Genomic DNA, 227,865 nt, shown 5'->3' with positions numbered 1-227,865 from the left:
TCCCACCAGAAGATGTGCTTGAAGCCGGCGAGGTCCATGTTGCGGTTCAGCACCTTATATTCCGGGATCTGCTTGTATTTCGCGAACTCTTCTTGCCATTCCGCGTCGTTCAACGGCGGGATGACGCCGTGGATCGGCTGCCATTCGGTGATGGAAAGGCCGGAATTGGTGAGCCGCGTCGCGCCGCCGACGAGGAAGAGCCCGAACAGCACCACGGCGACGACATAGAGCCACCCGCGCACCAGCGCGCGATTGCGCGCGATCCGGCCCTGTTCCTGCGCGGAAGGGCGTGTCGCATCAAGGGCTGTTGCTGCCGTCATCGTCTGCCTCAGGAGCCGCAATTGCCGGTGGCATAGCACCGTGCGCCGGCAAAGCGGAGCGCCAGCAACGCGACATGCCGTCGCGCAAAGCGCGCCGGCGCGTTGCACGGACACGGTCCAACGCTTATGAGGGCGCCGAAGGAGATTTCATGCATCCTCGCATCAAGCGCCTTATCGGCTCGTTCCTCATCGTCCTGCTCGTCATCGTCTACGCGGTGGCGGCGATGGTGGTGGCCGAAGCGAAACTAGCCCAGTCGAGCGGCTTGGTCCATTTCGCCTATTTCCTGCTGTCCGGCCTGCTCTGGGTGTTGCCCGCGATGCTCATCGTCAAATGGATGTACGGCACGCCCAAAAAGCGCTCCTGAAAGCTTTTGCTTTCGCTTTGGGGGTGTTTCGCTCACGTGGGTTTGTTTTCGCTCACGCCCGTACGCCGCTGACGCGGCTGGGCTCCGCGGGGGCGTGGCACGAGCCACGACGCCCGGTCGGGCGCTTCTGGGATGCGTGTGCCTGAAACTCATTGTCGTTGTGGACATCGTTGCTTGTCCTCCGCCCCTGCGCACCCCCCTCTGTCCTGCCGGACATGGGTGCGAAGGGGCGGAGGACTATCCTCATTTATGTCGCACATGCTCCACCCTCGCCACGCCCGGTTCTCACCGTCTGGCCATTGCAAAGTCCGGGAAAGACGGGCGGCCGCAGGCTCGCTCATCTAAGCAATTTACGTGCGACCTTGCGGCCGTCCGTCCGGCGATTTCTATTCCCGCCTGTTCCGCTGCTCCCGAAGCGCTCTTCTGTCTCGGGTCTGTGTGCCTCTTTCCGACACGCAGGGGTCATAGTGCCCCCAGGGGAACCTCCCGGCAGGACCTCCCCGGCCGCAATGCCACGTCAGCATCAAGGCGGAGGCGCCGGTCCCTCCCCACGCAATCACCGTCATGATCGGTGTTCCCGATGGGAGGAACTGACGGGGATTATGAAGGATGGGCGGAAGGCGTGGAGAAAGACAGGCGAAGAAAATACGGAAAGGCAACTGGATCAGAGAGTTACGAAAACCGCCTGCGCGATCCTGTCCACGTTTTCGCCTGCATTTCCGCCGCTACCGGCCTTCGCAAACGAAGTGAGAGCCTTTCCGCCTTCGTCATTTTCGGGCGGAACAGGAGCGCAGCGAACTGCGGAGACCGGGAATCCATGCCGGAGCGTCGCGGCCACACACTGGCGCTGCAGAAGGCAACCCCGCTTCTGCACCCTCAACGCGTTGCCGTCCTGTCTCAGGCACGGATTCCAGGGTCTTCGCGATGCCGCTAACGCGACTGCTTCGCCCTGGAATGACGAAGATAGAGAGGCCGACGCCTATCCAGAACGACGGAGCGTTAACGCCCCGCGCTTCGCTCAGGCGGCGTCGGCGCGGCGCGGTAATTTCCAATTGGGCCGAGGGAAATGGCAGGTATAGCCGTTCGGGTAACGCTCCAGATAATCCTGGTGCTCCGGTTCGGCCTCCCAGAAATCGCCGACCGGCGTCACCTCGGTGACGACCTTGCCCGGCCAGAGGCCGGAAGCATTCACGTCGGCGATCGTATCCTCGGCCACCTTCTTCTGCTCGTCGCTCGCATAGAAAATCGCTGAACGGTAGCTGGTGCCCATATCGTTGCCCTGCCGGTTCCGCGTGGATGGATCGTGGATCTGGAAGAAGAATTCCAGCAATTCCCGGTAACTGGTCTTCTCGGGATCGAAGACGATCTCGATCGCTTCAGCATGGGTGCCGTGGTTGCGGTAGGTCGCGTTCGGCACGTCGCCGCCGCTATAGCCCACGCGGGTCGAGATCACGCCTGGAAGGCGGCGTATGAGATCCTGCATGCCCCAGAAGCATCCGCCCGCCAGGACGGCACGTTCTTCGCTCATCGAAAATCCTCCAGGTTCGTTGAAAATTCAAAGCGCACCCGACAAAGCCGAACACGCTTCGTTACGCATTAAATGGTCGTTCGGCCGCCGGAAGTCCAATCCTGAAGCGCAGCCCCTGCCTCACGATTATGTCAATCGACCGACCCTTGGCGCGGCTCGATCAACCCGGCTTTGGAAATGCCGGCGGCCAGTTTCTCGTATTCCTGATCCGAAAGCATGCTCTTGCGCTGCGCAAGCGAATAGTCCGGATTGGTCTTGAACAGTTCCGCCCAGACCGCCTTCGCTTCGTCGAACCTGCCCAGATGGCCATAGGCAGACGCAAGCAGGGCGCGGCTGACATCGGTCTCGGGGTTGCGGGCGATGCGCTCCTCGAGCAGCGCGGCCGCTTCCTCCAGCCGATCGAGGAGGAAGAGCGCGCGGGCGCGGAAATGCAGCACGATCGGCGGTGCAAGAGGATCGGCGCGCTGCATGGTTTCGAATGCGTCGAGCGCCTCCTGCGCGCGACCAAGGCCGAGCAGTGCGCCGCCCATGCTCGCAAAGATCGGAACGAAGCCGGGATCGAGCTCGTGCGCGCGCTCCGTCAGGGCGAGCGCCACTTCGAACTGCTTGCGCCACAAATGGACGGAGGCGACCACCCAATAACCGAACGGATCGAACGCGTTCAGGCCGATCGCCTTCTGGCCGAGTTCCAGGGCCTGCCTTTCGCTCGCGGCCGGATCGGGCCCCCACCGGTTAAGCCAGGCGGTGAGCTTGATATGACCCAGAAGCGCATAGGCTCGGGCATAGCCGGGATCGAGCGCAATGGCACGCTCGACCAGCGCGGCGGCCTCTTCGCTCCCCGATTGCTTCAACTGCCAGGCGAGGTCACGGCCTCTGAGGAAAAGATCGTAGGCTTCGATATTGGCGGTCCCGGCGCTCGTACGGTTCGGCTCGAGGGACAGGCTGACCGCAAGCGCCTGGGTGATGCTGGCCGTGATTTCGTCCTGGACGGCAAAAATGTCGGTCAGGTCGCGGTCATAGCGTTCCGCCCAGAGATGCCCGCCCGTGCCGCCCTCTATGAGCTGCGCCGTAACACGGACGCGGCTGCCGGCCTTGCGCACGCTGCCTTCGAGCACGTAACGCACCCGAAGTTCCCGGGCGATGTCGGGAATGCTCACGGCACGGCCTTTGTAGACGAATGTCGAGTTGCGCGCGATGACGAAGAGAGCGCCGGTGCGCGAAAGCTCGGTAATGAGATCTTCCGTCAGTCCGTCGGCGAAGTATTCCTGCTCCGTGTCGCCCGACATATTGGCGAAGGGCAGGACGGCGATGCTTGGCCGCTGCGCCGCCGCATCGGATGGAGCCGGCACGGAAGGGCCGTTGGTGGCGAATTGCGCGGCACCTGCCCGCCAGATGCGGACCGGTTGGTCGATGTGCTTCAGTTGCGTATCGCCGCCGTCGCTGAACACGATGCCCGCTTGGCGCCGGACAAGGTCATGCACGGTACCGGATATGCAGATGCCGCCCGGCTCGGCGAGCGTCTCCAGCCGTGCCGCGATATTGACGCCGGCGCCGTAGATGTCGCCCTCCTCCAGGACGACATCGCCGAGGTGAATGCCGATCCTCAGCTTGAGAGGATCACGCCCCGTCCATCCCTTCTGGACATCCACCGCGGAGGCGAGCGCGGATTCCGCGGTCGGGAACTCTGCCAGAAACCCGTCGCCGGTGAATTTGACGATGCGGCCGCCATTGCGGGTGACAGCCGGCTCGATCGCTTCGGCGCGGGCGCTGCGCCAGGCCGCATAGGTCGCGGCCTCGTCACTCTCCATCAGCCGCGCATAGCCGGCGACATCGGCGACGAGAACGGCGGCCAGTCTTTTTGCGAGTTGTGGATCGTGCACGATCTTCCGGGTCCGCGGTTCCCGCCTACTCTAGAACATGCGCAATCATCGGCCAAAGGCAAAGTTCGGAGGCGGCGGCTGCCGGGCGTGAAGAAGGCCGATCCTCACCACCACTTCTGCGGTTCGAAGCGCCCGGCGGCCTTCTCGATGATCGCGGCCGTGCGGAAAAGCGTCTCTTCCTCAAAGGGCCGGCCGATCAGTTGCAGGCCGAGCGGCAGGCCGCGCCCGTCGAGGCCGGCGGGAACCGCGATGCCCGGCAGGCCTGCCATGTTGACCGTCACCGTGAAGACGTCGTTCAGGTACATCTTCACCGGATCGGAAGCCATGTCCTGGTCGGCGATGCCGAAGGCGGCGGACGGCGTCGCCGGCGTCAGGATCGCCTCGACACCGGAAGCGAAGACGTCCTCGAAATCCTTCTTGATGAGCGTGCGCACTTTCTGCGCCTGTACGTAATAGGCGTCGTAATAGCCGGCCGAGAGCACATAGGTGCCGATCATGACACGGCGCTTCACCTCGCGGCCGAAGCCGGCGGCGCGCGTCCGCTCATACATGTCGACGATGTCCTTGCCCGGCACGCGCAACCCGTAGCGCACGCCGTCATAGCGCGCGAGGTTGGAGGAAGCCTCGGCCGGCGCGACGATGTAATAGGCCGGCAGCGCATATTTCGTGTGCGGCAGCGAGATATCGACGATCTCGGCTCCTGCATCCTTCAGCCAGGCGATGCCCTGCTGCCAGAGCGTCTCGATCTCCGCCGGCATGCCGTCCATGCGGTATTCCTTCGGAACGCCGATCTTCATGCCCCTGACCGAACCGCCGAGCGCGGCCTCGTAATCCGGCACGGGGCGATCGACCGAGGTGGTGTCCTTCGCATCGACGGAGGCCATCGATCTCAGCATGATCGCGGCGTCGCGCACGTCGCGCGCGATCGGGCCGGCCTGGTCGAGCGAGGAGGCGAAGGCAACAATGCCGAAGCGCGAGCAACGGCCATAGGTCGGCTTGATGCCGACCGTGCCGGTGAAGGCGGCAGGCTGGCGGATGGAGCCGCCCGTATCGGTGGCGGTGGCGCCAGCGCAGAGCCACGCGGCGACCGCAGCCGCCGAGCCGCCGGAAGAGCCGCCAGGAACGAGCGCCTTGTTGTCGCCCTTGGCACGCCACGGATTGACGACCGGGCCGTAATAGGAGGTCTCGTTGGACGAGCCCATGGCGAACTCATCCATGTTGAGTTTGCCGAGCATGACCGCACCATCGGCCCAGAGGTTCGTCGTCACTGTCGATTCGTAACGCGGCTTGAAGCCGTCGAGGATGTGCGAGCCCGCCTGCGTGTGGAAACCTTCGGTGGCAAAGAGGTCCTTGATGCCAAGCGGGATACCTTCCAGTGCTCCAACCTTTCCGGCGGCGATCCGTTCATCGGAAGCCTGCGCCATTTCGCGAGCGCGGTCATGCGTAACGGCGACATAGGCGTTGAGCGCGGGGTTTGCCACGTCGATCGCGGAAAGATAGGCGTCCGTCAGTTCGGCGGAGGTGATCTCCTTCGCGCGCAGTTTCGCGCGGGCCTCGGCAATCGTCAGTTTAACAAGTTCGCTCATCAGGCAATCTTCTTCGTATGAAGGGAAAACGGCGGGGCCGGTCGAGAGGTCTATTCAACGACCTTCGGCACAAGGAAGAAATTCTCCTCCGTCGCCGGCGCGTTGGCGACGATGTCGCCGGCCTTGTTGCCGTCCGTCACGATATCCTGCCGCTCCTTCAACTCCATGGGGATGACGGAAGTCATCGGCTCCACTCCGGAGACGTCGACCTCGTTCAATTGCTCGACGAAGCCGAGGATGGCGTTGAGCTCGCCCGTCATGCGCTCGGCGTCCTCGTCGTCGACGGCGATGCGGGCAAGTTTCGCCACGCGCTTCACGGTATCGATGGTGACCGACATCTTCTTCTCCGGCGGAAATCAAGGCGCGTCATAGCGACGGCGGCGTCCTGGCGCAATATCGCCCGCCGCGGCATCGCCGCCGGGTACCCGTGGAGATTTGCGCTACAGCGAGACCATGCCGCCGGGTTCAGGCGTCAGGACCTCGACACCCGAGCCGTCCATGCCGGCCACAAACTTCTCGGCCGTCTGGTCGATGATCGGGAAGGAGCCGTAATGGCACGGCAGCACTGTCTCGAACTTGAAGAAGCGCCGGCAGGCAAGCGCCGCAACCGCACCGCCCATCGTGAATCGGTCGCCGATCGGCACGAGGCCGATCTTCGGCTCGTGCAACTCGTTGATGAGCGCCATGTCGGAGAAGATGTCGGTGTCGCCCATGTGGTAGAGTGTCTTGTCTCCCGGGAAATGCAGGACGAGCCCGCCCGGATTGCCGAGATACGTGTTCGTGCCGCCCTCGCCGCCGAAAGAAGACGAATGCCAGGCGGCAACGAAGGTCGTGGTGAAGCCGCCGCAATCGACGGTGCCGCCATGGTTGCCCGGGTTGATCTTGCCCTGATCCGCGCCCTGCCCGACGAGGTACATGCAGATCTCGAAATTGGCGACCAGCATGGCGCCCGTCTTCTTCAGGATGGCGAGCGTGTCGCCGACATGGTCGTTATGGCCATGGGTGAGGAGGACATGGGTAACGCCCTCGGCCGGCCCCTCCCAGCCCTTGTCCCATGAGGGATTGCCCGTGAGGAACGGGTCGATCAGGATTTTAGCGGCGCCCGCTTCGACGCGGAACGCGGAATGGCCGTACCAGGTGATCTTCATGAAAAATTTCTCCCGCTCGATTTTCGGTTGCACGGAGAATAGAACGGCCGGCAGCAAGGTCAAAGGAAAGCCAAAGAAAAGTGTCGGTCCAGTCGGTTGACGAATTGCTGCGGGGACTGCCGCCGGGAAAGGTGCTGGCCGGCATCGATCTCGGTACGAAGACGATCGGGCTTGCGGTATCGGACCGCTCGCTCGCCTTCGCGCATCCGCGGCCCGTGATCGTCAGGAAAAAATTCTCCCTCGACGCGGAGAAGTTGCTGGCGGCCGTACATGCGGAGAATGCGGGCGGGATCGTCGTCGGCCTGCCCGTCAACATGGACGGCTCGGAAGGCCCGCGCGCACAGGCGAGCCGCGCCTTCGTCCGCAACATGGAAAGGCTGACCGACCTGCCCTTCGCCTTCTGGGACGAGCGGCTTTCGACCGTCGCGGCGGACAGGGCGCTGATCGAAATGGACGTTTCGCGGAAGAAGAGGGAAGGACGGATCGATTCCGCCGCCGCTTCCTTCATCCTGCAAGGCGTGCTCGACCGCCTTCAGGCGCTTGGGCGTCGGGTGGAGCCTCCGGCATAGGGCGGCAGCGCGACCCGCGCATACGGCCCCCCTTCGCGTCCAGGCCATTCCATCTGTTCAACCATGGCGTTCGCGATCGAGCGGGCACGCCGTGCCCGCCACCATGAGCGGATCTGGCGCCGCCGCCGGAAGGCATAGAGCGCGGCGATGAAGAACGTGTCAAAGACACAGGCCTTGGCGACGAGCGGCGGGATGGTTGCCGGGTCGATCCCGAGTATCTGGCCGTAAATCTGGAACACGAAATCGTGCATCTGCCGCGTCAGCATGATGTAGCCGAAATTCATGTCGTTCAGGGAAAGGAAGTACCATCCCCAGAAGAGGCCGAGCGGCGCCGCCCAGGCGATGAGCAGATAGCGCATCAGCGTCGTCCCCCGTTGCCGAGCCGGGCGAGCAGGCTTTCATGCGCCGCATGAAGGGCCATGCTACGCGCGGCCGCACCCGCCGGATTGCTCGCGCCGGCCGCCGCGGCGATAGCCATGCGCCGTTCCGCGCATATGGCAAGATAGGATGCCAGGAGCGCGCCGATCTCGAGCGCCATCGACCGGTAAAGCCCGATGGCCTCCGCGCCTGCCGCGCATCCGAGGAACACGAGCGTGAAGACAGCGACGGCACCTCCGAACGCAAGGCTCGCGACCTCGTCGGCCTCGTTCCCCTCCACCCGGCGGTCGAGGAACCCGGTGATAAGGGTCCATAGAAAGAGGCTTGCCACGATGCCGAACCCCACGGCGAGCAGCGCGCAAAGCCCAGGTGGCACCGGCATGGCATCGACGGGGAACTGGATGCCGATCGCGGCCAGGACCGCGGCAAAATTCTCGCCGCCATGCAGGCCGGCAAGCAGCGTCAGGGCGACGAAGACGGCCGCCCAGTGCAGACAGACAAAGAGGGTGAGAATCCGGTTCATTGCTATCCCGCTCGTTCAGGGAAACTGGAGCGTGGAGCCGACAAGGGCAATGGAAACCATTCGTTAAGGTTAACGGAAAGTTTCAGCGGGGAGAAGTTGGCGACCGGGCTCGCGACTACGAGCACCGTCGATTCGGACCGTCACCTCGGTTTCCGGACAGCGCGGTTTGGCCGCCGAGCTATCCCACTTCGGGATAGAGCGTATCGAGGATCATGCGCGCGTCGTGGCGGCCGTCGAGCATACCGTAGGTCGTGCGCCACTGACCGCCGAGCCGCGTCTCGACGAAGGCGTCAGCGATGCGGCCGGCGCCAAGACGCTTCAATTCGGCGGCGGCGGCGGAGAGCGCAAGTTGCTCGCAGAACATGCGCGCCGAGCCTTCGTCCGACTGCGCCACCTGCATAGCCGCGCGCAGCACGCCGACGGTCCCCTCGCCCGCCATGCCGAGGTCGCGCCCGATGGTCTCCATGACCTCGTCGAAAAGACCCGGCCCGCGCTTCAGCACGCGCAGCACATCGAGCGCCATGACGTTACCGGAGCCTTCCCAGATTGCGTTGACGGGAGCCTCGCGATAGTAGCGCGCAAGCGGCGCCTCCTCGATGTAGCCATTGCCGCCGAGGCACTCCATCGCCTCGTAAAGCAGGGCCGGCGCCGTCTTGCATACCCAATATTTGACCACCGGTGTCATGGCGCGGGCGAACGCCGCTTCGGCACGGTTCTCCGCCGCCTCGTCGAAGGCGCGAGCCAGCCGGAACGACAGGGCGGTCGCGGCGGCGACATCGAGCGCCATGTCGGCCAGCACGCGCTGCATGAGAGGTTGGTCGATCAGCGTGTTGCCGAAGACTTTGCGGAAACGCGCATGATGGACGGCCTCGGTCAGCCCGGCGCGCATGATCGCCGAGGAGCCGAGCGCGCAATCGAGCCGGGTCAGCGTCACCATGTCCATGATGGTGCGGATGCCCTCCCCCGCCTCGCCGACCATCTCGGCGACTGTACCGACGAACTCGACCTCGGAGGAAGCGTTGGAGCGGTTGCCAAGCTTGTCTTTCAGTCGCTGGAAGCGGAAGCCGTTGACCGTGCCGTCGCCAAGGATGCGCGGGACGAGAAAGCAGGAGAGCCCCTCGCCCGCCTGCGCCAGCACCAGGAAGGCGTCGCTCATCGGCGCCGACATGAACCATTTGTGGCCGTTGATGCGGTAGAAGCCGTCGCTCGCCCGGTCGGCGCGCGTCGTATTGGCGCGAACATCGGTGCCACCCTGCTTCTCCGTCATGCCCATGCCGAGCGTTAGGCCGGATTTCTCCACCGGCGGCCTCTGGCTCGGATCGTATTTGCGCGACGCGACCCGCGGCGCCCATTCGCGGAACAGCTTCGAATTCGCCATCAGCGCCGCGAGCGAGGCGCTGGTCATGGTGATCGGGCAGAGATGCCCCGTCTCCAGTTCGGAGGTGAGATAATAGCGGGCGGCACGAATCTGGTGGCGCCGGCCGGTCTCCGCCTCGCCGTTCTCCCAGATCGAGCAATGCAGCCCGGCCGCCATCGAGCGGCGCATCAGCGCATGATAGGCAGGGTGGTATTCGACAATGTCGAGACGACGGCCCTGACGGTCATGCGTCTTGAGCTTCGGCGTCTCGCTATTGGCAAGCCGCGCAAGCTCCTGTGCCTCGTGGGTCATGACGAAGCGGCCGAGCGTGTCCAGATCGTGCCGTACCGGCTCGGAAAATTCCTCGGCAAGCTGGATAAGCAGCGGATCGCCGCGCCAGGCGTTCGAGCCGGCAAGCGGCGGCGTCTGGTTGGTTACCTCCTGGGTCACGCTGATCCTCTGCGTCCTGCGGCCTACACGGTCGAATCCGTACCCTTTCCTCCCGGTTTAGGGAACAGGCGAAAGGCGGAAAGCAGTTGGCGGCCGACGACACGCACTTTTTCGCCAGCCATGCCCCTCCACGTCAGCCGTAACGTTCGGGGCCAATATTCTGCTGGTCGCTGTAGCGTGCGCCATGGGCGAAACCGACCGGCAGGATCGCCTCGATCTCGCCCATATCCTTCGGCGTCAGCACAATGTCGGCACCGGCGGCATCCTGTTCCAGATGCTCCGGAGAGCGCGTGCCGGGGATCGGGATGATATGCGGTGCGTGGGCCAGCACCCAGGCGAGCGCCAGCGATGAAGGCGAATGCCCCTTGTCGCGCGCATAGGCGTTGAAACGGGCGACCTTCTCCTTGTTGAAGCCGAAATTAGGCTCCATGAAACGCGGGTTACGGCGCCGGAAATCCTTCTCGTGGAAGCGCGTCGGATCGGGCATGACATCGGCGAACATGCCGCGTCCGAGCGGCGAGAAGGCGACGAGCGCCGTGCCGTGCCTCGCGCACGCCTGGACGAGGCCAAGCTCCGGTAGTCGGGTCCACAGGGAATATTCGTTCTGCACCGCCATAACAGGATGCATCGCGGCGGCCCGTTCGAGCGAGCCCGGCGATATCTCCGAGAAGCCGATGCCGCCGATCTTCCCCTCCTCCTTGAAGCGGACAAGGGTCTCGACGACGTCCTCGATGGGGATGCTCTGGTCGCGGCGGTGAACATAGAACAGATCGACATGATCGAGCCCGAGACGCCGTAGCGAACCTTCGAGGCATTCGCGCAGGTATTCCGGCGCATTGTCGAAGCCGCGCGGCGGGCCGACCTTGATGCCGGCCTTGGTGGCGATCTTGAAATCTCCCTTCTTCCCTTTCAGGAAGCTGCCGATGACCTCTTCGGCACGCCCGATGCCATATATATTCGCCGTGTCGAGATAGGTGACGCCGAGTTCGAGCGCCCTGGCAAGAGTCCGATGGCTTTCGGCCTCGTCCGTCTCGCCGTAGGCGCCGCCGAAGCTCATGCAGCCAAGGGCGATCGCGCCGACGAGGGGCCCATCGGCCCCGAGTTTGCGTTGTTGCATCCTGATTGTTCCCGTTCAGGTTGGAAAAGGAAGCGCGCTGATGCGCGGAGGAGGACTCGACTTATAGTCACCTCCGGCCATGACTGCCAGCCGCGCGAGGCGATCATCCGGCAAGCCGCTTATCGGCCAGCGGATATCGGTCGATTGCGGAACGGGAAAGGCGGATAGACGCCGCGCTCAGCGCAGCGGCACGACCTTGCCTTCGGCGAGTGTCACGCGGCGGTCCATGCGCGCCGCAAGCTCGTGGTTGTGTGTGGCGAAGAGTGCCGACAGGCCTGATTGCCGGACCAGCGCCTCCAGCGCCTCGTAGACATAGCTTGCGGTGCCGGGATCGAGATTGCCGGTCGGCTCGTCGGCGAGCAGGATGAGGGGCGCGTTGGCAACCGCGCGCGCGATCGCCACGCGCTGCTGCTCGCCGCCCGACAGTTCGGCCGGCCGGTGCTCGGCCCGCTTGCCGATCTTCATGTAGTCCAGGAGTTGTACTGCCCGCTCACGCGCCTCGGCCCGATTGAGGCCGCGGATGATCTGCGGCATCATGATGTTCTCGATGGCCGAGAATTCGGGCAACAGATGGTGGAACTGGTAGACGAAGCCGATCTCGTTGCGGCGGATCGCCGTGCGGTCGTCGTCCGAAAGCCGCCCGCAGGCGCGGTTGTTGACGATCACGTCGCCGCCATTCGGCCGTTCGAGAAGGCCGGCGGCGTGCAGCATGGTCGACTTGCCGGTGCCCGACGGCGCCACCAGCGCGACCATCTCGCCGCGCTTCAGCGAAAATTCCGCGCCGTTCAGGATCGTCAGCCTCTTCGGCCCCTGAAGGTAATAGCGCTCCACCGCCTTCAGTTCGAGGACGAACTCGCCGGCCATCATTCGTACCTCAGCGCTTCGACCGGATCGAGCCGGGCAGCCCGCCACGCCGGGAACAGCGTCGCTAGGAAGGAGAGCACCAGCGCCATGATGACCACGGAGATGGTCTCGCTTGCATCCATGCGCGCCGGCAACTGGCTTAGGAAATAGAGCTCAGGATTGAACAGCGTCGTGCCCAATAGCCAGGAAAAGAATTCGCGGATGCGCTCCACATTGAGGCAGACCACGACGCCCAGCACCACGCCGGCAAGAGTGCCGGCAGCCCCGATCGCCGAGCCCGCCATGAGGAAGATGCGCATGATCGCCCCGCTGGTCGCGCCCATGGTGCGTAAAATGGCGATATCGCTGCCCTTGTCCTTCACCAGCATGATCAGGCCGGAGATGATGTTGAGAGCCGCCACCAGCACGATCAGGGTCAGGATCATGAACATGACGTTGCGCTCGACCTCGAGCGCTGAGAAGAAGGTCTGGTTACGCGTGCGCCAGTCGACCAGATAGAGTTCGCGCTTCGCCGCCTGCTCAATCTTCGGCCGCATCTCGTCGACATTATCGGGATTGTCGAGATAGATCTCGATGGTCTGCGCCTTGTCGCCGAAGTTGAAATAGGCCTGCGCCTCCGTGAACGGCATGAAGATGATCGTGGAATCGTATTCCGACATGCCGATGTCGAAGATCGCCGTGATCGTATAGGCCTTGACCCGTGGCGTTGTGCCGAAGGGCGTCACGTCCCCGTCCGGCGAGATCAACGTGATCGTATCGCCGAGTTCCAACCCGAGATTCTCCGCCATCCGGACGCCGATCGCCACGCCGCCGCTTTCGTCAAATCCGTCGAGCGTGCCGGCGTGCAGTTGTTTGGCGACGAGATCGATCTTCTTCAGGTCCGCCTCGCGAATGCCGCGCACCAGCGCGCCGGTTCCCGCGCCCACCTTGCCGGAGGCGAGCACCTGCCCCTCCACCAGCGGGATCGCCATCTTGACGCCGGCAACCCCGTCGATCCGCTTGGCGACGGCGTCGTAGTCGTCCAGCGGCCGGTCGATCGGCTGCAGGATCAGGTGGCCGTTGACGCCGAGGATGCGCGTCAGGAGTTCCTCGCGGAAACCGTTCATCACGGCCATCACGATGATGAGCGTGGCGACGCCGAGCATGATGCCAAGGAAGGAGATAGAGGCGATCACGGAGATCACCGTCTCCTTGCGGCGGGCGCGAAGGTAGCGCCAGGCGACCATGCGCTCGAAGAGCGAGAACGGTCCGGCGCCGGCGGTCGGCACGCCGTTCTGCTTTGCCTGCCGCCCGTTCGCTACCGCGCCGGCCGCTGCCTGCGTCACGCGCCCTTCTCCAGCATGGCCAGAAGTTCGTCTACCTTCTTGACGTCGCGCTCGCCGGTGGCGCGCTTCTTCACTTCGACAGTGCCCTCGGCCGCGCCGCGCGGGCCGACGATCACCTGCCAGGGAATGCCGATCAGGTCTGCGGTGGCGAACTTCGCGCCGGCGCGCTGGTCGGTGTCGTCGTAGAGCACCTCCCGCCCGGCTTTCTCGTAGGCCGCCTGCAACTTTTCGCAGAGCGCGTCACAGGCGCTGTCGCCCGGCTTCATATTGATGAGCATCACGTGGAACGGCGCCACGGCTTCCGGCCAGATGATACCGTTCTCGTCATGACTCGCTTCAATGATAGCCGCGACGAGCCGGCTCGGACCGATGCCGTAGGAACCGCCGGAGACGAAGTGCTCCTTGCCGTCCGGGCCGGTGACGCTGGCCCCCATCGGCTTGGAATATTTTTCGCCGAAATGGAATATATGGCCGACCTCGATACCGCGCGCGGAGAGCCGCTCCGGCTCCGGCACCTTTGCCCAGGCCGCCTCCTCATGCATGTCGTCGGTCGCCGCGTAGGGCCGAGTCCATTCCTCGACAATGCCGGCGATCTCCGCGTCGTCGGAGAAATTCGTGTCCGCCCCCGGTACCGGCAGGGCCAGGAACTCGCGGTCGCAGAACACCGCGCTCTCGCCCGTATCGGCCAGGATGATGAATTCGTGGGAAAGATCGCCGCCGATCGGGCCGGTGTCGGCGCGCATGGGGATCGCCTGGAGGCCCATGCGGGTGAAAGTCCTGAGATAGGACACGAACATGCGGTTATAAGCGGCGCGGGCGCTTTCATAATCGAGATCGAAGGAATAGGCGTCCTTCATAAGAAACTCGCGGCTGCGCATGACGCCGAAGCGCGGCCTCACCTCGTCGCGGAATTTCCACTGGATGTGATAGAGGTTGAGCGGCAGGTCCTTGTAAGACCTCACATAGGCGCGGAAGATCTCCGTCACCATCTCCTCGTTCGTCGGCCCGTAGAGCATGTCGCGCTCGTGCCGGTCCTTGATGCGCAGCATCTCCTTGCCGTAGTCGTCGTAGCGGCCGCTCTCGCGCCACAGATCGGCCGACTGGATGGTCGGCATGATGATCTCGAGCGCGCCGGCGCGGTTCTGCTCCTCGCGGATGATCTGGACGACGTTGTCGAGAACGCGCTTGCCGAGCGGCAGCCAGGAAAAGCTGCCCGCCGCCTGCTGGCGGATCATGCCGGCACGGAGCATAAGGCGATGCGAGACGATCTCCGCCTCGCGCGGGTTCTCTTTGAGAATGGGCAGGAAATAGTGCGACAATCGCATGGATGGGCCCCGAGGTCCTTGTAATAAACTGATAATGCGGGCCGGCGGAATCGGCGGCGTTCGTGCGGGAATTTCACGCGCTTCATAGCCATTTCAAGGCGGCTTGGGAACCCGAGCACGGTGCGGCCCTTTCGTGCCCCGTACCCGACCATGCGACGGGCGGTGTGCGCCGACGGATTGTGCAGCGCAGCACATCAAAGGGCCTTTCAGCGCAAAATTTTCCGTGACAATCCGTTCGGGATTGGTCTAAGGTTTTTTGATAAACGAGGGAATGGAGAATAAATCCACTCCCCTACGCGGTCAAAGTCTTGGGAGGATGCGATCCTGGCGCGGTGATACGCAGCCGCCGGGAAACCGGAAATAGGATCGGACGCGTTTATCTCGCAAGGCTTCGCGCCTTGCTTTTTTTTGCCCTGACGAACCCTTCGAGCGACGGGAAGGATATCCCTCCCGCCGCTCTCGTTTCTACCCCAGCGGCGCGTTGAGGCGCGTGTCCTTCGTGATGATGCCGCCGCGGTCGCCGATCTCGATCGAGCCGTAGCGCTGCTTGAAGCAATCCGGCAGCGGCCGGTCGCCGGGCACCGAAAGCCACAGCCGCAGCATGTGCCGGCGCTTTTCCGGTTCCGCCCAGTCGAGAAAGCCCATGCGGTCATGCAGCATGGAGTGATTGTAGACGAATTGCAGGTCGCCGGGCTGCAGCCGCATGACGAGATGCAGCTTCGGGTCGTTGGCGAGGTTGTCGAAGAGATCCAGCGCCTCGACATGCCGGTCCGTCAGGCGCATGGCGTCGGGGAAGCGCTGCGCGCTGTCGATATATTGCCGCTGGTACATGCCGGTCAGGTGGCCGCCGTACCAGTTGAGGACCGGGATTTCGAAGTAAGCCTTCTGGCCTTCCGGAACCTCGCCGCGCCGGTCTGTGGCGATCGGATCGAAGAGCAGCGGCACGAGGTCCGGGCGACGTTTCTGCATTTCGTTGTAGATCGTGACGGTGCTAACCAGAAGCGACTCCCCGCCCTCCTTCGCGTCACGGCGGCAGAGCAGCCCGACGACATCGGCCGAATCCGTATGGAAGGTCTGCCGCTCGGCGGTCTGGTAGATGCGGGTGTTCGTGTCCTTGGCGTTGGCGCCCGTGTCGCGTACGTGACCGAGGATGTGGCCCTGGGCGTTCTGCGAACGCGCGCTGCCCAGATGCGAGCCGACTCCGCAGAAGATCGTCGCTGCAAGCTCCCGCGAATAATTTTCCGCCGGAAGCCCGCGCAGCACCTCGAAGCCGATCCCGTTGACCAGTTTTTCGCGTAGTGCAGCGAGATGCCCGGCAAGGCGCGGCAGCGGGAAATCCTCCTTCTTCAGCGCACCGATATCGTCCGTCCGCTCGAGATAGGCTTTCCCCGCTGCTTCCAGTTCGGCGATGTCCTCGCTCGAAAGCTCGACCAGCCAGCGTTCCTTGTGCCTGGCCATTTCCTCCCCGATCCAGGCGGCCGGGGAATCGATAAGGGGTGGTGGCATTTCCATGGCATGTTCCTCCAACAGTCCGCTCTTTTTTGACAGGCGGGCTCACCCGATAGATTGCGGCATTTGAACCCCCAATGACAATCCATATGTCGTATGGGCCCACGATTGGGATTTTCAGCCCGGTTGTGGGACCATTGCGATGCCCGCTCGTCGGCGCTACCACTTGCTTCCCTTTCGATGGAGCGCTTCGATGCCTGAAACCGTGACTGCCGCGATGGTCGTGATCGGCGATGAAATCTTGTCCGGCCGCACCAAGGACAAGAATGTCGGCCACCTTGCGGACATCATGACGGCGATCGGCATCGATCTGAAAGAGGTGAGGATCGTCCCCGACGAGGAGGACGAGATCGTCGCCGCCGTCAACGCGCTAAGGCCACGCTATGCCTACGTCTTCACCACCGGCGGCATCGGCCCGACGCATGACGACATCACGGCCGACGCGATCTCGAAGGCCTTCGGTGTGCCCTGCGACTACGATGCGAAAGCGCTTGCCATGATGGAAGCGGCCTATGTCAAGCGCGGGCTTGAAATGACGGCCGCGCGCAAGCGCATGGCGCGCATGCCGGTCGGCGCAAAGCATATCCGCAACCCCATTTCCACCGCGCCGGGCTTCCAGATGGAGAATGTCTACGTCATGGCCGGCGTCCCCTCGATCTTCCAGGCCATGCTGGACAACGTCGTGCCGACGCTCAAGACCGGGCAGAAGCTGCTCTCGGCGACGGTGCACTGCCCCTACGGCGAGGGCGCGGTCGCGGAAGCGCTCGCGGCCATCCAGAAGGCGCATCCCGACACGATCATCGGATCTTATCCGAAATCGTTCGACGGCAAATTCTCGACCGACCTCGTCATCCGCTCGCGCTCGCCCGAGGCGCTTGCCGCAGCCGAAGCCGATGTCGCCGGCATGGTGGCAGGCATCGGCAAGGCCGCATGACTGCACCCGTCGACACCGAATGCTGCATAGTCGGCGGCGGGCCGGCAGGCATGATGGCGGGCTATCTCTTCGCCCGCGCCGGGGTGAAGACGCTGGTGCTGGAGAAGCACGGCGATTTCCTGCGCGATTTCCGCGGCGATACGGTGCACCCCTCGACGCTGGAGATCATGTATGAGCTTGGCCTTGCCGAAGGGCTGCTGAAGCGCCCGCACGAGAAGATCGAGCGTCTCGGCGGTAATTTCGGCGACAAACATCTGCGCATCGGCGACTTCACCGGTATCAAGGCGCATTACCCCTTCGTTGCGCTCATGCCGCAATGGGACTTTCTCGACTTCCTGGCCGACGAAGCAAGAAAGCTTCCCTCGTTCTCGCTCAGCATGAATACCGAAGCCACCGGCCTTATGGAGGAAAGCGGCCGCGTCGCCGGCGTCAGCGCCAAGGGGCCGGAAGGTGAAATCGAGATCACAGCGAAGCTCACCATCGGCGCCGACGGCCGCCATTCGACCGTTCGCGACGCAAGCGGCCTGAAGGTGGTCGACATCGGCGCGCCGATCGACGTATTCTGGTTCCGCGTCGACCGCGACCCGGAACAAGGCGAGGACGTGTTGTTCAACGCGGCCGCCGGCCGCATCGTCGTCACCATAGATCGGGGCGATTACTGGCAATGCGCCTATGTCATCGCCAAGAACGAGGCGCCGAAGATACGCGCCGCCGGCCTCGATGCCTTCCGCCGGTCGGTCGTGGACGCCGTGCCGTGGCTCGCCGGCCATATCGACCAGATCCCAAACTGGGACGACGTGAAGCTCTTGACCGTCACCGTCGACCGGCTGGAGAAATGGTCTCGGCCGGGGCTGGTGATGATCGGCGACAGCGCGCATGCCATGTCGCCGGTCGGCGGCATCGGCATCAATCTCGCCATACAGGACGCGGTGGCCTCGGCTAATCTGCTGGCCGGCCGCCTCGCCGCCGACACGCTCACCGATGCGGATCTGGAGCGCGTACGCGAGCGCCGGCTCTGGCCGACCCGCGTCGTTCAGTTCGTGCAGGTCCAGGCACATCGGCTTATCCTGACGCCTCTTCTGAAAGACAAGGAGCAAGTGCCGAAGCCGCCACTGTTGATCCGCATCGTATCCGCCATCCCCTGGCTGCAAAGGCGTTTCGCCTCATGGGTGGGGCTCGGCGTGAGGCCCGAGCACGTCCACTCGCCACGCGCCGATTGATCCTGATCAAGGTATTAGGGCCGGATACACGATAAACCGGATACGCGATAAGATCGCGCAAGTCCGAGGAGAATGACGATGCCGTTCAAAACCCTTGCCGCAATCCTCCGGGCGCCCGCAGATGCCGGGCGCGTACTTGATTTCGCGATCCCCCTCGCATCGACATCCGGCAGTCATGTCGTCGGGATTCACGCCGAGGCGATCCCTCTCCCCTACCCATCGCCGACAGGGGTCGGCTCCGATCTTGTTTTCCTCGAGGCAACCGCCGAAGCAAACCGCAAACGCTCCGCGGAGATCGAGAAGCTCTTCCGCTCGCGCACCGATGCGGAGGGGATATCCGCCGAATGGCTGAGCGTGCAGACGTTCATGGGCGAGAGCGCCCAGCCCGCTCTGGCCAATGCGCGCGCGTCGGATCTCGTGATCGTGCAGCAGGTGGATCCGGGTGCTGCCGGCGACACGGACGGCATCGAAACGCTCCTCTTCGAAAGCGGCCGGCCGGTATTGCTCATCCCCTATGCCGGAACGGTCCCGACACGTATCGGCCGCGCTCTTGTAGCCTGGAACGGTTCAAGGGAATCGGCACGCGCGACATTCGACGCCCTTCCCTTCCTGCATCGAGCGGACAAGGTCGAGCTTCTGCTCATCGACAAAGATGCGGAATCGGAAGAAGGCTGGGCGGGCGGCGCCGAGATCGCGGAGACGCTGGCCCGGCATGGCGTGAAGGTCAACGTGAGGGACGAAACGGCCGCCGGCACGCCGATCGGCGCCATCATCGGCAACAGGGTGGCGGAAACCGGCGCCGACCTCCTCGTCATGGGCGCCTACAGCCGCTCGCGGCTGAGCGAATGGCTGTTCGGCGGAGCGACGAGAACAGTTCTCGAATCCATGCCCGCGCTCACGCTGATGTCACGATAACGGGAACTGCCTTCGCTCCGGCGGGCTTACCGTCTGGCGTTCCGGGGTTTGGGCGGTTATGAGCGGGTATGATACGCATCGCATGCCGAATCATCGGCTGGTCCATCCTTCTGGCAATCGTTTTTGCGACTATCTCGCCGATCGGCCTCAGGCCGCGGCTGGGATACGGGCCGGACTTCGACCGCTTCGTCGGCTTCCTGGTGTCGGGACTGTTCCTGGGATTCGGCTATCGCCGCCGTTGGCTGTGGGCGGTCGGCTTTATCGCGGTCGCGGCATTCGGCATCGAAACCCTGCAATATCTGACGCCGGATCGCCATGCGAGGTTCTGGGACGCCACGGTAAAGGCGGCGGGCGGCATCCTCGGCGTGCTCGCCGCGCATATGGTCCTCGTACTCAGCACCTCCTGACCGGTAACGGCTTTCATTAACGGATTCCGGTAGTTGTGCTATCGTCGGCGGCCCGCGGAACTTCCGCAGCGGCCGCAAAACGGAGAGCGCATGCTTAAGGGTCTTTTTCGACAGCGATCGGCCGAGCGCGACCGGGATAACGATGCCGCGCGGGCGGAACGCATTGTCAGCCTTCTTGCCGGGATCAGGATCGAACTCGAACAGGAACGAAAGGGACTTCAGGAACGCTACGACCGCACGGTCGGCAACGCTTCCACGCTTTCCTTCGCGATCGACGGCGAAGGCGCCAGCGACTGGTCGGACAGGAAACTGAAGGACCTCGAATCCGGCATGATCTATTGCGAGACGCGAACGCGATCGATCGCCGAGTTCGACAAGGAAATCGCCCAGTTGCAGGACGCGGCCGAGAAACTGCTACAGCGCAGGAAGGCGTAGGGCGAACGCGTCGCTGCTATCGAGCAGCCGCCAGCAGCGCATTGCAATCCAGATGTGCTTCGAGCCCGTCGGCAACGCCGTCCAGCGCGTTTTCGACCGCCGCGCGGTAGTCCAGGTCTCCGGAGCGGATACCCAGGCTTTCGAGGAATTTCTTCCTGAACGCGTCCGCTGTGAACAGGCCGTGGAGATAGGTGCCGAGCACCTTGCCGTCCGGCGACGTCGCGCCTTCCCCGTTTCCGTCGACAATTGCGACGGGCCGTACGCGATCGCCCCCATCCGTCTCGCCCATATGGATTTCGTAGCCTTCGATCGGCGTATCGAAGCGGGCCGAGCGCGCAGCAATGTTGCGGACGGTCTTTTGCGGCGCCATCACCGTCTCGACATCGAGCAGGCCGAGCCCGTCTGCTTCGCGCACCGCGCCTTCGACACCGTCCGGATCGAGTACCCGGCGCCCGAGCATCTGGTATCCGCCGCACAGACCGACGATATGGCCGCCGCGCCGCCGATGCGCGGCCAGGTCGCGATCCCAGCCGTTCTCGCGGAAATACGCCAGATCGGCGATGGTCGATTTCGATCCGGGAATGACGACGAGGCCCGCATCGACCGGCAAGCGCTTGCCGGGCGGAACGAAGACGACTTCGACGTCGGGTTCGGCGCGGAACGGGTCGAGATCATCGAAATTGGCGATGCGGCCGAGCATGGGCACCGCCACCTTGAGCGCGGAAGGATAGCCGTCAGCAAGCCGTTCGAGGACGACCGAATCCTCAGACGGCAGGCGCGCGGCGTCTTTCAGCCACGGCACGACGCCAAAGCAGGGCCATCCCGTGTAATGATCGATCGCCTTCAACCCGTCATCGAAGAGCGAGACATCGCCCCGGAACTTGTTGACGAGATAGCCTACGATCATCCGCCGGTCTTCCTCCGGCAGGATATGGTGCGTACCCACCAGGGAGGCGATCACCCCGCCGCGGTCGATGTCCCCGACCAGCACCACCGGCACGTCAGCGCGGGTGGCAAAACCCATATTGGCGATGTCCCGGTCGCGCAGGTTGATTTCGGCCGGCGAGCCGGCACCCTCGACCACGACAAGATCAGCCCCCTTCCCCGCCTCCTCCCACGACGCCATTACCGCGTCGAGCAGCCTTCCCTTGAGCGCCTGATAGTCGCGCGCTCCGGCTTCGCCGAAGACCTTTCCCTGCACGACCACCTGCGCGCCGATATCGCTCTGGGGCTTCAACAGAACCGGGTTCATATGCACTGTCGGCGCAACGCCGCAGGCGAGCGCCTGGAGCCACTGCGCACGGCCGATCTCGCCCATTTCTTCCCCGCCGGGAATTTCGGCGACGGCGGCGTTGTTCGACATGTTCTGCGGCTTGAACGGCCGCACGGAAAGCCCGCGCCGGCGCGCCACTCGGCAAAGGCCCGCCACCAGCACCGTCTTGCCGACATCCGAGCCGGTACCCTGCAGCATGATAGCGCGCGGCTTCGTCAAGCGACGTCCGCCTTGCCGGTGATGGTGGAGTGCGCAGCAAGCGGGCCGCCGCGCCAGAGGTAGAGCGCCAGAAGCGGCTCCTCGCCGGTTTTCATCGCGTGGCTGACATTGGAAGGATGATGGATAAACGTGCCCGCAGGGCGCTCAACATAGGGCCCGCCGCCCTTGCGCCACATCGCGCCTCCCACCAGCGGAATATAAATCTCTTCCGCTGCATGATGGTGGTCCGGGTAATGAAGATGTGGGCCAAGGACGAGGAAGCCACCCGCCATCTCGCCATTGATGAAATGCCCGCGCGTTCCAAACAATTCCAGCCAGCCATAATTGTCGATGAAGTGCCGACCGAAATCCGCCTCGACATATGTCTGCCCCCAATGGAACGCGTTTCGGTTTTCCGCGAGCACACGGACCACCTCGCGTTCTCTCTCGCCTGCTGTCGAGAAAATCCGATCGAGGCGGCAGAGGCACGGCAACGGCTTCAGAAAGAGTGGCCGCTCTTTCATCGACCAATCCACCCCTTCGAGAAAGTTCGCGAGCACGGGCTCCTTGAAACCGGCGAGATAGTCGCGCGTCTTCGTCAGTAATTTTCTTTGAATGTCCGGCTCCATGGCGCTTGCGTGCACAGCCTCTTTGCAGGCGCCCGCGTTGCGCAACGCCGGCAATGCTTTAGACTGGCGGAAGGTCGAGGAGCAAGCGGAAGCAGGGAGGTTGTCATGGACGCCGTTGCCGACAAGGCCGCCGGCCAGTTCGAGCTGAACGATGACCAGCGCGCCATCCGCGAGATGACGAGAGACTTCGCAGCGGAGCGGGTCGCACCCTACGCTCTCGATTGGGACAAGGAGCGCTTCTTTCCCTCCGCAATCATCCGCGAGACGGGGCCTCTCGGCCTCGGCGGCATCTATATCGGCGAGGACGTCGGCGGTTCAGGTCTCGGCCGGCTCGACGCGGTGCTGATCTTCGAGGCGCTCGCCGCCGCCTGCCCCGCCTTCGCCTCTTTCATCTCCATCCACAACATGGCGGCGTGGATGATCGACAAATTCGGCGACGAGACTCAGCGCCAGCGCTTCCTGCCGAAGCTCACCTCGATGGAGTGGCTGGCAAGCTACTGCCTGACCGAACCGGGCTCCGGCTCCGACGCCGCCGCGCTCAAGACCCGCGCGGTCAGGAGCGGCGGCAACGGCAGCGATTACGTGCTGAACGGCGCCAAGCAGTTCATCTCTGGCGCCGGCGATTCCGACGTCTATGTCGCCATGGTGAGGACCGGCGAGGACGGCCCGAAAGGCGTCTCGACGCTCGTCGTCCCGAAGGATGCGCCCGGCCTCTCCTTCGGCGCCATGGAAAGCAAGATGGGCTGGCATATGCAGTCCACCCGACAGGTCATCTTCGAGGACTGCAAGGTGCCGGCGGAAAACCTGCTTTCGGGCGAAGGCGTCGGCTTCAAGATCGCCATGGCAGGGCTCGACGGCGGCCGCCTCAACATCGCCGCCTGCTCGCTGGGTGGCGCACAGTCTGCGCTCGACAAGGCGCTGGCCTACGCTCACGAACGGCAGGCCTTCGGCCGGACGATCGACCAGTTCCAGGCGCTGCAATTCAAGCTCGCCGACATGGAGACGAACCTGCAGGCCTCGCGCGTGCTTCTCTACAGTGCCGCCTCGAAGCTCGATCGCAAGGCGCCCGACGCGACCAAATGGTCGGCGATGGCCAAGCGCTTCGTCACCGATGCCTGCTTCGACGTCGCCAACGACGCGCTGCAGATCCATGGCGGCTACGGCTATCTGCACGATTACGGTGTCGAGAAGCTGGTGCGCGACCTCCGCGTCCATCAGATTCTCGAAGGCACCAACGAGATCATGCGCGTTATCATCGCAAGGCATTTGATTGGGCAATAGAGCGAGCGGCGAACCGTGGATTTTCCGGGTTCACCATCCTCTATTCGCTATTCACCACTCGCTGATTTGGAGAAGCTAAAATGACCAGCATCGCATTCATCGGCCTCGGCAATATGGGCAACCCCATGGCCGCCAATCTGGTCAAGGCGGGGCATGATGTACGCGGCTTCGATCTTGTGCCGGAGAATTTGAAGGTCGCGCGCGACAATGGCGTCACCGTCATGGCGAACGCGCCGGCGGCCGTGAAGGATGCGGACATCGTCATCACCATGCTGCCGGCCGGCAAGCATGTGCTCTCCGTCTATGAGGACATCGTCGCCAAGGCCGCCAAGGACACCCTCTTCATCGATTCCTCCACGATCGATGTGGGCTCCGCCCGGCAGGCGCATGCGATTGCCGCCAAGCACGGCATGCTTTCCGTCGATGCTCCCGTTTCCGGCGGCGTCGGCGGAGCGACAGCGGGCACGCTCACCTTCATGGCCGGCGGTTCCAAGGAAGCCTTCGCCAAGGCCGAACCGATCCTGCAGCCGATGGCCGGCCGCATCGTCCATTGCGGCGAAGGCGGCGCAGGCCAAGCCGCCAAGATCTGCAACAACATGATCCTCGGCATTTCCATGATCGGGGTGGGCGAGGCCTTCGTGCTGGCGGAAAAGCTCGGCCTGTCGCATCAGGCGCTGTTCGACGTCGCCTCCACCTCGTCGGGCCAGTGCTGGTCGCTGACGACCTATTGCCCGGTTCCCGGTCCGGTGCCGGCATCGCCCGCCAACAAGGGCTACAAGCCCGGTTTCGCAGCGGCCCTCATGCTGAAGGATCTGAAGCTCAGCCAGGAGGCCGCGCAGGCCGCAGGCGCGGCAACGCCGCTCGGCGCGGAGGCGACGCAACTCTACGCGTTGTTCAATCAGCTCGGCCACGCGGGCGACGATTTCTCCGGCATCATCAATTTCTTGCGCGGCGCACAGAAATAGCGCCCCGGGTCGTCCGAATCGGCCCGCCGATTCATCCATTTCTTTCATAGACTTGCCGAAGTCCCGCATGGGTTGCAAAAGCGCGGACGCAACCCATTTTTCTATCCGCGCCGGTGACAAAAAACGTCATCTTTAGGTTTGCTTAAGTTCCTGATAACCGCACGGTAACGATGTCGCCTTAGAACGGATGGCGAGGCGGAAATTCGCAGCCCGCCCGCCGCTCCGGATCAGGTCTCGCGTACCGGAGCCGTATCTTTCGCAGCGTATCTTGTACGCGAAGGGCCATGCGTATCTGGCAAAGCCGCGTTCGTCCGGATGGAGGAACGCGGTTTTTCCATTCGGAGCGCGTCAGCTCCGCGGCTTCAGATTTTCCGGATCATAGAGCGGCTTGTAGCCGACCGCCGCGACTTCGACGGGATAGATCTCGCCGAAATACTCGACCTTGAGTTTCCGTCCTTCCTGGCACCAGGCCCAGGGCAGATAGGCGAGCGCGATATTCTTGCCGATGGTCGGGCCATAAGCCACCGACGTCGTGAAAGAGCGGCGACCGAGTTCGTCGACCAGTGTCTTGCCGGTATCGGGATCCATCACCGGCATGATGCCGACCGGATAGCGGGCGACGCCCTTCTTGTCCGTATTCTCCGTCATCAGCAGCGTGCACAGCATCGCCGGCTGGTGCTCGCGGGCACGGTATTCGACATGCTTCTCCTTGCCGCGGAAATCGGCTTCCTTGACCTTCGGCCGGGCGAGGTCCGCTTCGTAGAGGTTGTATTCCGTCAGGAGGTCGGCGTTCTGGAGCCTCAGGCTCTTCTCCATGCGGCGCGTATTGGCGTACGTCTCTACGCCGAAGGCCATGATGCCCGTTGAGCGCAGCGCGTCCCAGACGGCAAGCCCGTCTTCATAGCGCATGTGCAGTTCCCAGCCCTGCTCGCCGACATAGGAGATGCGGAAGGCCATGACGTCCTTGCCGGCGATGCGGATCGTACGGATGGCGGCGAAGGGAAAGTTTTCGAGAGACAGGCCGTCCGGATTCTCCACCACCTTTTGAAGGGTCGTCCGTGCGTTCGGTCCCCAGCAGCCGATGGTGACATATTTGTCCGTCACGTCGGTGACGGTGACATCAAAGCCTTTGTCCTCGGCGACCCGCCTGACGTAGTTGAAGTCGCGCGGGCCGGCATCGGCGCCGTCGATGACGCGGCAGCGGTCCGCCATGCGGATCACGGTCAGATCGGCGCGCACCATGCCCTCGTCGTCGAGGAAATGCGTGTAGATGCCCCTGCCGATATTGGCGTCACCCCCGATCCTTGCGGCGCACAGCCACTCCATCAGCGCGACGTGGTCGGGTCCGGCCACCTCGAACATATAGAAATGCGACAGGTTGACGATGCCGCAATCCTCGCTCATCGCCAGATGCTCGGCGTTCGACACGCGCCAGAAATGGCGGTTGTCCCACTCGTTCTCGCGCACCGGCACGCGGTTGCCGTATTTCTCCAGAAGGTGCTCGTTGGCGGCGTAGCCGTGCGCCCGCTCCCAGCCGCCGAGTTCCATGAAATAACCGCCGAGTTCCTTTTCCCGCTCGTAGAAGGGCGAGCGGCGGATGTTGCGGCCGGTGGCATAAGGCTCGCGCGGATGGACGGCGGGATTGTAGATCTTCTGCGCCGCCTCGCCGCAGCGGCCCTCGACGAATTTCTCCTCGGTCTGGTGCGGATAGAAGCGGGCATAGTCGATCTGGTGGTGGTCGATATGGGTGCGGCCGTCCGTCATCCAGTCGGCGACGAGCTTGGCCATGCCGGGCGCATCCTTGACCCAGATCGCGACTGCATACCAGAGCCCCCTCACCTTCTGGCTCTCGCCGATCGACGGACCGCCATCGGCCGTCACCTGCAAGAGCCCGTTGAAGGAGCGGCGCTCGTCATAGCCGAGTTCGCCGAGGATCGGCGTCAGCTCGATCGCTTTCTCCAGCGGCGCGAGAATCTGTTCCATGTCGAGGTCGCGCTGCGAGGGCGACAGCCGCGCCTGGTGCTTCTCCAGAAGCTCGCGCGGATGGACAAGGCGCGGGTTGGTTTCCTCGTAATAGCCCCATTCGATCATGCCGCCTTCCGACGTCGTCGGGTCGCCGGTGTCGCGCATATAGGCCGAGTTGCCCTGGTCGCGCATGAGCGGGTAGCCGATCTCCTTGCCGGTGCCGGCAAACTCCGTGTAGGGGCCGAAGAAGGTCAGCGGATGATCGACCGGCATGACCGGCAGATCCTCGCCAGCCATCTCGGCGATCAGCCTGCCCCACAGGCCAGTGCAGACGATGACGTGGTCCGCTTCGATCGTGCCGCGATCGGTGACCACGCCCTTGATGCGGCCGTTCTCGATGACAAGCGATTTCGCGGGCGTGTTGGCGAAGGCCTTCAGCTTGCCGGCCTTCTCCGCCTGGTCGACCAGCTTGCCGGCGACCGTCTGCGAGCGGGGAATGACTAGGCCGGCATCCGGATCCCACATGCCGCCCTGCACCTTGTCTTCCTCGATCAGCGGGAATTTTTCCTTGATCTCGGCCGGGCCGACCAGCCGCACATTGGTGCCGAACGCCTTGCCCGACGCGACCTTGCGCTTGATCTCATCCATCCGCGCATCGTCGTCGACACGCGCCACCTCCAGCCCGCCAACACGGGCGTAATGGCCCATCTTCTCGTAGAAATCGACGGAATAGAGCGTCGTCCAGCAAGACAGGAAATCGTGGCTGGTGGCGTAGCAGAAATCGGAGGCATGTGCGGTCGAGCCGATATCGGTCGGAATGCCGGACTTGTCGATGCCGACGATGTCGTCCCAACCGCGCTCGACCAGATGGTGCGCCACCGAGGCGCCGACGATGCCGCCCAGCCCGATGATGACGACCTTCGCATGCTTCGGAAATTCCGCCATTGCCCGCTGCTCCGAGTTCAATTTGCGGGAAAACTACAGATCGGTGCAGCGCGATTGCAGCCTGTTTGCGACATGCCGCAAAAGGCCCGCGACGCACGAGACACTGACTACTCCCCCGATATGTGTTGGCTGATGATATCGATGGCCGTTTTCAGCGGGCCGATGTTTTCGACCACGACGGCCCAGATCACGTCATCGGCAATCTTGTGGTACTCGTGCCGCAAGACATTGCCGATCCCACGTATCTTTTTCCACGGAACACCGGAAGCCTGAGCCAGAAGTTCGTCCGGCATATGCCTGGCTGCTTCCGAAATGATCTCAAGAGCCCTTTGAACTGCCAGCCGCAACAGCCAATCGCGCTGAAAATCGGCCAGCGTCTTACCTGCCGTGTAAGTTTCGATGCCTTCGATGGCCTCGCGGATTTCGGCCAGAACCGGCCCGACTTTCCGCTTCGCCATCAGAATACGCGAATGGCTGATTGCTCGATGTCGGCCCGCAGCATCGGATGAAGGCTGTTGCGGGTCGTGATATCGACCGTCATGGCAAGCTCTTCCTCCAGATGCTGCTTGATGCCGACCAGGTCGAGAAGCGAAAAGCGCCGATCGGCGTCATAGTCGATGAAAATGTCCAGATCGCTGGCAAGCTGCGCTTCATCGCGGACTGTTGACCCGAACAAATAAAGCGCGGTTGCGCCCATGCTACGAACGGCACCTTCCGTCTGGCGCAATCTCAAAATGGCATCGGTCCTGTTCATACGAACATTCTATCACACGCCTGTCGAAGCGTGCAAAGAGGGAACCGCCCTCCGGCTCGGCCTTCGGGCAGTTCCCTTGGATCCGCTAGTTCCGTTCCTTGTCGACCAGCTTGTTCTTGGAGATCCACGGCATCATGCCGCGCAGCTTCTCGCCGACTTCCTCGATCTGGTGGCTGTCGTTCAGGCGGCGCGTCGCCTTGAAGCGGGCGAGGCCGGAGCGGTATTCCTGCATCCATTCCGACGTGAACTTGCCGCTCTGGATGTCCTTCAGCACGCGCTTCATCTCCGCCTTGGTATCGGCCGTGATGATGCGCGGGCCGGAGACGTATTCGCCCCATTCGGCAGTGTTGGAGATCGAGTAGTTCATGTTGGCGATGCCGCCCTCATAGATCAGGTCGACGATCAGCTTCACCTCGTGCAGGCACTCGAAATAGGCCATTTCCGGCGCATAGCCGGCCTCGACCAGCGTCTCGAAGCCGGCGCGGATCAGCTCGACCAGGCCGCCGCAGAGCACCACCTGCTCGCCGAAGAGGTCGGTCTCGCACTCTTCCTGGAAGGTCGTCTCGATGACGCCGGAGCGGCCGCCGCCGATGGCCGAGGCGTAGGAGAGGCCGAGATCGAGCGCGTTGCCGGACGCGTCCTGCGCGACCGCGACCAGGCAGGGCACGCCGCCGCCGCGCTGGTATTCCGAGCGCACCGTGTGGCCGGGACCCTTCGGCGCCACCATGATGACGTCCACCGTCGCCTTCGGCTCGATCAGGCCGAAATGGACGTTGAGGCCGTGGGCGAAGGCGATCGCGGCGCCGTCGCGGATGTTGGGCGCGATCTCGTTCTTGTAGATGTCGCCCTGAAGTTCGTCGGGCGTGGCCATCATCATGAGGTCGGCCCATTTGGCGGCGTCGGCGACCGACATCACCTTGAAGCCGTCGGCCTCGGCCTTCTTCGCGGTAGCGGAGCCCGGACGCAGCGCGACGGCCACTTCCTTGACGCCCGAATCCTTCATGTTGAGCGCATGCGCCCGGCCCTGGCTGCCATAGCCGATGACGACGACCTTCTTGCCCTTGATCAGATTGAGATCGGCGTCGCGATCGTAATAGACACGCATTTCATTTCCTTCCTTTGGTTGAACTTCAAATCCGGTCGTGCGTCCTTCGAGGCTCGCTTCGCTCGCATCTCAGGATGAGGGCGGCTGGCGCTGACCTCCCCCACCCTTCAGCATGCCAGGGCTGAGCCGGCGGCACCCGCCTCCCTCATCCTGAGGTGCTCCGCGAAGCGGAGCCTCGAAGGACGCACCATTCATTCCTCATCGCCTCCATAAAGAGCGAGGAACTGCCGCGTCGCCTCGGCGGCATCGCCGACGATCTCCGCTTCAGTCAATTTCATCGGGTCGCCCAAAAGCAATCGCATCTGTACGTCGCGGGCGACCAGCCCGAAGAATGTGCGGAAGGCCGCCTCCGCGTCGTCAAAGACGAGAAGCCCCTTCTCCCGCCCCGCTTCAAGCACCGGCTTCAGCCGCCGCGCAAGGGCGAAGCGCCCGTTTTCGAGGACGATCGCCCCAAGGCCGGGCTTGTCGGATCCGGCATGCGCGACCGCCAATCGGTTGAGCGCGATCGAAGTCGGACTGGAGACGACCCGCAGCCAGTCGGCGGCGAATCTCTTCAGCACCGAAGCCAGCCCGGCAAGGTCGAGCCTCGCGCGATCGACCGGCTCGACACGCACCTTCGACGCCTGCCACTGGACCGTCGCGGTCAGGAGCCCGTCGCGGTCGCCGAACCATTTGTAGAGCGTCTCCTTGGAGCAGCTCGCCCGCCGCGCCACGCCCGCCATGGTGAGCTGGTCGCCCGCCTCCATCATGAGCGCGAGCGCCGCATCGAGCACGTCCTTCTGGCGCTCCGTGAGCTGATCCATCTCCATCGCGGCTGCCCGGATTATTCCGTACCGTACGTTACGGTACTGCTATGCCTAAGCCAATGGCACCTTTAACGCAAGCACATTCGGGAAGACAGGCGGCCGCAGGCTCGCTCATCTAGTAAATTACGTGCGACCTTGCGGCCGCCCGTCCGGCGATTTCTGTTCCCGCCTGTTCCGCTGCTCCCCGAGCCTCACCCTGAACCTGCCGAAGGGTAGTCGCTCCGAACAGGGTCAGCGCTCGCCCCGGGGTCTGTGTACCTTCTACCGGCACGCAGGGGTCATAGTGCCCCCAGGGGAACCTCCAGACGGGACCTCCCCGGCCGCAATGCCACGTCGGCATCAAGGCGGAGGCGCCGGCTCCTCCCCACGCAATCACCGTCATGATCGGTGTTCCCGATGGGAGGAACTGACGGGATTATGGATGAAGGGCAGGAGGCGTGGAGAAAGCGAGAGAAGAAAATACGGAAAGGCAGGAATATGAACAGGTTGGGAGACAAACCGGCGTAGATTTATCCACGTCCTGCTCGGCCGACAGCCTAGTCCAGTGGTTTCCCATATGTGGGCTCGGGTCGAAGATAGCCGATCAGGCAAAGGACACAGATACCCAGCCCGACAAGCGGGTATCGCAATGCGATCGCCGCGGCTGCGCCGAAAAAGCATAACGTAACGATGGCGCGGAAACGCATGATCTTCCGCCCTGGTATTGGAGCCTCGTTGCCGGAACCGGGTCCGACAAGTTCCCAGATCAGGCAGATATACGTCGCGTTCACGAGGAAGAATACCGCCGCGTAAAAGGCGACCGGCTGCGGTGCAAGCTCACTCACAGCCATCCATGCCGTAGCGAGTGGAAGCAGCGACATGGAAAACAGGTGAGCAAAATTGAACCATAAGAGCCGATGGGTCGCCTCCGTGGCATAGCGCATCAGATAGTGATGATTGACCCACACAATAGCGATGAACAGGTAACTCACCGCATAACTCAGCCATGTGGGCCAGAGCGACAGCAACGCCACGAAGGTGGGATGTTCGGGCGGCCGCAAGTCCAGGACCAGCACCGTAATAAGCACCGCAAAGACCCCGTCGGAAAACGCGCTCAATCGCTCCGGGGTTGCCTTGCGAAGCATCACCCTAATCTGCTCTCCCTAGCCGCTTGTCCTCACCCGAACTTCCCCGTCCGCGGAAAACCCTTCGGCGCCATCCGTCCGGCCTGCGCCCTGTCGCCCAGCCATTCGGTGAGTTCTTCCTTCGGCCGGGTGAAGGTTCGGCTGGATGAATCCTGCCAGGTGAGGCCGTCGGCGAGCGAAAACGTCTTGATGTCGGCGAGGCCGCCATCCTTGTAGCGCTGCAGCCGTACGCCCTTACCGCGCGTCATTTCGGCAAGCTGGTCGAGCGGGAAGACGAGCAGCTTCCGGTTCTCGCCGATGACGGCGACATGGTCGCCCTCGACGAAGATCGCCATCTGCGCCTCATCGGGCGTCTTTACGTTCATCACCTGTCTGCCCTTGCGGGTGTTGGCGACAAGCTCGTCCTCCGGCACGACGAAGCCGTAGCCTTGATGGCTGGCAAGCAGGAGCTTGCGGCCACCCTGGAAGATGAAAGCGGTGGCGATGTCCTGGTCGTTCTCCATGTCGACGATGAGCCTGACCGGCTCGCCATGGCCGCGGCCGCCGGGCAGCCGGTCGGCGCCGATGGTGAAGAACTTGCCGCCGGTGGAGAACAGAAGCACCTTGTCGGTGGTCTGCGCGTGGAAGGCCATCTTCAGCTTGTCGCCTTCCTTGAAGGTGAGGCTGTCGAACTCCGACAGATGCCCCTTCATGGCGCGCAGCCAACCCTTGTCGGAGACGACGACGGTGATCGGCTCCTTCTCCACCATGGCGTTGTGGATTTCCTCGACATCGACATCGGGCGCGTCGGCAAAACTCGTACGGCGGCGGCCAAGCGCCGTCTCGGGGCCGAATTTGTCGCGGATGAGGCGTATCTGACAGGCGATCATCTGCCACTGCTTCGGCTCGGAAGCGAGCAGCGCCTCGATCTGCTTCTTCTCCTCGGTAAGGCCGTCGAACTCCTTGCGGATCTCGAATTCCTCGAGCTTGCGCAGGTTTCTCAACCGCATGTTGAGGATGGATTCGGCCTGCAAATCGGTGAGATCCCAGCGGGCCATCATCACCTGCTTGGGCTCGTCCTCCTCGCGAATGATGCGGATCACCTCGTCTATGTTGAGATAGGCGATAAGCAGGCCGCCGAGGATTTCCAGCCGGCGCTCGATCTCGCCCAGCCTGTGGCGGGAGCGGCGCTGGAGCACCTCGCGGCGGTGCGCCAGCCATTCGGCGAGCGCTTCCTTCAGCGACAGTACGTTGGGCACGCGCCCGCGCGAGAGTACGTTCATGTTGAGCGAGATGCGGCTTTCGAGCTCGGTCAGCTTGAACAGCGATTCCATCAGGATGGCGGCGTCGACGGTGCGGCTCTTCGGCACCAGAACGAGGCGGATATCCTCCGTGCTCTCGTCGCGCACGTCTTCCAGGAGCGGCAGCTTGCGGGCGAGGATCAGTTCGGCGATCTTCTCGACCAGCTTCGCCTTTTGCACCTGGTAGGGGATCTCGGTGACGACCACGACATAGGTGCCGCGGCCCTGGTCCTCCTGCTCCCAGCGGGCGCGTGTACGGAACGCGCCGCGGCCGGTGCGGTAGGCTTCCACGATGGAGGCGCGGCTGTCCACGATAATGCCGCCGGTCGGGAAATCCGGCCCCTGTACGATCTGCATCAGATCGTCGACGGTGGCGTCGGGATGGTCGATGAGATGCAGCGCGGCGTCGCAGATCTCGGCGGCATTGTGCGGCGGGATCGAGGTGGCCATGCCGACCGCGATGCCGGTCGAGCCGTTGGCGAGCAGGTTCGGGAAGGCGCCGGGCAGCACGACCGGCTCCTCGTCCTCCTCGTTATAGGTCGGTCGGTAATCGACGGCGTCTTCGGTGATACCTTCCAGAAGCAGCGTCGCCACCTCCGTCATGCGCGCCTCGGTGTAGCGCATGGCGGCGGGGTTATCGCCGTCGATATTGCCGAAATTGCCCTGCCCGTCGGCAAGCGGGTAGCGTACCGAGAATTCCTGCGCCAGCCGCACCAGCGCGTCGTAGATCGACTGGTCGCCATGCGGGTGGAACTTGCCCATCACCTCGCCGACGATGCGGGCGCATTTGGCGAAACCCTGGTCGGGGTTGAGCCGCAAGAGCCGCATGGCGTGCATGATGCGCCGTTGCACGGGCTTCAGCCCGTCGCGCATGTCCGGCAGCGCCCGGTGCATGATGGTCGACAGCGCATAGGCGAGATAGCGCTCCTCGAGCGCCTTCTTCAGGTCGACCGCTTCGATGTTGTCGCCACCTTGTCCGCCAGGCGGCAGTACCTCTTTGCCCATGATCCGGGGTTAGCCGAGCGGATGATTCGCGGCAAGGGCGACGGCGGGAAAAGCCCGGCAAACGTTTTCTTGATGCAGGATTTGTTTGCCATCGGCCCGATATTTGCGCAATCTTGCCGCCACGCCATCGTCCGGTCTTTTTCCTGTTCGACCGAAAGACGCATCCATTCGGCAGCTCATTCAGAGGGACCCCATGTCGACCGTACGGCCTCTCCTTCGCGCCTTCGTGGCTTCCAGCTTCCTGATCGCCCTGCCCTTCGCGGCGGCGCAAGCGGCCGAACCGGCCGATATCGCCAACCGGCTGAAGGACGTCCTCGCCAAGCAGGATGTCGACCTGCAGTGGAAGAACGTCAGCGGCGACGCTTCCTCGATGGTGCTTTCGGGCGTGACGGCAGGTGCCTCGGGCACGGACAAGCGCGCCGAGATCGGTGACGTGACACTGACCGGCGTCACCGAGGAAAGCGGCGACTATGTCGTCGGCAACGCCTCGCTGCCCGCCTACAGCATGGAGAACGCCGGCGCGACCGTCTCGATGACGGATGTCTCGATTTCCGGCCTGAGACTGCCGCCGCCGGACAGCACCGACCCGATGGACAGCGTCATGCTCTACGACAAGGCCAAGGTCGGCGAGGTGTCGGTCAAGCACGAGGGCAAGCAGGTCTTCGACCTCACGGGATTTCATGTCGACATTACGCGGCCCGAGGGCGACAGCCCGCTGAAGTTCGACGGCGCCGCAGACAGCTTCACCGCCGATCTTTCCGGCGTGGACGATCCCAAATCGAAGGCGGCGATAAAGGCGCTCGGTTATGAGACGGTCGAAGGCAGCTTCTCCATGGCCGGAAGCTGGGCGCCGAAGACCGGCGCGGCTTCGCTCGACACCTACAAACTCACGGTCAAGGATGCCGGCACGTTCGACATCAGCTTGCAGATGAACGGCTACACGCCCGAATTCATCCGCTCGCTGCACGCCATCCGCAAGAAGATCGCGGAAGCGCCGGAGGACCAGAAGACCGCGCAGTCGATGGCGCTGCTCGGCCTCATGCAGCAACTCTCCTTCAGCGGCGCGACGATCCGGTACGATGACGCTTCGCTGACGGGCAAGGTCATGGACTACGCCGCCGAACAGCAGGGAACGAAGCGTAGCGACATCGCCAACCAGGCGAAGGCCGTCCTGCCCTTCATGCTCATGAAGCTCAACAATCCCGATTTGTCGGCGGAGGTGACCAAGGCGGTCTCCACTTTCCTCGATGATCCGAAGAACCTGGCGATTGTGGCGGCTCCGCCCAATCCGGTGCCGCTCGCCATGATCGCCGCGGGCGCGATGGGCGCGCCGCAGCAACTGCCCGAAACGCTCGGCCTGAAGATAATCGCGAACCAGTAGGTTTCCAACCTGGCGGTCGGAGCAGCACGCGTTCAGGAGGTGGGTCGGCTCCGGACCGCTTCCTCGATGACGATGCGCGCGCCAGAAAGCAGTTGCGCGTTGCTGAGCGGCCTGCCCTCACCCGTCGGCGGTACATGGACGAAGCCGCTCATCATCGGCGCGAAACCCTCGCAGGCATGCGCCCGCGAGAGCGTAAATACCATGTTGCAGAGATAGGCGCCGGCATCGTCCGACCATTCGACCGGCAAGCCGGCCGCCGTCAGCCTTTTGTGGATCACATGCAAAGGCAGGGTCGAGGCCAGCGTAGCCGGCCCCTCGCAGATGGCGGAAGCCTCGGGCATCGCGCCGGCATTGTCGGCACGCGCGCCGGCGAAGCTGTTGCGGGCAACCCGCTCCAGCCGAAAGCCGGAGCATTCGGCGGCCAGCCCGAAATGGATGGCGATGTCAGGCCCGAATTCGCGCCCGATCTCCGACAGGCGCGGCCCGACCTTCGCATAGTCGACCGGCAGCACCTCGGCGCGGAAGGCGGCGATGCCGTCGATTGCCGGCGGCTCGCGCTTCAACTCCCCGACCAGCCACTCGGTCGGATTGACCGGCGCGCCGGGAAAGGGCTCGAAGCCGGTGACGAGGAGGCGCGCCGCCTTTTCCATCGTGTCAATCGGCCTTCGGCGGGATCGGCCTCAGGCTCAACTCGCGAAGCTGCTGCGGGGTCGCCGGCGCAGGCGCACCCATCAGGAGGTCGAAGGCCTGCTGGTTCATCGGGAACATGGTGACCTCGCGCAGGTTCTTCGCGCCGACCAGAAGCATGACGATGCGGTCGATACCCGCCGCCATGCCGCCATGCGGCGGGGCGCCATACTGGAAGGCGCGGTAGAGCCCGCCGAAGCGCTCCTCGACCGTGTCGCGGTCAAGCCCGACAATCTCGAACGCCTTGACCATGGTCTCCGGCAGGTGATTGCGGATGCCGCCCGACGCGATCTCGAAGCCGTTGCAGACGATGTCGTACTGGAACGCCTTGATGGTAAGCGGATCCTGACCAGTCAGCGCGTCGATGCCGCCCTGCGGCATGGAGAACGGGTTGTGGCCGAAGTCGATCTTCTTCTCTTCCTCGTTCCATTCGTAAAACGGGAAATCCACGATCCAGGCGAGTTCGAAACGGTCCCGGTCGACGAGGTCGAGTTCCTCGCCCGCACGCGTCCGCGCCGCGCCGGCAAACGGCGCGAACTTCTTCGGATCGCCGGCGACGAAGAAGCAGGCGTCGCCCGCGTCTAGGCCCATCTGTGTGCGGATCGCCTCCGTGCGCTCCGGTCCGATATTCTTGGCGATCGGGCCGGCGCCTTCGAGAACGGTGCCTTCCTGGCGCCAGAAGATATAGCCAAGTCCCGGCTGTCCTTCCCCCTGCGCCCATGAATTCATGCGATCGCAGAAAGCGCGTGATCCACCGGTCTTGGCGGGAACCGCCCACACCTCGGCCTTCGGGTCGTTGGCGAGGATGCCGGCGAACACCTTGAAGCCGGAGCCACGGAAATGCTTGGACACATCCTGCATCTCGATCGGGTTGCGGAGGTCCGGCTTGTCGGAACCGTATTTGCGCATCGCCTCGTCATAGGGGATGCGGCGGAATTCCTGTGTCACCGGCTTGCCCTCGGCAAAGGCCTCGAAGACGTTGCGGATCACCGGCTCCATTGCCGCGAACACGTCGCCCTGCTCGACGAAGCTCATCTCGACGTCGAGCTGGTAGAATTCACCCGGCAGGCGGTCGGCGCGCGGATCCTCGTCGCGGAAGCAGGGTGCGATCTGGAAATAGCGGTCGAAGCCCGACACCATGATGAGCTGCTTATAGATCTGCGGCGCCTGCGGCAGCGCGTAGAAATTGCCCGGATGGATGCGCGACGGCACGAGGAAGTCGCGCGCGCCCTCCGGCGAGGAGGCGGTGAGGATCGGGGTCGAATATTCGGTGAAACCCGCCTCGCCCATGCGCTTGCGGATTTCCGCGATGATCCTGGTGCGCGCTACGATATTCCTGTGCAGCGTGTCGCGGCGAAGGTCGAGGAAGCGGTATTTGAGGCGAATGTCTTCCGGATAGTCCGGCTCGCCGAACACCGGCAGCGGCAGCTCCTTGGCCGCCGAGAGAACCTCGATGTCGCGCGCGAAGATTTCGATCTCGCCGGTCGGCAGGTTCGGGTTGACGGCCTCCACCGTGCGGGCCTTGACCTCGCCGTCGACGCGGATCACCCACTCGCCGCGCACGGTTTCGGCCGTCTTGAAGGCGGGCGAATCCGGATCGGCGACGATCTGCGTCAGCCCGTAATGGTCGCGCAGGTCGATGAAGAGAAGCCCGCCATGATCGCGTACGCGATGCACCCAGCCCGATAGACGGACGCTCTCGCCGACATCGGATTTCCTCAGGGCGGCGCAGGTGTGGCTGCGGTAACGGTGCATGATCGGGCTTTCCATGAAATCGTGCGGAACGGGCGCGAAGCGCCTCGAAATTCGCGCGGAAAAGCGCATGAAGGTGCGATTTTGTCAAGGAGGGCGGAGTGCCGACCTAACGCCGCGCACTACCAATGCGTGAACGATGAGGTCATAGTGCGCGGCGTCCCGTGAATGCAGATCGCCAGTGAGATTACCATCACCCTCTCGCATACGATGTCATCGAGACGGAAACGTCGCAGCGGTCGTCACGCACCGTTTTGCATCGAGACCGTGACATGATCCTTGCCGTTTCCGCAGCCCTTCACTTCGCAGTGCAGATCGGCCTGATCATTCGGGTCCTTCTCAGGGCACACAGGGATCCAGGCTCGCGGATCGCCTGGGTCGTCGTTATCCTGTCGATCCCGCTCGCCGGCATCGGGGCGTACCTGCTTTTCGGCGAGACGAATATCGGACGCCGCCACTTCGAGCGGATGCGGGCGGTGCAGCGCGAACTCGAGGCGCAGGCCCGCTCCGCGAGCGCGGCCCCATCTCCTGCGGCCTTACCGGACCGATGGATGTCCTTGTTTCGCGCGGGCGGGTCGGTGAACGGCTTCGTACCCGTCGCCGGCAATCACGCCGAACTTACCCTCGATTCCGTCCGCAGCATCGAACGGATGGTCGAAGACATCGACGCCGCTACGGACCATGTTCATCTGCTCTTCTATATCTGGCTGCCGGACAATAACGGGCGCAAGGTAGCCGAGGCACTGAAGCGTGCGGTGGCACGGGGCGTCACCTGCAGGGCGATGGTGGACGACCTTGGATCGCGGGAGTTGATCCGCTCGCCGCTCTGGCAGGAAATGGCGGCGGCGGGCGTAAAGACCGCGCGGGCGCTGCGGATCGGAAACCCGATCCTGCGCATTTTCTTCGGGCGCATCGACCTCAGGAACCACCGCAAGATCGCGATCATCGACAACCGGATCACCTATTGCGGCAGCCAGAACTGTGCCGACCCCGAATTCCTGCCCAAGGCGAAATACGCGCCTTGGGTGGACGTGCTCCTGCGGGTCGAGGGGCCGGTGGTCCACCAGAACCAGATCGTCTTCGCCACCGACTGGATGACATTCGATGGCGAGGACATAAGGCACATTCTTGAGATTCCGGTCGAAGCGCACGCCTCGGGATTCCCGGCACAAATCGTCGCCACCGGACCGACCGGCCGCTTCTCGGCCATGCCGCAGATGTTCGAGAGCCTGATTTTCGCCGCGCGCGACGACCTTTTCATCACGACCCCCTATTACGCGCCCAATCAGGGCCTTCAGGAAGCCCTCTGCGCCGCGGCCAATCGCGGGGTCGATGTCACCTTGATCCTGCCGCGCAGGAACGACGACTTCGCCATCGCGCGGGCAAGCAGGAGCTATTATCCGGAATTGCTGCAATCCGGCGTGAAGATCCATGAATATGAAAAAGGCCTGCTGCACGCCAAGACCATCACCATGGACGGCGAGATCACCTTCATCGGGTCCGCGAACATGGACCGGCGCTCGTTCGACCTGAACTACGAGAACAACATGCTGATCTACGATGGCGAGGTCACCGCCGCGTTGCGCTCACGGCAGGAAGAATTCCTCGCCGCATCGAGTCGGGTCGAGAAGGAAGAGGTCAGGCATTGGCCGTGGTATCGGAGGCTGGCCAACAATACGTTCGCGATCCTGAGCCCGCTGCTCTGATTGGCAGGTAACGGCGTAAGCCGGCATGTCGCGCCGCAACAGGCCGTCTATTCTCGCTTGCACAGATCAATTGCGCGTTGAGCACGGGGGCATTCGCCTCCGTGTCTCGAGCAGCAGAATTCGTTCAGAAGTCGGCAAATGGATCGCGCCTGGGATTTGGAAAGGCCAATCATCACGGCTCCCGACAAGCACACGGGATAATCAAGACGATTGTCCCAGATTGTCCATTGACCCGCCGGATCAGGGAAATATTCGAAACGGTATGAATCATTCATATGCCACCTGCGCGCCCCGCCTTTGGCAGCGCGCGGACTAGGCAACTATGGTTAAGCTTTTGTGTATGTCGTCACTTGCGGTTCATCCATTTGCCGACAACGACAATGACCACGATCCGCGCGACGCACCCGCGTCGCCTGTCGTATTCGCGGCAAGGCAGGCGATCCAAATACGCATAAGGAGTTGGAATTCCGAAACTATCGGTCTATCGAGAATGCGGGGCCGACTGCGGGGTCAACGATCGAAGGACTTGAATGCATCTGATTTCCACGACCGAAGAGCTTGAGGCGGCGGTCGCCGAGCTTTCCAAATCCGATTTCGTCACAGTCGACACCGAATTCATCCGCGAAACGACTTTCTGGCCGATCCTGTGCCTCATCCAGATGGCGGCGCCCGGAGTGACCGCGCTCGTCGACCCGATGGCGCCGGGGATGGACCTGAAATCGTTCTTCGAGCTGATGGCGAACGAGAAGGTGACCAAGGTCTTCCACGCCGCGCGCCAGGATGTCGAAATTGTCTTCCATCTCGGCGGACTGATCCCGCATCCAATCTTCGATACGCAGGTCGCGGCGATGGTGTGCGGCTTCGGCGACAGCGTCTCCTACGACCAGATCGTCCAGAAGATCACCGGTACGCGGCTCGACAAGTCCTCGCGCTTCACCGACTGGCGCCGGCGCCCGCTGTCGGAAAAGCAGCTCGATTATGCGTTGGCCGACGTCACCTACCTGATCGAGGTCTATCGCCACCTGAGGGACGAGTTGGATCGCGAAAACCGGCGACACTGGCTGAAAGAGGAGATGGACGTACTCACCTCGCGCCAGACCTACGACCCGCATCCGGAAGATGCGTGGAAGCGGCTGAAGATGCGCCTTAGGAAGCCGCAGGAACTGGCGGTCGTGCAGCATGTCGCGGCATGGCGCGAACGCGAGGCGCGCGAGCGGGACGTTCCGCGCCAGCGTGTCATCAAGGACGACGCCGTATACGAGATCGCGCAGCAGCAGCCCCGCGACCAGGCAGCGCTCGCCAGGCTGAGGATGACGCCCAAGGGCTGGGAACGCTCGGCCACGGCGGTAAGCCTGCTCGAAGCGGTGAACGCCGCCCTCGCTATTCCGCGCGAGCAATTGCCGAAGGCGCCGAAGCCCTCGCAATCTCCCGAAGGCTCGGGCGCGGCGGCGGAACTCCTCAAGGTGCTGTTGAAGCTGGTCGCCGAGAAGGAAGGCGTGGCGCCGAAAGTGCTCGCCTCCAGCGACGATCTCGACCGCATTGCGGCCGACGGCGACAAGGCCGACGTGCCGGCGTTCCATGGCTGGCGCCGTGCGGTATTCGGCGAGCAGGCATTGAAGCTGGTGCACGGCGAACTGGCGCTGAGGTTCGACAACCGGAAGATCGTGGTGTTCGAGGCGGGCGGCGCGGCGTAGCGCCTTCTCTCACTCGCCCACCGCAAACTCCATCGGCCGGCCGAGCAGCTTCGATAGCTGCGCCAGGCGGCCGGCGGGGCGCTCGCCGATCAGGGCGGCATGTTCCGGCGGGACGACGAGCGCCAGCACGCCCTTGTCGCGCTCTACCCATTTCAGTTTCGGCATGACGCCCGGCATGGATGCCGTCAGGAGGTAGACGACGCGCAAGAGCGCGCCGAGCAGCCGCGCGCGCTCCAGATAATGCGGCCCCGCCAGCGCCTTGATCTCGGGCGCCGCCATATCCTCGTGGATGCCTTCGTGGCGATAGAGATTGGTGAGTGCCAGGAACGCGCGGCCCGGATGATCGACGCCGATGAAGGAGCCGTGCGCGATGATGTTGAGCGATTGCGTGCCGCGATATTCCGGATGTGCCCGCCAGCCCGTGTCGGCGAGCAGGCACGCCGCACGGCGATAGCGGGCCTCGTCTTCAGTTTCTTCGATGCCGAAGGTGGCGAAGGCCTCGCCCGTCCAATCGGCGAGCTCGCGCGCATGCGTCACCGAGCGCGCGCGTAGTACGGCCATTTCCTCTGCCGCCGAAAGGAGCGGATCCTCCCGCTGCTCCTCCGGTGTGAGCAGCGAATAAAGATAGCCTTCGCGTACGCCCAGCGCGGAAGCGACGATGTTCCCTGGCTGCATGACGCGAATGATCTCCTGAAGCACGATCGCGCCATAGGGCAGCAGCGCGCGGCGGCTCTTCGGGATCCAGTCGATGCCCTTCATCTTGCCCATGTCGTTTTTGGCGACCTGCTTCAGGAAATCGCCGATCGCCTGCGGGTTCATTTCGTAGTGGTGCATGACCCCGAGCGGATAGCCGGTGACGAGCATGTGCAGCCGCGCGAGGTTTCGCCAGGTGCCGCCGACGCAATAGAAGGTGCGGCCCCTGCCTTCGCCCAGAAGCGTCGCGCGCGCGATCTCCTCGCGGACGATCGTCTGCGCGGCGGCGGACGAGTTCTTGGCCATGTCCTGCAGTCTGAGCCCGCCGAGCGGCAGCGTGATGCCGTCGCCGATTTCCTCGCCTTTGACATCGACCAGTTCGAGGCTGCCGCCGCCAAGGTCGCCGGCGACGCCATCCGCCGGATGGAAGGCCGAGATCACGCCGAGCGCCGAATAATGGGCTTCCTCGCGGCCGGAGAGCACCTGGATCTCGGTGCCGAGAATTTCCTCCGCGCGGCGAATGAAATCCGGACCGTTCTCCGCCTCGCGTGCCGCGGCCGTGGCGATGACGTGCAAGGTTTCGGCGCCGGCCTGCTCGGAAAGTGCGCGGAAGCGGCCGAATTCTGCCACGGCACGCTGCACCGCTTCGGGATCGAGTTTTCCGGTCGAGACAATGCCGCGACCGAGGCCTGCCAGCATCTTTTCGTTGAAAAGAACGGTCGGCGCGCGCGCCACCCCTTCGTAGACGACGAGGCGGATCGAGTTCGACCCGATATCGATCACGGAGATAGGACGGCGATCCTGCAGGCGTCCCTGCGAGCCGGAAATCATGCGCCCGGTGCGATCCGCGCCTTCTTGGCCCGCTTATACTGGGCGATGCGCTTCGGTGCATGGCTCTTCAGCGCGTCGCCCCGTCCCGACAGGCTCGGATTGGTCATGAAATATTCCTGTGCATTGAACGGCTCTTCTCCCTCTTCGGGAGCCATGCGGCGCGAGGTACCGTCCGCCATTACTTCGAAACTCTGCTGGTTGTCCATGATGTTTCCGAGCATGATCTGGCCGAGCACCTGCTCGTGTACCGTCGGGTTGGTGATGGGTACGAGCGCCTCGACCCGGCGGTCGAGATTGCGCGGCATGATGTCGGCCGATGAGATATAGACGATAGCGTCGTCCGACGGCAGCCCGCGGCCGTTGCCGAAGCAGTAGATGCGGCCATGCTCCAGGAAGCGGCCGACGATGGACTTGACGCGGATATTCTCCGACAGGCCCTTCACCTGAGGCCTGAGGCAGCAGATGCCGCGCACGACCAGTTCAATCGCCACGCCGGCCCCGCTCGCCTCATAGAGCGCATCGATGATGATCGGGTCGACCAGCGCATTCATCTTCATCCAGATCTGCGCCGGGCGGGCCGCGCGCGCATGGCCGATTTCGTCCTCGATATGGCCGAGGATGCGGCTCCTGAGCGTGAAGGGCGAGATCGCCAGCGCCATCTCCTTGGCCGGCTCGGCATAGCCGGTGATGAAGTTGAATATCTGCGCCACGTCATGCGCGATCTGGGGATCGCAGGTGAAATAGGAAAGGTCCGTATAGATGCGCGCGGTGATTGGATGGTAGTTGCCGGTTCCGAGATGGACGTAGTTGCGCAGCCTCGTATCCTCGCGCCGCACGATCAGCGACATCTTGGCGTGGGTCTTCAGTTCGATGAAGCCGAAGACGACCTGCACGCCGGCGCGCTCCAGGTCGCGCGCCCAGCGTATGTTGGCCTCCTCGTCGAAGCGCGCCTTGAGCTCCACGAGCGCCGTGACCGACTTGCCGGCCTCGGCCGCGTCGATCAGCGCGCGCACGATCGGGCTGTCGTTGGAGGTTCGGTAGAGCGTTTGCTTGATCGCGACGACATCGGGATCGAGCGCCGCCTGGCGCAGGAACTGCACCACCACGTCGAAGGATTCATAAGGATGGTGGACGATCAGGTCCTTCTCGCGGATGGCGGCGAAGCAGTCGCCCGCATGTTCGCGGATACGCTCGGGAAAGCGCGGATTGTAGGGCGCGAATTTGAGGTCGTCGCGCGGCAGCGCCACGATCTCCGAAATCTGGTTTATCGCCAGCGGCCCAGGCAGGACGCTGATGCGGCCCGACGACACGCCGAGTTCGCCGGCGACGAAGTCGCGCAGAGCTTCGGGCATGGCGCTGTCGAACTCGATGCGGATGACGGAGCCGCGCCGGCGGCGCTTCAGCGCCGTCTCGAACAGGCGCACGAGGTCTTCCGCCTCCTCCTCCACCTCGATATCGGAATCGCGAATGATGCGGAAGGTGCCCGAGCCCTTCACCTCATAGCCGGGGAAAAGCTTGGCAATGAACAGCGCCACCACTTCCTCCAGCGTGATGAAGCGAACCGTCGTGTCGCGGTCCGGCAAGCGGATGAAACGCTTCAGCGCTACCGGCAGGCGAAGAAGCGCCGTCATCTCCTCGCCGTCGCGCAGATGGCGAAGCGTCAGCGCGATGGAAAAGCCGAGATTGGGGATGAAGGGGAACGGATGCGCCGGATCGATGGAAAGCGGCGTCATCACCGGGAAAATCGCTTCGAGGAAATGCGCCTCCAGCCATTCGAGATCTTCCCTGTCGAGCACATCGGCGCCGATGATCTCGATATGCTCCTTCTTCATGAGATGGCGCAGGCCCGACAGGCTTGCCTGCTGCTCGTGCTGAAGCCGGCCGACTTCGAGCAGGATGCGGTCGAGCTGTTCTTCCGGGGTGCGCCCGTCGGCGCTGCGGGTGACGATACTCTGGCGCACCTGCCCGGCAAGACCTGCGACGCGCACCATGAAGAACTCGTCCAGATTGTCCGCTGAAATCGACAGGAAGCGCACGCGCTCCAGTAGCGGATGGTTCGGATTCTGCGATTCCTCGAGTACGCGACGATTGAACTGCAGCCAGGAGAATTCCCGGTTGACGAAACGATCGGGATTATCGGCGACGACCTTTCCCTCAGGCGTCGGCTCGTTCTTGAATTCGTTCTGAACCGGCTTCAATTCGTTCATTGCGCACCCGCTCGATCGATACGGCCAACCGCCGCGATCCATCCTCCTGTCACGGTTTTACGACAAACTTGTATCACATATCTTGCATCGATCATTTATATGCTACAAACGCGGGCCGGGCGCGCGATATGGCCCGACAGGACTTGCAGCGGAGACAATGATGGCCGGACATTCGACCCCCCATTTCCAGAACGATGCCGGGCACGCCGCAATCGACATCGGGGTCAGGGAGTTCATGTGCGTGGGCGCCAATCCGCCGCTCGACCATCCGCATGTCTATATCGACATGGGCGACGACGACCAGAAGGTCTGCCCGTATTGCTCGACGCTTTACCGTTATGACCCGGCGCTGAAAGCCGGCGAAACGCGGCCGGCGGGATGCATCTACATCGATAAGGCCGCCTGAACGCCAACGGAAATAGGATGGACGGCTCCCCTCCCCGCACGATCCTCGTTGCGGGCGCGGGTATCGGTGGGCTGACCGCCGCGCTTGCCTTCGCGGTGCATGGCTTCCGCGTCGAGATTTTCGAGCGCGCGGAGAGATTCGAGGCGATCGGAGCCGGCATCCAGCTTTCGCCGAACGCGACACGGATCCTCCGCAGGCTAGGCGTACTGGATGCGCTGAGCGGCGCGGTTGCACCGGAAGCGGTCGTGCTGAGAGATGGGGCGAGCCTCAAGCAACTCGCTCGCGTGCCGCTCGGTGAGGCCGCGGAAACGCGCTGGGAGGCACCCTATCTTGTCGCCCATCGCGCCGATCTGCATGCCGCGCTCCTCGCCCGCGCATCGGAACATCCCGGTATCCGGCTCCATCCCGGCACGACCGTCGCCGGCATTTCATTCGAAAACGACGGCGTAGCAGCCACTGCCGAGCGGGATGGCCGGCAGGAGAAGGCGGCCGGTGCGCTTCTCGTCGCGGCCGATGGCGTATGGTCAGGCTTGCGGCAATTCGTGAAGAGCAGCCGTGACAGCCGGTCAACCGGAACGATGGCATGGCGCGCGCTGGTCGAGACGGAGAGCCCGGCCGGCCGCGCGCTTGCCCCGCTCGCCCCGCCCGACCAGGTGACCGCCTTCCTGAGCCCGGCCCTGCATCTGGTCGTCTATCCGCTGCGCGGCGGAACGGTCCTCAACCTCGTCGCCCTGACTAAGGGCGAAGCTGGGGCCGGATCGTGGGCTAGCGCGATCGATACGGGGCCACTGGAACGGGCGATGCGAGGCTTCGCCCTATCGCTTGCCAATCTGGCGAAAGCCGCGAAACCGTGGACAGCCTGGCCGATCCATGCCGTCGATCCAGACGGACCGTGGACCGATCCGCGTGGCCTCGCGCTGGTCGGCGACGCCGCGCACGCCATGACGCCCTTCGCCGCGCAAGGTGCCGCGATGGCCATCGAAGATGCCTGGGTACTGGCCGTGCTGGCGGCCGGAAGCCCCGATGGCCTCCCATCGGCGCTGGCGCGCTATGAAGCGATCCGACGACCGCGCATCCGCCGCGTCGTCCGTCGCGGCGCATTCAACCATTTCACCTGGCACGCCTCCGGCCCGGTCGCACTGGCCCGCAATCTGGTGCTGTCGGCGCGCTCGCCTGGACGCCTCGCCGCCGATTTCGACTGGCTCTACGGGTGGCGGCCGGAGGGCTGAATCCGTGCGTCCTTCGAGGCTCGCTTCGCTCGCTCCTCAGGATGAGGGTGGTCGAGCGCTTGCCCTTTTGCAGACCGAGCTTTTGAAGCCTTTGTCGCGGATCGTCGGCATACGCCCTCCTCATCTTGGGCGGCCGCCGCCAACCTTCCTCATCCTGACGTGCGAGCCCGCAAGGCGGCCAGCAATGGCGCGTCCTTGCAGGGCGAGCCTCGAAGGACGCACCGAAAGCGACTGACGGGATAATCGCGCCTCAGTGCAGTATCTGGCTCAGGAACAGCTTCGTGCGCTCGTGTTGCGGGTGGTCGAAGAACTCGGCCGGCGTGTTCTGCTCGACGATCTGTCCGGCGTCCATGAAGATCACGCGGTTGGCCACCTGGCGGGCGAAGCCCATCTCGTGCGTCACGCAGATCATGGTCATGCCTTCCTCGGCGAGGCTCACCATGGTTTCCAGCACTTCCTTGATCATTTCGGGATCGAGCGCCGAGGTCGGCTCGTCGAAGAGCATGATGCGCGGATGCATGCAAAGCGAGCGCGCGATCGCCACGCGCTGCTGCTGGCCGCCGGACAATTGGCCTGGATATTTATTGGCCTGCTCGGGGATCTTCACGCGGTTCAGGAAGTGCATGGCCGTTTCTTCGGCCTGCTTCTTTGGAACCTTGCGCACCCAGATCGGCGCCAGCGTGCAGTTCTCCAATATGGTGAGATGCGGGAAGAGATTGAAATGCTGGAAGACCATGCCGACCTCGCGCCGCACCTCGTCGATCTTCTTCAGATCGTTGGTGAGTTCGATGCCGTCGACGACGATCTTGCCCTTCTGATGTTCCTCCAGCCGGTTGATGCAGCGGATCATGGTCGACTTGCCCGAGCCGGAGGGACCGCATACGACAATGCGCTCGCCGCCCATGACCTTCAAATTGATGTCCTTCAGCACATGGAACTCGCCGTACCATTTGTGCATGGCGACGATCTCGATGGCGACGTCGGTGTCGGACACCTTCATGCGGTCCTTGTGGACCTTGATCTCCTCGGCCTTGACGGCGTTTTCGGTGACCATGGAATTTCCCCTTATCGTTTGTGTCCGGTGTCGAGCCGGCGTTCCATGAACATAGAATATCGGGACATGCCGGCACAAAACACGAAATAAATGAAACCGGCGAAGACAAGCCCCGTGATCGGGGTCTGCGCGGACGCCCAGGTCGCATCGGCGAAATTCTGCTGGACGGAGCCCAGAAGGTCGAACATGCCGATGATATAGACAAGGGTAGTGTCCTTGAAGAGGCCGATGAACTCGCTGACGATACCGGGAATGACCAGCTTGATCGCCTGCGGCAGGATGACGAGGCGCATCTTCTGGTAATAGGTCAGGCCGAGCGAATCAGCACCCTCGAACTGGCCCTTCGGGATCGCCTGCAGGCCGCCGCGAATGACTTCGGCCATGTAGGCGGAGGCAAAGATGGCCACGCCGACGATGGCGCGCAGAAGTTTGTCAAAATAAGTGCCAGGCGGCAGGAAGAGCGGCAGCATGACGCTCGCCATGAACAGCACCGTCACCAGCGGCACGCCGCGGATCAGTTCGATGAAGGCGACGCAGACCATCTTGACGACGGGCAGCCGCGAACGCCTGCCGAGCGCCAGGATGATGCCGCAGGGAAGCGACACGGAAATGCCGACGAAGGAGAGGATCAGCGTCACCATCAAACCGCCCCAAAGCGGCGTCTCGACATGGGCAAGGCCGAACCAGCCGCCCAGAAGGAGAACGAAGGCGACAATGGGGAACACGATGAACAGCAGAAGCGCGTTCAGGCCCTTGCGCGGCACGCTCGGTATCAGGAGCGGCGCGAGCAGGGCCACGAACATGACGGCGACAAGATTGACCCGCCAGCGTTCGGCGAAGGGATAGCGGCCGTAGATGAACTGCTGGAACTTGTCGGCGACGAAAGCCCAGCACGCGCCCGACCACCCGTCCGGCCGCACGCCGCCCTGCGCGGTGGTAGCACAGAAGCTGCGGTCGGTCCCGACCCATTGCGCCGACAGGAACAGCCAGTCGACCAGCGGCGGAACGGCAAGCACCAGTATCGCGATGCCGACGATGGTCAGCACGGAATCGGTGACGGACGCAAACAGGTTGGTGTGCAGCCAGTTCCCGAAACCTTGCGTGGAGCGCGGCGGCGCTTCGGCGATGATCATTTCGGTACGGACGAAGGAGAGGTCATGTTCCTGCATGGGACTACCTCTCCACCAATGCCATCTTGGCATTGAACCAGTTCATGAAGAGAGAGACCAACAGGCTCAACCCCAGATAGACCGCCATCCAGATGGCGACGATCTCGATCGCCTGGCCCGTCTGGTTGAGCACGGTGCCGCCGATGGCGACAAGATCGGCATAACCGATCGCGACCGCGAGCGAGGAGTTCTTCATGAGGTTCAGATACTGGCTGGTCAGCGGCGGTATGATGATGCGCATCGCCTGCGGAACGACGACCAGGCGAAGCGTCGTCCTCGGACGGAGGCCGAGAGCGTGGGAAGCTTCCGACTGGCCGTGCGGCACGCCCATGATGCCGGCGCGGACGATCTCGGCGATGAAGGCAGCCGTATAGAAGGAGAGCGCCAGGTAGAGCGAGAGAAACTCCGGCTTCACCTGAACGCCGCCGGTCAGGTTGAAGGTCGAGAGCTTCGGCACCTCGAAGGAAAGCGGCATACCGGCAAGCAGAAAGGCCAGTACCGGCAGGCCGACAATCAGCGCGATCGACGTCCATAGTACCGGAAACTGCTGGCCGGTTGCCATCTGCCGCTGCGTGGCCTTCACCTTGACGAAGATGGCAAGGGCGATCGCTATCACGAAAGCTACCCCTACCAGCCATGCGTGCTCGCCCCAGACGAATTTCGGAAAGTAGAAACCGCGACTGTTCAGGAAACTGCCCAGCGGCATCCGGATGCTGTCCCTCGGCTGGGGAAGCACCGACAGAACGCCCATATACCAGAAGAAGATGACGAGCAGCGGCGGTATATTGCGGAAGACTTCCACATAGACCATGCAGATCTTGCGGATCAGCCAGTTGGTGGAAAGCCGGCCCACGCCGACGAGGAAACCCAGGACCGACGCCGTGAGGATGCCCAGCACCGAAACCAGAACCGTATTGAGAAAGCCGACGAAAAGCGCGCGCTCGATGGTGGAATCGGACGAGTAGGCGATCAGCGCGTCGCTGACGTCGAAACCGGCCCTGCGCTCGAGAAAACCGAAGCCGGAGGCGATATGGGCCCGTTGCAGATTGTCGATCGTATTGCCGATAATCCAGTAGATGAAGCCGACAAGAAAGACAAAAAGCAGGACCTGAAAGAATATCCCGCGTATCTTCGGGTCATAGAGCGGCGACACCTTGCCGGTGTCGATCGCATGTACTGTATCCTGCGACGCCATGGTTGCTCCTCAGCAAGAGGGCGGGAGGCGGATAGACCGCCTCCCGGAACCGATGTCATGCGTCAGCGGATGGGCGGTGCGTAGAGGATACCGCCCTTGTTCCAGAGTTGGTTGAGGCCACGCTTGATCTTGAGCGGGCTGCCCTGGCCGAGATTGCGCTCGAAGGACTCGCCGTAATTCCCGACGGCCTTGACGATGTTGACGACCCAGTCCTCGCTCAAGCCCAGGTCGGCGCCGTATTTGGAGCCCTTCTCCTGGCCCAGGACACGCCTGATTTCGGGTTTGTCGGAGTTCTTCATCTCCTCGACATTGGCCTGCGTGATGCCATCCTCCTCGGCGATGATCATCGCGTTGAGGGTCCACTTCACGATGTCGAACCACTGGTCGTCGCCCTGGCGCACGGCCGGGCCGAGCGGCTCCTTGGAGATGATCTCCGGCAGAATCGCATGGTCGTCCGGGTTCTTCAGCGTCAGCCGGATCGCATAGAGGCCCGATTGGTCGGTCGTATAGACGTCGCAGCGGCCCGCATCATAAGCGGCGTAGCTCTCCTCGAGTTTCTCGAAAACCACCGGATGGTATTCCATGTGGTTCGCCTTGAAATAGTCGGCGAGGTTGAGTTCCGTCGTCGTGCCCGTCTGCACGCATACCGAGGCGCCCGAAAGCTGCAGCGCCGACGTGACGCCGGAGAGCTTCTTGGCGTTGATCATGAAGCCCTGGCCGTCATAGTAGTTGACGCCGGCAAAGTTGAAGCCGAGCTCGGTGTCGCGCGTTTCGGTCCAGGTCGTGTTGCGCGAAAGCAGATCGATCTCGCCCGATTGAAGCGCGGTGAAACGCTCCTTGGCGGTGGTCGGCGTGAATTTCACCTTGTCGCCGTCGCCGAAAATGGCGGCAGCCACGGCCCGGCAGATGTCGATGTCGAAACCCTTCCAGTTGCCGCTGGAATCCGGTGCGGCGAAGCCTGCGAGCCCCGTGTTCACACCGCACTGTACGAATCCTTTTTTCTTCACTTCGTCCAGCGTCGACGCATTGGCCGACGCAGCCATATAAGCCAGTGCGGCAGCGCTCAGAATGCCTGTAAGAAGAGCTTTTCGCATGTTTACTCACCCTTTGTCGTTATTCCGGTGCCGCAGCCCGGTGTTTTTTCCCTCGCGAAAGCAGCGGTCCGAACATGGCTGGCGCCATGACGGCCTTCCCATCGGGCTGCTCTCCCATTCGCGAATGCCATCGAAGGCGATTATTGGGCGGCGGTCAAGTACGAAAGACGGCGAAGATGTGGCATCAACAGGCGCCAACGTTTAAATCGGCGCTTTATTGGCATACTATTGCGCGAGAACCGGAAGATGACGCAATTTCTGTTCCGGGCCGCCGTTCTTCGGTTACTTTTCCCTCACTTTATAAGAACAGATCGACGGCAGACCGGCGGAAATAAAGCGGTTCGGCGGAACGGGACATGAGCCGGTCGGAGGCACCGGCTGGCGCGTCAGCCATCGCGAGAGGTTTTCCTCCCCCAAAGCCGAAACCTTGGAACAGGCAGCAGCGCACCGCTTTTGAAGCGGAAAGCGACACGACGGCGCGCTAGGCAGCGCGCAAGGAACAAGGCTGAGAGCAAACCGAGGGCGTAACCTGCGACGACATCCGAGGGATAATGCGCACGGGCGGCGATGCGCGTCGCCGCCGCAAACGCACATAGCAGGAAGATCGGGACGCGCGCCTTCGGGAACCAGAGCATCAGCACCATCGCGACCGCGCCCATGGTGGCCGAATGACCGGAGGGAAAACTGTTGAACACATCGGCGGCGGTGAAGGGCTGGAAATGGAGCGATCCGCCTTCGTCGAACAGTATGGGCCTCGCCCGGCCGATCAGGACCTTGGCTAGGCTGACGATGATTCTGGCAAATCCGACGGCCAGAAACGCATAACCGGCCTGCGCGAAAAGAAAGGCAAGCCGGGAACGGCCGGAGCGGCTTCGCGCTTCCCAGTCGAGGCAGGCGATGCCGATGAACAGGAGCGCGGCCGCCACCAGATACCATTGCGATTTGCCGACATCGGTTATTTCCGCCATGACGGCGAGGAACGGGGAATGGCTCGCCCGGACGAAAAGGGTGGCGCTGTCATCGAGAAGATGCGCGGCGAACACCACAACGACCGCGGCAAGCGCCAGCCACGTCATGGACCGCGTCCAGGACGTGGAACCGATCAGCGGCGGCCGCGTCAGGGAAAGCCACGCGGCCTTGACGGCCCGCGCGACACGAATCCGTCGTCCGGCGGGCGGCAGCGCTTCGTCTTTCACCGGAGAATCCATCTGGCTCAATCCGTACAGGTTGCACCCGCCCCGCACGGCGACTATGCCTTTTTCGCATTTGCTAGCAGGGCAGGACGCATATGGCGAGACGGATTGACAGCAAGATGGGCACCAACACGCAGCTTGCCCATATCGGCAACGACCCGCGTGAGTTTTACGGCTTCGTCAACCCGCCGGTCGTGCATGCCTCGACCGTTCTCTACCCAGACGCCGCGACGATGGTCTCGCGCAAACAGAAATACACCTATGGCACGCGCGGAACGCCGACGAGCGATGCGCTTTGCGATGCGATCGACCATCTCGAGGGTTCCGCCGGCACGGTCGCGTTGCCCTCCGGTCTCGTCGCCGTGACGCTGCCGCTACTCGCCTTCCTGTCGGCCGGCGACCATGTTCTGATTACCGATTCGGTCTATCATCCGACACGCAATTTCGCCGATACGATGCTGAAGCGGCTCGGCGTCGAGGTCGACTATTACGATCCGGAGATCGGCGCCGGCATCGCCGCCCTGATCAAGCCGAACACGAAGGTCGTGTTCACGGAATCGCCTGCCTCCAACACATTCGAGATGCAGGACATCCCGGCGATAGCGAAGGCCGCGCATGCGGCCGGAGCCATCGTCATGATGGACAATACCTGGGCGACGCCGCTCTACTTCCGCCCCCTCGACCACGGGGTCGATATCTCCATCCACGCCGCCACCAAATATCCGGGCGGGCATTCCGACGTGCTGCTCGGCACCGTCTCGGCCAACGAGGCGTGCTGGCCGCAGCTGCGGGAAACCTTCACCACCATGGGCGTCTGCGCCGGGCCGGACGACGTCTATCAGGTGCTGCGCGGGCTGCGCACGATGGGCGTGCGGCTTGCCCACCACCAGAAGAGCGCCCTCGACATCGCGCGCTGGCTGGAAACGCAGAAAGGCGTCGCCCGCGTCCTGCACCCCGGCCTCGAAAGCCACCCTGGCCACACGCTGTGGAAGCGCGATTTTTCCGGAGCGAGCGGCATATTCTCGGTCGTGCTCGACGGCGGTGGCGAGAAAGAAGCGCATGCCTTCCTCGATGCGCTGGATATATTCGGTCTCGGCTATTCCTGGGGCGGCTATGAGAGCCTCGCCGTCAACGTCTTCCTCGGCGATCGTACCGTGAAGAAGGCTTATGAAGGCCCTGTCATCCGGTTGCAGATCGGGCTGGAAGACGTGGACGATCTCAAGGCCGATATTTCGCGTGGGCTGAAGGCGGCACGGAACTGACCACAACGTCACCGGCTGGCCAAGTCGGCCCCACTGGTGCAGAGCAATCGCATATGCGATCTGCGCGGCTTCGTACCCCCACCCCTAACCCCTCCCCGCAAGGGAGGGAGACGCCAGCATCGCTTTCCGGGCTAAAATCGTCGAAGTTTGCGCTATGATGCGGCGCCGGAGCGAAGTTCCCCTCCTCCTTGTGGGGGGTTAGGGGTGGGAGTAGGAAGCCGCGCGCCAATCAAATCTCAGGTACCCGTCCCTCCCTCTACCCGTTCACCCGGCGGACCTCGCTGACGGCCTTGTCTTCCTTAAGCTGGGAGAGCAGCCGGTTCAGGTGCTTCAAATCCCAGACCTCCAGATCGAAAAGCATCTCGGTGAAATCTGGCGCGGTGCGCGCCATCGACAGCGTGTGGATGTTGGCGTCGTTGTCGGCGATCACCTTGGAGATGTCGGCAAGCGATCCCGGCGCGTTGATCGCCGTCACCGAGATGCGCGCGGGAAAGCGCTCCCGGTGTTCCTCGCCGATATCCCAGCGCACGTCGATCCACCGCTCCGGCTGATCGTCGAAGGCGGTCAGCGACGGCGACTGGATGGGATAGATGGTGATGCCGGAACCGGGCTGCAGAATGCCCACGATACGGTCACCCGGCACCGCGCCCTCCGGCGCGAAACGCACCGGCAGATCGCCGCGCACGCCGCGGATCGGCAACGCGCCGTTCGCCTCTTCGGCCTCCTTGCCGCCCGATTTGCCGTTCTTCTTTTTGCTCTTGCGCGAGGACGAGCGGCCAGGAATGTGGAACAGCATGCCGGCCGCATTGCGCAGGTTGAACCAGCCTTCCTGCCTCGTAGCCGGCGCGACGCTCGCGACGCGCTCGTCCTTATAATCGGGGAAGACGGCTTTGAGCACGTCCGTCGACGGCAACTCGCCGCGCCCGACGGCGGCAAGCACGTCTTCCACGTCCTTGCGCGCCAGACGCGGCAGTACCGGTTTCAGCCCGTCCTTCGAAAACGGTTTGCCTGCGCGCTCGAACGCGCGTTCGAGGATACGCATGCCGAGGCCCGAATATTGCTTGCGGATGGCGGAGCGCGTGGCACGACGGATGGCGGAACGGGCCTTGCCGGTGACCACGATGGATTCCCAGGCGGCCGGCGGCACCTGCGCCTTGGAGCGGATGATCTCGACCTCGTCGCCATTCTTCAGTTCGGTGACCAGCGGCATGATGCGGCCGTTGACCTTGGCCCCGACGCAGGTATCGCCGACATCGGTATGGACGGCGTAGGCGAAGTCGATGGGCGTGGCGCCGCGCGGCAGCGCGATCAGCCGTCCTTTGGGCGTAAAGCAGAACACCTGGTCCTGGAAGAGTTCCAGCCGCGTATTCTCGAGGAAATCCTCCGGATTATCGCCCTCCGCAAGCGCCTCGATCGTCTGGCGCAGCCATGCATAGGCGTTGGTATCCTTGGAGATCGTCGGCCCGGCGCCGTTGGGACCATTGCCGGCATCCTTGTAGACCGAATGCGCCGCCACGCCATATTCGGCGACGCGGTTCATCTCCTGCGTGCGGATCTGCAACTCGACGCGCTGCCGGGACGGCCCGACGATGGTCGTGTGGATGGACCGGTAATCGTTCTGCTTGGGCGTGGAGATATAGTCCTTGAAGCGGCCCGGAACCATCGACCAAGTCGTGTGGATGGCGCCGAGCGCGTGGTAGCACTCCTCGACGGTGTCGACGATGACGCGGAAGCCGAAAATGTCGGAAAGCTGCTCGAAGGAGAGTGCCTTCGTCTCCATCTTGCGGAACACCGACCACGGCTTCTTCTGCCGGTTCTTCACCGTCGCCTTGATCTGATACTTCGCGAACAGCGCCAAAAGAGCGTTCTCGATGTCGGTCAGGATGGTGCGGTTGCGCTCGAATATCTCGGCGACACGCTCGGTCACCGTGCGGTAGGCATCCGGATTGATGTGACGGAAGGCCAGATCCTCGAGTTCCTCGCGCATGCCTTGCATGCCCATGCGGCCGGCGAGCGGCGCATAGATGTCCATCGTCTCCTCGGCGATCCTGAGCCGCTTTTCCGGCGGCACGTGGTCGAGCGTGCGCATGTTGTGGAGGCGGTCGGCAAGCTTGACGAGCAGGACGCGAACGTCGGACGCGATGGCGAGCAGGAGCTTGCGCAGATTTTCCGCCTGCTCGGCCTTCTTCGAAACGAGATCGAGCTTCTTCAGCTTGGTGAGACCCTCGACCAGCCGGCCCATATCCGGCCCGAAAAGCTCATCGATCTCCTGCCTGGTCGCGGTCGTATCCTCGATCGTATCATGCAGGAGCGCGACCGCGATGGTCGCTTCGTCCATATGCATGTCGGTCAGGATCGCGGCGACTTCGAGCGGGTGCGAGAAATAGGGATCGCCGGACGCGCGCTTCTGGTGGCCATGCTTTTGCATGGCATAGACATAGGCCTTGTTGAGGAGCGCCTCATTGACGTCGGGCTTGTAGCGCTGGACCCGCTCCACAAGCTCATACTGCCGCATCATCGGCGATTTCCTGCATCGCTAAACAAAACATGCGCCGCGTAGGGACACGGCGCATGTTACAGTAAAGCACGAAATCCTTACCAGGATTTCCGGGATTCCAGATCAGAAATCGTCGCTCTTTTCCGGCGGCACGAGGCCTTCGATACCGGCAAGGAGTTCCTCTTCCGACATGCGGTCGAAGGCGATGCCCTCTTCCTCGTTCTGGGCCTCGCCAACGGCAGCCTCCGACTGGTCGACGATCTCGGCCGCATCGCTTTCCGGCTCGTCGATCTCGACATGCTTCTGCAGCGAGTGGATGAGGTCTTCCTTGAGGTCGCCCGGCGACAGCGTCTCGTCGGCGATCTCGCGCAGCGCGACGACCGGGTTCTTGTCGTTGTCGCGGTCGATGGTCAGCGGCGCGCCCTGCGAAAGCAGACGCGCACGGTGGCCGGCAAGCAGGACCAGTTCAAAGCGGTTATCGACCTTGTCGATACAGTCTTCAACGGTAACGCGGGCCATCATCGCCCCTTTCGTTCAATCGGTGTTCCGGGAATTGGCGGTCAGATAACCCGATCGGCAATCAAATTCAAGAAGCAACAGCGCTCTCATAACAGAAGCGACGTACAGCCTGCTATGCCGGCGCTGCCCTTTTTACGCTGCCGCAATCACGTTCCACTTGGAATGCCGCCCTCCCGACGCTATTTCCCAAACGGGTGCCTCTCGCGCATGCTAGACGGGAGTTATTTCGCATCCTGATTGCCTGAATGCCTATTGCGAGAAGGAAATTTGCCATGTTCGACCCGCGTGAGAAGATCGCACTCTTCATCGACGGCGCCAATCTTTATGCCACCTCACGGGCGCTCGGCTTCGATATCGACTATCGCAAGCTCCTCGCCAGCTTCCAGAAGCGCGGCTACCTGCTGCGCGCCTATTATTACACGGCGCTTGTGGAGGACCAGGAGTATTCCTCGATCCGCCCGTTGATCGATTGGCTCGACTACAACGGTTACAAGGTCGTGACCAAGCCGGCGAAGGAGTTCACGGATTCCACCGGCCGCCGCAAGATCAAGGGCAATATGGATATCGAATTGACGATAGACGCGCTCGAACTCGCCGATGTCGTCGACCATTACGTCATTTTCTCCGGCGACGGCGATTTTCGTACCCTGGTCGAGGCATTGCAGCGCAGGGGCCGCAAGGTCAGCATCGTCTCCACCATGGCCTCGCAGCCGCCAATGATCTCGGATGAATTGCGCCGGCAGGCCGACCATTTCCTCGACCTTGCCTCGCTCAAGGGGGATATCGGCCGCGATCCGTCCGAACGGCCGGCAAGGCGTGCCGAACCGTCCGACGAAGAGGATGATTCCTATTGATAGCGGCTTCCGCCGTGGCCGCAGAACCACAACACGACTGTCCGCTTTGCCCGCGCCTGCACGGCTTCATAGCCGAGTGGCGCGAGCGCGAGCCGACATGGCACAACGCGCCCGTCCCCACTTTCATGGCGCCGGAGGATGACGCCTCGGTGCGGCTCCTGATCATCGGGCTGGCGCCCGGCCTGCGCGGCGCCAACCGCACCGGCCGACCCTTCACCGGTGACTACGCCGGCAACCTGCTCTACCGGATCATGATCGCCCATGGCTTCGCGCGCGGTCTTTATGAGGCGCGGCCGGACGACGGGCTGGAGTTGATCGGCTCCGCGATCACCAACGCCGTGCGCTGCGTACCGCCGCAGAACAAGCCGGTCGGCGCTGAGATCGCCACCTGCCGGCGGTTCCTTTCGGCCACGATCGATCGCTTCGACAATCTGCGGGCGATCCTGACGCTGGGCGCCATCGCGCACCAATCGACCGTGCGCGCGCTCGGCGAGCGCGTGGCGGCAATCCCGTTTCGGCACGGCGAGCGCTACGAGGTGGGGAACTTGTCTATTTTCCCGAGCTATCACTGCTCGCGCTACAACACCAATACGGGTGTGCTGACCGAGGCGATGTTCGACAAGGTTTTCAGAGAGGTGGCGGCGTTTCTGGAGAATTGATCTAATCTCGCGCGGGGCCTTGGGCGTCTCCTTTCATCAGCTTGCACTTGACGAATTTTTCCGTATATTATGGTAATATACAAAGATGATCAACTGGACGCTGATCGAAGGGTTTGACTGGGACGAAGGAAACGCTCGAAAGAGCGCCGACAAACACAATGTCGGACAAGCAGAAGCTGAGCAGGTCTTCCTGAACGAACCGCTGCTGGTAATGGCCGACGAGAGGCATAGTGAGATAGAGGCTCGCCTTCACGCGCTTGGACGCACGGACAGTGGCCGATCTCTTCATATCACATTCACATTACGCCGGGCCGGAACGTTGATACGCGTGATTTCCGCCCGCGACATGCATCGCAAGGAGCGCGCCTGGTATCATGAGCAAGAAAATTAAACCGATTCCAGCTTTCCATGATGAAGCAGAAGAGCGGCATTTCTGGGAAACCAAGGATTCAACGGATTACGTCGATTGGAGCAAGGCCGCAGCCGTACGGCTTCCCAATCTTAAACCATTGACGACATCAATTTCGCTGCGGCTGCCGGTAGGCCTGCTGGAACGCATCAAAATCGCGGCCAACAAGAGGGACATGCCTTATCAATCACTGATTAAGGCCTGGCTCACAGAGAAGGTGGAGACGCGTTAAGCGCTCAGCTATCCTCGCTCCTTGAGCAACCGCGCCTTTTCGCGGCCCCAGTCCCGTTCCTTCTCGGTTTCACGCTTGTCGTGCAGTTTCTTGCCGCGTGCCAGTCCGAGCAGCAGCTTGGCGCGGCCACGCTCGTTGAAATAGATTTTCAGCGGCACCATGGTCATGCCTTCGCGCTCGACGCCCTGTGCCAGCCGCGACATCTCGCGCTTGTTGAGCAGGAGCTTGCGACGCCGGCGCGGCTCATGGTTGAAACGGTTGCCCTGCAGGTATTCGGGCAAATAGGAGTTGATCAGCCAGATCTCGCCACCCTCCACCGAGGCATAGGATTCCTGGATGTTCGCCTTGCCCTCGCGCAGCGACTTCACCTCGGTGCCGGTCAAGGCAAGGCCCGCTTCGTAGGTGTCGAGCACCTCGTAGGAGAAGCGCGCCTTGCGGTTTTCCGCGACGGTCTTGCTATTGGGATTCTTTTCCTTGGCCATGCGCCGGGAAGTAATGCCGGAAGATCAGTTGATCAAGCCGGCATGTTTCATCGCGGCATCGATGCGGGTAGCGGTATCCGCCTCGATGGTCACCATCGGCGAACGCACGACGTTCTCCAGACGGCCGAGGCGCGAGAGCGCGTATTTCGGGCCGGCCGGGTTAGGTTCGATGAAGAGAGCGCGGTGGAGCGGCATCAGCCGGTCCTGCAACTCAATGGCGCGATCGCGGTCGCCGGAAAGCGAGGCTTCCTGGAATTCGGCGCACAAGCGCGGTGCGACATTGGAGGTGACCGAGATGCAGCCGACGCCGCCATGGGCGTTGAAGCCGAGCGCCGAAGCATCCTCGCCAGAAAGCTGGATGAAGTCAGCACCGCAGGTGATGCGCTGGTCGGTGACGCGGTCCACCTTGGCGGTAGCGTCCTTGACCCCCACGATATTCCTGAAGTCGTGCGCCAGTTTGCCCATCGTCTCCGGCGTCATGTCGATGATGGAGCGCGGAGGGATGTTGTAGATGAAGATCGGCAGCTTCGTCGCCTTGGCGACCGCTGCGAAGTGGGCGTAGAGCCCGCGCTGGTTCGGCTTGTTGTAATAGGGCGTCACCACCAGCACCGCATCGGCGCCTACCTTCTCGGCATATTGCGCCAGTTCGATCGCCTCGTTCGTATTGTTGGAGCCGGCGCCGGCGATGACCGGTGCCCTGCCCTTCGCCGTCTCGACGCAAATCTCGACGACCCGGCGATGCTCGGCATGGCTGAGCGTCGGCGATTCGCCGGTGGTGCCGACCGGCACCAGGCCCTGCGTCCCCTCCCCGATCTGCCATTCGATCAGATCGGCGAAAGCTTTCTCGTCGAGGCTCCCATCCTGCCGGAACGGCGTGACGAGCGCGGTGAAGGAACCTCTGAACATCGAAAAAACTCTCCTGTGGGCCTTGGCCCGTTTAGAAACGCCGCACCATAGTCTTGCCGTGCCGGTGCGGCAAGGCATGGACTATTAGGCAGTTGCGCCATGCCCGGCGCTGCGCCACGCTTCGCCAGCACCGTCGAAGGAGGAGAGAAAATGGCCAAGTTGATCGCGCTCTACAAGCATCCTAAGGACGCCGCGGCTTTCGACCGATATTATTTTGCAACGCATGTGCCGCTGGCGAAGACACTGCCGGGCCTGAAGAAATATGATGTCAGCGAAGGCGGGGTGAACACGCCTGAAGGCCCGTCGGCCTATCATCTTGCCGCGACGCTCTATTTCGATTCCGTTGCAGCCATTCAGGCGGCTTTCGCCTCTCCGGAAGGGCAGAAAACCGCCGCCGACCTCGGAAATTTCGCGGACGGCGGCGTCGAACTTCTGGTTTTCGATACGAAGGAAGTGTGAGCGTCGGGAGTGACCGCTCAAGCGGCCTTGGCGTGCTCGACAGGATGGAGCACGTGGAAGGAGACGCAGATGCGGTTCCAGATATTGATCATCCCGATCGCGACCGTCAGCTTCGTCAGTTCCTCTTCGGAGAAGTGCTGGCGGGTCGCTTCCCAAAGCGCATCCGGCACTCCCTGTTCAGAAATCTTCGTCACCGCGTCGGCGTAGGCGAAGGCGGCGCGCTCACGGTCGCTGAAGAGAGGCGATTCCTTCCAGGCCGAGACGAGGAATACGCGCTGCTGCGTATCGCCGTCACGAAGCGCTTCCTTGCTATGCATGTCCACGCAGAAGGAACAGCCGTTGATTTGCGAGGAGCGCAGCTTGACGAGATGGAGCAGGCTCTTCTCCAACCCGCATTCGTCCACGGCCTTGTTCAGCGCATAGACCTGCTTCATCAGTTCCGGCGCATAGCTCTGGTATTTCATCCGCTGTTGCATTGTCTTTCCTTTCATCCTTGTTTGGAAATGGATTTCTGCAATCGTTGATGACGCTCGACGAAGGCGCAGCTTCGCGCGATCGAGCGCGGGTCGGCGTCCTCCATAAAATCGGCGACAATATCGGAAAGCCTCACTTCGGCGAGCGCGACCCGATAGGCCTTCTCCGCTTTCAGCATCGCGACATTGATACCGCAGGGCTTGATATAGGCGGATGCGGGGAGCGGATTGGGACCGCCTCGGCGGATTTCAGCACAGCGATAGGCGGGCTCCGGCCCTTCCACCGCGAGCACGATATCGAGCAGCGAGATACGTTTCGGCTCGCGCGCCAGCCGATAGCCGCCGAGCGGACCCGACAGCGACTCCAGCACTTTCGCCGTCGTCAGCGCATTCAGATGCTTCAGAAGATAGCTCGGTGAAAGTCCGTGCGCTTCAGCAAGAGCCGCGCCCGGCATGGTCGCTCCGTCCTCCAGCGAGGCCAGGACCGCGCAGCAATGGATTGCCGCCTCTACGCCTTCCCCGAGCTTCATTGGTCCGATCCCTTATTCATGGATATTTTATATCATGGATAATTTTTATCTGCAATGTAAATATCGCCCGCCCTTCGGGAGCCAGGACACAGCATTTCGCCTAAATCGCTTCGGCAGCGATCATCAGCAGCCCCGCGCAGAGCGTAATGTTGACCAGTGTCAGATAGAGATGCGGATCCCGCTCCTTACCGCGAAAGAGAAAAAGATTGTGGTAGAGCGGCGTTGCCAGAACCAGGAAGAGGATCAGTGCGAAGACTGCCCAGACAATCGCGGTACCAGAGACGAGAGCGAGGCCGGCGACGAGTTGAACGCCAAAGCCGATCGCAAGCAGCGGTGCCGGGAGAGGCCAGCCATAGTTCGTCTTGAGCTGTCGACGCTCCCCGAACGCCGCAAAATTGCGGATGCCTGCAATAACGAAAAATACGCCGAAAACGATACGGCCGATCAGTTTCAGTTCGATGGCGCCCATCCGCTCCCCTCTCATGCAGAGCTACGCGATTGAACCGCCATGAACGAAGTGGCCCTTCGCTGCCAAGGGAAATCGCCGCCCAGCCTATGGTCATCCCATGATTTGAGCGCCGGCCCCCGGCTTCGTCTCTCGGAAACCCTACTCCGCCGGTTCGGCCACCCTCGCCTTGGCCATCGGGTTGTTCGGATGCGTCGTCCAGTTGGCATAGGTCGGCGACACCTTCTTCTTCGTCCGTTCGTCCATCGCGCCTGCCGCCAGCGGCACAAGCGTTATGCAGTCCTCCACCGGGCAGACGTTGACGCAGAGATTGCACCCGACGCACTCCGCCTCGATCACCTCGAAGTGCCGCACCCCATCGACCATGTTCGTGATCGCCTGGTGCGAGGTGTCCTCGCAGGCGATGTGGCAGCGTCCGCATTTGATGCACAGATCCTGGTCGATATGCGCCTTGGCGACATAATTCAGGTTGAGAAACTGCCAGTCGGTGACGTTGGGCGTCGCACGTCCGATCACATCGTCGAGCTTGGCGTGGCCCTTCTCGTCCATCCAGTTCTTCAGCCCCTCGATCATTTCCTGCACGATCTTGAAGCCATAGGTCATCGCCGCGGTGCAGACCTGCACATTGCCGGCGCCGAGCGCCATGAACTCGGCCGCGTCACGCCAGTTGGTAACGCCGCCAATGCCGGAGATCGGCAGGCCGCGCGTTTCGGGATCACGCGCGATCTCGGCCACCATGTTGAGCGCGATCGGCTTCACCGCCGGGCCGCAATAGCCGCCATGCGAGCCCTTGCCGTCGATCGAAGGCTCCGGCGAGAACGTATCGAGATCGACAGCGGTGATCGACGATACCGTGTTGATGAGCGACACGGCGTCCGCCCCGCCCTTCTTCGCCGCACGCGCCGGATAGCGGATATCGGTGATATTAGGCGTCAGTTTCACGATAACCGGCATGCGCGTGTTCTGCTTGCACCAGCGCGCGACCATTTCGATATATTCCGGCACCTGCCCGACGGCCGATCCCATGCCGCGCTCCGACATGCCGTGCGGGCAGCCGAAATTGAGCTCGATACCGTCCGCGCCGGTCTCCTCGACCACAGGCAGGATCGCCTTCCAGGCTGCCTCCTCGCAGGGCACCATGATCGAGGCAATAAGCGCCCGGTCCGGCCAGTCGCGCTTGACCTGCTTCATCTCGCGCAGGTTCACCTCCAACGGCCGGTCGGTGATGAGTTCGATATTGTTTAGGCCCAGAAGCCGGCGGTCGGCGCCCCAGATCGCGCCGTAGCGCGGGCCGTTGACGTTGACGATCGGCGGCCCCGCCTCGCCGAGTGTCTTCCATACCACGCCGCCCCAGCCCGCCTTGAAGGCGCGTACGACGTTGTACTCCTTGTCCGTGGGCGGCGCGGAGGCCAGCCAGAACGGGTTCGGGGATTTGATGCCGAGAAAGTCGTTTCGGATGTCTGCCATGGCTTTACTCCTTCTCAGCCGGCGACGGCATGGAGGCTATGAGAGGCACGTTCATTGGCGTTTCTCCGGCAGGGTATCGAAGGCCGGAACGCCGTCGGGAATGACATGGAAGCCGGCCTTCTCCTCGCAGAAGATCGCGATCTTCGGGCCACCATAGACTTCCGGATCGTCCAGCGTGCCGACTTTGAGCACGAGTTGCGGCAGGCCCGGCCGCCGCGACAGGATATGCGTACCGCAGAGCGCGCAGAAATCGCGGGTTACCGCGTTCGGCAGGTCAGGCCGTTTGAATTGCTTCAGCTCGCCCTCCACATAGGCGAAACCTTCGGGCGGAATGAGCATGAAATAGTTGGGGCCGCCGCCGGAAATGTGCTGGCACGCCCGGCAATGGCATTCGGCCTTGAGGACGGGCGCAGCAGAAACCCGGTAGCGCAACGCCCCGCAGTAGCAGCCACCCTGAAATTCATCGCCCATTGTCGCGCCTCCTCATGAGTTGGTTCGGCATGGGATGCCCCAATATTGGCTATTTTCGACCGCGCGACTATATTGATGCGAAAGGCAGCGGCGGTGAGTATGGGAATGACGGAACGACGCTTTACGATCCATCTGCTTCCCGAGCCCGATGGCGGCTTCACTGTCCGCGTTCCCGCGTTCCCCCCTGTCGTCACCTATGGGGCGACTTATGAGGAGGCGCTCGCGAATGCGCGAGAAGCGATAGAGGCTGTAATCGAAGTCTATCGGGAAGACGGGATCGACATACCTCCTGACATTGAAACCCACATCGATACGCTCACCATTGCAGCCTGACCGGTGAATCCGCGCAGGCTCCTTGTCGTCAAGGGCAAGGCTGTGCTCCGAGCCTTGCAAAAGGCCGGGTTCAAACTGAGGCATGTGCGCGGCAGTCATCATGTGCTGACACATCCCGCCCCTCCCCGGCGAATGGTACAGTGCCGGTACACGGAAATCGAACAATCCCAGTAGGCACCCTGGCGGCGATTCTCGAGGAAGCGGGGCTTTCGGCCGAGACGTTCACGGATTTGCTCTAGCTCTTCGATAGCGCCCGATGGATGCTTTCCGCCGCGTCGCGGCCGGCCGCAACCGCCGAGACTGTCAGGTCTTCGCGGCCGTCGGCCACGCAGTCGCCGCCCGCCCACACCTTCGCAAGCGAAGTGCGACCCTCGGCGTCGACCTTGATCTTGCCGCTCTCCATCATAATCGAGCTGCCGCTTCCGTTGAGTGGCGAGGCATCAAAGCTCTGGCCGATCGCCTTGAATACCTGATCGGCTTCGATCCTCAATATCTCGCCAGTCCCGGCAAGCTTGCCTTTCTTTAGTGCGGTGTATTCGAGTTCGATCGCCATGACCTTGCCGCCCTCGGCAACCACGCGCTTCGGCTGCAGCCAATGGCGGATGGTGACGCCCTTCGCCGCGGCAAGATCCTGCTCGTATTCCGACGCATTCATGTGTTCCTGGCCGCGCCGGTAGCAGATCGTCACTTCTTCGGCGCCGAGGAGCTTCGACTGCACGGCAGCGTCGATCGCCGTCATGCCGCCGCCGATGACGACGACGCGGCGCCCGACGGGCAGTGCCGCAAGATCGCCCGCCTGCCGGAGCGTCTCGATGAAATCGACAGCGTTGGCTACACCGTCGGCGTCCTCGCCTTCGGCCCGCAACGCGTTGATGCCGGCCAGCCCGGCCCCAAGGAACACAGCATCATATTCGCCCGTGAGGTCGGCCAGCACAAAATCGCGGCCAAGCGCCTTGCCGTTCTCGATCCGGATGCCGCCAATGGCGGTCACATAATCCACTTCGGCCTGGGCAAAGCCATCGACCGTCTTGTAGGCCGCGATACCATATTCGTTGAGACCGCCCGACTTCTCTCGCGCCTCGAAGACGGTGACGTCGTGGCCGTGAATGGCAAGCCTGTGCGCGCAGGCGAGCCCCGCCGGTCCCGCCCCTGCGACCGCGACCTTCCTGCCGGTCGGCGCGGCGCGCTCGTAGAATTGGCGTTCCTTCGTCATGGCCGTATCGGTAGCGTAGCGCTGCAAGCGGCCGATCTGTACCGGCTTGCCCTCGGCGGCCTCGCGCACGCAGGCTTCCTCGCACAGCGTCTCGGTCGGGCAGACGCGGGCGCACATGCCACCCAAAATGTTCTGGTCGAAGATGGTCTTCGCCGCGCCGAGCGGATTGTCGTTGCCGATCTGCCGGATGAACATCGGGATGTCGATGGTCGTCGGGCAGGCCTGCATGCAGGGCGCATCGTAGCAGAAATAGCAGCGATCGCTCTCGACCAGCGCCTCGTGATGATCGAGCGGCGGATGCAGGTCGCCGAAATTCTCGGTGTACGCCTCGGGCGACAACCGGCCCGCTGCGATCCCTTCCTTGAAAAGACCTTCCGGCATCTTGCGGGTTCCCCATTATCGTTTCCCGGAAGGCTAGCACGTTTTGTTTTTTTATCAATCGGTCAAATTTTGTCGAAACCCGAGGAAGGCGTCGAAAAAATTCGCTACCGGTGTCGGAGCGGCTACCCAAGCACCGTCCTTGGACCAGTTATCCCAGCAAGGAGTATGTCATGTCCAAGATAACCCCGTGCCTGTGGTTCAACGGCCAGGCCGAGGAAGCTGCGAGGTTCTATGTCTCGCTCTTGCCGGATTCCCGCATCGACTATGTCCAGCGCAATGTCATCGACAGCCCTGGCGGCAAGGAAGGGAGCGTGCTCCTCGTGGGCTTCACGCTCGCGGGCCAGACCTATCAGGCGTTGAACGGCGGCTCGAATTTCGAGTTCACGCACGCCATCTCGCTTTCGATCGATTGCAAGGATCAGGCAGAGGTCGACAGGCTGTGGGACCGGCTTTCGGATGGCGGCGAGCCGGTAGCGTGTGGCTGGATAAAGGACCGCTACGGCCTTTCCTGGCAGATCGTTCCGAGCGTCATGCTGAAATTCCTGGCCGATCCGGACCGCGAAAAGGCCGCGCGCGTCATGAAAACCATGATGGACATGGTCAAGCTCGACATCGCCGCGCTTCAGGCAGCCTATGACGGACACGCTTAGAAAACCGGGTGGGCGAGACAGAGGAGATGACAATGGCAGAAAAGTCAAAACCCTTCTTCTGGTACGAACTGATGACCACCGACCCGAAAGCGGCGGCGGATTTTTACACGAGAGTGGTCGGCTGGAGCGCCGCGCCCTTCGGTGGCGACGGCGGCATACCCTATACGGTGCTCAGCGCCGGCGAGCGCGGCGTCGGCGGCATCATGAACATGCCGGAAGGCTACAAGAAAGGCGGCGGCCATCCCGCATGGGTCGGCTATGTCCATACACCCGACGTCGATGCTGCAGTCGCGGCGCTGAAGAAGGCAGGCGGAAAAGTACACCGCGGCCCGGAGGAAATCCCTGATGTCGGCCGCTTCGCAGTTGTCTCCGATCCGCAGGGCGCCATGTTCCAGCTCTTGCAGCCGAACGGGCCGGACCAACCGCCGGTGCCGGCCGGCACGCCGGGCCATATTGGCTGGCACGAGCTTTATACGAGCGACTGGAAGAAGGCCGCCGATTTCTATTCCGGTCAGTTCGGTTGGAGGAAAACGCGCGAATTCGACATGGGCGAAATGGGCATCTACGCCATCTTCGCCATGGACGAAGCCGATGTCGGCGGCATGATGAACAAGCCGCCCCAAATTCCGAACCCGGTCTGGCAATTCTATTTCAACGTCGAAAGCATCGACGCACCGACCAAACGCGTCTCCGACAAGGGCGGCAAGGTGCTGATGGGGCCGATGGAGGTGCCCAACGGGCAATGGGTCGTCCAGTGCCAGGATCCACAAGGCGCACATTTCGCGCTGGTCGCGCCGGGCAGGTAAGACGCAACGCGCGTCCGGTTTACGCAAGCCGGACGCGCGTGCATCCCGCTCCAGAATTCACGAAAACTTGATGAACGACGCCCTTATGTGAGTGGCGCTCCCGCGCAACGCATTTTATCGGCGGACGGGCTTGAAACTGGAGCAAATGATGAAGCTTTTTGATTCCCTCAGCCGGTATCAGCCGCAAATGCTCGGTCTGCTTCGGATCGTTACGGCATTGCTTTTCATCGAACACGGCACGCAGAAGCTGTTCGGCTTCCCGGCGAGCGCCCAGGCCGGCGGCAGCCTCGGCGGCCTCATGCTGACGGCGGGCATATTGGAAGTCTTCGGCGGCATCCTGGTTGCGCTCGGCCTGCTGACGCGGCCCGTGGCCTTCATTCTCGCCGGCGAAATGGCGACGGCCTATTTCATGGCACATATGCCGCGGAGCTTCTTTCCGATCAACAATGGCGGCGACGCGGCAGTACTGTTCTGCTTCGTCTTCCTTTATCTGGCATTTGCCGGAGCCGGAGCTTTCGCGCTGGACAATCGCCGGACCAACCCGGCAGCCGAGGCCTATAGCGCCTCGTAGAGCGCAGCGGCATCCTCGTAATCATAGCGGATGGGCACCGGCGTTTCCGGCGTCCATCCTTCTGCCGTCTCGCCCGCCATCAGCCTGCAAGCGGCAACTGCCGTCAGCACCGCTCCGCCATAGAGCCGGTTGGCGAGATTGAGGATGCCTGTCTGGTGCATGGCGGCGGAACCGCTGCCGCAGGCGTCCTTAACCAGCGCAACCCGGAAGCCGAGCTTAAGCGCCGCCTTCACCGTGGCGTCGACGCAGGCTTCGGTCCACACGCCACAGATGTAAAGCCACTTCGTGCCGGCGGCTTTGAGTTCGTCGCCAAGTCCCGTACCGAAGGCGCTCGCCTCGGACTTGATAATCAGCCGTTCGCCTTCGGCCGGCGCCACTTCGGGACAGATCGCAGTCAGCGGATCGTCCTTGTCGCTGAAAGCCGAGCGGCCGTCCGGCAGGCGCGGGTGATGAGCCAGCGTCGTCTCCGCGCCGGGATCGACGACATAGGCGAAATGATAGACGGGAACACCGCTCCGCCGCGCAGCCTGTTGCAATTGCACGACATTGCCTATGACGCGGTCGAATTCAACCGCCAGCAGCCGCCTGTCCTGCCGGTGCTCCTCTTGGAGATCGATGCAAAGAAGCGCCGAGGCTGAAGCAGGGATGGCGAGCGCCTTTCTCATCCCCGCATCCGCTCGTAATTCGCGTCGAAGAGCGGCGCCGGTTGCGGGCGTGCCTTGTGCCGCTTGCCGAGCAGTTCGATCTCGAAGCCGTTACTCTCCTCGGCGATTTCCTTCGGCACATAGCCCATCGCGACAGACGCTTTTGAATTGTGTGCATAGCCACCGGAGGTGACCCATCCGCGTACCTCGCCGCCAAACCAGATCGCCTCGTCGCCGATCACGTCGGCGTCGGTCGCGTCCATGACGAAGGCGCGCAGCCGGAGCTTGCCACCTTGTTTGCGCTCTTCCAGCGCCGCCGCTTTGCCGATGAAATCAGCTTCCTTGCCGTAGGCAACGAAACGATCAAGCCCGGCTTCCAGCGGCCCGTAGATCGGCCGGTACTCGCGTGCCCAGGAGGCATAGTTCTTCTCCAGCCGAAGCGCATTGAGCGCGCGCGATCCGAACAAGCCGAGGCCGAATTCCTCTCCTGCCGCGAGCAGAGTTTTGAAGATGGAACGCTGGTATTCCGGCTCGATCCAGAGTTCGTAGCCGAGATCGCCGGTATAGGAGACGCGGCCGACGAGGCATGGCGCCATGCCGATATGCAGACGCCGGATCGCCATGAAGGGAAAGGCGGTGTTGGAGATATCCTCGCCGGCGACCTTTTCCAGAAGCTTGCGCGCATTCGGCCCGGCGATGGCGAGGCCTGTCAGCCCTGCGCCGCGCGCCCGAACCCTCACCGATCCGTCTGCGGGGAGATGCTCTTCGAACCAGCGCATATGGAATTCCTCGGCCACGCCCGAGCCAAGGATCATCCATTTGTTGCCGCCGAGATTGGCGACGGTGAAATCGCCGATCAGCTTGCCGTCTCCCTTCAGCATGGGTGCAAGCGCCATACGCCCTTCCCTCGGCAGCTTGCAGGCGAGCAGCCGGTCGAGGAAGGTTTCTGCCCCCTCGCCTTCCACCTCATACTTGGCGAAGGATGTGGTTTCGGAGAGCCCGACGCGTTCGCGCACCGTTCTTACCTCTTCCGCCACATGCTCGAAATCGGTCGAGCGCCGCCATGAGAATTCGTCCTTGACGCCTTGAGGCGCGTACCAGAGCGGGATTTCCAGCCCGTAGGCGACGCCGAACTGCGCACCTTTGGCAGTCAGCAAATCGTAGATCGGCGAGGTCTTGAGCGGCCGCCCGGCCGGCAGTTCCTCGTTGGGGAAGCGGATCGAAAAGCGGCGTGAATAGTTTTCGCGCACCTTGGCATTGGTATAGGCCATCGAGGCCCAGTCGCCGTAGCGCGCCACGTCCATCGCCCAGATATCGAAGCCCGGATCGCCCTCGATCATCCAGTTCGACAGCGCGAGGCCAACCCCGCCGCCTTGCGAAAAGCCGGCCATGACACCGCAGGCGCACCAGAAACCTTCAAGGCCCCGGATCGGACCGACCAGCGGGTTGCCATCCGGCGCGAAGGTGAACGGCCCGTTGATGATCTGCTTGATGCCGGTTTTCTGGAAAGCCGGGAAATGCCGGAAGCCGACTTCCAGCGACGGCGCGATGCGGTCGATATCCGGCTCCAGGAGCTCGTGGCCGAAATCCCACGGCGTCGTCTTCTCCGACCACGGCTTGCACGCCTTTTCGTAAGTACCCATCAGCATGCCGCCGCGTTCCTGGCGGAGATAAAGCTCGCCGTCGAAATCGACCGCGTGCATGATCTCTGTACCGGTTTCCTTGTTCCAGTCGGCGACTTCCGGCATGTCCTCGGTGATGAGGTACATGTGCTCCATGGCGAGCACCGGCAGTTCCAGCCCGACCATGCGGCCGACCTCGCGCGCCCAAAGGCCGCCGGCATTCACCACATGCTCGGCGACGATCTCGCCCTTGTCGGTGACAACGCGCCAATGGCCGTCTTCGCGCTGGACGAGGTCCTCCACCCTGGTGTGACGGTAAATCTCCGCGCCGAGTTTTCGCGCGGCTTTGGCATAGGCATGCGTCACGCCGGACGGGTCGAGATGGCCGTCCTCGGAGTTTCGAACCGCGCCGACGAACTGTTTCGGATCGATAAGCGGCATCAGCTTGGCCGCTTCCAGCGCAGAAATCTCCTCCAGGTCGAGGCCGAGATAACGGCCCTTTGCAACGACGCCGCGCAGCCAGTCCATGCGCGCCTCGGTCGCGGCGAGCAGCACGCCGCCGGTGACGTGGACGCCTGTCGCCTGGCCGGAAAGCGCCTCGATCTCCTTGTAGAGTTCGATCGTGTATTTCTGCAGCTTGGCGACGTTCGGATCGCCATTGATCGTATGCATGCCGCCTGCCGCATGCCAGGTAGAGCCCGATGTTAGTTCGTTGCGCTCCAACAGCACCGCATCCGTCCAGCCGTGGCGGGCGAGATGGAACAGCACCGAGCAGCCAACGACACCGCCACCAATGACTACGACACGCGTATGGGATTTCATGATTGTTCTCTGGTTTCAGGGTGTTGGGAGAGTTTGCGGAATCGGGATGGGAAAAGGCAATGCCCAGCCGGTGAACGGACTGCGTTCACGGCTCCCCTCCGCCGATCGCTTCCTTGCGCTTTGCCACGTAAGCTTCCAGTTCCTCGCGCCGCGCGGGATCCATCGCCGGCTCCTCATATTCCTCCAGCGCCTTCTTCCAGACGGCAGTAGCGCGCTCGGTGGCGTCGAGCCCGCCTGCTTCCTTCCACGCCTCGTAGTTCTGCCAGTTCGACAGGATCGGCTGGTAGAAGGCGGTCTGGTAGCGTTCCAACGTGTGCGGTTCGCCGAAGAAATGCCCGCCGGTCGGCACCCTACCCAGCGCGTCGAGCGCCAGTTCGCCTTCATTCACTTCAATGGGTTTGAGAAACTCCATCATGTGCTGGATCATCTCGACGTCGATGACGAATTTCTCGAAGGAGGCGGTCAGGCCACCCTCCTGCCAGCCGGCGGCGTGATAGATGAGATTGCCATGGCCAAGGATCGCGCCCCATAGTGCCATCATCGTCTCGTACGTACCCTGCGCGTCCGCCGCGTTGGAAGCCGAGCCCGGCGTCGTGCGGTAAGGCAGGCTGTAGCGTCGTGCGAGCTGGCCGGACGCGATATTGGCCTTGGTGTTCTCCGGCGTTCCGAAGGCCGGCGCGCCCGATTTCATGTCGACGTTGGAGGTGAAGGCGCCGTACATGACCGGCGCGCCCGGCCGCACGAGTTGTGTCAGCACCACCCCGAACAGAGCTTCGGCGTTCTGTTGCGCCAGCGCGCCGGCCAATGTTACCGGGCTCATCGCGCCCATCAACGTGAACGGCGTGACGCAGGCCGATTGGCCGTATTCGGCCATCGTCATCAGCCCTTCGGCCATCTGGTCGTCGAAGCGGCGCGGCGAATTGACGGAGATGATGGTGGTGACGCCGGGGTCTTCCGCCATCTGCTCCAGTGTCAGGCCGCGCGAAATCGCCATCATCGAGATGCCGTCGAGCGCCCTGCCCCGGCCGATCGCCGTGCAGTGGAAGCTTTTGTCGGTAAGCGTGAGGTTGGCAAAATAAGTGTCGAGGTGGCGCGAATTGGCCGGCAGTTCGATCGGCGCGCAGACCTGGTTGCCGATCATGGTGATGCAGTTGAAATGCTGCGCCAGTCGGACGAGATCGCGATAATCGCGAAGGTTTCCCGCGCGACGGCCGCGCTCGCGGTCGTGGACGTTGGGTGGTCCGGCCACCAAAGTGAAATTGATGTTGTTGCCGCCGAGCGTCACCCGACGCTCGGGATTGCGCGGGGTCAGCGTATAGAGCGGCCGCGTTGTCTTCAGCGCCTCCGCGACCAGCTCACGGCCGATGCGGACATTCTGCGTCGAATGATCGACAACGGCGCCCGCCTTCTCGAACAGCGTGAGCGCCCGGTTGCTCATCACCTCGATGCCGAAATCCTCCAGAATATGCATCGATGCATCGTGGATCGCTTCCACCTGATCGGCGGCAAGCAGTTCCATCGGCGGATAGGGGCTCACGAGATGGCGCGCCGGTAATTGCGGGATCGGCGCAGCCCCCTTATGAGCGTCCCTGTGGGCTCGGTCGGCGGATCGGCGGCGGCGAGGTTCTGCATTCATGTCCTCGGCATACGCCAAACCGGCCGCACTTCTATCGCGAATCCGTCACTGGCGGGCGGGATTTTAGGACGGGCGTCAGATTGGCAAATCCAACTTCAGGATAACGGCAAGAAGCGTCGGATTATCGACATCCGCCGAACCCGTCGTTGATGCTTCCTTAACCAAGACGGACGTCAGGCCCCTTCGAAAGGCCTGCGGCAAGATTCCGTTTAGGAGTTGCACCTACTTCCTCGACGGATGGTTCGGTCGAGTTTTATTCGAGTTTTAGCGATTGGCCTGCCGCTGGCTCTTGCCGCCTGCGCCTCCGCTCCCGCTCACATCAATAATGTCTGCGCCGTATTCGACCAGCGCGACGGCTGGTTCAACAGTTGGGAGCGCGCGGCGAAGCGTACGGAAGCGAAATACAACATACCCGTTCCAGTCCTGATGGCGACAGTGCGCAAGGAATCCGGCTTCAAGGGCCGCGTGAGGCCGCCGCGCACCTATCTTCTCGGCTTCATCCCGTGGAAACATCAGTCGAGCGCCTATGGCTATTCGCAGGCACTCGATGGAACCTGGGCGCAATATGTAGTCGAGACAGGTAACACCTCCGCCCGCCGCTCGAACTTCGCCGACGCCATCGATTTCGTAGGCTGGTATCACGACAAGAGCGCGAGAACGCTCGGCATCGCGCGCAACGACACCTACAATCTCTATCTGGCCTACTATCTCGGACGGAATGCATATGCGCGCGGCAATCGCGGCAGCGCGGAAGTCCAGCGTTATGCCCGCGCTACCGACGACATGGCCCGCAACTACGACGCGCAGATGCAGGAATGCGGCAGGTAGAAAACCTGACGGTTCGAGACGGTCCGGCGTCAGCTCTGCTCCAGAAGCCCGAGCCGCTCGCGGTAGAGAAAGCGGCGATTCATCAGGATCGCGGCCGCGGCGAGGCCGAGCGCCAGCCCCCACCAGATGCCGACGCCGCCAAAGCCTGCCGGAAAGCCGAGCAGATAGGCCGCCGGCATGCCGATGATCCAATAACTGACCAGGGCGATCATCATCGGCACCCTCGTATCCTTCAACCCGCGCAGCATGCCGCTACCGATTGCCTGCAGCGAATCGACGATCTGGAAGCAGGCGGCGACGAAGAGGAAGGGCCTTGCGGTAGCGAGCACGGAAGCGGCGTTGTCGTTGTGCCGGTCGAGATAAAGCCCGATCAGCCGGTCCGGCATCGTCCAGAAGAGAAACGCGGAGCAGACGGCTATCGCGGTTGCGATCATCATCGCCATGAAGCCCGCGCGGCCTACGCCGGCGCGGTCTCCGCGCCCATGGTGAAGGCCGACCCTGACCGTCGCGGCGCTGGCGAGTCCGAGCGGCAGCATGAAGGCGATCGAGGTGATCTGCAGCGCGATGCCGTGGGCAGCGAGCGTCACCGCGCCAAGCCAGCCCATCATGATCGAAGCGGCGGAGAAAAGCCCGACCTCGGCGATGATCGTTGCCGAGATCGGCCAGCCAAGCCGCAGGATATCACGAAAATCCGGCCAGTCCGGCCGCCAGAAGCGGGCAAAGAGATCGTGCCGGCGAAGCGACGGCGCCATCCCACTATAGGCGATGACGAGAAGCGCCATGATGATCTGCGTGACAAGCGTCGCGACGGCCGAGCCGACGATGCCGAGCGCCGGCATGCCGAAATGGCCGAAGATCAGCACGTAATTGAGCGCGCCGTTGGTGAAGCCCCCGAGGATGATGACTGCAAGCGCTACATAGGCGCGATCCACGACGGCGAGGTAGGAACGGAGCACCGCGAGGATCAGCGCTGGCAGCATCGACCATTGGGCGACACGCACATAGGCGCCGGCGAGCGACGCGACGCGAGGATCCTGGTCCAGAAAGAGAAGGAGCGCCTCGGTGTGCCAGAGAAGAGGCATGGCGATCAGGCTGTAGAGACCGACCACCCAGAGGCTCATGCGTACCGAACGGCGCACGGCCCGCGCGTCTCCTCGCCCTTCCGCCGCCGCCGCAACAGGCATCACCGCGATGGCGAAGCCGCTGCCGAAGATATAGACGATGAAGAATATCTGCGTGCCGAGCACCGCAGCGGCGAGTTCGACGGCTCCCAGCCAGCCCACCATCACCGTATCGGTGACATTGAGTGCCATTTGAGCGAGTTGCGTGCCGATCAGCGGCACGGCAAGCACGACCGTCGCCCGCCCGTGACTGAGCCACGCGCCGTCGTTCCTTTCCGGATATTCTGGCGAAGCTGGCGAGTGCATGACGTCGTCTTTCGATTCGCTCGTTCGCATGTGAGATTGCCTTCGCCGAAGGCCCTACAGCATCGCCGCGTAAAAGCGAAATCCGCCTCACGGCCCTCCAACGACCCTCGGGATGTATTGAAGCCGAGCACCCACGCCAGGCAGCGGGTTACACGATCTGGAGCAGGCTTGACCGGCGCTAAATCCGGTTGCGATCGTCGAGGATCACGCGCGCCGTACCGGCCGAAGTATCGGCCTCTCCGATGAGGTCGCCGCCCACCATGCCGAGATCGCCGGCCGACCAGCGCACCCGCGTGAAGACATACCAACGCCCGCGCGGCAGGTTCTTGAAAATGAAATTGCCATCCGTGTCACAAACCGCGCGCCGCATAACCGCATTCAAACGGGGATCGGTCGCCTCCGGCAGCACCGGATGCGCCTTCATTCGCGCAAGCTCGACCATGCGCTCGAACGAGCGCGTACGCGGGAAAAGCAGGACCGGCTGGCCCGTGCAGGGGATGGTGTCGCCCTGATCGTGCAGGAACGCTTGCCCGGCAAGCGTCGCATCGCCGGGGCGCTCGTATCGGCGAAACTCGGATTGCGAATAGGCGATCTCGAGCGGGGCGTTCGGGTCGAGCGGCGGCTCCGACGACTGGCAAGCGGCAAGGAAGAGTGCCGCGGCGCATGAGACCGGCAGCACGGTCAGGGCAAAATTCCGGAACGGGATCATTGTCATCTATTTCAGGAGGATATCCGCGAAGGCGAAGCCATCCCTCTCCTCGATTTCGCCGATGGATGTAACGATCGGTGCGGCGAAAATCGGGCCGGCCGTGACCACCGTGTGGAATTCGCCGTTTTCCCCGCAAGGATCGACGCCCGCCGGCAGGTCGCGCAGGAAGCCATCATCGAAGCTGCGGCCGGCGAAAGAACGGTCGAGTCTTCTTGTATCGACACAGGCGACCCGCGCTTGAAGCCCGGACGCGATCATGGCTCCGGCGAGATCACGCGTGTCGCGACCCCAGAGGGGAAAGAGCGCTTGCATGCCGGCCGCCGCCATCTGCTTCTCGCGATAGGCGCGGATATCTTCGAGGAAAAGATCGCCATAGATGACGTGCCGGATGCCTTCGGACCTGAGCCTGCCGAAAGCTTCCTCCATCCGCGCTTCGTAAACGGCATTCGGGCAAGGGTTCGGCAGCATGACCTTCACCGCCGGCAGTTCCAACGCCTCGACCTGCCGGTCGAGGAGTTCGTGGCGGACGCCATGCGACTGCACGCGTCCGGTCGCTTCGTTGATGGTGGTCAAAACGCCGACGACATCCGCCAGCCCAAGCCGGCGCATTTCGTACAACGTAAAGGCGGCGTCCTTGCCGGAACTCCACGACAGGAAAGCCTTGGGTCGATCCGGCATGCGATCCCGGACTAACGCGGCTTCTTGCCGAAAACGCGGATGTACTCGGCCTCGCCGCCCTTCGCCAACGCCTTAGCCTGCTTCACCCAATCGTCGCGTTCGATACGGCCGGCGAAGTTGAGATGGTCGTCGACCCATTCTCGCTCGGCCTTCTTCCAGGCGGCGACCTGCGAGAAGCGGTAGATGCCGAGACCGTTCAGGATAGTCTCGAATTTGGGGCCGACACCGGAGATGAGCTTGAGATCGTCCGGCTTTTTCGGTTTCGCCATGCGCGGCGGCTGTTTGCCGACCGAAGCCGCTGAAGCGGCCGGCTTGCCGGAAGCCGGCTTCCGAGATGGAGCGGTTGCTGATCCGGCAAGCGTGCGGCCAGCTATTGGCGCCTTGCGCGATGACGATGCCGAAGTTGCGGCCCGCGCGCGACGGGACGGGGGTTGCCCCCTGTCGAACGCGGTCGGCGTATCGGGATCGACCGCCTGACGGCCGCTGCCGACCCGGCCCGGGCGCAACGGCACAGAAGCGGAAGTCTTGGCTGGCCGCGCCCCGGCGCCTTGTCCGCCGACATCGTCGCGCACCTCCTCGCGGCGAACACGGCGCGCCTCTTCCTTGCCCTCCGCCTCGAACTCGGCCTCGTCGGCGGCCGCACTTCCCCTCTTGCCGCGTGGCCGCCTGGGTGGCGGGCCTGCAAAACCAGGATCGCCCTTGGCGCTGCGACGTTCCTTGCGCCGCGGAGTATCCTGCGGCTCGCCTTCGTGAGCGGCATGGGCCTTGTCGAACTTGATGACCGGTTCCATTCCCGCCAGCACATCGTCGGAGAGCCAACACAACGATTTATGCCCGTCGCCGAGATCCTTGACCGGCGGCACCTCGGTTTCGCAAAGGTTGTCCGGAACCAGGTGCTTATAGCCGCAGCGTGTCTGGAAAGGGCAGCCGGTCGGCGGGTTCATCGCGGAGGGAATGTCGCCTTCCAGCACGACATGCTTCTTCACCACGCTGGTGTCGGCGATCGGGATCGCGGAAAGAAGCGCCTCGGTATAGGGGTGGTAAGGCGGCGAAAATATCTGGTCGGTCGTCCCCTGCTCGACGATGTAGCCGAGATACATCACCACGACGCGGTCGGCGATATAGCGCACGACCGAAAGATCGTGGCTGATGAACAGCATCGTCGTCTTGTTCTCGCGCTGGATGTCCATCAACAGTTCAGTCACCGCCGCCTGCACCGATACGTCGAGCGCTGAGACCGGCTCGTCCGCCACCACCACCTTGGCGGCGCCGGCAAAGGCCCTGGCCACGCCGATGCGCTGCTTCTGACCGCCCGAAAGCTGGCGCGGCTTGCGCACCGCGAAAGCGCGCGGCAGTTTCACCAGATCGAGCAGTTCCAGCATTTTCTGGTGCCGATCGGCCGGGCTATTGCCGACGTGGAATTTCTCCAGCGTGCGCACGATCTGCGAACCGACGCTGTGGCTCGGATTGAGCGTGTCGAACGGGTTCTGGAAGACCATCTGGATCGACGCGACGGTGTTCACGTCACGCGACTCGACAGCCGTCGACTGGATCTGCTTGTTGCCGAGCGTGATCGATCCGCTCGTGGCCGTCTCCAGCCCAAGCAGCATCTTGGCAAGCGTGGACTTGCCGCAGCCGGATTCACCGACGATGGCGACCGTTTCGGATTCGCGCGCCTCGAAGCTGATCGTCTCGTTGGCCTTGACCACGCGCGCCTCGCCGCCGCCGAACACCTCGTTCGCGGCAACCCGGTAATATTTGCGCACATCGTCGATCTTGAGCACGGTATCGCCGGCCTTGATCGGCTCGCTCTTCTTCGTCGCATCCTCCGGCAATGCCGACCAGTCGATCTCGTTGAAGCGCACGCAGCGGCTGAAATGGTTCTCGTGGCCCTTGACCGGGATCATCGGAATCTCGGCGGCGTTGCACACACCCTCCACGAAATGGTGGCAGCGTGGGCCGAAATTGCAGCCTTTCGGCCGCTCGTGCGGCAGCGGCAATTGGCCTGGGATCGCCACCAGCGGCCGCGTGTTCTTGTCGGCCCCCGGTAGCGGGATCGAGCGGAAAAGCCCCTGCGTATAGGGATGCCGCATGCGATCGAACACGTCCTTTACGGTACCCGTCTCTACCGCCTCGCCCGAATACATGACCGTGATGCGGTCGCACGTCTCCAGGATCAGGCCAAGATTATGGGACACGAAGATCATCGACGTGCCGAACTCCTTGCCGAGCCCCTTCACGAGGTCGACGATGCCCGCTTCCACCGTCACGTCGAGCGCGGTGGTCGGCTCGTCGAGCAGTAAAAGCGCCGGTTTCGAGAGCAATGCCATGGCGATCACGATGCGCTGCTGCTGGCCGCCGGAAAGCTGGTGCGGATAGGATTTCATCATCCGCTCCGGGTCGGGCAACCTCACCGCCCGCAACATCTCCAGCGAGCGTCTGTAGGCCTCTTCTTTGGAGGCCTTCTCATGGATGATCGGCACCTCCATCAACTGCTGCCCGACCTTCATCGCCGGGTTCAGGCTCGCCATCGGCTCCTGGTAGATCATGGCGATCTTGTTGCCGCGGATGGCGCGAAGCTCGTCTTCCGACAGTTCGCCCATGTCCCGGCCCTGGAACAGAATGCGTCCGCCGACGATCTTCCCGATATTGGAAAGATCGCGCATGATGCCCAGCGACACGGTCGACTTTCCGCATCCGGATTCGCCGACGATGCCCATCGCCTCGCCCGGCATGACCGTGCAGGAGAAATCCATGACGGCGGGAATCTCCCCCTTCCGCGTAAAGAAGGAGATGGAGAGGTTTTCGATCTCGACGATCGGCTGAACGGCGTTCATGGCATCGGCTCCGTCAGTCTTTCAGTGACTCTTCGCGCAACGCGTCGGCAAGGAGATTGAGGCCGAGCACGAAGGACATCAGCGCGATCGCCGGCGGCAGCGCCGGATGGATGAAGGCGCGCAGCAGTTGGCTGCCATCCTTGATGGTCGTTCCCCAGTCCGGGCTTTCCGGCGGCATGCCGAGGCCGAAGAAGCCGAGCGTACCGAGAAGGATCGTCGTATACCCGATCCTCAGGCACGCATCGACGATCAGGGGTCCGCGTGCGTTGGGCAGCACTTCCCAGACCATGATGTACCACGGGCTCTCGCCGCGCGTCTGCGCGGCTGCCACATAGTCGCGCGTCTTGATGTCCATAACGAGGCCGCGAACAATGCGGAAGACGCCTGGCGAAGAGGCGAACACGACGGCGACGAAGATGTTGAGCGTGCTCGGGGTCACCTGGATCAGCCCGAACGGATCGTTGAAGAAGACAAAGGTCGAATAGAGCCAATAGGTGATGGCGAGCACGACCAGAAGCTGGACTGCCAGAAGCACAGGCCTGCCGATGTAACGCGTGCCGAAGGCCATGCAGGCGAGGATGATCGGGAAGGCGAAGAAGACGCCGGCCGTCGCTCGCGGCAATCCCGTTTCCACGATCTCCGGCGACACCAGCAGGTAGAAGAGCAGGATCACGGGGAAGGCAAGCACGAGGTTGGCCAGGAAGGACAGAAACGAATCCGTCTTCCGGCCGAAATAGCCGGCTGGAAGGCCGAGCGTGATGCCGACGGTGAGCGCCACCAGCGTCGCCAGCGGCGCGATGAGAAGCACGATGCGGCTGCCATCGACGACGCGGCTGAACACGTCGCGCGCGAGCTTGTCGCCGCCGAGCAGGAACGGGTAGCCGCTCTTCGGCTCGATGGCGCCCGGCAGCGCGTTGCGCATGACGGCTATCTGCTCGAGCGGATTGAACGGGGAGACGTAGTGGGAAAATACCGCCGTGAAGAACCAGAAGCTCAGGATGGCGATACCGGCAATGCCGACGCCGCTATCGTAAAGCTGGCCGTAAAGGCCAAGCCGCTTGCGGTAGCGATAGCTCACGCCCATGAGGATCGCCATCGAGACCCATACCGGCCACAGCCGGTAGATAAGGATGTGGATGACGATATCGGTGGGGGAAATGAACTGGAGCATGGCCCTTCCCCCTATTGCACGCGGATGCGCGGATTGAGCAGCGCATAGCCGATGTCGGAAATGAGCTGCGTGATGAGGACGATGAAGACCGACACCAGCGAGCAGCCAAGCAGAAGGTCGATATCGTTGTTGCCGGCCGCCTCGACCAGCGTATAGCCGAAGCCCTGGTAGCGGAACATGATCTCGACCACCACGACGCCGGTCAAAAGCCACGGGAATTGCAGCATGATGACCGTGAACGGCGCGATCAGCGCATTGCGCAGCGCGTGCTTCATCACCACCGCATTGAAGCTCAGCCCCTTGAGGCGAGCCGTGCGGATATATTGCGCCGTCATCACCTCGACCATCGAGGCGCGTGTCATGCGGGCGATGTAGCCCATGCCGTAGATGGCGAGCGTCATCACCGGCAGCGTGAAATTGACGAAAGTAATGCCCTTGAACGTCGCGCTGGCGGCGGAGCCGTTGAACCAGCCGAGCCAGGTGGCGAAGATGACGGTGAAAATGACGCCGGAAACATATTCCGGCGTGGCCGTACTGCCGATGGCCAGGATCGAAAGCGTACGGTCGGTCTTCGACCCTTCCCGCATGCCGGCAAGGACGCCGATGATGAGTGCGCCGGGTATCATCACCATCATCACCCAGAACATCAGGATGCCGGTCGCCTCAAGCGCGGGAAAAAGCTTGTTGCTGACCTTGGTGCGAAATTTCGTGGAGCAGCCGAAATCGCCTTCCAGCACGCCCGAGAGCCTGGGCTCCACCGTCTCGCCGCAATAGGAGAAGCGCGGGATCGGCTTGCCCGCCTCGTCGCGCGCCGGCTGCTTCGGCCACAGGCCGATCCATTCGGCATAGCGCTTCAGGAACGGATCGCGATAGCCGTAGCGGGTGAGCCAGCTTTCGACCTGCTCCTGTGTCGCGCGGCTGTTGGTTTGAGTCAGGGCAAGCTTCTTGAGGTTGGGCTCCAGATTAACGAGATAGAAGACGACGAACGTCAGGCAGATCATGGTAAGCACCATGACCCCCAGACGTCTGGCTATGAAAGATAGCACCTATGCCCCTCCTCAAGGCTTGGGTTTGCTTTATGTCTGCGTTCCCCCTCTCTCAAGGCCGGACGGCACCGGCCTAGAGAACCGTCAAGCGGGGGAGCTTGGCCGCTCCCCCTTGTTTTTTTTGCGTCAGTCGTCAGGCGTCGGGATCGAGCCAGGTCTTCTCGTAGTTGATCTCGAAGGTCGGGTGCATCGGGTTGTTCTTCACCTGCTTCGTCGAGTGGTTCACGATCGTGAGCCAGAAGGGCTGGATGATGACGCCGGAATCCTGGAGGATCTGCTCCACGTCCTTCATCACTTCTTTGCGCTTCTCCGGATCGGCGATCGCCAGCGCCTCGCCGAGCTTCTTGTCGAAGTCCGGATTGGAGTAGGCTGTCTCGTTCCAGGCAGCACCCGTCGTGTAGCCGAGCGAGAGAACCTGGACACCGAGTGGCCGCATGTTCCAGTTGGTGGTCGAATAAGGATATTTCGTCCAGTTGTTCCAGAACGTCGAGCCCGGCAGGATGGTGCGCTTGACCTTGAAGCCGGCGTCGCGCAACTGGCCGGCGACGGCATCGCCGGTGTTCTTGTGCCAGTCCTCGTCGACCGAAATCAGTTCGTGCTCGAAATCCATCTGGCCGGCGTCCGTCATGAGCTTCTTGGCGCCCTCGACGTCCCGCTTCTTCTTCGGCAGCGGGTAGTACTCCGGATGGATCGGCGCGACGTGATGGTTTTCCGCCTCCGTGCCGAGATTGTTATAGCCGAGCTGCAGCACGACCGCGTTGTCGACCGCCATCTGCAGTGCGTTGCGCACCTTCTGGTCGTCATAGGGTTTATGCAGGATGTTGGTGCGCGCCACGATCGTGGTAGCCGTCTTGGCCGCCGACTTCACCAACCCCATGCCGTCGAGAATCTGGATGAAGTCCGCCATCGTCTGATAGTCGGTGTCGATCTCGCCGGCGTCGTAGGCGTTGACGTAGGCGTTGAAGTCGGTGCCGTAGTCGATGAACTGGACGCCGTCGAGGTGAGCCTCGCCACCCCACCATTTGCCCTTTTCGCGGCGCTTCGCCACGACCTTTGAGCCGACATCGTAGGAGACCAGTTCGAAGGCGCCGGTGCCGATCGGGTTCTTGATGATGTCGGAGCCCATCTTCTCGTAGTCGCGGTGCACGACCAGGCCCGGATAGTCGGCGAAATTCGGGATGATGGAGATGTCGGAAGCCGGCAGCTTGAGCTTGACCGTATAGTCGTCGGTTTTGGTGATGGCGCCGTCGCGTGCCTTGCCGGTCTTGGGATCGACCATGCCGCCCATGCGGGCCGCCATGGAATTGCCTTCGGCCTTGTTGTCGGCCCAGCGCAGGAGATTATACATCACGTCGTCGGCGTTGAACTTGTCGCCGTTGTTCCATTCGGCATCCTTGCGCACGTGCAGGATGTATTCGGTGGCGTCGTCGTTCACCTCCCAGCTTTCGAGCAGCATGGGCTGGAACGTGTATTCGGTCGTGTACTTCACCAGCGGCTCGAGGAAGGTGCGCGTCGCGTTGGCGAGTTCCGACCAGTCATAGGTGCGCGGATCCTTCTGCGCCTTGACCGACATGGCGCAGCGGAGGACGCCGCCCTTCTTCGGGGTCTCTTCGGCTGCCTGGGCCGGCGTCGGATCGGCGAGCCCGATCATGCTGTAGGCCATCGCCGTCGAAGCGCCCATGACGCTCGCGATGGCGAGGAATTCGCGGCGATCCACCTCCCCCGCCTTCGTGGCTTTCGCCAACTTCTCGACCACCGCGGGTACGCGGTCGCCGTTACTCTTGTACATCGTCATTGCCATCTCCCATTGTTTGGCTTTCTTCCCCTAGCATTCCGCATCTGGCCCATGATGTCAAAAGCGGTGCCGCAGCGGAAATCACGAATGAATGTGCAACACCGATACCCGACCGGATGCTGCAATTGCGACAAGAGTGACGCAAATCCGCAACTTTGAGGACGATTTCCGCCCCTGCCCGTCGCTTTCAGGCGAACCGCGATCGGCATGGCCGGCCACGAGACCGTTTGACGTGCTCCCCGCCGGTTGCTACTGCTTTTCCCACGCTCGAGGTGCCCCGGACCGGGTTCGGCCGGGGTTAAGAGGGAATACGGAAGGATCGGAGAGGTCCCGGCCGTAGCTGCTCCCGCAACTGTGAGCGCTGAGGCATGCCGACTACGCCACTGGGCGAACGCCCGGGAAGGCCGGCCTGCCGATGAAGCGCGAGCCAGGAAACCTGCCTTGGGCCGTCACCTACCGGATGCGGGGTGCTTCCGGGGCTGTGTTCTCGCAGTGGTGACGTTGTCATCGCTGGCGGGACTTTTGCTAGTACAGGCAGATCGTTCCCACCGGCTGTTTCAGGCCATTGACCGCGCATTCGCGGCAGGGGGAACGCATGCAGATCAACTTTCGCAACACCATTTCCGTTCTAGCCATTCTCGCCGCATCCGGCGCCGCGCCCGCGCTCGCCCAGGACCTCGACATCGGCGAGGTCGTGGTGACGGCCAACAAGACACCGACCGAGAAGTCGAAGGTGGGGTCGACGGTGACGGTCATCACGAAAAAGGATATCGACAAGGAATCGAAGGCGACGCTCAACGATTATCTGACGCTGGTGCCCGGCATGAATGTGTCTTCACCCGGAGGCATGGGCCAGGAATCGAGCCTGTCGCTGCGCGGCGCCGACAAGAAGTACATCAAGACACTATTCAACGGCATCGATATCTCGGACCCGACCTCGACACAGGTGCAGACGCCCTATCAGAATCTGCTGATCGGCGGGATCGGTAGCGTCGAGGTCCTCAAGGGCTCGCAATCGACCCTTTATGGCTCGGACGCCATTGCCGGAGTGATCGGCATTTCCACCCTGACGGGGATCGAGCCGGGCATTCACCAGGAAATATCCGGCGAAGGCGGGTCCTTCGGTACATGGCGCGGTGGCTATTCGCTCAGCGGCGCGGACGATACCGGCAAGGCCGCGCTCGGCATCTACGGGCTCGACACCGCCGGCATATCGGCCGCGCTGGTCAACGGCGCGCCCGCGGTCGACAGCAATCCCTCGCATCTCGAACGGGACGGCTTCCAGGATTTCAACATCAACTTCGCCGGCGAAAAGCAGATCACAGACTATTTCTCGGTCTTCGGCGCGGCGCTCTACATCAATGCCAAGGGCGACTACGACGACAGCGGCAACCCTCCGACCGACAACACCTTCAACAGGTTCGACACGCAGCAGAAGGCCGCCCGTCTCGGCTTCAATCTCGACCTTCTCGACGGAAGGCTGAAGAACACGTTCGCCGTGCAAGCCTCGCAGATCGACAGGGGACTTAACAGCGTCTCGATCTTCGGGCCCTACGATGCTGACTTCCGCGGCGAGCGCACCAAGGCGGAGTATCAGGGCTCCTTCGAGGCCAGCCGCTGGCTGACGCTGCAGTATGGCGCCGATTACGAACGGCAGTCGGCCCACGCCACCGACAATTTCGGCACCGATACCAACGAATCGTTCAACATCGGCGGCCTGTGGGGACAGGCCGTCGTCAGCCCGGTCGAGAACCTGACCCTGACAGCCGGCCTGCGCCACGACGAGCACAGCGAGTTCGGCGGCCATACGACCTACCGGCTGACCGGATCCTATTCGCTTCCCGATTATGGGACCCGGTTCCACTCCTCCTACGGCACGGGTTTCCGCTCACCTAGCCTTTACGAGCTCTACGATCCCTTCGCTGGCAATTCCGCTCTCCGCCCCGAAGAGAGCAAGAGCTTCGATATCGGCGTCGAACAGACCTTCCTTGACGGCAGATTCGTCGGCGACGTCACCTATTTCATGCTCGATACGGACAATCTGATCGATTACGATTATACTACGTCGCGTTACGTCCAGCTCCCCGGCACGACCCATCGCAACGGCGTCGAGGTCTCGCTTTCCTGGGCCGCGACTTCTTGGCTCGATCTCGGCGCTTCCTATACGTATACGCATACGCGCCAGCCGGATGGCGAACGCCGCCCGCGCATCCCGGAACATGATTTCGCCATCGCGGCGACCGTCAGGCCAGCTGAGAAATGGGCGGTCACCGGAGTGGTCCACACAGTGCTGAACACCGTCGACCGTATTTCGCCTTCCTTCGGCACTTTCGTTAACGTGCCGCTTGACGACTACGTTCTGGTCGACGCCAAAGTCTCTTACAAGCCGACTGAGGCGACCGAAATCTATCTGCGCGGCGAAAACCTGCTCGACCAGAAATACGAGGTCGTGAAGGGTTACGGCACGCCCGGCCTCGGCGTCTTCGCCGGGTTCAAGGCAACATTCTAGATGGGCGGGCGAGGCAATAGCATTCGCAGGAGAGCGCTCTTTGCGCTTTCGGCCATGCTCTGTCTTGTCCTCCCCGCCAACGCGGCCGATCTCCCGCGCGTCATGTCGCTCAACGTCTGCACCGACCAGCTTGCCATGACGCTTGCCGCGCCCGGCCAGATCGTGTCGATCTCCGACCTCGCTTCGGATCCCGGCCTTTCCTTCATGCACGCGGAGGCCGCCGCATATCCGAAGAATCGCGGGCTGGCGGAGGAGGTCTTCCTCGCCCGCCCCGACGTCGTGGTGACCGGCACCTATACGCTGCACAACACGACCGACCTGCTGAAGCATCTCGGCTTCCATGTCGAGGAATTCGCCTACGCGCAGACACTCGACACCATCCCCGGTGAGATCCGTCGCATGGGCAAGATCCTGCATCGCGAGGCAAAGGCCGAAGCGGTGGCTACGAATTTCGAGACCGGCCTGAATGCGATAAAGGCCTCCGTCTGCGGCCCGGCGCCGACCGCCATCGCCTACGGCCAGAACGGTATTTCGCAGGGTGCCGGCACGCTCGCCGATTCCGCCATGCGCGCAGCCGGCCTGAGGAACCTCGCCGCCGAACTCGGCTATGCCGGCATGACCCCCTTCCCGCTCGAACTGCTGATCGAGCACAAGCCGGACATCGTCATCCTGCCGGAGCAGCTTTCGGAGGCGCCGTCGCTCGCCGACCTCACTTTGAAAGATCCGGCATTGCGCGCGCTGAAGGGAACGCGCTTCGGCCATTTCGTGCCGGAAGGCGCGTGGTCCTGCGGCGGCCCTTTCGTGCTGGAGGCGGTGAAAGCGCTGGCCAAAGTGCGCCAGCAGGTCTCGCCGTGCTCGTCATCGGGGACACCGACACAATGAGCCCGCTCCGCCTCAATCTGGCGCTGGCCGTGCTGATGGCGATCCTGTTCGTGCTGTCGCTCCTGATCGGCCCGGCGCATCTCGGGCCGATCACCTCCATAAAGGCGCTGATCGCCGGCGGCGACGAGGCGACCCGCATTATCATGCGAGAGATCAGGCTGCCACGCGCGCTGCTCGGCCTCGCGGTGGGCGCTTCGCTCGGCCTGTCGGGCGCGGTGCTGCAAGGCTTCCTGCGCAACCCCCTCGCGGAACCGGGCATCGTCGGGGTCTCGGCCATGGCGTCGCTCGGCGCGGTCGTCATCTTCTATAGCGGCCTTGCCGGCGCATCGCTCTATGCGCTGCCGGCCGGCGCGCTCACCGGTGCTTTCCTCGCCGTCCTCATCCTCCTCGCCATCGCCGCCCGCCACGGCTCGACCCTGACATTGATCCTCTCCGGCGTGGCGCTGTCGAGCCTCGCCGCCGCGTTGACCTCGCTGGCGCTGAACCTCTCGCCCAACCCCTTCGCAAGCTACGAGATCATCTTCTGGCTACTTGGCTCGCTGAAGGACCGCTCGATGATGCATGTGGCGATCGCGCTGCCGCTGATCATCGCGGGCTGCGCACTGCTCGCCGCCACCGGCCGCGCGCTCGACGCCTTCTCGCTCGGCGAGGAGGGTGCGGAAAGCCTCGGTATCGACCGCAAGCGCACGCGCCTTCTCGTCATCGCCGGCACGGCGCTTGCCGTCGGCGCCGGCACCGCCGTCACGGGCGCCATCAGCTTCGTCGGGCTGGTCGTGCCGCATATGCTGAGGCCGCTGACCAACCGCATGCCGTCCAGTCTTCTCCTGCCGAGCGCCATGGGCGGCGCGATCCTCCTGCTTGCTGCAGACATCGTCGCCCGGATCGCGGTTTCCGCGCACGAACTCAACGTAGGCGTGGTCACCGCGCTGATCGGCGCACCCTTCTTCCTGTGGCTCATCGTCCGTTCGCGGCGGGAGTTGTTCTGATGATCGAGGCGGAAGACCTCTCCGTCGATCTTTCCGGCCGCCGCGTGGTAAGCGGGGTCGGCCTCAAATTGGAGCCCGGCACGATCACCGGCGTGCTTGGCCCGAATGGCGCCGGCAAATCGACCCTCATGCGGGCGCTGGCCGGCCAGCTTGCAAGCACCGGCCGCATCACCGTCGACGGACGCGACCTCGGCCAGCTTTCCTACGCCGAGCGTGCCCGGCTGATCGCGCATCTGCCGCAGGCTCGCATCATAAGCTGGCCGCTTACGGTCCGCGATCTGGTCGGGCTCGGGCGGATGCCCTGGCAGGGAATGAGTAGGGCCTTCTTGGACCACGACCGGGCGCTATGTGCCGAAGCGATGGCGACGATGGACGTCACCGACCTTGCGGAGCGACCGGCGACCGAGCTTTCCGGCGGCGAGCAGGCGCGCGTCCTTGCCGCCCGCGCCATCGCGCAGGACACGCCGGTGCTGCTTGCCGATGAGCCGGCATCCGGCCTCGACCCGGCGCACCAGATGACGATGATGGCCGGCCTCAGGAAGCTCTCCGCGAAGGGGCGGTCGCTTCTCGTCTCGCTGCACGATCTGACGCTCGCCGCGCGCTGGTGCGACCACATCCTCCTGATGAAGGAAGGCAGGCTGGCGGCCGAAGGCACGCCCGCCGACGTGCTGACGCCGGAACGGCTGGGCGAAGTGTTCGGCATCGTCGCCCATATCGACCACGATTCCGGCGGCATGATCCTGGCGCCGGTGGCGCTGGCCAATGCGGCGGGAACTCGCGAGGCGCGCCGATGAAGCATTGGCCGAGCTTCGAACCGTTCGAAGAAGCCGCAGACAGCAGCAGCTTCCTCGCGCTGTGGCCGTCCATCGTAGCGGACGAGCCGGCGGAAACGGGTTCAGGGGCCCCGGTCGAGGCGGAGCCGCGAGCCGGGAAAGTTGCGGGATCGCCCACTCCTCCCACCGTCGATCCGGCCGATGAAACCGTGTCACCACCTCGGTCAAATCACCGCCGTTTCCCGTCCCTGCTCGTCCTGCTTTCGCTTGCGGTTCATGCCGCTGCTCTCGTGCTCACCGCGCATTTCCTGACCCAGCCGGGCGTCGAGGCAGAGACCGATGCGATCTCGGTCGAGATCGTCGTCGATGCGCCTCCGAACCCCAGCACCGATCCCTCGCTGGCTGGAGTAGCGGCGACCGAAGCCGACGAGGCTGACGAAGTGGAGCCCGATAAAGCAACGGTCTCCGTTCCGTCGCCGGCGCTTTCCCTGCCACCGACGCCACCCGATGTCGAGACGACCCAGCCTGCCGCAACCACGGCAGTCGAGGTACCGAAGCCGGAGCTTTCCCTGCCGCCCGAACCTCCGGCCTTCGATGCGCCCAAGGTGCTCGCCACCCGGCAAATAGCGGAAGAAAAGGTTCCGGCGCCGGCCCTGCTCCTACCGGAAGTGCCGCCGAAAACTGAGGCCGAACAGCCGGCTCGGCCCGCCACGGAGGTTGTGGAAGCCGTCCCGCCCCCTGCCCTCAAGCTACCTGATGCCGCGCCGCAGATTCCTGATGGTGCCGAACTGCCGGTCACGCTCCCCGGGGTGGCGCCGCTTCCCGCGCCAGCACCGGATCAGCCGAACCCGATACGGAAGGCTGAAAAGCCGGTACCGGTGTCGGAGGACGTAGAACCTGTCCGGAGCCAACGCAACACGAAGCCTGACACAGATCGCAAAACGAGCCAGCATCAGGCCGTGCAAGCCCCGAAAGAAACCCGCAAGACCGCCGATCGCCCCTCCTCCTCAGGCGTGGGCAAGGTGGCGGGGCGTGGCTCGGTCGCTTCGCGCGGCGGCGCCAGTGCCGGCGAGAAGGCGGCCTACGCCGCCCGCCTGCGCAGCCACGTCCAGCGCTTTGAGCGCTATCCGGCCGAGGCCGAGCGCAACGGAGTCACCGGCGCGGCGCGCATCGCGATCACCATCGATCGGAGCGGGCGGCTTCTCTCCTCCCGTCTTGCCGGAAGCTCGGGATCCGCAGTCCTCGATGACGCGGCAAGGGCGACCGCAGAGCGCGCCTCGCCCTATCCGCCGCCGCCCGACGGCATCGGCGGCCGCACGCTCACCTTCGCCGCGACCGTGCGCTTTCGGCGGTAACGCGCCACCTTCGCGACGTGCCTCAATTGACATCGCGGCTCGAACCATCATCATCGTCAAAAGGGACGGCGGCAGCATTGGAGGCAGGCATGCGATTGCGCGCGGCTCACGGCTTTTTCCTCTTTCTCGCAAGCCTGTTCCTGTCCTTGACTGGTCCGGCATTTGCTGCCGAAAGTGCGCGGACAATCGTAACGACCCAGAACTCCGACTATTTCGGCTTCGACCTGCGCTCGGAGCAGAACTTCAGTCTCGACCAGTGCAAATCCGCTTGCCTGGCGGACCGTTCCTGCCGTGCCTTCACCTATAACTCGAAGGCGCGCTGGTGCTTCCTCAAATCCGATTACCGCACGCTCAATCCGTTCAACGGCGCGGTCGCAGGCAAGGTCGTCGACCTGACCAGCGAGCCCGATATCGGCGCGCCCGCCAAGCTCGATTTCCTGCCGAACTGGCTCCCCGACGAGGCGATCAACTACCGCCAGCAGGTCACGACCGCCACACCCGCGGCCTCGGATGGCCTGAACGCGCTTGTCACCGAGGCAGACGCGGTCATGCTGACAGACCCGCGCGCGGCGATGCAGAAATACGCCGACGCACTCACCATATCGCCTGATGACAGCACGCTGTGGACGAGCCTCGTGCGCGCCGCGCTTGCGATAAAGCCGGCCAACAGTACCGACGAAGACAGCCTCAAGAGGGCGGCGTCTTCCGCCGCCTATAACGCCTATCTGACCTCCCGCACGACGAGCGACCGGGCGACCGCGCTTGCCGTGCTGGCGCCGGCGCTCGAAAAGCGGGAGGCGTTCCGCCCGGCGATCCAGACCTACGAGGCGAGCCTCGCCCTCCAGCCGAATGCCGCCGTCAAGGCCGCCTATCTCGACCTCAAGGCGCGCAAGGGCTTCCGCGTCGTCAACAACACGGTCGATTCCGACAACCAGACGCCACGCGTCTGTGCGCAATTCTCCGACCCGCTGGTGAAGGAAGGCGTCGACTACGCGCCCTTCGTCAGGGTCGACGGGCAGGCGCCGAAGGCGATCACCGCCAATGACAAGCAGATCTGCGTCGAAGGGCTGGAGCACGGCAAGCGCTATCAAGTGACCTTCCGCTCCGGCCTGCCTGCCGCCATCGGCGAGACGCTGCAAGCCCCGATCGTCCTCAATGTCTATGTGCGCGACCGCACGCCCTTCATCCGCTTCACCGGCCAGAACTTCATTCTGCCCGGCACGGCACGCCACGGCATCCCGCTGGTTTCCGTCAACACCAGCTCGGCCGACCTCAAGCTCTACCGTATCAACGACCGCTCGCTCGCCGATCTCGTGACCGGCTACCAGTTCCTCGACCAGTTGAGCCGCTACAGCGCGGAGGACATCGCCGACAGGACGGGCAATGCCGTGTGGCAGGGAAAGATCGACATCGCCTCCGATCTCAACAAGGAAGTGGTGACCAGTTTCCCGGTGGACGAGGCACTACCTAGCCGCAAGCCCGGCATCTATATCCTGACAGCGACGCCGACCGGCGCGCAGGAGAGCTATGACGCGCAAGCGACGCAGTGGTTCGTCGTCTCCGATATCGGGCTTTCGACCTTCGCCGGGCAGGACGGGCTAAACGTCTTCGCCCGCTCCCTTGGCTCGGCGAAACCGCTTGCCGATGTCGAACTGAAGCTGATCGCAAAGAACAACGAAGTGCTTGGCACGGCGAAGACCGATGCCGATGGCCACGCCGTCTTCAGCGCCGGGCTTTCGCGCGGCGAAGGCGGCATGACGCCGGCGGTGCTGACGGCCAGCAAGGGTGGCGACGATTTCGTCTTCCTCGACATGACCAAGGCAGGCTTCGACCTTTCCGACCGCGGCGTGACAGGGCGCGCGGCACCCGGCGCGCTCGACGTCTACGCCTGGACGGAGCGCGGCATCTACCGCGCCGGCGAGACGGTCCACGCGGCAGCGCTCGCGCGCGACGATGCGGCAAAGGCCATCGAGAACCTGCCCCTCACCTTCATTTTCACCCGGCCCGACGGCGTCGAGGACCGGCGCATCGTCAGTGATGACGCCTCGCTTGGCGGCCGTTCGGTCGATCTGGTGCTGTCTACGGCCGCCATGCGCGGCACCTGGAACATGCGTATCTATACCGATCCGAAGAAGGAGCCGGTCGCGGAGAAGATGTTCCTGGTCGAGGATTTCGTGCCCGACCGTATCGAATTCGACATGACAACCAGAGAAACGACCCTCGTTCCCGGCGAGAATCTTCCCGTCGATGTCGTCGGGCGCTTCCTCTACGGCGCGCCCGGCGCCGGCCTGTCGCTGGCGGGCGAGGTCAATGTCATGACCAAACGCGACTGGAAAGCCTTTCCCGGATATCAGTTCGGGCTTGCCGAGGAAGAGAATACCGAAGCGACAGCCTATGATCTGAACGACCTGCCCGTCACGGACGCCGAGGGCAAATCGTCTTTCGACATATCGCTCGACAACCTGCCCTCGACGACAAGGCTGCTCAATGCCCAACTCGTCATGCGCATGAGCGAAGGCAGCGGCCGCGCGGTGGAGCGCCGGCTCGATTTCGACGTCCAGCCCGACGGCCCGCGCATCGGTATCCGGCCTGCCTCCGCCGACGGCTCCGTACCGGAGAATTCGATCGCGAAATTCAGCGTCATCGCCGTCGACCCCGAGGGCAAGAAGATCGACGTGCAGGGGCTCAACTGGTCGCTGGTCAAGCTCGTGCGCAACTATCAATGGTATCGCGACGGCAGCTCGTGGCGCTATGAGCCGATCGATATCACGCAGAAAGTTTCGGATGGCCATGTAGATGTCGCGGCGAGCGGCGAGGCTTCGGTTTCCGCGCCCGTCGGCTGGGGCCGCTACCGCCTCGAGGTCGAGAGTCCGCAAGCGGACGGGCCGGCTTCCAGCGTCGAGTTCGACGCCGGCTGGTACGTTGCCGCCTCCAGCACCGAGACGCCGGATGCGCTGGAGATCGCACTCGACAAGGAAAGCTATGCTGTCGGCGATACGGCGCATTTGAAGATATCGCCGCGCTTCGCCGGTGAGGTGCTGGTGACGGTCGGCGGCGACCGCTTGCTTGCCACGAAAACGGCTTCAGTTCCGGCCGATGGTGCGACAGTCGATATCCCGGTCGAGGGCGATTGGGGCGCCGGTGCCTATGTGACCGCCACGCTCTACCGGCCCGGCGAGGCGCAGGCCTCGCGAATGCCGATGCGCGCCATCGGCATCAAATGGCTGAAAGTCGATCCCGGCAAGCGCAAGCTCGATGTCTCGCTGGAAACGCCCGCCAAGGTCGAACCACGCGGACCGCTGACGATCCCCGTCAAGCTCGGCGGTCTTACGCCGGGCGAGGAAGCCTATGTCACGGTCGCGGCCGTCGATGTCGGCATATTGAACCTCACCCGCTACACACCGCCCGACCCGGACGGCTGGTATTACGGCCAGCGCCAACTCGGACTGGAAATCCGCGACATCTACGGCAAGCTGATCGACGGTTCCGCGGGGGTCATGGGTCGCATCCGTACCGGCGGCGACGGTGCGCAGATGGCATCCGAAGGCTCGCCGCCGACGCAGAAGCTCGTCGCCTTCTTCACCGGCCCGGTGAAGGTCGATAACGACGGCCGTGCCGTCGTCTCTTTCGACCTGCCGCAGTTCAACGGGACGGTGCGCGTCATGGCAACCGCCTGGTCGAAGACGGCGGTCGGTCATGCATCGAGCGACGTGATCGTACGCGATCCGGTTGTCATCACGGCAGGCCTACCGCGCTTCATGGCACCCGGCGATGAGGCTCAGATGCGGCTGGACATAGCCAACACGGACGGCCCCGCCGGCGAATACACGCTCTCGGTGGAAAGCGGGGGCAAGGTTTCGACCGGACAGGCCTCGGCGCAAAAGGTGACCCTCGCCGCCGGCGCCCGCTCCACGGTGACCGTTCCGCTGACGGCAACTGCGACCGGCGAGGCCGACATCCATATACGGCTTTCGCATGCGGACGGCCTCTCGGTCGCGCAGGATCTGAGCCTCCCGGTCAGGCCGGCGCAGCTTCCTGTCACAACGCGGCGCGTCATCAGCCTCGCCGCCGATGGCGGCAGCCTCCGGATCGACAAGGAACTGCTCGCCGCGAGCCTGCTCGACGGCGCCTCGGTCTCCATCGGCGTTTCCAGTTCGGCCGCGCTTGATATCCCCTCGCTGCTGATGGCGCTCGACCGCTACCCCTATGGCTGCGCCGAACAGACCACCAGCCGCGCCCTACCCCTGCTCTATGTCAGCCAGCTCTCGAAAGCATCCGGCATGCCGGTCGATCCCGACCTGCACAAGCGTATCCAGGATGCGATCTACCGCGTGCTGAACGACCAGTCCTCGTCGGGCAGCTTCGGCCTGTGGGGGCCGGCTTCGGGCGACCTGTGGCTCGACGCCTATATCAGCGATTTCCTCACACGGTCGCGCGAGCAGGGCTTCGACGTGCCGGACGTGGCGATGCGGCAGGCGCTCGACAACCTCCAGAACACGCTCTCCTATAGCAACGACCTGAAAGAGCGCTCGACGGAAATCGCCTATGCGCTCTACGTGCTCGCCCGCAACCATCGGGCATCAGTCGGCGACCTGCGCTATTACGCCGACACGCAGCTTGACGCTTTCCAGAGCCCGATGGCGCGCGCCCAGATCGCGGCCAGCCTCGCGCTCTACGGCGACAGCCAGCGCGCCGATCGCGTCTTCGCCTCGGCCTTCAATCTGGCGAGCGCGGGCAAAACCGTGCTGGATGATTCGCGCGCGGACTACGGTTCGCGCCTGCGTGACGGCGCAGCGATGCTGGCGCTTGCGGCGGAAACGAAGCCGGCACCCTCGCTGATCCCTGCGATGATCCGGCTCGTCTCGGCGGAGCGTGAGGACAAGCGCTACATCGACGGCCATACCAGCACGCAGGAAAACGCGTGGCTGCTTCTGGCGGCGCGCGCCATCAAGGCCGGTACGGAAGCGATCTCGATCGATGTGAACGGGCGGGCGCATTCCGGTCCGTTCGCGGAGCATGTGGACGGCACGGAATTGCAGGGCCAGCCCGTCACCATCACCAATCGCGGGCCCAACCCGATCGATGCCGTCGTAACTGCGGTCGCGGCACCTGCCGAGCCGCTTCCGGCTGGCGGCAACGGCTTCTCGATCACGCGCACCTACTACACCCTCGACGGACAGGAGACCGATGTAACGGAGACGCAGCAGAACCAGCGTTACGTCGTCGTGCTCAAGGTGACCGAGCAGAACTCCTGGCCCTCGCGCGTGCTGGTGACGGACCTCCTTCCTGCCGGCTTCGAAATCGACAATCCGAGCCTCGTCGGCAGCGCCCAACTTTCCAACTTCAACTGGCTGGGCAACACGGAGGTGGCGCATACCGAATTCCGCGACGACCGTTTCGTGGCGGCGTTCAACCGTAGCGGCTCCGATGGACGCGAGATGACGCTCGCCTATGTCGTGCGCGCCGTGACGCCGGGCGTCTACGCGCTCCCGGCGGCAAGCGTCGAGGACATGTATCGCCCGCAACTCTCCGCCCGCACCGCGACCGGCAGGATGGAGGTGAAGGCGGCGCGGTAGAACGGGACGTCCATATGCTTGGGTTCACCCCCCTCTGTCCTGCCGGACATCTCCCCCTCAAGGGGGGAGATCAGCTAGCACCACGGCCTGCTCCCATTTTGCCGGGGCCAGCGATTGGCGGATGCGCCGGTGTCGTCCGATCTCCCCCCTTGAGGGGGAGATGTCCGGCAGGACAGAGGGGGGTGCAGCCGACATCGGATAGGGGCGTGGCCATATGACCCGCTCCCTCAAATACATTCTCTTCGCCCTATCCCTCGCCGTTCTCCTCTGCATCGGCGCATGGTTCGGTCTTGTCGCGCTCGACCGCGCCTACCCGCCGCCGCTTGCCGAAGCGGGGCTTGTCTCGACCGAGGTGGTCGACCGCAACGGCGATCTTCTTCGCGCCTTCGCCACACCCGAGGGCCGCTGGCGGCTGGCGACACATATCGAGGATGTCGATCCGAAGCTGATCAAAATGCTGATCGCTTATGAGGACCATCGTTTCTATTCGCATCACGGCGTCGACATCGCGGCGCTCTTCCGCGCTGCCGGGCAATGGGTTCTCAACGGCCACATCGTCTCGGGCGGCTCCACACTTTCCATGCAGTTGGCGAGGCTGATCGAACCGCGCGATGAGCGGTCCGTCTGGGCGAAGCTCGTCCAGATCGTCCGCGCCCTGCAGATCGAGCGGCGGCTGACCAAGGACGAGATCCTCGCCGACTACCTGACGCTGGCGCCTTATGGCGGCAATCTGGAAGGTGTGCGGGCCGCCTCGCTCGCCTATTTCGGCGAGGAGCCGAAAAGGCTTTCGGTGGCGCAGGCGGCGCTGCTTGTGTCGCTGCCGCAGTCGCCCGAGGGCCGCCGGCCCGACCGGCACCCCGCAGCGGCACGGTCCGCGCGGGGGCGCGTTCTTGAGCGGATGAAGGATGCCGGCGTCATTGTCCCACGCGAGATCGCGCTCGCTTCGGCCGAACCCATTCCGAAGGTGCGCCGCCAACTCCCGGCCCTTGCCGCGCAGGCCTCGGCCGATGCGATGCGCGCCGATCCGTCCGCGCGCCACCTTCAGCTCACAATCGAACGAAGCGTCCAGAGCAAACTGGAGGCAGTGGCTCACGACGCGGCCCGCCGGCTCGGACCGAAAGTCTCGGTTGCCATGATCCTCGCCGACGCACCGACCGGCGATATCATCGGCGAGGTCGGCTCGGCCGATCTCTTCGACGTGCGTCGGGCCGGCTGGATCGACATGACGGACGCCGAACGCTCGCCCGGCTCGACGCTGAAGCCCTTCATCTATGGACTTGCCTTCGAAGAGGGACTGATCGCGCAGGAAACGACAATCGAGGACCGGCCGGCGGATTTCGGCGGCTACCGCCCGAAGAATTTCGACATGAGCTACCAGGGTAATGTTTCGATCCGTCAGGCGCTACAGATGTCGCTCAACGTGCCGGCTATCCGCCTTCTCGATGCGGTCGGGCCGCTGAGGCTGATGGCGCGCTTCAGGCGAGCCGGCGTCAATCCGGTCCTTCCGCGCGGCGAGGCGCCCGGCCTAGCCATCGGCCTTGGCGGCGTCGGTCTGAAACTCAAGGATCTGGTTCAGCTTTACACCGCCTTCCCGAACGGGGGGCACATCGCCGTGCTGCACGACAGACCCTCGCACCAACCGGCTTCCGCGACGCTGATGGAGCCGCAGGCGGCCTGGCAGGTGGCCGACATCTTGTCGGGCGTGCGCCCGCCGGAAGGCTCGCGCACAACCGGCATCGCCTACAAGACCGGCACCAGTTACGGCTATCGCGACGCCTGGTCGATCGGTTTCGACGGCCGCCACGTGCTTGGTGTCTGGGTTGGCCGGCCGGACGGCGGGCCGGTGCCGGGCCTGACCGGCTATGTCTCGGCCGCGCCCATCCTCTTCGACGCCTTCGCCAAATCCGGTCTTGCCGTAACGCCGCTGCCACGCGCGCCGGCGGGTGCGCTGCGCACGGCGCGTGCCGACCTGCCGGTTACACTGCGCGATTTCACGCCGCCCGGCGAACTGCCGCCGGTGCACGGAATTCCTGAACCGCCGCCCCGGATTATCTTCCCGCCGGAAGGCGCGCATGTCGAACTCGGCCCGGCCGACGGCGACCCCGCCACACCGCTTCTCCTGAAGCTGCAGGGCGGCCGCGCGCCCTTCCGCTGGCTTGCAAACGGCAAGCCTCTGCCTGAACTGGCGCGTACACGGATCAGCCGCTGGATGCCCGACGGGGACGGCTATTCGACGCTGACCGTGATCGACGCGGCCGGGCGCGCGGCGAGCGTTTCCGTCTACGTCCAGTAGGGTCCGACGGATGCGGCAACATGCGCACTGTTTGTCAAATCCCTGTCGAATTCTAGATGATAGAGTGAGCCATGGCGGATGACAGCCTCTATCCCGCGACGGCGCGGGTTCCCTTTGCCGCGCGCTTTCACTGCTCGCGCGGTGAACTGATCGCCGACGGGATCGTACATGGCCTCGGCGTCACCCTGGCGATCTCCGCAGGGTCGGTGCTGCTGGCACTTTCGGCCTTCCACGCCAGTCTACGGGAATATATAGGAACGATCTTCTACGTGGCGTCGCTCGTCATCGTCCTGTCGCTTTCGGCCGCTTACAATATGTGGCCGATCTCACCAATCAAACGAGCGCTGCGGCGCTTCGATCATGCAGCGATTTTCCTTCTGATCGCTGGAACTTACACACCCTTCCTCGTTCAGATGAACGACCCGCTGACGGCGCGCCTCATGCTTGGGCTCATATGGGGAGCCGCGGCGCTCGGCATCACCATGAAGCTGCTCTTTCCGGGCCGTCTGGAGCGTATTGCGGTGGTGTTCTATCTGGCAATGGGCTGGAGCGGCGTGGTCGTGTTCAATTCTCTGTCGGTATCGCTGCCGCGTGCGACCCTCTGGCTGATCGCGGCCGGCGGCATCGCCTACAGCATCGGCGTGACCTTCCACGTCTGGCGGCGGCTGCGCTACCAGACAGCGCTATGGCATGGCTGTGTACTCCTGGGGGCCGCGCTGCATCTCGGCGCGGTCATGGACAGCCTGGTAATCTCCCGCATCTGAGGCTCAGGCCGTCTTGAGCAGACGCTTGCGCGGCCCTTCGATGTTCGGCAGGAACACGGTGAGAAGCCCGATCGCCGGCAGGTAGGAGCACATGGCATAGACGAAGTCGATGCCCTTCGCGTCGGCGATGATGCCGAGCCCGGCGGCGCCGACGCCGCCCATACCGAAGGCGAAGCCGAAGAAGATGCCAGCGACCATGCCGACGCGGCTCGGTAGCAATTCCTGCGCGTATACGATGATCGCCGGGAAGGCCGAGGCGAGGATGAGCCCGATCGGAACCGTCAGGATCGCCGTGCCGACCAAACCCATATGCGGCAGTACCAGCGTGAACGGCAGCACGCCGAGGATCGAGACCCAGATCACGTATTTCCGGCCGAAGCGGTCCCCCAGCGGCCCGCCGATGACGGTGCCGGCCGCCACCGCGCCGAGGAAGACGAAGAGCAGGATCTGCGATGTCTGCACGGAGACACCGAACTTGTGGATCAGGTAGAAGGTGTAATAGCTCGATAGGCTGGCGAGATAGATATATTTCGAGAAGACCAGCATGCCGAGGATGATGAGCGTTGCAACAACGCGCGCATGCGGAAGAGCGGGCGGGGCTCCATACGACTTTGCCCGCTTCGCCACGGCGAGATGGTTGCGCTTGTACCAGCCGCCGACGTTCCATAGCACTGCCATTGCCGTCAGCGCGGCAAGCGAAAACCAGGCAAGGCTCGACTGGCCGAAAGGCAGGACGATGAAGGCGGCGAGCAGCGGCCCGATCGCCGAGCCGAAATTTCCGCCCACCTGAAACAGTGACTGCGCCAGTCCGAGCCGGCCGCCCGATGCCATCCGGGCCACGCGCGAGGCGTCCGGGTGGAAGATCGCCGACCCCATGCCGACCAGCGACGCGGCGACGATCAGCACTCCGTAATGCGAGGCGTTGGAGAGCAGCAGCAGCCCGACCAGGGTAAACCCCATGCCGCAGAAGAGCGCGTAGGGCTGCGGGCGCTTGTCGGTGACGATGCCGACAACCGGCTGGAACAGCGACGCCGTGCCCTGAAAGGTCAGCGTGAGGAACCCGACCTGCGTGAAGCTCAAGGCATAATTGGTCTTCAGCATCGGATAGATCGCCGGCAGCAGCGACTGCATCATGTCGTTGAGGAAATGGCTGAACGAGAGCGCCGCCAGGATGGCGAACACCGTCTGGTCGGCGCTCGGCCCGGCGGCCTCGTTCGTGCCGGGCTTTTTCGAATCGGGCTTGGCGCTTTCCGCCGTTGCCTCTTTGCGCTCCATCACGGTCATGATCTGCGACCCGCTTCCATTCGACTCATATGCTTCGCAAGAGCGGGGATATAGCGCCTTGCTACGCGACCTGTTTTCGTGATTAGCTCAATTTCTTTTGCGATTGGGTCAAAGCGGTGACAATCGTAGACATCAGCGACCTGGAAACGATCCCGCGTCCGGTCCTGGTTCGCCGGTCGCACTACCCCGCCGGCGACCGGATCCTGCCGCACAGCCACCGCCGGTCCCAGCTTCTATGCGCGCTCGAAGGCATGGCGATCGTCATCGCCGAGCGCAACCGCTGGCTCATCCTGCCCGACCATGCGATTTGGATCCCGGCCGGTGTCCGCCATTCGGTCGAGATGATCGAGCCGCTCACCACCGGGTCGATCTATATCGAGCCGGGCGTCCTTTCCAGCCAACCGGCGCAGAGTCATGTCGTGCGCATGAGCGAATTGATGAAAAGCCTGCTCGGCGAGGCGGTGAAGCTACCGCACGAATACGATCCGCACGGCCGAGCCGGCCTCATCATGGCACTGATCCTGGAGGAGATCCCGCTCTTGCGGCGCACCGCGCTTTCGCTTCCGATGCCGCGCGAGGCACGGCTCGCCATGCTTTGCCGGCGCTTTATCGCCTCGCCGACAGCACATGAAACGATCGACGGCTGGGCGGCGGAAATGGCGATGAGCCGCTCCGCCTTTACCCGCGCCTTCCGGCGCGAGACGGGCATGGCGGCGCTGGAATGGCGCCGGCAGGCCTGTCTCCTGGCGGCGCTGCCGCGCCTGATGTCGGGCGAGCGGATCGCCAATGTCGCCTTCGACCTCGGCTATGAGAGCGCTGCGGCCTTCACCACCATGTTCAAGCGCGGGCTCGGCATGCCGCCGCGCCGCTATATCGCCATGGCCGGCAACACCTCGCTCGTGGCTAGGCCAGCAGATGCGGCAGGAGCAGCGTGATCGAGGGAACGGCGACCAAAAGCGTTATCCTCAGCATCTCCGCCGCAAAGAACGGCATGACGCCCTTGAACGTCTGGCGCATTGGCACGTCGGGCGCGAGCGAGTTGATGATGAAGACGTTGAGGCCGACCGGTGGCGTGATGAGACCGAGTTCCACGACGATCAGGATGATGATGCCGAACCAGATCTTGAGGTCACCGGGCGAAAGCCCGAAATCGAGCCCCGATACGACGGGCCAAAAGAAAGGTACCGTGAGGATTACCATCGACAGGCTGTCCATCAGGCAACCAAGGATGAGGTAAAGGATGATGATAAGGACCAGGATCATTACCGGCGACAGGCCGCTACCCTGCAACGCCTCGGCGGCCGCCTGCGGCACGCCGGCGCGCGCCATGAAGATCTTGAGAAGTTCCGCTCCAAGCAGGATGAGGAAGATCATGCCGGACGTGCGCGCCGTCTCCAGGAGCGCGTCGCCCATCCCGCCGATCGACAGCCGGCGCGTGACGAAGCCGTAAGCGACGACGAGGAAGACGCCGACAGCGGCTGCCGCGGTCGGATTGTAGATGCCAGCATAGATGCCGCCGATGACGACGCCGAAGACGACGAGAACGGGAATGACGCCGATGCTTGCGGCAAGAAGCTCGCTTCGCGACACCGCCTCCCCCGTCGGGCCGGAGCCCGGCACGAGCCGAACATAGACCGCCACCGTCAGCATGAAGAGCAGCATGGCGAGGATGCCGGGGATGAGTGCGGCCGCGAACATGGTCACCACATTCGCTTCGACGATAATGGCGTAGACGATGAGAACGACCGAGGGCGGGATCAGGATGCCGAGCGTGCCGCCGGCAGCGATGGTGCCGGTGGCCAGCGACGGCGAATATTTGTAACGCCTCAATTCCGGCAGCGCGACCTGCCCCATAGTCGAAGCGGTGGCCGTGGACGAACCGCAGACCGCGCCGAAACCTGCGCAGGCGGCAACAGCCGCCATCGCCACGCCGCCGCGAAAGCGGCCGAGCCACGCATTGGCGCCACGGAAAAGATCGCGCGACAGGCCGCAGCGCGAAGCCAGCCCGCCCATCAGGATGAACATCGGCAGGACCGACAAATCGTAGATGGAGAACTGCGCGTAGGCGAGGTCCTTCAACTGGTTGAGGACGATCGCCGGCCCAGACTGGATGGTCGTGCCGATGATGCCGACAAGGATCATCGTGTAAGCGATGGGAACCCTGACCGCGATCAGCGCCAGCAGGCACACAAGTCCGGCGATGCCGATGAAGAAACTGTCGAGCATGGGACGCCTATTCGACCGGCAGGGCTGCGGGCGGCACGCCACCGCCATGGCGGAAACCGTGCCAGCCCTCGACGAGGGTGATCAGCGACGCGACCAGAAGCAGCGCCAGCGACAGGAGGATCGGCGGAAACGCCGTCCATAGCGGCAAATGCAACACCGGCGTGACCTCGGGATAGGCGATGTAGGAGAGGAAGCCGGCATACATCTGCACCAGAAGCAGGACGGAGAAGGCTGCCGCGAAGAGCGAAGAGAAGGCGACCATCGCCGACTTGCCACGCGCGCTCATGCCTTCGGTGAAGATGTCCACCGTCACGTTCGACCCGGTCAACTGGCAGTAGGGCAGGAACATGAAGATGGCGATGGCGATGAAATGCTTGACCAGTTCGTAGTCGGCGGCGAACGGCTTGTCGAAAAGGATGTTCGAGATCGCGCCAAGCGCCGTCATGAACGCCAGCGCCAACGTCACCACCCCGCCGAGCAGAGCCCACCAGCGGATCGCCGCCGCCAGGACCGCCGCCAACCTCCCGCGGCTGGGTGGCGGCGGGGGCTCGTCGCCCCCTTCCGCCGGATGGACGAGCGCGCTCACGCCTTCTTCGCCGCGATGGTCTTTCTGGCCGCCTCGACGAGCGCCTTGGCGTCGAAGCCGGCATTCGCGTGGGCGGCGATCCATTTGTCGACCACGGGCGCAAGCACTTTGTTGAAGGCGTCCATCTGTTCCTGCGTGAGAACGATGTGCTCATTGCCGCTATCGACAGCCATCTTGATGCCTTCGTCGTCGTCCTCGCGCCAGATGCGCGCGACTTCGCGCAGCCAGTCCTCGCCGCAATGCTTGTCGAAGGCTTCCTTCAGATCGTCCGGCAATCCTTCCCAGCGCGCCTTGTTCATCGACACCTGGAAGGTGGTGTTGCCGAAACGGTTATTGTCCGGCCCCTCGATCTGGTACTTGGTCGATTCCTGAAGCTGCAGGGCGGGGATGATCTCCCACGGCACCAGCGCGCCGTCGACGACATGCGTCGTCAGCGCCTGCGGCAGGTCCGGCACCGGCATGGTCACGGGCGTCGCGCCCAGCGCCTCGACGACGGCATTGCCAGTCGGGCCGGGAACGCGCAGTTTCTTGCCCTTGGTGTCGTCCGGCGTATGCACCGGCGCCTCGGCCATGTGGATGCCCTGCCCGGCATGGACGTGGTTGAAGAGTACGTGCACGGCCTTGTATTCCTCGGCGAGATATTCGTCGAACATGGCGCGCATGGCGAGGTTCGTCGCCACGATGTCGTTGGTGAAGACGGTCGGCAGTTCGAACGCTTCCGAGCGCGGGAAGAGGCCCGGCGTATAGCCGTTCACTGTCCAGACGATGTCGACGATGCCGTCCGCCACCTGGCGGAAGAGCTGGGGCGGCGAGCCACCGAGCGACATGGACGGATAGATGTCGATCTTGACCCGCCCCTTCGACTCGTCCTGGATCGCCTGCACCCACGGTTGCAGCATTTTGACCTGAGCGGGCGATTTCGGCCCGAGGAAGTGGTGCAGTTTGAGCGTCACCTCAGGGTCGGCCGCGCGTGCCTTTCCGATGACGGCCGGAGCGGCAAGCATCGCCGCCGCCGAAACTAGAAATTGCCTGCGTTTCAACATCTGTTCTCCTCCTCTATTGCCCGGAGCCGCGAAGACGCGACTTCCAGCATTCAGCCGGCGTCGTCAGCTGACTCCGGCCCTCCCATTACCTCCGATCCGCACGGTAGCAGACCGAAGATAATTAACAAGTAAATTATCTAACCTCGCCTCACCCATGTTGCAGCCACACATCCAGCACCGCCGAGCGCTTCTCTTCGCGCACTACCCGGAGCGCCTCGGCGACTGCTTCTTCCACCTCCTCCGGCCGCTCCACCTTGCGCGCATAAGCGCCGCCCGCGGCTTTCGCGATGCCGGCATAGTCGGGCGACGGATCGAAAGAGAGGTCGAGGTCGTTGGCGCGGCTGGCATAGCCGTCGGGATGCACGCCGAGCGCGGAAAAGCGCGGCGCTTTCCAGCCGCGATTATTGTAGACCACCTGTAGGAAGGGCGCGCCGTATTTCGCCGCCATCCAATGCACGGAAGACGGGATGGAAAACATGTAGGACCCGTCGCCGGTCAGCGCGACGACCGTCTTGTCGGGCGCCGCCAGCTTGGCGCCGAAGGCCGCCCCACCGTTCCAGCCGAGCGAACCGCCGCCGCTGGCGAAGATCGAGCCCGGCCGCGTCATCGCCATATGATTGGAGACCGCCGGATAGTTGGTGATGCCCTCGTTGAGAACGATCGTATCGTCGTCGATATGCCGGCGCACCGCCGCCGTCAGGAATTCCGGCGTGATGACCCCATTGCTTCCGGTTTCGAGCGTAGCAAGCCGCTCACGCCGCGCCTTGCTTTTCGCCGCGAAACGACTGCGCCGCTCGGCAACCCGCGCGCCGTCGAAAGGCCGCACGGCGAGCACATCGTTGAGTTGACCCAAGGCGGTCGCCGCATCGGCGCGAAAGGAGTGTTCCGCGCCGATATACCAGAGCGGCATCTTCTCCTTCAGGGGATCGACGTCGATGTGGAAGATCGGCACGCCCCCGGCCGGCCGGCTGATCGTCGGGATCCACGGCACGTCGCTGTCGATGACAAGAATGCAGTCCGCCTCGCCCAGAGCCTCGTTCTGGTGCGGCTCGTTCCACTGGTTGCCAAGATAGAGATCGTGGTCGTGCGGGAAGTTCATCGCGCTCGGCACCGATTCATGCACGCCCGCGCCGACATTCTCGCAGAAGCGCACCAGTTCGGCCACCGCATCGGGATTGCGGCCAAGATAGGACGTCACCACCAGGGGCCGGCGCGCCTGAGCGAAGGCCGCGAGCATTTGCTCGACCCCCTCCTGAGGAAGCGCGGCAGGCTCCACCGGGCGCCACCTCGCCATGTCGATCGAAACTGCGTCCGTCAGTTCCTCTTCCATCACCTCGCGCGCACCGACGAGATAGACCGGCCCTTTCGGTTCGCTCATGGCGAACTGCAGAGCGCGATGCACCATCTGCTTGATGTTTTTGCCGGTACGAAACTCGTTTTCGTATTTCATGTAGCCGCGCACGATGCTGCGCTGGTCCGGCACATCCTGGATCCACTGGATGAACTCGTTGCGGCTGCCGCGCATCTCGCCTTCCTGCGTGAAGGGCGATGCACCGGCGAAGACCAGCATCGGCGCCCGTCCCTTGGCCGCGTTATGGACGGCACCTGCCAGCGACTGGGTTCCGCATTCGACATGCACGATCACCGCCTGTGGCTGTCCGGAGACCTGGGCATAGCCCTGCGCCGCGCTCATGCCGGCCATCTCGTTGGGACAGGTGATGATCGCGGGTATGCGCCTTCCATGCGCCCTCGCCTCGGCGATCGCCTCGATCAGCGCCGGATGGTCGCTGCCGAAATTGGCGAAGATATAGGAAACGCCGGCCTCGGTCAGGGCTTCGAGAAAAGCGGTACTGGCTGTGTACATCGGCGGCCCGTAATCCATTCAGTCGAGGGAGGCGATGATAAGGCGCAGGAGGCGCAGCAATTCCGGCCGGCCCTCTCCCACGATCTCGTCCAGAACCCGGTCATGCGCTTCCGCATGCGCCGTGAGTTCCGCGAGCCTGGCTTTGCCTGCCCTCGTCAGCGACAGCGTATAGCTGCGCTTGTCGGCCGGCACCGTCTGCCGCTCGATCAGGTGATTGCGCAAGAGGTCGCGCAACACCGGCGTGATGGTCGACTTGTCGCGGCCGCTGGCGCGGCTCAGCACCAGCGGCGTGATACCCGGATTGTCGTGGATGAGGCTGAGCACGGCGAACCAGCCCGGCTTCAGATCCGCCTCGCCGGTTTTCTTTTTGAACGCCTTGAAGGATGCGTTCTGGGCAAGCCTCAAATGGAAGCCGATACGGTCCTCCAGAAGACCGAGGCTGAAATCCTTCGACTTCACCGCGGAGCCGCCATCGTCGGCTCGTTTCGGGACTGCCTTGGAAACGCTTCCGGGCGTCGCGGTCCGCGACCTCATCCGCTCCCTCTCCGTAATGCCGGAGCCTGTCCGCTCCGCGCGCCGGCGTCCATGAAGGAGCGCCCCAGATCGCACACTACATTATCGGATAGGGTATGCCACGGCAAGATAGTTTTGTCTCAAACTATCTTGCCGCCCGAACGATCTGCCGACGTCACACTTCGGCAGATCGTTCGTTCATGCGACGGTGTGGTTCGCCAGTCGCTCCAGCGCGCGGACGAGGCCGGAATGATCGAGCCCACCCTCCCCGTTCGCCACCATCGAGTGGAAAAGCTGCTGGGTCGAGGCCGTGTTCGGCAATGCAAGACTTAGCCCCCGCGCGCCTTCCAGCGCCAGATTCAGATCCTTCTGGTGAAGCTCGATGCGGAAACCTGGATCGAAAGTGCGCTTGATCATCCGCTCGCCATGGACTTCGAGAATACGCGAGGACGCGAACCCGCCCATCAGCGCCGAGCGTACCCTGGCCGGATCGGCGCCCGCCTTGGCGGCGAAGACCAGCGCTTCCGAAACCGCAGCGATATTGAGCGCGACGATGATCTGGTTCGCCACCTTGGCCACCTGACCGTCGCCGCAATCGCCGACCAGCGTGATGTTCTTGCCCATCAGTTCGAACAAGGGCTTTGCGCGTTCGAACGCCGCCTGCGACCCGCCCGCCATGATGGTGAGCGTCGCCGCCTTGGCGCCGACCTCGCCGCCCGACACCGGCGCGTCGACATATTCGGCGCCGAGATCGCGGATTTTCCTGGCGAACGCCTTGGTTTCGATCGGCGAGATCGAGCTCATGTCGATCACCAGCTTTCCTTCCGAAAGCCCTGAAGCGACTCCGTTTTCAGCGAAGAGCACGTCCTTCACCTGCGGCGTGTCGGGCAACATCAGGATGACGATTTCGGCAGCCTTCGCCACGTCCGCCGGCGTGTCGAGCACCTTCAGCCCGCCGTCGAGCAGTTCCTTCGCCGGCGCCTTGCGATGCTTGGAGGTGGTAAGCGAATGCCCGGCTTTCTGGAGATTAAGCGCCATCGGCGTTCCCATGATGCCGAGGCCGATGAAACCAATCGTGGTCATGTGACTATCCTGTCTGGATTTGAAAATTGAATGTCGGCGTTGTCCTAGCCTTTGCCGCACACCTACGCGGCCGCCCTCGCCTTCTCCGCCCTTCTAAGCCAGCCTAGTCCCTCTTCCGTGGTTGTCTTCGGCTTGTATTCGCAGCCGATCCAGCCGTCGTAGCCTGCTGCGTCGAGCGCGGCGAAGACGAAATCGTAGTTGATCTCCCCCGTCCCCGGCTCGTTGCGGCCCGGATTATCGGCAAGCTGGATATGAGCGATGCGGTCCTTGTACCGCTGGTACGTGCCGATCAACTCGCCCCGCGTCCGGTGCTGGTGGTAGAGATCGTACTGGATGAAGAGATTGTCGCTGCCGACCTCGTTGATGATTGCGTCGGCCTGCTCGACCGTGTTCAGGAAGAAGCCCGGAATGTCGTAACGGTTGATCGGCTCTATGAGCAGCCGGATGCCGTGTTTCTTCAGTTCGCCTGCCGCATGGCGCAGATTGCCGATGAAGGTCTCGTGCAGCATCTCGGCCGCCACTCCTTCCGGCGCGACGCCCGAAAGGCAGTTTATCTGCCGGCAACCGAGCACTTCTGCGTATTCGACGGCCAAGGCGACGCCGCGCCGGAATTCCTCGGTCCGGTCGGGCAGGATCGCAATTCCCCTCTCACCCGCCGCCCAGTCACCTGCCGGCAGGTTGAACAGCACCTGCTTCAACCCGTTCTCGAAAAGAGCCTGCCGCACGGCATCTTTCTCGAACTCGTAGGGGAAAAGGAACTCCACCGCCTCGAAGCCCGCCTTGCGGGCACGCGCAAAGCGCTGAAGGACCGGCACCTCGGTGAAAAGCATCGTCAGATTGGCGTTGAATTTCGGCATCCCAGGTCTCCATTGATCCAAGAAATTGTGCGAGCCGCGGCGCCGCCTTGAACGGTGGCCGCCGCGGCTCCCCTCCTCCTCCGAGGTTTACTCAATCCAGCGCGGCAAGCGCGGCGATCGCGGTCGGGGCGTCCTCGCCCCGTTCGGCAAGCTCCTCGAACTCGACGACCTTGTCGATATCGGCGCCCATGGAGATATTGGTGACGCGCTCGAGGATGAACTCGATGACGACCGGAACCTGGTGTTCCTTCATCAGCTTCTTCGCCTCGGCGAAGGCTCCGGCGAATTCGTTCGGGTTCTTGACGCGCAGCGCCTTGCAGCCGAGTGCCTCGGCGACGCCGACATGATCGACGCCGTAGCCAGCCTCGCCGTCATTGCCGGAATTGACGTTATCGAAGGCAAGGCTCACCTCGTAATCCATGTCGAAGCCGCGCTGCGACTGGCGGATCAGCCCGAGATAGGCGTTGTTCACGACCACGTGCAGATAGGGCAGCTTGTGCTGCGCGCCGACGGCAAGTTCCTCGATGAGGAACTGGAAGTCGTAGTCGCCCGACAGCGCCACGATATGCCGGTCCGGATCTGCCGCGCGCACGCCGAGCGCGGCCGGCAGCGTCCAGCCGAGCGGCCCGGCCTGACCGCAATTGATCCAATTGCGCGGCCGATAGACATGCAGGAACTGCGCGCCGGCAATCTGGCTGAGCCCGATGGTCGAGACGAAGCACGTGTCGCGGTCGAAGGCCTTGTTCATCTCCTCATAGACACGCTGAGGCTTCAGCGGCACCTGATCGAAATGCGTCTTGCGAAGCATGGTCTTCTTGCGCTCGCGACACTCCGCCGCCCAGCCCGACCAGTCCCGCAGCTTGCCCGCCGTCTTCCACTCGGTAGCGACGTCGAGGAAGAGCTTCAGCGCCGCGCCCGCATCCGAGACGATGCCGAAATCCGGTGCGAAGACACGGCCGATCTGCGTCGGCTCGATATCGACATGCACGAATTTGCGGTCTTTCGTATAGGTTTCGACATTGCCCGTATGACGGTTCGCCCAGCGATTGCCGATGCCGAGCACGAAATCGGAGGCAAGCAGCGTCGCGTTGCCGTAGCGATGCGAAGTCTGCAACCCGCACATGCCAGCCATCAGCCGGTGATCATCGGGAATGACGCCCCACCCCATCAGGGTCGGGATAACTGGCACGCCGGTGATTTCCGCGAACTCAACCAGCAGGTCCGACGCATCGGCGTTGATGATGCCGCCGCCGGCGACGATCAGCGGCCGCTCGGCCGCGTTCAGCATGGCAAGCGCCTTTTCGGCCTGCGCCCGTGTCGCCTCCGGCCGGTAGGGCTTCAAAGGTTCGTAGGTGTCGGCGTCGAACTCGATCTCGGCGAGTTGCACGTCGATCGGCAGGTCGACCAGCACCGGCCCTGGCCGCCCCGAGCGCATGGTGTGGAACGCCTTCTGCAGCACGAAAGGAACCAGCGCCGGCTCCATGACGGTTACCGCCCACTTGGTGACGGGCGCAGCGATCGCGGCGATATCGACCGCCTGGAAGTCTTCCTTGGTCAGCCGCGCCCGCGGCGCCTGCCCGGTGATGCAGAGGATCGGGATCGAATCGGCTGACGCCGAATAAAGCCCGGTGATCATGTCTGTGCCGGCCGGTCCCGACGTGCCGAGGCAGACGCCGATATTGCCCGCCTTCGCGCGGGTGTAGCCTTCCGCCATGTGCGAAGCGCCTTCGACATGGCGGGCGAGGACGTGCCGGATCGTGCCGCGCGCCTTCAGCGCCGAATAGAGCGGGTTGATCGCCGCGCCCGGCACGCCGAACGCGCAGGCGACACCTTCCTTCTCGAGAACCAATACCGCAGCATCGACGGCACGCATCCTGGCCATGGCGACCTCCATCCTGGTTGCCTCGATCTTAGCTCTTCCTTGTCGTTTGAAAAGCATTAAATGGAAACTATTTCCATGGTATGGAAATAATGATCTTCAAGTTTTGCCGAACGGATGCCCTTGTCCGCCATCCATGCCGGTGGTGTAAGGGAGAAACGAACAAGGCCGGGACGGAAATGGACCAGACAGCAGAGCCGCATCGCGCGAGACGCGGCCGCAAGCCGGGAGAACATGCCGCGCCCGCCTCGGTGCAGGTGCTCGACCGCGCGCTAAACATGCTGGCGATCGTGTCTTCCCGCGACGGCGCGCTTCTGACCGATATCGCCGAAGCCGCCGGGATGGCGCCCTCGACCACGCACCGACTGCTTACTTCGCTTGCCAGCCACGGCATGGTCGCCGCCGACCCGGAAACGGGCCAGTGGACGATCGGCGTAAAGGCTTTCGAGATCGGTAACGGCTTCTTGCGCCAGCGCAAGCTCGGCGCGATCAGCCGCCCCTTCCTGACCGCTTTGATGCAGGAGAGCGGTGAGACGGCCAACCTAGCCATCGAAGATGGAGGCGACGTGGTCTTCGTCTCACAGATCGAGAGCCACGCGCCGATGCGTGCCTTTTTCCGGCCGGGCCGGCGCGGCCCGATGCATGCCTCGGGCATCGGCAAGGCGATCCTCGCAGCCCGTCCCGACTGCGAAGTCAGGAGCCTGCTCGGCCACCGCAAGCTGGAACGCTTCACCGAAAAGACGCTCGACACGCAGCCGGCGCTGCACGCCGATCTGGAGGCGATCCGTGCGCGCGGCTGGTCACTGGACGACGAGGAGCACACCGTCGGTATGCGCTGCATAGCCGCCCCAATCTTCAACGAATATGGCGAGGCGATTGCCGGCCTTTCCGTCTCCGGCCCGGCGGTCAGGCTACCTTATGAACGCATCGGGGAACTCGCACCAAAGGTGCGCGAAGCCGCCGACGCCCTTACCATAGCGTCGGGCGGGCGAAGGCCGGAAGGAACAGGCCAGGAGATATCATAGCCCGCAGCCGGCGCCGTCTATACCTACCTGAGTTTCTCCCGCGCCAGCCGCGCCCCAGCGCCCAGCGCAATAAGCTTCGCTTCCGCGATCGCGCGCGAACGCGGCGCGAGCCCGCAATTTGTACAGGGCTGGATACGTTCGGCATCGGCGTATTTCAGCGCCTCCTCGATGACGCCCAGGACCTCTTCGGGCGTCTCCACCCTGTCGGTCGCTACATCGATCGCGCCGACCAGGATCTGCTTGTCCGAAAGCAGCCCGATCAGCGACATCGGCACATGCGAGTTGGCGCATTCGAGTGAGACCCCGCCTATCGCCGAAGCATTCAGCGCCGGGAAGATGCGTTCGTACTGGCGCCATTCGGCGCCAAGCGCCTGCTTCCACTCGATATTGGCCTTGATGCCGTAGCCGTAGCAGATATGCACGGCGGTGGCGCATTTGAGCCCGCGCGCGGCGCGCTCCAGCGCCGCCACGCCCCATTCGTTGACCTCGTCCATGAAGACGTTGAAGGCCGGTTCGTCGAACTGGATGACATCGACGCCGGCTGCCTCCAGTTCCAGCGCCTCCTCGTTCAGGATCTCGGCGAAGGCCATCGCCATGTCGGCGCGGCTGCCGTAACGCGCGTCCGCGAGCGTGTCGCAGATCGTCATCGGGCCGGGCAGCGTGAACTTGAGGCCGCCCTTGGCATGGGCACGGCAAAACGCCGCCTCGTCGCGGTGAACAGAGCGGCTGCGCCTGACTGCGCCGGTCACGGTCGGTACGTCCGCCTCATAGCGATTGTTGCGGATGCCCATCCGGGTCATGCGTTGCCAATCGATGCCTTCGACGCTCTCCAGGAAACCATGCACGAAATGCCGGCGAAACTGCTCGCCATCGCTGACGACCGAAATCCCGGCATCTTCCTGGTGCTTGATCCATACCAGCGCCGCGTCGCGCTGCGCCTGCGTCAGCGCTTCGCCCTCGAGCTTCCATTTCGGCCAGAGCTTTTCGGTCTCCGCCAGCCAGCCCGGCTTCGGCAGGCTGCCCGCGATCGTCGCTGGAAACAGCATTTTCTCCTCCCTCTTCGAACCCTTGCTCAATACACCACCACGCTCCGGATCGACTCGCCGGCATGCATGAGATCGAACCCCTTATTGATCTCCTCGAGTTTCAGCGTGTGGGTGATCATCGGATCGATCTCGATCTTGCCTGCCATGTACCAGTCGACGATCTTCGGCACGTCGGTACGGCCTCGCGCACCACCAAAGGCAGTGCCCTTCCATACGCGGCCGGTGACAAGCTGGAACGGCCTTGTCGTGATTTCCTGCCCCGCGCCGGCAACGCCGATCACGATCGACTGGCCCCAGCCGCGATGGCTGGCTTCCAGCGCCTGCCGCATCACCGTGACATTGCCGGTGCAGTCGAAGGTGTAGTCCGCCCCGCCGATCTGGTCGGCCCCGCGCTTCGTCATGTTGACGAGATGCGCCACCACGTCGCCGACCTCTTTCGGGTTGACGAAATGCGTCATGCCGAAGCGCTCGCCCCACGCCTTCTTGTCGTTGTTGAGATCGACGCCGATGATCATGTCGGCGCCGGCAAGCCTCAGGCCCTGGATGACGTTCAGCCCGATGCCGCCGAGCCCGAAGACGGCGGCAGTCGCACCCTCTTCCACCTTTGCCGTGTTGATCACCGCGCCAATGCCGGTCGTCACCCCGCATCCGATATAGCAGATCTTGTCGAACGGAGCCTCGGGATCGACCTTCGCTACCGCGATCTCCGGCAGAACGGTGAAATTGGAGAAGGTCGAGCAGCCCATATAGTGGTGGATCTTGTCCTTGCCGATCGAGAAACGGCTGGTGCCGTCGGGCATAAGTCCCTGCCCCTGCGTGGCGCGGATCGCGGTGCACAGATTGGTCTTGCGCGACAGGCAGGAGGGGCACTGCCGGCATTCCGGCGTATAGAGCGGGATGACGTGATCGCCCCTCTTCACGCTCGTCACGCCCTTGCCGACATCGACCACCACGCCGGCTCCCTCATGGCCGAGGATCGCAGGGAACAGCCCTTCCGGATCGGCGCCTGAAAGCGTGAACTCGTCGGTGTGGCAGATGCCGGTTGCCTTCACCTCGACCAGCACCTCGCCTTCCCTCGGTCCGTCGAGATCGACCTCCATGATCTCCAGCGGCTTGCCTGCGGCAAAGGCGACGGCGGCGCGTGTCTTCATGGCCGGATTCTCCCTGAATTGTCGTCGCCGCGAGGCGCGGCATGATTCCCGATCAACTGCTTACAGGCTGATCTTCATCCGATCAATTCGCGGGAACTGCGCGTCAGGCAGGCGCCGCGCTTGCGCCCCGGCCGGAACGGAAGAGCAGGACGGTCATCACCGAGATGTTCATCAGGTTCCAGACGATCCCGTTAAGGAAGGCAGCCTCGTATGACCCCGTCTGGTCGTAGATCCAGCCGGATATCCAGCCGCCGATCGCCATGCCGGCGATGGTCGCCATGATGACGATGCCGACGCGTTTGCCGGCCTCCGCCGCCGGCAGATACTCGCGCACGATGATGGCGTAGCACGGCACGATGCCGCCCTGCGCCAGTCCGAAAACCAGCGACACGACGTAAAGCGAGGCGAGTCCGTCGAAGGGGATATAGAGAAACAGCGCCACGCATTGCAGCACGGAGCCGATGAGCAAGGTCGGGATGCCGCCGATGCGATCCGCGAGCACGCCCGAGGAAAGCCGGCTGACCACGCCGCCAGCCAGCATCAGCGACAGCATATGCGCCCCGGCGGCGGCCCCGTAACCCAAATCGGTACAATAGGCGACCATATGAACCTGCGGCATCGACATGGCGACGCAGCAGCCTAGCCCGGCGAGGATCAGGAGGAACTGCAACGTGGCGGGGGAAACCGCGATCGGCCTGACATGCTCATCCGAATGCGCGCGCGCCTCTGCCGACGCCACGTGGTGCGGAGACTTGCGCCGCATGAGGAAAAGAAGCGGCACCATCGCCACGACGCATATAATGCCGACGCCGAGATAGGCCTCCCGCCATCCGCCGGCGCGCATGAAAGCCTCGATGACGATCGGCCAGATCACGCCCGCCAGATAATTGCCGCAGGCCGCCGCGGCCACGGCCTTGCCGCGATGCCTGCGGAACCAGTGCGACAGATCGGCGATGAGCGGGCCGAAGGTCGCCGCCGTGCCGATGCCGATCAGGAAGCCGTGCGCCAGCGCGAACTGAGCGAGCGAGCCGCTCGCCGAAGCGGCGACGAAGCCGCAGCCCATCATGATCGCGGCGACCATAGCCGGCAGCATGTAGCCGTACCGGTCGACCGCGCGTCCGATCAGGACATTGCCGACGGCGAAACCCACCATGGTCAGCGTATAAGGAAGAGACGCCTCGCTACGATCGACTGAAAACTCCGCCTGCACGGCTGGCAATACCACGACCACCGCCCACATGCCGGCCCCGCCGAGGGTGGCAATGAGCATGGACACGGCAAGCCGGATCCAGGCATAGCGGCCGTCTATATCGGAGGTATACGGATCCCCGGTATGGATTGCAGTCGGCATGGCGTCTCGCTTGTTTCGGCTGGGCGGAGCGGCACCATCCGGCAAATCACCCATGTCGGGCAGTTCCACCGCTCCTCTTATGCTGTTCCAGGCCAGCGGAGCAGAGCGTTGAACTTTCGGTCGCAGCAACGTTCATCCCTGCTGCATTGCCGGCCAGTTTCGTGTACGGACGCCCCAACTGGAGCATCCGATGCTGAAGAAGAACGAAGAAAGCCGCCTTTCCTTCCCTTATGAGGAACCGCCGGAGCGCGGTGCGGTCATCGAACTTGCGCCGGGAATCCTGTGGACGCGCATACCGCTCCCCTTCCGACTCGACCATGTAAACATCTACCTGATCGAGGATGGCGACGGATGGGCCGTGCTCGACACCGGCATCGGCGACCAGCCGACGCGCGACCTCTGGCACGCGCTCGCTGGTGGAGCACTGGCCGGACGGCGGCTGACACGGCTGATCGTGACGCACTACCATCCCGACCACATCGGCCTCGCCGGGTGGCTGTGCGAGCGGCACGACATGCCGCTTTTCACTACCCAGACCGCCTATCTCGGCTGCCTGACCATCTCGCTCAGCCCCGGTTCACTCGACGCAAAGCCGTATCGCGACTTCTACGCCCGCCACGGCATGGCGCCGGAAACGGTCGATCTCGTCAGTTCGCAGGGTCACAGCTACCTGAAAATGGTGGCGCCCCTGCCGCCGACCTTCAGCCGCGTGGTCGACGGCGACACGCTTACGATCGGCGGCCGCGAGTTCAGGGCGCTGACCGGCGATGGCCACGCGCCGGAGCAACTGATGCTCTACTGCCCCTCGGAGAACGTTTTCCTCGCGGCCGACCAGGTGATCGCGCGGATCAGCCCCAATATCAGCGTCTGGGCCGTAAACCCGGACGGCGATCCGCTCGGCCTCTATCTTCGCTCGCTGAAGCGTCTCAAGACCGACATTCCGGCCGACGCGCTGGTGCTGCCGGGCCACCAACTCCCATTCCACGGCCTGCACGAGCGCTGCGACGAACTTGCGGAACACCACGCGGGACGCTGCGCCCTGATCGCCGAGGCCTGCGCAACGAAGCCGCATTCGGTCGCCGACCTCGTCCCGGTTCTCTTTACCCGCGCACTCGACCCGCACCAGCTAAGCTTCGCCTTCTCGGAGGTGCATGCGCATGTGAATTTCATGCTTAACCGCGGCGAACTTCGCCACGCCACATCGAAAGACGGCAATATCCGCGTCGAGGCCGCCTGACGTTACGCCCGCGCGAAAAGCGGCAGCACCGCGCCGTTGATCTCCATGTTGGACGGCGAGGCGAGGCCGATGATCGCTTCGGCCGCGGCCTTCGGCGACAGCCATTTCGACGTGTCGGCATTCGGCATCGCCTCGCGATTGGTCGGCGTATCGATGGTCGAGGGCGCGACGGCATTTACGAGGATGCGGTCGTTCTTCAGTTCCTCCGAAAGCGCCAGCGTGATCGCCGTCACCGCCGCCTTACTCGCCGCATACGCGACCATACCGCCGCCCTTGCGCGGATCGAGCCCGGGCCGCGCCGAGACATTGACGAGGCGCCCGCCCTGCCCGGTCTTGCGCATGTTATGCGCCGCCGCGCGACAGCAGATGAAGACAGTCATGGCGTTCATCTCCATCATGCGCAAAAAATCCGCGCGTGAAGTGTCGGCAAGCGGCGCCATGGCGAAGCCTCCGGCCAGATGGACGGACGCCCAAAGAGCAGGAACGGCGTCATAGAAGCGGCCGACGGCCTCCTCGTCGGTCAGGTCGATCTCCGGAACAATACTGACCTGACCGTCGCCCCAGGAGCCCGGCTTGCCCGCTGCCTTGCGGCTCGGCACATGGCAGATCGCCCCGGCCTTCAGGAAGCGGGCGACGACCGCCTGGCCGAGCGCGCCGGTACCGCCAGTGACGACGATGTTCCTGCCTTCCAGCAGACTGGCCATGGGCATCTCCTCCAGATTTCGTCATTCCGCGCGGATCGAAGGCGGAATGCAAGCCCCTATAGCGTCCGCTCACCTGCGTCGACGTCGGCGGGCGTCGTCTCGGCCAGAAGCGCGGCAAAGAGATCGACGCGCGGTTCGACGCTCGAGATGAAGATATGCTCCTGCAGCGTATGCGCGCCCGCACCGTCGACACCGAGCCCATCAAGGGTCGGCACCCCGAGCGCGGCAGTGAAATTGCCGTCGCTGCCGCCGCCGGCATGGATGCCGACGAGATCGATGCCGATCGGGGCGGCGAGCTTGCGGGCATGCTCGAACAGCGCCGTCGAGCCCGCATCGGGGAAGAAGGGTGGCCGGTTCAGATCGCCTTCAACGGTAAGCCGCACATTGGGATTGTGCGGTTTGATACCGTGGATTGCCTTCACGATCGGCTCGGCCTGATCGAGCGTCCTGACACGCACATCGACTTCGATCGTGCAGAACTGCGCCACCGTATTGGGCGCGGTGCCGCCGTCGATCAGCCCGACATTGAGCGTAATGCCCCTCCCAATATCGACCAGACTGTCGAGATAGGCGATCTGGCGCGCCATCTCGCTGATGGCGCTCGCTCCCTTGTCGAATGCCGTCCCGGCGTGCGAGGCCACGCCCTCGGCCTTGACGGTAAACCGCGCCACGCCCTTACGCGCCGTGACGATCTTGCCGCCGTCGCGCGCCGCCTCCACGACCAGCACGGCGAAGGCGTTGCGCGCTTCCGCTTCGATGACCCCGCGCGAGCCGGGGCTGCCGATCTCCTCGTCCGGCGTGAACAGGAAGGTGATCGGATGATCCGGCACCCTGTCTTCGGCCCTGATCGTCCGCCACGCCTCGATCGTGAGCAGGCCGCAAGCCTTCATGTCCGACGTGCCCGGCCCGTAGAGCCGGTCGCCGTCACGCCGCCATGGCAAGCCGTCGGCAAGCGTGCCGGTAGGATGGACCGTATCGAAGTGCGCCAGCACCAGCAGGCCCTTGCGGCCATTCGGTGCGATGCTTCGAGCCCGGATCGTATCGCCGAGCCCCGGCGCGCCGGAGACGCGGTCGACAATCAGTCCCTCGGCGCGACAGGTCTTTTCGATCAGCGTACCGAGACGATTGACCGCCTCGCGGTCATGTGTCGGCGTCTCGACCTCAATCCAGGTTTTGAGCTCATCGAGAAAGTGATCGACGGAAGAATGCATGGAAGCCTCGGACAGAGTGGATATTTAGAGATCATCTAGCCCCGGGCGGGCCAGTTCCGCTAGGGCGGCGAGCGCCCCTTCGATTGGCGCAGAGCCCTGCACAGCAGCCGCGTTGATCGCCCGCGCGGCACGACCGATCACGAAAAGGTCGAGCAGCGCTTCGGTGAGACGGGTATCGCGCGAATCGGACGGCGAACCGGCGACATGCTCACGGTAGGCATCGAGGAAATCGCGCCGCGCCGCCATACTCCATTCCGCCAGCCTTCCCGCAAGCACCGGCTCACGGTCCGGCGCGGGTTGCGCGGCATTAAACGTCCTCGCCGCCGTCTCATGGAACGAGAGGAGCATGGAAGCGACATCGGCAAGCGGTGACGCCTTGTCGCGACCGGCATCGGGCGCGCCGCCGAAGCCGACGATCGCCAGATCGTCCTTTGCCAGCAGTACCCTGCCAAGCCGATAATCGCCGTGGATACGAGAGATACCGCCACTCGGCCGCATCCCCGACGCCACTCTAAGCCGGGAGCGGAGCACATCGCGCGCCTTCACCACCGTTTCGACCGCCACGTCCGCCCTTTCCGGCAGGCCGTGCCGCAATCGCTCAAGATGATCCGGCACCCGGTCGAATCCCTCGAGCGCCTGTTCCGTCCACGCCTCGACATGCCGGTGCGTAATCTTTTCGGCGGCAAAGGCTGGATCATCCGTAGCAGTCGCCAGCGCCCGATGCATTTCCGCCGTTCTTTGCCCGAGCAACGATCCGATCGTCAGGGGGAAAACGAATTCCGCCTTCGTCGTGCCCGTCTCGACCGACGGAGCCAGTTCGAAATCCTCAAGATCGCGCTGAAGAGCGTCGGCGAGCGCGTTCCGCGCATTGCCCTGGTTCTGAAGATAGCCGAAGGCGGCCGCGAGCGTCGCCGGGTCGCCACTTTCGGGCCGGTGTGCCATCTCGCCCAGAAAGGTCGGCGTGTAGCGGAAGCCGGCACGCTCGGTCAGGAACCTCTGGATTTCGATATCCGGCCTGATACTCCTGCGAATACGCCGGTAGAATTTCAGCACGAGATCGGTCCCGAACGCGATCGAGACATTGGCCTCGCCCACCGCGACCGGATAGGGATCGCTGACAGCCGGCAGCCGGTCGAGCGCCTCCGTCCCGGAAAAGACGATGGTTCCCGTGTCTTCGAATACGGCTTCGCCGCGCATGCCGGCGACGATCCGCCGCGAAAAATCCGCGTCGAACGCCCCATCGACCAGTGCGCCGACCCTCGCGCCGCGCCTGAGCTTGCCGAGCGTATGCGAAAGCTGCGCGGTGCCGGCATCCAGATGCTCCTCGCCCCAGAGCGCGGAAAGCGGCAGCAGATATTCCCGCCTGCCGCCATTTGCCGTCACGACGGCCGAAGCGAGCGCATGATGTCCGTCCGCGGTTTCGGCAAATGTTGAGAGTCCGATCTCGCCAATAGGCCTGTCGCCATCCGCGTACCATTGCTGCAAAGGCAGGAATTTAGGCAGGATATCGTCTTCCAGTAATTCCTTCTCGCGGCCCGAAAGCGCCGAGCCGACACGCCCGTCGCGACAGGTGAGCGTAACGAATTCGGGCAGCACCTCCGGCTGCGGCTGGTGCCAGCGCGGCGCCTCGCCCTCAGCTGCCAGCAGGAACCAGTAGAAGCCGTAGGCCGGCAACGTGACGAGATAAGGAAGATCGCCGATGGGCGGAAAGGCTGAGCGTCCCGTAAGCTCGATCGGCACCGCGCCCTTCCATTGCGCGAGGTCGAGTTCCACCGCCTGCGCGGCGCGCGACAGGTTGACCACGCAAAGGATGCTGTCGCCGTCATACTGGCGGACATAGGCGAGCACCTTGCGGTTGCGCGGGTAGAGCAGAACCGTCGTGCCGCGTCCGAAGGCCGGATGCTCTTTGCGCACGGCGATCATCCGCCGCGTCCAGTTGAGCAGCGAGGAAGGATCGCGGCTCTCTCCTTCGACATTGATCGCCTGGTAGCCGTAGACCGGATCGAGGATGACGGGCAGGTAAAGCTGCTGCGGGTCCGCGCGCGAGAAACCCGCATTCCGGTCCGACGACCACTGCATCGGCGTACGCACCCCGTCGCGGTCGCCGAGATAGTAATTGTCGCCCATGCCGACCTCGTCGCCGTAATAGAGGATCGGCGTGCCGGGCATCGAAAGCAGAAGCGAATTCATCAACTCGATCTTGCGGCGATCGTTCTGCATGAGCGGCGCCAGCCGCCGGCGGATGCCGAGATTGATGCGGGCGCGCGAATCCTCCGCATAGGTGCGCCAGAGATAGTCGCGCTCCTGGTCCGTCACCATTTCGAGCGTCAGTTCGTCATGGTTACGGAGGAAAATTCCCCATTGGCAGTTCTCGGGGATGTCCGGGGTCTGGCGGATGATGTCGGTGACCGGATGCCGGTCCTCCTGCGCCAGCGCCATGTACATGCGCGGCATGAGCGGGAAGTGGAATCCCATCTGGCACTCGTCGCCGTCGCCGAAATAGGGACGCGTGTCCTCCGGCCACTGATTGGCCTCAGCGAGCAGCATCCGGTCGGAATAATGAGCGTCGAGTTCGGCACGTATCTTCTTCAGGATGACATGCGTCTCCGGCAGGTTCTCGTTATTGGTGCCCTCGCGCTCAACCAGATAGGGGATGGCGTCGAGCCGCAGCCCGTCCACGCCCATGTCCAGCCACATGCGCATGATCCTCAGGACTTCCCGCAGCACGCGCGGATTATCGAAATTGAGGTCCGGCTGGTGCGAGTAAAAGCGATGCCAGAAATAGGCGCCCGCCTCCGGGTCCCAGGTCCAGTTCGATTTCTCCGTGTCGAGGAAGATGATGCGCGTCTCTGGGAATTTCTGGTCCGTGTCGCTCCACACATAGAAATCCCGCGCCGCCGATCCCGGCTTTGCGCGGCGCGCCCTCTGGAACCAGGGATGCTGGTCGGAGGTGTGGTTGATGACGAGTTCGGTGATGACCCGCAGGCCCCGCCGATGCGCCTCGGCGATGAAGGCGCGGAAATCGCGCATCCGTCCGTATGCCGGATTGATGGCGGTATAATCCGAGATGTCGTAGCCGTCGTCACGCAGCGGCGACGGATAGAACGGCAGAAGCCAGATCGCGGTGACGCCGAGATCCTGGACATAGTCCAGCCGCTGCATCAACCCGGCGAAATCACCTATGCCGTCATTGTTGGCGTCCTGGAACGCCTTGACGTGCAATTGATAGACGATCGCATCCTTGTACCAGTCTGTCTGGCTGCGATCGATGATACCGTCGGCGCGGTGACGCGGTGCTTTCATTGCCGATGGATTTCCTGCTGATCGTTTCGCGAGAGCGAACGCCTGTTTTCCCGGACGCAATGAATCGAGTGCCGATGAGGTTCCGAAAAATGTCCGCATGCGTCAACACGGGAGGCAGCGGGAGCGCGCGGTTCGTCTTTGACGAATCCAGCCGGCGAGCTTGAAATTCGAGGGTCATGCGACATTTGAACGGCATGCCTGCCTTTCATCCCCTCTCCCGCCCCGCGATCGACCGAGGCGCCAGGACGTGAGTTCCCACCAGAACGCATCCTTCAGGCCGATCGAGGATTACGGCCTGATCGGTAACATGATTTCCGCCGCGCTCGTCTCGCGCGGAGGCTCGATAGACTGGCTTTGCCTGCCGCGTTTCGATTCCGATGCCTGCTTCGCCGCACTTTTGGGCGGACCGGAAAACGGCCGCTGGCTGATCGCTCCGCGCGCCGAGCGCTGCCGTATCAGCCGCCGCTATCTCCCCGGCACCGCGGTCCTTGAAACGCGCTTCGAGACCGACGCCGGCGCCGTCACGCTAACCGATTTCATGCCGTTGACCGACGACGAGGAGAAGGTCGACGTCGTCCGCATCGTCAAGGGCGAGAAGGGCAGCGTCGAGATGGCGATGGAACTGGTGCTGCGCTTCAATTACGGCCGTACCGTGCCGTGGGTGCAGCGGCGCGATTACGGGCTTTCGGCGGTCGCCGGACCGGACACGGTGGAACTACACACGCATATCGGCCTGGGCGGTCGCGACATGAAGACGCTCGGCGCCTTTACCGTGAAGAAGGGCCAGAGCGTGCCCTTCACGCTTTCCTATCACCGCTCGCACAAGACGCCGCATTTCGTGCCCGACCGCAACGAGAGCCTCGACCGGACGGTGACATGGTGGCGCGAATGGTCGAAACGCTGCCGTTTCGACTATGACGACGAGAACTGGCGCGATGCGGTAGTCCGTTCGCTTATCACGCTCAAGCTTTTGACCTATGCCCCGACCGGCGGCATCGTCGCCGCCCCGACAACCTCGCTCCCCGAAGCGATCGGCGGCAGCCGAAACTGGGACTATCGCTACGCGTGGATCCGCGATTCGGCTCTCACGCTCTATGCGCTCCTGAACGGCGGCTACCGGAGCGAGGCGGAAGCCTGGCGCCAGTGGCTCCTGCGCGCCGTTGCCGGTCATCCGAGGCAATTGCAGATCATGTACGGCGTGGCGGGAGAACGGCGCCTTACGGAAAACGAAATCGACTGGCTGCGGGGCTACGAGAAAAGCTCGCCGGTGCGCGTCGGCAACGCGGCCGCCGACCAGATGCAACTCGACGTTTACGGCGAGTTGATGGAAGTGCTGCATGCTGCCCGCGAAGCCGAACTCAGCCCGCTCGACGAAGCGTGGCGGCTTCAGAAATCGATCCTCGCCCATCTGGAGACCGTGTGGCGGAAGCCGGATCGCGGCATCTGGGAAGTGCGCGGACCGGCGCGCGCCTTCACCCATTCCCGTATGATGTGCTGGGTTGCCTTCGACCGCGCCATCAAGTCCGCCGAACATTTCGGCCTGGAAGGGCCAACCGATCACTGGCGCGAGTGCCGCGATGCCATCCATGCCGACATCTGCGAGAACGGCTTCGACAAGAAGCGCAACACCTTCGTTCAATGCTACGGTAGGGAAGCGCTCGACGCCTCGCTCCTGCTCATCGCGCAATCCGGCTTCCTGCGGCCCGACGATCCGCGCGTCGTCGGCACGATCGAAGCCATCGAACGCGAATTGCGACAGGACGGTCTGGTACAACGTTACTCGACGGACGATGTCGATGACGGCGTTGGCGGGCGCGAGGGTGCGTTCCTTGCATGCTCGTTCTGGCTGGCCGATGCCTACGTGCTGGTCGGGCGCATCGACGACGCAGCCGAACTCTTCGAAAACCTGCTTGCGCTGCGCAACGATCTGGGCCTCCTCGCGGAGGAGTACGATACGGTTTCGAAACGGCTCCTCGGCAATTTCCCGCAGGCCTTTTCCCATATCGGCCTCGTCAACACCGCCTATAATTTGATCGACGCCCATGGCCCGGCGCAGCAGCGTTCGGAGAGCGATGCCCCTACCGCCCAGGAAACGGCGAAACATGGCGAACCGAGGTGATGGAGGGCCCCGTCCCGGCGCTGCCCTAGGCTTTTCTCCTTTACAGGACCAAAATCCGGCTCGCGCCTTGCCCGAAACCTGATAGTAAGCGGACGCTGATCGACAGCAAAGAATCCGTATCCCGAAAAGCAGTTTCGGTCCCGCCGGACGCGGAGGTCCTCTTCATGGCTGGTATAGCCGCCCTCGGCATCGCTTACGTGCTGTCGCAGTTCTACCGGTCCTTCCTGGCGGTGCTGACGCCCGCGCTGACGCTCGAACTCGGCGCTACCAAGGCGGATCTGTCGCTGGCGTCGGGTGCATGGTTCGCGGCGTTTGCGCTTCTCCAGTTCGTGGTCGGGGTCAGTCTCGACAAATACGGTCCGAAAATCACGGTCGCGACAATGCTGGCTTTTTGCGGCGGCGGTGGAGCGCTTATTTTCGGGCTCGCCACCGCTCCGTGGATGATCGTCGTGGCGATGGTCCTTCTGGGCGCCGGCTGCGCGCCCGTCCTCATGGCATCCATCTTCATATTCGCCCATTCCTATCCACCGGCGCGGCTTGCCGTGATGACATCGTGGATGATCGCCTTCGGATCGGCGGGTAATGTGGCCGGCACTTCGCCGCTTGCCGCCGCGGCGGAATTCTTCGGATGGCGTCACGTCATGCTGGCGCTCGCCGCCGTTTCCGTCCTCACCGGCCTTGCCCTGATGGCGCTGGTCAGCGACCCTAAGATCGAGAAGAATCCGCGTGCTGGCGTAGGCTTCGCCGGCTTCATCGAGGCGCTGCGGATCAGGAAGCTGTGGCCGATCATCCCGCTGGTCGGCATGAACTATGCGCCGTCGGTCGGCATTCTCGGCCTGTGGGCCGGGCCCTATCTCACCGACGTCTACGGCGCCGATTCGCTGCTTATCGGTCATGTCACGCTGTTCATGGCGATCGCGGTGGTGACGGGCTCCTTCGTCTACGGGCCGCTCGACACGATCTTCGGCACGCGCAAATGGGTGGCGGTCGCCGGCAACACGGGGTCGGTGCTCGTCGTTGCCTTCCTTGCGCTGTTCCCCGAGAGCGGCATTGCGCGCGTCACCGTCTCGCTGGTGCTGATCGGGCTCTTCGGCGCCAGCTACGCCCTCATCATGGCGCACGCCCGGGCTTACCTGCCGTCGCATCTGACAGGACGCGGCATGGCGCTCCTCAACTTCTTCTCGATGGGAACCGTCGGCGTCATGCAGTTCCTGACGGGCGCGGTCGCTACCGCCGCGACCGTACCCGGCAAGCCGGTCGTCGCTTATTCCGCGCTGTTCGGCTTTTACGCGCTTACGTTGGGCATAGCGGTTGCCATCTACCTCTTCTCACGGGACGCCCGACCAGAGGGTATCGAAACAAGAGGCGCGCGGTGGCGCCGGCGTTGAACCGCCTCAGGTCTATTACCGTCAGTCAACACCAAAGCTTTTCGGATATCACGGCCGGCGCGCGGGCGGTCAGGCCGGACGAACCCCGCGAAGCTGCGCGGATCGGATCGTTTCCGACGGGGCCTCGTCGAAGATACGTCGATAATAGCTCGCAAAGCGTCCAAGATCGCAGAAGCCGTATTCAAGAGCAGTCTGCGTGACGCTTCCCCCAGCCATCCTACCGCTCCTCAAGGCATTGTGAGCGGCGGAAAGGCGTCTCAGGCGCAAATATGCCATTGGTCCCACCCCTATCGTATCCTGGAATGCGCGGTGCAGCTTGCGGCGCGAAACGAGAAGCACAGAGCAAAGCTCGGATATGTGCACCGGTCTGCCCGGCCTCAACGCGTCGACATAGTCTTCCACATCCCGCACAAGTCTGGCGCCACGGAAATACTGTTCCTCACGATCATCCTGCACTTCACCGGCAATGCAGCCGACGAAGGCCTCCAGGACCGAGCGCCGAAAGAAATCGATTCCTGCCGCGGAAAGCGGCACTTTCCCTTCCCGGAGTTGAAGTACCCTTCGTGCGAGGTACTCCCGCATCGAGGCTCGTTGCGCTTCCGATGGCTGGAACCGGCGTATCCTGGTCCAGAATTCGGATTCCTGAAGCCTGCCCTCCGTTTTGACATGCGCCGCCAGTTCCTGCTCGCTAAGCGTGATCGTCACGTAGCGGGAGCGTCCGGTGTAACGTCCCTCCTGCTCGACCGATTTCGGGAAGACGATGATGTCGCCAGGCCGCACATCGTAATCCCATTGGGACACTTCCCCGCTGCTGTCCAGCATCGTGCCGATCGTCACGAGTTCCGCGTTCATGACCCCGCGGGCGCGGATGTCCGGCCCGAAATCGCCTGCGCTCAAGGAAAAACCGCCTACTTGGGCATGGGTCAAAAGGCCCTCGAAGCCGCCCGTCGCCAGTTGTATGATCCGCAGATCAGCGCCGCGGGTCGCTTCCCGAAGGTCTTCAGGGTTTTTCAGCGCGAGATTGTGTGCTTCCAACCTCGCGTCGGCGCGGCCAAAAGAATCGGCGTCCGGCCGCCCGGTATCCGGCGGGTTCAAATTGCCTGCGGCTGCGTCGGCGCCCTTCGGCATGGGACGATCCAATAGATCTTCCCCACCCCTCGACAGGCTTATACCACGTTTCTGGCACAAACTGCATAGCGGCAATTTTGTGATGGGTTAATCTTGTAGTCCAGAGGCTCTTGGCAGGGTAGTTCAGGCATTGAACAGGCATGCCGGTGGTTTTCGCCTCGACGGATTGAAACATCTGTCGGACGGCCGGTCACGACGATCCTGTCTTCAAACTCTAGGGAGCCAGTAATGGAAGCCGAGGGTGAAGAAAGTCCAGGTGCTCGCGAGAAATATCCCTACTTCCCGCCGGAAGCGCGACGAGAACTGGAAAGGTTGCTCTCCGACCCCGACTTCCAGTGCACCGACCGGAACAAGAAGTTCCTGAGATATGTAGCGGAAGCGCTGTTCCAGGGCCGTGAACACACCGTCAAGGCCTATTCGATCGCCGTCGACGTCTTTGGACGCCCCTCGAACTTCGATCCCTCCATCGACCCGATCGTTCGGATCGAGGCAACAAGGCTACGCGCGGCCCTGCTTCGCTACTACGAGCGGCCTGGCCACGACAGCACGATCAAGATCGAACTCCCGCGTGGACGCTACCTGCCTATGTTTTCGGGTGTTTCCGGTTCAGATGGGACGACCTTGACGGGCGGTGGACACCCTGAGCCCCGGGCATATGTGCAAGCAAATCGAGAGATCAACCGCCTTCACCCCAAGCGAGGGATGCGGTCGGTTGCGATATTTTGCGGTCTGGTGGGCGGCGCATTGCTCGGTATCGGGCTTCTCCTCCCGGTCGATCCGTTCGGAGCAAGCCGCCTGCCGGAGATTTCCGACAAACCGCGCGTTTCCTTGGAAGTGCAATCTGTGGACCAGACTTCGGATTCGGACGCCGCTCGCTTCCGTGACGATCTCATGATCGCCCTTTCCCGGTTTCAAACCGTTCATCTGAGCGCTCCGGATATCACGTCGGATGTGAAGCAAGTATCGAGCGCGGCTGGCGCGCTGCTTTCGCACAAGAGCAAGTATCGTCTTCTGGTCAAATATCAGTCTGACATATCCAAGACCTCCGTCGTATGGCAGGTCATCGATCGCGACAGCGGCGAATTGATCCGATCCGGAAACGATCAGGCGATTCCAGACCGCCTGGCGCAGAAGGATGCGGAACAGGAACTAGCCTCGCAACTTGCCGTGCGCTTTGCCTCGGAGCGCGGCGTCATCAACAATGTCGAGACGACAAGGGAAATGGCTCATCCGACCCTTGGGAACGGATGCTTGTTGCGGGCCGGGCTTGCCCCCCAAACCGACGAGCGCGAGCATCTGCGGCAGATCCGTAATTGTGTCGAGAGGACGCTCGAGGTCCGCCCAGGGGATTCGGACGCGTTCGCGCTCCTGTCGCTGTTGGTCATCAGGCAGGCCGAGGATCCACGCTCAGGCGAGCAGGCGCTTGCCTATGCCCGGCATTCGGTGATGTTGGCTCCCGACTCCGACCGCAGCCGTTTCGCCCTCATGCTTGCGCAATTCAACGAGGGGAATGTCGATGCCGCCGTTTCCGAAGGTTACAGCGCACTCGGCCTCAATCCCAACAATCTCGCCGGAATGGCGAAGCTTGCCAGAATACTTTTCATGATAGGAAGGTGGGACGAAGGGGCCGCGTTGGCGCGTAAGGCGGACCGCTTCGAATATATGGCCTACCCGGACGCCGAAATGACGCTCGGTTTCGACGCCTTCCGGCGCAGGAGTTTCGAAGAAGCGCTCCTACGGTTACGGCAGGTAGACGGACGCAATGACTATATGACACAGCTCTTGTGCATCGCCACGCTCGCCTATCTGGGGCGGATCGATGAAGCCCATACAGCCATTGACGAGCTTCGCTCCTCTCGCGCGAAATTCGAAGAGACGTTTCAGGCCGACATGGCGGATGAGCGACTTGCTCCGTCGCTCGTTTCAAGCCTGGCCAGCGGCCTCACCAGGGCCGGCTTGACGCTTCATTGAGCCGGAGGGTGTCGTCCGGATGTCGGAGAAACGGCTAAAAGCGCTCAAGGAAGCGATCGAGGTCCTTAGAGATGCGGAGTGGGACACCGTCGAACGTCTCAGTCACGAGAATAACGCCGATAACCGCAAGCAATTCAAAGATATAAACGACACGCTCAAGGCGTTACGTATGGCGTTGCACGAAGAAGAAAGCAAAGTCGTTCGTATCCTGAAACGTCTCCATATCCTGCCCGGTTGAACCGGATCAGCGGCGAGTCGTCAGTCCGAACGTGGTCCGTCGGCGGCCCTACCGGCGATCAGTGTCCCGATCATCTCAACGCGGCACTCAATTTTCCTGAAATGCAAATACGGTTCTCCAGCCGCGTTTCATGTCCACGACCGTCCACCCTCGCTGCTCGGCTTCGTCAAGCGCCTTATCGAGCTTCCCGACGGGTGAATCCCGGTCATAGGCATACTCACGTTCGGTGTCCGTGTGGTGGACGATCCCTGCAAACCTCAGCCCCTCCCCCGCGGCCGTCCATTCCAGCATCTGCCGATCGCCATCGGAATTCCCGAAGGCGAAGATGGGTCGACGGCCGATGAAATGGTTGATGCCGACCGGCTTTCCGGGACCGTCGTCGACGAATTCGACAGCCGGATCCTTGACGATTACGGGCTTTCCGTCCGTTGAGCCCGCCCTGAATTCGGTCTTGCCCGACGACCCGACGACCTGCTCGGGAGGTATGCCATAGGTTTCCTCGGCAAAACCGCGCATGAACTCCACGCCGCCTCCGGAAACGATGAAGGTCTTGAAATCGTTGGCGCGAAGATAGGCCAAGACCTCCAGCATCGGCTGATAGACGAGATCGGTGTAAGGGCGATCGAACCTAGGGTGGCGCGCCGTCTTCAGCCATTCCCTGACGGTGTCGGCGAACTGGTCGACCGTCATGCCGGCATGGGTGATCGCCAGTAGCTCGGCTATCCCCTTTTCACCGGAGGCGGCCAGCGCCTTGGTATCCCCGGACAGAACGGCGGCGAAAGGCCGCTCCGTCTTCCACTCAGGGTGCTGCGGCGCGAGCGCGCTGATCCGATCGAGCGCGAAGGCGAACTGGAAGTAGATGGGCTGCTCGCACCAAAGCGTTCCGTCATTATCGAAGACGGCGATCCGCTCCTGCGGCCGCACATAGTCCTTTCCCGGTGTCGTCACGGCGGTCACGAAGCCGACGATGCTCTCTTTCGCCGGGCCTTCCCGCCAGGACGGGAGGGGGTCGGCGGTGGCGGTCGGAGCCGCAGCCGCGATCAGAAGGAAGCCGACGATCAACCGTGCGAGAAACGATACGCCAATCTTCATGAGCAATCTCCTGTCCGCCAATCCTGCCCAAGGCTCAGGGCGTCTTCCGGACCCGGGCCACCTTCTCGAGAGCACGCACCTCGCGCTGATCCCTGGCCAGGAAAAAATCGAGGAAGGTCCGGATGACCGCGACGGCGCCGAGTTGCCCGATATCGTCCCAGGTCGGGGCCACCGAGGTTTCGATGATGTCCGCAGCAAGTTGGAAGGTCAGGCCAGCGACCAACCAGCGGGAATAGCGCATCCACATCTCTCGCCCGGCATGAATGCGTTCGTCGCCGCTGAAGATCGCCGTTATCGCCGCGATGAATGCCTGCAGCGTACCGGCGACGATGATGATGAGTGCCAGGAGATCGATGGCCGGCACGGCCTGATCGGTTATTGCCGCAAGCCACTGCCTGAGCATCACGGAATCAGCCTCCGGCGTCAGGCCCGGCACGTACGATGCACCGGAAGCCGAGATGCGAGATCGATGTATCGACGGGTTGCGCCATACGCGCCGCCGGCCGGTAGCGCCGGCAATAGTTGGGCGCGCACAAATGCGAGCCGCCCTTTGTCACCTTGCGCGGGATCCTCACCTGGGATTCGCGCGGGTCGATGCTGTCCTCCTGGCTGGCCCCGCGCGGATTGCTGGCCGTGCAGCACGGGCTGTCGATCTTGCCGTGCTCCTGGTACCAGTCCGCCGTCCACTGCCAGACATTGCCGGCCATGTCGAAAAGACCGTAGCCGTTCGGCGGGAAGGAACCGACGGGAGACGTGTATTCGAAGCCGTCGTCCTGCGTGTTGCGGTAGGGGAATTCTCCCTGCCAGGTATTGGCCATGTAGCGTCCATCGGGGGTCATCTCGTCGCCCCAGACATATTCGGCCCCGTCCAGCCCACCACGTGCCGCGAACTCCCACTCTGCTTCGGTCGGCAGCTCTTTTCCGGCCCATCGGGCGTAGGCCTCGACGTCGTCGTACGCCACGTGCACCACGGGATGGTCCATGAGCTTCTTCCTGACCGCGCTTGCCGGGCCGCGCGGATGACGCCAGTTCGCGCCGCCGACATAGACCCACCAATTGTAGTGATTACGCATGTCGACCGGCCCGGCTGGCCTGCGGAACATGGTAGAGGACGGGGCCAGCATCTCCGGTAGCGCGCCGGGATAATTCGCGGCGTCGGCCGGCTTCTCGGCCAGCGTGACATAGCCGGTCTCGGCGACGAAGTGCTCGAAATCGCGGTTGGTCACCGTGAAGCGGTCCATCCAGAAGCCATCGACCCGCACCCTGTGCGCCGGCGCCTCCTCGGGGTAGTGGCGGTCGGACCCCATCTGGAACTCGCCGCCCGGAATCCACACCATGTCACGCAAATCGGCCGTGACCCGATGGACGTTCCGCCCCATGCAGCCGATATCGACAGATACACAGCACTCATCTTTCATTCCGGTACCCTCATGTGCCATCCATGCATGCCCGTTTCAGGCGAAGAGTAGTTCATCCAGTTCCTCCTGGCGTGGCCGCATGGCTGCGTATATGGCGCCTGACATAAGGCACCGATACCACGCTACTTACGATCGCATGCCAGAGAATGACCGCTAGAACGCCTTTCACGGCTTGGCCGTCGAGGGTGGCGACGGCCAGCGCGATGCCTGGATGACGGGTCGATGTCGCAAGCGCCAGAACTGTCCGGTTGTCGGGATCCGGACCGCCGAGTAGATGGCCGACCACGACCCCGACCAGCGTGAACAGCGCCAGCACGACCAGCGTACCGTTGCCGACCATCGACACCAGTTGCGGCCATGCGCCGACGAGGACCGGCAGGACGGCGACGACAAGGAGTGCGGTCGCGAAATAGGATATCGGGTGGGCGATCCGTCTTGCGATATCGACGGCCAGAGTGCGCACGAGCATGCCGGCCGCAAGCGGCAGGATCACCGACGTGAGCAGGATGCGAGCGAGCTTTCCAAGGGGCACATGCGCCTCCTTCCCGAAGAGCAGATCGACCGCTCCGATCGTGACGGGGATCACCAGGATCGCGAGTACGGCGGCGGAGAAGAGAAGGCCGACGGCATAGGAGGACGTTCCGCCGGCCTTGACCTGCTTCTTCGGAAGGATCGGCGGAACCGGAGAGACGGCGAGCGCCAGAATGGCGATCTTGATCGCGGGATGGAGGTTGGTGAGAGCAGCGACCAGGATCGCGAACAATGGCATCACGACGCTCATCGAGACGAGCGATCGTATCAGAAGCGCGGGGTGCCGGAAGACGTAGGTGGCGTCGCGCTGGCTGGACTGCAGGCCGAGGGCGAAGACGAGCAGGAAGATGCTCGCATTGAGGGCCAGGCCTATCGATTGCGCGAGCGTCATGCCTTTGTCCTCAGGCCGGGTCGGCCCGCCTGGCTTGACACTTCGTCCGATGGAGCCAAGGCTTCGGGCTTGATTTGCATTTCAGGACGGCCGGCCAGCAGCAGCCAGGCCGGCAGGACGACGATGCAGAGGAGCGGCAGCAGCGCCAATCCCGAGCCGGATATCATGATCGCGGCCATGAAGAGGCTGAGCCAGCCGTCGCGGGTGACGACCAGGGTGAAACCGAGGACCGAACTCGCTATGGCCAGCGACATCGGAATGCCGGGAAAGACCCGATGCGCCAACAGGCCGAAAGCCACCCCGACGAAGACCATCGGAAAGATGCGGCCGCCCCGGAATCCGCATGTCGCCGAAATCAGGATGGCGACAAGCTTGATCACAACGATCGCCGCCAGCGCGCCCACGGTATAGCCGGCTTGCTCGGTGGTCAGCGATTTCATCTCGGCGAGGCCCTTGAACATGGTGATCGGCCCGCCGACGACGCCGAGGAACCCGAGGAGCAGGCCGCCCAGCGTCAGCATGAGCACGGGGTGCTTCAGCGATATGAAGAACTTATGCGCGGCGGGGAAAATCCATACGGCGACCATGCCGACGGCGATGGCGGCGAGCGCCACCGCGATCCCGCTCACGATGTCGATCGCGCGCGGGATCGTATAGGGCTCGACCGCGAGCGTGAAATTAGGCTGTTCGAAGAGCGACATGGTCAGCGCGCCGGCGCCTGCCGCGACGAGCGGCGCGAAAAGGCGGTCCCAGACCGGTGTTTTCTCGTCGCCTCGGATCATCTCGGAAAACAGGAGGGCGGCGGCTACCGGAGTGCCGAACATGGCGCCGATCGTGCCGGCGGCCGCAAGCGTCACCCAGCCCTCGGGCTTCACTGCTGGCATCAGCCGCGTCCCGATGGCGACGGTAAGGCCGACGATGATCGCGATGATCGGATTTTCCGGACCGAGGCTGACACCGCCGCCGAGCGCCAGCACCAGGACCAGCGCAAGCCCCGGCAGCACGACCAGCGGCGTCGGCGGGCCAAACAAGGAGACCGTAGCCGGATCCGGGCCGGCATGGCCCGGCACATATTTCACCGCCAGGCCCACAAGCAGGCCGGTGAGGGTAAGCACCGCCACCACCCACCACCAGGTGGCCGCCGTGGCACCGAAACTCGCTGGCAGGATTTCCCATAAATAGTGCTGCCAGAGATTGGCCACGATCACCACCGCCAGCAGGACGAGCGCGGAGCCAATCCCGACGAAGGGGGCCGGCACAGCCGAGGAAAGCATGACACGGGCTCTGGCAGGTATCATTGAAATCCTCCAATCATCCAGCGGCGGGCCGCGGGCCGATGGTCCTGATCATGGCCTCCTCCAGATCCCGCTAGCCTGCCTTCCCGGCGAGGGCGGCAGCCGGCCGCGTGCTCGCCTCGAAGATGGCCCGCCAATCGCGCTTCATGCTCACCACCGTCAGCCCGTACTGGTCGGCCTTGTCGAGCGCGTCGGCGAGCGGGCTCACCTGGAAGTTCCGGTCGTAGGCGAATTCCCTGGCCTCGTCGTCGTGATGGAGAAGCAGGGCCATCCTCGGCCCTCGGCCCGTCCGCACGTAGCGCAGCATCGCCAGATCGCCGTCGGAATTGCCGAACGCGATTATCGGTCGTCGGCCGATATGGAGCCCGATATTCTGTGGCTTCACGTTCCGGTCATCGAACGTGTCGATCGCCGCGAGCTTGACGAGTTCACTGCGGCCTTCGCGGATCTCGAAGCGCGTTCTGACGCTCGAACCGATAACCTGTTCCGGCGGAATGCCGTAGGCCTCTTCCGCAAGCGTCCGGATGAGGTCGATGCCGCCGCCTGACACGATGAATGTCTTGAAGCCGTTGGCGCGCAGGAATCGGAGGAGTTCGATCTGCGGCAGATAGGTGAGTTCCTTGAACAGGCAGCCGAGCTTCGGGTGCCTTGCCGTTGCCAGCCACTGCCGGGCGACTTCGATAAACGCGTCCTCCGTCATGCCGGCATGGGCAAAAGCGGCGACTTCGAAGAAGCCTTCCATTCCCAGGCTTTTGATCGTCTCCATATCGTGTTCGAGGAAGGCCTTGAAAGGCTGTCGCTCCTTAAGCGTCGGATCTTTCTCCGCTGCTATCCTCAAACGCTCGCGGCCAAAAAAGAACTGCACCTGCAACGGCTGCTCGCACCAAAGCGTGCCGTCATTGTCGAAGGTGGCAATGCGTTCGGTCGGCGGCACGAAATCGGGGCCGTTTTCGTTCGTTACCCGAGCCACGAAGTCAAGGATGGCGGACTTGGCGGCACAATCGTTCCAATTTGGAAGCTGGTCACTCATTTCCGTCGCATCGCTCCCTGTTCAATACGTCTGGTCACCCACTGGAAGCAGTGGCAAATGATCGACAGTAGAGGATGGCGTGCGAGCGGTATCGCCAGGTCATCGATGTAGAAATATCGCTCATCCGCCCTGATATGCATGGCTTTATTGTTGCAAGTGCACTGAAGAGTAGGATGGCGGGATCGCTCCCGCCGCCCGTGGGTGTACCTATTGCCCGCTGGTACCGGCGTCGGCCATTGCCCTCAGCGCGTCGTCAATGGTGAAGCTGTTTGGCTTCTGGATCGCCGGGAAATCCTTGAACGTCTCGGCAAACTTGCCGGCGATCCTCTGCGCCGCCATGATCAGGTAGCCGTGGTAAAGGTACCAATCCCAATAGGTGTTGGATGTGATTTCGGCAAACTCGTAAGGATCCGTCCGCAGGTTGAACATTTTCGGGATACGCAGTCGCGTGAACGGCTCGCCCCACACCGCCAGCTTGCCCTCGCACCGCTGCTCCATGAACACGAACTTCCAGTTGTCGTAGCGGATCGCCAGCACGTCGCCGTCGTCGCTGATATAGACGAACAGCGGCCGTGGGCTCTGCTTCTCCTTGCCCGTGATGTAGGAGAGCATCGAGATGCCATCGATGTGGTTCTTGTAGGTTCGTCCGATCGACTTGTAGCCCTTCTTCAGTTTCTCCACCACGTCGAGCGCGCCTGCCATTTCCAGAAATGTCGGTAGCCAGTCGTGATGCTGCACGATGCCGTTGGCGACCGAGCCGGCCTTGATCTTGCGCGGCCAACGCGCCAAAAGCGGCACGCGGAAGGCACCTTCCCAGTTGGTGTTTTTCTCACTGCGGAACGGCGTCATGCCGCCGTCCGGCCAAGTGTTGCGATGTGGGCCGTTGTCGGTCGAGTACATGACGAAGGTGTCGTCAGCGATGCCCATCTCGTCGAGCAGGTCGAGCATCTGACCGACATTCTTGTCATGGTCGATCATCGTGTCGTGATAGGGCGACTGCCAGCGGCCGGCCTGGCCGAGGCTTGCCTTCTTCGTATGCGTGAACAGATGCATATGCGTGGTGTTGAGCCACACGAACCAGGGCTTTCCGGCCTTTTCCTGCCGCTTGATGAAGTCGGTCGCCGCTGCCACGAACTCTTCGTCGCAGGTCTCCATCCGCTTCTTGGTCAGCGGTCCGGTATCCTCGATCCTCTGCTTGCCGACCTTGCCCCAGCGCTCGTGCGTCGTCGGGTCATCTTTGTCTGTCGCCCAGGAATGGATGACGCCACGCGGGCCGAGATTCTTGCGGAAGTTCGGGAAATCCTTCTCCGGCGGATAGTCGTACATCTCAGGCTCTTCCTCGGCGTTGAGGTGATAGAGGTTGCCGAAGAACTCGTCGAAGCCGTGATTGGTCGGCAGCATGTGATTGAGATCACCGAGATGGTTCTTACCGAACTGCCCGGTCGCGTAGCCCTGTTCCTTGAGCAGTGCCGCTATGGTGACGATCTTCTCGTTCATGCCGACAGGCGCGCCAGGTATACCGACCTTCGACAAGCCGGTGCGAAAGACGCTCTGCCCGGTGATGAAGGACGACCGCCCGGCCGTGCACGACTGCTCGCCGTAAGAGTCGGTAAACAGCATGCCTTCCTTGGCGATACGGTCGATATTGGGCGTGTGGTAACCCATGAGGCCGTGCGTGTAGCAACTCAGGTTCGATTGGCCGATATCATCGCCCCAGATGACGAGGATGTTGGGCTTGTCGGTTTTCGGTGACTTTGCCATCCTGTTTCTCCTTGCTGTCGATTGGTGTCGATGCCGGCTAACGGACCTGCTCGAAGTCGCCAGGCTTCCAGGCGCCGTCGAAGGCCGAAGCTTCGGGGCCGTAGATGCGGAAGTAGACGAACCAACCGCGGCCGGGGATCGTTCTGATCCAGCGATTCTCGACGCCGGCCGGCGGCTTCGGCCCGAAATGGAGTTCGGCCGTCTTGCCCTTCAGGTCCTTGAGTTCGAAAAGCGAGCGCAGCGCCGCTTTCTTCTGGTCGGTCTGGATCTGGCTGCGGGTGCCGGTGTCGTAGACAGTGACGGACCAGAACAGCTTGCCCGGCACGGGCAGCGGAACAGCGAGTTCGTATGACTTGCCGCCGTCGAGATAGGCGCCGGTCTTATCCTTGTGGCCGAGCCAGTACAGCGAGCCCGCCTGGGTGTCGCGGCGGAACATGGCGGGAGATGCACCGATCGCCTGGTAGAACCATTTCTCGCGCGCTTCGAGGTCGAGACGGTTACTCGTGTTGAAATCGCCATCCTCGAAGCGAAGGCTGACCCATTCCCATTGCCGATCTTTCCATGGGAGCCGTTCCGGGCTGCGATCGCCGAAGGCCTGCACACGCATTTGCGCGTTGCCGACGCGAGTTGCCTCCTCGAGTATCGCCTTCATCCGCCTGTCGGGCTTGAAGGGCTTTCCTTTCTCGATGCCGAGGGCGGCGAGATCGCCATATTCGTTGCGATAGCCGGCGAAGGCGGGTTCCGCATCGATCGTGCGGTGAAGCACCTCCCAGAACTGGAAATTGTCTTCCCAGTCGACCGGTGTCGTGTCCTGCGGTCTGCCGGTGATGTCCAGCCATTGCGGCTCCGCCCAGCCCGCCGTCTTGTTCAGCGGGTAGACCTTGATGGTTTTCAGCCGCGCCTTGGCGCCCTCGACATCGCCGTTCACCGGCAGCGAACGCGCTCCCACCACCTGCGTGTTGCTGCTGGCGCGATGGACGAAATAGCCCTCCTTCGGCAGTTCTCCCGTGTAGTCGGGGCCGACCAGCAGATGCTTGCCGCCCTTTCCGCCATCCGGGCCAGGCAAGCCCATGTCGGCGACCCAGCGCTGGTTGACGTCGATGGAGCAGACGATCAGGGGGCCTGGCTGGAGCTCGATGACGATCGGGCCGATGCCGAGATCGAGCTGTATCGGCCCATAAGGCGTGTCCGAATTGCCCGTGAACATCAGTTCGTTCGGGCCGCAATCGAGAATGCCGAAGACCTTGTTGGGCAGTACACCGACCTGGGCGTTGCCACGCAACATCGCGGCGCCCGATACCGTCGGATAGAAGAATTTGTAGGCCTGGATTGCCCGATTGAGGTCGGTGTCGTCATAGGCCTGTTCGGCGGTCTTTTCGGTCGGATAGCCGCGTTCGAACGCATAATGGCTCTCGTGAGCGATATCGACTTTCTTCAAAGCTGCGCTTCCCATAGCCGTTCCTCCCTAGGCGTGACGTTCGCGCGGCCGCCGAGCGGCGTTCAATCACGAGCCATCGCTGCGGCGAACTTGCGCTCGATGTCGATGTAGACGTCCTCTGCAACGTCGTAGATCACCCTGGCGATGCGGCCGCCGTTGAACGGAAAGCGGGGCTTGTAGTCGCCGCATACCGGATCGCCGCTGTCATAGCCGATGGCGAGTCCCTCGCCCGCAAGCGCGTAGTGGCCCGTCTGGACGCGGAAGTTTCCGCTCGCGGCGACATTCTCGCCGACATAGAGCGTCATCTTGCCGAGCGCCTCGTGGTTCTCGCCGACCGAGTCCTTGATGAACTCGACGCCGATCACCTGCTTGCCGAGTTTCGGCGCGTCGCAGGTCAGGCGCTGCTCCGGCGGAATGCCGAGGAAATTGTAGACGAAGTGGAGTTTGCCGCCTTTCACGAACATCGTGTAGCCGCCGAAGCGCGAGCCCTGCGAGAAGATCACGCCCTGCGAGTCGCCGGTGAACTCGACCTCGGCCAGAATCTTGAAGGAATTGCCGAGCGTCCGCGCGGCCGAAGCCTCGGGAATTTCAGTCGTGCCGGGATAGTATACGTAGCGGCCGCTCGCCGGCTTCGCGGCCTTGTATTCCAGCTCGTGGATACCGACGATGCCGAGATCGTTGAGCGGCAGCACGCTGTATTTCTTGGCTTCCGAGAGCCAGAGCGCCGCGAACTCCTTCACCTTCTCCGGATGCTTGTCGGCGACATCATGCGCTTCGGAGCGATCTTCATCCGTATTGAAGAGCTGCCAGCGATCCTGCTCGAACTTGCCGATGTCGGTGAGCGGCCCGTGCTCCGTCGCGGCCTTCCAGCCCTTGTGCCAGATGCCGCGGGTCGAGAGCATTTCGTAATACTGCGTCTCCTTCCGCGTCGGTGCGCCGGCGTCGTCGAACGAATAGCGCATCGAGACCCCGACCAGCGGCTCTTGCTTCACGCCGTCGACCGCATCCGGGAACTTGACGCCGCAGCAGTCCAGGATCGTCGGCACGATGTCCGTACAGTGATGGTATTGATGGCGAAGCTCGCCCTTGGCCTTGATGCCCTTCGGCCAGTGGACGACGAGCGGGTCGCATGTGCCGCCGGCATATTGCGAATAGCGCTTGAACATGCGGTAGGGCGTCGAGAAGGCTACCGCCCAGCCGGTGGGATAGTGATTGTAGGTATCCGGCGAGCCGAGCTTGTCGAGCGCCGCCATGTTCGAGGCAATGTCGTCCGGATAGCCGTTGAAGAAACGGTTTTCGTTGACCGACCCGTTCGGGCTACCCTCACCAGAGGCACCGTTGTCGGCACAATAGAGGATCAGCGTGTTGTCGAGTTGGCCGGATTCCTCAAGATATTCGATAACGCGGCCGACCTGCACGTCTGTGTATTCGGAGAACGCCGCATAGACTTCCGCCATTCGCGCGAACAGCTTCTTTTCATCGGCGGAGAGCGTTGCCCATGGACGCACGAGATCGCCTTCGATGACCGTTCCCTTCGTCATCGGGTTGATCGGCGTCAGTTCCGTACCTTTCGGCAGGATACCGCGCTCGATCATCCGCCCCAGCACCCATTCGCGGTAGGCCTCGTAACCGTCGTCGAACTTGCCTTTGTACTTGTCGATATATTCCTTCGGCGCGTGGTGCGGGGCGTGATTGGCGCCGGGGCAATACCAGAGATACCAGGGTTTCTCGGGCTGCGATTGCCTGGTGTCGCGGATGAAATTGATCGCCTTGTCGGCGATGTCCTTGGAGAAGTGGTAGCCTTCCTCCGGATAATAGGGCTGCTCGACGAAATGGTTGTCCTCGATAAGTTCGGGATACCATTGGTTGGTCTCCCCCCCGATGAAGCCGTAGAAGCGGTCGTAGCCGAGACCGAGCGGCCAGAATTTTCGCGAGGCGGCCATGTCGAAGGCGTCGACCGGCACGTTGTGGTTCTTGCCGACCCAGAAGGTGCTCCAGCCGGCGTCGCGCAACACGGTCGCCATCGTCGCGATGTTCGCCGCGCGATGTCCGCAATAGCCGGGAAAGCCGCAGGCAGATTCAGCGATGGTGCCGAAGCCGTTCTGATGGTGGTTTCGGCCGGTGAGGAAAGTCGAGCGCGTCGGCGAACAGACCGAGGTAGTGTGCCATTGCGTGTATGTCAGTCCGTTCCGGGCAAGCCGGTCGAGCGTCGGCATCTCGATCCTGCCGCCATAGGGCGACCATGCCGCCTGGCCGGTATCGTCATAGAGGATGACGAGCACGTTTGGCGCATCCTTCGGCGCCTTTGTGCCCAGGAAGGCCTCCCAATCCGGTTTGGAATCGCGGATGTCGAGCTTGATCGTACCCTTGAACGGCCGTGCCATCGCCTTTCCTCCTCTTGATCTTGCCTCAGGCGCTCCTCATCCGGGGCCCGGATCATTGAATGGCCCGATGTTGAAGATCATGCTCGCGATCGCGACGAGGCCGATCAGGAGCAGGATCACGGCGGTGATGAGCGTGAAGGAGACCGGATAACGGCTCTGACCGTGGATCACCCCGGCTTCGCGCATCGCGTTGCGCTCCTCGCGCAAGCCGACCATGAACAGGACGTGATAGATGATACCCACGATCAGCATGAGAATGCCGAGCAGGACCAGCGTGATACCGAAATTGCGCGGTGCCGCGGCGTGGACGAGGGTGCCCGCCTCCTTCAGCTTCTCAAAGACCTGGTAGATCGTGAAGCCGAAGGAAATCAGCGACAGCGACGTGCGGATCACCGACATCAGTGTGCGATCGGCGCTCATGCGCGTGCGCTGGAACGACATGCCGGTGCGGCGCATCGACATTTCGGTGCGCTCGGTGGAGAGGTCGGTCCGGTGGGTGGAGAGGTCGGTTCGGAATTCGGAAAGCTGCGTCCGATGCTCGGACAGGCCGGTGCGATGATTGGAAAGACCCGTCCGGTAGGCGGAATATTGCACCGACGCCAGGTCCGGCTTCGACGCGTCCACCTCGGGTATGGAGGGCACCGGCGTCTCCGGCAGATGCGAAGGCCTGACGAGTGCCTGCTTTGCCAGTTTGCTCGACATTTCCTTTCAGCCTCACTGGAGACGGTTCGAATGCGGAGAGGACGGTCCAGGAATTCGCGCGGTGCCATCCGCTGTTCGAGCCATCCTCGCGGGAAGCCGAAGCTGGATGAAGTACGTAACGGTAACAGGGCTACATTTGCCGTTCGCAAGGCGCCGTGTCCGGCCAATCCCAGACAGCCAATCCTCGTCCGTCAGGCGGGAACATTTCACTTGCGACAAGGGCTTGCCCGAGCGAGCGCCGGAGTTCGCCACCAATGTTACCGTAACGTGCTCATTCAATGCCCCTTGAATCTGGCAGATTTCCAATGACCCGTCAGCGGGCGTACCGCCATGTGGTCTTCCATTGCCGATACAGGCCGCATCGAGCGCGGCCGGCGGCTCTCCGCCTCTGTTTCGGAGGCGCCTACTTCATGGGGCTGGTAACATGTCAGCAGTGGACTACAACCAAAAGGGACTGCTGAAGCTTATGCTGAGAATGCCGGCTTTGCGCGGCCGGCTGCAAATCCTCAGTGCAAGAGACCCCGAGATCCTCAATCTCTGCGGCGCCTTCGAGGAGGCGAGCCTGATGCTTGACCGCTTGACCAGCGAGAACAAGCCATCCAACCAGCGGGAGATAGAGGAGTATCGGAACGTCTGCCGGGAGATCGAGGATGAGATCATCTCGATGTGCTACTACGTTTGAATGCGCGTAGTGGGCTTGCCGGCGACCATCGGCTCTAGGAGCCGCCGTCTTTCGAAACCAAAAGCTGATCGGCCGCCTTGCCTTCCTGGACGGCATGAGGAGAGTTTCCACCGATCTGCTGGACGAAGCTTCCGGCCTGGCTCGAAAGATTACGCCTCGTATCCGCATCGATCGCTGCTATGGGCGCGCTGACCGCCATGCCGACCCCGGTACCGACAGCTTTCGCGGCCCCGGCAGCCAGCATAGTGATGCTGTCTCCAAGGCCGATGCTGGATTCGGTCAGCGACTGGCCGGCGACCAGCCGCGTGCCAATCGCCTGCACGATTTGAGGCGTCGAGGCGAATTTGTCGTGATGCGCGCTGTCTCCGGCTTTCAGCTTCGTGAGGTCGACCAACGTTATTCCCGATTTCTCGACAGCGCTGCGATAGGGCTCGACATTCGGATTGATCTGACCGAGCCGGTTGACGTTGCCGGCAATAAGCCTCGATACGGCCAGCGCGCGGTCGTCCTGCGCCACGAAGACGGTGAAGTTCGGATGGCGCGGACCCAGTTCCCTGAACTGGCGCGCGAAGACGTCGACGTCGATATCGGGAGATGCGAGGATGACGTTCGTTATCTTGGGTGCCACCCGGCCCTGCCGGATCGCCATCTGGCGAAGCGATTCCATGGCGAGCCAGGTCCCCATCGAATGGGCGAGGATGCTGACTTCATGGACCCGCCCGTCTTCGGCCAGAAGACGCAGGAGATTCTCCAGGCCGTCACGCGAATAGATCGTGCTTTCCCGGTCGTAATTGTAGTCGAAGAGGCTGCCGCCCGAGGGCCAGGTGAAAAGGATGGGAGCGGCATTGGCCTTGGAGTCGTGCGCGATCTGCGCGAAGCGGTAGACCGCGTCTTCATACCGGTTGTCGAATCCATGGACGAAGACGAGCACGTCGCGGCTCGGCGGCAGGTTGCGCCCGAGCCAGTCGAACCCCGCCTGCCGTGTCGGAGGGAGATGCCTGACACGCAACGTCGCGAAATCCTTGGACGGATCGGGCGGAAGATGCCTTGGCCACTGGACCTGGCCAATCTCCCGTTTGGCATCGGGCGGGATCGACACGGCGATCTCGTCGAGCGAGAAGGCACGGTCGCGGTCGCCGCCATATAGCGTCGACGGATCGCCGGTTGGTTTCCGCGTCGTGACGACAAGGAGGTCCGCCACCGACGCTCCGGGCGCCTTCGCGGAAACGGGCGCCAGCACGCCGACTGGATGTCCACAGCCGACGAGGACAACCGTGAACAGGATGTGGAATTGCAGCGCTCGGCGCCGTAGTTCGGCCGTTACATCGCGCACTTGTGATAGCCGTAGGTATTTTCCGGAAAGAGAGGATCCGCCCGTACGAAATGCGTGGAGTCGACGAATTTTAGCGACAAGGACAGGTCCGCGAAGATCACGGCATCGGAACATCGCAGACCGATCGAAAGATGGTCCCCTTTCGGAACGACGCGATGCGCAACACAAGAGCCGTTCGGGCCCACGATCTTGTTGCCGGACACGATCATGCCGAGGGTGGTGCCGGCATGACGGTCCTTGAAGTGAATCCGGTTCCCTGATTTCTCGAAGATTTGTTCGCAGTTCGCGCCATCCGGCGTCCAGGCGCCCTGCAGCGACTCCAGCGAAGCCGCGCGCAAGGTCAATGTGCCTGCAGCCAAAAGCGTCCACGCCGAGAGCACGAGCAAGCTGAATATTCGCATCATGTCGCTGTTGCTCCTGCCAATACCGATGATGGGCTGACAGGATTGGCCGCCTGGACCTCGCGAGGAAGTACGTAACGGTTACAGCGGCCATTGCCGGGGCCCCTGTAGGGGCCTCCGCAGATAGCGCGACCGCCCCCCAAGGGCGGCGCGGAAATACCGAGCCGTGCCGGTCACTGGATAGTGACGGCGGGCGCACCCTTGGACGTTACCGTAACGTACTTGTTGGACCGTCCGGCCCTGACGCCAGATCAGCTTTCGCAATGGCGACGAACGCTATTCGCCTGATCCGAGACGGAGCGGGAAAATGCTGAAACGTGCGATCCTGTTGGCTCTGGGCCTTTTAGGGCTCTCCTTGTCCCACACTTACGCCGTTCCGGCTACGGCGACCGACAACGTCAAGCTAAGAACCGGTCCCGGTACCGGCTATAGCAGCGCCGGAACCATACCCGCAGACGCCCAGATCGAATTGAAGGGCTGCGACGAGGCCGGCGCCTGGTGCGCGGTCGACTATGCAGGCAAGTCCGGCTTCGTCAGCGGCAAGTACCTGAACCAGGCCGATGCGGACACCCCGAACTGGCCGCGCGCCTACGACACCTCGAGCGGTGGCCAGATCGTGCTCTACCAGCCGCAAGTGTCGGGCTGGACCGGCTTCGCCAATCTCACGGCGCTCGTTGCCTCCGAATACAAGGCCACCAAGGATGCCAAGCCGGCCTTCGGCGTGATTACCCTGACCGGCGATACGACCGACGATCACGATACCGGCGAGGTGATTCTGACCAATGTGCAGGCGAGGCAGATCGAATTCTCCTCGCTCGACCGGAACCAGTTGTCCGATCTATCGCTTCAGGTGGGAAAGCTGCTCCCGACCGGTCCCCTCACCCTGTCGGAAGAGCGGCTGACCGCCAGCCTCACCGGCTACCAGAAGACGGGAAACGTCGAAGGACTGAAATCGGATCCGCCGCCGATCTTCTTCAGCACGTCGCCTGCCGTCCTTCTGCAGACCGACGGCAAGGAAACCGTGGCGCCCGTCAAGGGCGACGCCGGGCTGTCCTTCGTCATCAACACCAACTGGGATCTCTTCAAGCTCGACGCGGATGGAAGCTATTACCTGCGTGACGACAAGTCCTGGCTGACCTCGAAATCCCTGCAAGGCGAGTGGAGTCCTGCTGCGAGCCTTCCCGATCCGCTGTCACACCTCCCCGACGAGGACAACTGGAAGGACGCGCGGACGGCTGTACCGCCTGTCCCCTTCCCCGAGGGCCAGGCTCCGAAGGTCTTCTATTCGGACAAGCCGGCCGAACTGATCCAGTTCAAGGGCGACCCGAAATACGAGCCGGTCCCCGGCACCGGGCTTGAATGGGTATCGAACAGCGACGGCGACGTCTTCCGAGCAAGGAACGACGGGACAGTCTACATCCTGCTGTCCGGCCGCTGGTTCTCGGCCAAATCGCTCGACGGGCCATGGACCTTCACCACCCCCACCTTGCCGAACGACTTCAGGAACATCCCCGACGACGCACCCTATTACAGCGTGCGCTCATCGGTGCCGGGCACCTCCGAGAACGCCGAGGCGCGCCTGAAGGCGAGCATCCCGCAAACGGCGCGGGTCGCGACGGACGGCTCTGTGACCGTCGACGTGGCGTACGGCGGGACGCCTGACTTCAAACCGATCGACGGCACGACGCTCGGCTATGCCGTCAACACGAACGAAACCGTGATCAAGGTCGGTTCGAAATACTACGTCCTCAAGGATGGCATTTGGTTCGTCGGCGATAGCCCGGAGGGCCCGTTCGCCGTCGCGAAATCAGTACCGGACGAGATTTACAAGATCCCGCCCTCCTCTCCCGTCTACAACGCCACCTATGTACGCGTCTACAAAACGGAAGACGATGCGGTCTGGTACGGTTACACGCTCGGCTACCTTGGAGCGTATCTCGCCTGGGATGCCCTGGTCTACGGCACTGGCTGGGCCTACGCGCCCTATTGGGACTACGGCTGGGCCGGGCCGGGCTACTGGCCGTATTATCCGCGGCCGGTCACCTACGGGATGGGCGCTTTCTACAACCCGGTGCGCGGGACGTTCGGCCGCTACGGCTATGCCTACGGTCCCTACCGGGGCATCGCGGCCGGAGCCGCTTACAATCCAAGGACGGGCACCTATTTCCGAGGCGCCGCTATTGCCGGCCCAGCCGGCGAACGCGGCTTCGTGGGCGCGTATAACCCGCGGACGAATACGGGCGCATTCGCGCGCGGCGGCAGCAATATCTACGGCTCTTGGAAGAGCGCCGGCGTGCGGCATGGCTCTGATTGGGCTCGCGCCGGCGGCGGGTCGCTGGCGGGCGGCGGCGAGGCCGCGCGATGGCGCACTTCCGCAGGCAATAGCGGCTTCATCGCCCAGGGCAAGGGCGGCGATGTCTACGCGGGCCGCGACGGCAATGTCTATCGCCGGGACAATGGACAATGGCAGAAGCATACGTCGGACGGATGGGGCCCGGTGCAGAAGCCGTCAAAGGACAATCTCAAGCGCCCCGGCGAGGCAGAAAACCGGATCGCGAACCGCGCGCAGGGTTCAAGAGCAAATCGCGCGGGTCACGTCCGCACCAACATTCCCGACAATCTGGGTTTCGACCGCAACGGCCGCCTCCGCGGAAATCAGCGTGCGCTTGCAAACCGCGCCGAGTTCCATCCGCAGTTCAGAGGCGGCGGCTTCAATCGGGGCGGTAATTTCGGCGCCGGCCACGGCGGCAGCTTCCACGGTGGCGGCGCTTTCCGAGGAGGCGGCTTCCATGGTGGCGGCTTCCACAGGCGCTGACCGTCGTGGCCTTTGCCGATCATCGAACGCCGACCAGACGAAAGCGGGCGTCGCAGGATCTGCAGGCAATGCCGGGCTACTTTCCTGAGATCCGTAGGCGTAGCGCGGATAACTACAGTCTCCGAGCGTTTTTCCTTCTTCTGGAATCCGGCGCCCTGGCGAGCCAGGCGGAATGTGCATCGCTGGTTCCTGAAAGCTCCGAGTTTGTCAGGAACGTGGAGGGACTGCATCTGCTCCGTACGATGCAGTCTGGAATGGCGGCATTCGGCGCCGATTTGCCGGCGGCACTCGCCTGGGCGGGCTCCTCCGGAGAGTGGCTCGCGATCCTGGGTTGCGCGGTCGCCCTTGTGGCCGCCTCCTACGTGGTTTCAAGACTGGCCCGCGAAGCTGCGGAACGCGGCGACATGCACCTTGGTGCGATGGCACGGATCATCATATTCGTGCTCGCCGGCAGCTTCTTTCAATTCTTGCTTCCGGTTCCAGACCGGGTGCGCGCCGTCGCCTTCGTCCTCTTCGCGGGCGCGGCATTCGTGTGGGGTGCAGCAGCGGCGACCAACGCGGCATTGCGATACGCGTTCGGCAAGTCGAACCTCCTATGCGCCGCGGCCGTGTGCCTCGCGGCCATATGGATTCTCCTGGGCTATCTAACGCTTGGATTGCTGAAACTTTCAGAATCCTCTGCCGAGGCCGTTGCGGCGGCAGGAATGTCGTTCTGGATCGCCCTGGTCGTTATCAGCGTCGCCATCCTCGGTCTGGTCCTTGGCATTCGCTCCAGGGAACCTGCACAGCCTCCCCGCAACTGGCGGGGAAGACTGGAGAACCCCGCCGCCGAAATCGTCCTGAATCAGCCCCGCTGGTTCTTCGGACTGGTCCTTCTCCTGATAGCCGCCACGGTCGCCGCACGCATTGCGCGCGGGGAGAACGGGGCGTTCGCCGGAGGCGCGGTCGCGCTCCAGTTGCTCGGACTGCTCCCTATCGCGATCAGCCGTCTGTGGCTGGAGGAACGAAGTGGCGTCCCCTGGCGCCAGATCATCGCCCGTTGCATCTCTCTCGTGACGTTCATCGTTTTCTGGGTTCTCCTTGCCTGGGCCGTGGGCATCGACCTGGTCGACGTTGCATCCGAGCGGCTCGGCCAGCGTGCCGTGCGCATCCTTCTCGATATCGGCATCGCGATTGCCGTAGGCTTCCTGTTCTGGCAAGTCGCCTCGGCGGGACTCGACATGCTGGCGAAGACCGGACCGAAGGATCAGCCCGCCTCCCGCATCCTGACGTTCATCCCGCTCCTGCGCGCGATCCTCATTTTCTTTGCAGTGGCCGCGACGGGGATGATCATCCTTGCCGCCCTGGGGGTGAACATAGCGCCGCTCCTGGCAGGCGCCGGGATATTCGGAATCGCCATCGGCTTCGGTTCGCAGGCGCTCGTGAAGGATGTCATCTCGGGAGTCTTCTATCTGTCGGACGACGCATTCCGCGTCGGCGAATACATAAACGTCGGCAAGGCCGAAGGAACGGTCGAATCCCTGTCCGTCCGCTCGATGAAGCTGCGACATCCGAACGGGCCGGTATTCACCATCCCGTTCGGGGAAATCGGCGTAATCAATAACCAGAGCCGGGACTGGATATTGGTGAAGCTGGACTTCCTGCTTGATTTCCGGACCGACCTTCGTGTCGCCAAGCGTGTCGTCAAAAATGTGTCGAAGGAGATCGAGGACGATGCCGAACTCAGCGGCGGGCTGATCGAGCCGCTCAAGTTCCAGGGGGTGAAACGGATGGAGCAGCACGGATTGGTCATCGGCACCAAATTCACCGCGCGCCCGGGCGGACAATATGCATTGCGACGCGAGTTCTACGAACGGCTGAGGGACGGCTTCGCCGCGGCCGGAATCCAGTTCGCCCGCCCGAGGGTTTTCGTCGACACGGCCGGCGTGCCTGCCGGCACCGACGCCAAGGAATTGGGAGCCGCGGCCACAACCATCATCTCCGACGAAGCAACGAAATAGGAGCGACCGGAGATTATCGTGTAACCGTAACGTGCTTTTGTCACGCGCCTCTCGCCCGCAAAATGATCCTGGTGCCGGAGCCAAGGCTTCGGCCCAGGTCTGCGATGCGAGAGGAAAGGACCATGCACCTTCGCCGTGCCCGCCACAGGCTCGTGATCGCCTTGTCATTGGGCATCCTGCCGGTCTCCTCCGCGCTCGGGCAGGACGCGGATGAACTGGCCAAGAAGCTCGCCAATCCCGTCGCCAACCTGATCAGCGTCCCGCTGCAGAGCAATTTCGACTTCGGAGCCGGTCCCGGCCATGACGGCTTTGGTTACACGCTCAACATCCAGCCGGTGATACCGTTCTCCCTCAACAACGATTGGAACGTGATAACCCGCACGATCATCCCCCTGGAATACCGCGACTATGTTCCGGGCCAGGACAATCTGTTCGGCCTCGGCGACATCAATGCCAGCCTCTTCTTCACTCCAAGACAATCCGGTCTCGGAGGCATCGTCTGGGGCGTCGGGCCTGTCTTCCTCCTGCCGACCGCCACCAGCGATTTTCTCGGGACGGGAAAGTTCGGCGCCGGGCCGACCGGGCTCATCCTGAAGCAGAGCGGTCCCTGGACAGTCGGCATGCTGGCCAACCACATCTGGTCGGTTGCAGGCAGCCACGACCGTAAAGATATCAGCCAGACCTTGCTCCAGCCGTTCATCTCCTATGGGCTCGGCCACGGCGTGACGCTCTCGCTTAACACCGAATCCACTTACGACTGGGTAGCCGACCAGTGGACCGTGCCCATCAATCTCGCTCTATCGAAGGTGTTCAAGATCGGGGAGCAATCTATGAGCTTCCAGATCGGCGGGAAATATTATGCGGAAGCGCCTGCAGGTGCACCCCAATGGGGTATCCGCACGACGCTGACCTTCCTGTTCCCGGAGAAATGAGCGAGGGCGACCGCATCGCGCGGCGCTCCTAGGCGAAATCCGGACTGATCCGGAATGTCTTCTTGTAACTGTTACGTACTTTCCAATTCGGGCTGGTGGCCGAAGGATTCGACAACCGCGGGTGGCTTGGCAGCGCTCCATGTGCCGTTGCGAGAACTTTTGAGGGGACGATAATGAACCGGCTAGCCCTGTCCGCCGCAATCGGCCTGATCGCCTTTGGTCTCCCGAAGAGCGCGATGGCGACGGAAGCCGCGCTTGGCCACTACCTCACCGGCCAGAATGCCATGCCGCTTGCGGCCATCCTGCCGCCGGCCGGTCTCTACTGGAGCAACGTGAGCGTCTTCTACAGCGCGAGCGTCGGAGGAGATGTCGATATTCCCGTCGCCGGCCAGATACGCGCCGGATTGAAGGCCGTCGTCGTCGGGACCACCTTCACGGGCCTTTGGGTACCGGACGTCCAGATCGCCCCGAACACGACGCTTGCCTTCAGCTTGTCGATCCCGGTCGAATATATCTGGGCGCAGGCACAGCTCGGCGCGAGGGAAGTGACCCAGGAAAACACCGCGCTTGGCGACATCATGTTCGCGCCGACCATCGGCTGGCATTCGGGCAAGAATTTCCTTTCCGCAAGCGTCCGCATCTTCGCTCCGACGGGCTCCTATCGTGTCGGCGCGCTCGACAATGTCGGTATGAACTACTGGACCTTCTCGCCGACGCTCGCCTACACCTATTTGGACATGGCGCGCGGGCTCGATTTCTCGATGGTCGCCGGCCTGGATATCAATACCCGGAATCCCGACACTGACTATAAGAGCGGCGCGATGTTCCATGTCGACGCGTCGCTCATGCAATATCTGAACAAGAAGTTCGCGATCGGCGTGATCGGGGCCATGCTCTACCAGGTCGAGGACGACGATGGCGGTCTGGCCGACAAGCTCGACGGCTTCAGGGGGCGTTCATTCGCGGTCGGTCCCATCGTGAAATACACGGCCGGCACCGAGAAGCATCCCATCAACATGTCTCTCAGCTGGGCGCCGGAGTTCGGCCAGAAGAACCGGTTCAAGCATGGCAACGGCGTCTATTTCAGCATCTCCGGCTCGTTCTGATGTGCCTCCGGAGCCCTGCGCGCCAGCCGACGCCAGGTTCATGCCTTTCAGGAGGCGGCCGTCTCGACGGACATCGTTCCAGGTAAAGAGGAAACATCATGTCTGACTACCCGCAGCGCCTGTTGAAGACGAGCCTGGCCATCTTCTTTTCGGCGCTTGGCCTGACGGCCGCGCATGCCAGGGATCTGGTCATCGCCATGCCGAACTGGCCCTCGGGTCAGGGCACGGCGAACGTGCTCAAGCTGGCGATCAAGAAGGAATTCGGCCTGGATGCGGACGTGCGGGAGATGGGTACGCTGATCGCCTTCGCCGGGCTGAATACGGGGGAAGTGAATATTCATCCGGAGGTATGGCTGCCGAACCTCGACAATCTAGTCGACAAATATGTGAAGAAAGCCGGGACCGTTGCCTTGAGCCCGGTCGGCGTCCCGGCCTGGCAGGGGATTTGCGCCAACCGGATGGCGGCCGACAAATACGGCATCAAGGACATCGCAGACCTGAGCGATCCGAAGAAGACGGCTGCGCTCGATACCGATGGCGATGGAAAAGGCGAGATGTGGATCGGCGCACAGACATGGTCCTCGACGCCGATCGAGCAGGTTCGTGCCAACAGTTACGGCTATGCACGCAACCTGACACTGCTCGAGGCTCCGGAAGACGTTGGCATGGCGGCGGTGGACGTGGCCGAAGCGACCGGACGCCCGATCGTGTTCGCATGCTACGCGCCGCACTACGTCTTTCAGCTTCACGACATCGTTCGGCTGAAGGAACCGGCCCACGATCCGGCGAAATGGAAGATCATCCTGCCTAGCGAGGACCCCTTATGGCTTTCGAAATCGTCGGCGCCGGTCGCGTGGGACACCGCCCGTTACTACATCGCCTATGCGGCTTCACTGAAGAAGACGCATCCCGATCTGGCGGCCTTTCTCGACCGGGTGGAGATGAAGCCGGAGGACAGCACGGCCATGAGCTATGCCATCCAGGTCGAGCGCAAGGACCCTTACAAAGTGGCCGAGGAATGGGTCGCGAAGAACGGCAATCGGGTGGACGGATGGGCCAAGCCATGAAGAAATCGACGGGATGGAGAAACGCTTGCGCCGCATGGAAGACGGCGCGTCTCAAGCGACGCCTGTCGAGGGCAAGCGGCGCGGCCCTGCTCGCCGCCCTCGTCCTGGCGGCCGGCAGCGCGCTCGCGGGCACGCAGGTCTACAACCCGCAGACCGGCGAATGGATCGACTACGACCGGACCAAGGCCTGGAAATACTACAGCGTGCACAAGCAGGTTCCGGAGGCGTTCCGCCCACAGGTGGTGACGTTCCGCACAGCCGAGGAACCGGGGACGATCATCATCGACGGCAATCAGCACTTCCTCTACCTCGTCATGCCTAGCCAGCAGGCCAAGCGCTACGGCATCGGCGTTGGACGGGAAGGCTTCGGTTGGGCCGGCATCGTCCGCGTGGGAAGGATCGCCGAATGGCCGACCTGGACGCCGCCCGCCGAGATGGTCGCTCGCGACCCTAAAGCGGCCAAGTTCGCCGCCGGCATGCCCGGCGGCCCGGACAACCCGCTCGGAGCCCGCGCGCTCTATCTCCACGAGGGAGGCCAGGACACGCTCTACCGCATCCACGGCACGCCTGAGCCATGGTCGATCGGGCTCAACGTTTCCTCGGGCTGCATCCGTATGAACAACGCCGACGTCACCGATCTCGCTTCGCAGGTGAAAGTAGGCACGAAAGTGATCGTGCTCATGCAGGGAGCCGCCCTCTTCAAGGGCATCTGAATCGAAAAGGAGAGGATCATGACAGGCCCGACAGCAGAGATCGGATGTTCCACCCCGCGCAGGGCCCTGACTATGCTGGCGATCGGCGTGCTTGCCGGCTGTACGACAGCTCCCGCGCCCGACCAGATGTCGCGTTCGACGCTGGAGACGGCGCCGGCGGATCTTCAACTGCTTTGCGCCGGCGCCGTGGCGAAATCCACCGGAGCCGACCAGAGCAAGGTCCTGCCGACCAGTTCCAAAAAGCTCGACAACAAGACCTACCAGGTCGAATTCGACACCGGCGGCAAGAGATCAGGCTGTGTCATCGACACGGACGGCAAGGTGGTGTCGGTCCAGCCAATCTGAACGGTCAAGGCACCAATGTGGCTCGAAATCGTCATTCGGATCTGAGTTTCCAAAGAGATGGATCTCTATGGGCGGCTGGTTCATCTGCTAAAAAGCAGCCTTGCCTTATTGTTCGATGGCGCTGCCCGCATCCTTCAAATGAAGCGTGAAGCCCGTCGCGCCCGGATCGCCCAATTCAGGGTGAAGTTGCATGCTTGGGATCAGATAGTCGCCGGAATTCTGCTGCCGGTAGGGGATGGGCCGGGTTGTAAAAAGCGTGCGCATCCTCTCGCGTAAGCGTTCGGCGACAGGCTCGAACCCACTCTTGTCGAAACGATCAACCCTATAGGCCACGAACGGCGGTAGGACTTCGTAGCCGGGATAATAGAGTATTCCGTGGTTGATCGGAAACAGGAGGTCATCAATCGGCCCGTTGATCCCGCGGTCGGCGTAGTGTTCCTCCCAGCCGCCTGCTGTCACGATCAACATGGCGCGCCTGCCAGCCAGTGTGCCCTCGCCGTAGCGATCGCCCCAACGCCTGTCGCTGTGCTCGCCAACGCCATAGGCGAAGCCGTAGGCAAACACACGGTCGACCCATCCCTTGAGGATCGCCGGCATGGCGAACCACCACATGGGGAATTGGAGGATCAGGGCATCGGCCCACAGAAGCTTCTCGATCTCGGCCTTGACGTCCTCGGTAAGGGTGCCAGCCTCGAAGCTTTTCTTGGAGGCGGCGGTCGGCACAAGGCGCTCGTCCTGCGCCAGCGGGGGAAAGTCGGCGCGATCGACCTGCGATTTCCAGCCGTCGGCATAGAGATCCGACACCTGCACCTCATGGCCTTGGGCCTTCAGTGCCTTGATAGCGACGTCATGGAGCGCGCCATTCAGCGAGCGGGGTTCGGGATGCGCATATACAAGCAGAACTTTCATGGATCAGCGGTCCTCGATTGAAAACTGATCCTCAACCTAGCCGAGACGCAGATCATCCAGTAGATATAGATAATGCATGAAACTATGCCGAAATATGGATATATCGCACGTTACGCTTGAGCGCATGCGCACCTTCGTCCGCATAGCCGATCGTGGCAGCCTCTCCGCAGTGGGGCGCGAGCTCGGTATCGGACAGTCGACAGTCTCGCGGCATCTGCGGGAGTTGGAGGAGGCCGTGGGGGTGCCTTTGCTCTCAAGGACCACCCGGCGCATCACGCTGACTGACGAAGGCAGCCGCTACTATGCCAACTGCCTCCAGATCCTGCGCCTCGTGGAGCAGGCCGGCAACGAAGCGCGGGGTGCACGCGGAGCGCCTTCCGGCACGATCCGACTCTCCTGCACGGCGGCATTCGGGGTCCTGCATGTCAGTCCGCTGGTCTTTGCCTTCCAGGACCGCTATCCCGACATCAGTGTCGACCTCAGCCTGACCGATGAGCGCATCGATCTTGTCCGGGAGGGCGTGGATATCGCCCTGCGGCTGGGCCCTCTCACCGATAGTTCCATGAAGCTCAGGCCACTCGGCCAGTCGCAGCGCCTGCTGGTTGCTGCGCCGAACTATCTCGCTGCGCGTGGCAGGCCGACCGCCCCGCAGGATCTGTCCGGCCATGAGGGCATCCGGATGACGAACGTTGCGGGAAGCGATACGCTTGTCCTGCAGGGGCCAGACGGAGAACGTCATGCGGTGCCGTTCGGAGGGCGTTTCCGCATCGATCACGGGCTTGCCGCGCGGAAGGCTCTTGCCGCCGGACGCGGCATCGCCCCCGCGCATCGCTGGCTGGTGCAGGACCTCCTGGACGAAGGCCGGCTCGAGGCGATCCTGCCTGGCTATTCACTGCCATCCGTGCCACTAAGCATGCTGATCGTCCCTGAGCGCGCGGGCATTTCCCGGGTCAGGCTACTGGTTCAATTTCTCGCTGAGCAGCTAGCAAGGATGCCAGGGATCGAGTAGCCGGGGTGTGCTTGGCAATCCCGTCGTATCCACGGCGACCTTGGACTGCCTGCTTCACCACCCAGTGGCGTTCACCACGCCTGACGCGATAGCTTTCCATGCACCGTATCGTTTATTCAGGCCCGCGAGCAGGGTGCGGATCATCTCAACCCAGCCCTATTTGATCGGAATCATAGCGCGGAGCGATTCCCGCTTTCTGCTGATCTCTCGATTGCCGCGATGACCCGATGCACAGCCACGGCATCCTCGAAGCTGGGCGCTGTGCGCGTGCCCTCGCGCAGATCTTGGGCCATTGCAGCATAGACGCGGGCGACGTTCCCAGGCTCGGTGTCCTCGGGCCAACCGGAACGGTATGACGCTGGGACTTCCAGCGGCCGAAATGTTTTTTCGTCTCCATGTGCGCCTGACAGGGAAAGCTGAACCATCTGTGTATGGCCGGAGGAACCCGAAACCCGAATGTCACCCTCCGTGCCATGGATCTCCCAGAACAGGCCTTGTCCGTCCCGCGACGGCCCGCCACGATAATGAATGGAGACAGGGACGCCGCTGGCGAACACGCCGCTGACCAGCACCTGGTCCGGAGCCGTCACCGGCAAAACCTCGCCGCTATCGACGGCAAGTGCGGTCGGCCGTCGTGTGGCCAACACTGCCGATACTTCCGCAACATCGCCGAAAACGCTCCTGAGCGCCGCCAACGTGTGTCCGACCGGGATCGTCAGCACCGTTGCGCCATTGGCACGATCGAGCAGATATCCATACGTCCTCTTATCTGGAATGCTGCCGCCACCCAGGGCCGCGCCGCCCCTGCCGACCAGAGTGGTCGAGAGCACCTTGCCGACGAACCCGTCCGCTATCAGTTGACGCAGATACGCTATTTCAGGGGCGAATGGGGCTTGAGTACCAACCACGGCCAAGACACCCTTGGCTCGGGCTAGCGCTGCCATCTCCTCTGCTTCGGCCACGTTTCTGCCAAGCGGCCACTCGCAGTAGACGTGCTTGCCCGCCTCGATCGCTGCTTTGACGACCTCGAAATGAGGTGGCACCTTGACCGCGACGGTTACGATGTCGATCTCCGGCGCCGCAACCAGTTCGGCGACATCCGCAAAAGCCCGCGAGAGTCCTGTTTCGCGTGCGGCCGCCTCGGCGCTGGCCTTGTGCGTATTTGCAACTCCGACGATTTCGAAGGTTTCAGACAACGCGCGTAGTGCGGGGATGTGAGCCCGCGCTGCCCAACTCCTGCCGGGCTGCAGGCCGACAATGCCTACCCTGATGCGTTCTTCCGCCATGATGTTCGTTTTCCTTGATGAAATTTGCGTATCGCAGGACCGGCACCGCGGCTGCCGGCGCCACTCGCTAACGAAAATACTCTCGCTTCTTATCTGCGGAAATTCGGTATATATGCGAGTGATCCTTGAGAATCCGCACAGATGGTCGATTGGGAAGATGTCCGGCATTTCCTGGCGGTGGCACAAAGCGGGACGCTTTCAGGCGCCGCCCGCAGCCTGAAGGTGGATCATGCCACGGTCAGTCGCAGGCTTGCCAAACTTGAGACCGACCTGGATGTCCGCCTGGTTGATCGCCTGCCACGATCCTGCCGGCTGACCGGCATCGGCAAACAGGTGTTCGAGCGCGCCGTCGAGATGGACGCCGGAGCTCAGGGTATCGCGCGGATGGCCAGAGCCGCCCACGCTCCGCTTGTCGGCCGGGTCATGCTAAGCGCACCGCCGGTTCTGGTCACGCATCTCCTGGCTGAACGGCTGCCCGACTTCCGCGCGGAATACCCTGACGTCAGGCTTTCACTCTCGGCACAGGGACAGCGCGTATCGCTCAGCCGTCGCGAGGCCGATGTTGCCGTACGGTTTGGCCGTTCCGACGAGACAGGTAGCGTGATGAGGAAACTCGGGACGATGGCGTTCGGGCTCTATGCGCATCGCTCCTATCCCCATCTGGCGAGGCCCGAGAACTGGCAATTCATAGCGTGGGATCAGAGCTACGGCGACATGTCCCAACAATCGTGGCTTCTCGGGATCGCCGGCGAGCGCCCGGTGGCATGCGAACTGACCCATTCCAGCGAACATCTTGTCGCGGTCCGGGCGAAGGTGGGTGTCGCGGGCTTGCCCTGCCTTCTGGGAGACAAGGATCCCGACCTCGTGCGGATTCACGAGAGCGTGCCGTATTATTCTCGCGACGTCTGGCTCGTGGTTCATCGCGATTTGCGTAAGAATCCCGCGATCCGAGCCGTGATGGATTTCGTTTCTCAGGTTATCGCGAAGGAGCCGCTGCTGCGAATTGGCCGTTGAGGAAAGAGGTGGACGTGGTTCCCCTCTTCATCATGCGCGCCCCGGCGCGGAGAGGTGCAGCACTTCATAAGCATGAGTTCCCGGAGCGGTCGCTGTCGGCTGGTCATACCGTAGCGTGAAACGGACCATGGACCAGCGCTCGATGTTGGCGGCCACCAGTTGCAAAGCGATTCCAGGGTCGCTGGCCATCGCCGATTTGCATCCATCGATCTGCGCCTTCCTGAGCTTAGGCAGATCGGCCTCGATATGGATCGGCATATCCTCTCGTAGGGCCGATCGCACGGCGTCGCGGCGAAGCCCCTGACGCATTTCGATCGATAACGGCAACCAGGTCAGTATAGCCGGACGGCCGAACGACTCGATGATGCCATCAAACCCACTGCCCGCGACAAAATCCCAGAGCGCTTCGGTTTCGTTCCATACATAGAAGGGTGCATATTGGTTGAGTGATGCACCGCGAACACGTTCGCTGATAAGGAATGCCTTGAACAGCAGGCCGGGACGCTTATCGAAGGTTCCGCCCTTCTCTGCCACGCGGCGACGAATGATCTGCATGTCATAGTCTGTGGGCAAAGGGATCGGATATTGCTTGGCAATCATTTGACCTTCTCCTGCACGGCGATCACATCCCGGCCGCCAGCGTCCTCGACAGGCTCCATCCAGCAGATTGCTGTACCGTCTTTCGTCGGCTGTATGCTGACGTAGCTGAAGGGAGTGACAGGCGTAGCACCGTGCCAATGGTGTTCGCCGGGTGCGAACCTTCGAGGCCGTACATGATGCCAGTTCCGGAACGCAGAATTGTCATTGCCGTTGGATGGGCATTCTGCATAGGGTCGGGACGGCTCATCGGACTCCCTCCTCAGTGGATGCAGCGGCCGAGATGCCGGAGGCGAACGACCAGTCCTCGAAAGTCGAGTTGGCGATGATCACCATTATGTCCTCAGGGCGGATTCCAGGTTTCGCAGCCAGGCGTTCGACCAAACGCGCGTAGAAGCGCTGCTTGGTTTCGTGGGAGCGATTTCTTCCTGTGGTGACGTGGAACAGAACGAAATCGTCCGATCTGGGGCCGCCCCGGTAGTTGCGGTCGAAGACCAGTTCGCCGGGCTGATGCTGATGAAGGGCGACGAAGCGATCGGTCTCGGGCACCTCGAATGTTTCGACCATCGCACGATCGAGACTGTCGGTGATAGCGGCCAGATAGTCGGGTGACTTTCCGGCCAGTAGCGAGATGCGTGTGAAGGGCATTGATCTGCCTCCGTGGTTGACATCGGCACCATGCACTCACATTATCGTCCTGAAAATAGAATTATTCAGGACAATATGTCCTGATTACCGGGATGATTTCGATGCGAATCACCAATCTCGACACGGACGCCCTGCGCAGCTTCGTCGCCGGCATGGAGGCGGGATCGTTCGCGCGGGCCGCCGATCGGCTGGGACGCTCGACCTCGGCAGTCAGCGCACAACTCAAGAAGCTGGAGGAGCAGGCCGGCGTCGCGCTCGTGCGCAAGTCAGGTCGCGGTCTCGCCCTTACGGACGGCGGCGAGGCACTGCTCTCTTATGCCCGTCGCCTGCTCGAACTCAACGACGAAGCGGTGACAGCGGTGCGCGGCGTCGAATTCGAAGGCTGGGTCCGGCTCGGCCTTCAGGAGGATTTCGGCGAGACGGTCCTGCCGCAGGTGCTGGGACGCTTTGCCCGCGCCCATCCCAAGGTCCGGATCGAGGGACGGATCGGACGCAACCAGGACCTGGTCGACATGGTCGAGGCTGGCCGGCTCGATCTGGCGCTGGCCTGGGATGACGGGATACCTCGCCCGACGGCGACTACACTCGCCGCATTGCCGCTGTGTTGGCTCGGTCCCGCCGACGCGCCGCTGAACTGGCAGGCTGACGGCGGCGAGCCGCTTCCGCTAGCCGCGCTGGAGGCTCCATGCATGTTGCGGACGATTGCCTGCGAGAGCCTCGACCGCCAGGGCCTGTCCTGGCGTGTCGCTTTCGTCAGCCCCAGTCTGGCGGGCCTCTGGGCCGCGACTGCGGCAGGTCTCGGCATCGCCCTCCGGACACCAGTGGGATGGCCGCCATCGATCCGGATACTGGACCCTGTATCGCACGGCTTGCCGGCGCTGCCGAAGCTCGGCCTTGTGCTTCATAAGGCTAACAAGGACATCGGCCCGACGGGAGAGCATCTGGCGTCCATCATCAGCCAGGCTCTCGGCGAGACTCTCATCCGGGGTTGGCTTTCGAATGGTCACACCGCCTGATCGAATCTGGAAGGCTCCATTTGTAATGAGACATCACGCTTCTCGGAACGATGAGCATGAAAGCGGACTGAAGATCCGCTTGCCTTTGTAGCTGTCTTCGCGACAAGGAGGTCATAACCGGGAAGGCTCAGGCAAAGCGTTTCGCGCCAGCGACGCATGCGACAACGATCACGGTAGATATAATCATTGTCCAGGCGATGGGCTCGCCCAGGAAGATCGCCGCCAGCAGGAACCCGAAGAAGGGCTGAAGAAGCTGCAGCTGGCCGACCCCGGCAATACCGCCGAGGGCAAGGCCGCGATACCAGAAGATGAAGCCCACCATCATGCTGAAGATTGAAACATAGGCGAGGCTGATCCAACCGGGAATCGTGACGTTGCTGAGTGTTTCAGGCCAGGTGATCAGGGTCAGGATACCAATGATCGGGAGCGATAGGATGAGGGCCCAGGAAATCACCTGCCAGCCCCCAAGACGGCGGGACAGGGTGGCGCCTTCGGCATAACCGAGACCGCATACGAGGATCGCCGCGACCATCAGCAGATCGCCGATTAGCGTTCCGCCGCCGCTGCCATAGAGGGCGAAACCCGCGACAGCCGACGCGCCGATGATCGAGAATACCCAGAACGGGGCATGCGGCCGCTCACCGCCGCGCACCACGCCAAAGATTGCGGTCGCCAGCGGTAACATGCCGATGAAAACAATCGAGTGAGCGGCGGTGATGTGTTGGAGCGCGAGGGCGGTGAGCAAGGGAAAACCGACAACACAGCCGACGGCGACGATTACCAGAGGAAGGATCTCCTTCCGCTTAGGCAAGGGCTGGCGAAGCGCGAAGAGAAAGATAGCACCAAGCACGGCGGCTAGTCCGGCGCGCGCCGAGGTCAGAAACATTGGGCTAAAGTCCCGAACCGCAACGCGTGTCGCCGGCAGCGAACCACTGAATATGATGACCCCGAGGAGGCCACTACCCCACCCGGCCGTTCTTTTGTCCATGCCGTCCTCACTTTCAGAGGACGAGCATCTATAGCCTTGAGTCTCGAACGAACAGAAACAGTATGATACGATTATCAAAATCTGTATGGCATAAACAACCCATACAGCGGGTAGAGATTTGCTATGACAGATGGCGAAATAACGCGGACGGAGGCGCTAATGCGTTCTGTTCGCACGAAGATTGCGAACAGAGTGCTTGCTCCGGGTGATCGTTTGCCCTCGGTCCGTCGCTTCGCCAAGACCATGAACGTATCGCCATCGACCGTTGTCGAGGCTTACGCCCGCCTCGAAGCGGAGGGGATCATCCGCGCGCGCCCGGGTTCGGGGTTTTATGTGACCGGAGCCGATCTCCCGCCCATGTCGTTGGCCGAGATGGGACCGCGCCGCGACCGCGATATTGATCCATTTTGGGTTTCGAGGCAGTCGCTTGATGCCGACCCATCGGTTCTCAAACCCGGCTGTGGATGGCTTCCTTCAGACTGGATGCCGAATACCGCACTTCGAAAAGAGATGAGGGCGCTTAGCAGGGCCGATGATTCAGTGCTGTCGGATTATGGCAGCACGCGTGGTTCACTTGAGTTGCGCCGTCTCCTGATCCGCCAGTTCGCGGATCAGGGTATTGCGGCAACGGCAGATCAGGTCCTCCTGACGGGTTCGGGGACCCAGGCCGTCGACCTGATCTGCCGATTGCTCCTGCGGCCGGGCGACTCCGTTCTCGTTGACGATCCCTGCTATTTCAATTTCCATGCGCTGCTTCGCGCGCATCAAGTCAAGATCGTCGGTATTCCGTTCACGCCCACCGGGCCAGATATATCCGCCTTCGAGCAAGCGCTGGTCGACGAGAATCCGCGCCTCTATATCACAAACTCCGCTCTTCATAATCCGACCGGTGCCAGCATCTCGCCCCAGACCGCACATCGGGTGCTAAGCGCGGCCACCGCCCATGGGCTGACCATCGTCGAGGATGACATCTTCGCCGACTTCGAGCCCATACTGTCACCGCGCCTCGCTATTCTCGACGGACTCAACCGGGTTATCAGGATCGGCAGTTTCTCCAAGACGCTCTCGGCCTCGATGCGCTGCGGCTATATCGCGGCGAGGACAGACTGGATCGAAGGACTGATCGACCTGCAAGTCGCCACGAGCTTCGGCGGCTCCAGTCCCATAGCGGCTGGACTGATTGCCGGCGTGTTGGCCGGGGGGACGTATCGCAAGCACATGGATGATGTGCGTCGGCGTCTCGCCAACGCCAGAACTGAAGCCGTGGATCGGCTCGCCGCACTCGGCATCGTGCCCTGGATCATGCCGAGAGGCGGTTTCTATCTTTGGTGTCGGCTGCCCGATGGACACGATTCGACAGTAATTGCGCGACGTTGCATGGAGCGTAGGGTCATTCTTGCGCCCGGCAATGCGTTCAGCACATTACAATCGGCCGCGCCATTCGTTCGCTTCAATGTGGCGCAGATGAGTGACAGTCACGTCTTCTCTACCCTCGAGCACGTGATGAAAGTGCGTGACGGCGAATGACCGCTTCTGGATTCGTTCAGTCAGCCCGGAACGGCCTACATTGGGCGTAACCGCCACGTGTAAAGGAGCGATATCAAACGGCTCCACCACCGGGATCCGCTTGAGTTCCGCCGAGATCAAAGGATTCCTCAACAGAGCGGCCATTCCCCCTCTCGGGTGCGAATAGTACTAACGCCTCCTGTTCGGCCACAGTCGAGACGACCACCAATATTCGAAAGCCCCGACAGCCTCGGCTGCGTCGAGGTTTTCATTCCATAGTTTGTCGGATGCGTTCTAAGGCCGGTCCGTGTTCATACCTAAGCTGGGTCCGCAAATAGTGGAGGAACAAGCCGTGAACCTTAGAAATGTGATAGCTGCATTGGCCAGTGCTGCCTTACTGACGGTCGTAGGTGCGCTCCATGCTGCAGCTCAGGAATCCGTATATGACAAGGTAGTAGCCAGCGGCAAGATCGTCGTCGGCGTCACGTCCGAGGCTCCCCCTTTCGGCTTCATTGACGAGAAGGGTGAACTGGCGGGATTCGATATCGACATCGCCCGACTGCTCGCCAAATCCATTTTCGGGGATGATGATCCCAAGAGGATCGAATTCGTCAAACAGGGATTCGCGGCCCGTTGGCCGAATATCGAATCCGGCAAGATAGACGTCGGAATCCAGGTCACAACCATTCAACCCGACCGCATCATGCGGGTGGGCTTCACACGCCCCTATATCGATAGCGATTTCGTAATCGTCGTCCGGGCCGACTCCGACATCAAGTCCCTCTCCGATCTGAACAACGAGAAATATACATCCGCCCTCCTGACATCACCCGTTCAGAAGGTTCGCGCGGACAAGTATTTTCCGAAGGCGGGGCAAGTGGTCTTTGATTCCACCGCCGCCCAGTTCACCGCCGTCAAGACCAACCGGGTCGACGCCGCACAACTCGATACGCCCGTCGCACGTTGGTATGTGAAGAACAATCCCGAAATCCGGATCATCGATGAACGCATCAGTTCGCCCGTGAACAACGCGATCTTCATGAAACTCGGCGATTTCAAGTGGTGGCAGGTTCTCGATACCATGGTCGCGGAAATGACCGGCGGTGCCCTGTTCGACCAGTATGCCGACATCTACGAAAAATGGTTTGGCGAACGCCCGAAGCACGCGAAGTATTTCGTGAAACAGCAGTGATCGAGGCTGTTTCATCAACGACGCCGAGAGGATAGTCGTCGATGGATATTCTGGACACGATAACCTTTTTTGGGCGCTTCGTTTTGCTGAATGCGCCCAAACTTCAAGACGGTGTCGTTATAACGATCTGGATCGCCGTCTTGGCGCTCCCCGCGTCCGTCGTGTCGGGCGCAATATTCGCCGCCAGCAAGCTGGCACCGTTCTGGCCTGTCCGGTGGGTCACGATCGCCATCGTCGAATTTCTGCGCAACACACCACTACTGCTGCAGATGTTCTTCCTCTATTTCGGCTCGCCGCTGCTTGGTTGGCGCATCAGCGGCTTCGCTTGCGGCGTCATCGCAATTGCGATCCAGCACGGCGCATTTTTTTCCGATGTCATCATCAGCGGGCTTCGATCCGTTTCGCCGGTACAGGTCGAGGCGGGCAAGGCATTGGGCATGCCGCGTTCCGTGATCATGCGCGACATTCTCCTGCCTCAGGCCGCGCTTCGCATCCTTGCGCCAACGGGTAACCAACTGATCATCGCCGTCAAGGACACCGCGATCGTGTCTGCCATTGGCGTGGTCGATCTTACGCTTTCGGGGAAAATTCTAACCGAGAGCACGGGAGCATCATTCGAGATCTTCATCATGATCGGGTCGGTCTACGTGCTGCTATCGATCATTATCGGGTATCTTGTGGCACGGCTCGAGAAGTGGGCGGAGCCGCGAGTCGCATGACGATCTTCTTCGACAATGTCGGCTATATCCTGCGAGGCGCGGAGGTGACGGCCTATCTCGCGATCGCTGCAATCCTCCTCGGTACAATGCTTGGCCTTGCGATTTCCCTCGTCTTGCTCCTGGCAGGCAGCGCCGTGCGCGCAGCGATGCGATCCATGACGTTCTCGATCCGTGGGATGCCGGTCCTGGTGAGCATGTTTGTCCTGTATTTCTTCCTGCCGAATGTGGGAGTCGATCTGTCGGGCACCACGGCGGTCGGAATTGCGCTGGTGATCTACGTCGCCTGCTTCTACAGCGAGGTTTTCCGTGGCGCCGTGGAAACGCTGCCGCGTGGTCAGTACGAAGCGGGAATCGCGCTCGGCATGTCGCGGCTTGAAACGCTGCGTTCCGTTTTGTTGCCGCAGGCGCTGCCTGCCGCTGTTGCCCCATGGCTCAACATCAGTGTGATCGCCGTCAAGAGCACGGCCTACGCCTCCATCGTCGGCGTCTGGGAACTGACCTACGCGGCCAAGGAAGTCGTGGAGCGAACGGCTGAACCATTCAGCATCTTCTTCGGCGTGATGCTGATCTATTTCGTCATCTGCTTTCCGATATCGCTCTGTGCGCGTCGGTTCGCCCCAAAAACAACTGGCGCTCAAAATGGCTCGTAACATCATAGTCGACCAGGTCATCAAGCGTGCAGGCAGCTTCACCATTCTCGACGCGGTGTCGCTCGTTGTGCCGGCGAAAACCGTAACCGGCATTATCGGGCCAAGCGGTTCGGGGAAATCGTCATTGCTGCGCTGCATGAATTTCATCGAAGACTTCCAAGAAGGTTTCATTCATATCGGCGAGGATCCTGTCGGCTATCGGCAGGACGACAAAGGCCATCGCGTCCGCTGCTCCGAAACCGAGATCAACGCTCTGCGGCAAAAAGCCGGGATGGTGTTCCAAAGCTTCAACCTTTTTCCGCACCTCTCGGCGCTCGACAACGTCGCGCTTGCACCCATTCGGGTGAAGAAGAAGCCGCGATCGGACGCGCGCGAACTCGCCTCGACGCTGTTGTCCAAGGTCGGCCTGGCCGACTGGGCGGATCGCCTACCCCGCACCCTGTCCGGCGGGCAGCAGCAACGTGTGGCCATTGCGCGGGCGCTGGCGATGGAGCCTGAAGTCCTGCTGCTGGACGAGGTGACGTCGGCGCTTGATCCAGAACTCGTCGGCGAGGTGCTCGAAGTCATCCAGCAACTGGCAGCCGAAGGCATGACGATGGTCATCGTCACCCACGAGATGGCTTTCGCGGAACAGGTCGCCGATCAGGTCATCTTCATGGAGGGCGGCCGTATCGCTGAACAAGGCACCGCCGCCGACGTGATGTGGAACGCCGAATCCGACCGGCTCCGTCAGTTCCTCCAGCGCTATCGCAAGACCATGTGAGGTTTCGCACAATGCCCCTTCTTCCAAATGTCGTTCTGATCCAGACCGACCAGATGTGTTGTTCCGCCATGCCGTTTCACGGCAATAGCGTCGTGAAGGCGCCGCATATGGCGTCGCTCGCCGCCTCCGGTATCGTCTTCGACAACATGTACTGCAACTATCCGCTGTGCGCCCCCTCGCGCGCCTCGATGATGTCCGGCCGCCTCGCGTCCTCCATCGGTGTCTACGACAACGGAGCGGAATTCCAGGCATCGGTTCCGACCCTGGCCCACGTTCTGCGCGCGGCCGGCTACCGCACCTGCCTTTCCGGGAAGATGCATTTCGTCGGTCCCGACCAGTTGCACGGGTTCGAAGAGCGGATCACCACCGACATCTATCCAAGCGACTTCAGCTGGACGGCCGATTGGCAACGCCAACACGGTACGAACACCGGTGAAATGCGCGTGGTCACGGAGGCAGGCTCCTGCCAAAGGAGCGTACAGGTCGATTTTGACGACGAGGTTGCTTTCCGCGCTAATCGCTGGCTGTTCGACCTCGCGCGTTCGCGCGATGCGAGCCCGTTCTTCCTGACCGTGTCGTTCACGCATCCGCACGATCCCTTCTCCATCACCGCACCCTACTGGGACCGGTACTCGGATGAAGAAATCGATATGCCGAACCTGCCGCGAAGCGAAGATCCGCACAGCCGGCGCATCCGCGCCCATTTCGGCATGGACGAGGCGGGCCTGAGCGCAGATACGGTTCGCGCCGCACGTCACGCCTACTATGGCGCAATCTCCTATATCGACGACAAGATCGGCGAATTGCGGCAAACGCTTGAGAGTTGCGGATATGGCGAAAACACGATCGTAATCCTCACCTCCGATCACGGGGAGTTTCTTGGCGAGCGCGATCTCTGGTTCAAGAGGAGCTTCTTCGAACAGTCGGCACGAGTTCCCTTCGTAGTGCATGCACCAGGGCACGCCGGCGCCGCGCGTGTTGCACAGAACTGCTCATTGATTGATCTGCTCCCGACGCTTGCTGAATTTGCCCAGGCGGAGATCCCTTTCGCGGTCGACGGACAGAGCCTTGTCGGGTTGTTGGGCGGCAATTCCAATGGCCGAAGCGACGTCGTCTACGCTGAGCTCATGTCCGAAACGACACCGGCCACCGTCCATATGGTGAAGAAGGGACCCCACAAATACATCTACTGCGCGCTCGACCCCGCACAGCTCTATGATCTTTCGAACGATCCCGAGGAACACGACAATCTGGCCGGAAAGCCGGAATTCCAGTCACTGTTGGAAGAGTTGCACCAGCTCGCCGAACAACGCTGGAACCTGTCGGGATTGGCGGCGCGGGTCAAGGAAAGCCAACTCGTGCGGCAGTTTGTGATGAAGGGATTGCGGGAAGGCGACTACAAGGCCTGGGATCACACGCCGGATTTCAACGGCGATCGACTCTACTACAGAAACAACCTGGCAAGCTCGATCGATATCGTAATAGCGCGCGCGCTGATGGTCGGCGTTCTCAAGCGTGATCACGCCGGCATCCATCACAACGATATCAACATCGGTGTCGATGATACGAAAGCGATCGCCTATCTCTCCCGAGATCCAGATATGCTTAATGCGTTGATCCGCCAGGTCGAAGAGACCCGGTCGTTTCTGAGATAGCGTCCTTCAGAGATCGAAGGCGATGCGAAATCCGACATGGCCGATCGCAAGGCCATGCGGGCGAAACATCCGCGCCGCGATCCTGTAGCGATGGCAGTACGATACGTGACACAGGAAGGATCCTCCTTTCAAAACACGATCCTCCGCCCGATCGGCCTGCGCCCTTGGAGCGCCCGCACTTTTGCCGCCCAGATCGGCAGCCGGGCGTGCGTCAGCACACCACTCCCAGACATTGCCGACCATGTTGTAGAGGCCGTAGCCGTTCGGCTCAAAGGATCGCGCTGGAGCCGTCAGTCCGCAGCCATCATAGGCAAGATTGTCGGTTGAAAGATCGCCCTGCCAGATATTGCAGGGAAAGGAGCCGCGGTCCGTTGGCTCCTCGGTCCCCCAGGGATAGGGCACGTCACCGAGCCCGCCCCGTGCGGCGTGCTCCCATTCCACCTCGCTAGGCAGTCGCCCGCCGACGAATTCTGCATAGGCTGCCGCATCGGTCCAACTGACCTGAGTCACGGGATGATCGGGGTCGCACCACGCCTCGTCCGCAGCACCGAGCGGCGCGCGCCAACACGCGCCCGGCACGAATGCCCACCACGGCATCCCCGAGACACGTTTCGCGCCGAAGCTCGATCCAGTCCCACCGAGAAACACGAAGGCGCCACCCGCCTTCTCCGCGTCCGTGACGTGCCCGGTCGATTCCACGAAGGAACGAAATTGTGCGTTCGTAACGGTAATAGTTGCAATGGCAAAGGCCCGGATATCGACCGCCCTCAACGGACTTTCGCCGTCGCGCGAATAAATAGGGAAATTGGTGCCCCGAAGCGCCTTGCCTGCCTCGATCGAGCAAAGCAGCTCTGCGGGATAATACCCTTTCTGGAATCCAGACAGCCTCTCAACGGGTTCCCTGGCCGCACCCACCGCACCCGGCATGCAACAATCAGGATCGCCCCTGCCATGCGCCGAGGATTCAGGCTGGTCCATCCAGCGCTTCATCATTGCGCACTGAAGCCGTTGTCCACGACGATATTGGCACCATTGATAAAGCTCGCCGCTGGGCTGGCAAGGAAGAATACGGCTTCGGCTACTTCGACAGGCTTGCAAAGCCTGCCTTGCAATTCCGCTAGCGCGTCTTCATCGACCGAAACGCCTAGTGCCTGGAGTTCCTTCAACTCGCGCTCGCCATGCGGTGTCTTAACAAAGCCAGGGCTGACGGAATTGCAGCGGATGTTCCGATCCCGGAATTCGATGGCGATGCCTCTGGCAAACATCTGGCAGCCGGCCTTGGTCGCGCCGTAGAGGACTTCCATCGGTGTCGCAAGTTCCGCGGAGATGGAGGACATGCACACGATCGCCCCTCCTCCATTCTCGATCATGTGCGGCAGGACCGTCTGGGTCATGGCCATCATGCTGATCAGATTGGCTTTGATCAGGAAATCGACGTCATCGTCCGTGATTTCCAGAAATGGCTTGATGACGATGGTTCCAGCGTGATTGAAAAGCGCGTCGGGAGGGCCAAACTTTTCCACTATCTGCGCGACCGCTGCGGCAATGTCCGCACGCATCGTCAGATCGGCCAGGAAAAACTCCGCGGCCAATCCCTCCGCCTTCATGCGTGCGACAAGTTCACGCCCTTGCGTCTCATTGCGGTCGACGCAGGCGACGACGGCACCCTTGCGCGCGAACAACTCGACCGCCGCAGCGCCTATGCCGGTCGCCCCACCGGAGATGATAACAACTTTGCCTTTCATTGCGGTGCCGCTCCTCGTCTTGCCGAACGTGGCGCGCCTGTGGGTTACTTAGCTTGTCGATAGTCGGCCAGCCCTGCCCACTCGGCGATGAGGTTTGCGACCTCGACCAGGTCCTTGCCGCCATCGCCGCGCGCCCGCAGCACCTGATAGACCTGTATTGCCGCCGCGTTCAGCGGCATCGGAACCTTCAGCTGGCGGGCAAGCTCATCAGCGAGACGTAGATCCTTGTATTGCAGATCTACCGAGAAGCCCGGCTCGAAATTTCCAGAACGGATACGCGGCGCGAAATAGTTGAACAACCAGTAGCTGTTGGCATCCGTATGCGCGAACACCTTCAACATCAATTCAGGGTCAATGCCGGCCGCCCTGCCGAGCGCGAAGCCTTCGGCGGCGACGACATTGTGCAGACCTGAGATGTAGTTGCTGATCAGCTTCACGATCGCGCCGCTTCCCGCTGGCCCGATGTGAATGGGAAATTTGCCAATCATTTCCATGAGTGGTTTGGCTTTTTCAAAGCTTTGCGCATCGCTACCGGCCATGAAAGTAACATTGCGGTTGTGGGCGCCGTCCGTGCCGGCAGACATAGGCTCGCCACCGCTGACCGGTGCCTCAACGTAGTGCACGCCACGCTGCCGGGCCATATCATAGGCTTCCCTGGCAGTTTGGGGGTCGATTGTACTCAGATCCAAGATCACCGTGCCGGGCTGGACCGACGCGATGATCCCGGTTGCCGACAGCATGGCGATGCGTTCCGCACTTGGGTCAGGCAAAGAGACGAGCACGTATTGCGCTTGAGAAACGGCATCCCTGATCGTCCCGGCGCAACGCACCGTCTCAGGAAGCCCGACATAGCGGTCTGGGTTTTGGTCGAACACCGTCGACTCGATGTCTTCGGCGGCAAGATGCCGAGCGAAAATACTGCCAATCGTTCCAAGCCCAACCTGAGCGACTTTTAACAACTTCGAATTCCTTTCGTATCGGGCCGGCCGGCTTGTAGAAGGCTCCGGAACAGCACGGCGTCAAACATGCGAATGCTTGCTCACCGCGTCGTGCGCCAATAGAATGAAACCGTCATTTTTTGGAACCCGGACGGGCGGTTGACTCCGTTTCGTGCATCGCCGTACCGACTCGAAGGGAAACGCTCTATTGCCCCCGGGTAGCATTGACGCGATAGCGGCGGAGAAAGGGAGAAAACTGCGCTTCGGCTTCATCTTGACCGAGCAGTTCAGCTTACTCGCCTTCAGCTGCTTTCTGGAAGTTCTGCGCCAGATGGAAGATCACGGCGTACTTACCGGAAAATTCTTCTGCGAATGGTATGTGTTAGGTGAAGAAAACGATGCGACCTTCCATTCCAGTTCCGGCGTTCCGGTATCAGCGAACCGGACCTATTCGGAAAATTCCGCTCTAGACTTTCTCGTGGTGGTCGGTGGCCGTCGAGCGGCTGCCATACCGAAGACAGCTCAGAACTTCGTCCGTCGGCAGATAGATGGCGACACGGTTCTCATCGCTCTCGATACCGGCACCTTCGCCGTGGCGCGGGCCGGCCTGTTCGAGAACCGACGCTTCTGCATCCATTGGTTTCACCATCACGAGTTTGTCGACGAATTTCCTCATCTGAAAGCGTCGATCGACGCCATTTTTCTGATCGAGGGAAATTTTATTTCCTGCGCCGGCGGCACGTGGGCTGCAGACCTCGCCATCTACATCGTATCGCGTCTGTGGGGTGCCAGAGATTCAGCGAGGGCCGTGAGCATCATGGGGCTCGACCGCATGCGCAGCTACAGCCATTACCAGCTGCCCTTCTACGACGGCCCGACCATTAGGGATCCGAGCGTGCGCCGCGCAATTCAACTGATCGAACGAAGAAGCGGCAACCCGCCGTCGGTCAAGGAACTGGCCCGGGAAGCGCAGCTAAGCCCACGCCAGCTGGAGCGGCGTTTCGTCGACGCGGTGGGTTCGGGACCGTTGAGCTTCTCCCGATCGCTGCGGCTGCGCTTCGCCCATTCGCTGTTAATTCACTCCAGCCGATCGATCGCCCAGATCGCCTTTGATCGCGGCTTTTCAGATCAATCGCATTTCACACGCCTTTTCAGGTCGCAATTCGGATCGACACCCGGCGCTCTGCGTCAAAAGCAGTCCGTTCAGCTTGAGTAATAGCGACCTGAAAATGGCCACGAGGTTCCTGGACACTCGCGTTAGCCAGGGTCAGCACTAACGGGACTATGACGCTGGACTGGTCAAGACGGACCTCCAGTCGCGGGTCGAGGGTCTTTGGCCTATCTAACCGGTCGGAGACAGCCGTTTAGGTGTTTTGCGGCCCACAGCGGGCAACGCATTGGTAACGCACGGTCTACGGATACACGGAAATCAGCGGCGCGAAGACGGCGTTACCGCCACCTGTCTGATCCCCGAACCACCGACTACCGTGAACAATGTTTCCCGGTCGATGCGTTCGGCGGTGAGCATGCGCACGAGATCGTCCACGCCGCCAATGGCATGACCGTCGATTGCCGAGACGATGTCGCCTTCCCTGAGGCCGGCTTTCGCCGCAGGTCCTTCTGCTTCGATCGAGCGCAGCCGTACGGCGGTCCGGCTTGTCACCCGCGACAGCAGCGCGGCGCGGCGCGATAAGGCGACCGTATCGGCCGAAACGCCGATAAACGCGCGGCGAACGCGGCCGAAGCGGATGATTTCGGCGATGACGAAGCTGGCGGTGTTGGAAGCGACCGCGAAAGCGATGCCCTGCGCACCACGGATCATAGCGGTGTTGACGCCGATCACCTCGCCGGCCGAGGACACAAGCGGGCCACCGGAGTTGCCAGGATTGAGCGCTGCGTCGGTCTGGATCACGTCATCGATCAAGCGGCCGGTCGAAGCGCGCATCGAGCGGCCGAGCGCCGAGACAACGCCGGTCGTCACCGTCCATTCGAAGCCGAGCGGATTGCCGATGGCGATGGCGATCTGGCCACGGCGCAGACGCTTCGAATTGCCCAGCGGCGCAATATCGGAAAAGTGCCCATCGGCACGCACGAGGGCGATATCGGTATCGGGATCGCGGCCGAGCACACGCCCCCCTGTGGATGTGCCGTCGGGCATCGCGATACGAACAGCCTGCACATCGCCGACGACATGGGAATTGGTGACGATCAGGCCATCCGGTGCAATGACGAAGCCGGATCCTTGTCCGGCGGCGCGGCTGTCGGCAACGCGTTCCATCCGGCAGACGGCCGGGCCTACCCGGTCGACGGCGTCGGCGACGGTGGCGGAATAGTCGTCGAGCAGGCGGGCATCGTCCGGCTGCAATTCTGACGCGGGCAGAGCCATATGGGTCTCCATGCAAGGCAGGAAGCGGATGTCTATATGTGCGAGGTGCGCCGTCGCGCTGCGACCTGACCGAATGGCCAGTCACGACCGGTCCTAGCCGTCAGGCGAGTAGGAAGCGCCATTCCGTGCGGCCATATCCGGGTATCTAAAGTCCCGAAGGACCTGAACCCAGGAGTGAGAGATGAGCAGTTTCGATCTTGCCGCTTTTTCCGATGCGGTCGCCGGCATAGCCGAAAAGGCCGCGCCGCTGACCGCCAGCTTCAAGACCCAGCACGGCCGCACGGCAACCGCCTTTCATTGGGGCGATGGTTTCTATGTCGCAGCCGAGGAAGTGGTCGAACCGGACGAGGAACAGCAACTCACCCTGGCTTCCGGCGAGACTGTGAGCGCCGAACTGGTCGGGCGGGATCCGTCGACCGGCATCGCGTTGCTGAAACCGGGAATGGATGCTGCCTCCCCTGCCCTTGAGAAAGCCGACCTCGTGCGCCCCGGCCACCTTATCGTTGCCGCCGGGCGGGATAGTGCATCGCCGCTCGCCGTTCTCGGAACTGTGGGCGAGGTCGGACCGGCTTGGCGCTCGATGCGCGGCGGTGTCATCGACCGCCGCATCAACCTTGCAGTCATGGCCGGGGGCCGGTTCGAAGGTGGGCCGGTGCTGGACGCCAAAGGCCATTTGGTCGGGATGTTGCTCTTCGGCCCGCGCCGGCGAGCGCTGGTCATCCCGTATGAGACGATCGAGCGCACGGTCGCAGCGTTGAAAAGCAAGGGCCATGTGTCGCGCGGTTATCTCGGCGCCGGGCTGCACCCGATCCGGCATGGCGACGTGCAAGGTGCCATGGTGATGAGCATCGATGAGGATGGGCCAGCCAAGGCCGCCGGTATCGTGCTGGGCGATATCGTCACCGGCTGGAATGGCGAACCTGTTCGCGGGCCACGCGAGTTGATCCGCAAATTGGGCCCGGACAGCGCCGGCGCTGCGGTTACGCTTGGCGTGCTGCACGGCGGCGAAGCGCGCGAAGTGGCGATCACCATCGGCGAGAAGCCGTTGACCTGAACGGCACGGGACAGAAGCGATGCTGGCGAGGCATGATGGCGACGAAGGCCTTCTGGTACTGGTCGCGCTCGATGACAGCGGGCGCGGCGCGCGTCTTGCCGCCTCGCTGGCCGAATTGGACGACGTCACCGTGGTGATGTGGGAAGACATAGGTTCCGGCGACCATGCGGCGGTCGCGGTTGTCAGCGACATCACAGCAGTGAAAAGCCTGCCAATCAGCACTCCAGTCGTTCTGCTCTCCGATCCCGGCAGCGAGGTGATAACGCATAGCAGTATCGCCGCCGCGCTGCGTGCCGATGCCGCTCCGGCCCTCATTGCTGCTGCGGCACGTCTGGCGGCTGCGGGCTACCGCATCACCGGAGGGGCAGTAGATGCTTTCGATCGTTCGCCCAGCGAGGCGGCCGGTGAGCCCGACGGGAATGAGGTCAGCCTGCCCATCCATCTTTCGCCGCGCGAAGCGGAGGTGTTGGCACTGCTTGCCGAAGGCGCGCCCAACAAGGTGATCGCCCGCAAGCTCGATATCTCGGTCCACACGGTCAAGTTCCATGTCGCGGCAATCCTGGTGAAGCTCGGCGCCGCCAACCGCACCGACGCCATCGCCACCGCCATGCGACAGGGTCTGGTCCTGGTCTGACAACTGACGCTGCTGTGTTGGCGATATTCTTTTCGTTACCGCGCCAACTCGCATTCGACAGTCGGTTCCTTCCGTAAAACTCGGGTGCCTCGCTATTCTTTCACCGCGCCGCCGATCAGGCCGGCGGTGATATATTTCTGGCCGAACAACAGAAGGACGATCGGCGGGATCGATGCCATGACGGCGGTTGCCATGATGCCATTCCAGTCGGTGCCATGCGTGCCAATGAAATCGTAGATGCCGAGCGTGATCGGCACGATTTTCTGACGCGTGCTCAAGGTGAGCGCAAAGATGAAATCCGACCACGCGAACAGGAAGCAGAACAGGCCCGAGGTGATTAGGCCGTTGCGGCTGAGCGGCAGGACAATGTGGAAAAACACCCCCCAATAGCCGAGGCCATCGCACAGCGCCGCCTCGACCAGCGTGCGCGGCAGCGAGGCCATGAATGCGCGCAGGATGAGGATGGCGAAGGGGACCCCCATGGTCGAGTCGGCCAGGATAAGGCCATAATAGGTGTCGAGCAGGCCGAGTTGCGCATAAATGGCATAGAGCGCGTTCGCCATGACGATATGCGGCAACATCTGCGCAATGAGCATCAGCAGGATAAAGAATGTCGTCCAGCGCATGCGGAAGACGACCAGCGCGTAGGCGCAGGGAGCCGCCACGGCGAGCGACAGCACCGCCGCCGCGCTCGCCACCGCACAGCTCGTGACGATATGCGGCCACTGCGAGCCGGCGGCCGACTTGTAGCCGTCGATCAAGGGCGGAAAGGGGAGCCATCTCGGGGAGGGATCGAGCAACGCCCATTGCGCCTGCAACGACGCGTTCGCCATCCAGTAGAGAGGGAACAGCATGACGCCGACGATGAGCACACCGCAGCCGATCCGTAACCACATGCCCGTGCGCTCGCGCCGCATCAGCCTTCCTCCACGATCAGGCTGCGCTTGAAGGAACGGATATAGAAGAAAGCGAAGCAGAGCGAGATCAGGATGAGCACGTTGCCGACGGCCGCGCCGTGCCCAAAGTCGAGATCGCGGAAGGACAACTGGTAGGACCGGATCGCCAAGGTCTCCGTGCCATAGGCCGGCCCGCCCCCCGTCATGACGAAGATGAGGTCGAACACCTTGACCGTGTAGGTCACCGAGAGGATGAAGACGATCGCGGTCAGCGGCTTCAATAGAGGCAATGTCACGAACCGGAAACGCTGCCAGGCGTTGGCTCCGTCGATCTCGGCCGCTTCAAAAATCTCCTTGGGCAATGCCTGGAGACCGCTGTGGAAGACAGCCATCGAGAAGGGAATGCCGATCCAGATATTGGTGAAGATCACGGCACAGAGCGCATAAGCGGGCTCTATCAGCCAAGGCACAGGTTCAGAGACGATGCCGGCACTCAACAGCACATAATTGATGATGCCGGTGTCCTGCGCGAACATCCAGCGCCACACCGATGCCGAAACCACGATGGGAAGCAGCCAGGGGGCAAGCAGCAGCGCCCGCATCGCCGAACTGAACGGGAAGGCGCGCCGGAAGAAGAGCGCGAGCAGCATGCCGATCACCATCTGTCCGGCAATGGAGAACACCGTGAAGATCGCCGTCTTGCCAAGTGCAGCGAGGAAGAGCCGGTCGGTGAACAGATCGACGTAATTCCGCAGTCCGACATAGGGCGCGACACCGGTCAGGAACGACGCCACCGTGAAGTGCCGCACGCTCATCGAAATGCTGTAATAAAGCGGATAGCCGAACATAGCCGCGAAATAGACGAGCGCCGGAAGGACGAAACCGAGCGGCACCCATGGCCCATAGAGGACGTTGCGTTGCCGGACGCGCGAGGCGTCCGGTGTCTTCAAGGCTTCGGGAAGCGGGACCGCCAGAGTGCTATTTTCCCGAGGCGGTCTGCTGTGCCTCATCGAGCGCTTCCTTCGCTGACTTCTGCCCGATCAGCACGGCCTGCATCGCCGCAGAATAGGCGGCGGAATATTTCGGATAGGCCGTGCCGAGCACGGAGGTGCGGCTGACCGCGCCCGCCATTTCGGAAACGAAGGGTGCCATCTTCGGCAGGTCCTTGTTGAACTGGTCCATCACCGAAACGACGGCGGGTATATTGTGGCGGCCTTCGGCATATTGCAGCACCACCTCCGGGCCAGAGAGGCATTCGAGCGTCTTTTTGGCGGCGTCCTTGTCGGCGGTGACGGAGACGACCCAGAGCTCGCCGCCGACCGGCACCTTCACCTGCTCGCCTGGCTTCGGCGTCGGGATCGGCACGATGCCGTAGTGGAGGTCCGGATGCTTGTCGAGCTGCGGCATCAGCCACGATCCGCCGATCAGCATCGCGGCGCGGCCGGCAAGGAACTGGTCGCGCGATTCATCGATGCCCCAGGTGATCGCCGATTTCGATACCGCGCCGATCTTGACGAGATCAGCGAGATATTCGAGCGCGCCGATCGTCTGGGGGCTGTTCAGCTTGTCGAAGCTGCCGCCGTTCGACCAGACGAAGGTCGAGGTATGGAATGTCCCCTGCTCGTTCGGCGCGCCGGGGAAAGCGAGCCCGTAGGTCTGGCCACCGGAGAGTTTCTTGGCCACCTCCTTCAGCTCGGCCCAGGTCTTCGGTGGCTCGACTCCGGCCTTCTTCAGGAGATCGACATTGTAGTAGAGACCGATCGTGTTGTTCGCCGAAGGCAAGGCGTAGTTGGTGCCCTTGTAGTCGCCGAGCGCTGCGAGCGCCGGTACAAAACCCTCGGCCTTCATGCCGACATCGCTCAGCGGCATGATGAAACCGCCGTCTGCCAGTTGGGCGACATCAGAATTGTCGATATAGATGATGTCGGGCAGCGTCTTGGAGGCTGCGGCGAGCAGCACCTTCTGTATAAGGTCCGGATAAGGAACCGCCTGGCGGTCGACGGCGACGCCGGTCTGCTTGACGCAGGCGTCGATCGCTTTCTGCATCGCCGCGTTCGCCGTCGGTTCGGTCATATAGTCCATCGACCTGATCGTCTCCGCACGCGCCGCGGCGACCCCGGTGATCGCCAGTCCCAACACGGCCGCAGCCGACCATTTCAAATACGCACGGCTCGCCGAGCGCCTTGCCTTTCTCATCACAAGAGCCACGTCATCCTCCCTGTTATCAACACACGCCCGGCGCCCTCCGAGGAAATCCTTTCTTGACAACTCGGAAATGCCGGATCGCCTCCCGCCGGCCATAGCCATCCGCCCCGTATCGATGCCAACGGCGTAACCAGATGGTTACAAATCCAATCACTATCGCTCCATTTCGTCAAGAGAACGCGGCGAAAAGGTAGGCTTGCGGCTTAGCTTGCATACGGGCGGAGCCTGGGCATTCCATACGCGGCCCCCTGTTTGCCAGGGGTCGCTCCAACGCAACAAGTAACCACATGGTTATAATACTTCATTCCTGCCTTGCCTCGGCACCGACCGCCTCCGAGATCCGGCGGACACCGTCGCGTTCCATCAAGCGCAGAAGTTCTCGCGTCGCCCGGCGCACGATGGCCGGGCCTTCATAGATCAAGGCCGTCAGCATCTGCGTCAGCGAGGCGCCCGATTTGATCATCCTGTAAGCATCCTCCCCCGAACTCACCCCACCCGCCCCGATGATGGCGTAGCGGTCGCGGTCCATCCGCCGCCAGGTTTCGCGGATGCAGAATTCCGCAAGCGCCCTGGAGGGCGGGCCTGAGACGGCGCCAGGCGTGGTGCGCCAGATGTCTTGCGGCGTCTTCAGACCTGCCGGCTTGCCGGGCGGCAGGTTGAACATGAAGCCCGAGACGAAGGAGGCACCGTCGGCGGCCGCCAGCATGCGCTCGACAGTCTCGATTCCTCCGAGCGGCGAGACCTTCAGGAATACGGGGAGCGTGAGACCGATCTCGCCCAGCGCCGTGAGGCAGGCCTCGAGATGACTACGGTCGACGAAGAAATCGCGGCCGTCCGTCGTGTTCGGGCAACTCAGATTGAGCATCAGGTAATCGGCGATCGGCGCAAGCAGGCGCGCCGACGCGACATAGTCGGCGATGATTTCGTCCGCGCTTTCGGGTGGCGCGCCGGAACCAAGATTGGTCTTGACGATATTGACGCCGAGCGGCACGGCGAGGTGCGTCCATTGCAGCCGCGATGCAACTACCGCCGCGCCGTCGTTCGGCACGCCGTAGGCCACCGCTATGGCACGGTCCTCCGGCAGCCGGAAGAGCCTTGGGCGAGGGTTGCCTGCCGAGAACTCCGCCGAGACCGAGCCGATTTCGATCGAGCCGAAGCCGAGCCCGGCGAGCAGGTCCACCGCGACGCCGTTTTTGTCGAAACCTGCCGCCAGCCCGATCGGGCTTGGGAAGGAAAGGCCCGCGACAGTGGATTCAAGCCGCTCATCCGCGATAGACGTGCTATTCCTGAGCCGGGGGCCCGCCCGTGCGCTTTTCGCCGCCGCCGCCAATGCAAGGCGATGCGCTACCTCCGGATCAAGTCGGAAGAGAAGCGGTCGGGCGATGTTTTTGTAGAAGCCCATCGGATCCGGCTTGGTTGTCCTTAGTTGTAGATGCCTCCGTCCACCACCAGCGCCTGGCCGGTCATGTAGGAAGATTCATCGGAGGCGAGATAAACGTAGAGCGGCGCGACTTCGGACGGCGTGCCCTGACGGCCGAGCGGCACTACCTGCCTGACGAACTCGGCCTGCCGTTCGCGCCCTCCCATATGGGCGATGGCAGCATCGTTGAACGGGGTGTCGATCCAGCCGGGGCAGATCGTGTTGACGCGGATCCTGTCTTTCGCAAGTTCCAGCGCGAGCGCATTGCCGAAGGCGACGACCGCTCCCTTGGAGGCGCAGTAGCCGGCAACTCCCGGAGCGCCGCGCTTGCCTGCGAGCGAAGCCATGTTGACGATCGCGCCGCCGCCGGCCCGCCTCAAATACGGGACCGCATATTTCACGCCGAAGAAAATGCCACGCGTATTGACCGCGAAGAGCCTGTCCCAGCGCAGGGCGTCTAATTCTTCGATTGGACCGGCATATTGCAGGCCCGCATTCTGGCAAAGCGCATCGAGGCCGCCGAGCCACGCGACGCCGTCGTGCACCATATTTTTCACGCTCTCCTCGTCGGTAACGTCGACGCGGAGAAAAATGGCGGCCGGGCCGTGCCGCACCGCGGCCTCCTTTCCGCCCGTCTCGTCGATATCGGCGATGACCACGCGCGCGCCTTCCGCGATGAACAGGCGAACGGCCTCGCCTCCGATATTGTTCACCCCACCGGTAATGATGATGCGCTTTCCTGCCAGACGTCCGACCATGTCCATTGTCTCTCTTCGATGGGATCAGCGATCCGATCCGCCATCGTGAAAAGTTCTATCGCTCGCGGACCAGACGGCCCCGTAATGCTGTCATCCGAAACCGTTGCCTCCATCCGGCGGGAGCCCTTTGCCCTTGATGACGTCGGCGAGGCGCTCGGCGAGCATCAGCGTAGGCATATTCGTGTTAGCCCGCGGGATGGAGGGCATGATCGAGGAATCGCAGATCCGCAGTCCGGCGATACCGTAAACTAGGCCTTCTCCGTCCGTCACCGCCATCGGATCGTCGACCGCGCCCATCCGGCAGGTGCCCGAGGCATGCCAGACGCCGGCGACCGAATTGCCGACGAACTCGCCAAGTGCGGCGTCGTCGCCGAGAAGCTTGTCGAGGCTGACGCCGAGGGTGACAACGGAATGGATCACGGCGCTGCGCAGCGGCCCCGACCAGTCGAGCATCCCGGCAAGGAGCCTCAACTGGATGGCGTTCCAAAGGCCGGGGGCGGACACCTTCTTGACACGCTCGGAATAGCTCGTGGGGAAGACCGGTCCAACCGTCCGGCGGAGGCCCGGATCCGAGAGGATCGCCGCAGCCTTGCGGAAGCCCTCCTTCAGCCGGTTGAAATCACGTGGATCGGAAAGCAGGCGGAAATCGACGATCGGCTCATCATGCGGATCGGCCGATCGCAGCTGGACCTCGCCGCGGGAGTAGGATTTGTTGACCCAGACCAGGATAGAGCCCATGCGCTGGCCGATTTCGTGCCAGGCGGTTCGGCCGATAATCGCGAAATGCATGTCGCCGCGCGGGGCATTCTCGATGCTGGAGGTCCAACGCAACAGCGCCTGATCGTGGTGCTCGGCGAGATCGGCCATGCGCGCTTTGGCCGGCAGGTAGGCTGAGACGGCGATCAACGGATGTTCCATGAGGTTCTTTCCGACGCCGGGCCGGTCGCAACGCGGTACGATGCCAAGCGCCTGAAGCTCTGATGCCGGACCGATGCCGCTGCGCATCAGGAGGCAGGCCGAATGGATGCCCCCCATGGTCACGATGGTTTCCTCGGCAGCCAGGCTCTGGCGCTTGCCGTCACGCTCGATCCCGGCACCGACGACGCGGAGCCCCTCGAAACGCAGCGTGCGGACATATGCACCCGTGAGAATGGTCAAATTGCTTCGGGCGCGTACCTGGTCCGTCAGATAGGCGATGGAGGCAGGCACCCGCTCCCCTTCGTCGCTGACAGCGATGGCGGCAGGGAAGACGCCGTCCTGCCATTCACCATTCTGGTCGGGCAGGATCGGTTCGCCGCGAAGCCTTAGCGTGTCCATTACCGCACGGACGAAGGGAGAGACACGATCGGGCGGCAGCCGGCGGACCGGGATCGGTCCGTCCCGGCCGTGAAATTCGTCGTCGAAATCGACATCGCGTTCGATCTTGCGAAAATATTCGAGCGCGACGTTGCCGCTCCAGCCCTCGGCGCCGCGGGCCGCCCATTCGTCGTAGTCTTCCGGGGCGCCGCGATTAGCGACCATGGCATTGATGGCCGAGCCTCCGCCGAGCACGCGGGCCTGTTCGTAAAGCCTCGGCGCTCGGTGGGGCCGGCGCGTCTTCGCGCCGCTGAATACGGCCTGAAGTGCCGTCCACACGTTCAGCGGGTCAAGAAAGGCGCGGCCGGGATAACGGGCTCGGATATTGTCGGGCATCGTGGCGAGGCTGAGATCGCGTCCCGCCTCGACGAGAGTTACCGACTTCGTTTCGTCTTCCGAGAGGCGCGCGGCGAGCGCACAGCCCGCCGACCCCCCGCCCAGAATGAGATAGTCGATTTTCCGGGTCACCGTCTCGCTCACTTCTTGCCGCCCCAGCGTTCCGGGAAGCCGGGCATGTCCTCGCAGCCGCACATCGAGAAATGCAGCGGGGAAAGCTTGGCGTTGACGAATTTCGCCAGATTGTCCTTGGTGATGACCGGCTGCGGCAGGATCCATTCCGGCGCGGGTACTGGCTTGCCTTCGAGGATCTTCAGCGTCGCCTGGACAGCGGTGCGCCACTGGTAGGCCGGATATGTCGAGGCAAAGCCCTTGAAGCCGTCTTTCTGCCAGGCCTGCAGGTAGTCCTGCTCGTCCTCTCCGGTAATGACCGGATAAGGCATTCCCATATCCTGAAAGGCCTCCGCCGCGGCAACCGAGACCGTGCCGAGGTCGACCCAGACCGCATCGATTTGACCGATCCGGGTGATGTAGTCCGTTACAATCGCCTTGGTCTTGGCCCGGTCGCCTCCCACGAACTCGTTGCCGACGACATCGACGCCCGCATCCTTGAATATTTTGTCGGCTGCGGTCCATCGTGTCTCGAAGACGTCAATTCCCGGCGCGGTGCGCAGCACCAGTACCTTGCCGCCCTTGGGAATGTTCTTGACGATAAACTGCGCCCCAGCCGCACCCCAGGCATAGCCGCCGATCGAGCGCACGGCGGTTACGGGACAGGGTGTGTTCACCGAGCGGTCGAAAGTCACCACCGGCATATGCTTGCAGGCCTGCTCCACCACCGGCGTCAGCGCGGCGGAGGTATTGGGCGATACGATCAGGGCGTCGCATTTACCCCCGTTTATGAACGACTGTATGTCGGAAATCTGCTTGTTGTCGTTGCTCTGCCCGTCGGCGTGGTCGAAGCTTGCGATCTTGTCCTTGTCGAGTTCGACCTCGGCCTGCATCGTGATCCAGCCGGTGACGCGCCAGGCGTTGCCCAGTCCGGCGTTGGAGAAGCAGAGGTGATAAGGCCCTTTCTTCGCATAGGATGAAGTGTCCTTCAGATTGGCGTCGAACCATTGCTCCCAGGGTTTGTCGGCCGGGCCATTCGGCTTGGCCTTCATCAGCGCCATCTGCTCGGCGAATTCCTTATCGACATTGACGTTGGCGACCTGCGCCCAGGTAACGCCGCACATCGCCAACAGGAGCGCGATCAACGTTCCGGCTCTCAATAAGGCTCTTATCAATCCTGTCTGTGCCATTTTCTTCTCCTCCATGTTGAAGCACTACGTTTGTTTCGAAGACGATCATCGCCGTGCGGTGAAAGCCGCCGCGGCGATCAGGATCAGCCCCTGAACCGCCAGCCGGACCGGCTCCGACACACCGAAAAGGTTGAGGACGGTGAACAACGCATAAAGGGCGAGCGCGCCCGAGGCCGCCCCGGCGATGGTGCCGCGCCCACCCAGAAGAACAATGCCGCCGATCACCGCCGCGGCGATCGCCTGCAGCGCGTAATCCCCCCCGACATCCACCGAGACGCCGGAGTAGCCACCGAGCAGAAGTCCGGCAATGACGGCGGTTAGGGAGGATATGACAAAGCAGGCGACGCGCACGCGGCGGGTCGGCACGCCCGCAAGCAGCGCGGCCTTCGGATTGTCGCCGAGCATGAAGACCATGCTGCCGAAATTCGTCCTGTGCAGCAGCCAGTGCGTCATCGCCCAGACGAGAACGAGCACGATCACGCTGACCGGCAGGCTCCCGAGCACCGGCACGTCATGGATGCGGCCGCGGCCGAGATAGCGGAAGTTTTCCGGCAGGGTGCTCGAAGGCGCACCGCCCGACCAGGCCATCGCTATGCCTTGGACCGACAGAAGCGTGCCGAGCGTGGTGATGATCGACGGCACCTTGACGTAGGCGACGACGATGCCGTTCACGGTGCCGACCACGAGGCCGATCGCGAAGACGGCGGCGACGGCGGGCGCCGTAAGTGCGGCATCGCCTTGGGTGATCATCGCCCCGGCAATCGCCACCAATGTGATCAGCGATCCGAGCGAGAGGTCGAAGCCGCCCGCGATCAGCACGAAGGAAGTACCGCAGGCCAGCACCACGAGAGGCGCCGCGCGCTGGAGGAAGATCATCAGGCCCGGAACGGTCCGATAAAACGGGCTCATATAGACCATGAGCGCCAGCAGCGCGATCAGCAGCGGAAGGGCCGGCATGGCTTTCAGGACCTGCCTCATGCCACTTCCCCGCTCGTGCGGAACGTGTAGATGCCGACCGCGGCCACGACGATCAGTCCGCGCAGCACCTGGCTCAGGAAGGGATCGATCTGCAGCATGTTGACCACTGCGTCGATGACGGCAAAGAGCATCACCCCCGCCAGGGCGCCGGTGATGCTGCCGCGCCCGCCCGCAAGCAACGTGCCGCCGATCACCACCGCGGCGATGGAACCGAGATCGTAATTGCCGTCGCGTCCCACCCAAGGCGTACCGACACCAAGGCGGCTGGCGAGGTAAAGCCCGGTCAAAGCGCACATCACGCCGGAAAAGACAAATGCCGGGATGGTCACGCGGGCGTCGTGAATGCCGGCAAGCCTCGCCGCCCTGGCATTGCCGCCCACCGCGAAAAGGCGGCTGCCCACCCGGGTATGGCTGAGCGCGACACCGGTGACGAGCGCCGCCGCGGCAAGGCTGACAACCGAGGCGGGCACGCCGGCGAAGGCGCCATAGGCGAATTGCTGGAAGGCTTTCGGTGCCGTGCCCCTAAGCGCATGATATGAAACCGAAAGTATGCCTTGCAGCATCAGGCTAGTGCCGAGGGTCGCGATCAGCGGATTGACGCCGAGCAGTGCGACCAGGGCTCCGTTGACTGCACCGATCAGCGCGGCGAGTGCCACGACAACCACGACGGCTTCGGCAATCCGGCCTGGGTCGCCCTGCATCAGGTAGGCGGCGAGAACGGCCGAGAGGCTGACAAGATTGGCCACCGACAGGTCGATGGCGCCGCCCGAAATCACCACCATCTGCCCGATCGCGACGAAGCCGAGCGCGACCATGCGCTGCAAAAGTCCCATGAAGCCGTCAAAGGTCAGTTGGGAATATTGCCCCGTCTGAAGCGCGGCGAGCGTGTAGAAAAGAAGCGAGACCACGAACAGGATGAACGCGACCGCATAGCGGTGCCAGAGCGTGGCGACGGACGGCCCGGTCATGCCGCTGCCACCGGAGCCTGGCGCATCGCGTGGCGGATGATCTCCTCCTCGCTTGCGCCGCGCGGCAGTTCGGCCACAAGGCGGCCGGCGGCCATGACGCATATGCGATCGCTGAGGCCGATGATCTCCATAAGATCGGAGGAAACCACCATGACCGCCGCTCCGGCCTCGGCAAAGCCGCGCAGCATCGCGTAGATCGCAGCGCGGGCGCCGACATCGATGCCGCGCGTCGGCTCGATGACGATCCAGACCTTCGGCGCGATACCGCTCCAGCGGGCGAACAGCACCTTCTGCTGGTTACCACCGGAAAGCTGTCCCACCGGCATGGTGTGGTCCGCTGCCTTCACGGCGACGCCATCGAGCAGAGCGTCGATCTGCTTTCGGCCACGGCAGCCGCCGCTCGCCCGGCCGAGAAAGGGCGCCAGCGCGCGCATCGTCAGCGCGCAATTGTCGCGCAACGACTGGACGAGGCCGAGCCCCTCGCCCTTGCGGTCTTCCGGGATCGCTCCAATGCCGCGTCGCGCCGCTTCCCGCGGGCTCCGTGGTGCGCCGCCGCCGTCGAACAGGCGGACCGCGCCGTGGCTGAAGGGGAGCACGCCGGTCATCGCGCGCGCCAGTTCGGCCTTGCCCGAGCCTTCGAGGCCCGCGACGCCGAGTATCTCTCCCGCGTGCAGCGTAAGTGAAATGCCGGAAAGCCTGCCTGCCGCACCATCCGAGATGCTGTAGAGAGCCGCGCCTGGCGTGGTCGAGGCCGCAGGCGGGAAGAAATCCTCGATCGCGCGGCCGACCATCAGCCGGACAACCTCGTCGATTTCGATCCCGGCCATCGGGCGCGTCGCGACCTGCCGGCCGTCCTTGAGGATAGTTATGGTATCGGCAAGCGCACGAAGTTCGGCCATCCGATGCGAGATGTAGATCAATGCCACACCGCTGCGCCGCAACTCATCGATCAGGCGGAAAAGAGCGTGCGTTTCCGCGTCGTTCAGCGTCGCCGTCGGCTCGTCGAGCACCAGGATGCGGGCACTCTCCGAGGTCGCCCTGGCTATTTCCACCAATTGCTGCTCGGCGATCGCCAGGCTGCCACAGGCCGCGCCTGGATCGATGGTGCAACCGAGGCGGTCGAGTACGGCACCGGCCTCGCGATCCATCCTCGCCCGGTCGATGAAACCGAAGCGGGTGGGTTCCCGGCCGAGAAAGATATTATCGGCGACGGAGCGATAGGGCAGCAGGTTGAATTCCTGATGTATGACAGCAATGCCCCGTTGCTTGGCCTGCGCAGGGTGTGAGAAGGAAACGGGACGACCGTCGATCAGGATCTCCCCGGCGGAAGGCGCAAAGACGCCGCCTAATACATTGATGAGGGTGGACTTACCGGCGCCGTTCTCTCCGCAGATCGCCGTCACGGTGCCGCGATGGCAGGAGAGGTCCACGCCATGGAGAACGTCGATCCCGCCAAAGGACTTGCGGATGCCCCGCATTTCCAGGATTGGCGCGCCCTTTTCCATCACTGCGGGACCATGCTCTGTCACGCTGTCCATCACCGGTCTTCCTGCGTTGCGGCCTCCGTAGGTCAGTCGGAAAATACGAGCTTGGCGTTGGTCAGTTCGCGCGCGCCCAGCGCTCCGAGTTCACGACCAAAACCGGAGGCCTTTACGCCGCCGAAGGGCGCGCGCGGATCGGAACGGACGAAGCTGTTGACGAAGACGGCGCCGGCCTCAAGCGCCCGGCTGACACGGGCGGCACGCTCGACATCACGGGTCCAGACGGTCGCGCCGAGCCCGTAGTCACTGTCATTGGCCATGGCGACCGCCTGAGCCTCGGTGTCGAAACGAAAGAGCAAGGCGACGGGGCCGAAGAATTCCTCGCGCATGATGGGAGCGTCGTGCGGCAGGCCCGCGATGACGGTGGGCGGGTAGAAATTCCCTTCGCGCGCGAGCGGCGCGCCGCCGCACAGCAGCCTGCCGCCCTGGGAGAGCGCCGCCTCGACCTGGCGCTGGGTATCGCTGACAACGCTGGCGCGGGCGAGAGGCCCGAGCTTCGTCGCCGGATCCATCGGATCGCCGACCGGTAACGCCTGGGCCGCCGCGACATAGGCCTTCTCGAACTTGTCGTAGATCGGCGCGGCAACCAGGATGCGTTTGGCCGCGATGCAGCTTTGCGCGTTGTTCGCGAAGCGCGACAGCACCGCCATCGGTACCGCCTTGTCGAAGTCGGCATCTTCGAAAACGAGGAAGGGATCGGAGCCGCCGAGTTCCAGCACCACCTTCTTGCCATGCGCGCCGGCAACAGCGGCCGCCGCGCGGCCAGCCGCGGCGCTGCCGGTAACGGTGGCTGCGGCGATACGCGGATCGGCGACGATCGCGGCGACAGCATCGCGGCGGATCGCGAGATTCTGATAGAGCCCTCTAGGCCCCCCGGCGTCGAGCACGAGTTCTTCCAGCGCCCGGGCGCAGCCCTGGACACTGTCCGAATGCTTCACCAGCACCGTATTGCCGGCGAGCGCCGTTGGGATGAAGAAGCGCAACACCTGCCAGAACGGCAGGTTCCAGGGCATGATCGCGAAGATCGTGCCGAGCGGCTCATAGACGACGCTGGCGTTCAGTCCCTCGATCGGCGCGTCGGCAAGATAGCCCGGCCCCCTCTCGGCGAAGTGGCGGGCGCCTAGGGCCGACTTCCTGACCTCGGCCACCGCTTCGCCGATCGGCTTTCCCATCTCGCTCGTGATCAGCGCGCCGTAATCCTCGGCACGTTTCTCGAGCAGGTCGGCGAGGCGCAGCAGCATCGCCACGCGCTCGGCCATCGGCACTGCTCCGGCCCAGGTTCGCGCCGTCCGATACGCCAGCGCGATCCGCTCTTCGACCGCAGCCGCGTCGTGTCCCGCATAGGTTTCCAGGAGCCTGCCGGTGGCAGGGTTCCACGATTCAAGCCTCACCTCTGTTCCTCCCATTCGTTGCGGATCGCGGCAAGTTGCAACGGGAGGCAGGGTCCGGCGTGGGTGCGGTTGCTGTCTACTTTGGGAGCTGAGAATATTCCAAGGTACGAGAATATTCTTCGGAAAGGCCGTGAATATTCCAGCAGAAGAGACTATTCAGGTCAGGCGCCCAGTTCCGGCGGAGGGTTCCAGTGAAGAGCTTTGCCCGCGTCAGCGCTGTCCTGGCCAGTTTCGATCCGCATGAACCAAACATGCGGATCGACGACCTGCTTTCGCGCGCAGGGATTCCGAAGTCCTCCGGCTACAAGCTCATCAGCGACATGACGACCGAGGGCCTTCTGAAACGCGAGGCGCGCGGGTTCGTCGCCCTTGGCCGGTCGGCGGCTGAACTCCTCTATGCGCCGCTCAAGGCCAACATGCCTTTGCGCGAATCCTTCGGGGGCCCTAAGCTCCGGCAGCCAGGCTCTACTCCGCGCAAGTCGCATTTCGAAAGCAATCTGCTCGAACTGGTATCCACCGAGCGCTACCGGAAAAACCCTCCTTTCATCATCGGCTTCGCCAATGCCGCGACCACGCATCCCTGGCGCCTGGCAATGGAGAGCAGCCTGCGGGCGGCCGCACAGCGTCACGCCGAGGTCGTCGCGAAACTGATTGTCAGCGATGCCCGCAACGATCCCGTGCGGCAGGTGATGCAGCTTTCCGAGATGCAGAAGGCCGGAGCGGATATCTGTATCCTGAGCGCCGCGGTCGAACGCCACGATGCGCTTGAAGAGAAAGTGCGGCAACTGGCGCAGCAGGACGTTCCGGTGGTGGGCGTCGACCGGATGTGCGGCGACGGCCGTCACCTCGTCTCCTTCGTGACCGCCTCCGACGAGACTGTCGGACGTGTCAGCGCGTTGTGGATGGCTGAACATCTCAAGGGGCATGGGCGGATCGTCCTGCTCTGCGGCATGGAGAATGCGAGCCCCTGTTCGATCCGGCTCCGTGCCGCGCGGCAGGTCTTCGTCGCGTTTCCCGGAATCGAGATCGTCGACATTCACTTTACCGATTGGCTGGCGGAGCGTGGCTACGCTCTCATGACCGGATACCTGTCGTCAGGTTTCGTTCCTGACGGCGTCTGGTGCGATTCCGGCCTGCAGGGGATCGGGTCCCTCAACGCTTTCCGCGATCATGGCTTCCGTCGCGGCACGATCCCGCCGCACACCGGAGGCGAAATGAACCTGATGTACAAGATCGCAGCGACAGATAAGGTACCGCTTTGCGGTCTGGACTATCCGCCGGCGATGGGAGCGATCAGCTTCCAGGTGGCGCTCGACACACTGTTCGGCCGCCAGGTGCCGCGGGTCGTAGAGGCGAATTCCGAGATCATCGTCACCCGCGGGCATGAGACGAAATCAGTGCGGGCGGATATCCATGCCGAGAAGAAGGTCTACTGGAATCGCGCGGACGACCATGTTCACGCCTCGGGGCGCCTGCGTGGCTGGCGGGCGAGCAGGGCCGCGCGCGAGCCATGACCCCCTCCCCCTATACCGACGCGGTGCGCCGCCTCCTCGACATTCTTGTTGTCGTGGCGAAAAAGCCGGTCTGCACCGCCTACGACATCGCCAGGGACCTCGGCCTGCCGATGAGTTCGGCCTATCAGGCGGTGAACGAGATGGAACGGCTTTCCTGGCTTGCACGCGACGAGGAGGGTTTTTTCCTGATTGGCGCCGTGCCGCAACAGGTTGCGCTCACCGCACTCGGTTATGATTTTGCTGCCCAGCGATTGCCGCCAGTCATCCGCTATCTGCGCGACCAGACCGGGGAGACCGCCTTCGCCGGAAGCCTGCGGGCGGAACTCCAGATCGGTACATTCCTTCTTGGCTTCAATTCGGGCGGCGTCGGCTTTGCTCCTTTCCAGAGCTTCCACGTTGCCGAGCGCGCGGACTTCGACCAGGCGAGCGGGGCAACGAGCCTGCGCAGTTTTTCCACGGAACGCTACGATATCGCCAGGACTGCCGTGGAATTCCTGGTTGTACCGTTACGTGAAAGCGCATTTGAGCCAGGCCATGGCGCACTGGTCGTAGGGATATGCTGGCAAAACAAGGATGTGGATCGGCGAACGGTTCTGAAGCGGCTCGTGGAAGTGCAGGAATTGCTGGCCGGGCGCTCCAGAGCATGAAACCCTGGCGCTTATCAACGACGGACGGGTGTTCATGTCAGCCGCTCAAGTCCCGGCGTCACGCTAAAAACCTTTCGATCGAACCGCATTTGTCACGGCGTTGTCGAGCTTCAAGTTGGAGCAAGGCTATAATAACCATCTGGTTACATGCTATATGGGATCTAACGGGCTGCCAGGACCGCCTTGGACGTCTTGCGGCGTGCCGTGGTGATTGCGCGGCGGATGGTTATAGTTGATCGGACGGGCACACGGCGGCAATGCGCCTGGCCACAGCAAAGGGCGAATTCATGAGCGATTTTGGCCGCTCGGCGCTGCCGCGGAACGCACAAAAGAACAAATCTGCGAAGGTTTCAGCCGCGCGCGCTGGAAAGAAGGACCCGTCCGTCGCCCCAAAGGCTTCCGGCAAGGCCGGCACGGATGCAAAGAAAGTGCGCGCGACTCGCGACCCCCAGCGCACCAGCGCGGCAATCCTGGATGCGGCCATAAAGGAATTCACCGAGAAGGGTTTTGGCGGCGCGCGCATCAATCGTATCGCGGCGCGGGCCAAGATCAACAAGCGCATGCTCTACCACTATTTCGGCGGCAAGGACGCGCTCTACCTAGCTGTGCTCGAGGGCGCCTACATATCGATCCGTTCGGCGGAAACCCGCCTTCATCTTGCGGACCGCGACCCGACCGAGGGCATGCGCGAGCTCATTCTTTTTACCTGGCAGTATATACTCGACCATCCCGAATTCCCGAGCCTGCTCGCCACTGAAAACCTTCACAAGGCAAAATATCTGCAACGCTCGGCTCGCATCTTCGGCCTGCATTCGCCGTTGGTGGCGGAAATTTCCAAACTTCTTCAGCGCGGCGAGGCCGCCGGGCAATTCCGGAGCGGCGCCGATCCCGTCAAGGTCTATATCAGCATCGCCTGCCTCGGATTCTTCTATCTGTCGAACCGCTGGACACTGTCGACGATCTTCAGGCGCGACTTGGCAGAAGACACAGAGCTGCACGATTGGGGAGAGCATATGGTCGATGTGATTCTCTCTTATCTCAGGCCCTGAAGCCGGGCTTTACCAGCAGCAAACGGATTGCCGCCCGACGCCATGCTCTTGACGCGAGAGGTGTATCCGTGATGTCTTAGTAACCAGATGGTTATATCTATAGACGGGATATCCCGAGCTCGATCGGAGGAGATTTGAACGTCATGGCGACCCACCGCCTCGGCTTGATCATGCATGGCGTCACCGGACGCATGGGCTACAACCAGCATCTTGTCCGCTCCATCCTGGCGATCCGCGAGCAGGGCGGCGTTACTCTGCCGAACGGCGACCGGATGATGCCGGATCCGATCCTGGTCGGTCGCAATGCCGACAAGCTCGCCGAGGTCGCGAACCGCCACGGCCTGAGCAGGGTGTCGACGGACCTGGCCTCCGCGCTCGCCGATCCGGACGACACGATCTTCTTCGATGCGGGGTCGACACAGATGCGCGCCGACCTGCTCAGGCAGGCGATCGACGCCGGCAAGCACATCTATTGCGAAAAGCCGATCGCCGAAACGCTTGGCGATGCCCTCGCCGTCGCGCGGCTCGCCAGGGCGCGCGGCGTAAAGAGCGGCGTCGTGCAGGACAAACTCTACCTGCCCGGGCTGCGCAAACTCGCGATGCTGCGCGATTCCGGCTTCTTCGGCCGGATATTGTCGGTGCGCGGCGAGTTCGGCTATTGGGTATTCGAAGGAGACTGGCAACAGGCGCAACGCCCGAGCTGGAACTATCGCAAGGCCGAGGGCGGCGGCATCATCCTCGACATGCTCTGCCACTGGCGCTACGTGCTCGACAATCTCTTCGGCAAGGTGCAGGCGGTGAGCTGCCTGGGGGCCAACCACATTCCCGAGCGGGTCGACGAGCACGGCCACGTCTATAGTGCGGACGCGGACGATTCCGCCTATGCCACCTTCCAGCTCGAAGGGGGCATCGTTGCCCACATCAATTCGTCGTGGTGCGTGCGCGTCAAGCGCGACGACCTGGTCACCTTCCAGGTGGACGGTACGCTGGGCTCCGCGGTCGCCGGGCTGACGCGCTGCGCGACCCAGCACAGGGTCAACACGCCGCGCCCGGTGTGGAACCCGGACGTGCCGCAGACCACGGTATTCAACAATCAATGGGAAGACGTGCCGGACAACCAGGCCTACGACAACGGCTTCAAGGTCCAGTGGGAGGAGTTCATCCGCCATGTCATAGCTGGCACGCCATGGACACGTGACCTGATGGAAGGCGCAAAGGGCGTGCAACTCGCCGAACTCGGCCTGAAGAGTTGGGCGGAACGGCGCTGGATCGACGTGCCCGACCTCGCCGAGAGCGCATCCAACTCCAAGGCGGCGTGATGACAACGGTCGAGCTTCCGGCAAAGGGCGGGCGGATCGAGCGCTACGCGGTCCGCAACGCCCCCCTTCCCTCGCCTAAGGCGAACGGCAATCCGCCGTCCTTCAACCGCGTCGCCTATGCGGCCGCCCATGTGGTCGCGGACCCTTTTGCCGACAATGATCCGTGGCTCGACGCCTCGATCGACTGGGAGCGGACGATCGCCTTCCGCGAATATCTCTGGGACCTCGGCCTCGGCGTCGCGGAGGCGATGGACACCGCGCAACGCGGTATGGGCCTCGGCTGGCCGGAGGCGCGCGAACTTATCCGGCGATCGCTCGACGCCGCGAAAGGTCGGCCCGGCGCACTTGTCGCCTGTGGTGCAGGCACCGATCACCTTGCGCCCGGTCCGGATGTCACGATCGACGACGTGATCCGTGCCTATGAGGAGCAGATCGAGGCCGTCGAAGGCCTTGGCGGCCGCATCATCCTGATGGCCAGTCGGGCGCTCGCCGCCGCCGCCAAGGGGCCGGAGGACTATGTCCGGGTCTATGACCGCATCCTTTCCCAGACGAAGGAGCCGGTGATCATCCATTGGCTGGGCGAAATGTTCGACCCCGCCCTCTCCGGCTACTGGGGCAGCGCCGACCACATGGCGGCAATGGACATCTGCTTCGGCATCATTGCCGGAAACGCCGACAAGGTGGACGGCATAAAGGTCTCGCTGCTCTCGAAGGAGAAGGAGGTGGCGCTTCGGCGCCGCATGGCCAAGCACAACGCGACGGCGGCCGTTCGCATGTATACGGGCGACGACTTCAACTATGCCGAATTGATCGCCGGCGATGACGAAGGCCATTCCGACGCGCTGCTCGGCATATTCGATGCGATCGCGCCGGCCGCGTCCGTCGGCCTCACGCGGCTTGCCGAAGGCGACGAGGCCGGGTTCCACGACACTCTCGCGCCCACGGTGCCGCTGTCCCGCCACATCTTCAAGGCCCCCACCCGCTTCTACAAGACGGGCGTGGTCTTCCTTGCTTATCTGAACGGCCTGCAAGATCATTTCTTCATGGTCGGCGGCCAGCAGGGCGCCCGCTCGCTCATTCATCTGGCCGAGCTCTTCCGCCTCGCCGACGAAGCGCGTGTGCTGCGCGACCCCGATCTCGCCGCCGACCGCATGCGCAAGGTCCTCGCCGTCGGCGGGCTCGGCTGAGAACCCGTCATGCCCGTCGAAGGACTTTCCAACAACCTCGCAACCATTCGCCAGCAATGGATCGAGATCTTCTCGGCCGAGAACTGGTGGAAGCAGTGAGGAGAGGAAGTGCTTGCAACTTGCGTCGAGCGGTTCGGCAGCGTGTACTGAGCCGGCGAGGAGGAGCGCGCCCGTAGGGGTCGCATGCATCGCCGGCGGAAGGAGGTGATGTGATGGCAGCGGTGACGAAACGTCGTGTGGCTCTCGTTGGTACCGGGTTCCGGGGCGCTGGAACCTGGGGCAAGGAATTGCTCGCAACCTGCGGCGAATGGGTCGAACTGGTCGGCCTCTCCGATAGCAACCCCATGCGACTCGAGCGCGCCCGCGCCGCGATCGGCGTCCATGTCCCCGCCTTCGCGGATTGCAGTGCCATGCTGACCGAGACCCGGCCGGACACGCTGATCGTCTGCACTCCAGACGATACGCATGCCAGGATGATCGTGACCGCGCTTGAAGCCGGAGTGGACGTCCTCACCGAAAAACCGATGACGACCACGGCCGAGATGTGCCGGACCATCCTCGCTGCCGAACGACGCACGGGGCGCCGCGTCGACGTCGGCTTCAACTATCGTTTCTCGCCGACAGCACGGGCAATCAAGGAGGTGCTCCTGTCGGGCATCATCGGAGAGATCGTCTCGGTGGATTTCCACTGGTATCTCGACGTGCAGCACGGCGCCGACTATTTCCGCCGCTGGCACGCCTTCATTGCACATTCAGGCAGCCTCTTCGTCCACAAGGCGACGCACCATTTCGACCTTTTGAACTGGTATCTGGGCGCCGATCCCGAAGAGGTCTTCGCGCGCGGCGCGCTTCGCCGTTACGGCCGCGCCGGGCCCTTCCGCGGCCCTCGGTGCAAGCTCTGTCCCCATGCCGACGAATGCGACTTCTTCTTCGATCTCGCGCGCCATCCATGGCTCGAAACGCTCTACGAAGACCCCTCGCGCGAGGACGGCTATGTCCGCGACGCCTGTGTTTTCCGCGAGGAGATCGACATATTCGACACGATGACCGCCGCGATCCTCTATCAAAACGGCGTCCAGGTCTCCTATTCGCTCAACACCTTCTTGCCGATCGAGGGCTACCATCTCGCCTTCAACGGCAAGAAGGGGCGCGTCCAGATCAGGCAATACGAGCGGCAGGCGTGGGAAACGCCAGCGGAGGACGAGATTCTCGTGCTCAGGAATTTTGGCCCGGCCGAACGCATCCGCGTGCCGCACCAGCCCGGCGGCCATTTCGGCGGCGATCCGGCCCTGCAACGGATGCTCTTCGTCCCCGATATGGCCGATCCGCTCGGCCAGCGCGCAGGGGCGCGCGCCGGCGCGGTCTCGGTGCTGTGCGGAGTAGCTGCGGTGGACAGCGTACGTTCGGGCGCGCCGGTCAAGGTGATGCCTCTCCTCGGAGGCGAAGCATAATTCCAGGCGAAGCTCGCCCTTCGATCCAGTTGTCTGAAAGTAACCGCTAGGTTACTCTCCGGGCGGGGGATGCGAGCGGGAGGCTGGGCGACTGCACGAACCGGGACGAACCCGGATACAGGGAGGAAATGATGAAAGCTTTGTCACGTCGTGACTTCGGGCGGCTGGTTGCCGCTGGCGCTGCGGCCAGCGCATTGGCCGGTGGGGCCGGGCCGGCCTTTGCCGAGACCAGGCTGCGTTATATCTGGTGGGGCAATCCCGACCGCGACAAGCGCACCAACGCAACGGTCGACCTCTATCACAAGAAGCATCCCGATATTTCGGTCGATCGTGAGAGCTATGCCTGGGCAGACTACTGGCCGAAGCTTGCCACCCAGGCGGCCGGACGCAACCTCCCCGACGTCATCCAGATGGACTATCGCTACATTTTCGAATGGGCGCGTCGCGGCCAACTCGCCGACCTGACGCCGATGGTCGGCAAGGAGCTGAAGCTCGATCATTTCGACAAGAACCAGCTTGAGAGCGGCAAGATCGGCGGAAAACTCTATGGGTTGTCCATGGGCGGCAATTCCGTCGCGCTCGTCTACAACAAGACCCAATACCAGAAGCTCAAAATCGGGCTGCCCGATCCGCTCGCCTGGACTTTCGACGATTTCATCAAGTTGGCCAAGGACGTGCAGCCGCACTTGCCGGACGGCGTGCACTTCACCGCCAACAAGGGCGACAACGAATCCTGGCTGGAGATGTTCGTCCGCCAGCGCGGCAAGGAACTATACACAAAAGACGGACAGCTCGGCTTTGAGTTAGACGATCTGGTCGCCTTCTGGACCATCATGACGCAGATGCAGAAGGACGGCCTGACCCCGCCGCCGGACGTACAGGCGCAGGACACGACCGGCGCGCTCGAAAAGACCATGCTCGTGCTGGGCAAGGCGATCACCGATTTCACCAACTCCAACCAGCTCGTCGCCATCCAGAAGCTGATGAAGGATCAGGTGGACCTGACGACGCTGCCCAACCAGGAGGGCAACCGCCCGGGTCAGTACATGAAGCCGTCCATGTTCATCTCCCAGTCGGCTTCGTCGTCCCAGCCGGAAGAGGCCGCGAAGTTCCTCAATTTCATGGTCACCGACGTGGATGCCGGGGACATCCTGCAGATCGAGCGCGGCGTGCCGGCGGATTCGGAAGTGCTGAAGCATGTCGAGCCCAGCTTGACCGAGGTCGAGCAGCGCATGACCCGCTACCTGACCCTGCTGGCGAAACATGTCGGCCCGCTGCCGCCACCGCCGCCGAAAGGCGCCGGTGAGATCCAGCAACTGCTCTACCCTGCCTACCAGAAAGTCTCCTTTGGACGGCTGAGCGTCGAAGACGGAGCCAGGGATTTCATGCAAAGGGCGAAGGACATCCTGAAGCGCGCCTGAACGAGCCATGACCAGCACGGTCGGTCCTATCGGAACGACGGCCTCTGGGCGGCGCGAGACTGCGGCGCCTGACGGGCTGCGTGCGCGGCTTGCGCGCAGCCTCAGGAGGAACGGCCCCGGCTATCTGTTCCTGCTGCCTTGGCTGGTCGGCTTCTTCGGGCTGACCCTTCTGCCGACAGTCGGCTCGCTCTATCTTTCCTTCACCGACTATGACCTCCTGAACCCGCCTCGCTGGACAGGCACGGCGAACTATTCCTATGCCTTCTTCGAGGATACGCGCTTCCGGTCGGCGCTCAGCGTCACCTTCCATTATGTGCTTTGGTCGGTACCGCTGAAACTGATCGTGGCGCTCGCGCTCGCCATGGCGCTCGACCGCGGCGTACGCGGTATTTCTGTCTACCGCGCGGTGTTCTATCTGCCGTCGCTGCTCGGCTCCTCGGTCGCGGTCGCGGTGCTCTGGCGGCAGATTTTCGGCGATGCCGGCGTGGTGAACCAACTGATCGCGCTGGTCGGCCTCAAGGGGCCGTCCTGGATCACCCACCCCGACTATGCGCTCTGGACGCTGATCGTGCTTGCGATCTGGCAATTCGGCTCGCCGATGATCATCTTTCTCGCCGGATTGCGCCAGATTCCTCAGGAAGTGCATGAGGCTGCTGCCATGGACGGCGCGGGACCGGCGAGGCGCTTCTTCCGCATTACCCTGCCGCTGCTCGCCCCGGTCATCTTTTTCAATCTCGTGCTGCAGACGATCGACGCCTTCAAGGCTTTCACGCCGGCCTTTATCGTGTCGGGCGGCAATGGCTCGCCGATCGACTCCACACTCTTCTATTCGCTCTATCTCTATATCGAGGCCTTCGCCAATTTCCGCATGGGCTATGCCGCGGCACTCGCCTGGATATTGCTGGTCATCATCTCGATCTTCACGGCGCTCGCCTTCCTGACCTCGCGCTACTGGGTCTACTACGAGGACGAAGGCCGATGAACGCCGCGGCGCCACGAGCGAACGGAACCAGACGGCAGTTCGTCCGCCACGCGATATTGATCGCCGCCGCGCTAGTGATGATCTATCCGCTGCTCTGGCTCATATCGAGCTCGCTCAAGCCGGAAAACCTCATCTTCCACAATCTCGGCCTGATCCCCGAAAAGCTCCAGCTCGACAATTACGCGCAAGGCTGGACGGCGCTTCGTTTCAGCTTCGGCCGCTTTTTCCTCAATTCCTTCTTCGTCGCCGGAATGGCTGTCGTCGGCAATCTGCTCTCATGCTCGCTCGCCGCCTTCGCCTTCGCGCGGCTGAATTTCCGGCTGAAGAAGCTCTGGTTCGTCCTCATGCTGGGCACGTTGATGCTGCCCTATCACGTCACGCTCGTTCCCCAATATATCCTCTTCCTGCACCTCGGCTGGGTGAACAGCTTCCTGCCGCTCATCGTGCCGAAATTCCTGGCGATCGACGCCTTCTTCATCTTCCTGATGGTGCAGTTCTTCCGCGGCATACCGCGCGAGATCGACGAGGCGGCGATCATGGATGGTTGCGGCCCCTGGCGCATCTATTGGCGCATCATGCTGCCGCTTTCCACACCGGTTCTGGCGACCGCCGCCATCTTCTCCTTCATCTGGACCTATGACGATTTCCTCGGGCCGCTGATCTACCTGAACGACATGCGCGATTACACTGTGCCGCTGGCGCTCCGCGCCTTCGTCGACGCCACCGGCGAATCGCGCTTCGGCCAACTCTTCGCCATGTCGACGCTGTCGCTCATCCCCGTCTTCATCGTCTTCCTCGCCTTCCAGCGCCTCATTATCAGGGGCGTTGCGCTTGGTGCCCTGAAACGCTGACCTTCAACGCCCGAAAGAACTCCATGCCCACCCCCGCCTTCTCATTCGCGACCATCGGCATCAATCACGGCCACATCTACGAGCAGACGGCGCTGATGCTCGCGGCCGGCTGCCGGCTGAAATATTTCTGCGCGCCGGAGGACGACCTTGCCGCCGAATATGTCGCGAAATTCCCCCAGGCCGAGCGCGTGACCGACGAGCGGAAAATCCTGGAGGATCCCGAAATCCGTCTCGTCATCGGCGCCGGCATTCCCGCCGACCGTGCGCCGATGGCGATCAGGGCCATGCGTCACGGCAAGGACGTGATGCTGGACAAACCCGGCGCGACGACGCTCGATCAGCTTGACGAGCTTCGCCGCGTGCAGGCCGAAACAGGGCGCATCCTCTCGATCCTCTATTCCGAGCACTATACCCAGCGCGCGACACTCGCAGCCGGCGAGTTGGTGAAGGCGGGCGCGATTGGACGCGTGCTGCAGACAGTCGGGCTAGGACCGCACCGGCTCGGCAACTACGCGCGGCCGGACTGGTTCTGGAAGCTCGAACGCACCGGCGGCATCCTCTGCGACATCGCCTCGCACCAGTTCGAGCAGTTCCTGTTCTTCACCGGCAGCGACAGCGCCGAAATCGTAACGAGCCAGGTCGCCAATTTCGATCATCCCGACGCGCCCGAATTCGAGGATTTCGGCGACACGGTGCTGCGCTCCGGCCACGCCTCCGGCTATATCCGCATCGACTGGTTCACGCCGGCTGGCATGCCGGTCTGGGGCGACGGGCGCCTCTTCATCCTCGGCACGGAGGGTTCGATCGAACTCCGCAAATATGCCGATGTCGGCGGACGGAGCGGCGGCGACCATCTCTTCCTCGCAGACAGCAAATCGGCGCGTCACATCGACTGCTCCGGCACGAAGATCACCTATGGCGAACAGCTTCGCGACGACGTGCTGAACCGCACGGAAACGGCGATGCCGCAACGGCACTGCTTCCTTGCCATGGAACTCGCCTTGAAGGCACAGGCTGCTGCGACAAGGATCGTCGGAACACGTCATGATGGAGATGCGGCATGACCCGGAAGCTTACAGTCGGTGTTGTCGGCGGCGGCATCGGCGCGATGCAGATCGAGGCATTCCGCGCACTCCCTGATCTCTATTCGCTCGAGGTGATCTGCGACATCGATGCCTCCAGGGTGGAGAGCCTGGCGGCCAAACATGCCATCCCGAACGTTCTCACCGATTTCGATGCCCTGATCGCCAGAGACCTCGACATCATCTCGATTTGCACGCCGTCCGGCCTGCATTTCGAGCAGGCAAAGAAGGCGCTCCTCGCCGGCCGCAACGTGATCGTCGAAAAGCCTTTCGCCAGTTCGCTTGCCGAGGCCGACGAACTGGCGAAGGTCGAGCAGGAAAGCGGCAAGCGGCTCTGCCCCATCTTCCAGTACCGTTTCGCCGACGGCCTGGCGCAATTGCAGCGTTTGCGCGAGCGCGGGCTGGTCGGCAAGGCCTATGCAGCGACGGTGGAGACGCATTGGCGGCGCCTGCCGGCCTATTACGATAATCCGTGGCGCGGTCGCTGGGCAAAGGAACTCGGCGGCTGCCTCGTCACCCACGCCATCCACAACCACGATATGCTGATGCGCGTACTCGGGCCGGTGCGCAGCATCTATGCCCGCACCGCCACGCGCGTAAACCCGATCGAGACGGAAGACTGCGCCGCTGCCGTACTGGAAATGGCGGACGGCTCCTTCGCCACGCTTTCGGTAACGCTCGGTTCGCAAGAGGAGATATCGAGACTGCGCTTTTGCTTCGACGGCCTGACGGTCGAGAGCAACCATAGCCCCTACAATCCGGGCAAGGCGCCGTGGCGCTTCATCGCGGCGGACCCCGAGCGACAGAAGGTGGTCGATGTGGCGATAGCCGAGGTCGACCCTGCGCCGGAGCTTTACGCCGGCCAGTTCTCGCGCCTCCACAAGGCACTGACCGAGGGCGGCGAACTGCCCGTCTCGATCGCCGACGCGCGGCCCTCGCTGGAACTGATCACTGCCGCCTACCATTCTGCACGGACAGGCGAAGCGGTCCGGTTGCCGATCGGGCAAGACCACCCGCTCTATGCGGGCTGGCTTCCGCCCACCGCGAGGGGGCGGGCGTAATGGCGAGCCTCGGCCTGAACGGCGTGATCAAGAGGTTCGGTACCGCCGAAGTGATCCACGGCGTCGATCTGGAGGTCAGGGACGGCGAGTTCGTCGTCTTCGTAGGCCCGTCCGGATGCGGGAAATCGACACTGCTCAGGATGATCGCCGGGCTCGAGGAAGTCACTGAAGGTGATGTCCATATCGACGGTGAACGGGTGAACGAGATTCCGGCGGCGAAACGCGGCCTCGCCATGGTGTTCCAGTCCTATGCGCTCTACCCGCACATGACGATCCGCAAGAACCTCTCCTTCGGCCTGGAAACGATGGGCACGCCGCGCGCGGAAACCAGGCGGCGGGTGGCCGATGCGGCGGAAATCCTGCAGATCGCTTCCCTTCTCGACCGCCGGCCCGGCCAGCTCTCCGGCGGGCAGCGACAGCGCGTCGCGATCGGCCGCGCGATCGTGCGCGAGCCGCGCATTTTCCTGTTCGACGAGCCGCTTTCCAACCTCGACGCGGAACTCAGGGTGCAGATGCGGGTTGAGATCAACAAATTGCACCGCAGGCTCGGGGCGACAATGATCTTCGTCACCCACGATCAGGTCGAGGCGATGACGCTCGCCGACCGCATTGTGGTGCTCCGCGCCGGCCGCATCGAACAGGTCGGCACGCCGCTCGAACTCTACAACCATCCGGCAAATCTGTTCGTGGCGGGTTTCATCGGCTCGCCACGCATGAACTTTCTTGCGGCGCAAATCATTGTCGGAACAGACGGGAACCTCCGGGTTCGCAGCGAATCCGGCCTTGATCTCCCCTTCCCCGCCGGGAGCCGGCCACCGTCGTCCGACAGTAAGGTTACGGTCGGTATCCGCCCGGAAAACATCAGGATCGTCGATCCTCGACACGCCTCGCTCGCTGGCGAAGTGCAGATCGCGGAACATCTCGGCGGCGAGACTTTTCTTTACCTCGCGCTTGCCTCAGGAGAGACGGTGGTCGTCGAAGTCCAGGGCCAGGCCACCGTCGCGGCAGGCGAGCGCGTGGGCATCGAGCCGGATGCCGGCGCTGCCCATGTCTTCGCAGGTGACGGAATGGCGATCAGCCGCCGGGTCGCCGATACGAAACTTGATTCCACGCCGGCCTGAGCGACGAAATCCACACGGCGTTGAGGCGGCGCTCTGCCGCCATTGATCCGGATGAGACGTCATAGCTGGAGCCTCGCGGATACGTTGCGTGATTTCGACAAAGATCCGCCCGCCCGCTATATCGACGTGCGCGCTCCAGCATGGACGGTCTGTCAAAGAAGAATAATTGGTGGGCCCGGAGGGACTCGAACCCCCAACCAAGCGGTTATGAGCCGCCGGCTCTAACCATTGAGCTACAGGCCCCACCGGCCGGTCAATTAGTGGCTTTTTGCCCGGGCACAAGCGCACGCCCCATTCAACACACAATCGGTTAATATGCGCCGACGGGAAGGGCAACGAAATCGGAGATGACGATGAGACATGCCTATCTGCCGCTGGCACTGGGATTGGGGATAGCGGCGTCGGGGATCGCGATGCCTGGAATGGCCGCTGCCGAAGACAGACCCACGCCCCGCATCACGGTTGTCGGTGAAGGCGAGACGGCGGCAAGCCCGGATATGGCGATCCTTTCGCTGTCGGTCCTGCGCGAGGCGGATACGGCACGCGCCGCGCTCGACGCGAACAACAAGGCCATGGCAGCCGTGATCGACGCGATGAAGAAGGCCGGCATTGCCGACCGCGACCTACAGACCTCCGGCCTGTCGATCGATCCACGCTATTCCACCGTCAAGCATGACAGCAAGACGCAGGAGGAGTCGAAGATCATCGGCTATCGTGTCGTCAACACGCTGACAGTCCGCGTGCGCGATCTCGACAAGCTCGGCGCGGTCATCGACAGTTCGGTCTCGCTCGGCGTCAACCAGGGCGGCGGCATCACCTTCACCAATGACGATATGTCGAAGCCGATGCAGGAAGCCCGCAAGAACGCCATGGAAGACGCCATTGCCCGCGCAAGGACTTTGACAGAAGCGGCCGGCGTCAAGACCGGCAAGATCATCGAGATCTCGGAACAATCCTATCGGCCCATGCCCCGCCCGATGGCGATGAAGGCCCGCAGCTTCGCCGCGGCTGCCGAAGACGCCGTGCCTGTGCAGGCCGGCGAAAACACCTATCATGCAACGGTGACGGTGACATTCGAGATCGAGCAGTAACGGCCGCCGCTTGAATCGAAAAGCCAGGCGCCGCAGGTAAGCCCCTGCGGTGCCTGGCTTTTTTGTCCGCGGCCGATCAGCGGATCAGAGGGCAGCCCGCGGAGCGACCGAAGGTGAGCGTGATGCGGCCGCGCCGGTCATGTCCTTTGACGCCGATCACCGACCGGTTCTGATAGGCAACACGGGCGCGACGCACGCCCATCCGTTGTGCCTTGTCGAGAGCCCGGTCCGTCGTGCAGAAGCGGACCGGCCGGTAATGCCGGTTATCATGCCAGCGCGGACCGTGATTGTCCCGGACCACGACACGCAAGCCACTATGGCCGGTGCCGACATAGAGCGCGTCCGCCTGGGCCGGCGCGCCTGCCAGGGCGCTGATCCCGAGAACTGCACAAACAGCCGATGCCTTGATGAATTTCAACATAGTCTTTCTCCTGGACTGGTCGGTTGATCTGAAATCCGTCGCCGAAGCGATGGCGGGAAGATGCACCCGCGCCGCTGAACGGTACGGGAACCCGCCGTTCATGGGGCATTCAGCAAAAATTCGGGTCGAGGGAGCGGTCGCCGGCGTCGTTTATGGCTCGTCGGCGAGCATGAAGTCGAAATAGGCCTCGGCGTCGGGCATGTCGTCTTCTGAAGCCGAAACGCGGCCGCGCATGGAGATACCGGCTTCGTGAACGGTCTCTTCCGAACCCGATACCAGTCGGTGCCACCAGTAAAGGTCCTTGCCCTCGGCGATCAGCCTGTAGGCGCAGGTCGCCGGCAGCCAGGGCAGGTTGCGCACATTGTCCGGTGTCAGGCCGACACAGTCGGGTACACGCTCCAGCCGGTTCCGATAGTCGGTGCAGCGGCATTTGCCGGCATCGAACAGCCGGCAGGAAACGCTGGTCCAGTAGATTTCGCCTGTATCGGCGTCCTCCAGCTTGGCCATGCAGCATTTGCCGCAGCCGTCGCAGAGCGCTTCCCACTCCGCCCTGCTCATCTCTTCCAGCTTCTTCGTCTTCCAGAACGGTGCGTCCATGCCGCACGACATGAAGCGTGGCGATGGCCCGGTCAAGGGTGAAGCCGGCGGGATGTCGCCACATTCCCGCCTCGCCCGCGTCCCCGGAGCGCCCGCGCCCGGCCCAAATTTGATGAAAAACGGAACCAACGCCGTTCTGAAGGGTTTGCGGCGCGACGGGACTTCCAGAAGTCAGGAGACGGATTCGATGAAATTTCATTCGCGCGCATTGGCCGGAACCGCGCTCGGCCTTTTCATGGCGGCTTCGTCCGCCAATGCCGCCGGCCTTCGCCCGGACACAGGTCACGACGTGGCCGAAATGCCGACGGTCGTGGCACAAGCGGATAGCGACAACGCCGAACAGAAACTGAAAAAGAAGGAACGGCGCGCCGAGAGGCAGGCGGAGAAGAACGCCGGCGAACAGGGCGGCAGCGGGGAACAACGTGTCCAGGAAGAGCAGCCAAGGTCTCAACGTCAGAACAAGGCCGAACGCCAGCAACTCCGCGCGACGGGCGGACAGGCCGAGCAACGTGCACAGCAGGCGCCTGCGAACGATGAAGCGCCGGCCATGAGGCCGAAGAAGCGCCATTCGGACGAGGCCGCCGGTACGGCCGTACAGGGCGGTAGCGATAACGAACAGCCCGCGATGCCGAAGCGCAAGCATCGTGACCGGAACGAAGCCACGCAACCCACGGCAAACCAGCAGGCGCCGGAGAATGCGCAGGCCAAGGATGCCGGCCAGGTCGAGCCCGACCAGGGCAAGAAGCATCGCAGGAACGATAAGAACGCCAAACGCGGTGAAGACAACGGCCAGGCCACCACGGACAAAGCCATCCAGCCCAAGGCCGAACAGGTTCAGCCCGAACCCAGGGTCGAAAGGAAAGTCCGGCAGCAGCCCCAGAATGCTGGCGAAGAGAACCCCAACGAGGCCAAACCCGGCATGAAGAATGCCGGACAAGCCGAACAGGAAAGGAAACACGGCAAGAATGCCGGCAACAGGGGCACGGAGAGTGGCAACGCAGAGATCAATGAAACCGGCCAGAATAACCGGAACGGCAAGAACGCCAAGGGCATGGAGAATGGCCAGCCCGGTGAATCCAATGCCGGGACCGGCCAAGCCGCGCCAAGACCCGGAGTAAAGCCTACGCAGCCTGACGAGAACGCCAAAAACGCCGGAAAGATGCAGAACGGGGAGACCGTTCGCAAGGATGGCGGCCGGAATGGCGAAAACGGCAGGAATGTAGAGGGCGTGGAAACCCAGGGCGCCAATAGCCAGGCCGCTCAAGGCGGCCAGGGCGCGGAAGGCGGCGGCAACGTGGTGCTGCCGAAAAGCCTGAATGGAAAGCGCGCCGGCGAAGGACAGACGCGCGAGCGGCGCAACGCCGGCGAGCAGAACGGGAACGCGGACAACGCCGCCCTCCCCGACAGCGCGCGCGGCCGCCACGGCCAGCGCCAGGAAGCGGGTCGAGGTGGCAAGGCGGAGCCGCTGCCGGATTCCGATGCCGCGGCACAGGCCGACTTCAGGCGGCCTGAGAGGATCGAATCGATCACCGCCATCGAGGGCAAGCGCGTCGACCAGCCCGAGCGCGTCTACCGCGAGCACCCGCGTGACGTGAAGGTGGTCAAAGAGGTCGACGACCGCACGATCGTCGAGGTCAACAACCAGATCTTCGTGCGCGGCTCCGACCGGCCACGGATAACCCGCAACGCACGCGACGTCTATTATGAGGACCTGCCGAACCAACGCACCCGAGAAGTGGTCGAGCGGCGAGACGGATCCCGTATCGTCACCATCCGCAATGAGTATGGCGACGTGATCCGCCGCTCGCGCATCCTGCCCGACAACCGCGAGATCGTACTGGTCTATGTCGATGACCGCGATCTCGACCGTGACCGCGACCGCGGCTGGGGCGATGCCGGCGCTGACCTGCCGCCACTGGTGGTCGACGTGCCGCGCGACGATTACATCCTCGAAGCGGACGACGTGCGCGACCCGGACCGCTACTACACCTTCCTCGAACAACCGCCGGTCGAGCCGGTCCAGCGCCTCTATTCGCTGGGCGAGGTAAAACGTTCGGCGCGTATCCGGGATATCATGCCGCGCATCGACCTCGACACGATCACCTTCGATTTCGGTTCCGCCGAGGTCGGCCAGGATCAGGCCGACAAGCTCCAGTCGGTGGCGGACGCGATCAAGAAAATCCTCGACAACAACCCCGCCGAGACTTTCCTGATCGAGGGCCACACCGATGCCGTCGGCTCGGATCAGGCAAACCTCGTCCTCTCCGACGAGCGTGCCGATTCGGTCGCTTCCCTGCTGACTTCGATGTTCGACATCCCCTCGGAGAACCTGACCACGCAAGGGTATGGCGAGGAGTACCTGAAGGTCGACACGGAAGAGGCCAACCGCCAGAACCGGCGCGTCACCATCCGCCGCATCACGCCCCTGGTGGCCCCGGTCGCGTCGGCGCAATAGAGGGAGCGCGGGCGGCGTGCCTTGAACCGCAGCCGCCCGCACCCCACATCAGCAATGTTCCCTGCCCCATCCCTCATCCGGATTTGCATGGATCGAGGGATCGGCAAGGAGGCCCGGCCGGTCCCCCTCCCGGCCGGGTCTTCCTCTTTCGGAATAATTTCGCTTATCCGGCCGCCCCCGCTCCCGAACGCATCACTTTCGTGTCGGTCTTCTCGAAAACGGCATCCGGCACGAAGAAATCCGCCGCAAGCGTCTCGGCGCCCGGCGCCGCATATTTGGAGAAATCCGTCACCCCCTCCTCGCGCAGCACCAGTTCGTCGATGAAGAAACGGCCCGTGCACTGGCGCGACGGACGGTTGACGATCACGTAGGCCGCATCGGCCATGATCTCCGGCGAGCGGCTGATCGCCGCCATCTTTTCGCCGCCGAGGAGGTTCCGCACCGCCGCCGTGTCGATCGCCGTCAGCGGCCACAGCGAATTCACCGCCACGCCGTCGGTCGCGAATTCAGCGCTCATGCCGAGGGTCGCCATCGACATGCCGAACTTCGCCATTGTGTAGGCGACGTGATCGCGGAACCATTTCGCCTGCATGTCGAGCGGTGGCGACAAGTTCAGGATATGCGGGTTCTTCGCCTTCAGGAGATGCGGCAGGCACAGTTTCGAGACGAGGAACGTGCCGCGCGCGTTGACCTGGTGCATCAGGTCGAAGCGCTTCATGTCGGTATCAAGCGTGCCGGTGAGTTGGATGGCGCTGGCATTGTTGACGCAGATGTCGATGCCGCCGAAGGCTTCGGCAGTCGCCCTGACCGCGTCGGCCACCTGCTCGTCGTTGCGGATGTCGCAGATGATGGGCAACGCCGTCCCGCCCGCCGCCTCGATCTCGGCGGCGGCGGAATGGATCGTGCCGGGCAGCTTCGGATGCGGCTCGGCGGTCTTGGCGGCAATTGCGATGTTGGCGCCGTCGCGCGCGGCCCTCTTCGCGATCGCCAGCCCGATGCCGCGCGAACCGCCGGACATGAAGATCGTCTTTCCTTTCAGCGACATGACGCCCTCTCCTGAATCTCTTTCGATCGCTCGCGGCGATTGTCGATGCCCAGGATTGCATTGGCAAGGGCAGGCGCCGCCTCTTCTGTCGCCCGCCCCCGAGACGCCCGTGCCAAACCCCTCACACGGGTTGGATCTTCCTATTGCGGAAAGAGGATCTCCCCCAGGCCGAGGACCGCGTTGTCGCCGCCGTAGCGCTTGGGAGAACTGCCAAGAAGCGGGCGCTTCAAAATCCCCTCGCGAACCAGATATCGGTCGATGACCGTGGCAAAGACACTGTCCGGCGCACCGCATTCCACAAAGCTTGGCGACAATTTCTTCGGCGCGCGGTCGAGCAGAATCGAGCCTCGCCGCATCAGATAGCCCGGCATCTCGCCTGTGCCGCCGGCAATGACCAGCGTGCCGGCAATCATGCGGCTACCGGGATAGTCGCCCGCCCCCTTTAGTATCGCGATCAGGCCGCGCCGCATCCGATCGGCAGCCGAAGCGCCTGCCCTACCCCGAACGATGACGATGCCGCCGTTCATGCCCGCGAGTTCGCCGGCAAGCGGCGCGCCGAGACGATCGCCGGCATCGCCTTGGATTTCGATCCTGCCGCCGCGCATGCAGGAGGCCGCGTGCGGACCGGCATCGCCCTCGATCGTGAGAGCGCCGCCGCGCATCGCACGCCCGGCTTGCGTGCCCGCACTGCCGACGACCCGGATCGAGCCGCCCTGCATGCTTTCGGCAAGCCTGTCGAAACGGCCGCTGCCCCCCTCGAACACGATGTTGGAGGCGTCGGTACCCGCAACACGAAACAGGTCCCCCACCAGCGAGCCCCGCTTGGACATGCCGACCGGGATCTTCGCGATATCGCGTCTTGCCTTGCCTGCCAGCCGTTCCGGCGTCAGCGGCGACAGGTCGAGGCGTTCCGGCGGTTCGGAGACCAGCGTGAAGGTCAGCGCTTTCACGGCAGCAGGTCCTTCAGATGGTAGTGGAACTTGCCGAGCTTGCCGCCGTAATTGCCGGCGCTGATGCGGGAAGCGCCCTTTTCCGGTCCAAGCTCGGTAACGGCCCTGATGCCCGCCCGCATCGCCTCGGCAACGGCATCGCTGGTCTCGCCGTCGATGACGATCTCGAGAACCGCATTGTCGCCCGGCCCGAGTTCGCTTTTGGTCACGCCGCGCAGCGTCGGCGCAAAGGCGTCGTTGGTTGAGGCCGTCATGCCCTTGTACTTGCTGCCGACCTTCGATCCGGAGCGGACAACACCGCCCGGAAACGGCGTGATCGCGCCACGGACCTTGCCGATCGCGGCCACCGCCGCCTCCGCGGCCGCCAGCGCATTTGCGTTGTTCGCCGCCAGGAGCAGCATGTTGCCGCCGCCGACCGCATCCTTGGTCAGTCCGGCCGTCGCCTCGCACAGGAATTCGCCATCCATCACCGGCACCCGCCAGAAGTGCCGCCCGCCGAATTTTTTCGAGATTTGCCACCCGTCGCCGAAATAGCGCAGCGACGTGCCGAGCTTGAGTTCGGCGACGCCCGTAAGATCGGCAAAGCACGCGCTGCCGGGCGAGGTCAGCACGCACTGGCCGACACGGTTCAGCACCTGCTTTGCCAGTTCGTCCGTTGAGACCGCGAAGACCATCACCCGACAGCCGGGACGGCCGTCGGGGGTCGCAGAGGCCGGCACATCGACATCGATGGCTGCCTCGCAACCGCAGCCGATCACCGAAGTGGCGTAGCCCGTCATCGAAATAGCCGCCTGCCGCGCCCATTTGCGGTTAGGGCCGGTGATGAGAAGCGCGGTGGCGCGCATGCCGAAGGCTTCCGCGAAGGTGTCGTCGATCTTGACGCCGTTGACCTGCAGGGTCCGTTTCAGCTTCGGCATGGCACCTCGCGGAAGGGTTCTTCGCGCGCGATCGCGGAATCAGGGAAGGTGAACCAGTCGAGCGACAGGCCGTAACGCTGCTGATGATAATCCTCCAGGCGCCGCACCATCGCCTTGTCGGGGGGCGGATTGAGCCTCAGCGCCCTGCCCCAGCGATAATGGGTGATCTCGCCTTCCTTGACCACCAGATCGCCATTCTTGAAGACGAAGGCGGCCGCGCCCAGCATCTTCGCGATATCGTCGCCGCGCCGGTAGATGGCGACATCGGCGATGGCACCTGCGCCGAGATGGCCCCGGTCGGTAAGCCCGAGCAGCTTCGCCGGCGCCGCGCGCGTCATGATGGCGATCTCCTCGAAACTGTATTCGCGATCGATGGAGGAAAGTGTCGACAGCCTCAATGCCGCCTTGGGCAGCGCCGCTGCGGCCTCCTCGCGCGCCGCACGGTTCATCAGGAGTTCGAACAATGCCGGGTAGGTAGTGAAAGGCGCGCCGTTCGGATGGTCGGTAGTGAAGAACACCCGCCACGGATCGGTGATGAGCAGGAAAAGCTCCAGGCCGATCGCCCACTGCATGGAGCCGTAGAAATTGTTGCGATAATTGTACGGCACGACGCCGCCGCCATTGCCGTCCCCATCATGGATGACGGTCTTCTTCGGGCTGGCGGTGCCGCGCGCGGAGAATTGCCGGAGCACATCCGAGGAAATGGTGACCGTCTGGCCGAACATGACCTGGCCGATGTCGATGGTGACTTCCGGCGTACTGTTGACCAGTTCGGCAAGCCGTGCAGCGGCGGAGGAGAATTTGCGCTTCCCCTCTTTGCCGTAGCTGTAGAACTGGAGATGGGCGAGATGCAGCGGCAGCCCTTCCGCCGCCGCGATCGTCTCGGCCGCCGTGTCGGCGGCGCCGGCCGCGCCAAGATTGTTGCAATGGACATGCAGCGGATGCGGGACGCCCAGTCGGTCGACGGCGGCCTGCAATGTCTTCACGATCCTGCGGGAACTGACGCCATAGGACGGCACCACATCATCGAAGGAGAAGGTGCGCACATCCTCCTTGAAGGCCGCCGCCGCTCCGGCATTGATGACCTTGACGCCGAGCGCCCGCGTCGCGCCGATGGTCCAGGCGACGTAATCCTCGATCATGGCCGGCGATGCGTCGTCGCGGATCATCGACAGAATGAAATCGTCATTGCCTAAAATGGCGAGCGTCGCCTTGTCGATGATGGGGATGTCGGCGAGTTCCAGATGGGTGTGCAGCGCCGCGCCCGGCGACATCGCCGGCTCGACCACGGTGGTGAAGCCCATCTTGGCGTAGAGACAGCCGGTCTCGAAGGTCGACCAGCCGGCGTTGGAGAGCGGCGTCGCCGCCGGCCTCGGCAAATGCGCGGCGTGCTGTTCGGGCAAGAGCAGCCGAGCCGTGTTCACATTGCCGCCGCCGATATGGGAGTGGATGTCGATGGCGCCTGCCATGACGATGCAGCCAGTGGCATCGAGGACGCGATCGGCCACGCCGCCTTGCGGCGCCTCGACGATTCTTTCGTCCTCGATCCACAGATCGCCCTTGCCGGCGCGGTGGTTGGCCGGATCGATGATCTCGCCGCCGGAAATCCGCGTCAGCATGGCCACCCCGCTTCGGGGCTGACATGCGAGCCGATCGAGCGGATGATCTCCGCTGCCGAAGGAAGGGTGGTGGGAGCAGTCGCCACAGCGGAATGGAGCGTTCCCGTGCGGGCGCTATAGACGACCGCGTCGTGATCGACGCCGGCCTCGCCGATAGCGATGGTCACGGCCGCACCGGCAACCGGCTTCGGCGTCTTCGTAAGCACGATGAGCGGAACGCCCTTGCCCTTCGGGGCTGGCCCCGACTTCCCGCGCGCAATCCTGAGATGAAGGTCGGCCTCGCCTTCCGCGATCATGCGCTCGATGTCGAAGCGCCACGGATCGAATTCCGGAAAGCCGCGCCCGAAGCCAGTGCGCGGCGCAAAGCCGGTCATCCACGTGGAGGCCAGCGCACCGCCCCAGCCGCTTTCGCTGGCCGGTAGATGGAGGCTCGACGCGCGCCCCTTCCGGTTCAGGTCTGCGACCAACCCTTGCAGCATTTCGAGTGCAAATGTGTCCGAGGTCAGTCCCGAAAACAGGAAGATCGGGAATTTCGCAGCCGCAAGCGCGGCGGCGAAATTGTCGAACTTCGAAACCGGCGTAGATACTTTCCGGCCCGCACATTGTGCCCTGAGCGCCGCAAGGGTGGCGGCGAGACCCGCCTTCCCAACGGAAAGCCTGGTCGCTTTCGTGCCGTTCAGGAATGAGGGCATCGCACCGCCAGTGCCGATAAGGAAGAATTCTCGCGCGTTCTTCTCGGAAAGATCGGGAACGGAGTTGGCGAGGTCCGCCAGGAAGCCGTCATAGGCTTCCGGCAAGTCGCCGACGATCACCACCATGTCGGCCCGGCGGCGCGCTTCGCCGGGCGCTATCGTCATCGCGCCCTTGTCGGTGAAAAGCGCGGTCTCCCGCGCCAGCGCCGCGCCCTCGACATGGTCATAGGCCGCACCGACCTGTTCAGCGAGCGCGATCGCCGCGCGCGTTCCATGAATATCCGTATCGAAACTGAAAACCGGGCACCGGCTCGACCCCAAAAGCGCCGCGGCATGCGCAACCGCGTGCTCGACCAGCGTTTCCCGGTTGCCGATCCATGCAACCGCCATTCACTGCGCTACTTTCTGGTGCCCGCCTGATCCTAGATGAAACAGGATTAGCCGTGAACCCCCACAATTCCGCAATTATGTCCCCGTGGCGGATGATTTCAGCGCTCAACAAGGATTGCCAGCGGACATTGTGTCCCATCCGGCGGCGATAGGTGGGAAAGCCCGTCGCACCAGGAAACCTCAGTCATATTTGATATAGGCGAAGCGCTGGTCGGTCGGCGGCGTTCCTTCAAGCGCACCGCCTTCCTTGCCCGGCTGCCAGTGGACGACTTCCTCGATCTTTTTTGCCAGTTCGAAATCCTTGTCGGTCACGCCTTTAGCCGCGTGGTTCTTCAGCCGGACCTCGACCCAGGCATAGGAGGCCGTGATGTCGGGATGATGCCACGCGGCCTCGGCCAGATGGCCGACCGTGTTGATGACCATCAGCGTCGATTTCCAGCTATGAGTCTTGTATTTCCGCCGGATCCAGCCGTTCTCGTAATGCCAATTCGGAAGTTCCTTTTGCAGCCGTTCGGCGATCTCGGCTTCCGAATAAACCTTCTCCTTGCTGGCTTCACTCATCTTCAAACTCCGCGAAATGGAGGCCACGGCACCAAAGTAGCAGGTGCCGAAAATGCCCGTCCGGCTTGCCCGATCAGCGAAAACAGCTATCATGCTGAAGGGCACCTGGACTTCCGTGAGCGCTTATCATGCACCCAACGGGGGGCAGATGTCGAATTGTGTGACCATAAGGGTGCCCGCCCGCCTGCATCTCGGTTTCCTTGACCTTAACGGTGAAGTGGGGCGTCGCTTCGGCAGTGTCGGCCTGCCGCTCAGCGAGCCGGAAACGGTCGTCACCCTGTCCAGATCCGCCGAAACCGGCATCCATGGCCCGGAATCCGAACGTGCCGGCAGGCATCTGTCAGCGCTCTGCCGGCATCTCGGCATACGGACGAACCACAGACTGGTGATCGAGGAGGCGATCCCGCCGCATGCCGGCCTCGGCTCGGGCACCCAGATCGCGCTTGCGGTTGCGGCCGCGTTGCGCACGCTGCACGGCCTGCCTCTTGATCCCGCCGGCGACGGCGTCTTTCTCGAACGCGGCGGACGCTCGGGCATCGGCATCGCCAGTTTCGAATCCGGCGGTATCATTATCGATGCCGGCAAGGATGACAGCAACGCGCCGCCGCCGGTCGTCGCGCGGCTGCCTTTCCCGGATGATTGGCGCATCATCCTGATCCTCGACCACGCCGGTCATGGGCTGCACGGGGAGAATGAAGTCGCCGCTTTCCGCTCCCTGCCGCCCTTTCCCGCGGCTGAAGCCGGCGAGATATGCCGACGGGTGCTGATGGGTGTCATGCCGGCGCTGGTCGAGCGCGATCTTCCTGCCTTTGGAGCCGGCATCTCGGCGATCCAGCTGATGATCGGCACCCATTTCGCCCCGGCGCAGGGCGGCGTGTTCACTTCCAAGCGGGTCGAGGCCCTTGCGCGGAGCCTGGCCGATGCCGGGGCGGTCGGCATCGGCCAGAGTTCGTGGGGACCGACCGGCTTTGCCTTCGCACCCTCCGCGGCGGCGGCAATGGAAATGGTTGGCGCCGTTCTCAAATCGGTCCCCGAGGGGATCGAAATCAGGATCGTGCGCGGCCGGAACGCAGGCGCAACGATCAATTCGACGGAATTGAACCTCGTCGGCAGTTGATTTCAGGCACGGCGGCCGATCGCAGTCACACGGAAAGAGGAAACATGGCCCGCAAGCACATATTGCACATGCTGACACCGCTGAAGCAGATGAGCCCGTTCGATGTGAACATGGCGCTCGACGCCGGCTTCGATGCGGTCGTGCCCTATGTCGGCGTCGACCTCAGGGAGGTGACGGGGCTGGTGCAGGACGCCATCTTCTCGCGCCCGCCCGATGCAGGCGTTGATACGGGTATCTTCATCGCTGGCAAGGATGCTTTGCTGGCGCTCGACATGTTCGACGCGGCCAAAAAGGCGATGGTCCCGCCATTCAAGATATCGGTGTTCGCCGACCCGGCCGGTTCCTTCACAACGGCCGCGGCCATGGTGGCCAAGATCGAGAAGGCGCTGGAGAGCAAGTTCCAGCGCGGCTTGAAGGGCACGCGCATCAGCGTCTTCGGCGCGACCGGGGTCGTCGGCTTCTGCACGGCCGTCATCGCCTCCAGGGAAGGCGCCAACGTCACGCTCGCGGGCTATGACGGCGCCGAAAGGGTGAAGAGGATCGCAGCCGGGATGAAGGATCGGTTCAAGGTCGACGTCGGGGCGGTTGACGGCTCGACCGATGCGGCCAAGAAGAGCCTCGTCGACGACAGCGAAGTGGTGCTGGCTTGCGCCAGGGCGGGTATCCAGGTGATCTCGAAGCAGCAATTGAAGGGAAGCGGCCTCCTCATCGCCGCCGACGTCAATGCCGTCCCTCCGGCCGGCATAGAGGGCCTGGACGTCCATGCCAACGGCGATCCGCTCGAAGCGACAAAGGCTGTCGGCATCGGCCCGCTCGCCATCGGCAATGTCAAGTATAAGGTGGAGTCAGGCCTTTTCAGAAGAATGATCGATTCCGAAAAAGCGGTCACTCTCGATTTCCAGGATGCGTTCTCCCTTGCACGCGAAATCGCCAAATAGCGGCACACTCCTGATCGCCGCGATTTCCGGACGCGCGCTGGCAGCGGCGGCGCGGCGGGCGGGTTATCGTCCGCTGGTCGCCGACTTCTTCTGCGATATAGACACAATCGCGCTGGCCGAACGCACGGCGAAACTGCCCGGCGATCTGCAAAACGGCATAGATGACAGCCGCATGGTCGAGATGCTTGGACAATTGGCAGGCGACGACCAGCCGCTCGCAATCGTCCTCGGATCGGGCTTCGAGCGAAAGCCGGACCTCGTCGACGAGATCGCACGGCACTATCCGCTCGCCGGCAATGACGGCGCGGCGATCCGCCGGATAAAGCACCCCGGGATGCTGGCCGCCGACTGCGCCGAACTCGGTATCCCGCATCCTGCCTTTCGCTGGGAAGCGCCGCCGGATCCCGAGAACTGGGTCGTCAAGACGATAGGCGGCGCCGGCGGTGCCCATATCGCGCGTGCCGATGGGGCGGTCATCGCACCGGGCCGGTATTTTCAGCGCTTCGTCAAGGGCGAAAGCATCTCAGCGCTTTTCATCGGCGATGGCAAAGGCGCGCGCATCATCGGCTTCAGCCGGCAATGGACATCCCCTGCCCCGGCCGCGCCCTATCGTTATGGCGGCGCGGTGAGACTGAGGCGCTTCGACCGCGAGCAGGCGACGATGATCGACGGCTGGCTTTCCGGCCTCGCGCAGCGTGTAGGCCTCGTCGGCCTGTGCAGCGCGGACTTCATCCGAAGCCCCGACGGCTACCGGCTGATGGAGATCAATCCACGGCCCGGCGCCACGCTGGACATCTTCGACGACATGGATGCCCCGCTGATGAAAGCGCATCTCGATGCCGCGTCCGGCAGACCGTACCGCCTGCCGCGTTTCGCCGACTCCATGGCGTCGATGATCGCCTATGCTTCGGCACCGATCGCGCGTTTTCCTGCCTTTGCATGGCCCGACTGGACGGCGGACCATCAAACTCCCGATACGAGCCTCGTCGCCGGCGACCCCGTCTGCACGGTCTTCGCCCGCGGTCCGAGCGCCGACGCCACAAGCAGGGCCGTGAAAGCCCGCATCGCGCAATTGCGGCATCAGTGGGAAGTGGCGACCCCCAGTCCTAACCCCTCCCCACAAGGGCAGAGCAATCACGCAGGGCATTCGCGCGGCTTCGTACCCCCACCCCTAACCCCTCCCCACAAGGGGGAGGGAAACGCCGGCACCACTTCCGAGCTAAAGTCATCGAAGTTTATGCTATGCAGCGCCGAGCCAAGTCCACCTCCCCCTTGTGGGGAGGGGTTAGGGGTGGGGGTAAACGACCGCACGGCTTCCATATGCGATCGCCCTGACTGGGCGGAGAGCACGCCATGAAGGACGGCTGGGCTTCCTTGAACGAGAATGCTCGAGGCATCGCCGACGGCATGGCACGTGATGCCGAGCGCCTGCGGATCGCCGTCTCGAACGGCCCCCTCGGCGAACGCCTGATCGATGCTGGGGCAAAGGTCACCGGCGGCGTCGAAGCCGGACTCCTGATGGCAGAAGCCGCGATGGGCGGCCTCGGCACCGTTTCAACGATGATGGATCGTAACTCGCGAAAATGGCCGCTCACGGTGCAGGTCCGTTCCTCCCAGCCCGTCCTTGCCTGCCTCGGTAGCCAATATGCCGGATGGAATCTGTCGGACGAAGGTTATTTTGCCATGGGCTCCGGCCCGGCGCGGGCATTGGCACGAGTGGAGCCACTTTTCCAGACACTCGCCTATCGCGACACCGCCTCCACCGCCGTCCTGGTGCTCGAAACGGCCAAGCCACCGCCGCAGGCAGTGGTAGAGAAAGTGGCAAAGGCCACCGGGCTTGAGGCCGGAAAGCTGACCTTCCTCTTCGCGCCGACGCAAAGCCTTGCCGGAACGGTGCAGATCGTGGCGCGGGTGCTGGAAGTGGCGCTCCATAAGGCCAACGATCTCAAATTCCCGCTGGAGGACATCGTCGACGGCATCGGCGCGGCCCCCGTCCCTGCCCCGCATCCCGATTTCCTGACCGCGATGGGCCGCACCAACGACGCCATCATCTACGGCGGCAGCGTCCAGCTCTTCGTCAAGGGTTCGGCGAAGGACGCGGAAGAACTCGCGCAACAACTGCCGAGCCGCGCCTCGCGCGACTACGGCCAGCCCTTCGCCGAGATATTCTCCCGCTTCAAGGGCGATTTCTATGCCATCGACCCCTTGCTGTTCAGCCCCGCCGAGATCATCGTCACAGCGGTCGACACCGGCGATACATTCCGCGCCGGCGAGCGGGATCTTTATATGCTCGAACGGAGTTTGGGATAGGTGCGTCCTTCGAGGCTCGCTCCGCTCGCACCTCAGGATGAGGGAGGTTTGTGCTCGACGTTCCCTACCTTGTGAGGTGCAGAAGATCGGCGCACAACGATTCTCGTCGTAAAGTATCAGCGGGACTAGCGCCCTGCCGTCCTCATCCTGAGGTGTGAGCGGAGCGAGCCTCGAAGGACGCACCATCTGCTAAATCTGCCAACGCACAGTGATTGAATGATCCCACGCATCCTCATCGCAAGCGACACGACGGGCGCGCAAACCAAAGGTCTCGCCGCGAAACTGAGACGGCGCGGTGCCGCCGTTGCAACGGCGCCGCTCGCGGCGATCGGCTTCGACACCGAAAGTCTAAGCGGCCTTTCGATCCCGACATTCGGCGGCACCCTTCCGGATGCCGTGCTTGTCCGCTCGGTAGCGGCCGGATCGTTCGAAGCGATCACGCGCCGCCTCGGCGTGCTGCATGCGCTGAACAGGCTTTCGGTGCCGGTATGGAACTCGGCTCAGGCGATAGAACGCTGCGTCGACAAATCGATGACGACCTTCCTTTTGCGGAACGCCGGCGTGCCGACGCCATCGACCTTCGCCGTCGAAGGCTTGGAGACGGCGCAAGCGGTCGCGGCGCGCGAACTTGAACGGACGCCACTGGTGCTGAAACCGCTCTTCGGCGCGCAGGGACGCGGTATAAGACTGATCCGGACGCTTTCCGACCTGCCGGTCGAGGAAGAGGTCGACGGCGTCTATTATCTCCAGCATTACATTCCGCGCGCCGGTCCGCCTTTCCACGATTTCCGCGTTTTCGTCTGTGCCGGCAAGGCGGTGGCGATGATGAGCCGCCGAGGCGAGGGCTGGATCACCAATGTATTCCAGGGCGGCGTTCCGGAGCGGATCGAGGGACACGACGAAACCGAACTGGAGCGCCTGGCAATCGCCGCGACGGCGGCCGTCGGTGCGGATTTTGCCGGCGTCGACATCGTGGCTGCGGAAGACGGCGCGCTTTTCGTGCTCGAGGTCAACAGCATGCCCGCTTGGTCAGGATTGCAGTCGGTCGCGGCTGTCAATATCGCCGATATCATCGCCGAGGCTTTGCTGGCGTCCCTGGCCGCTCGTAGCCAACCGGATGAGGCGGCAAGACCGTACCGCCTCGCCGCGCCGGCTAATTCGTGATGGCATGACCCAGCCGCGCGAATATCTCCAGACTGCCTATGAAGATGCCTGCCGCCTGGAGATCGAGGCGCTGAAACCTGGCAACGTCCATGTCTTCGCCGACGGCCATCGCATGTCCGCCGGGCAGTTCCTGGAGAGCGCCAGCGTTTCGGCCGGCCCGCTCACCGACCCCGGTCTTTCGGTAGGGCGGCGCATCCTGGAGGCCATTCGTGCGACACGTAAAGCGGTCGGCACCAACACCAATCTCGGCATCGTCCTTCTCGCCGCGCCTCTGATCCGGGCGGCCGAGATGCCGGGCCACGATTTGCGCGTCAATCTCGGCGCGGTGCTCGACGGCGTGGACATGGACGACACCGCCGCGGTGTTCGAGGCGATCGCTCTTGCCTCGCCGGGCGGGCTCGGATCGGCGGAGAACGACGTGCGCGAGAAGCCCAGGATCGGGCTTCTGGAGGCCATGCGCGAGGCCGCCGGCCGGGACATGATCGCCCGGCAATACATCACCGGCTTCGCAGATGTATTCGACATCGGGCTCGCCGCCTACGAGAACGCGCTTGCGCGCGGCGAAGGCGGCATGTGGCCGACAATTGCCGTCTACATGTCGTTCCTCGCAGGCTTTCCGGACAGCCACGTGGCCCGCAACCATGGCCTGGAAACCGCAAACGAGGTCCACAGGGAAGCCGCCCGTCTCAGGGCGGCGCTGCTTTCGGAAAAGGATGAGGCAGGACGTTTGGAACTGCTGCTGGGCCTCGACCGCCGGTTGAAGGCACAGGCCATCAATCCCGGCACCTCGGCCGACCTGACGGTAGCTTGCCTTTTAGTCCACTTCGTCGGCCATCGCCTTGCATAATGAGCATGTTAGTGGTTCAATTTCGGCAGCGGAAGCTGGTGCTTTCGCGGCTATCTAGCCAACCGGCCCGGAAATCCGGGCGCTGCCAACAAGGATAGCTGTCCATCGAGCGCTCGCTCGGTTGCGGCGTCTGTGGGCACCATTTGTGTCTTGGAGGAAATTGGCATGGCAAAGATCTCGAAAGTAATGGTCGGTGAATCGCTGGTCGGGGACGGCAATGAAGTGGCCCACGTCGATCTGCTTATCGGGCCGCGCGGAAGCGCCGTCGAATCAGCATTCTGCAACGCGCTCACCAACAACAAGGACGGCTTCACCTCGCTTCTGGCGGTGATCGCGCCTAACCTCGCCTGCAAACCCAATACGGTGATGTTCAACAAGGTCACGATCAAGGGCGCCAAACAGGCTGTCCAGATGTTCGGACCCGCCCAGCACGCGGTGGCGAAGGCTGTGCAGGACAGCGTCGCCGAAGGTGTCATCCCCGCCAATGAGGCAGACGATGTCTTCATCTGCGTCGGCGTCTTTATCCATTGGGACGCCGCGGACGACGCCAAGATCCAGAAGTTCAACTACCAGGCGACCAAGGAAGCCATCCAGCGTGCCATTGCCGGCACGCCGACGGCGGCGGAAGCCACCGCACAGCGCGACAGCGTCAAGCATCCGTTCGCGGCCTAGACAAGAGACAGCCCCGCACAGGCAAAACCCTCTGCAGAGCCGGATGGTCTGTTGCGCCGGCTGAAACGGCTTCTGGGCCTCTGAGTTCCGGCCGAAGGGTGCCACGCTCTTCGGCCGTTCCAGTGCCGACAGGATTCAGGCGCGGAGCGACGCCAGTTGCTCCGGCGTGAGTGTGCCGTCATGCAGCGACGTTGCCACCAGTGCGGCGGCGATGCCGAGCGATGAGAGCGTGCGGATATCGGCTTCGTTGCGCACGCCGCCAGCCGCGATGATCTCGCGATCGCCGGCCTTCGCCCTGATCTCTTCCAGGCGCTCGAAATCGGGACCGGCCGCGGCGCCAACCTTGGCGAGCGTCATGACGATTATCCTTCGCGGCCAGAGTTCCGGCTTGTCGAGAAAGGACGCCGGGCCACGAAAGCCGTCACCGAAGAAATCGAGCGAGAGGATCAGGTTCGGTTGGTCGCGGTAGCGCTGAAGCAATGCGTCGTCGTGCTGCGATTCCGTCCCGAGCACGGGATAGACGGAAGGTTTGGCGAGCGCCGCCGAAAGCCTTTCGGCGTCGGCAAAGCCCGCATCGACCCAAAGCTGCGGCGGCTCGGCCATCGCCCTGAGACGGTCAAGCGCGGCGCTGTTCGGTTCGCGGCCTTCGATGGCGTCGAGATCGGCTACGTAGAATATCGGAAAGGGGTAGAGCGTGCGCAGGCCTTCCGCCACGGCAACGACATCGGAACTGGCGCTGAGCGGCGTTACGATCGGCCTGTACTGGTCGCGCCGCCCCTTCGCGGCACGCACGACCTCGCCGCCTTTCAGATCCAGGACAGGAATGACGTGCATGGTTTTACTCCGGAATCTCAATTCGTTTTCATGAAAGCTTGAAGCATGGAAAAAGGAAAGAGCATCGTTGCCGGCTTCGACGTCGGTGGCGCGCATCTCAAGGTAGCGCGAGCGGAATCGGGCCGCGTCGTCTTGGCCCGGACCTTCGCTACGCCGATTTGGCAAGGGCTGGACAGCCTGGTGTCGGCTATCGGCGAGGCGGCGCCCCTTTATGCCGACGCGGATACGCTCGCCTTCACCATGACGGGCGAACTGTCCGACATCTTTCCCTCCCGCGATGAAGGCGTCGCCGCGCTGCTGGACGAGATTTCGCGGCGTTTTCCCTCCGGCGACAAGCTTGTCTATGCCGGTCGCTCCGGCTTCGTCGGCATTGGACAAGCCGCGCAACTCAGCGCCGATGTGGCCTCTGCCAACTGGCATGCCACCGCTTCGCTGGTGGGAAAACTCGCGGGCGAGGCGCTGTTCATGGACATGGGCTCGACCACCACGGACATTCTGCGGATAAAGGACAAAAAGGTTGCGAACGAAGGCTACACCGATGCCGAGCGGTTGCTGACCGGCGAACTGGTCTATACCGGCTTCACCCGCACCTTTATTTTCGGCGTCGCATCGGCGGCCCCTGTGCGCGGGCGGATGACGCCGCTGATGAACGAGTATTTCGCCTCGATGGCGGACGTGCACCGGATCCTCGGCATGCTGGACGAGAAGGACGACAAGCATCCTTCCGCCGACGGCAAGGAAAAGACGGTGCAAGGCTCGATCGCGCGGCTGGCGCGCATGGTCGGGCGCGATGCCGCCGACCTTTTGCCCCTCGAATGGCTGGATATCGCCGGCTGGTTCAGCGAACAGCAGTTACGCAAGATCCACGACGCGGCTCTGCTGGTCTCTGGAGGGCTCGCTTCGGATGCACCGATCGTCGGCGCCGGAACCGGCCGTAGGCAGATCGCCCGGCTGGCGACCCGCATGGAGCGCCGTTTCATCGATTTCGCCGACCTCATCCCGGCCAATGAGGACGTGCGCGCCGAAGCAAGCAGCGCCGCCCCCGCCGCCGCCGTGGCGTTGCTGGCGGGAACATTTTAGACGAGATTGTGTAGGCCTTGATCGTCACGGCTGTCGAGGCATGGATTCCCGACACTCTCCGCTCCCTCCGGTCGCTCACAAGGCCGGGAATGACGGAATACATTTTATGCCTCCGCTATCCTCGATCTTTGGCAACTCGCGCAAGTGCAGGATGACGGTCGTCATTCCTGACCTCGTGAGCGACCGGAGGGAGTGGAGAGTGTCAGGAATCCATGCCTCGGATTCAAACTTCAAGCCTGCTCGAACTATCTACGAAGACGAAACCACGCGCCGAACAGAGCTCAACCGCCCGCGAAATACCCCTCCACCTTCTCCATCAGCCAGCCCCAGGCCTCGCGCTCGTCGGGGCTGGCGGTCTTCTCGATGGCTATGGACAGATAGGCAATCTCCGCCTCAATCTTCTCGCGCGGCAGCATGGAAAGCCGGCTGACCAGGATCGCAAGCTCCAGCACGGCTGCCTTCGCACGGTTGAACCCGGTGAAGGGCGCGTGCATTTCCTCCTTCACCACGCAGCAGAAATGGCGCGGACGCACGCTGTCGTCGCTGACGCTCTCCACCTGAAGCACCGAATGCGCCAGCGCCGCCGCAAGCCGGGGTACCGGGAACCCGTCAAGCGGAACGGTCGGCCAATCCTTCCGCCCGGTGAGACAGCCGGCGAAGATCCGCACATCGTCCGTGTAGTTGGCGATCGCGAACGGCACCTCGCCGAGATTGTCGAGTGTGACCGAGGGCCGGAACGGCGCGATCACCCAGCCGTCCCGCTCGGCGATGATGCCGATTGGCGCGATATGGACCTTCCCGCCACGATCGATGGTGGTGATGATCGTTTCGCGGATATAGGGCACGACCTATCGCTCCTTCTTCGCACGCAGCGTATGCCCCGCCTCGGCGAGGCGGGCACGGTCCTGCTCGGGCGTCGGCGCCGCGACGCCCCACGACAGCGGCTCGTCCTGCGCGTAGCGCTTGCCGAGGCGCCAGGCGATCTCGGCTTTGGTAAGTTCGGCGCCGAGATAAAAGGCATGTGCGCCATCGGCTTCCACGCCGAGTTTCGGAAAGAGGTCGAACGCATCCCGCGCAACCTCATGCCCCTTTGCATTGAAGATATGAACGCCGTCCTCGGCGGTCATGATGCGGAAATTGGCGTCGCGCACCTCGCCCGCCAGCGCCTCGATATCCTCCGGTGCAGCCGTGAACGGCTTGCGGTCATGCGCCTGCAGCAGGCCCGGATCATAGCCGCGCGGCAGCGCGCCGTCGGCCTTCGCCGCAAAGAGAATGCGGCGCGCGATATCATGCTCCTCGACCGTGCGTACCGTATGCGGCGAGACATGCACGACAAGCACGTTGCGGATCTCAAGCTCCGAGCACAAGCCGGCCAGCACCGCCGTGACGCCGGAACTGTCCGCGTCGGTCAATTCCGTGAGGTTGCCGGTGCCCATCAAAAGTTCGACTTCAGGCCAGCGGCGGCGCGCCTCGATGAAGCGGCCGAGCGAGGCGGCGAAACCGAAATGGATCGGATCGAGCACCGGATCGGCAATGAAGGGGATATTGGCGCGGCTTGCCGCCTCGATGACGCGGCCGAGCGAATCGAGATCGCCTGGCACGGAAGGGATGAGCACCGGAACGGCCGGATGGTCGAAGGCAAGCGGCAGGCTGTTCTCGTCAAGGCTGAGGAGATAGTCGGCACCGGCCCGCGCGCCCGTCTCAAGCTCTTTCCGGTCAGCCGAATCGACGCTGACCGACAGCCCCCTGCCCTTGAGCGCGGCAACCGCCTCGCCGAGCAGCGGGAACGGTGTCTCCGGCAGGCAGCCGAGATCGATGACGTTCGCGCCCGCGCTCGCAAGCTGGTCGGCACGCTTCACGACCTGGTCGAGCGAGAGCATCGACGCGTCCACGATCTCGGCGAAGATACGGATGTCGTAGCGCGAAAGATCGGGCGGACCGCCCGGCCGGCCGAGATAGGCCGGCAGGTCGGCAAGCTCATCCGGCCCGCGCTCGAAAGACACGCCGAAATGCGCAGACAGCGTCTCGAGGCTGCCGCGAAAGCGGCCGGGCAGGACGACGCGATCGACGCCTTCGGGCAGCACCAGGCGGCGCAGGACAATCTGCTCGCTCATCAGCGCGGCGACCTTCACGCCGATGTCGATGACCTCCCACGAGAAACCGGCATCACCCAACCCGGCGAGGACACGATCGAGGCGTGCCTTGGCGAGATGGCCGGTAAGGAAGGCAAACCGCTCAGCCATGGCTCTCAAGTTCGCGCCTGCGCGCGGCGACGGCTTCCGTCAATTCCGCAAGCGATTCCACGACGTGCGTGCGCTCAAAGCTTTTCAGGCGCTCGGTGTTTTCAAGGTCGATCGGTCGTGGATAGACCTTTACCAGACCATGCGGCGCCATGGTCTCCAATTCCGGTGCGGTATCGCAGGCGAAGACGATCGCCGGCACACGGCATTTGCCGGCCTGGGCGAAGACATTGGTGGCGATCGTATCGGAAATGCCGGCCACGCATTTCGCCACCGTGTTGGACGTCGCCGGCGCCACGACGACGGTGTGGTAGAGCCCATGATAGAAGCCGCCAACCGGCACAGCGCTCGCCGTCTTGTCGTGAAGCACGCGCATCGTGTCGGGGAAATCGAGTTTCAGCCCATACATGCGCAACACCTCGTTCGCGGCTTTCGAGACGAAGATATCGCAATGCTCGAGTTCGTGAATGAGGGCGAAGCTCTCGACGAAGAAATGGCCGGAGCCGGTTAATGCCCAGGCCCAGCGCGGCGAATGCACCTTTGCCATCAGCCGGCCCTGCGCAGCGGAACTGCTGCCGTTCTGATCTTCGTTCCGGGGAGCTTGCCGGCAGCGAGTGTCGACCGCGCACCTGCCGCATCGGCCGGACCAGCCAGGAAGAGGCCGACACCGCCAGGCAGCATGGCCGCGAAGGCGGGATCGACGATGCCCCGCGCCATGAGATCGGCGACACTGCCCTCCGCCGAGAAGGCGTCCGTCTGCTTGATCAGCAAGAGCGCTTCCGCTTTGATCCTGCCCGCGAGCCAAGCCGCTAGCGAGTCCGAGGTGATATCCCAGGAGGCCGGGATATCGGCTGCCCCGATCGTCATCGATGAGGGCAACCAGACCGGAATCTTTTCCTCATCGAGCGCGCGCTCCAATTCGTCCAGCGAGCGGGCCGGTGTCATTCGAGCCTGCCCGTCCATGATGACGCAGCCAAAGGCGTCCATGGCAAGGATAGCCATGGCGTGTGCGGCCTCGTCCGAGAAACCCAGGTGCTTCTGTTCCGTGCGCACGAGTTCGGCAAAGGGACCGCCGCCCGGCACGACGACCAGCGGCAACCGGGCGGCGGCGAGGGCCGCGATCCAGGTCTGCAAATCGGCACCATCCACGGTGCTGCCGCCGAGCTTAACCACAATGGGCTTAACCACATTGGGCTTGGCAACGACCGGCCTCAAGAGGTCGCACCCTTCTTGCGGTGCGCCCCGACGTCCGCGCCGGAATCGCCGGAAACCGCATCGAAGCGCGGCGCCAGTGTCTTCTCCGCGGCCCGCTTGCGCTCGATTTCCACACCGACGCCGCCCGGTCCGAGTTCCAGCTTCTGGACCCTGACCGTGACCCGCGCCACGCGCGGGCTTTCGAGTACGCGTGCCGCAACCTGCTCGGCGAGCGTCTCCGTCAATTGAACATGGCCGGAAGCCACGATGGCACGGATGCCGTCCATGATAATATCGTAGGAGAACACATGGCGCATGTCTTCCGGAGCGTCGGTCACCCTCAGCACGTCGGCAGAGACATCGAAACGCACCTTCTGGGTGTGGCCGTGTTCGAAGCTGTAGGCACCGATCTCGACCGGCAAGACGAAATCGCTGACGAAGATGCGATCGGTGCCAAGCGCTGGGTCAACGGAGCCCGGCGAATAGCCGCGCGCCGCGAGCAGCCGGTAGTCGACGCCTGCGGTCGTATCCTCGCGCCGCTCTTCCGGAATAAGCGCGCGGATACGCCTGACGGCTTCCGCGCTGATCGCATTCGTGCGCCTGGAGCGATCACAAAGCGCCCCGCGAAAGCCGAGGAAATCCGGATGGAAAGGCAAAAGTCGCGGGATATCAGGCTCTTCGAGCGAGCCGCTCAGCCCCGTCATAAGACCGAGCGATTTACTGCGGCGGACGAACGGAGGGATCCGTTCGGGCAGCAAATGGTCGAGCAACCGGCCCTTCGACTTGTCGGCTGTGTCGAGCATGGCGCCATGGAAACCATTCGCCGCAAAAGCGGACAGAAGTTCGAAATCAGGAACGAGATCGGCAAAGAGCACGGCAACGACTTTGGTCCGGCTGGCGAGCCCGGCGAGCGCTCCCGCGCAATCCGCCGCCTTGCCGGACGGGAAAAAACCCACCTTCACGTAGTCGATGCCTGTCGCGGCGATCGCCTCCGCCGTAGCACGGATCGTTTCGGGCTCCATCGGCAGGTCGCCGCAAACCGCGCTGACTGGCGCCCGGCCAGCGATCAGGCGACGGAGCCGGCCGATCTCCTCGACCGGCAGAGCGCCGAGCGATCCGGCTCCGGGATCCTTGAGGTCGATGATATCCGCGCCGCCGGAAAGGACAATTTCCGCCTCGTCGGCCGTCCTGACGCTCGCCAGCATTCTGGTCATGGATCGAGCCTTTCCGGGCAAGAAACAGGACGGCGGCTGTGGTTCGGAAATCCGATTTCCCTATTCCGGTTGCCTGGCCCGGCAACATGGACACGCATGCGCCGCTCCAAAAAGAACGGCACAGGGCTTGCGGAACGAAAAGGCTGGGCTACACTCATCTCGGCACCATTTACAGTTACCGTTCCTGCCTTGCAGGTGACGGTTACTGGTTGTAATCGCGTACTGGAGAGTATGGTGCCTTATACTCGTCTCTTCGTCATCGCCCTTTTTTTTCTGGGCGTCAATCTCTCCGGGGCGCTGGCGCAGCAAACGGCGCCACAAGCCAAACCGCAAAAGCAGTCCGCCGAGATCAGGATCGGCTATCTGCGCGCCTACGCACCGAAGCTGACGCTCTCGCTTCTCGACTTGCCGCCGCGTGACGAGGGCATCGCCGGCGCCAAAGCCGGGATCAAGGACGACAACACGACCGGCAAATTCATGGGCCAGAACTTCGACCTGGACGTGACCGAGGTGAAGCCCGACGCCGATGTGGTGAAGCCGTTCAACGATCTCGTCGCCAAGGGCGACCATTTCATCATCGTCGATCTCTCGACCCCGCAGATCCTGTCGATCGCCGACATGGCACGCGACAAGGGCGTGTTCCTTTTCAATGTCGGCGACAGGGACGACAGCTTGCGCGAGGAAGACTGCCGCATCAATGTCTTCCACATCGCGCCGACGCGCTCCATGCTGGCCGATGCGCTGGCGCAATACCTGATCGTCAAGAAGTGGCCGCGCTGGGTGCTGATCTACGGCTCGCACAAACCCGACCAGCTCTATGCCGATGCGCTTCGCCGCGCCGCCACCCGCTTCGGCGGCCAGATCGTGGCAGAGAAGGAGTTCAAGGATACCGGCACGGCGCGTCGCACCGACACCGGGTTGGCGCAGGTCGACCAGCAGATCACCGCCTTTACGCAAGGCTTCCCTGACTACGACGTGATGCTGGTAGCCGACGAAAGCGAGGTTTTCGGCACCTACCTGCCCTACCGCACCTGGAGCCCAAGGCTCGTCGCCGGAACGGCCGGCCTCGTTCCCTCCGCCTGGCATCCGGCGAGCGAGCAATGGGCCGGTATCCAGATGCAGAACCGTTTCCTGAGAGAATACGGCCGGCACATGCTCTCGAAGGACATGAACGCCTGGACGGCGGCCCGCGTCGTCGGCGAGGCGGCGTCGAGGACGCGCAGCAACGATCCGAAGACAATGAGCGACTATATCCGCTCCGATAAATTCTCGGTCGCGGCCTTCAAGGGCCAGAAGCTCACCTTCCGCAAATGGGACCTGCAGCTCAGGCAGCCGATCTTCCTCGGCGACGACAGGGCCGTGGTGTCTACCTCGCCGCAGGCGCCTTTCCTGCATCAATCGTCAACGCTGGACACGCTCGGCGTCGATCAGCCGGAAACCAGATGCACACTCAAGTGAAGCAAAAACGGAGGAGCCCGGTGCGCAAGGGAATTTACGTAGCGGCGGCCGCGATTGCCGCCTGCCTGGCCGACGGTCCGGCTTTCGCCTACACGGCCTATGTGTCCAACGAAAAGGACAACACGATGAGCGTCGTCGACACCACGACGATGAAGGTCGTGAAGACCGTCGATGTCGGCCAGCGGCCGCGCGGTATCACCATCTCGCCCGATGGCAAATTCGTCTATCTCTGCGCCAGCGACGACGACCAGGTCCAGGTCATCGACACATCCACTTTCGAGATGGTCGGTTCGCTCCCCTCCGGCCCAGACCCCGAACTCTTCGTGCTCTCTCCCGACGGCAAGACGCTCTATGTCGCGAACGAGGACGACAACCTCGTCACGGTCATCGACGTCGAGAGCAAGGAGGTGCTCGCGGAAATCCCGGTTGGGGTCGAGCCGGAGGGCATGGGTGTCAGTCCGGACGGCAAGACCATGGTCAATACGTCCGAGACCACCAGCATGGCGCATTTCATCGACACGCAAACCCATGAAGTGACCGACAGTGTGCTTGTCGATACAAGGCCGCGCTTCGCCGAATTCACGCCGGACGGCTCACAGGTCTGGGTGAGCGCCGAGGTCGGTGGCACGGTGAGCGTGATCGACAACAAGACGCGCCAGGTGGTGAAGAAGATCAATTTCGCGATCCCCGGCCTGCGTGCCGAGACGATCCAGCCAGTGGGCGTCTCGATCACGGCGGACGGCAAAAAGGCCTATGTCGCGCTCGGCCCGGCGAACCATGTCGCCGTGGTCGACACCAAAACCTATGAGGTCAAGAAGTACATCCTTGTCGGCCAGCGCGTCTGGCATCTCGCCTTCACGCCGGACCAGAAGACGCTGATCACCACCAACGGCAATTCGAACGACATCACCTTCATCGACACCGCGACGGACGAGCCCGTGCAGTCGGTCACCGTCGGCCAGCAGCCCTGGGGTGTCGTCGTTTCGCCGAAGTGAACCAATGAACAAGAGAGGAGAGAAAATGACGGGACGATCTGGAACAATTGCGATTGCCACGCTGTTCGTACTCGCCGGCGCGTGCGCGGCCGCGTGGGCGGATGACGACACGCCGAAGCGGACGCTTTCGAGCCAGAAAGTTCCCGAGCTCATCATCGGCTCGAAGGAGAGCAACTACACTGTCAACAAGAAGGATTTCGAACTGATCGCCGGCCAGGGCTACCGCTGGAAGATAACGTCCAAGGGCGATTTCGAGTACAAGTTCATGACGGACCTCTTCCGCAATGTCTGGGTCGACCAGATCGTCATCGACGACCTCGAGGTGCATATGGACGGCGGCCCGGCCTGGCTGGAGTTCGACGATGCCGGCACGATCATGGTGGAGTTCCACACCGTGCGTCCCGGCCACTACACATGGTCGGTTCCCGACCTGAAGGACAAGGGCGTGGCCGGCACGATCACGATCAAGCAGGCACGATGAGGTAAGCACAAAGGGGTTGGCGGAGTGCGGCATGTGAAGGCGGATGGCGGTGTGGCGGCGCTCGACGTCTCGGGCGTCAGCCATTCCTATGGCCCCAAGAAGGCGCTGAACGAGGTCTCCTTCTCGATCGCGCCGGCGAGCTTCACCGTGCTGCTTGGGCTCAACGGCGCCGGCAAGACGACGCTCTTCTCGCTCATCACTCGGCTCTACAATACGAGAAGCGGCTCGATCCGGATTTTCGGTTTCGACGTCGCCCGAGCCTCCGGCGAGGCGCTTCGCCGGCTCGGCATCGTCTTCCAGGCGCGCACGCTCGACCTCGATCTCAGCGTCCGCCAGAACCTCACCTACCACGCCGCGCTGCACGGCATCGGCCGCAGGGATGCGCGGAAGCGCATCGCCGAACTACTCGAGATCGTCGATCTCAGCGACCGCCTACAGGACAAGGCGCGCAGCCTGTCGGGCGGCCAGATGCGGCGGGTCGAGATCGCGCGCGCGCTGCTCCACCGTCCGTCCTTACTCCTGCTCGACGAAGCGACGGTCGGGCTCGACATCCAGTCCCGCGCCGCCATCTTGCGGACGATAAGGCGGTTGGTCGAGACCGAAGGGATCGGCATCTTGTGGGCCACCCACCTGATCGACGAGGTCGAGGATGGCGACGATGTGGTGGTGCTGCGGCAAGGCAATCTCGTCGCCAAGGGAAGCGTGCGCGATGTGGTCCAATCGACAGGCAAGAGCTCGATCCGCGCGGCCTTTTCCGAACTGAGCGGCATCGGCCAGCCGAGCGCCACGGAGGCGTCATGACAAGCGAACCGGCCACCAGGGTCGATGCCGCGACCGCTGTGCCGTTGCCGTCGCGCGGCTTCGGCCTCGGGCAATACGCCATCTGCCTTTCGGGTATCATGCTGAGGGAAGGCCTGCGCTTCCTGCATCAGCGCGAACGCTTCATCGCAGCGCTGGTGCGCCCGCTTCTCTGGCTCTTCATCTTCGCGGCGGGATTCCGGCAGGTGCTCGGCGTGTCGATAATCCCACCCTACAAGACCTATGTCCTTTACGAAGTCTACATCACGCCGGGCCTCTGCGGCATGATCCTGCTTTTCTCGGGCATGCAGTCCTCCCTTTCCATGGTTTACGACCGCGAGATGGGAAACATGCGCACCCTGCTGGTCAGTCCTTTCCCGCGCTGGTTCCTGCTGGTGTCGAAGATGCTCGCCGGCGTCGTCGTCTCCATCGCACAGGTCTACGCCTTTCTGGTGATTGCCCGGCTATGGGGCGTCAAGGCGCCGGCCATGGGCTATCTCTATATCCTGCCCGCGCTATTCCTTTCCGGACTGATGCTGTGCGCGCTCGGCATGCTGCTCTCCTCCATGATCAAGCAGCTCGAGAATTTCGCCGGCATCATGAATTTCGTCATCTTCCCGGCCTATTTCGCTTCCTCGGCGCTCTACCCGCTCTGGTTCATCCAGCAGGGCAGTCCGCCGCTCTACAAGATCTGCCTCGTGAACCCCTTCACACATGCGGTCGAACTGATCCGCTTCGCGTTCTATGGCGAGCTCAACTGGATTTCGCTCGGCGTGGTCGCCGGTTACACGATCGTTTTTCTCGCAGGCGCCATCTTCGCCTATGACCCCTCGCGCGGCCTGATGACGCGCAAGCAGGATAGAGGAGGAAACGGATGATCAAGCATCTGATCCCGGCTTTGGCCGCAACGCTTCTGCTTCCCGCGCTTTCGCTTCCCGTGAAGGCGGCAGAGCCCGATCCTTCCTGGCCCTGCCAGCAACGCAAGGTGCCGCAGCTTTCGCTCGGCCAGTTCTGGACCGGACCCACTTTGCCGGAAAGTACCAAGGACTGGGACAAGGATTCCGGAGTCTCGTCGCTGGTGGAAGAGATAGCGCAGCGACGGATGCCGCTTGACGAGGCGGAAAACAAGATCCGCGATTTCGCCGCTTCACTCGCGCCGGACCAGAAAGGTCCGCGTATGATGCTGTTGGTCCAGGGATTGTTCGACCACATGAACCGGGAGCGGTCGGACGTGATGGTCGGCATCAGCCACTATGCGCGGAACCAGACTGACTTCGCGGCCTATGTGCGCAAGGAATCCGCGGAAGTCGACGCGCTGCGCGCCAAGCCGAATGCCGATCCGGACGAGATCGAGCGGCGGACCGACCAGCTCAATTTCGACATCCGCACCTTCGATGAGCGCACGAAATCGCTGACCTATGTCTGCGAGGTGCCGACGATACTGGAGCAGCGGCTCTATCAATTGATGAAGACAGCCGCCGAATCGCTTCCAGGAGAGAAGAAGAAATAGTATCAGCGATCCGGCGGCGCGAAGCCGCTGTCCGGATAAAGCTTCCCGAACAGCGGCAGGTACATCGCACCCTTGCGCATCAGGAAATCGTGGAAGGTCGCCATCGCTGGCGAGATGGCGTGATCGCTGCGCATCACCGAGAACCATTGCCTGCGGATCGGCATGCCGGCCACGTCGAGGATGACCAGCCGCCCGGCCTCCACCTCGAAGGCAATGGTGTGGGCAGAGATGAAGGCGATGCCCAGCCCGGCCATCACCGCCTGCTTGATCGTCTCGTTGGAATCCATCTCGAGGCCGAGATCGTCGATGCGGCCCGGTA

General features: G+C 63.0%; 204 protein-coding genes, 1 tRNA gene, 1 pseudogene and 1 riboswitch (2 of these 207 cut by a window edge). Of the genes and pseudogenes, 89 read left to right on the top strand and 117 right to left on the bottom strand.

The window, feature by feature from the left end:
* Positions 1-320, bottom strand: partial view of a COX15/CtaA family protein gene (locus RBH77_RS13425; protein WP_311028099.1) — the start only. The gene continues 784 nt to the left of window position 1, outside the view; 320 of the gene's 1,104 nt are visible here — the first part of the coding sequence; its start codon is at positions 318-320; its stop codon lies off the left edge, out of view.
* A 149-nt stretch (positions 321-469) separates the two neighbouring features.
* On the opposite strand from RBH77_RS13425, the gene RBH77_RS13420 reads away from it, so the two are divergent.
* On the top strand, positions 470-685 hold the full coding sequence (locus RBH77_RS13420) for a DUF2842 domain-containing protein (RefSeq protein ID WP_311028098.1): 216 nt from the start codon (positions 470-472) through the stop codon (positions 683-685).
* A gap of 1,018 nt (positions 686-1,703) precedes the next feature.
* Here the strand turns inward: RBH77_RS13420 and msrA are convergent.
* The 5 genes from msrA to RBH77_RS13395 all read right to left on the bottom strand — a co-directional run bounded on the left by msrA (position 1,704) and on the right by RBH77_RS13395 (position 6,827).
* On the bottom strand, positions 1,704-2,213 hold the full coding sequence (gene msrA / locus RBH77_RS13415) for a peptide-methionine (S)-S-oxide reductase MsrA (protein WP_311028097.1): 510 nt from the start codon (positions 2,211-2,213) through the stop codon (positions 1,704-1,706).
* Positions 2,214-2,344: 131 nt separating this feature from the next.
* The gene (locus tag RBH77_RS13410) at positions 2,345-4,093 is read right to left on the bottom strand and encodes an adenylate/guanylate cyclase domain-containing protein (RefSeq protein WP_311028096.1); all 1,749 of its coding nucleotides are present in this window, start codon (positions 4,091-4,093) and stop codon (positions 2,345-2,347) included.
* Between the two features lie 104 nt (positions 4,094-4,197).
* Complete coding sequence (gatA, locus tag RBH77_RS13405; protein WP_311028095.1) at positions 4,198-5,679, bottom strand: Asp-tRNA(Asn)/Glu-tRNA(Gln) amidotransferase subunit GatA; 1,482 nt, start codon at positions 5,677-5,679, stop codon at positions 4,198-4,200.
* A gap of 50 nt (positions 5,680-5,729) precedes the next feature.
* Positions 5,730-6,017: an Asp-tRNA(Asn)/Glu-tRNA(Gln) amidotransferase subunit GatC gene (gatC, locus tag RBH77_RS13400; RefSeq protein WP_311028094.1), complete on the bottom strand. Its 288-nt coding sequence runs from the start codon at positions 6,015-6,017 to the stop codon at positions 5,730-5,732.
* Between the two features lie 102 nt (positions 6,018-6,119).
* Positions 6,120-6,827 (bottom strand): metal-dependent hydrolase, encoded by a 708-nt coding sequence (locus tag RBH77_RS13395; protein WP_311028093.1) that lies wholly within the window; start codon positions 6,825-6,827, stop codon positions 6,120-6,122.
* 80 nt (positions 6,828-6,907) lie between these two features.
* On the opposite strand from RBH77_RS13395, the gene ruvX reads away from it, so the two are divergent.
* A complete protein-coding gene (ruvX, locus tag RBH77_RS13390; protein ID WP_311028092.1) occupies positions 6,908-7,396 on the top strand; it encodes a Holliday junction resolvase RuvX in 489 nt (162 codons plus the stop codon).
* Here the strand turns inward: ruvX and RBH77_RS13385 are convergent.
* The 8 genes from RBH77_RS13385 to RBH77_RS13350 all read right to left on the bottom strand — a co-directional run bounded on the left by RBH77_RS13385 (position 7,360) and on the right by RBH77_RS13350 (position 16,247).
* Positions 7,360-7,755: a DUF6105 family protein gene (locus RBH77_RS13385; RefSeq protein ID WP_311028091.1), complete on the bottom strand. Its 396-nt coding sequence runs from the start codon at positions 7,753-7,755 to the stop codon at positions 7,360-7,362. The genes ruvX and RBH77_RS13385 overlap by 37 nt on opposite strands.
* Complete coding sequence (locus RBH77_RS13380; protein WP_311028090.1) at positions 7,755-8,297, bottom strand: hypothetical protein; 543 nt, start codon at positions 8,295-8,297, stop codon at positions 7,755-7,757. The genes RBH77_RS13385 and RBH77_RS13380 overlap by 1 nt, the downstream gene beginning before the upstream one ends.
* 178 nt (positions 8,298-8,475) lie before the next feature.
* Positions 8,476-10,104 (bottom strand): acyl-CoA dehydrogenase family protein, encoded by a 1,629-nt coding sequence (locus RBH77_RS13375; RefSeq protein ID WP_311028089.1) that lies wholly within the window; start codon positions 10,102-10,104, stop codon positions 8,476-8,478.
* Between the two features lie 133 nt (positions 10,105-10,237).
* On the bottom strand, positions 10,238-11,221 hold the full coding sequence (locus RBH77_RS13370) for an aldo/keto reductase (protein ID WP_311028088.1): 984 nt from the start codon (positions 11,219-11,221) through the stop codon (positions 10,238-10,240).
* A 177-nt stretch (positions 11,222-11,398) separates the two neighbouring features.
* Complete coding sequence (locus RBH77_RS13365; protein ID WP_371832776.1) at positions 11,399-12,088, bottom strand: ABC transporter ATP-binding protein; 690 nt, start codon at positions 12,086-12,088, stop codon at positions 11,399-11,401.
* Entirely contained in the window at positions 12,085-13,311 is a 1,227-nt protein-coding gene (locus tag RBH77_RS13360) for a lipoprotein-releasing ABC transporter permease subunit (RefSeq protein WP_311032535.1), read from the bottom strand. Before RBH77_RS13360 ends, RBH77_RS13365 begins: the two co-directional genes overlap by 4 nt.
* A 95-nt stretch (positions 13,312-13,406) precedes the next feature.
* Positions 13,407-14,735, bottom strand: coding sequence for a proline--tRNA ligase (gene proS / locus RBH77_RS13355; protein ID WP_311028087.1), 1,329 nt, complete (start codon positions 14,733-14,735; stop codon positions 13,407-13,409).
* A 465-nt stretch (positions 14,736-15,200) separates the two neighbouring features.
* A complete protein-coding gene (locus tag RBH77_RS13350; RefSeq protein ID WP_311028086.1) occupies positions 15,201-16,247 on the bottom strand; it encodes a TauD/TfdA family dioxygenase in 1,047 nt (348 codons plus the stop codon).
* 190 nt (positions 16,248-16,437) lie between these two features.
* On the opposite strand from RBH77_RS13350, the gene RBH77_RS13345 reads away from it, so the two are divergent.
* The 5 genes from RBH77_RS13345 (at position 16,438) to RBH77_RS13325 (ending at position 20,155) form a co-directional block, all read left to right on the top strand.
* Entirely contained in the window at positions 16,438-17,178 is a 741-nt protein-coding gene (locus RBH77_RS13345; protein WP_311028085.1) for a competence/damage-inducible protein A, read from the top strand.
* The gene (locus RBH77_RS13340) at positions 17,175-18,398 is read left to right on the top strand and encodes an FAD-dependent oxidoreductase (RefSeq protein WP_311028084.1); all 1,224 of its coding nucleotides are present in this window, start codon (positions 17,175-17,177) and stop codon (positions 18,396-18,398) included. Before RBH77_RS13345 ends, RBH77_RS13340 begins: the two co-directional genes overlap by 4 nt.
* A 78-nt stretch (positions 18,399-18,476) precedes the next feature.
* Entirely contained in the window at positions 18,477-19,313 is an 837-nt protein-coding gene (locus tag RBH77_RS13335; RefSeq protein ID WP_311028083.1) for a universal stress protein, read from the top strand.
* Positions 19,314-19,381: 68 nt separating this feature from the next.
* Entirely contained in the window at positions 19,382-19,720 is a 339-nt protein-coding gene (locus tag RBH77_RS13330; RefSeq protein WP_311028082.1) for a VanZ family protein, read from the top strand.
* A 90-nt stretch (positions 19,721-19,810) separates the two neighbouring features.
* Positions 19,811-20,155: a hypothetical protein gene (locus RBH77_RS13325; protein ID WP_311028081.1), complete on the top strand. Its 345-nt coding sequence runs from the start codon at positions 19,811-19,813 to the stop codon at positions 20,153-20,155.
* Between the two features lie 16 nt (positions 20,156-20,171).
* Here the strand turns inward: RBH77_RS13325 and RBH77_RS13320 are convergent, their stop codons facing one another.
* Together RBH77_RS13320 and RBH77_RS13315 are read right to left on the bottom strand one after the other, a co-directional pair.
* Positions 20,172-21,626: a cobyric acid synthase gene (locus tag RBH77_RS13320; protein ID WP_311032534.1), complete on the bottom strand. Its 1,455-nt coding sequence runs from the start codon at positions 21,624-21,626 to the stop codon at positions 20,172-20,174.
* Between the two features lie 17 nt (positions 21,627-21,643).
* Complete coding sequence (locus RBH77_RS13315) at positions 21,644-22,255, bottom strand: dimethylsulfonioproprionate lyase family protein (protein ID WP_311028080.1); 612 nt, start codon at positions 22,253-22,255, stop codon at positions 21,644-21,646.
* A gap of 105 nt (positions 22,256-22,360) precedes the next feature.
* Here RBH77_RS13315 and RBH77_RS13310 point away from each other — a divergent pair, with 105 nt between their 5' ends.
* Both RBH77_RS13310 and mmsB read left to right on the top strand, forming a co-directional pair.
* Complete coding sequence (locus RBH77_RS13310; RefSeq protein ID WP_311028079.1) at positions 22,361-23,536, top strand: acyl-CoA dehydrogenase family protein; 1,176 nt, start codon at positions 22,361-22,363, stop codon at positions 23,534-23,536.
* Positions 23,537-23,616: 80 nt separating this feature from the next.
* Positions 23,617-24,501, top strand: a complete 885-nt coding sequence (gene mmsB / locus RBH77_RS13305; RefSeq protein ID WP_311028078.1) for a 3-hydroxyisobutyrate dehydrogenase — start codon at positions 23,617-23,619, stop codon at positions 24,499-24,501.
* Positions 24,502-24,849: 348 nt separating this feature from the next.
* Here mmsB and RBH77_RS13300 read toward each other — a convergent pair whose 3' ends face one another.
* The 7 genes from RBH77_RS13300 to parC form a co-directional block, all read right to left on the bottom strand.
* Positions 24,850-27,411, bottom strand: a complete 2,562-nt coding sequence (locus RBH77_RS13300; protein ID WP_311028077.1) for a GcvT family protein — start codon at positions 27,409-27,411, stop codon at positions 24,850-24,852.
* A gap of 107 nt (positions 27,412-27,518) precedes the next feature.
* Positions 27,519-27,869 carry a HepT-like ribonuclease domain-containing protein gene (locus RBH77_RS13295; protein ID WP_311028076.1) on the bottom strand — a complete coding sequence of 117 codons (351 nt, stop codon included), beginning with the start codon at positions 27,867-27,869 and terminating at the stop codon, positions 27,519-27,521.
* Positions 27,869-28,165, bottom strand: coding sequence for a nucleotidyltransferase family protein (locus tag RBH77_RS13290; RefSeq protein WP_311028075.1), 297 nt, complete (start codon positions 28,163-28,165; stop codon positions 27,869-27,871). Before RBH77_RS13290 ends, RBH77_RS13295 begins: the two co-directional genes overlap by 1 nt.
* Positions 28,166-28,250: 85 nt before the next feature.
* Positions 28,251-29,270 (bottom strand): ketol-acid reductoisomerase, encoded by a 1,020-nt coding sequence (gene ilvC / locus RBH77_RS13285; protein ID WP_311028074.1) that lies wholly within the window; start codon positions 29,268-29,270, stop codon positions 28,251-28,253.
* 191 nt (positions 29,271-29,461) lie between these two features.
* Positions 29,462-30,073 carry a TetR/AcrR family transcriptional regulator C-terminal domain-containing protein gene (locus RBH77_RS13280; RefSeq protein ID WP_311028073.1) on the bottom strand — a complete coding sequence of 204 codons (612 nt, stop codon included), beginning with the start codon at positions 30,071-30,073 and terminating at the stop codon, positions 29,462-29,464.
* A gap of 539 nt (positions 30,074-30,612) precedes the next feature.
* Positions 30,613-31,200: a TMEM175 family protein gene (locus RBH77_RS13275; protein WP_311028072.1), complete on the bottom strand. Its 588-nt coding sequence runs from the start codon at positions 31,198-31,200 to the stop codon at positions 30,613-30,615.
* Positions 31,201-31,232: 32 nt separating this feature from the next.
* Positions 31,233-33,485: a DNA topoisomerase IV subunit A gene (parC, locus tag RBH77_RS13270; RefSeq protein ID WP_311028071.1), complete on the bottom strand. Its 2,253-nt coding sequence runs from the start codon at positions 33,483-33,485 to the stop codon at positions 31,233-31,235.
* A gap of 193 nt (positions 33,486-33,678) precedes the next feature.
* Between parC and RBH77_RS13265 the strand changes: the two genes are divergently transcribed.
* Positions 33,679-34,866 carry an aq_1923 C-terminal domain gene (locus RBH77_RS13265; RefSeq protein WP_311028070.1) on the top strand — a complete coding sequence of 396 codons (1,188 nt, stop codon included), beginning with the start codon at positions 33,679-33,681 and terminating at the stop codon, positions 34,864-34,866.
* 32 nt (positions 34,867-34,898) lie between these two features.
* Here the strand turns inward: RBH77_RS13265 and RBH77_RS13260 are convergent, their stop codons facing one another.
* A complete protein-coding gene (locus RBH77_RS13260; RefSeq protein ID WP_311028069.1) occupies positions 34,899-35,516 on the bottom strand; it encodes a pyroglutamyl-peptidase I in 618 nt (205 codons plus the stop codon).
* A gap of 4 nt (positions 35,517-35,520) precedes the next feature.
* Entirely contained in the window at positions 35,521-37,308 is a 1,788-nt protein-coding gene (aspS, locus tag RBH77_RS13255; protein WP_311028068.1) for an aspartate--tRNA ligase, read from the bottom strand.
* Positions 37,309-37,577: 269 nt separating this feature from the next.
* Here aspS and cls point away from each other — a divergent pair, with 269 nt between their 5' ends.
* A complete protein-coding gene (gene cls, locus RBH77_RS13250; RefSeq protein WP_311028067.1) occupies positions 37,578-39,011 on the top strand; it encodes a cardiolipin synthase in 1,434 nt (477 codons plus the stop codon).
* A 530-nt stretch (positions 39,012-39,541) separates the two neighbouring features.
* A complete protein-coding gene (rnd, locus tag RBH77_RS13245; RefSeq protein WP_311028066.1) occupies positions 39,542-40,705 on the top strand; it encodes a ribonuclease D in 1,164 nt (387 codons plus the stop codon).
* Between the two features lie 9 nt (positions 40,706-40,714).
* Here the strand turns inward: rnd and ppx are convergent, their stop codons facing one another.
* Positions 40,715-42,229: an exopolyphosphatase gene (gene ppx / locus RBH77_RS13240; protein WP_311028065.1), complete on the bottom strand. Its 1,515-nt coding sequence runs from the start codon at positions 42,227-42,229 to the stop codon at positions 40,715-40,717.
* Entirely contained in the window at positions 42,226-44,436 is a 2,211-nt protein-coding gene (locus tag RBH77_RS13235; protein WP_311028064.1) for an RNA degradosome polyphosphate kinase, read from the bottom strand. The genes ppx and RBH77_RS13235 overlap by 4 nt, the downstream gene beginning before the upstream one ends.
* Positions 44,437-44,596: 160 nt before the next feature.
* Between RBH77_RS13235 and RBH77_RS13230 the strand changes: the two genes are divergently transcribed.
* Both RBH77_RS13230 and RBH77_RS13225 read left to right on the top strand, forming a co-directional pair.
* Positions 44,597-44,842 (top strand): zinc-finger domain-containing protein, encoded by a 246-nt coding sequence (locus tag RBH77_RS13230; RefSeq protein WP_311028063.1) that lies wholly within the window; start codon positions 44,597-44,599, stop codon positions 44,840-44,842.
* 17 nt (positions 44,843-44,859) lie between these two features.
* A complete protein-coding gene (locus RBH77_RS13225; RefSeq protein ID WP_311028062.1) occupies positions 44,860-46,071 on the top strand; it encodes an FAD-dependent monooxygenase in 1,212 nt (403 codons plus the stop codon).
* A 250-nt stretch (positions 46,072-46,321) separates the two neighbouring features.
* On the opposite strand, the gene RBH77_RS13220 is transcribed toward RBH77_RS13225, so the two are convergent.
* The 5 genes from RBH77_RS13220 to RBH77_RS13200 all read right to left on the bottom strand — a co-directional run bounded on the left by RBH77_RS13220 (position 46,322) and on the right by RBH77_RS13200 (position 51,779).
* Positions 46,322-47,125 carry an amino acid ABC transporter ATP-binding protein gene (locus RBH77_RS13220; protein ID WP_311028061.1) on the bottom strand — a complete coding sequence of 268 codons (804 nt, stop codon included), beginning with the start codon at positions 47,123-47,125 and terminating at the stop codon, positions 46,322-46,324.
* Positions 47,126-47,136: 11 nt separating this feature from the next.
* On the bottom strand, positions 47,137-48,294 hold the full coding sequence (locus tag RBH77_RS13215; protein WP_311028060.1) for an amino acid ABC transporter permease: 1,158 nt from the start codon (positions 48,292-48,294) through the stop codon (positions 47,137-47,139).
* Positions 48,295-48,298: 4 nt separating this feature from the next.
* The gene (locus tag RBH77_RS13210) at positions 48,299-49,489 is read right to left on the bottom strand and encodes an amino acid ABC transporter permease (protein ID WP_311028059.1); all 1,191 of its coding nucleotides are present in this window, start codon (positions 49,487-49,489) and stop codon (positions 48,299-48,301) included.
* 62 nt (positions 49,490-49,551) lie between these two features.
* Positions 49,552-50,532, bottom strand: a complete 981-nt coding sequence (locus RBH77_RS13205; RefSeq protein ID WP_371832877.1) for an amino acid ABC transporter substrate-binding protein — start codon at positions 50,530-50,532, stop codon at positions 49,552-49,554.
* 437 nt (positions 50,533-50,969) lie between these two features.
* Complete coding sequence (locus RBH77_RS13200) at positions 50,970-51,779, bottom strand: phosphatase PAP2 family protein (RefSeq protein WP_311028057.1); 810 nt, start codon at positions 51,777-51,779, stop codon at positions 50,970-50,972.
* A gap of 92 nt (positions 51,780-51,871) precedes the next feature.
* On the opposite strand from RBH77_RS13200, the gene RBH77_RS13195 reads away from it, so the two are divergent.
* A complete protein-coding gene (locus RBH77_RS13195) occupies positions 51,872-53,038 on the top strand; it encodes a cystathionine beta-lyase (protein ID WP_311028056.1) in 1,167 nt (388 codons plus the stop codon).
* Positions 53,039-53,294: 256 nt separating this feature from the next.
* Here RBH77_RS13195 and RBH77_RS13190 read toward each other — a convergent pair whose 3' ends face one another.
* Together RBH77_RS13190 and rpoZ are read right to left on the bottom strand one after the other, a co-directional pair.
* Positions 53,295-55,556, bottom strand: a complete 2,262-nt coding sequence (locus tag RBH77_RS13190; RefSeq protein ID WP_311028055.1) for a RelA/SpoT family protein — start codon at positions 55,554-55,556, stop codon at positions 53,295-53,297.
* Between the two features lie 102 nt (positions 55,557-55,658).
* Positions 55,659-56,054, bottom strand: a complete 396-nt coding sequence (gene rpoZ / locus RBH77_RS13185; protein WP_311032533.1) for a DNA-directed RNA polymerase subunit omega — start codon at positions 56,052-56,054, stop codon at positions 55,659-55,661.
* A gap of 272 nt (positions 56,055-56,326) precedes the next feature.
* On the opposite strand from rpoZ, the gene RBH77_RS13180 reads away from it, so the two are divergent.
* The 4 genes from RBH77_RS13180 to RBH77_RS13165 all read left to right on the top strand — a co-directional run bounded on the left by RBH77_RS13180 (position 56,327) and on the right by RBH77_RS13165 (position 58,208).
* The gene (locus RBH77_RS13180; protein ID WP_311028054.1) at positions 56,327-56,908 is read left to right on the top strand and encodes a LabA-like NYN domain-containing protein; all 582 of its coding nucleotides are present in this window, start codon (positions 56,327-56,329) and stop codon (positions 56,906-56,908) included.
* Complete coding sequence (locus RBH77_RS13175) at positions 56,905-57,567, top strand: uracil-DNA glycosylase (protein ID WP_311028053.1); 663 nt, start codon at positions 56,905-56,907, stop codon at positions 57,565-57,567. The genes RBH77_RS13180 and RBH77_RS13175 overlap by 4 nt, the downstream gene beginning before the upstream one ends.
* 85 nt (positions 57,568-57,652) lie before the next feature.
* Positions 57,653-57,958 (top strand): BrnT family toxin, encoded by a 306-nt coding sequence (locus RBH77_RS13170; protein ID WP_311028052.1) that lies wholly within the window; start codon positions 57,653-57,655, stop codon positions 57,956-57,958.
* Positions 57,942-58,208, top strand: coding sequence for a BrnA antitoxin family protein (locus RBH77_RS13165; RefSeq protein ID WP_311028051.1), 267 nt, complete (start codon positions 57,942-57,944; stop codon positions 58,206-58,208). Before RBH77_RS13170 ends, RBH77_RS13165 begins: the two co-directional genes overlap by 17 nt.
* Before the next feature lie 8 nt (positions 58,209-58,216).
* Here the strand turns inward: RBH77_RS13165 and smpB are convergent, their stop codons facing one another.
* Complete coding sequence (gene smpB / locus RBH77_RS13160; protein WP_311028050.1) at positions 58,217-58,690, bottom strand: SsrA-binding protein SmpB; 474 nt, start codon at positions 58,688-58,690, stop codon at positions 58,217-58,219.
* Between the two features lie 24 nt (positions 58,691-58,714).
* Positions 58,715-59,596 carry a 4-hydroxy-tetrahydrodipicolinate synthase gene (dapA, locus tag RBH77_RS13155; RefSeq protein WP_311028049.1) on the bottom strand — a complete coding sequence of 294 codons (882 nt, stop codon included), beginning with the start codon at positions 59,594-59,596 and terminating at the stop codon, positions 58,715-58,717.
* 150 nt (positions 59,597-59,746) lie between these two features.
* Here dapA and RBH77_RS13150 point away from each other — a divergent pair, with 150 nt between their 5' ends.
* Entirely contained in the window at positions 59,747-60,055 is a 309-nt protein-coding gene (locus RBH77_RS13150) for an EthD family reductase (protein ID WP_311028048.1), read from the top strand.
* 17 nt (positions 60,056-60,072) lie between these two features.
* Here the strand turns inward: RBH77_RS13150 and RBH77_RS13145 are convergent, their stop codons facing one another.
* The 5 genes from RBH77_RS13145 to RBH77_RS13125 form a co-directional block, all read right to left on the bottom strand.
* The gene (locus RBH77_RS13145) at positions 60,073-60,531 is read right to left on the bottom strand and encodes a carboxymuconolactone decarboxylase family protein (RefSeq protein WP_311028047.1); all 459 of its coding nucleotides are present in this window, start codon (positions 60,529-60,531) and stop codon (positions 60,073-60,075) included.
* 11 nt (positions 60,532-60,542) lie between these two features.
* A complete protein-coding gene (locus tag RBH77_RS13140; protein WP_311028046.1) occupies positions 60,543-61,058 on the bottom strand; it encodes an RrF2 family transcriptional regulator in 516 nt (171 codons plus the stop codon).
* Between the two features lie 100 nt (positions 61,059-61,158).
* The gene (locus RBH77_RS13135; protein ID WP_311028044.1) at positions 61,159-61,527 is read right to left on the bottom strand and encodes a DoxX family protein; all 369 of its coding nucleotides are present in this window, start codon (positions 61,525-61,527) and stop codon (positions 61,159-61,161) included.
* Between the two features lie 138 nt (positions 61,528-61,665).
* A complete protein-coding gene (preA, locus tag RBH77_RS13130; protein ID WP_311028043.1) occupies positions 61,666-62,991 on the bottom strand; it encodes an NAD-dependent dihydropyrimidine dehydrogenase subunit PreA in 1,326 nt (441 codons plus the stop codon).
* A gap of 51 nt (positions 62,992-63,042) precedes the next feature.
* A complete protein-coding gene (locus RBH77_RS13125; protein WP_311028042.1) occupies positions 63,043-63,462 on the bottom strand; it encodes a GFA family protein in 420 nt (139 codons plus the stop codon).
* Between the two features lie 105 nt (positions 63,463-63,567).
* Here RBH77_RS13125 and RBH77_RS13120 point away from each other — a divergent pair, with 105 nt between their 5' ends.
* Both RBH77_RS13120 and RBH77_RS24000 read left to right on the top strand, forming a co-directional pair.
* Positions 63,568-63,795 (top strand): type II toxin-antitoxin system HicB family antitoxin, encoded by a 228-nt coding sequence (locus RBH77_RS13120; protein WP_311028041.1) that lies wholly within the window; start codon positions 63,568-63,570, stop codon positions 63,793-63,795.
* 3 nt (positions 63,796-63,798) lie between these two features.
* The gene (locus tag RBH77_RS24000) at positions 63,799-63,969 is read left to right on the top strand and encodes a type II toxin-antitoxin system HicA family toxin (RefSeq protein ID WP_371832775.1); all 171 of its coding nucleotides are present in this window, start codon (positions 63,799-63,801) and stop codon (positions 63,967-63,969) included.
* 61 nt (positions 63,970-64,030) lie between these two features.
* Here RBH77_RS24000 and RBH77_RS13115 read toward each other — a convergent pair whose 3' ends face one another.
* On the bottom strand, positions 64,031-65,389 hold the full coding sequence (locus RBH77_RS13115) for an NAD(P)-dependent oxidoreductase (protein ID WP_311028040.1): 1,359 nt from the start codon (positions 65,387-65,389) through the stop codon (positions 64,031-64,033).
* 170 nt (positions 65,390-65,559) lie between these two features.
* On the opposite strand from RBH77_RS13115, the gene RBH77_RS13110 reads away from it, so the two are divergent.
* The 3 genes from RBH77_RS13110 to RBH77_RS13100 all read left to right on the top strand — a co-directional run bounded on the left by RBH77_RS13110 (position 65,560) and on the right by RBH77_RS13100 (position 67,416).
* Positions 65,560-66,039: a VOC family protein gene (locus RBH77_RS13110; protein WP_311028039.1), complete on the top strand. Its 480-nt coding sequence runs from the start codon at positions 65,560-65,562 to the stop codon at positions 66,037-66,039.
* A 32-nt stretch (positions 66,040-66,071) separates the two neighbouring features.
* Entirely contained in the window at positions 66,072-66,845 is a 774-nt protein-coding gene (locus RBH77_RS13105) for a VOC family protein (protein WP_311028038.1), read from the top strand.
* A gap of 148 nt (positions 66,846-66,993) precedes the next feature.
* The gene (locus RBH77_RS13100) at positions 66,994-67,416 is read left to right on the top strand and encodes a DoxX family protein (protein ID WP_311028037.1); all 423 of its coding nucleotides are present in this window, start codon (positions 66,994-66,996) and stop codon (positions 67,414-67,416) included.
* Here the strand turns inward: RBH77_RS13100 and RBH77_RS13095 are convergent.
* From RBH77_RS13095 to RBH77_RS13085, 3 genes are all read right to left on the bottom strand, one after another.
* Entirely contained in the window at positions 67,401-68,081 is a 681-nt protein-coding gene (locus RBH77_RS13095) for an isochorismatase family protein (RefSeq protein WP_311028036.1), read from the bottom strand. The two genes, RBH77_RS13100 and RBH77_RS13095, sit on opposite strands and share 16 nt — an antisense overlap.
* On the bottom strand, positions 68,078-70,504 hold the full coding sequence (locus RBH77_RS13090) for a GcvT family protein (protein WP_311028035.1): 2,427 nt from the start codon (positions 70,502-70,504) through the stop codon (positions 68,078-68,080). The genes RBH77_RS13095 and RBH77_RS13090 overlap by 4 nt, the downstream gene beginning before the upstream one ends.
* An 85-nt stretch (positions 70,505-70,589) precedes the next feature.
* The gene (locus tag RBH77_RS13085; protein ID WP_311032532.1) at positions 70,590-72,068 is read right to left on the bottom strand and encodes a trimethylamine methyltransferase family protein; all 1,479 of its coding nucleotides are present in this window, start codon (positions 72,066-72,068) and stop codon (positions 70,590-70,592) included.
* 309 nt (positions 72,069-72,377) lie between these two features.
* Between RBH77_RS13085 and RBH77_RS13080 the strand changes: the two genes are divergently transcribed.
* Positions 72,378-72,968: a transglycosylase SLT domain-containing protein gene (locus RBH77_RS13080; protein WP_311028034.1), complete on the top strand. Its 591-nt coding sequence runs from the start codon at positions 72,378-72,380 to the stop codon at positions 72,966-72,968.
* Between the two features lie 29 nt (positions 72,969-72,997).
* Here RBH77_RS13080 and RBH77_RS13075 read toward each other — a convergent pair whose 3' ends face one another.
* From RBH77_RS13075 to RBH77_RS13045, 8 genes and pseudogenes are all read right to left on the bottom strand, one after another.
* Positions 72,998-74,395, bottom strand: coding sequence for an MATE family efflux transporter (locus RBH77_RS13075; RefSeq protein ID WP_311032531.1), 1,398 nt, complete (start codon positions 74,393-74,395; stop codon positions 72,998-73,000).
* A 178-nt stretch (positions 74,396-74,573) separates the two neighbouring features.
* Positions 74,574-75,110: a hypothetical protein gene (locus RBH77_RS13070; RefSeq protein WP_311028033.1), complete on the bottom strand. Its 537-nt coding sequence runs from the start codon at positions 75,108-75,110 to the stop codon at positions 74,574-74,576.
* Positions 75,111-75,782 (bottom strand): Dph6-related ATP pyrophosphatase, encoded by a 672-nt coding sequence (locus RBH77_RS13065; RefSeq protein WP_311028032.1) that lies wholly within the window; start codon positions 75,780-75,782, stop codon positions 75,111-75,113.
* An 11-nt stretch (positions 75,783-75,793) separates the two neighbouring features.
* The gene (locus RBH77_RS24090) at positions 75,794-76,051 is read right to left on the bottom strand and encodes a helix-hairpin-helix domain-containing protein (RefSeq protein WP_503623915.1); all 258 of its coding nucleotides are present in this window, start codon (positions 76,049-76,051) and stop codon (positions 75,794-75,796) included.
* A 378-nt stretch (positions 76,052-76,429) separates the two neighbouring features.
* A pseudogene (locus tag RBH77_RS13060) lies at positions 76,430-78,619 on the bottom strand (dipeptide ABC transporter ATP-binding protein); the annotation flags it as partial.
* Between the two features lie 13 nt (positions 78,620-78,632).
* Positions 78,633-79,790, bottom strand: a complete 1,158-nt coding sequence (locus RBH77_RS13055) for an ABC transporter permease (protein WP_311028030.1) — start codon at positions 79,788-79,790, stop codon at positions 78,633-78,635.
* A gap of 11 nt (positions 79,791-79,801) precedes the next feature.
* Entirely contained in the window at positions 79,802-80,836 is a 1,035-nt protein-coding gene (locus tag RBH77_RS13050) for an ABC transporter permease (RefSeq protein ID WP_311028029.1), read from the bottom strand.
* Between the two features lie 133 nt (positions 80,837-80,969).
* The gene (locus tag RBH77_RS13045) at positions 80,970-82,631 is read right to left on the bottom strand and encodes an ABC transporter substrate-binding protein (RefSeq protein WP_311028028.1); all 1,662 of its coding nucleotides are present in this window, start codon (positions 82,629-82,631) and stop codon (positions 80,970-80,972) included.
* A 253-nt stretch (positions 82,632-82,884) separates the two neighbouring features.
* Positions 82,885-83,089, top strand: a riboswitch (cobalamin riboswitch).
* A 137-nt stretch (positions 83,090-83,226) separates the two neighbouring features.
* On the opposite strand from RBH77_RS13045, the gene RBH77_RS13040 reads away from it, so the two are divergent.
* From RBH77_RS13040 to trhA, 8 genes are all read left to right on the top strand, one after another.
* Positions 83,227-85,140 carry a TonB-dependent receptor plug domain-containing protein gene (locus RBH77_RS13040; RefSeq protein ID WP_311028027.1) on the top strand — a complete coding sequence of 638 codons (1,914 nt, stop codon included), beginning with the start codon at positions 83,227-83,229 and terminating at the stop codon, positions 85,138-85,140.
* Positions 85,141-85,194: 54 nt separating this feature from the next.
* Positions 85,195-86,022, top strand: a complete 828-nt coding sequence (locus RBH77_RS13035) for an ABC transporter substrate-binding protein (protein ID WP_311028026.1) — start codon at positions 85,195-85,197, stop codon at positions 86,020-86,022.
* The gene (locus RBH77_RS13030) at positions 86,019-87,008 is read left to right on the top strand and encodes a FecCD family ABC transporter permease (RefSeq protein ID WP_311028025.1); all 990 of its coding nucleotides are present in this window, start codon (positions 86,019-86,021) and stop codon (positions 87,006-87,008) included. Before RBH77_RS13035 ends, RBH77_RS13030 begins: the two co-directional genes overlap by 4 nt.
* Entirely contained in the window at positions 87,008-87,802 is a 795-nt protein-coding gene (locus tag RBH77_RS13025; protein WP_311028024.1) for an ABC transporter ATP-binding protein, read from the top strand. Before RBH77_RS13030 ends, RBH77_RS13025 begins: the two co-directional genes overlap by 1 nt.
* A complete protein-coding gene (locus RBH77_RS13020; RefSeq protein ID WP_311028023.1) occupies positions 87,799-89,136 on the top strand; it encodes a TonB family protein in 1,338 nt (445 codons plus the stop codon). The genes RBH77_RS13025 and RBH77_RS13020 overlap by 4 nt, the downstream gene beginning before the upstream one ends.
* 89 nt (positions 89,137-89,225) lie before the next feature.
* Positions 89,226-94,712, top strand: a complete 5,487-nt coding sequence (locus RBH77_RS13015; RefSeq protein WP_311028022.1) for an alpha-2-macroglobulin family protein — start codon at positions 89,226-89,228, stop codon at positions 94,710-94,712.
* A gap of 214 nt (positions 94,713-94,926) precedes the next feature.
* Complete coding sequence (gene pbpC, locus RBH77_RS13010) at positions 94,927-97,005, top strand: penicillin-binding protein 1C (protein WP_311028021.1); 2,079 nt, start codon at positions 94,927-94,929, stop codon at positions 97,003-97,005.
* 71 nt (positions 97,006-97,076) lie between these two features.
* Positions 97,077-97,769, top strand: a complete 693-nt coding sequence (gene trhA / locus RBH77_RS13005) for a PAQR family membrane homeostasis protein TrhA (RefSeq protein ID WP_311028020.1) — start codon at positions 97,077-97,079, stop codon at positions 97,767-97,769.
* A 3-nt stretch (positions 97,770-97,772) separates the two neighbouring features.
* On the opposite strand, the gene RBH77_RS13000 is transcribed toward trhA, so the two are convergent.
* Positions 97,773-99,044, bottom strand: coding sequence for an MFS transporter (locus RBH77_RS13000; RefSeq protein WP_503623914.1), 1,272 nt, complete (start codon positions 99,042-99,044; stop codon positions 97,773-97,775).
* A 125-nt stretch (positions 99,045-99,169) separates the two neighbouring features.
* Here RBH77_RS13000 and RBH77_RS12995 point away from each other — a divergent pair, with 125 nt between their 5' ends.
* Positions 99,170-99,988 (top strand): AraC family transcriptional regulator, encoded by an 819-nt coding sequence (locus RBH77_RS12995; protein WP_311028018.1) that lies wholly within the window; start codon positions 99,170-99,172, stop codon positions 99,986-99,988.
* Here RBH77_RS12995 and RBH77_RS12990 read toward each other — a convergent pair.
* The 8 genes from RBH77_RS12990 to gcl form a co-directional block, all read right to left on the bottom strand.
* Positions 99,957-101,279 carry a TRAP transporter large permease gene (locus tag RBH77_RS12990; RefSeq protein ID WP_311028017.1) on the bottom strand — a complete coding sequence of 441 codons (1,323 nt, stop codon included), beginning with the start codon at positions 101,277-101,279 and terminating at the stop codon, positions 99,957-99,959. The two genes, RBH77_RS12995 and RBH77_RS12990, sit on opposite strands and share 32 nt — an antisense overlap.
* 7 nt (positions 101,280-101,286) lie before the next feature.
* Positions 101,287-101,865: a TRAP transporter small permease gene (locus RBH77_RS12985; RefSeq protein WP_311028016.1), complete on the bottom strand. Its 579-nt coding sequence runs from the start codon at positions 101,863-101,865 to the stop codon at positions 101,287-101,289.
* The gene (locus RBH77_RS12980; protein WP_311028015.1) at positions 101,862-102,908 is read right to left on the bottom strand and encodes a TRAP transporter substrate-binding protein; all 1,047 of its coding nucleotides are present in this window, start codon (positions 102,906-102,908) and stop codon (positions 101,862-101,864) included. The genes RBH77_RS12985 and RBH77_RS12980 overlap by 4 nt, the downstream gene beginning before the upstream one ends.
* Positions 102,909-103,056: 148 nt before the next feature.
* Positions 103,057-104,772 carry a thiamine pyrophosphate-requiring protein gene (locus RBH77_RS12975; protein WP_311028014.1) on the bottom strand — a complete coding sequence of 572 codons (1,716 nt, stop codon included), beginning with the start codon at positions 104,770-104,772 and terminating at the stop codon, positions 103,057-103,059.
* 18 nt (positions 104,773-104,790) lie between these two features.
* A complete protein-coding gene (locus RBH77_RS12970; protein ID WP_311028013.1) occupies positions 104,791-105,306 on the bottom strand; it encodes a MarR family winged helix-turn-helix transcriptional regulator in 516 nt (171 codons plus the stop codon).
* A gap of 177 nt (positions 105,307-105,483) precedes the next feature.
* A complete protein-coding gene (locus RBH77_RS12965; protein ID WP_311028012.1) occupies positions 105,484-106,368 on the bottom strand; it encodes a 2-hydroxy-3-oxopropionate reductase in 885 nt (294 codons plus the stop codon).
* A gap of 62 nt (positions 106,369-106,430) precedes the next feature.
* Positions 106,431-107,225 carry a hydroxypyruvate isomerase gene (gene hyi / locus RBH77_RS12960; RefSeq protein WP_311028011.1) on the bottom strand — a complete coding sequence of 265 codons (795 nt, stop codon included), beginning with the start codon at positions 107,223-107,225 and terminating at the stop codon, positions 106,431-106,433.
* A 91-nt stretch (positions 107,226-107,316) separates the two neighbouring features.
* Positions 107,317-109,107, bottom strand: coding sequence for a glyoxylate carboligase (gcl, locus tag RBH77_RS12955; protein WP_311028010.1), 1,791 nt, complete (start codon positions 109,105-109,107; stop codon positions 107,317-107,319).
* A 176-nt stretch (positions 109,108-109,283) separates the two neighbouring features.
* Here gcl and RBH77_RS12950 point away from each other — a divergent pair, with 176 nt between their 5' ends.
* Positions 109,284-110,129, top strand: a complete 846-nt coding sequence (locus RBH77_RS12950; RefSeq protein WP_311028009.1) for an IclR family transcriptional regulator — start codon at positions 109,284-109,286, stop codon at positions 110,127-110,129.
* Between the two features lie 23 nt (positions 110,130-110,152).
* On the opposite strand, the gene RBH77_RS12945 is transcribed toward RBH77_RS12950, so the two are convergent.
* The 3 genes from RBH77_RS12945 to RBH77_RS12935 form a co-directional block, all read right to left on the bottom strand.
* The gene (locus tag RBH77_RS12945; RefSeq protein WP_311028008.1) at positions 110,153-111,175 is read right to left on the bottom strand and encodes a methionine synthase; all 1,023 of its coding nucleotides are present in this window, start codon (positions 111,173-111,175) and stop codon (positions 110,153-110,155) included.
* A gap of 26 nt (positions 111,176-111,201) precedes the next feature.
* Positions 111,202-112,326: an S-(hydroxymethyl)glutathione dehydrogenase/class III alcohol dehydrogenase gene (locus tag RBH77_RS12940; protein WP_311028007.1), complete on the bottom strand. Its 1,125-nt coding sequence runs from the start codon at positions 112,324-112,326 to the stop codon at positions 111,202-111,204.
* A gap of 103 nt (positions 112,327-112,429) precedes the next feature.
* Positions 112,430-113,677, bottom strand: coding sequence for an MFS transporter (locus RBH77_RS12935; RefSeq protein WP_311028006.1), 1,248 nt, complete (start codon positions 113,675-113,677; stop codon positions 112,430-112,432).
* A 190-nt stretch (positions 113,678-113,867) separates the two neighbouring features.
* Here RBH77_RS12935 and RBH77_RS12930 point away from each other — a divergent pair, with 190 nt between their 5' ends.
* On the top strand, positions 113,868-114,914 hold the full coding sequence (locus RBH77_RS12930) for an MBL fold metallo-hydrolase (RefSeq protein WP_311028005.1): 1,047 nt from the start codon (positions 113,868-113,870) through the stop codon (positions 114,912-114,914).
* Between the two features lie 2 nt (positions 114,915-114,916).
* Here the strand turns inward: RBH77_RS12930 and RBH77_RS12925 are convergent, their stop codons facing one another.
* From RBH77_RS12925 to treS, 3 genes are read right to left on the bottom strand one after another with little or no spacing between them, the layout of a single operon-like run.
* Positions 114,917-115,618: an SDR family NAD(P)-dependent oxidoreductase gene (locus tag RBH77_RS12925; RefSeq protein ID WP_311028004.1), complete on the bottom strand. Its 702-nt coding sequence runs from the start codon at positions 115,616-115,618 to the stop codon at positions 114,917-114,919.
* 56 nt (positions 115,619-115,674) lie between these two features.
* On the bottom strand, positions 115,675-116,829 hold the full coding sequence (locus tag RBH77_RS12920) for a M20 family metallopeptidase (protein ID WP_311028003.1): 1,155 nt from the start codon (positions 116,827-116,829) through the stop codon (positions 115,675-115,677).
* Positions 116,830-116,853: 24 nt separating this feature from the next.
* Positions 116,854-120,102: a maltose alpha-D-glucosyltransferase gene (gene treS / locus RBH77_RS12915; protein ID WP_442920466.1), complete on the bottom strand. Its 3,249-nt coding sequence runs from the start codon at positions 120,100-120,102 to the stop codon at positions 116,854-116,856.
* Between the two features lie 337 nt (positions 120,103-120,439).
* On the opposite strand from treS, the gene RBH77_RS12910 reads away from it, so the two are divergent.
* Both RBH77_RS12910 and RBH77_RS12905 read left to right on the top strand, forming a co-directional pair.
* Complete coding sequence (locus RBH77_RS12910) at positions 120,440-122,251, top strand: glycoside hydrolase family 15 protein (RefSeq protein ID WP_311032530.1); 1,812 nt, start codon at positions 120,440-120,442, stop codon at positions 122,249-122,251.
* Between the two features lie 164 nt (positions 122,252-122,415).
* A complete protein-coding gene (locus tag RBH77_RS12905; protein ID WP_311028001.1) occupies positions 122,416-123,639 on the top strand; it encodes an MFS transporter in 1,224 nt (407 codons plus the stop codon).
* 69 nt (positions 123,640-123,708) lie between these two features.
* On the opposite strand, the gene RBH77_RS12900 is transcribed toward RBH77_RS12905, so the two are convergent.
* Positions 123,709-124,767 (bottom strand): AraC family transcriptional regulator, encoded by a 1,059-nt coding sequence (locus tag RBH77_RS12900; protein ID WP_311028000.1) that lies wholly within the window; start codon positions 124,765-124,767, stop codon positions 123,709-123,711.
* 228 nt (positions 124,768-124,995) lie between these two features.
* Here RBH77_RS12900 and RBH77_RS12895 point away from each other — a divergent pair, with 228 nt between their 5' ends.
* Entirely contained in the window at positions 124,996-126,738 is a 1,743-nt protein-coding gene (locus tag RBH77_RS12895; RefSeq protein ID WP_311027999.1) for a tetratricopeptide repeat protein, read from the top strand.
* Positions 126,739-126,757: 19 nt separating this feature from the next.
* Positions 126,758-126,976 (top strand): hypothetical protein, encoded by a 219-nt coding sequence (locus RBH77_RS12890; RefSeq protein ID WP_311027998.1) that lies wholly within the window; start codon positions 126,758-126,760, stop codon positions 126,974-126,976.
* 87 nt (positions 126,977-127,063) lie between these two features.
* Here the strand turns inward: RBH77_RS12890 and RBH77_RS12885 are convergent, their stop codons facing one another.
* From RBH77_RS12885 to RBH77_RS12840, 10 genes are all read right to left on the bottom strand, one after another.
* Positions 127,064-128,068, bottom strand: a complete 1,005-nt coding sequence (locus RBH77_RS12885; protein WP_311027997.1) for an HAD family hydrolase — start codon at positions 128,066-128,068, stop codon at positions 127,064-127,066.
* A 34-nt stretch (positions 128,069-128,102) separates the two neighbouring features.
* Complete coding sequence (locus tag RBH77_RS12880) at positions 128,103-128,471, bottom strand: DUF1622 domain-containing protein (RefSeq protein WP_311032529.1); 369 nt, start codon at positions 128,469-128,471, stop codon at positions 128,103-128,105.
* A 7-nt stretch (positions 128,472-128,478) separates the two neighbouring features.
* Positions 128,479-129,405, bottom strand: coding sequence for a formylglycine-generating enzyme family protein (locus tag RBH77_RS12875; protein ID WP_311032528.1), 927 nt, complete (start codon positions 129,403-129,405; stop codon positions 128,479-128,481).
* A 133-nt stretch (positions 129,406-129,538) separates the two neighbouring features.
* Complete coding sequence (locus tag RBH77_RS12870) at positions 129,539-130,408, bottom strand: bile acid:sodium symporter family protein (RefSeq protein WP_311027996.1); 870 nt, start codon at positions 130,406-130,408, stop codon at positions 129,539-129,541.
* Entirely contained in the window at positions 130,405-131,706 is a 1,302-nt protein-coding gene (locus RBH77_RS12865) for an ion channel protein (protein ID WP_311027995.1), read from the bottom strand. The genes RBH77_RS12870 and RBH77_RS12865 overlap by 4 nt, the downstream gene beginning before the upstream one ends.
* A 70-nt stretch (positions 131,707-131,776) precedes the next feature.
* Positions 131,777-132,733, bottom strand: coding sequence for an HAD family hydrolase (locus tag RBH77_RS12860; protein ID WP_311027994.1), 957 nt, complete (start codon positions 132,731-132,733; stop codon positions 131,777-131,779).
* A gap of 207 nt (positions 132,734-132,940) precedes the next feature.
* Positions 132,941-134,494: an arylsulfatase gene (locus RBH77_RS12855; RefSeq protein ID WP_311027993.1), complete on the bottom strand. Its 1,554-nt coding sequence runs from the start codon at positions 134,492-134,494 to the stop codon at positions 132,941-132,943.
* Between the two features lie 37 nt (positions 134,495-134,531).
* Positions 134,532-135,947 carry a DUF1254 domain-containing protein gene (locus RBH77_RS12850; protein ID WP_311027992.1) on the bottom strand — a complete coding sequence of 472 codons (1,416 nt, stop codon included), beginning with the start codon at positions 135,945-135,947 and terminating at the stop codon, positions 134,532-134,534.
* Between the two features lie 47 nt (positions 135,948-135,994).
* Positions 135,995-138,316, bottom strand: coding sequence for an arylsulfatase (locus tag RBH77_RS12845; RefSeq protein WP_311027991.1), 2,322 nt, complete (start codon positions 138,314-138,316; stop codon positions 135,995-135,997).
* 36 nt (positions 138,317-138,352) lie between these two features.
* Positions 138,353-139,018 (bottom strand): YidH family protein, encoded by a 666-nt coding sequence (locus RBH77_RS12840; RefSeq protein WP_311027990.1) that lies wholly within the window; start codon positions 139,016-139,018, stop codon positions 138,353-138,355.
* Between the two features lie 424 nt (positions 139,019-139,442).
* On the opposite strand from RBH77_RS12840, the gene RBH77_RS12835 reads away from it, so the two are divergent.
* Entirely contained in the window at positions 139,443-139,700 is a 258-nt protein-coding gene (locus RBH77_RS12835; RefSeq protein WP_311027989.1) for a hypothetical protein, read from the top strand.
* Positions 139,701-139,734: 34 nt separating this feature from the next.
* Here RBH77_RS12835 and RBH77_RS12830 read toward each other — a convergent pair whose 3' ends face one another.
* Together RBH77_RS12830 and RBH77_RS12825 are read right to left on the bottom strand one after the other, a co-directional pair.
* Positions 139,735-141,033: an alpha/beta hydrolase gene (locus RBH77_RS12830; protein WP_311027988.1), complete on the bottom strand. Its 1,299-nt coding sequence runs from the start codon at positions 141,031-141,033 to the stop codon at positions 139,735-139,737.
* Positions 141,021-141,437, bottom strand: a complete 417-nt coding sequence (locus RBH77_RS12825) for a hypothetical protein (protein ID WP_311027987.1) — start codon at positions 141,435-141,437, stop codon at positions 141,021-141,023. Before RBH77_RS12825 ends, RBH77_RS12830 begins: the two co-directional genes overlap by 13 nt.
* Before the next feature lie 304 nt (positions 141,438-141,741).
* On the opposite strand from RBH77_RS12825, the gene RBH77_RS12820 reads away from it, so the two are divergent.
* The 7 genes from RBH77_RS12820 to RBH77_RS12790 all read left to right on the top strand — a co-directional run bounded on the left by RBH77_RS12820 (position 141,742) and on the right by RBH77_RS12790 (position 150,412).
* On the top strand, positions 141,742-144,249 hold the full coding sequence (locus tag RBH77_RS12820) for an SH3 domain-containing protein (protein WP_311027986.1): 2,508 nt from the start codon (positions 141,742-141,744) through the stop codon (positions 144,247-144,249).
* 254 nt (positions 144,250-144,503) lie between these two features.
* The gene (locus RBH77_RS12815; RefSeq protein ID WP_311027984.1) at positions 144,504-146,249 is read left to right on the top strand and encodes a mechanosensitive ion channel family protein; all 1,746 of its coding nucleotides are present in this window, start codon (positions 144,504-144,506) and stop codon (positions 146,247-146,249) included.
* Positions 146,250-146,371: 122 nt separating this feature from the next.
* A complete protein-coding gene (locus RBH77_RS12810) occupies positions 146,372-147,181 on the top strand; it encodes a transporter (protein WP_311027983.1) in 810 nt (269 codons plus the stop codon).
* Between the two features lie 173 nt (positions 147,182-147,354).
* Complete coding sequence (locus RBH77_RS12805; RefSeq protein WP_311027982.1) at positions 147,355-148,287, top strand: SphA family protein; 933 nt, start codon at positions 147,355-147,357, stop codon at positions 148,285-148,287.
* A gap of 98 nt (positions 148,288-148,385) precedes the next feature.
* The gene (locus RBH77_RS12800; protein ID WP_311027981.1) at positions 148,386-149,354 is read left to right on the top strand and encodes an ABC transporter substrate-binding protein; all 969 of its coding nucleotides are present in this window, start codon (positions 148,386-148,388) and stop codon (positions 149,352-149,354) included.
* Entirely contained in the window at positions 149,351-150,067 is a 717-nt protein-coding gene (locus RBH77_RS12795) for a L,D-transpeptidase (RefSeq protein WP_311027980.1), read from the top strand. The genes RBH77_RS12800 and RBH77_RS12795 overlap by 4 nt, the downstream gene beginning before the upstream one ends.
* Positions 150,068-150,085: 18 nt before the next feature.
* Positions 150,086-150,412 carry a hypothetical protein gene (locus tag RBH77_RS12790; RefSeq protein ID WP_311027979.1) on the top strand — a complete coding sequence of 109 codons (327 nt, stop codon included), beginning with the start codon at positions 150,086-150,088 and terminating at the stop codon, positions 150,410-150,412.
* A 105-nt stretch (positions 150,413-150,517) separates the two neighbouring features.
* Here RBH77_RS12790 and RBH77_RS12785 read toward each other — a convergent pair whose 3' ends face one another.
* On the bottom strand, positions 150,518-151,321 hold the full coding sequence (locus RBH77_RS12785) for an NAD(P)H-dependent oxidoreductase (RefSeq protein WP_311027978.1): 804 nt from the start codon (positions 151,319-151,321) through the stop codon (positions 150,518-150,520).
* A 94-nt stretch (positions 151,322-151,415) separates the two neighbouring features.
* On the opposite strand from RBH77_RS12785, the gene RBH77_RS12780 reads away from it, so the two are divergent.
* Complete coding sequence (locus RBH77_RS12780) at positions 151,416-152,330, top strand: LysR family transcriptional regulator (protein WP_311027977.1); 915 nt, start codon at positions 151,416-151,418, stop codon at positions 152,328-152,330.
* Positions 152,331-152,500: 170 nt separating this feature from the next.
* Here RBH77_RS12780 and RBH77_RS12775 read toward each other — a convergent pair whose 3' ends face one another.
* Complete coding sequence (locus RBH77_RS12775; protein ID WP_311027976.1) at positions 152,501-153,616, bottom strand: Gfo/Idh/MocA family protein; 1,116 nt, start codon at positions 153,614-153,616, stop codon at positions 152,501-152,503.
* Positions 153,617-153,757: 141 nt separating this feature from the next.
* Between RBH77_RS12775 and RBH77_RS12770 the strand changes: the two genes are divergently transcribed.
* Positions 153,758-154,630, top strand: coding sequence for a LysR family transcriptional regulator (locus RBH77_RS12770; RefSeq protein ID WP_311027975.1), 873 nt, complete (start codon positions 153,758-153,760; stop codon positions 154,628-154,630).
* 30 nt (positions 154,631-154,660) lie between these two features.
* Here RBH77_RS12770 and RBH77_RS12765 read toward each other — a convergent pair whose 3' ends face one another.
* Positions 154,661-155,230 carry a DUF4865 family protein gene (locus RBH77_RS12765; RefSeq protein ID WP_311027974.1) on the bottom strand — a complete coding sequence of 190 codons (570 nt, stop codon included), beginning with the start codon at positions 155,228-155,230 and terminating at the stop codon, positions 154,661-154,663.
* Positions 155,231-155,473: 243 nt separating this feature from the next.
* Positions 155,474-155,875, bottom strand: coding sequence for a tautomerase family protein (locus RBH77_RS12760; RefSeq protein ID WP_311027973.1), 402 nt, complete (start codon positions 155,873-155,875; stop codon positions 155,474-155,476).
* A 101-nt stretch (positions 155,876-155,976) separates the two neighbouring features.
* Here RBH77_RS12760 and RBH77_RS12755 point away from each other — a divergent pair, with 101 nt between their 5' ends.
* The gene (locus RBH77_RS12755) at positions 155,977-156,891 is read left to right on the top strand and encodes a LysR substrate-binding domain-containing protein (RefSeq protein WP_311027972.1); all 915 of its coding nucleotides are present in this window, start codon (positions 155,977-155,979) and stop codon (positions 156,889-156,891) included.
* A gap of 127 nt (positions 156,892-157,018) precedes the next feature.
* On the opposite strand, the gene RBH77_RS12750 is transcribed toward RBH77_RS12755, so the two are convergent.
* Positions 157,019-157,879 carry a DMT family transporter gene (locus RBH77_RS12750; protein ID WP_311027971.1) on the bottom strand — a complete coding sequence of 287 codons (861 nt, stop codon included), beginning with the start codon at positions 157,877-157,879 and terminating at the stop codon, positions 157,019-157,021.
* Between the two features lie 123 nt (positions 157,880-158,002).
* Here RBH77_RS12750 and RBH77_RS12745 point away from each other — a divergent pair, with 123 nt between their 5' ends.
* The 6 genes from RBH77_RS12745 (at position 158,003) to betC (ending at position 164,364) form a co-directional block, all read left to right on the top strand.
* Positions 158,003-159,406 (top strand): aminotransferase-like domain-containing protein, encoded by a 1,404-nt coding sequence (locus RBH77_RS12745; RefSeq protein ID WP_311027970.1) that lies wholly within the window; start codon positions 158,003-158,005, stop codon positions 159,404-159,406.
* Between the two features lie 331 nt (positions 159,407-159,737).
* The gene (locus RBH77_RS12740; protein WP_311027969.1) at positions 159,738-160,577 is read left to right on the top strand and encodes a transporter substrate-binding domain-containing protein; all 840 of its coding nucleotides are present in this window, start codon (positions 159,738-159,740) and stop codon (positions 160,575-160,577) included.
* A 41-nt stretch (positions 160,578-160,618) separates the two neighbouring features.
* Positions 160,619-161,296 (top strand): amino acid ABC transporter permease, encoded by a 678-nt coding sequence (locus RBH77_RS12735; protein WP_311027968.1) that lies wholly within the window; start codon positions 160,619-160,621, stop codon positions 161,294-161,296.
* Positions 161,293-161,946 (top strand): amino acid ABC transporter permease, encoded by a 654-nt coding sequence (locus RBH77_RS12730; protein WP_311027967.1) that lies wholly within the window; start codon positions 161,293-161,295, stop codon positions 161,944-161,946. The genes RBH77_RS12735 and RBH77_RS12730 overlap by 4 nt, the downstream gene beginning before the upstream one ends.
* Positions 161,897-162,709 carry an amino acid ABC transporter ATP-binding protein gene (locus RBH77_RS12725; RefSeq protein ID WP_311027966.1) on the top strand — a complete coding sequence of 271 codons (813 nt, stop codon included), beginning with the start codon at positions 161,897-161,899 and terminating at the stop codon, positions 162,707-162,709. Before RBH77_RS12730 ends, RBH77_RS12725 begins: the two co-directional genes overlap by 50 nt.
* A gap of 11 nt (positions 162,710-162,720) precedes the next feature.
* Positions 162,721-164,364: a choline-sulfatase gene (betC, locus tag RBH77_RS12720; RefSeq protein ID WP_311027964.1), complete on the top strand. Its 1,644-nt coding sequence runs from the start codon at positions 162,721-162,723 to the stop codon at positions 164,362-164,364.
* 6 nt (positions 164,365-164,370) lie between these two features.
* Here betC and RBH77_RS12715 read toward each other — a convergent pair whose 3' ends face one another.
* Genes RBH77_RS12715 through RBH77_RS12705 form a run of 3 tightly spaced genes read right to left on the bottom strand, consistent with a single transcriptional unit; the run spans position 164,371 to position 167,068 of the window.
* Positions 164,371-165,342 carry a formylglycine-generating enzyme family protein gene (locus tag RBH77_RS12715; protein ID WP_311027963.1) on the bottom strand — a complete coding sequence of 324 codons (972 nt, stop codon included), beginning with the start codon at positions 165,340-165,342 and terminating at the stop codon, positions 164,371-164,373.
* 11 nt (positions 165,343-165,353) lie between these two features.
* Positions 165,354-166,109 carry an SDR family NAD(P)-dependent oxidoreductase gene (locus tag RBH77_RS12710; RefSeq protein WP_311027961.1) on the bottom strand — a complete coding sequence of 252 codons (756 nt, stop codon included), beginning with the start codon at positions 166,107-166,109 and terminating at the stop codon, positions 165,354-165,356.
* Positions 166,110-166,153: 44 nt separating this feature from the next.
* Positions 166,154-167,068 carry an NAD(P)-dependent oxidoreductase gene (locus RBH77_RS12705; protein WP_311027960.1) on the bottom strand — a complete coding sequence of 305 codons (915 nt, stop codon included), beginning with the start codon at positions 167,066-167,068 and terminating at the stop codon, positions 166,154-166,156.
* Between the two features lie 187 nt (positions 167,069-167,255).
* Here RBH77_RS12705 and RBH77_RS12700 point away from each other — a divergent pair, with 187 nt between their 5' ends.
* On the top strand, positions 167,256-168,263 hold the full coding sequence (locus RBH77_RS12700; RefSeq protein ID WP_311027959.1) for a GlxA family transcriptional regulator: 1,008 nt from the start codon (positions 167,256-167,258) through the stop codon (positions 168,261-168,263).
* 213 nt (positions 168,264-168,476) lie between these two features.
* On the opposite strand, the gene RBH77_RS12695 is transcribed toward RBH77_RS12700, so the two are convergent.
* A complete protein-coding gene (locus tag RBH77_RS12695; RefSeq protein WP_311027957.1) occupies positions 168,477-169,433 on the bottom strand; it encodes a S1C family serine protease in 957 nt (318 codons plus the stop codon).
* A 181-nt stretch (positions 169,434-169,614) separates the two neighbouring features.
* On the opposite strand from RBH77_RS12695, the gene RBH77_RS12690 reads away from it, so the two are divergent.
* Both RBH77_RS12690 and RBH77_RS12685 read left to right on the top strand, forming a co-directional pair.
* Entirely contained in the window at positions 169,615-170,487 is an 873-nt protein-coding gene (locus tag RBH77_RS12690) for a S1C family serine protease (protein WP_311027956.1), read from the top strand.
* A gap of 19 nt (positions 170,488-170,506) precedes the next feature.
* Positions 170,507-171,121 carry a response regulator transcription factor gene (locus RBH77_RS12685; protein ID WP_311027955.1) on the top strand — a complete coding sequence of 205 codons (615 nt, stop codon included), beginning with the start codon at positions 170,507-170,509 and terminating at the stop codon, positions 171,119-171,121.
* Positions 171,122-171,213: 92 nt separating this feature from the next.
* On the opposite strand, the gene RBH77_RS12680 is transcribed toward RBH77_RS12685, so the two are convergent.
* From RBH77_RS12680 to RBH77_RS12630, 11 genes are all read right to left on the bottom strand, one after another.
* Positions 171,214-172,038, bottom strand: coding sequence for a carbohydrate ABC transporter permease (locus RBH77_RS12680; protein WP_311027953.1), 825 nt, complete (start codon positions 172,036-172,038; stop codon positions 171,214-171,216).
* Positions 172,038-173,027: a carbohydrate ABC transporter permease gene (locus RBH77_RS12675; protein ID WP_311027952.1), complete on the bottom strand. Its 990-nt coding sequence runs from the start codon at positions 173,025-173,027 to the stop codon at positions 172,038-172,040. Before RBH77_RS12675 ends, RBH77_RS12680 begins: the two co-directional genes overlap by 1 nt.
* A complete protein-coding gene (locus RBH77_RS12670) occupies positions 172,996-174,225 on the bottom strand; it encodes an ABC transporter substrate-binding protein (RefSeq protein WP_311027950.1) in 1,230 nt (409 codons plus the stop codon). The genes RBH77_RS12675 and RBH77_RS12670 overlap by 32 nt, the downstream gene beginning before the upstream one ends.
* Positions 174,226-174,523: 298 nt before the next feature.
* Positions 174,524-175,624, bottom strand: coding sequence for a quinone-dependent dihydroorotate dehydrogenase (locus RBH77_RS12665; protein WP_311027949.1), 1,101 nt, complete (start codon positions 175,622-175,624; stop codon positions 174,524-174,526).
* A 20-nt stretch (positions 175,625-175,644) separates the two neighbouring features.
* Positions 175,645-176,406: an SDR family NAD(P)-dependent oxidoreductase gene (locus RBH77_RS12660; protein WP_311027948.1), complete on the bottom strand. Its 762-nt coding sequence runs from the start codon at positions 176,404-176,406 to the stop codon at positions 175,645-175,647.
* An 84-nt stretch (positions 176,407-176,490) separates the two neighbouring features.
* On the bottom strand, positions 176,491-178,236 hold the full coding sequence (locus RBH77_RS12655; protein ID WP_311027947.1) for a GMC family oxidoreductase: 1,746 nt from the start codon (positions 178,234-178,236) through the stop codon (positions 176,491-176,493).
* Complete coding sequence (locus RBH77_RS12650) at positions 178,233-179,393, bottom strand: substrate-binding domain-containing protein (RefSeq protein WP_311027946.1); 1,161 nt, start codon at positions 179,391-179,393, stop codon at positions 178,233-178,235. The genes RBH77_RS12655 and RBH77_RS12650 overlap by 4 nt, the downstream gene beginning before the upstream one ends.
* A 45-nt stretch (positions 179,394-179,438) precedes the next feature.
* Positions 179,439-180,371, bottom strand: coding sequence for an ABC transporter permease (locus tag RBH77_RS12645; RefSeq protein ID WP_311027945.1), 933 nt, complete (start codon positions 180,369-180,371; stop codon positions 179,439-179,441).
* Positions 180,368-181,339, bottom strand: coding sequence for an ABC transporter permease (locus RBH77_RS12640; protein ID WP_311027944.1), 972 nt, complete (start codon positions 181,337-181,339; stop codon positions 180,368-180,370). Before RBH77_RS12640 ends, RBH77_RS12645 begins: the two co-directional genes overlap by 4 nt.
* Positions 181,336-182,877 carry a sugar ABC transporter ATP-binding protein gene (locus RBH77_RS12635; protein WP_311027943.1) on the bottom strand — a complete coding sequence of 514 codons (1,542 nt, stop codon included), beginning with the start codon at positions 182,875-182,877 and terminating at the stop codon, positions 181,336-181,338. Before RBH77_RS12635 ends, RBH77_RS12640 begins: the two co-directional genes overlap by 4 nt.
* Positions 182,878-182,909: 32 nt before the next feature.
* Entirely contained in the window at positions 182,910-184,271 is a 1,362-nt protein-coding gene (locus tag RBH77_RS12630) for an aldehyde dehydrogenase family protein (RefSeq protein ID WP_311027942.1), read from the bottom strand.
* A 251-nt stretch (positions 184,272-184,522) separates the two neighbouring features.
* On the opposite strand from RBH77_RS12630, the gene RBH77_RS12625 reads away from it, so the two are divergent.
* From RBH77_RS12625 to RBH77_RS12570, 12 genes are all read left to right on the top strand, one after another.
* A complete protein-coding gene (locus RBH77_RS12625) occupies positions 184,523-185,785 on the top strand; it encodes a substrate-binding domain-containing protein (RefSeq protein ID WP_371832774.1) in 1,263 nt (420 codons plus the stop codon).
* Positions 185,782-186,432 carry a helix-turn-helix domain-containing protein gene (locus RBH77_RS12620; protein WP_311027940.1) on the top strand — a complete coding sequence of 217 codons (651 nt, stop codon included), beginning with the start codon at positions 185,782-185,784 and terminating at the stop codon, positions 186,430-186,432. Before RBH77_RS12625 ends, RBH77_RS12620 begins: the two co-directional genes overlap by 4 nt.
* A gap of 287 nt (positions 186,433-186,719) precedes the next feature.
* Positions 186,720-187,481 carry a TetR/AcrR family transcriptional regulator gene (locus tag RBH77_RS12615; RefSeq protein ID WP_311027939.1) on the top strand — a complete coding sequence of 254 codons (762 nt, stop codon included), beginning with the start codon at positions 186,720-186,722 and terminating at the stop codon, positions 187,479-187,481.
* Positions 187,482-187,624: 143 nt separating this feature from the next.
* Positions 187,625-188,800, top strand: coding sequence for a Gfo/Idh/MocA family protein (locus RBH77_RS12610; RefSeq protein WP_311027938.1), 1,176 nt, complete (start codon positions 187,625-187,627; stop codon positions 188,798-188,800).
* Positions 188,800-189,987, top strand: coding sequence for a dihydrodipicolinate synthase family protein (locus RBH77_RS12605; protein WP_311027937.1), 1,188 nt, complete (start codon positions 188,800-188,802; stop codon positions 189,985-189,987). The genes RBH77_RS12610 and RBH77_RS12605 overlap by 1 nt, the downstream gene beginning before the upstream one ends.
* Positions 189,988-190,199: 212 nt before the next feature.
* Entirely contained in the window at positions 190,200-191,438 is a 1,239-nt protein-coding gene (locus RBH77_RS12600; protein WP_311027936.1) for a Gfo/Idh/MocA family protein, read from the top strand.
* Positions 191,439-191,569: 131 nt separating this feature from the next.
* On the top strand, positions 191,570-192,859 hold the full coding sequence (locus RBH77_RS12595) for an ABC transporter substrate-binding protein (RefSeq protein WP_311027935.1): 1,290 nt from the start codon (positions 191,570-191,572) through the stop codon (positions 192,857-192,859).
* Between the two features lie 7 nt (positions 192,860-192,866).
* Positions 192,867-193,841 carry a carbohydrate ABC transporter permease gene (locus RBH77_RS12590; protein WP_311027934.1) on the top strand — a complete coding sequence of 325 codons (975 nt, stop codon included), beginning with the start codon at positions 192,867-192,869 and terminating at the stop codon, positions 193,839-193,841.
* On the top strand, positions 193,838-194,692 hold the full coding sequence (locus tag RBH77_RS12585; protein WP_311027933.1) for a carbohydrate ABC transporter permease: 855 nt from the start codon (positions 193,838-193,840) through the stop codon (positions 194,690-194,692). Before RBH77_RS12590 ends, RBH77_RS12585 begins: the two co-directional genes overlap by 4 nt.
* 23 nt (positions 194,693-194,715) lie before the next feature.
* Positions 194,716-195,756 carry a Gfo/Idh/MocA family protein gene (locus RBH77_RS12580; RefSeq protein WP_311027932.1) on the top strand — a complete coding sequence of 347 codons (1,041 nt, stop codon included), beginning with the start codon at positions 194,716-194,718 and terminating at the stop codon, positions 195,754-195,756.
* Positions 195,753-196,835 carry a Gfo/Idh/MocA family protein gene (locus RBH77_RS12575; protein WP_311027931.1) on the top strand — a complete coding sequence of 361 codons (1,083 nt, stop codon included), beginning with the start codon at positions 195,753-195,755 and terminating at the stop codon, positions 196,833-196,835. Before RBH77_RS12580 ends, RBH77_RS12575 begins: the two co-directional genes overlap by 4 nt.
* Positions 196,835-197,956 carry an ABC transporter ATP-binding protein gene (locus RBH77_RS12570; RefSeq protein ID WP_311027930.1) on the top strand — a complete coding sequence of 374 codons (1,122 nt, stop codon included), beginning with the start codon at positions 196,835-196,837 and terminating at the stop codon, positions 197,954-197,956. The genes RBH77_RS12575 and RBH77_RS12570 overlap by 1 nt, the downstream gene beginning before the upstream one ends.
* 167 nt (positions 197,957-198,123) lie before the next feature.
* Here RBH77_RS12570 and RBH77_RS12565 read toward each other — a convergent pair.
* Positions 198,124-198,199: transfer RNA gene (locus RBH77_RS12565), tRNA-Ile, on the bottom strand.
* A gap of 110 nt (positions 198,200-198,309) precedes the next feature.
* On the opposite strand from RBH77_RS12565, the gene RBH77_RS12560 reads away from it, so the two are divergent.
* Positions 198,310-199,047: an SIMPL domain-containing protein gene (locus tag RBH77_RS12560; RefSeq protein WP_311027928.1), complete on the top strand. Its 738-nt coding sequence runs from the start codon at positions 198,310-198,312 to the stop codon at positions 199,045-199,047.
* Positions 199,048-199,123: 76 nt separating this feature from the next.
* Here RBH77_RS12560 and RBH77_RS12555 read toward each other — a convergent pair whose 3' ends face one another.
* Positions 199,124-199,468 carry a hypothetical protein gene (locus tag RBH77_RS12555; protein ID WP_311027927.1) on the bottom strand — a complete coding sequence of 115 codons (345 nt, stop codon included), beginning with the start codon at positions 199,466-199,468 and terminating at the stop codon, positions 199,124-199,126.
* 150 nt (positions 199,469-199,618) lie between these two features.
* Positions 199,619-200,065: a YcgN family cysteine cluster protein gene (locus tag RBH77_RS12550; protein WP_311032527.1), complete on the bottom strand. Its 447-nt coding sequence runs from the start codon at positions 200,063-200,065 to the stop codon at positions 199,619-199,621.
* Between the two features lie 187 nt (positions 200,066-200,252).
* Between RBH77_RS12550 and RBH77_RS12545 the strand changes: the two genes are divergently transcribed.
* Complete coding sequence (locus tag RBH77_RS12545; RefSeq protein ID WP_311027926.1) at positions 200,253-202,520, top strand: OmpA family protein; 2,268 nt, start codon at positions 200,253-200,255, stop codon at positions 202,518-202,520.
* A 163-nt stretch (positions 202,521-202,683) separates the two neighbouring features.
* On the opposite strand, the gene RBH77_RS12540 is transcribed toward RBH77_RS12545, so the two are convergent.
* From RBH77_RS12540 to RBH77_RS12515, 6 genes are all read right to left on the bottom strand, one after another.
* Positions 202,684-203,565, bottom strand: a complete 882-nt coding sequence (locus tag RBH77_RS12540) for an SDR family oxidoreductase (RefSeq protein ID WP_311027925.1) — start codon at positions 203,563-203,565, stop codon at positions 202,684-202,686.
* Between the two features lie 140 nt (positions 203,566-203,705).
* Positions 203,706-204,515: a formylmethanofuran dehydrogenase subunit C gene (locus RBH77_RS12535; RefSeq protein WP_311027924.1), complete on the bottom strand. Its 810-nt coding sequence runs from the start codon at positions 204,513-204,515 to the stop codon at positions 203,706-203,708.
* Positions 204,512-205,432 (bottom strand): formylmethanofuran--tetrahydromethanopterin N-formyltransferase, encoded by a 921-nt coding sequence (fhcD, locus tag RBH77_RS12530; protein WP_311027923.1) that lies wholly within the window; start codon positions 205,430-205,432, stop codon positions 204,512-204,514. Before fhcD ends, RBH77_RS12535 begins: the two co-directional genes overlap by 4 nt.
* Positions 205,420-207,051 carry a formylmethanofuran dehydrogenase subunit A gene (locus tag RBH77_RS12525; protein WP_311027922.1) on the bottom strand — a complete coding sequence of 544 codons (1,632 nt, stop codon included), beginning with the start codon at positions 207,049-207,051 and terminating at the stop codon, positions 205,420-205,422. Before RBH77_RS12525 ends, fhcD begins: the two co-directional genes overlap by 13 nt.
* Entirely contained in the window at positions 207,045-208,133 is a 1,089-nt protein-coding gene (locus RBH77_RS12520; protein ID WP_311027921.1) for a tungsten formylmethanofuran dehydrogenase, read from the bottom strand. The genes RBH77_RS12525 and RBH77_RS12520 overlap by 7 nt, the downstream gene beginning before the upstream one ends.
* A gap of 180 nt (positions 208,134-208,313) precedes the next feature.
* On the bottom strand, positions 208,314-208,694 hold the full coding sequence (locus RBH77_RS12515; protein WP_311027920.1) for a 4a-hydroxytetrahydrobiopterin dehydratase: 381 nt from the start codon (positions 208,692-208,694) through the stop codon (positions 208,314-208,316).
* A gap of 148 nt (positions 208,695-208,842) precedes the next feature.
* Between RBH77_RS12515 and RBH77_RS12510 the strand changes: the two genes are divergently transcribed.
* The 7 genes from RBH77_RS12510 to fae all read left to right on the top strand — a co-directional run bounded on the left by RBH77_RS12510 (position 208,843) and on the right by fae (position 215,742).
* On the top strand, positions 208,843-209,811 hold the full coding sequence (locus RBH77_RS12510; protein WP_311032525.1) for a beta-ribofuranosylaminobenzene 5'-phosphate synthase family protein: 969 nt from the start codon (positions 208,843-208,845) through the stop codon (positions 209,809-209,811).
* Between the two features lie 44 nt (positions 209,812-209,855).
* On the top strand, positions 209,856-210,749 hold the full coding sequence (locus RBH77_RS12505; protein ID WP_311027919.1) for an NAD(P)-dependent methylenetetrahydromethanopterin dehydrogenase: 894 nt from the start codon (positions 209,856-209,858) through the stop codon (positions 210,747-210,749).
* Entirely contained in the window at positions 210,727-212,106 is a 1,380-nt protein-coding gene (locus RBH77_RS12500; protein WP_311027918.1) for an ATP-grasp domain-containing protein, read from the top strand. The genes RBH77_RS12505 and RBH77_RS12500 overlap by 23 nt, the downstream gene beginning before the upstream one ends.
* On the top strand, positions 212,103-213,059 hold the full coding sequence (gene mch / locus RBH77_RS12495) for a methenyltetrahydromethanopterin cyclohydrolase (RefSeq protein WP_311027917.1): 957 nt from the start codon (positions 212,103-212,105) through the stop codon (positions 213,057-213,059). Before RBH77_RS12500 ends, mch begins: the two co-directional genes overlap by 4 nt.
* Positions 213,060-213,275: 216 nt before the next feature.
* A complete protein-coding gene (locus RBH77_RS12490; protein ID WP_311027916.1) occupies positions 213,276-214,223 on the top strand; it encodes an ATP-grasp domain-containing protein in 948 nt (315 codons plus the stop codon).
* Positions 214,224-214,227: 4 nt separating this feature from the next.
* The gene (locus RBH77_RS12485) at positions 214,228-215,070 is read left to right on the top strand and encodes a triphosphoribosyl-dephospho-CoA synthase (protein ID WP_311027915.1); all 843 of its coding nucleotides are present in this window, start codon (positions 214,228-214,230) and stop codon (positions 215,068-215,070) included.
* 165 nt (positions 215,071-215,235) lie between these two features.
* Complete coding sequence (gene fae, locus RBH77_RS12480; protein ID WP_311027913.1) at positions 215,236-215,742, top strand: formaldehyde-activating enzyme; 507 nt, start codon at positions 215,236-215,238, stop codon at positions 215,740-215,742.
* Between the two features lie 135 nt (positions 215,743-215,877).
* On the opposite strand, the gene RBH77_RS12475 is transcribed toward fae, so the two are convergent.
* On the bottom strand, positions 215,878-216,576 hold the full coding sequence (locus RBH77_RS12475; RefSeq protein WP_311027912.1) for a HisA/HisF-related TIM barrel protein: 699 nt from the start codon (positions 216,574-216,576) through the stop codon (positions 215,878-215,880).
* 45 nt (positions 216,577-216,621) lie between these two features.
* Here RBH77_RS12475 and RBH77_RS12470 point away from each other — a divergent pair, with 45 nt between their 5' ends.
* A complete protein-coding gene (locus tag RBH77_RS12470; RefSeq protein WP_311027911.1) occupies positions 216,622-217,656 on the top strand; it encodes a hydantoinase/oxoprolinase family protein in 1,035 nt (344 codons plus the stop codon).
* Between the two features lie 281 nt (positions 217,657-217,937).
* On the opposite strand, the gene RBH77_RS12465 is transcribed toward RBH77_RS12470, so the two are convergent.
* The 5 genes from RBH77_RS12465 to RBH77_RS12445 are packed head-to-tail and all read right to left on the bottom strand — an operon-like array spanning position 217,938 to position 222,304.
* The gene (locus tag RBH77_RS12465; protein WP_311027909.1) at positions 217,938-218,501 is read right to left on the bottom strand and encodes a DUF447 domain-containing protein; all 564 of its coding nucleotides are present in this window, start codon (positions 218,499-218,501) and stop codon (positions 217,938-217,940) included.
* A gap of 3 nt (positions 218,502-218,504) precedes the next feature.
* On the bottom strand, positions 218,505-219,899 hold the full coding sequence (locus RBH77_RS12460) for a DUF6513 domain-containing protein (protein WP_311027907.1): 1,395 nt from the start codon (positions 219,897-219,899) through the stop codon (positions 218,505-218,507).
* Positions 219,892-220,443, bottom strand: coding sequence for a flavoprotein (locus RBH77_RS12455; RefSeq protein ID WP_311027906.1), 552 nt, complete (start codon positions 220,441-220,443; stop codon positions 219,892-219,894). The genes RBH77_RS12460 and RBH77_RS12455 overlap by 8 nt, the downstream gene beginning before the upstream one ends.
* A complete protein-coding gene (locus RBH77_RS12450) occupies positions 220,443-221,111 on the bottom strand; it encodes an amino acid kinase family protein (protein WP_311027905.1) in 669 nt (222 codons plus the stop codon). Before RBH77_RS12450 ends, RBH77_RS12455 begins: the two co-directional genes overlap by 1 nt.
* Positions 221,108-222,304, bottom strand: coding sequence for a (5-formylfuran-3-yl)methyl phosphate synthase (locus RBH77_RS12445; RefSeq protein WP_311027904.1), 1,197 nt, complete (start codon positions 222,302-222,304; stop codon positions 221,108-221,110). Before RBH77_RS12445 ends, RBH77_RS12450 begins: the two co-directional genes overlap by 4 nt.
* A 231-nt stretch (positions 222,305-222,535) precedes the next feature.
* Between RBH77_RS12445 and RBH77_RS12440 the strand changes: the two genes are divergently transcribed.
* The 6 genes from RBH77_RS12440 to RBH77_RS12415 are packed head-to-tail and all read left to right on the top strand — an operon-like array spanning position 222,536 to position 227,546.
* Entirely contained in the window at positions 222,536-223,762 is a 1,227-nt protein-coding gene (locus RBH77_RS12440) for a lanthanide ABC transporter ABC transporter substrate-binding protein PedA1 (protein WP_371832773.1), read from the top strand.
* A complete protein-coding gene (locus tag RBH77_RS12435; RefSeq protein ID WP_371832772.1) occupies positions 223,747-224,757 on the top strand; it encodes a YVTN family beta-propeller repeat protein in 1,011 nt (336 codons plus the stop codon). The genes RBH77_RS12440 and RBH77_RS12435 overlap by 16 nt, the downstream gene beginning before the upstream one ends.
* A gap of 25 nt (positions 224,758-224,782) precedes the next feature.
* The gene (locus RBH77_RS12430) at positions 224,783-225,238 is read left to right on the top strand and encodes a hypothetical protein (RefSeq protein ID WP_311027901.1); all 456 of its coding nucleotides are present in this window, start codon (positions 224,783-224,785) and stop codon (positions 225,236-225,238) included.
* 24 nt (positions 225,239-225,262) lie between these two features.
* The gene (locus tag RBH77_RS12425; RefSeq protein ID WP_311027900.1) at positions 225,263-226,039 is read left to right on the top strand and encodes a lanthanide ABC transporter ATP-binding protein PedB/LutE; all 777 of its coding nucleotides are present in this window, start codon (positions 225,263-225,265) and stop codon (positions 226,037-226,039) included.
* A complete protein-coding gene (locus RBH77_RS12420) occupies positions 226,036-226,914 on the top strand; it encodes a lanthanide ABC transporter permease protein PedC (protein ID WP_311027899.1) in 879 nt (292 codons plus the stop codon). Before RBH77_RS12425 ends, RBH77_RS12420 begins: the two co-directional genes overlap by 4 nt.
* Positions 226,911-227,546, top strand: a complete 636-nt coding sequence (locus RBH77_RS12415) for a hypothetical protein (RefSeq protein WP_311027898.1) — start codon at positions 226,911-226,913, stop codon at positions 227,544-227,546. The genes RBH77_RS12420 and RBH77_RS12415 overlap by 4 nt, the downstream gene beginning before the upstream one ends.
* 2 nt (positions 227,547-227,548) lie before the next feature.
* Here RBH77_RS12415 and RBH77_RS12410 read toward each other — a convergent pair whose 3' ends face one another.
* Positions 227,549-227,865 carry the final stretch of a LysR family transcriptional regulator gene (locus RBH77_RS12410; protein WP_311032524.1) on the bottom strand. 637 nt of this gene lie beyond the right edge of the window, so the window shows 317 of its 954 coding nt (coding positions 638-954); its start codon lies beyond the right edge, outside the window — the gene reads right to left on this strand; its stop codon occupies positions 227,549-227,551.

The sequence above is a fragment of the Mesorhizobium koreense genome (assembly GCF_031656215.1).
GTDB classification, from domain to species: domain Bacteria; phylum Pseudomonadota; class Alphaproteobacteria; order Rhizobiales; family Rhizobiaceae; genus Mesorhizobium_L; species Mesorhizobium_L koreense.
This window is presented reverse-complemented; position numbering and strand designations above follow the sequence as displayed.

What these genes read in the sequence shown, in the direction of transcription:
- RBH77_RS12940 (WP_311028007.1), bottom strand. Translation starts at nt 112,326, where the DNA reads ATGAAGACACGCGCCGCCGTCGCCTTTGCCGCAGGCAAGCCGCTGGAG.
- dapA (WP_311028049.1), bottom strand. Translation starts at nt 59,596, where the DNA reads ATGTTCAGAGGTTCCTTCACCGCGCTCGTCACGCCGTTCCGGCAGGAT.
- RBH77_RS12660 (WP_311027948.1), bottom strand. Translation starts at nt 176,406, where the DNA reads ATGGACATGGTCGGACGTCTGGCAGGAAAGCGCATCATCATTACCGGT.
- RBH77_RS13040 (WP_311028027.1), top strand. Translation starts at nt 83,227, where the DNA reads ATGCAGATCAACTTTCGCAACACCATTTCCGTTCTAGCCATTCTCGCC.
- RBH77_RS12840 (WP_311027990.1), bottom strand. Translation starts at nt 139,018, where the DNA reads ATGTCGAGCAAACTGGCAAAGCAGGCACTCGTCAGGCCTTCGCATCTG.
- RBH77_RS12505 (WP_311027919.1), top strand. Translation starts at nt 209,856, where the DNA reads ATGGCCCGCAAGCACATATTGCACATGCTGACACCGCTGAAGCAGATG.
- RBH77_RS12860 (WP_311027994.1), bottom strand. Translation starts at nt 132,733, where the DNA reads ATGAGTGACCAGCTTCCAAATTGGAACGATTGTGCCGCCAAGTCCGCC.
- rnd (WP_311028066.1), top strand. Translation starts at nt 39,542, where the DNA reads ATGCATCTGATTTCCACGACCGAAGAGCTTGAGGCGGCGGTCGCCGAG.
- RBH77_RS12795 (WP_311027980.1), top strand. Translation starts at nt 149,351, where the DNA reads ATGAAGAAATCGACGGGATGGAGAAACGCTTGCGCCGCATGGAAGACG.
- RBH77_RS12910 (WP_311032530.1), top strand. Translation starts at nt 120,440, where the DNA reads ATGATTTCCGCCGCGCTCGTCTCGCGCGGAGGCTCGATAGACTGGCTT.
- RBH77_RS12855 (WP_311027993.1), bottom strand. Translation starts at nt 134,494, where the DNA reads ATGGCAAAGTCACCGAAAACCGACAAGCCCAACATCCTCGTCATCTGG.
- smpB (WP_311028050.1), bottom strand. Translation starts at nt 58,690, where the DNA reads ATGGCCAAGGAAAAGAATCCCAATAGCAAGACCGTCGCGGAAAACCGC.
- RBH77_RS13260 (WP_311028069.1), bottom strand. Translation starts at nt 35,516, where the DNA reads ATGGAAAAGGCGGCGCGCCTCCTCGTCACCGGCTTCGAGCCCTTTCCC.
- RBH77_RS12775 (WP_311027976.1), bottom strand. Translation starts at nt 153,616, where the DNA reads ATGGCGGAAGAACGCATCAGGGTAGGCATTGTCGGCCTGCAGCCCGGC.
- RBH77_RS12905 (WP_311028001.1), top strand. Translation starts at nt 122,416, where the DNA reads ATGGCTGGTATAGCCGCCCTCGGCATCGCTTACGTGCTGTCGCAGTTC.
- gatA (WP_311028095.1), bottom strand. Translation starts at nt 5,679, where the DNA reads ATGAGCGAACTTGTTAAACTGACGATTGCCGAGGCCCGCGCGAAACTG.
- RBH77_RS12455 (WP_311027906.1), bottom strand. Translation starts at nt 220,443, where the DNA reads ATGGCAAAGGTGCATTCGCCGCGCTGGGCCTGGGCATTAACCGGCTCC.
- RBH77_RS13110 (WP_311028039.1), top strand. Translation starts at nt 65,560, where the DNA reads ATGTCCAAGATAACCCCGTGCCTGTGGTTCAACGGCCAGGCCGAGGAA.
- RBH77_RS13170 (WP_311028052.1), top strand. Translation starts at nt 57,653, where the DNA reads ATGATCAACTGGACGCTGATCGAAGGGTTTGACTGGGACGAAGGAAAC.
- RBH77_RS12430 (WP_311027901.1), top strand. Translation starts at nt 224,783, where the DNA reads ATGACGGGACGATCTGGAACAATTGCGATTGCCACGCTGTTCGTACTC.
- RBH77_RS13350 (WP_311028086.1), bottom strand. Translation starts at nt 16,247, where the DNA reads ATGGAAATGCCACCACCCCTTATCGATTCCCCGGCCGCCTGGATCGGG.
- RBH77_RS12870 (WP_311027996.1), bottom strand. Translation starts at nt 130,408, where the DNA reads ATGACGCTCGCGCAATCGATAGGCCTGGCCCTCAATGCGAGCATCTTC.
- RBH77_RS12825 (WP_311027987.1), bottom strand. Translation starts at nt 141,437, where the DNA reads ATGATGCGAATATTCAGCTTGCTCGTGCTCTCGGCGTGGACGCTTTTG.
- RBH77_RS12965 (WP_311028012.1), bottom strand. Translation starts at nt 106,368, where the DNA reads ATGACCACGATTGGTTTCATCGGCCTCGGCATCATGGGAACGCCGATG.
- RBH77_RS13300 (WP_311028077.1), bottom strand. Translation starts at nt 27,411, where the DNA reads ATGGCGGAATTTCCGAAGCATGCGAAGGTCGTCATCATCGGGCTGGGC.
- RBH77_RS13330 (WP_311028082.1), top strand. Translation starts at nt 19,382, where the DNA reads ATGATACGCATCGCATGCCGAATCATCGGCTGGTCCATCCTTCTGGCA.
- RBH77_RS12460 (WP_311027907.1), bottom strand. Translation starts at nt 219,899, where the DNA reads ATGGCTGAGCGGTTTGCCTTCCTTACCGGCCATCTCGCCAAGGCACGC.
- RBH77_RS12805 (WP_311027982.1), top strand. Translation starts at nt 147,355, where the DNA reads ATGAACCGGCTAGCCCTGTCCGCCGCAATCGGCCTGATCGCCTTTGGT.
- RBH77_RS12850 (WP_311027992.1), bottom strand. Translation starts at nt 135,947, where the DNA reads ATGGGAAGCGCAGCTTTGAAGAAAGTCGATATCGCTCACGAGAGCCAT.
- RBH77_RS12415 (WP_311027898.1), top strand. Translation starts at nt 226,911, where the DNA reads ATGATCAAGCATCTGATCCCGGCTTTGGCCGCAACGCTTCTGCTTCCC.
- RBH77_RS13190 (WP_311028055.1), bottom strand. Translation starts at nt 55,556, where the DNA reads ATGATGCGGCAGTATGAGCTTGTGGAGCGGGTCCAGCGCTACAAGCCC.
- RBH77_RS12490 (WP_311027916.1), top strand. Translation starts at nt 213,276, where the DNA reads ATGATCCCACGCATCCTCATCGCAAGCGACACGACGGGCGCGCAAACC.
- gcl (WP_311028010.1), bottom strand. Translation starts at nt 109,107, where the DNA reads ATGGCCAGGATGCGTGCCGTCGATGCTGCGGTATTGGTTCTCGAGAAG.
- RBH77_RS13140 (WP_311028046.1), bottom strand. Translation starts at nt 61,058, where the DNA reads ATGAAGCTCGGGGAAGGCGTAGAGGCGGCAATCCATTGCTGCGCGGTC.
- RBH77_RS13385 (WP_311028091.1), bottom strand. Translation starts at nt 7,755, where the DNA reads ATGCGCTATCTGCTCATCGCCTGGGCGGCGCCGCTCGGCCTCTTCTGG.
- RBH77_RS13045 (WP_311028028.1), bottom strand. Translation starts at nt 82,631, where the DNA reads ATGACGATGTACAAGAGTAACGGCGACCGCGTACCCGCGGTGGTCGAG.
- RBH77_RS12615 (WP_311027939.1), top strand. Translation starts at nt 186,720, where the DNA reads ATGAGCGATTTTGGCCGCTCGGCGCTGCCGCGGAACGCACAAAAGAAC.
- RBH77_RS13265 (WP_311028070.1), top strand. Translation starts at nt 33,679, where the DNA reads ATGTCGACCGTACGGCCTCTCCTTCGCGCCTTCGTGGCTTCCAGCTTC.
- RBH77_RS13360 (WP_311032535.1), bottom strand. Translation starts at nt 13,311, where the DNA reads ATGGTCGCCTGGCGCTACCTTCGCGCCCGCCGCAAGGAGACGGTGATC.
- RBH77_RS12745 (WP_311027970.1), top strand. Translation starts at nt 158,003, where the DNA reads ATGACAGATGGCGAAATAACGCGGACGGAGGCGCTAATGCGTTCTGTT.
- RBH77_RS12895 (WP_311027999.1), top strand. Translation starts at nt 124,996, where the DNA reads ATGGAAGCCGAGGGTGAAGAAAGTCCAGGTGCTCGCGAGAAATATCCC.
- RBH77_RS12930 (WP_311028005.1), top strand. Translation starts at nt 113,868, where the DNA reads ATGCTGAAGAAGAACGAAGAAAGCCGCCTTTCCTTCCCTTATGAGGAA.
- RBH77_RS13395 (WP_311028093.1), bottom strand. Translation starts at nt 6,827, where the DNA reads ATGAAGATCACCTGGTACGGCCATTCCGCGTTCCGCGTCGAAGCGGGC.
- RBH77_RS13215 (WP_311028060.1), bottom strand. Translation starts at nt 48,294, where the DNA reads ATGCAGGAACATGACCTCTCCTTCGTCCGTACCGAAATGATCATCGCC.
- RBH77_RS13080 (WP_311028034.1), top strand. Translation starts at nt 72,378, where the DNA reads ATGGTTCGGTCGAGTTTTATTCGAGTTTTAGCGATTGGCCTGCCGCTG.
- ilvC (WP_311028074.1), bottom strand. Translation starts at nt 29,270, where the DNA reads ATGCGTGTCTATTACGATCGCGACGCCGATCTCAATCTGATCAAGGGC.
- RBH77_RS12810 (WP_311027983.1), top strand. Translation starts at nt 146,372, where the DNA reads ATGCACCTTCGCCGTGCCCGCCACAGGCTCGTGATCGCCTTGTCATTG.
- RBH77_RS12635 (WP_311027943.1), bottom strand. Translation starts at nt 182,877, where the DNA reads ATGGACAGCGTGACAGAGCATGGTCCCGCAGTGATGGAAAAGGGCGCG.
- RBH77_RS13165 (WP_311028051.1), top strand. Translation starts at nt 57,942, where the DNA reads ATGAGCAAGAAAATTAAACCGATTCCAGCTTTCCATGATGAAGCAGAA.
- RBH77_RS13070 (WP_311028033.1), bottom strand. Translation starts at nt 75,110, where the DNA reads ATGACAATGATCCCGTTCCGGAATTTTGCCCTGACCGTGCTGCCGGTC.
- RBH77_RS12440 (WP_371832773.1), top strand. Translation starts at nt 222,536, where the DNA reads ATGGTGCCTTATACTCGTCTCTTCGTCATCGCCCTTTTTTTTCTGGGC.
- RBH77_RS12620 (WP_311027940.1), top strand. Translation starts at nt 185,782, where the DNA reads ATGACCCCCTCCCCCTATACCGACGCGGTGCGCCGCCTCCTCGACATT.
- RBH77_RS13145 (WP_311028047.1), bottom strand. Translation starts at nt 60,531, where the DNA reads ATGCAACAGCGGATGAAATACCAGAGCTATGCGCCGGAACTGATGAAG.
- RBH77_RS12605 (WP_311027937.1), top strand. Translation starts at nt 188,800, where the DNA reads ATGACAACGGTCGAGCTTCCGGCAAAGGGCGGGCGGATCGAGCGCTAC.
- RBH77_RS12820 (WP_311027986.1), top strand. Translation starts at nt 141,742, where the DNA reads ATGCTGAAACGTGCGATCCTGTTGGCTCTGGGCCTTTTAGGGCTCTCC.
- RBH77_RS12800 (WP_311027981.1), top strand. Translation starts at nt 148,386, where the DNA reads ATGTCTGACTACCCGCAGCGCCTGTTGAAGACGAGCCTGGCCATCTTC.
- fhcD (WP_311027923.1), bottom strand. Translation starts at nt 205,432, where the DNA reads ATGCCGAAGCTGAAACGGACCCTGCAGGTCAACGGCGTCAAGATCGAC.
- RBH77_RS12920 (WP_311028003.1), bottom strand. Translation starts at nt 116,829, where the DNA reads ATGCATTCTTCCGTCGATCACTTTCTCGATGAGCTCAAAACCTGGATT.
- RBH77_RS13205 (WP_371832877.1), bottom strand. Translation starts at nt 50,532, where the DNA reads ATGGCTGCGTCGGCCAATGCGTCGACGCTGGACGAAGTGAAGAAAAAA.
- trhA (WP_311028020.1), top strand. Translation starts at nt 97,077, where the DNA reads ATGGCGGATGACAGCCTCTATCCCGCGACGGCGCGGGTTCCCTTTGCC.
- RBH77_RS12570 (WP_311027930.1), top strand. Translation starts at nt 196,835, where the DNA reads ATGGCGAGCCTCGGCCTGAACGGCGTGATCAAGAGGTTCGGTACCGCC.
- RBH77_RS12880 (WP_311032529.1), bottom strand. Translation starts at nt 128,471, where the DNA reads ATGCTCAGGCAGTGGCTTGCGGCAATAACCGATCAGGCCGTGCCGGCC.
- RBH77_RS12545 (WP_311027926.1), top strand. Translation starts at nt 200,253, where the DNA reads ATGAAATTTCATTCGCGCGCATTGGCCGGAACCGCGCTCGGCCTTTTC.
- RBH77_RS13210 (WP_311028059.1), bottom strand. Translation starts at nt 49,489, where the DNA reads ATGGCGTCGCAGGATACAGTACATGCGATCGACACCGGCAAGGTGTCG.
- pbpC (WP_311028021.1), top strand. Translation starts at nt 94,927, where the DNA reads ATGACCCGCTCCCTCAAATACATTCTCTTCGCCCTATCCCTCGCCGTT.
- RBH77_RS13275 (WP_311028072.1), bottom strand. Translation starts at nt 31,200, where the DNA reads ATGCTTCGCAAGGCAACCCCGGAGCGATTGAGCGCGTTTTCCGACGGG.
- RBH77_RS12665 (WP_311027949.1), bottom strand. Translation starts at nt 175,624, where the DNA reads ATGGGCTTCTACAAAAACATCGCCCGACCGCTTCTCTTCCGACTTGAT.
- RBH77_RS12755 (WP_311027972.1), top strand. Translation starts at nt 155,977, where the DNA reads ATGCGAATCACCAATCTCGACACGGACGCCCTGCGCAGCTTCGTCGCC.
- RBH77_RS12435 (WP_371832772.1), top strand. Translation starts at nt 223,747, where the DNA reads ATGCACACTCAAGTGAAGCAAAAACGGAGGAGCCCGGTGCGCAAGGGA.
- RBH77_RS12710 (WP_311027961.1), bottom strand. Translation starts at nt 166,109, where the DNA reads ATGAAAGGCAAAGTTGTTATCATCTCCGGTGGGGCGACCGGCATAGGC.
- RBH77_RS12525 (WP_311027922.1), bottom strand. Translation starts at nt 207,051, where the DNA reads ATGCTGACGCGGATTTCCGGCGGCGAGATCATCGATCCGGCCAACCAC.
- RBH77_RS13380 (WP_311028090.1), bottom strand. Translation starts at nt 8,297, where the DNA reads ATGAACCGGATTCTCACCCTCTTTGTCTGTCTGCACTGGGCGGCCGTC.
- RBH77_RS13320 (WP_311032534.1), bottom strand. Translation starts at nt 21,626, where the DNA reads ATGCTGCAGGGTACCGGCTCGGATGTCGGCAAGACGGTGCTGGTGGCG.
- RBH77_RS12515 (WP_311027920.1), bottom strand. Translation starts at nt 208,694, where the DNA reads ATGAGTGAAGCCAGCAAGGAGAAGGTTTATTCGGAAGCCGAGATCGCC.
- RBH77_RS13420 (WP_311028098.1), top strand. Translation starts at nt 470, where the DNA reads ATGCATCCTCGCATCAAGCGCCTTATCGGCTCGTTCCTCATCGTCCTG.
- RBH77_RS13290 (WP_311028075.1), bottom strand. Translation starts at nt 28,165, where the DNA reads ATGAACAGGACCGATGCCATTTTGAGATTGCGCCAGACGGAAGGTGCC.
- RBH77_RS13105 (WP_311028038.1), top strand. Translation starts at nt 66,072, where the DNA reads ATGGCAGAAAAGTCAAAACCCTTCTTCTGGTACGAACTGATGACCACC.
- RBH77_RS12885 (WP_311027997.1), bottom strand. Translation starts at nt 128,068, where the DNA reads ATGAAGATTGGCGTATCGTTTCTCGCACGGTTGATCGTCGGCTTCCTT.
- RBH77_RS13115 (WP_311028040.1), bottom strand. Translation starts at nt 65,389, where the DNA reads ATGCCGGAAGGTCTTTTCAAGGAAGGGATCGCAGCGGGCCGGTTGTCG.
- RBH77_RS12595 (WP_311027935.1), top strand. Translation starts at nt 191,570, where the DNA reads ATGAAAGCTTTGTCACGTCGTGACTTCGGGCGGCTGGTTGCCGCTGGC.
- RBH77_RS12785 (WP_311027978.1), bottom strand. Translation starts at nt 151,321, where the DNA reads ATGAAAGTTCTGCTTGTATATGCGCATCCCGAACCCCGCTCGCTGAAT.
- gatC (WP_311028094.1), bottom strand. Translation starts at nt 6,017, where the DNA reads ATGTCGGTCACCATCGATACCGTGAAGCGCGTGGCGAAACTTGCCCGC.
- RBH77_RS13100 (WP_311028037.1), top strand. Translation starts at nt 66,994, where the DNA reads ATGAAGCTTTTTGATTCCCTCAGCCGGTATCAGCCGCAAATGCTCGGT.
- RBH77_RS12935 (WP_311028006.1), bottom strand. Translation starts at nt 113,677, where the DNA reads ATGCCGACTGCAATCCATACCGGGGATCCGTATACCTCCGATATAGAC.
- preA (WP_311028043.1), bottom strand. Translation starts at nt 62,991, where the DNA reads ATGGCAGACATCCGAAACGACTTTCTCGGCATCAAATCCCCGAACCCG.
- RBH77_RS12975 (WP_311028014.1), bottom strand. Translation starts at nt 104,772, where the DNA reads ATGTACACAGCCAGTACCGCTTTTCTCGAAGCCCTGACCGAGGCCGGC.
- RBH77_RS12980 (WP_311028015.1), bottom strand. Translation starts at nt 102,908, where the DNA reads ATGTTGAAACGCAGGCAATTTCTAGTTTCGGCGGCGGCGATGCTTGCC.
- RBH77_RS12715 (WP_311027963.1), bottom strand. Translation starts at nt 165,342, where the DNA reads ATGGACCAGCCTGAATCCTCGGCGCATGGCAGGGGCGATCCTGATTGT.
- aspS (WP_311028068.1), bottom strand. Translation starts at nt 37,308, where the DNA reads ATGCACCGTTACCGCAGCCACACCTGCGCCGCCCTGAGGAAATCCGAT.
- RBH77_RS13340 (WP_311028084.1), top strand. Translation starts at nt 17,175, where the DNA reads ATGACTGCACCCGTCGACACCGAATGCTGCATAGTCGGCGGCGGGCCG.
- RBH77_RS13075 (WP_311032531.1), bottom strand. Translation starts at nt 74,395, where the DNA reads ATGCACTCGCCAGCTTCGCCAGAATATCCGGAAAGGAACGACGGCGCG.
- RBH77_RS12485 (WP_311027915.1), top strand. Translation starts at nt 214,228, where the DNA reads ATGACCCAGCCGCGCGAATATCTCCAGACTGCCTATGAAGATGCCTGC.
- RBH77_RS12540 (WP_311027925.1), bottom strand. Translation starts at nt 203,565, where the DNA reads ATGTCGCTGAAAGGAAAGACGATCTTCATGTCCGGCGGTTCGCGCGGC.
- RBH77_RS12945 (WP_311028008.1), bottom strand. Translation starts at nt 111,175, where the DNA reads ATGCTGTTTCCAGCGACGATCGCGGGCAGCCTGCCGAAGCCGGGCTGG.
- RBH77_RS13225 (WP_311028062.1), top strand. Translation starts at nt 44,860, where the DNA reads ATGGACGGCTCCCCTCCCCGCACGATCCTCGTTGCGGGCGCGGGTATC.
- rpoZ (WP_311032533.1), bottom strand. Translation starts at nt 56,054, where the DNA reads ATGGCCCGCGTTACCGTTGAAGACTGTATCGACAAGGTCGATAACCGC.
- RBH77_RS12550 (WP_311032527.1), bottom strand. Translation starts at nt 200,065, where the DNA reads ATGGACGCACCGTTCTGGAAGACGAAGAAGCTGGAAGAGATGAGCAGG.
- parC (WP_311028071.1), bottom strand. Translation starts at nt 33,485, where the DNA reads ATGGGCAAAGAGGTACTGCCGCCTGGCGGACAAGGTGGCGACAACATC.
- RBH77_RS13120 (WP_311028041.1), top strand. Translation starts at nt 63,568, where the DNA reads ATGACGGAACGACGCTTTACGATCCATCTGCTTCCCGAGCCCGATGGC.
- RBH77_RS13125 (WP_311028042.1), bottom strand. Translation starts at nt 63,462, where the DNA reads ATGGGCGATGAATTTCAGGGTGGCTGCTACTGCGGGGCGTTGCGCTAC.
- RBH77_RS13020 (WP_311028023.1), top strand. Translation starts at nt 87,799, where the DNA reads ATGAAGCATTGGCCGAGCTTCGAACCGTTCGAAGAAGCCGCAGACAGC.
- RBH77_RS12750 (WP_311027971.1), bottom strand. Translation starts at nt 157,879, where the DNA reads ATGGACAAAAGAACGGCCGGGTGGGGTAGTGGCCTCCTCGGGGTCATC.
- RBH77_RS13065 (WP_311028032.1), bottom strand. Translation starts at nt 75,782, where the DNA reads ATGCCGGATCGACCCAAGGCTTTCCTGTCGTGGAGTTCCGGCAAGGAC.
- RBH77_RS13035 (WP_311028026.1), top strand. Translation starts at nt 85,195, where the DNA reads ATGCTCTGTCTTGTCCTCCCCGCCAACGCGGCCGATCTCCCGCGCGTC.
- RBH77_RS12685 (WP_311027955.1), top strand. Translation starts at nt 170,507, where the DNA reads ATGCTGGCGAGGCATGATGGCGACGAAGGCCTTCTGGTACTGGTCGCG.
- RBH77_RS12970 (WP_311028013.1), bottom strand. Translation starts at nt 105,306, where the DNA reads ATGAGGTCGCGGACCGCGACGCCCGGAAGCGTTTCCAAGGCAGTCCCG.
- RBH77_RS13000 (WP_503623914.1), bottom strand. Translation starts at nt 99,044, where the DNA reads ATGGAGCGCAAAGAGGCAACGGCGGAAAGCGCCAAGCCCGATTCGAAA.
- RBH77_RS13030 (WP_311028025.1), top strand. Translation starts at nt 86,019, where the DNA reads ATGAGCCCGCTCCGCCTCAATCTGGCGCTGGCCGTGCTGATGGCGATC.
- RBH77_RS12590 (WP_311027934.1), top strand. Translation starts at nt 192,867, where the DNA reads ATGACCAGCACGGTCGGTCCTATCGGAACGACGGCCTCTGGGCGGCGC.
- RBH77_RS12610 (WP_311027938.1), top strand. Translation starts at nt 187,625, where the DNA reads ATGGCGACCCACCGCCTCGGCTTGATCATGCATGGCGTCACCGGACGC.
- RBH77_RS13345 (WP_311028085.1), top strand. Translation starts at nt 16,438, where the DNA reads ATGCCTGAAACCGTGACTGCCGCGATGGTCGTGATCGGCGATGAAATC.
- mch (WP_311027917.1), top strand. Translation starts at nt 212,103, where the DNA reads ATGAAGGACGGCTGGGCTTCCTTGAACGAGAATGCTCGAGGCATCGCC.
- betC (WP_311027964.1), top strand. Translation starts at nt 162,721, where the DNA reads ATGCCCCTTCTTCCAAATGTCGTTCTGATCCAGACCGACCAGATGTGT.
- RBH77_RS13150 (WP_311028048.1), top strand. Translation starts at nt 59,747, where the DNA reads ATGGCCAAGTTGATCGCGCTCTACAAGCATCCTAAGGACGCCGCGGCT.
- RBH77_RS12865 (WP_311027995.1), bottom strand. Translation starts at nt 131,706, where the DNA reads ATGATACCTGCCAGAGCCCGTGTCATGCTTTCCTCGGCTGTGCCGGCC.
- RBH77_RS13025 (WP_311028024.1), top strand. Translation starts at nt 87,008, where the DNA reads ATGATCGAGGCGGAAGACCTCTCCGTCGATCTTTCCGGCCGCCGCGTG.
- RBH77_RS12680 (WP_311027953.1), bottom strand. Translation starts at nt 172,038, where the DNA reads ATGCGGCGCGAGCGCACGGGCATGTGGTTACGGATCGGCTGCGGTGTG.
- RBH77_RS12815 (WP_311027984.1), top strand. Translation starts at nt 144,504, where the DNA reads ATGGCGGCATTCGGCGCCGATTTGCCGGCGGCACTCGCCTGGGCGGGC.
- RBH77_RS12600 (WP_311027936.1), top strand. Translation starts at nt 190,200, where the DNA reads ATGGCAGCGGTGACGAAACGTCGTGTGGCTCTCGTTGGTACCGGGTTC.
- RBH77_RS13315 (WP_311028080.1), bottom strand. Translation starts at nt 22,255, where the DNA reads ATGGAGCCGGACATTCAAAGAAAATTACTGACGAAGACGCGCGACTAT.
- RBH77_RS12790 (WP_311027979.1), top strand. Translation starts at nt 150,086, where the DNA reads ATGACAGGCCCGACAGCAGAGATCGGATGTTCCACCCCGCGCAGGGCC.
- RBH77_RS13095 (WP_311028036.1), bottom strand. Translation starts at nt 68,081, where the DNA reads ATGAGAAAGGCGCTCGCCATCCCTGCTTCAGCCTCGGCGCTTCTTTGC.
- RBH77_RS12470 (WP_311027911.1), top strand. Translation starts at nt 216,622, where the DNA reads ATGGAAAAAGGAAAGAGCATCGTTGCCGGCTTCGACGTCGGTGGCGCG.
- RBH77_RS12735 (WP_311027968.1), top strand. Translation starts at nt 160,619, where the DNA reads ATGGATATTCTGGACACGATAACCTTTTTTGGGCGCTTCGTTTTGCTG.
- RBH77_RS12420 (WP_311027899.1), top strand. Translation starts at nt 226,036, where the DNA reads ATGACAAGCGAACCGGCCACCAGGGTCGATGCCGCGACCGCTGTGCCG.
- RBH77_RS12760 (WP_311027973.1), bottom strand. Translation starts at nt 155,875, where the DNA reads ATGCCCTTCACACGCATCTCGCTACTGGCCGGAAAGTCACCCGACTAT.
- RBH77_RS13195 (WP_311028056.1), top strand. Translation starts at nt 51,872, where the DNA reads ATGGCGAGACGGATTGACAGCAAGATGGGCACCAACACGCAGCTTGCC.
- RBH77_RS12625 (WP_371832774.1), top strand. Translation starts at nt 184,523, where the DNA reads ATGCGGATCGACGACCTGCTTTCGCGCGCAGGGATTCCGAAGTCCTCC.
- RBH77_RS13220 (WP_311028061.1), bottom strand. Translation starts at nt 47,125, where the DNA reads ATGGTCACCGAAAACGCCGTCAAGGCCGAGGAGATCAAGGTCCACAAG.
- proS (WP_311028087.1), bottom strand. Translation starts at nt 14,735, where the DNA reads ATGCGATTGTCGCACTATTTCCTGCCCATTCTCAAAGAGAACCCGCGC.
- RBH77_RS12990 (WP_311028017.1), bottom strand. Translation starts at nt 101,279, where the DNA reads ATGCTCGACAGTTTCTTCATCGGCATCGCCGGACTTGTGTGCCTGCTG.
- RBH77_RS12445 (WP_311027904.1), bottom strand. Translation starts at nt 222,304, where the DNA reads ATGACCAGAATGCTGGCGAGCGTCAGGACGGCCGACGAGGCGGAAATT.
- ppx (WP_311028065.1), bottom strand. Translation starts at nt 42,229, where the DNA reads ATGATTTCCGGCTCGCAGGGACGCCTGCAGGATCGCCGTCCTATCTCC.
- RBH77_RS12560 (WP_311027928.1), top strand. Translation starts at nt 198,310, where the DNA reads ATGAGACATGCCTATCTGCCGCTGGCACTGGGATTGGGGATAGCGGCG.
- RBH77_RS13135 (WP_311028044.1), bottom strand. Translation starts at nt 61,527, where the DNA reads ATGGGCGCCATCGAACTGAAACTGATCGGCCGTATCGTTTTCGGCGTA.
- RBH77_RS12890 (WP_311027998.1), top strand. Translation starts at nt 126,758, where the DNA reads ATGTCGGAGAAACGGCTAAAAGCGCTCAAGGAAGCGATCGAGGTCCTT.
- hyi (WP_311028011.1), bottom strand. Translation starts at nt 107,225, where the DNA reads ATGCCGAAATTCAACGCCAATCTGACGATGCTTTTCACCGAGGTGCCG.
- RBH77_RS13280 (WP_311028073.1), bottom strand. Translation starts at nt 30,073, where the DNA reads ATGGATCAGCTCACGGAGCGCCAGAAGGACGTGCTCGATGCGGCGCTC.
- RBH77_RS13015 (WP_311028022.1), top strand. Translation starts at nt 89,226, where the DNA reads ATGCGATTGCGCGCGGCTCACGGCTTTTTCCTCTTTCTCGCAAGCCTG.
- RBH77_RS12555 (WP_311027927.1), bottom strand. Translation starts at nt 199,468, where the DNA reads ATGTTGAAATTCATCAAGGCATCGGCTGTTTGTGCAGTTCTCGGGATC.
- RBH77_RS13090 (WP_311028035.1), bottom strand. Translation starts at nt 70,504, where the DNA reads ATGAAATCCCATACGCGTGTCGTAGTCATTGGTGGCGGTGTCGTTGGC.
- RBH77_RS12950 (WP_311028009.1), top strand. Translation starts at nt 109,284, where the DNA reads ATGGACCAGACAGCAGAGCCGCATCGCGCGAGACGCGGCCGCAAGCCG.
- RBH77_RS12645 (WP_311027945.1), bottom strand. Translation starts at nt 180,371, where the DNA reads ATGAGGCAGGTCCTGAAAGCCATGCCGGCCCTTCCGCTGCTGATCGCG.
- RBH77_RS12845 (WP_311027991.1), bottom strand. Translation starts at nt 138,316, where the DNA reads ATGGCACGGCCGTTCAAGGGTACGATCAAGCTCGACATCCGCGATTCC.
- cls (WP_311028067.1), top strand. Translation starts at nt 37,578, where the DNA reads ATGATCCTTGCCGTTTCCGCAGCCCTTCACTTCGCAGTGCAGATCGGC.
- RBH77_RS12475 (WP_311027912.1), bottom strand. Translation starts at nt 216,576, where the DNA reads ATGCACGTCATTCCTGTCCTGGATCTGAAAGGCGGCGAGGTCGTGCGT.
- RBH77_RS12520 (WP_311027921.1), bottom strand. Translation starts at nt 208,133, where the DNA reads ATGGCGGTTGCATGGATCGGCAACCGGGAAACGCTGGTCGAGCACGCG.
- mmsB (WP_311028078.1), top strand. Translation starts at nt 23,617, where the DNA reads ATGACCAGCATCGCATTCATCGGCCTCGGCAATATGGGCAACCCCATG.
- RBH77_RS13180 (WP_311028054.1), top strand. Translation starts at nt 56,327, where the DNA reads ATGTTCGACCCGCGTGAGAAGATCGCACTCTTCATCGACGGCGCCAAT.
- RBH77_RS12690 (WP_311027956.1), top strand. Translation starts at nt 169,615, where the DNA reads ATGAGCAGTTTCGATCTTGCCGCTTTTTCCGATGCGGTCGCCGGCATA.
- fae (WP_311027913.1), top strand. Translation starts at nt 215,236, where the DNA reads ATGGCAAAGATCTCGAAAGTAATGGTCGGTGAATCGCTGGTCGGGGAC.
- RBH77_RS13370 (WP_311028088.1), bottom strand. Translation starts at nt 11,221, where the DNA reads ATGCAACAACGCAAACTCGGGGCCGATGGGCCCCTCGTCGGCGCGATC.
- RBH77_RS13295 (WP_311028076.1), bottom strand. Translation starts at nt 27,869, where the DNA reads ATGGCGAAGCGGAAAGTCGGGCCGGTTCTGGCCGAAATCCGCGAGGCC.
- RBH77_RS12925 (WP_311028004.1), bottom strand. Translation starts at nt 115,618, where the DNA reads ATGGCCAGTCTGCTGGAAGGCAGGAACATCGTCGTCACTGGCGGTACC.
- RBH77_RS12675 (WP_311027952.1), bottom strand. Translation starts at nt 173,027, where the DNA reads ATGAGGCACAGCAGACCGCCTCGGGAAAATAGCACTCTGGCGGTCCCG.
- RBH77_RS13325 (WP_311028081.1), top strand. Translation starts at nt 19,811, where the DNA reads ATGCTTAAGGGTCTTTTTCGACAGCGATCGGCCGAGCGCGACCGGGAT.
- RBH77_RS12875 (WP_311032528.1), bottom strand. Translation starts at nt 129,405, where the DNA reads ATGGTGTGGATTCCGGGCGGCGAGTTCCAGATGGGGTCCGACCGCCAC.
- RBH77_RS13310 (WP_311028079.1), top strand. Translation starts at nt 22,361, where the DNA reads ATGGACGCCGTTGCCGACAAGGCCGCCGGCCAGTTCGAGCTGAACGAT.
- RBH77_RS12575 (WP_311027931.1), top strand. Translation starts at nt 195,753, where the DNA reads ATGACCCGGAAGCTTACAGTCGGTGTTGTCGGCGGCGGCATCGGCGCG.
- RBH77_RS12730 (WP_311027967.1), top strand. Translation starts at nt 161,293, where the DNA reads ATGACGATCTTCTTCGACAATGTCGGCTATATCCTGCGAGGCGCGGAG.
- RBH77_RS12580 (WP_311027932.1), top strand. Translation starts at nt 194,716, where the DNA reads ATGCCCACCCCCGCCTTCTCATTCGCGACCATCGGCATCAATCACGGC.
- RBH77_RS13055 (WP_311028030.1), bottom strand. Translation starts at nt 79,790, where the DNA reads ATGCTCCAGTTCATTTCCCCCACCGATATCGTCATCCACATCCTTATC.
- RBH77_RS12765 (WP_311027974.1), bottom strand. Translation starts at nt 155,230, where the DNA reads ATGATTGCCAAGCAATATCCGATCCCTTTGCCCACAGACTATGACATG.
- RBH77_RS13235 (WP_311028064.1), bottom strand. Translation starts at nt 44,436, where the DNA reads ATGAACGAATTGAAGCCGGTTCAGAACGAATTCAAGAACGAGCCGACG.
- RBH77_RS12650 (WP_311027946.1), bottom strand. Translation starts at nt 179,393, where the DNA reads ATGGCACAGACAGGATTGATAAGAGCCTTATTGAGAGCCGGAACGTTG.
- RBH77_RS12835 (WP_311027989.1), top strand. Translation starts at nt 139,443, where the DNA reads ATGTCAGCAGTGGACTACAACCAAAAGGGACTGCTGAAGCTTATGCTG.
- RBH77_RS13230 (WP_311028063.1), top strand. Translation starts at nt 44,597, where the DNA reads ATGGCCGGACATTCGACCCCCCATTTCCAGAACGATGCCGGGCACGCC.
- RBH77_RS13335 (WP_311028083.1), top strand. Translation starts at nt 18,477, where the DNA reads ATGCCGTTCAAAACCCTTGCCGCAATCCTCCGGGCGCCCGCAGATGCC.
- msrA (WP_311028097.1), bottom strand. Translation starts at nt 2,213, where the DNA reads ATGAGCGAAGAACGTGCCGTCCTGGCGGGCGGATGCTTCTGGGGCATG.
- RBH77_RS12510 (WP_311032525.1), top strand. Translation starts at nt 208,843, where the DNA reads ATGTCGAATTGTGTGACCATAAGGGTGCCCGCCCGCCTGCATCTCGGT.
- RBH77_RS13365 (WP_371832776.1), bottom strand. Translation starts at nt 12,088, where the DNA reads ATGATGGCCGGCGAGTTCGTCCTCGAACTGAAGGCGGTGGAGCGCTAT.
- RBH77_RS12770 (WP_311027975.1), top strand. Translation starts at nt 153,758, where the DNA reads ATGGTCGATTGGGAAGATGTCCGGCATTTCCTGGCGGTGGCACAAAGC.
- RBH77_RS12900 (WP_311028000.1), bottom strand. Translation starts at nt 124,767, where the DNA reads ATGCCGAAGGGCGCCGACGCAGCCGCAGGCAATTTGAACCCGCCGGAT.
- RBH77_RS24090 (WP_503623915.1), bottom strand. Translation starts at nt 76,051, where the DNA reads ATGGCGAAACCGAAAAAGCCGGACGATCTCAAGCTCATCTCCGGTGTC.
- RBH77_RS12780 (WP_311027977.1), top strand. Translation starts at nt 151,416, where the DNA reads ATGGATATATCGCACGTTACGCTTGAGCGCATGCGCACCTTCGTCCGC.
- RBH77_RS12695 (WP_311027957.1), bottom strand. Translation starts at nt 169,433, where the DNA reads ATGGCTCTGCCCGCGTCAGAATTGCAGCCGGACGATGCCCGCCTGCTC.
- RBH77_RS12640 (WP_311027944.1), bottom strand. Translation starts at nt 181,339, where the DNA reads ATGACCGGGCCGTCCGTCGCCACGCTCTGGCACCGCTATGCGGTCGCG.
- RBH77_RS12585 (WP_311027933.1), top strand. Translation starts at nt 193,838, where the DNA reads ATGAACGCCGCGGCGCCACGAGCGAACGGAACCAGACGGCAGTTCGTC.